This is a genomic window from Mesorhizobium shangrilense, from assembly GCF_028826155.1.
Taxonomy (GTDB): Bacteria; Pseudomonadota; Alphaproteobacteria; order Rhizobiales; family Rhizobiaceae; genus Arvimicrobium; species Arvimicrobium flavum.
In genome coordinates, this window is the sequence record NZ_JAQGPN010000001.1 from 1,723,718 (window position 1) to 1,952,040 (window position 228,323).

209 protein-coding genes, 1 tRNA gene and 1 pseudogene (2 of these 211 running past the window's edge) are annotated in these 228,323 nt (G+C 65.4%); 74 read left to right on the plus strand and 137 right to left on the minus strand.

All coding sequences use genetic code 11. From position 1 onward, the window contains the following. From PD284_RS08485 to PD284_RS08505, 5 genes are all read left to right on the plus strand, one after another. On the plus strand, window positions 1–645 hold the 3' portion of the coding sequence (locus tag PD284_RS08485) for a sugar ABC transporter substrate-binding protein (protein ID WP_274627770.1). 480 nt of this gene lie to the left of the window's left edge; 645 of the gene's 1,125 nt are visible here — the last part of the coding sequence; its start codon lies beyond the left edge, outside the window; the stop codon is at window positions 643–645. Between the two features lie 97 nt (window positions 646–742). Then, complete coding sequence (locus PD284_RS08490; RefSeq protein WP_274627771.1) at window positions 743–2,296, plus strand: sugar ABC transporter ATP-binding protein; 1,554 nt, start codon at window positions 743–745, stop codon at window positions 2,294–2,296. Beyond that, complete coding sequence (locus PD284_RS08495; RefSeq protein ID WP_274627772.1) at window positions 2,293–3,273, plus strand: ABC transporter permease; 981 nt, start codon at window positions 2,293–2,295, stop codon at window positions 3,271–3,273. Before PD284_RS08490 ends, PD284_RS08495 begins: the two co-directional genes overlap by 4 nt. Continuing rightward, window positions 3,270–4,259, plus strand: a complete 990-nt coding sequence (locus tag PD284_RS08500) for an ABC transporter permease (RefSeq protein ID WP_274627773.1) — start codon at window positions 3,270–3,272, stop codon at window positions 4,257–4,259. Before PD284_RS08495 ends, PD284_RS08500 begins: the two co-directional genes overlap by 4 nt. 6 nt (window positions 4,260–4,265) lie before the next feature. After that, a complete protein-coding gene (locus PD284_RS08505) occupies window positions 4,266–4,841 on the plus strand; it encodes a gluconokinase (RefSeq protein ID WP_274627774.1) in 576 nt (191 codons plus the stop codon). A gap of 286 nt (window positions 4,842–5,127) precedes the next feature. Here the strand turns inward: PD284_RS08505 and PD284_RS08510 are convergent, their stop codons facing one another. From PD284_RS08510 to PD284_RS08530, 5 genes are all read right to left on the minus strand, one after another. After that, window positions 5,128–6,567 (minus strand): amidase, encoded by a 1,440-nt coding sequence (locus PD284_RS08510; RefSeq protein WP_274627775.1) that lies wholly within the window; start codon window positions 6,565–6,567, stop codon window positions 5,128–5,130. Window positions 6,568–6,819: 252 nt separating this feature from the next. Further along, entirely contained in the window at window positions 6,820–7,902 is a 1,083-nt protein-coding gene (locus PD284_RS08515) for a Gfo/Idh/MocA family protein (protein WP_274627776.1), read from the minus strand. A 205-nt stretch (window positions 7,903–8,107) separates the two neighbouring features. Next, entirely contained in the window at window positions 8,108–9,277 is a 1,170-nt protein-coding gene (locus PD284_RS08520) for an ABC transporter substrate-binding protein (RefSeq protein ID WP_274627777.1), read from the minus strand. Between the two features lie 65 nt (window positions 9,278–9,342). Continuing rightward, window positions 9,343–10,188 (minus strand): ABC transporter permease, encoded by an 846-nt coding sequence (locus tag PD284_RS08525; RefSeq protein ID WP_274627778.1) that lies wholly within the window; start codon window positions 10,186–10,188, stop codon window positions 9,343–9,345. 12 nt (window positions 10,189–10,200) lie between these two features. Then, the gene (locus PD284_RS08530) at window positions 10,201–11,007 is read right to left on the minus strand and encodes an ABC transporter ATP-binding protein (RefSeq protein WP_274627779.1); all 807 of its coding nucleotides are present in this window, start codon (window positions 11,005–11,007) and stop codon (window positions 10,201–10,203) included. A gap of 288 nt (window positions 11,008–11,295) precedes the next feature. Here PD284_RS08530 and PD284_RS08535 point away from each other — a divergent pair, with 288 nt between their 5' ends. After that, the gene (locus PD284_RS08535; RefSeq protein WP_274627780.1) at window positions 11,296–13,074 is read left to right on the plus strand and encodes an NAD(P)/FAD-dependent oxidoreductase; all 1,779 of its coding nucleotides are present in this window, start codon (window positions 11,296–11,298) and stop codon (window positions 13,072–13,074) included. Window positions 13,075–13,179: 105 nt separating this feature from the next. Here PD284_RS08535 and PD284_RS08540 read toward each other — a convergent pair whose 3' ends face one another. Together PD284_RS08540 and PD284_RS08545 are read right to left on the minus strand one after the other, a co-directional pair. Continuing rightward, window positions 13,180–13,947: an SDR family oxidoreductase gene (locus PD284_RS08540; RefSeq protein WP_274627781.1), complete on the minus strand. Its 768-nt coding sequence runs from the start codon at window positions 13,945–13,947 to the stop codon at window positions 13,180–13,182. Between the two features lie 16 nt (window positions 13,948–13,963). Beyond that, complete coding sequence (locus PD284_RS08545) at window positions 13,964–15,196, minus strand: amidohydrolase/deacetylase family metallohydrolase (protein WP_274627782.1); 1,233 nt, start codon at window positions 15,194–15,196, stop codon at window positions 13,964–13,966. Between the two features lie 179 nt (window positions 15,197–15,375). On the opposite strand from PD284_RS08545, the gene PD284_RS08550 reads away from it, so the two are divergent. Continuing rightward, the gene (locus tag PD284_RS08550) at window positions 15,376–15,861 is read left to right on the plus strand and encodes a hypothetical protein (protein WP_274627783.1); all 486 of its coding nucleotides are present in this window, start codon (window positions 15,376–15,378) and stop codon (window positions 15,859–15,861) included. A 67-nt stretch (window positions 15,862–15,928) separates the two neighbouring features. Here PD284_RS08550 and PD284_RS08555 read toward each other — a convergent pair whose 3' ends face one another. Further along, window positions 15,929–16,234, minus strand: coding sequence for a HigA family addiction module antitoxin (locus PD284_RS08555; RefSeq protein ID WP_274627784.1), 306 nt, complete (start codon window positions 16,232–16,234; stop codon window positions 15,929–15,931). A gap of 29 nt (window positions 16,235–16,263) precedes the next feature. Continuing rightward, window positions 16,264–16,479 (minus strand): annotated as a pseudogene (locus tag PD284_RS08560) (type II toxin-antitoxin system RelE/ParE family toxin); the annotation flags it as partial. A 166-nt stretch (window positions 16,480–16,645) separates the two neighbouring features. On the opposite strand from PD284_RS08560, the gene PD284_RS08565 reads away from it, so the two are divergent. Next, on the plus strand, window positions 16,646–18,169 hold the full coding sequence (locus PD284_RS08565) for a protein adenylyltransferase SelO (RefSeq protein WP_274627785.1): 1,524 nt from the start codon (window positions 16,646–16,648) through the stop codon (window positions 18,167–18,169). Between the two features lie 22 nt (window positions 18,170–18,191). On the opposite strand, the gene PD284_RS08570 is transcribed toward PD284_RS08565, so the two are convergent. The 12 genes from PD284_RS08570 to PD284_RS08625 all read right to left on the minus strand — a co-directional run bounded on the left by PD284_RS08570 (window position 18,192) and on the right by PD284_RS08625 (window position 27,448). Further along, window positions 18,192–18,938, minus strand: a complete 747-nt coding sequence (locus tag PD284_RS08570) for a sulfite exporter TauE/SafE family protein (RefSeq protein WP_274627786.1) — start codon at window positions 18,936–18,938, stop codon at window positions 18,192–18,194. A 398-nt stretch (window positions 18,939–19,336) separates the two neighbouring features. Next, window positions 19,337–19,468, minus strand: coding sequence for a hypothetical protein (locus PD284_RS08575; RefSeq protein ID WP_274627787.1), 132 nt, complete (start codon window positions 19,466–19,468; stop codon window positions 19,337–19,339). Window positions 19,469–19,479: 11 nt separating this feature from the next. Continuing rightward, complete coding sequence (gene ccoS, locus PD284_RS08580) at window positions 19,480–19,674, minus strand: cbb3-type cytochrome oxidase assembly protein CcoS (protein WP_274627788.1); 195 nt, start codon at window positions 19,672–19,674, stop codon at window positions 19,480–19,482. Further along, entirely contained in the window at window positions 19,671–21,926 is a 2,256-nt protein-coding gene (locus tag PD284_RS08585; RefSeq protein ID WP_274627789.1) for a heavy metal translocating P-type ATPase, read from the minus strand. The genes ccoS and PD284_RS08585 overlap by 4 nt, the downstream gene beginning before the upstream one ends. 3 nt (window positions 21,927–21,929) lie before the next feature. Then, window positions 21,930–22,751 (minus strand): DUF2189 domain-containing protein, encoded by an 822-nt coding sequence (locus PD284_RS08590; RefSeq protein ID WP_411956258.1) that lies wholly within the window; start codon window positions 22,749–22,751, stop codon window positions 21,930–21,932. 8 nt (window positions 22,752–22,759) lie between these two features. Then, window positions 22,760–22,948 (minus strand): hypothetical protein, encoded by a 189-nt coding sequence (locus PD284_RS08595; RefSeq protein WP_274627791.1) that lies wholly within the window; start codon window positions 22,946–22,948, stop codon window positions 22,760–22,762. Beyond that, window positions 22,945–23,826, minus strand: coding sequence for a cytochrome-c oxidase, cbb3-type subunit III (gene ccoP, locus PD284_RS08600; RefSeq protein WP_274627792.1), 882 nt, complete (start codon window positions 23,824–23,826; stop codon window positions 22,945–22,947). The genes PD284_RS08595 and ccoP overlap by 4 nt, the downstream gene beginning before the upstream one ends. Next, window positions 23,814–23,987 (minus strand): cbb3-type cytochrome c oxidase subunit 3, encoded by a 174-nt coding sequence (locus PD284_RS08605; protein ID WP_274627793.1) that lies wholly within the window; start codon window positions 23,985–23,987, stop codon window positions 23,814–23,816. Before PD284_RS08605 ends, ccoP begins: the two co-directional genes overlap by 13 nt. A gap of 10 nt (window positions 23,988–23,997) precedes the next feature. Further along, complete coding sequence (ccoO, locus tag PD284_RS08610; RefSeq protein WP_274627794.1) at window positions 23,998–24,750, minus strand: cytochrome-c oxidase, cbb3-type subunit II; 753 nt, start codon at window positions 24,748–24,750, stop codon at window positions 23,998–24,000. A gap of 3 nt (window positions 24,751–24,753) precedes the next feature. Continuing rightward, window positions 24,754–26,394, minus strand: a complete 1,641-nt coding sequence (gene ccoN, locus PD284_RS08615; RefSeq protein ID WP_274627795.1) for a cytochrome-c oxidase, cbb3-type subunit I — start codon at window positions 26,392–26,394, stop codon at window positions 24,754–24,756. Then, window positions 26,395–26,874, minus strand: coding sequence for an RrF2 family transcriptional regulator (locus tag PD284_RS08620; RefSeq protein ID WP_274627796.1), 480 nt, complete (start codon window positions 26,872–26,874; stop codon window positions 26,395–26,397). 130 nt (window positions 26,875–27,004) lie between these two features. Then, the gene (locus PD284_RS08625) at window positions 27,005–27,448 is read right to left on the minus strand and encodes a group III truncated hemoglobin (protein WP_274627797.1); all 444 of its coding nucleotides are present in this window, start codon (window positions 27,446–27,448) and stop codon (window positions 27,005–27,007) included. 204 nt (window positions 27,449–27,652) lie between these two features. Between PD284_RS08625 and PD284_RS08630 the strand changes: the two genes are divergently transcribed. Then, window positions 27,653–27,901 carry a DUF1858 domain-containing protein gene (locus PD284_RS08630; RefSeq protein ID WP_338036641.1) on the plus strand — a complete coding sequence of 83 codons (249 nt, stop codon included), beginning with the start codon at window positions 27,653–27,655 and terminating at the stop codon, window positions 27,899–27,901. Between the two features lie 49 nt (window positions 27,902–27,950). On the opposite strand, the gene PD284_RS08635 is transcribed toward PD284_RS08630, so the two are convergent. From PD284_RS08635 to cpdR, 3 genes are all read right to left on the minus strand, one after another. Then, window positions 27,951–28,658, minus strand: a complete 708-nt coding sequence (locus PD284_RS08635) for a Crp/Fnr family transcriptional regulator (protein ID WP_274627799.1) — start codon at window positions 28,656–28,658, stop codon at window positions 27,951–27,953. Between the two features lie 562 nt (window positions 28,659–29,220). Next, window positions 29,221–29,295: transfer RNA gene (locus PD284_RS08640), tRNA-Val, on the minus strand. A gap of 235 nt (window positions 29,296–29,530) precedes the next feature. Further along, the gene (cpdR, locus tag PD284_RS08645; RefSeq protein WP_274627800.1) at window positions 29,531–29,893 is read right to left on the minus strand and encodes a cell cycle two-component system response regulator CpdR; all 363 of its coding nucleotides are present in this window, start codon (window positions 29,891–29,893) and stop codon (window positions 29,531–29,533) included. 149 nt (window positions 29,894–30,042) lie between these two features. Here cpdR and PD284_RS08650 point away from each other — a divergent pair, with 149 nt between their 5' ends. After that, window positions 30,043–30,984 carry an N-formylglutamate amidohydrolase gene (locus tag PD284_RS08650; protein WP_411956187.1) on the plus strand — a complete coding sequence of 314 codons (942 nt, stop codon included), beginning with the start codon at window positions 30,043–30,045 and terminating at the stop codon, window positions 30,982–30,984. 219 nt (window positions 30,985–31,203) lie between these two features. Further along, the gene (gene hisN, locus PD284_RS08655) at window positions 31,204–31,977 is read left to right on the plus strand and encodes a histidinol-phosphatase (RefSeq protein ID WP_274627802.1); all 774 of its coding nucleotides are present in this window, start codon (window positions 31,204–31,206) and stop codon (window positions 31,975–31,977) included. Between the two features lie 4 nt (window positions 31,978–31,981). Here hisN and PD284_RS08660 read toward each other — a convergent pair whose 3' ends face one another. Beyond that, window positions 31,982–32,968, minus strand: coding sequence for an alpha/beta fold hydrolase (locus tag PD284_RS08660; RefSeq protein WP_274630579.1), 987 nt, complete (start codon window positions 32,966–32,968; stop codon window positions 31,982–31,984). Between the two features lie 495 nt (window positions 32,969–33,463). Between PD284_RS08660 and PD284_RS08665 the strand changes: the two genes are divergently transcribed. Beyond that, window positions 33,464–33,937, plus strand: a complete 474-nt coding sequence (locus PD284_RS08665; protein ID WP_274627803.1) for an Hsp20 family protein — start codon at window positions 33,464–33,466, stop codon at window positions 33,935–33,937. Window positions 33,938–33,997: 60 nt separating this feature from the next. On the opposite strand, the gene PD284_RS08670 is transcribed toward PD284_RS08665, so the two are convergent. Next, window positions 33,998–35,050, minus strand: coding sequence for a threonine aldolase family protein (locus PD284_RS08670; protein ID WP_274627804.1), 1,053 nt, complete (start codon window positions 35,048–35,050; stop codon window positions 33,998–34,000). 367 nt (window positions 35,051–35,417) lie between these two features. Between PD284_RS08670 and gltB the strand changes: the two genes are divergently transcribed. Further along, window positions 35,418–40,148 carry a glutamate synthase large subunit gene (gltB, locus tag PD284_RS08675; protein WP_411956259.1) on the plus strand — a complete coding sequence of 1,577 codons (4,731 nt, stop codon included), beginning with the start codon at window positions 35,418–35,420 and terminating at the stop codon, window positions 40,146–40,148. Window positions 40,149–40,273: 125 nt separating this feature from the next. Beyond that, window positions 40,274–41,728: a glutamate synthase subunit beta gene (locus PD284_RS08680; RefSeq protein ID WP_274627805.1), complete on the plus strand. Its 1,455-nt coding sequence runs from the start codon at window positions 40,274–40,276 to the stop codon at window positions 41,726–41,728. Window positions 41,729–41,731: 3 nt separating this feature from the next. Here PD284_RS08680 and PD284_RS08685 read toward each other — a convergent pair whose 3' ends face one another. After that, window positions 41,732–43,054 carry an SGNH/GDSL hydrolase family protein gene (locus PD284_RS08685; protein WP_274627806.1) on the minus strand — a complete coding sequence of 441 codons (1,323 nt, stop codon included), beginning with the start codon at window positions 43,052–43,054 and terminating at the stop codon, window positions 41,732–41,734. Window positions 43,055–43,066: 12 nt separating this feature from the next. After that, the gene (locus PD284_RS08690; RefSeq protein WP_274627807.1) at window positions 43,067–44,290 is read right to left on the minus strand and encodes a lytic murein transglycosylase; all 1,224 of its coding nucleotides are present in this window, start codon (window positions 44,288–44,290) and stop codon (window positions 43,067–43,069) included. 201 nt (window positions 44,291–44,491) lie between these two features. On the opposite strand from PD284_RS08690, the gene galU reads away from it, so the two are divergent. Next, complete coding sequence (gene galU / locus PD284_RS08695; RefSeq protein WP_274627808.1) at window positions 44,492–45,391, plus strand: UTP--glucose-1-phosphate uridylyltransferase GalU; 900 nt, start codon at window positions 44,492–44,494, stop codon at window positions 45,389–45,391. A 13-nt stretch (window positions 45,392–45,404) separates the two neighbouring features. On the opposite strand, the gene PD284_RS08700 is transcribed toward galU, so the two are convergent. Then, complete coding sequence (locus tag PD284_RS08700) at window positions 45,405–47,078, minus strand: outer membrane beta-barrel protein (RefSeq protein ID WP_274627809.1); 1,674 nt, start codon at window positions 47,076–47,078, stop codon at window positions 45,405–45,407. Between the two features lie 201 nt (window positions 47,079–47,279). On the opposite strand from PD284_RS08700, the gene PD284_RS08705 reads away from it, so the two are divergent. After that, window positions 47,280–48,278 carry a KpsF/GutQ family sugar-phosphate isomerase gene (locus PD284_RS08705; protein WP_274627810.1) on the plus strand — a complete coding sequence of 333 codons (999 nt, stop codon included), beginning with the start codon at window positions 47,280–47,282 and terminating at the stop codon, window positions 48,276–48,278. Window positions 48,279–48,347: 69 nt separating this feature from the next. Here PD284_RS08705 and PD284_RS08710 read toward each other — a convergent pair whose 3' ends face one another. From PD284_RS08710 to PD284_RS08770, 14 genes are all read right to left on the minus strand, one after another. Next, on the minus strand, window positions 48,348–48,812 hold the full coding sequence (locus PD284_RS08710) for an NfeD family protein (protein ID WP_274627811.1): 465 nt from the start codon (window positions 48,810–48,812) through the stop codon (window positions 48,348–48,350). A 23-nt stretch (window positions 48,813–48,835) separates the two neighbouring features. Then, window positions 48,836–49,777: an SPFH domain-containing protein gene (locus PD284_RS08715; protein ID WP_274627812.1), complete on the minus strand. Its 942-nt coding sequence runs from the start codon at window positions 49,775–49,777 to the stop codon at window positions 48,836–48,838. Between the two features lie 126 nt (window positions 49,778–49,903). Further along, window positions 49,904–51,106, minus strand: a complete 1,203-nt coding sequence (locus PD284_RS08720) for an NAD(P)/FAD-dependent oxidoreductase (RefSeq protein ID WP_274627813.1) — start codon at window positions 51,104–51,106, stop codon at window positions 49,904–49,906. 73 nt (window positions 51,107–51,179) lie between these two features. Beyond that, entirely contained in the window at window positions 51,180–52,253 is a 1,074-nt protein-coding gene (gene hemH, locus PD284_RS08725; protein ID WP_274627814.1) for a ferrochelatase, read from the minus strand. A gap of 141 nt (window positions 52,254–52,394) precedes the next feature. Next, on the minus strand, window positions 52,395–54,335 hold the full coding sequence (locus PD284_RS08730; RefSeq protein ID WP_274627815.1) for a 5'-nucleotidase C-terminal domain-containing protein: 1,941 nt from the start codon (window positions 54,333–54,335) through the stop codon (window positions 52,395–52,397). Window positions 54,336–54,485: 150 nt separating this feature from the next. Next, window positions 54,486–55,739, minus strand: coding sequence for a phenylacetate--CoA ligase family protein (locus PD284_RS08735; protein WP_274627816.1), 1,254 nt, complete (start codon window positions 55,737–55,739; stop codon window positions 54,486–54,488). Between the two features lie 215 nt (window positions 55,740–55,954). Then, a complete protein-coding gene (locus PD284_RS08740) occupies window positions 55,955–56,338 on the minus strand; it encodes a hypothetical protein (RefSeq protein ID WP_274627817.1) in 384 nt (127 codons plus the stop codon). 92 nt (window positions 56,339–56,430) lie between these two features. Then, window positions 56,431–57,876, minus strand: a complete 1,446-nt coding sequence (locus PD284_RS08745) for a homospermidine synthase (protein ID WP_274627818.1) — start codon at window positions 57,874–57,876, stop codon at window positions 56,431–56,433. 88 nt (window positions 57,877–57,964) lie between these two features. Beyond that, on the minus strand, window positions 57,965–58,897 hold the full coding sequence (locus tag PD284_RS08750) for a heme-dependent oxidative N-demethylase family protein (protein ID WP_274630581.1): 933 nt from the start codon (window positions 58,895–58,897) through the stop codon (window positions 57,965–57,967). After that, window positions 58,894–59,181, minus strand: a complete 288-nt coding sequence (locus PD284_RS26935; RefSeq protein ID WP_411956188.1) for a type II toxin-antitoxin system RelE/ParE family toxin — start codon at window positions 59,179–59,181, stop codon at window positions 58,894–58,896. The genes PD284_RS08750 and PD284_RS26935 overlap by 4 nt, the downstream gene beginning before the upstream one ends. After that, window positions 59,181–59,465, minus strand: a complete 285-nt coding sequence (locus tag PD284_RS08755; RefSeq protein ID WP_274627819.1) for a CopG family ribbon-helix-helix protein — start codon at window positions 59,463–59,465, stop codon at window positions 59,181–59,183. Before PD284_RS08755 ends, PD284_RS26935 begins: the two co-directional genes overlap by 1 nt. A 53-nt stretch (window positions 59,466–59,518) precedes the next feature. After that, window positions 59,519–60,196 carry an aminotransferase class IV family protein gene (locus PD284_RS08760; protein WP_274627820.1) on the minus strand — a complete coding sequence of 226 codons (678 nt, stop codon included), beginning with the start codon at window positions 60,194–60,196 and terminating at the stop codon, window positions 59,519–59,521. Then, a complete protein-coding gene (locus PD284_RS08765) occupies window positions 60,145–61,290 on the minus strand; it encodes an aminodeoxychorismate synthase component I (RefSeq protein ID WP_274627821.1) in 1,146 nt (381 codons plus the stop codon). The genes PD284_RS08760 and PD284_RS08765 overlap by 52 nt, the downstream gene beginning before the upstream one ends. A gap of 44 nt (window positions 61,291–61,334) precedes the next feature. After that, window positions 61,335–63,188 (minus strand): M3 family oligoendopeptidase, encoded by a 1,854-nt coding sequence (locus PD284_RS08770; RefSeq protein ID WP_274627822.1) that lies wholly within the window; start codon window positions 63,186–63,188, stop codon window positions 61,335–61,337. Window positions 63,189–63,391: 203 nt separating this feature from the next. Here PD284_RS08770 and PD284_RS08775 point away from each other — a divergent pair, with 203 nt between their 5' ends. Both PD284_RS08775 and PD284_RS08780 read left to right on the plus strand, forming a co-directional pair. Beyond that, entirely contained in the window at window positions 63,392–64,912 is a 1,521-nt protein-coding gene (locus PD284_RS08775) for a sigma-54-dependent transcriptional regulator (RefSeq protein ID WP_274627823.1), read from the plus strand. Window positions 64,913–65,215: 303 nt separating this feature from the next. Then, entirely contained in the window at window positions 65,216–66,862 is a 1,647-nt protein-coding gene (locus tag PD284_RS08780) for a peptidoglycan L,D-endopeptidase MepK (RefSeq protein ID WP_274627824.1), read from the plus strand. Between the two features lie 158 nt (window positions 66,863–67,020). Here PD284_RS08780 and PD284_RS08785 read toward each other — a convergent pair whose 3' ends face one another. Then, window positions 67,021–67,665 carry a 2-dehydro-3-deoxy-phosphogluconate aldolase gene (locus PD284_RS08785; protein WP_274627825.1) on the minus strand — a complete coding sequence of 215 codons (645 nt, stop codon included), beginning with the start codon at window positions 67,663–67,665 and terminating at the stop codon, window positions 67,021–67,023. Between the two features lie 63 nt (window positions 67,666–67,728). Continuing rightward, window positions 67,729–68,637, minus strand: coding sequence for an N-acetylmuramidase domain-containing protein (locus PD284_RS08790; protein WP_274627826.1), 909 nt, complete (start codon window positions 68,635–68,637; stop codon window positions 67,729–67,731). 169 nt (window positions 68,638–68,806) lie between these two features. On the opposite strand from PD284_RS08790, the gene trhO reads away from it, so the two are divergent. The 3 genes from trhO (at window position 68,807) to PD284_RS08805 (ending at window position 71,555) form a co-directional block, all read left to right on the plus strand. Continuing rightward, window positions 68,807–69,736, plus strand: coding sequence for an oxygen-dependent tRNA uridine(34) hydroxylase TrhO (trhO, locus tag PD284_RS08795; RefSeq protein ID WP_274627827.1), 930 nt, complete (start codon window positions 68,807–68,809; stop codon window positions 69,734–69,736). A gap of 111 nt (window positions 69,737–69,847) precedes the next feature. Beyond that, a complete protein-coding gene (locus PD284_RS08800) occupies window positions 69,848–70,600 on the plus strand; it encodes a tellurite resistance TerB family protein (RefSeq protein WP_274627828.1) in 753 nt (250 codons plus the stop codon). 199 nt (window positions 70,601–70,799) lie between these two features. Next, complete coding sequence (locus tag PD284_RS08805; RefSeq protein ID WP_274627829.1) at window positions 70,800–71,555, plus strand: SDR family oxidoreductase; 756 nt, start codon at window positions 70,800–70,802, stop codon at window positions 71,553–71,555. A gap of 33 nt (window positions 71,556–71,588) precedes the next feature. On the opposite strand, the gene PD284_RS08810 is transcribed toward PD284_RS08805, so the two are convergent. From PD284_RS08810 to PD284_RS08835, 6 genes are all read right to left on the minus strand, one after another. After that, window positions 71,589–72,531, minus strand: a protein-coding gene (locus tag PD284_RS08810; protein ID WP_274627830.1) for an IS630 family transposase whose coding sequence is annotated in 2 segments (ribosomal slippage) — window positions 71,589–72,194 and window positions 72,196–72,531 — 942 coding nt in all. Because the reading frame shifts where the segments join, the coding sequence is not laid out codon by codon here. 108 nt (window positions 72,532–72,639) lie between these two features. Beyond that, entirely contained in the window at window positions 72,640–75,612 is a 2,973-nt protein-coding gene (locus tag PD284_RS08815) for an ATP-binding protein (RefSeq protein WP_274627831.1), read from the minus strand. Next, entirely contained in the window at window positions 75,596–76,978 is a 1,383-nt protein-coding gene (locus PD284_RS08820; protein ID WP_274627832.1) for a hypothetical protein, read from the minus strand. The genes PD284_RS08815 and PD284_RS08820 overlap by 17 nt, the downstream gene beginning before the upstream one ends. A gap of 137 nt (window positions 76,979–77,115) precedes the next feature. Further along, window positions 77,116–77,808 carry a VIT1/CCC1 transporter family protein gene (locus PD284_RS08825; protein ID WP_274627833.1) on the minus strand — a complete coding sequence of 231 codons (693 nt, stop codon included), beginning with the start codon at window positions 77,806–77,808 and terminating at the stop codon, window positions 77,116–77,118. Between the two features lie 2 nt (window positions 77,809–77,810). Beyond that, window positions 77,811–78,908, minus strand: coding sequence for a calcium/proton exchanger (cax, locus tag PD284_RS08830; protein ID WP_274627834.1), 1,098 nt, complete (start codon window positions 78,906–78,908; stop codon window positions 77,811–77,813). Window positions 78,909–79,132: 224 nt separating this feature from the next. After that, window positions 79,133–80,317, minus strand: a complete 1,185-nt coding sequence (locus PD284_RS08835) for a pyridoxal phosphate-dependent aminotransferase (RefSeq protein WP_274627835.1) — start codon at window positions 80,315–80,317, stop codon at window positions 79,133–79,135. An 85-nt stretch (window positions 80,318–80,402) separates the two neighbouring features. Between PD284_RS08835 and PD284_RS08840 the strand changes: the two genes are divergently transcribed. From PD284_RS08840 to denD, 5 genes are all read left to right on the plus strand, one after another. After that, window positions 80,403–81,086 (plus strand): GNAT family N-acetyltransferase, encoded by a 684-nt coding sequence (locus PD284_RS08840; RefSeq protein WP_274627836.1) that lies wholly within the window; start codon window positions 80,403–80,405, stop codon window positions 81,084–81,086. 12 nt (window positions 81,087–81,098) lie between these two features. Then, window positions 81,099–82,097, plus strand: a complete 999-nt coding sequence (locus PD284_RS08845) for a cation diffusion facilitator family transporter (RefSeq protein WP_274627837.1) — start codon at window positions 81,099–81,101, stop codon at window positions 82,095–82,097. A 40-nt stretch (window positions 82,098–82,137) separates the two neighbouring features. Beyond that, complete coding sequence (locus PD284_RS08850; protein ID WP_274627838.1) at window positions 82,138–82,896, plus strand: SDR family oxidoreductase; 759 nt, start codon at window positions 82,138–82,140, stop codon at window positions 82,894–82,896. Between the two features lie 82 nt (window positions 82,897–82,978). Then, entirely contained in the window at window positions 82,979–83,179 is a 201-nt protein-coding gene (locus tag PD284_RS08855; RefSeq protein ID WP_274627839.1) for a hypothetical protein, read from the plus strand. 1 nt (window position 83,180) lies between these two features. Then, on the plus strand, window positions 83,181–84,155 hold the full coding sequence (gene denD / locus PD284_RS08860) for a D-erythronate dehydrogenase (RefSeq protein ID WP_274627840.1): 975 nt from the start codon (window positions 83,181–83,183) through the stop codon (window positions 84,153–84,155). 154 nt (window positions 84,156–84,309) lie between these two features. Here the strand turns inward: denD and PD284_RS08865 are convergent, their stop codons facing one another. Then, window positions 84,310–85,002, minus strand: a complete 693-nt coding sequence (locus tag PD284_RS08865; RefSeq protein ID WP_274627841.1) for a glutathione S-transferase family protein — start codon at window positions 85,000–85,002, stop codon at window positions 84,310–84,312. A gap of 21 nt (window positions 85,003–85,023) precedes the next feature. Further along, window positions 85,024–85,605, minus strand: coding sequence for a VOC family protein (locus PD284_RS08870; protein WP_274627842.1), 582 nt, complete (start codon window positions 85,603–85,605; stop codon window positions 85,024–85,026). A gap of 99 nt (window positions 85,606–85,704) precedes the next feature. Between PD284_RS08870 and PD284_RS08875 the strand changes: the two genes are divergently transcribed. Then, window positions 85,705–86,205 (plus strand): peptide deformylase, encoded by a 501-nt coding sequence (locus PD284_RS08875; protein WP_274627843.1) that lies wholly within the window; start codon window positions 85,705–85,707, stop codon window positions 86,203–86,205. 9 nt (window positions 86,206–86,214) lie between these two features. Here PD284_RS08875 and PD284_RS08880 read toward each other — a convergent pair whose 3' ends face one another. From PD284_RS08880 to PD284_RS08895, 4 genes are all read right to left on the minus strand, one after another. Then, entirely contained in the window at window positions 86,215–87,300 is a 1,086-nt protein-coding gene (locus PD284_RS08880) for a nickel/cobalt transporter (protein ID WP_274627844.1), read from the minus strand. Between the two features lie 4 nt (window positions 87,301–87,304). Continuing rightward, window positions 87,305–87,961, minus strand: coding sequence for a DUF1007 family protein (locus tag PD284_RS08885; protein ID WP_274627845.1), 657 nt, complete (start codon window positions 87,959–87,961; stop codon window positions 87,305–87,307). 87 nt (window positions 87,962–88,048) lie between these two features. Next, a complete protein-coding gene (locus PD284_RS08890; protein ID WP_274627846.1) occupies window positions 88,049–88,951 on the minus strand; it encodes a LysR family transcriptional regulator in 903 nt (300 codons plus the stop codon). Further along, window positions 88,951–90,285 (minus strand): amidase family protein, encoded by a 1,335-nt coding sequence (locus PD284_RS08895; RefSeq protein WP_274627847.1) that lies wholly within the window; start codon window positions 90,283–90,285, stop codon window positions 88,951–88,953. Before PD284_RS08895 ends, PD284_RS08890 begins: the two co-directional genes overlap by 1 nt. Before the next feature lie 538 nt (window positions 90,286–90,823). On the opposite strand from PD284_RS08895, the gene odc2 reads away from it, so the two are divergent. Together odc2 and PD284_RS08905 are read left to right on the plus strand one after the other, a co-directional pair. Next, window positions 90,824–91,957 carry an ornithine/lysine decarboxylase gene (gene odc2, locus PD284_RS08900; RefSeq protein ID WP_274627848.1) on the plus strand — a complete coding sequence of 378 codons (1,134 nt, stop codon included), beginning with the start codon at window positions 90,824–90,826 and terminating at the stop codon, window positions 91,955–91,957. 162 nt (window positions 91,958–92,119) lie between these two features. Beyond that, the gene (locus tag PD284_RS08905; RefSeq protein WP_274630582.1) at window positions 92,120–92,653 is read left to right on the plus strand and encodes a GNAT family N-acetyltransferase; all 534 of its coding nucleotides are present in this window, start codon (window positions 92,120–92,122) and stop codon (window positions 92,651–92,653) included. A gap of 87 nt (window positions 92,654–92,740) precedes the next feature. Here PD284_RS08905 and PD284_RS08910 read toward each other — a convergent pair whose 3' ends face one another. From PD284_RS08910 to PD284_RS09100, 39 genes are all read right to left on the minus strand, one after another. Further along, window positions 92,741–93,022, minus strand: a complete 282-nt coding sequence (locus PD284_RS08910; RefSeq protein WP_274627849.1) for an SCP2 sterol-binding domain-containing protein — start codon at window positions 93,020–93,022, stop codon at window positions 92,741–92,743. A gap of 177 nt (window positions 93,023–93,199) precedes the next feature. Further along, window positions 93,200–93,721 carry a hypothetical protein gene (locus PD284_RS08915; RefSeq protein ID WP_274627850.1) on the minus strand — a complete coding sequence of 174 codons (522 nt, stop codon included), beginning with the start codon at window positions 93,719–93,721 and terminating at the stop codon, window positions 93,200–93,202. 1 nt (window position 93,722) lies between these two features. Next, a complete protein-coding gene (locus PD284_RS08920; RefSeq protein WP_274627851.1) occupies window positions 93,723–94,076 on the minus strand; it encodes a hypothetical protein in 354 nt (117 codons plus the stop codon). A gap of 65 nt (window positions 94,077–94,141) precedes the next feature. Beyond that, entirely contained in the window at window positions 94,142–94,702 is a 561-nt protein-coding gene (locus PD284_RS08925; RefSeq protein WP_274627852.1) for a rod-binding protein, read from the minus strand. Window positions 94,703–94,760: 58 nt separating this feature from the next. Beyond that, window positions 94,761–95,147, minus strand: a complete 387-nt coding sequence (locus PD284_RS08930; RefSeq protein WP_274627853.1) for a hypothetical protein — start codon at window positions 95,145–95,147, stop codon at window positions 94,761–94,763. Between the two features lie 2 nt (window positions 95,148–95,149). Then, on the minus strand, window positions 95,150–95,833 hold the full coding sequence (gene fliR / locus PD284_RS08935; protein ID WP_411956260.1) for a flagellar biosynthetic protein FliR: 684 nt from the start codon (window positions 95,831–95,833) through the stop codon (window positions 95,150–95,152). A 65-nt stretch (window positions 95,834–95,898) separates the two neighbouring features. Continuing rightward, window positions 95,899–97,989, minus strand: coding sequence for a flagellar biosynthesis protein FlhA (gene flhA, locus PD284_RS08940; RefSeq protein WP_274627855.1), 2,091 nt, complete (start codon window positions 97,987–97,989; stop codon window positions 95,899–95,901). Between the two features lie 81 nt (window positions 97,990–98,070). Continuing rightward, window positions 98,071–98,337: a flagellar biosynthesis protein FliQ gene (fliQ, locus tag PD284_RS08945; RefSeq protein ID WP_274627856.1), complete on the minus strand. Its 267-nt coding sequence runs from the start codon at window positions 98,335–98,337 to the stop codon at window positions 98,071–98,073. 9 nt (window positions 98,338–98,346) lie between these two features. Next, a complete protein-coding gene (gene flgD, locus PD284_RS08950; protein ID WP_274627857.1) occupies window positions 98,347–98,742 on the minus strand; it encodes a flagellar hook assembly protein FlgD in 396 nt (131 codons plus the stop codon). A 6-nt stretch (window positions 98,743–98,748) separates the two neighbouring features. Continuing rightward, window positions 98,749–99,201: a flagellar biosynthesis repressor FlbT gene (gene flbT / locus PD284_RS08955; RefSeq protein ID WP_274627858.1), complete on the minus strand. Its 453-nt coding sequence runs from the start codon at window positions 99,199–99,201 to the stop codon at window positions 98,749–98,751. After that, window positions 99,198–99,545, minus strand: a complete 348-nt coding sequence (gene flaF / locus PD284_RS08960; RefSeq protein WP_274627859.1) for a flagellar biosynthesis regulator FlaF — start codon at window positions 99,543–99,545, stop codon at window positions 99,198–99,200. Before flaF ends, flbT begins: the two co-directional genes overlap by 4 nt. A gap of 16 nt (window positions 99,546–99,561) precedes the next feature. Continuing rightward, window positions 99,562–100,611, minus strand: coding sequence for a flagellar hook-associated family protein (locus tag PD284_RS08965; RefSeq protein WP_274627860.1), 1,050 nt, complete (start codon window positions 100,609–100,611; stop codon window positions 99,562–99,564). 2 nt (window positions 100,612–100,613) lie between these two features. Continuing rightward, on the minus strand, window positions 100,614–102,074 hold the full coding sequence (flgK, locus tag PD284_RS08970; RefSeq protein ID WP_274627861.1) for a flagellar hook-associated protein FlgK: 1,461 nt from the start codon (window positions 102,072–102,074) through the stop codon (window positions 100,614–100,616). Window positions 102,075–102,103: 29 nt separating this feature from the next. Further along, window positions 102,104–103,348, minus strand: a complete 1,245-nt coding sequence (locus PD284_RS08975; RefSeq protein WP_274627862.1) for a flagellar hook protein FlgE — start codon at window positions 103,346–103,348, stop codon at window positions 102,104–102,106. Window positions 103,349–103,469: 121 nt separating this feature from the next. Continuing rightward, window positions 103,470–104,138: a response regulator transcription factor gene (locus PD284_RS08980; protein ID WP_274627863.1), complete on the minus strand. Its 669-nt coding sequence runs from the start codon at window positions 104,136–104,138 to the stop codon at window positions 103,470–103,472. Between the two features lie 196 nt (window positions 104,139–104,334). After that, on the minus strand, window positions 104,335–104,886 hold the full coding sequence (locus tag PD284_RS08985) for a lytic transglycosylase domain-containing protein (protein WP_274630583.1): 552 nt from the start codon (window positions 104,884–104,886) through the stop codon (window positions 104,335–104,337). Then, the gene (gene fliK, locus PD284_RS08990) at window positions 104,852–106,687 is read right to left on the minus strand and encodes a flagellar hook-length control protein FliK (protein ID WP_274627864.1); all 1,836 of its coding nucleotides are present in this window, start codon (window positions 106,685–106,687) and stop codon (window positions 104,852–104,854) included. The genes PD284_RS08985 and fliK overlap by 35 nt, the downstream gene beginning before the upstream one ends. Further along, window positions 106,684–107,934: a chemotaxis protein MotC gene (locus PD284_RS08995; RefSeq protein WP_274627865.1), complete on the minus strand. Its 1,251-nt coding sequence runs from the start codon at window positions 107,932–107,934 to the stop codon at window positions 106,684–106,686. Before PD284_RS08995 ends, fliK begins: the two co-directional genes overlap by 4 nt. Continuing rightward, window positions 107,931–109,115: a flagellar motor protein MotB gene (locus PD284_RS09000; RefSeq protein ID WP_274627866.1), complete on the minus strand. Its 1,185-nt coding sequence runs from the start codon at window positions 109,113–109,115 to the stop codon at window positions 107,931–107,933. The genes PD284_RS08995 and PD284_RS09000 overlap by 4 nt, the downstream gene beginning before the upstream one ends. Then, window positions 109,112–109,738 carry a hypothetical protein gene (locus PD284_RS09005; protein ID WP_274627867.1) on the minus strand — a complete coding sequence of 209 codons (627 nt, stop codon included), beginning with the start codon at window positions 109,736–109,738 and terminating at the stop codon, window positions 109,112–109,114. Before PD284_RS09005 ends, PD284_RS09000 begins: the two co-directional genes overlap by 4 nt. After that, the gene (gene fliF / locus PD284_RS09010) at window positions 109,738–111,375 is read right to left on the minus strand and encodes a flagellar basal-body MS-ring/collar protein FliF (protein ID WP_274627868.1); all 1,638 of its coding nucleotides are present in this window, start codon (window positions 111,373–111,375) and stop codon (window positions 109,738–109,740) included. Before fliF ends, PD284_RS09005 begins: the two co-directional genes overlap by 1 nt. Before the next feature lie 121 nt (window positions 111,376–111,496). Further along, window positions 111,497–112,492, minus strand: coding sequence for a flagellin N-terminal helical domain-containing protein (locus PD284_RS09015; RefSeq protein WP_274627869.1), 996 nt, complete (start codon window positions 112,490–112,492; stop codon window positions 111,497–111,499). 255 nt (window positions 112,493–112,747) lie between these two features. Further along, window positions 112,748–113,830, minus strand: a complete 1,083-nt coding sequence (locus tag PD284_RS09020) for a flagellin N-terminal helical domain-containing protein (RefSeq protein ID WP_274627870.1) — start codon at window positions 113,828–113,830, stop codon at window positions 112,748–112,750. A gap of 305 nt (window positions 113,831–114,135) precedes the next feature. After that, window positions 114,136–115,107, minus strand: coding sequence for a flagellin N-terminal helical domain-containing protein (locus PD284_RS09025; RefSeq protein WP_274627871.1), 972 nt, complete (start codon window positions 115,105–115,107; stop codon window positions 114,136–114,138). 305 nt (window positions 115,108–115,412) lie between these two features. Further along, entirely contained in the window at window positions 115,413–116,411 is a 999-nt protein-coding gene (locus tag PD284_RS09030) for a flagellin N-terminal helical domain-containing protein (RefSeq protein WP_274627872.1), read from the minus strand. A 221-nt stretch (window positions 116,412–116,632) separates the two neighbouring features. Further along, entirely contained in the window at window positions 116,633–117,364 is a 732-nt protein-coding gene (fliP, locus tag PD284_RS09035) for a flagellar type III secretion system pore protein FliP (protein ID WP_274627873.1), read from the minus strand. Further along, window positions 117,361–117,888: a flagellar basal body-associated FliL family protein gene (locus PD284_RS09040; protein ID WP_274627874.1), complete on the minus strand. Its 528-nt coding sequence runs from the start codon at window positions 117,886–117,888 to the stop codon at window positions 117,361–117,363. Before PD284_RS09040 ends, fliP begins: the two co-directional genes overlap by 4 nt. 23 nt (window positions 117,889–117,911) lie before the next feature. Further along, the gene (flgH, locus tag PD284_RS09045) at window positions 117,912–118,616 is read right to left on the minus strand and encodes a flagellar basal body L-ring protein FlgH (protein WP_274627875.1); all 705 of its coding nucleotides are present in this window, start codon (window positions 118,614–118,616) and stop codon (window positions 117,912–117,914) included. Further along, window positions 118,613–119,161, minus strand: a complete 549-nt coding sequence (locus PD284_RS09050; protein ID WP_274627876.1) for a MotE family protein — start codon at window positions 119,159–119,161, stop codon at window positions 118,613–118,615. The genes flgH and PD284_RS09050 overlap by 4 nt, the downstream gene beginning before the upstream one ends. A gap of 8 nt (window positions 119,162–119,169) precedes the next feature. Continuing rightward, window positions 119,170–120,213, minus strand: a complete 1,044-nt coding sequence (locus PD284_RS09055) for a flagellar basal body P-ring protein FlgI (RefSeq protein WP_274630584.1) — start codon at window positions 120,211–120,213, stop codon at window positions 119,170–119,172. A 176-nt stretch (window positions 120,214–120,389) separates the two neighbouring features. Further along, a complete protein-coding gene (gene flgA, locus PD284_RS09060) occupies window positions 120,390–120,848 on the minus strand; it encodes a flagellar basal body P-ring formation chaperone FlgA (RefSeq protein ID WP_274627877.1) in 459 nt (152 codons plus the stop codon). A gap of 5 nt (window positions 120,849–120,853) precedes the next feature. After that, window positions 120,854–121,642, minus strand: coding sequence for a flagellar basal-body rod protein FlgG (gene flgG / locus PD284_RS09065; RefSeq protein ID WP_274627878.1), 789 nt, complete (start codon window positions 121,640–121,642; stop codon window positions 120,854–120,856). An 11-nt stretch (window positions 121,643–121,653) separates the two neighbouring features. Continuing rightward, entirely contained in the window at window positions 121,654–121,977 is a 324-nt protein-coding gene (locus PD284_RS09070) for a flagellar hook-basal body complex protein FliE (RefSeq protein ID WP_274627879.1), read from the minus strand. Further along, window positions 121,977–122,393, minus strand: a complete 417-nt coding sequence (gene flgC, locus PD284_RS09075; protein ID WP_274627880.1) for a flagellar basal body rod protein FlgC — start codon at window positions 122,391–122,393, stop codon at window positions 121,977–121,979. Before flgC ends, PD284_RS09070 begins: the two co-directional genes overlap by 1 nt. A 5-nt stretch (window positions 122,394–122,398) precedes the next feature. After that, window positions 122,399–122,779 (minus strand): flagellar basal body rod protein FlgB, encoded by a 381-nt coding sequence (gene flgB, locus PD284_RS09080; RefSeq protein WP_274627881.1) that lies wholly within the window; start codon window positions 122,777–122,779, stop codon window positions 122,399–122,401. A gap of 93 nt (window positions 122,780–122,872) precedes the next feature. After that, window positions 122,873–123,490 (minus strand): hypothetical protein, encoded by a 618-nt coding sequence (locus PD284_RS09085; protein WP_274627882.1) that lies wholly within the window; start codon window positions 123,488–123,490, stop codon window positions 122,873–122,875. Next, window positions 123,471–124,883, minus strand: coding sequence for a flagellar protein export ATPase FliI (gene fliI, locus PD284_RS09090; RefSeq protein WP_274627883.1), 1,413 nt, complete (start codon window positions 124,881–124,883; stop codon window positions 123,471–123,473). Before fliI ends, PD284_RS09085 begins: the two co-directional genes overlap by 20 nt. A gap of 3 nt (window positions 124,884–124,886) precedes the next feature. Then, window positions 124,887–125,609 (minus strand): flagellar basal-body rod protein FlgF, encoded by a 723-nt coding sequence (flgF, locus tag PD284_RS09095; protein ID WP_274627884.1) that lies wholly within the window; start codon window positions 125,607–125,609, stop codon window positions 124,887–124,889. 2 nt (window positions 125,610–125,611) lie between these two features. Beyond that, window positions 125,612–128,068, minus strand: coding sequence for a DUF1217 domain-containing protein (locus PD284_RS09100; RefSeq protein ID WP_274627885.1), 2,457 nt, complete (start codon window positions 128,066–128,068; stop codon window positions 125,612–125,614). A gap of 151 nt (window positions 128,069–128,219) precedes the next feature. Between PD284_RS09100 and motA the strand changes: the two genes are divergently transcribed. Genes motA through PD284_RS09130 form a run of 6 tightly spaced genes read left to right on the plus strand, consistent with a single transcriptional unit; the run spans window position 128,220 to window position 133,083 of the window. After that, on the plus strand, window positions 128,220–129,098 hold the full coding sequence (motA, locus tag PD284_RS09105; RefSeq protein ID WP_274627886.1) for a flagellar motor stator protein MotA: 879 nt from the start codon (window positions 128,220–128,222) through the stop codon (window positions 129,096–129,098). Further along, entirely contained in the window at window positions 129,095–130,042 is a 948-nt protein-coding gene (locus PD284_RS09110) for a FliM/FliN family flagellar motor switch protein (RefSeq protein WP_274627887.1), read from the plus strand. The genes motA and PD284_RS09110 overlap by 4 nt, the downstream gene beginning before the upstream one ends. 26 nt (window positions 130,043–130,068) lie before the next feature. Then, the gene (fliN, locus tag PD284_RS09115) at window positions 130,069–130,479 is read left to right on the plus strand and encodes a flagellar motor switch protein FliN (RefSeq protein WP_274627888.1); all 411 of its coding nucleotides are present in this window, start codon (window positions 130,069–130,071) and stop codon (window positions 130,477–130,479) included. Beyond that, window positions 130,479–131,537, plus strand: coding sequence for a flagellar motor switch protein FliG (locus PD284_RS09120; RefSeq protein WP_411956261.1), 1,059 nt, complete (start codon window positions 130,479–130,481; stop codon window positions 131,535–131,537). Before fliN ends, PD284_RS09120 begins: the two co-directional genes overlap by 1 nt. 17 nt (window positions 131,538–131,554) lie before the next feature. Next, on the plus strand, window positions 131,555–132,646 hold the full coding sequence (gene flhB, locus PD284_RS09125) for a flagellar biosynthesis protein FlhB (RefSeq protein WP_274627889.1): 1,092 nt from the start codon (window positions 131,555–131,557) through the stop codon (window positions 132,644–132,646). Beyond that, window positions 132,643–133,083, plus strand: coding sequence for a hypothetical protein (locus tag PD284_RS09130; RefSeq protein WP_274627890.1), 441 nt, complete (start codon window positions 132,643–132,645; stop codon window positions 133,081–133,083). Before flhB ends, PD284_RS09130 begins: the two co-directional genes overlap by 4 nt. A gap of 3 nt (window positions 133,084–133,086) precedes the next feature. Here PD284_RS09130 and PD284_RS09135 read toward each other — a convergent pair whose 3' ends face one another. Together PD284_RS09135 and PD284_RS09140 are read right to left on the minus strand one after the other, a co-directional pair. Then, window positions 133,087–133,818, minus strand: a complete 732-nt coding sequence (locus tag PD284_RS09135) for a helix-turn-helix transcriptional regulator (RefSeq protein WP_274627891.1) — start codon at window positions 133,816–133,818, stop codon at window positions 133,087–133,089. Further along, window positions 133,818–134,522: a helix-turn-helix transcriptional regulator gene (locus tag PD284_RS09140; RefSeq protein WP_274627892.1), complete on the minus strand. Its 705-nt coding sequence runs from the start codon at window positions 134,520–134,522 to the stop codon at window positions 133,818–133,820. The genes PD284_RS09135 and PD284_RS09140 overlap by 1 nt, the downstream gene beginning before the upstream one ends. Before the next feature lie 372 nt (window positions 134,523–134,894). On the opposite strand from PD284_RS09140, the gene PD284_RS09145 reads away from it, so the two are divergent. Further along, window positions 134,895–137,804: a M16 family metallopeptidase gene (locus PD284_RS09145; protein WP_274627893.1), complete on the plus strand. Its 2,910-nt coding sequence runs from the start codon at window positions 134,895–134,897 to the stop codon at window positions 137,802–137,804. Between the two features lie 21 nt (window positions 137,805–137,825). Here PD284_RS09145 and tagH read toward each other — a convergent pair whose 3' ends face one another. The 3 genes from tagH to PD284_RS09160 form a co-directional block, all read right to left on the minus strand. Then, complete coding sequence (gene tagH, locus PD284_RS09150) at window positions 137,826–139,190, minus strand: type VI secretion system-associated FHA domain protein TagH (protein WP_274627894.1); 1,365 nt, start codon at window positions 139,188–139,190, stop codon at window positions 137,826–137,828. A 112-nt stretch (window positions 139,191–139,302) separates the two neighbouring features. Continuing rightward, window positions 139,303–139,854, minus strand: a complete 552-nt coding sequence (locus tag PD284_RS09155) for a DUF6931 family protein (protein WP_274627895.1) — start codon at window positions 139,852–139,854, stop codon at window positions 139,303–139,305. 29 nt (window positions 139,855–139,883) lie between these two features. Further along, window positions 139,884–141,803 carry a type VI secretion system Vgr family protein gene (locus PD284_RS09160; protein WP_274627896.1) on the minus strand — a complete coding sequence of 640 codons (1,920 nt, stop codon included), beginning with the start codon at window positions 141,801–141,803 and terminating at the stop codon, window positions 139,884–139,886. Window positions 141,804–142,069: 266 nt separating this feature from the next. Here PD284_RS09160 and PD284_RS09165 point away from each other — a divergent pair, with 266 nt between their 5' ends. The 9 genes from PD284_RS09165 to tssH all read left to right on the plus strand — a co-directional run bounded on the left by PD284_RS09165 (window position 142,070) and on the right by tssH (window position 153,211). After that, window positions 142,070–142,603, plus strand: coding sequence for an OmpA family protein (locus tag PD284_RS09165; RefSeq protein WP_274627897.1), 534 nt, complete (start codon window positions 142,070–142,072; stop codon window positions 142,601–142,603). A gap of 69 nt (window positions 142,604–142,672) precedes the next feature. After that, window positions 142,673–144,031 carry a type VI secretion system protein TssA gene (locus PD284_RS09170; protein WP_274627898.1) on the plus strand — a complete coding sequence of 453 codons (1,359 nt, stop codon included), beginning with the start codon at window positions 142,673–142,675 and terminating at the stop codon, window positions 144,029–144,031. A gap of 235 nt (window positions 144,032–144,266) precedes the next feature. After that, on the plus strand, window positions 144,267–144,809 hold the full coding sequence (tssB, locus tag PD284_RS09175) for a type VI secretion system contractile sheath small subunit (protein WP_274627899.1): 543 nt from the start codon (window positions 144,267–144,269) through the stop codon (window positions 144,807–144,809). Window positions 144,810–144,865: 56 nt separating this feature from the next. Continuing rightward, entirely contained in the window at window positions 144,866–146,359 is a 1,494-nt protein-coding gene (gene tssC, locus PD284_RS09180; RefSeq protein ID WP_274627900.1) for a type VI secretion system contractile sheath large subunit, read from the plus strand. A 58-nt stretch (window positions 146,360–146,417) separates the two neighbouring features. Beyond that, entirely contained in the window at window positions 146,418–146,903 is a 486-nt protein-coding gene (locus tag PD284_RS09185) for an Hcp family type VI secretion system effector (RefSeq protein ID WP_274627901.1), read from the plus strand. A 41-nt stretch (window positions 146,904–146,944) separates the two neighbouring features. After that, window positions 146,945–147,493 carry a type VI secretion system baseplate subunit TssE gene (gene tssE, locus PD284_RS09190; RefSeq protein ID WP_274627902.1) on the plus strand — a complete coding sequence of 183 codons (549 nt, stop codon included), beginning with the start codon at window positions 146,945–146,947 and terminating at the stop codon, window positions 147,491–147,493. Beyond that, entirely contained in the window at window positions 147,490–149,442 is a 1,953-nt protein-coding gene (tssF, locus tag PD284_RS09195) for a type VI secretion system baseplate subunit TssF (RefSeq protein WP_274627903.1), read from the plus strand. Before tssE ends, tssF begins: the two co-directional genes overlap by 4 nt. Further along, entirely contained in the window at window positions 149,439–150,506 is a 1,068-nt protein-coding gene (gene tssG / locus PD284_RS09200; protein WP_274627904.1) for a type VI secretion system baseplate subunit TssG, read from the plus strand. Before tssF ends, tssG begins: the two co-directional genes overlap by 4 nt. After that, on the plus strand, window positions 150,503–153,211 hold the full coding sequence (tssH, locus tag PD284_RS09205; RefSeq protein WP_274627905.1) for a type VI secretion system ATPase TssH: 2,709 nt from the start codon (window positions 150,503–150,505) through the stop codon (window positions 153,209–153,211). Before tssG ends, tssH begins: the two co-directional genes overlap by 4 nt. 16 nt (window positions 153,212–153,227) lie before the next feature. Here tssH and PD284_RS09210 read toward each other — a convergent pair whose 3' ends face one another. Together PD284_RS09210 and PD284_RS09215 are read right to left on the minus strand one after the other, a co-directional pair. Continuing rightward, window positions 153,228–155,558 (minus strand): M23 family metallopeptidase, encoded by a 2,331-nt coding sequence (locus PD284_RS09210; protein WP_274627906.1) that lies wholly within the window; start codon window positions 155,556–155,558, stop codon window positions 153,228–153,230. Beyond that, a complete protein-coding gene (locus tag PD284_RS09215; RefSeq protein WP_274627907.1) occupies window positions 155,555–156,013 on the minus strand; it encodes a DUF1036 domain-containing protein in 459 nt (152 codons plus the stop codon). Before PD284_RS09215 ends, PD284_RS09210 begins: the two co-directional genes overlap by 4 nt. 249 nt (window positions 156,014–156,262) lie before the next feature. Between PD284_RS09215 and PD284_RS09220 the strand changes: the two genes are divergently transcribed. From PD284_RS09220 to PD284_RS09240, 5 genes are read left to right on the plus strand one after another with little or no spacing between them, the layout of a single operon-like run. Continuing rightward, window positions 156,263–156,688 (plus strand): hypothetical protein, encoded by a 426-nt coding sequence (locus tag PD284_RS09220; RefSeq protein ID WP_274627908.1) that lies wholly within the window; start codon window positions 156,263–156,265, stop codon window positions 156,686–156,688. A 14-nt stretch (window positions 156,689–156,702) separates the two neighbouring features. After that, entirely contained in the window at window positions 156,703–157,395 is a 693-nt protein-coding gene (locus PD284_RS09225) for a MotA/TolQ/ExbB proton channel family protein (RefSeq protein ID WP_274627909.1), read from the plus strand. Next, window positions 157,392–157,841, plus strand: a complete 450-nt coding sequence (locus PD284_RS09230) for an ExbD/TolR family protein (RefSeq protein WP_274627910.1) — start codon at window positions 157,392–157,394, stop codon at window positions 157,839–157,841. Before PD284_RS09225 ends, PD284_RS09230 begins: the two co-directional genes overlap by 4 nt. Then, complete coding sequence (locus PD284_RS09235; protein WP_274627911.1) at window positions 157,838–158,251, plus strand: ExbD/TolR family protein; 414 nt, start codon at window positions 157,838–157,840, stop codon at window positions 158,249–158,251. Before PD284_RS09230 ends, PD284_RS09235 begins: the two co-directional genes overlap by 4 nt. Beyond that, window positions 158,248–159,843, plus strand: a complete 1,596-nt coding sequence (locus PD284_RS09240; RefSeq protein WP_274627912.1) for a hypothetical protein — start codon at window positions 158,248–158,250, stop codon at window positions 159,841–159,843. Before PD284_RS09235 ends, PD284_RS09240 begins: the two co-directional genes overlap by 4 nt. A gap of 6 nt (window positions 159,844–159,849) precedes the next feature. Here the strand turns inward: PD284_RS09240 and PD284_RS09245 are convergent, their stop codons facing one another. The 7 genes from PD284_RS09245 to PD284_RS09275 all read right to left on the minus strand — a co-directional run bounded on the left by PD284_RS09245 (window position 159,850) and on the right by PD284_RS09275 (window position 171,833). Beyond that, the gene (locus tag PD284_RS09245) at window positions 159,850–162,165 is read right to left on the minus strand and encodes a serine/threonine-protein kinase (protein WP_274627913.1); all 2,316 of its coding nucleotides are present in this window, start codon (window positions 162,163–162,165) and stop codon (window positions 159,850–159,852) included. Next, window positions 162,162–162,947 (minus strand): PP2C family protein-serine/threonine phosphatase, encoded by a 786-nt coding sequence (locus PD284_RS09250; RefSeq protein ID WP_274630586.1) that lies wholly within the window; start codon window positions 162,945–162,947, stop codon window positions 162,162–162,164. Before PD284_RS09250 ends, PD284_RS09245 begins: the two co-directional genes overlap by 4 nt. Before the next feature lie 37 nt (window positions 162,948–162,984). Further along, the gene (tagF, locus tag PD284_RS09255) at window positions 162,985–163,650 is read right to left on the minus strand and encodes a type VI secretion system-associated protein TagF (RefSeq protein WP_274627914.1); all 666 of its coding nucleotides are present in this window, start codon (window positions 163,648–163,650) and stop codon (window positions 162,985–162,987) included. Further along, window positions 163,651–167,232: a type VI secretion system membrane subunit TssM gene (tssM, locus tag PD284_RS09260; RefSeq protein ID WP_274627915.1), complete on the minus strand. Its 3,582-nt coding sequence runs from the start codon at window positions 167,230–167,232 to the stop codon at window positions 163,651–163,653. It abuts the gene before it with no gap. Then, window positions 167,229–168,836, minus strand: a complete 1,608-nt coding sequence (gene tssL / locus PD284_RS09265) for a type VI secretion system protein TssL, long form (protein ID WP_274627916.1) — start codon at window positions 168,834–168,836, stop codon at window positions 167,229–167,231. Before tssL ends, tssM begins: the two co-directional genes overlap by 4 nt. Next, on the minus strand, window positions 168,833–170,164 hold the full coding sequence (tssK, locus tag PD284_RS09270) for a type VI secretion system baseplate subunit TssK (RefSeq protein ID WP_274627917.1): 1,332 nt from the start codon (window positions 170,162–170,164) through the stop codon (window positions 168,833–168,835). The genes tssL and tssK overlap by 4 nt, the downstream gene beginning before the upstream one ends. Window positions 170,165–170,384: 220 nt before the next feature. Further along, the gene (locus PD284_RS09275) at window positions 170,385–171,833 is read right to left on the minus strand and encodes a caspase family protein (RefSeq protein ID WP_274627918.1); all 1,449 of its coding nucleotides are present in this window, start codon (window positions 171,831–171,833) and stop codon (window positions 170,385–170,387) included. Window positions 171,834–172,408: 575 nt separating this feature from the next. On the opposite strand from PD284_RS09275, the gene PD284_RS09280 reads away from it, so the two are divergent. After that, window positions 172,409–174,895, plus strand: a complete 2,487-nt coding sequence (locus PD284_RS09280; RefSeq protein ID WP_274627919.1) for an autotransporter — start codon at window positions 172,409–172,411, stop codon at window positions 174,893–174,895. 44 nt (window positions 174,896–174,939) lie between these two features. Further along, window positions 174,940–176,034, plus strand: a complete 1,095-nt coding sequence (locus PD284_RS09285; RefSeq protein WP_274627920.1) for a P1 family peptidase — start codon at window positions 174,940–174,942, stop codon at window positions 176,032–176,034. A 19-nt stretch (window positions 176,035–176,053) separates the two neighbouring features. Here PD284_RS09285 and PD284_RS09290 read toward each other — a convergent pair whose 3' ends face one another. Both PD284_RS09290 and PD284_RS09295 read right to left on the minus strand, forming a co-directional pair. After that, window positions 176,054–177,307 carry a coiled-coil domain-containing protein gene (locus PD284_RS09290; RefSeq protein ID WP_274627921.1) on the minus strand — a complete coding sequence of 418 codons (1,254 nt, stop codon included), beginning with the start codon at window positions 177,305–177,307 and terminating at the stop codon, window positions 176,054–176,056. A gap of 128 nt (window positions 177,308–177,435) precedes the next feature. Next, window positions 177,436–178,014: a DUF1134 domain-containing protein gene (locus tag PD284_RS09295; RefSeq protein WP_274627922.1), complete on the minus strand. Its 579-nt coding sequence runs from the start codon at window positions 178,012–178,014 to the stop codon at window positions 177,436–177,438. A gap of 314 nt (window positions 178,015–178,328) precedes the next feature. On the opposite strand from PD284_RS09295, the gene chpT reads away from it, so the two are divergent. Beyond that, window positions 178,329–178,976 carry a histidine phosphotransferase ChpT gene (gene chpT / locus PD284_RS09300; RefSeq protein WP_274627923.1) on the plus strand — a complete coding sequence of 216 codons (648 nt, stop codon included), beginning with the start codon at window positions 178,329–178,331 and terminating at the stop codon, window positions 178,974–178,976. Window positions 178,977–179,127: 151 nt separating this feature from the next. Then, window positions 179,128–179,496, plus strand: a complete 369-nt coding sequence (locus PD284_RS09305) for a response regulator (protein WP_274627924.1) — start codon at window positions 179,128–179,130, stop codon at window positions 179,494–179,496. Window positions 179,497–179,569: 73 nt separating this feature from the next. On the opposite strand, the gene ctrA is transcribed toward PD284_RS09305, so the two are convergent. Then, a complete protein-coding gene (gene ctrA / locus PD284_RS09310; RefSeq protein ID WP_274627925.1) occupies window positions 179,570–180,265 on the minus strand; it encodes a response regulator transcription factor CtrA in 696 nt (231 codons plus the stop codon). Between the two features lie 430 nt (window positions 180,266–180,695). On the opposite strand from ctrA, the gene PD284_RS09315 reads away from it, so the two are divergent. Continuing rightward, entirely contained in the window at window positions 180,696–181,073 is a 378-nt protein-coding gene (locus PD284_RS09315) for a flagellar export protein FliJ (protein ID WP_274630587.1), read from the plus strand. A 56-nt stretch (window positions 181,074–181,129) separates the two neighbouring features. On the opposite strand, the gene PD284_RS09320 is transcribed toward PD284_RS09315, so the two are convergent. From PD284_RS09320 to PD284_RS09335, 4 genes are all read right to left on the minus strand, one after another. Further along, complete coding sequence (locus PD284_RS09320; protein WP_274627926.1) at window positions 181,130–181,936, minus strand: TrmH family RNA methyltransferase; 807 nt, start codon at window positions 181,934–181,936, stop codon at window positions 181,130–181,132. 129 nt (window positions 181,937–182,065) lie between these two features. After that, window positions 182,066–182,284: a heavy-metal-associated domain-containing protein gene (locus tag PD284_RS09325; RefSeq protein ID WP_274627927.1), complete on the minus strand. Its 219-nt coding sequence runs from the start codon at window positions 182,282–182,284 to the stop codon at window positions 182,066–182,068. A 92-nt stretch (window positions 182,285–182,376) separates the two neighbouring features. Then, window positions 182,377–183,150, minus strand: a complete 774-nt coding sequence (locus PD284_RS09330) for a HugZ family pyridoxamine 5'-phosphate oxidase (RefSeq protein WP_274627928.1) — start codon at window positions 183,148–183,150, stop codon at window positions 182,377–182,379. A 121-nt stretch (window positions 183,151–183,271) separates the two neighbouring features. Further along, entirely contained in the window at window positions 183,272–184,033 is a 762-nt protein-coding gene (locus PD284_RS09335) for a 3-hydroxyacyl-CoA dehydrogenase (protein WP_274627929.1), read from the minus strand. A gap of 2,001 nt (window positions 184,034–186,034) precedes the next feature. Here PD284_RS09335 and PD284_RS09340 point away from each other — a divergent pair. Continuing rightward, window positions 186,035–186,265 (plus strand): hypothetical protein, encoded by a 231-nt coding sequence (locus PD284_RS09340; RefSeq protein WP_274627930.1) that lies wholly within the window; start codon window positions 186,035–186,037, stop codon window positions 186,263–186,265. Window positions 186,266–186,294: 29 nt separating this feature from the next. Here PD284_RS09340 and PD284_RS09345 read toward each other — a convergent pair whose 3' ends face one another. Next, on the minus strand, window positions 186,295–186,984 hold the full coding sequence (locus PD284_RS09345) for a winged helix-turn-helix transcriptional regulator (protein WP_274627931.1): 690 nt from the start codon (window positions 186,982–186,984) through the stop codon (window positions 186,295–186,297). A gap of 131 nt (window positions 186,985–187,115) precedes the next feature. On the opposite strand from PD284_RS09345, the gene PD284_RS09350 reads away from it, so the two are divergent. Next, entirely contained in the window at window positions 187,116–188,279 is a 1,164-nt protein-coding gene (locus PD284_RS09350) for an acyl-CoA dehydrogenase family protein (protein ID WP_274627932.1), read from the plus strand. A 97-nt stretch (window positions 188,280–188,376) separates the two neighbouring features. Here PD284_RS09350 and PD284_RS09355 read toward each other — a convergent pair whose 3' ends face one another. From PD284_RS09355 to PD284_RS09400, 10 genes are all read right to left on the minus strand, one after another. Further along, a complete protein-coding gene (locus tag PD284_RS09355) occupies window positions 188,377–189,759 on the minus strand; it encodes an FAD-containing oxidoreductase (protein ID WP_274627933.1) in 1,383 nt (460 codons plus the stop codon). Beyond that, the gene (locus tag PD284_RS09360; RefSeq protein WP_274627934.1) at window positions 189,756–190,217 is read right to left on the minus strand and encodes a DUF4126 domain-containing protein; all 462 of its coding nucleotides are present in this window, start codon (window positions 190,215–190,217) and stop codon (window positions 189,756–189,758) included. Before PD284_RS09360 ends, PD284_RS09355 begins: the two co-directional genes overlap by 4 nt. 227 nt (window positions 190,218–190,444) lie before the next feature. Next, window positions 190,445–192,124 (minus strand): formate--tetrahydrofolate ligase, encoded by a 1,680-nt coding sequence (locus PD284_RS09365; protein ID WP_274627935.1) that lies wholly within the window; start codon window positions 192,122–192,124, stop codon window positions 190,445–190,447. Between the two features lie 260 nt (window positions 192,125–192,384). Beyond that, complete coding sequence (locus PD284_RS09370; RefSeq protein WP_274627936.1) at window positions 192,385–193,575, minus strand: DUF2333 family protein; 1,191 nt, start codon at window positions 193,573–193,575, stop codon at window positions 192,385–192,387. Window positions 193,576–193,607: 32 nt separating this feature from the next. Then, window positions 193,608–194,894, minus strand: coding sequence for a DUF6638 family protein (locus tag PD284_RS09375; RefSeq protein WP_274627937.1), 1,287 nt, complete (start codon window positions 194,892–194,894; stop codon window positions 193,608–193,610). Between the two features lie 13 nt (window positions 194,895–194,907). Next, on the minus strand, window positions 194,908–195,318 hold the full coding sequence (locus tag PD284_RS09380) for a type II toxin-antitoxin system VapC family toxin (RefSeq protein WP_274627938.1): 411 nt from the start codon (window positions 195,316–195,318) through the stop codon (window positions 194,908–194,910). Further along, complete coding sequence (locus PD284_RS09385; RefSeq protein ID WP_274627939.1) at window positions 195,315–195,557, minus strand: type II toxin-antitoxin system Phd/YefM family antitoxin; 243 nt, start codon at window positions 195,555–195,557, stop codon at window positions 195,315–195,317. Before PD284_RS09385 ends, PD284_RS09380 begins: the two co-directional genes overlap by 4 nt. Window positions 195,558–195,617: 60 nt before the next feature. Next, window positions 195,618–197,528, minus strand: a complete 1,911-nt coding sequence (locus PD284_RS09390; protein WP_274627940.1) for an AAA family ATPase — start codon at window positions 197,526–197,528, stop codon at window positions 195,618–195,620. 93 nt (window positions 197,529–197,621) lie between these two features. Further along, complete coding sequence (locus PD284_RS09395; RefSeq protein WP_274627941.1) at window positions 197,622–198,770, minus strand: hypothetical protein; 1,149 nt, start codon at window positions 198,768–198,770, stop codon at window positions 197,622–197,624. A gap of 43 nt (window positions 198,771–198,813) precedes the next feature. Further along, the gene (locus PD284_RS09400) at window positions 198,814–199,902 is read right to left on the minus strand and encodes a hypothetical protein (protein ID WP_274627942.1); all 1,089 of its coding nucleotides are present in this window, start codon (window positions 199,900–199,902) and stop codon (window positions 198,814–198,816) included. Window positions 199,903–200,211: 309 nt separating this feature from the next. Between PD284_RS09400 and PD284_RS09405 the strand changes: the two genes are divergently transcribed. The 12 genes from PD284_RS09405 (at window position 200,212) to PD284_RS09460 (ending at window position 214,135) form a co-directional block, all read left to right on the plus strand. Further along, entirely contained in the window at window positions 200,212–201,159 is a 948-nt protein-coding gene (locus PD284_RS09405; protein ID WP_274627943.1) for a choline ABC transporter substrate-binding protein, read from the plus strand. A 100-nt stretch (window positions 201,160–201,259) separates the two neighbouring features. Beyond that, complete coding sequence (choW, locus tag PD284_RS09410) at window positions 201,260–202,114, plus strand: choline ABC transporter permease subunit (RefSeq protein WP_274627944.1); 855 nt, start codon at window positions 201,260–201,262, stop codon at window positions 202,112–202,114. Then, entirely contained in the window at window positions 202,111–203,292 is a 1,182-nt protein-coding gene (gene choV, locus PD284_RS09415; protein ID WP_274627945.1) for a choline ABC transporter ATP-binding protein, read from the plus strand. Before choW ends, choV begins: the two co-directional genes overlap by 4 nt. A 76-nt stretch (window positions 203,293–203,368) precedes the next feature. Further along, complete coding sequence (locus PD284_RS09420) at window positions 203,369–204,424, plus strand: M14 family metallopeptidase (RefSeq protein WP_274627946.1); 1,056 nt, start codon at window positions 203,369–203,371, stop codon at window positions 204,422–204,424. A gap of 75 nt (window positions 204,425–204,499) precedes the next feature. Beyond that, window positions 204,500–205,228 carry a phosphatase PAP2 family protein gene (locus PD284_RS09425; protein ID WP_274627947.1) on the plus strand — a complete coding sequence of 243 codons (729 nt, stop codon included), beginning with the start codon at window positions 204,500–204,502 and terminating at the stop codon, window positions 205,226–205,228. A gap of 205 nt (window positions 205,229–205,433) precedes the next feature. Beyond that, a complete protein-coding gene (locus PD284_RS09430) occupies window positions 205,434–207,623 on the plus strand; it encodes an anthranilate synthase (protein ID WP_274627948.1) in 2,190 nt (729 codons plus the stop codon). 37 nt (window positions 207,624–207,660) lie between these two features. After that, complete coding sequence (locus PD284_RS09435) at window positions 207,661–208,572, plus strand: cation diffusion facilitator family transporter (RefSeq protein WP_274630588.1); 912 nt, start codon at window positions 207,661–207,663, stop codon at window positions 208,570–208,572. Window positions 208,573–208,720: 148 nt separating this feature from the next. Then, on the plus strand, window positions 208,721–209,503 hold the full coding sequence (locus tag PD284_RS09440) for an SDR family NAD(P)-dependent oxidoreductase (RefSeq protein ID WP_274627949.1): 783 nt from the start codon (window positions 208,721–208,723) through the stop codon (window positions 209,501–209,503). A gap of 89 nt (window positions 209,504–209,592) precedes the next feature. Next, entirely contained in the window at window positions 209,593–210,681 is a 1,089-nt protein-coding gene (locus PD284_RS09445; RefSeq protein WP_274627950.1) for an AbrB family transcriptional regulator, read from the plus strand. A gap of 316 nt (window positions 210,682–210,997) precedes the next feature. Beyond that, window positions 210,998–212,668 carry a 2-isopropylmalate synthase gene (gene leuA, locus PD284_RS09450; RefSeq protein ID WP_274630589.1) on the plus strand — a complete coding sequence of 557 codons (1,671 nt, stop codon included), beginning with the start codon at window positions 210,998–211,000 and terminating at the stop codon, window positions 212,666–212,668. After that, window positions 212,665–213,423, plus strand: coding sequence for an alpha/beta fold hydrolase (locus PD284_RS09455; RefSeq protein ID WP_274627951.1), 759 nt, complete (start codon window positions 212,665–212,667; stop codon window positions 213,421–213,423). Before leuA ends, PD284_RS09455 begins: the two co-directional genes overlap by 4 nt. A gap of 82 nt (window positions 213,424–213,505) precedes the next feature. Beyond that, window positions 213,506–214,135 carry a hypothetical protein gene (locus tag PD284_RS09460; protein WP_274627952.1) on the plus strand — a complete coding sequence of 210 codons (630 nt, stop codon included), beginning with the start codon at window positions 213,506–213,508 and terminating at the stop codon, window positions 214,133–214,135. Between the two features lie 8 nt (window positions 214,136–214,143). Here PD284_RS09460 and PD284_RS09465 read toward each other — a convergent pair whose 3' ends face one another. Further along, on the minus strand, window positions 214,144–215,067 hold the full coding sequence (locus tag PD284_RS09465; RefSeq protein WP_274627953.1) for a metallophosphoesterase family protein: 924 nt from the start codon (window positions 215,065–215,067) through the stop codon (window positions 214,144–214,146). 55 nt (window positions 215,068–215,122) lie between these two features. Between PD284_RS09465 and PD284_RS09470 the strand changes: the two genes are divergently transcribed. Next, entirely contained in the window at window positions 215,123–215,641 is a 519-nt protein-coding gene (locus PD284_RS09470; RefSeq protein WP_274627954.1) for an NUDIX domain-containing protein, read from the plus strand. Window positions 215,642–215,649: 8 nt separating this feature from the next. Here the strand turns inward: PD284_RS09470 and PD284_RS09475 are convergent, their stop codons facing one another. Beyond that, window positions 215,650–216,636: a glutathione S-transferase family protein gene (locus tag PD284_RS09475; RefSeq protein ID WP_274627955.1), complete on the minus strand. Its 987-nt coding sequence runs from the start codon at window positions 216,634–216,636 to the stop codon at window positions 215,650–215,652. A gap of 271 nt (window positions 216,637–216,907) precedes the next feature. Between PD284_RS09475 and PD284_RS09480 the strand changes: the two genes are divergently transcribed. Beyond that, the gene (locus PD284_RS09480; protein WP_274627956.1) at window positions 216,908–217,468 is read left to right on the plus strand and encodes a GNAT family N-acetyltransferase; all 561 of its coding nucleotides are present in this window, start codon (window positions 216,908–216,910) and stop codon (window positions 217,466–217,468) included. Between the two features lie 114 nt (window positions 217,469–217,582). On the opposite strand, the gene PD284_RS09485 is transcribed toward PD284_RS09480, so the two are convergent. From PD284_RS09485 to PD284_RS09500, 4 genes are read right to left on the minus strand one after another with little or no spacing between them, the layout of a single operon-like run. Beyond that, the gene (locus PD284_RS09485; RefSeq protein ID WP_274627957.1) at window positions 217,583–219,646 is read right to left on the minus strand and encodes a hypothetical protein; all 2,064 of its coding nucleotides are present in this window, start codon (window positions 219,644–219,646) and stop codon (window positions 217,583–217,585) included. A gap of 3 nt (window positions 219,647–219,649) precedes the next feature. Next, on the minus strand, window positions 219,650–222,481 hold the full coding sequence (locus PD284_RS09490) for a DUF4159 domain-containing protein (protein ID WP_274627958.1): 2,832 nt from the start codon (window positions 222,479–222,481) through the stop codon (window positions 219,650–219,652). Further along, complete coding sequence (locus PD284_RS09495) at window positions 222,478–223,392, minus strand: DUF58 domain-containing protein (RefSeq protein WP_274627959.1); 915 nt, start codon at window positions 223,390–223,392, stop codon at window positions 222,478–222,480. Before PD284_RS09495 ends, PD284_RS09490 begins: the two co-directional genes overlap by 4 nt. Before the next feature lie 30 nt (window positions 223,393–223,422). Continuing rightward, complete coding sequence (locus tag PD284_RS09500; RefSeq protein ID WP_274627960.1) at window positions 223,423–224,430, minus strand: AAA family ATPase; 1,008 nt, start codon at window positions 224,428–224,430, stop codon at window positions 223,423–223,425. Between the two features lie 141 nt (window positions 224,431–224,571). Between PD284_RS09500 and PD284_RS09505 the strand changes: the two genes are divergently transcribed. Genes PD284_RS09505 through PD284_RS09515 form a run of 3 tightly spaced genes read left to right on the plus strand, consistent with a single transcriptional unit; the run spans window position 224,572 to window position 227,088 of the window. Further along, complete coding sequence (locus PD284_RS09505; RefSeq protein WP_274630590.1) at window positions 224,572–225,201, plus strand: DUF1285 domain-containing protein; 630 nt, start codon at window positions 224,572–224,574, stop codon at window positions 225,199–225,201. Window position 225,202: 1 nt separating this feature from the next. After that, a complete protein-coding gene (locus PD284_RS09510; protein ID WP_274627961.1) occupies window positions 225,203–225,835 on the plus strand; it encodes a CoA pyrophosphatase in 633 nt (210 codons plus the stop codon). Next, on the plus strand, window positions 225,832–227,088 hold the full coding sequence (locus PD284_RS09515) for a CCA tRNA nucleotidyltransferase (protein ID WP_274627962.1): 1,257 nt from the start codon (window positions 225,832–225,834) through the stop codon (window positions 227,086–227,088). The genes PD284_RS09510 and PD284_RS09515 overlap by 4 nt, the downstream gene beginning before the upstream one ends. A 6-nt stretch (window positions 227,089–227,094) precedes the next feature. On the opposite strand, the gene PD284_RS09520 is transcribed toward PD284_RS09515, so the two are convergent. From PD284_RS09520 to hemF, 3 genes are all read right to left on the minus strand, one after another. Beyond that, window positions 227,095–227,280 carry a DUF1059 domain-containing protein gene (locus PD284_RS09520; RefSeq protein ID WP_274627963.1) on the minus strand — a complete coding sequence of 62 codons (186 nt, stop codon included), beginning with the start codon at window positions 227,278–227,280 and terminating at the stop codon, window positions 227,095–227,097. 125 nt (window positions 227,281–227,405) lie between these two features. Beyond that, window positions 227,406–227,666, minus strand: coding sequence for a DUF1344 domain-containing protein (locus PD284_RS09525; protein ID WP_274627964.1), 261 nt, complete (start codon window positions 227,664–227,666; stop codon window positions 227,406–227,408). A 291-nt stretch (window positions 227,667–227,957) separates the two neighbouring features. After that, a protein-coding gene (gene hemF / locus PD284_RS09530; protein WP_274627965.1) for an oxygen-dependent coproporphyrinogen oxidase crosses the window boundary here: on the minus strand, window positions 227,958–228,323 show its 3' end. Its footprint extends 549 nt past the window's final position; only the last 366 of its 915 coding nucleotides appear in the window; the start codon falls outside the window, past its right edge; its stop codon occupies window positions 227,958–227,960.

The window sequence follows — 228,323 nt, forward strand, 5'->3', positions numbered from 1 at the left end:
GTCAACGTCGACCAGAAGGGTCTCGGCGTGCTTTGGGCCGAATGGCTCGACAAGCATCTGCCGAACGGCGGCAAGATCCTCGAGGTTCGCGGCGTCGCCGGCACGTCGGTCGACACCGACCGTCACAACGGCATCCACGAGACGCTCGGCGCCACCAGCAAGAAGTGGGACATCGTCGAGGTCGTCGGCAAGTGGGACGATCCGACCGCGCAGAAGGCGACGGCTGACGCCATTGCCGTGCACAAGGCGTTCGACGGCATCACCGCCCAGGGCGGCGACACCGGCGTCGTGCAGGCGATGATCGACGCCAAGCACCCGTTCGTGCCCTTTGGCGGCGAGACGGAAAACGGCTTCCGCAAGTTCTGCGCGGCGCACGCGGGAGATGGCCTGAAGTGCACGTCGGCCGGTACCGGCCCCGCGCAGGTCGCCGTCGCCATCAAGACGGCGATTGCCGCACTGGAAGGCCAGGTGGTGCCGCAGTCGGTCAAGCTGCCGCTGGCGATCGTCTCCGATCCGGACTTCAAGGAAGGCCAGGACTACTTCCCCGACCAGTCCGACAACTTCTTCGTCGGCAATTCCTTCCCCACCTGCGGGATCAACTTCACCGCCCAGGAGATCATGGGGCAGTCGAAGGAAAACCAGTAGCTCGCTCAAGAGGAACGCCGCCGCCCATCGGCGGCGTTCGCCTTCTCTTTGCCGGCGGTCCGACATGGGGCCGCCGGACCTTTACACGAGGTGGGTGATGCAGGATGGTTCCGTCGAACCTCTGTTTCGCATGGAGGGCGTCTCCAAGCGGTTTGGCGGCGTGCGTGCGCTGGAGAAGGCAGAGCTTGCCGTCCACGCCGGGCGAATTCATGCGATCCTGGGCGAGAACGGCGCGGGCAAGTCGACCCTGATCAAGGTCATGTCCGGCGTCGTCGCGGCCGATGAGGGCCGAATGACCCTGGACGGCCGCGAGGTCACCTTCGCGTCTCCCGCGGCAGCCAATGATGCCGGCATCGTATGCATCTTCCAGGAACTCTCGCTGATCCCCGACCTCAGCGTCGCGGACAACATCGTCGTGTCGAACCCGCCCCGGCGTCTCGGCATGATCGACCGGAAGGCCCAGCGCAGAATCGCCGAGGAAGCGCTTGCGCGGGCAGGAGCCGCCGACATCCATCCCTCCGCCTTGGTCAAGGATCTCCCACTGTCCCGTAGGCAGATGGTCGAGATCGCCAAGGCGCTGGCGCGCAAGCCGCGCATCCTCATCCTCGACGAGGCGACCTCCGCGCTAACGGCGGCCGACGTCTCGAAAGTGTTCGACGTGCTGAAGCGGCTGCGGCAGGAAGGTCTCGCGCTGATCTACATCTCCCACCGCATGCACGAGATCGCCGAGCTGGCGGACGAGTGCACGGTCTACCGGAACGGGCGCTATGTCGCGACGTACAAGGCGGGCGCCAAGACCGACAATGAGGTGGTCGAGCTGATGATCGGGCGCGAGTACAGCCACGTCTTCCCGCCCAAGCCGCCGCCGCAGCTCGAGAGGCAACCCGTCCTGGAGTGCCGCAAGCTCAACTGGACGGATCGGCTGCGCAACATCAGCTTTGCCATGCGGCCGGGCGAGATCGTCGGACTCGGCGGCCTCGACGGGCAGGGCCAGCGCGAACTCCTGCTGGCGCTGTTCGGGGTTCTCAGGGGCTGCACGGGGGACGTGGTGGTGGACGGGAAGCCTGCTTCGATCCGTGGTCCGTCAGCCGCCAAGAGCAACCGCATCGGCATGGCGCTGATCCCCGAGGACCGCAAGACAGAGGGCCTCATGCTGCCCATGACGGTGCGCGAGAACCTTTCCTTCGCAGCCCTCGACCGGGTCTCGGGCCGCGCGGGCGTAGTCGATACGGCTAGGGAGAACGCGCTGATCGAGGAGATGGTGCAGCTCCTGGCGATAAGAACGGCCGGCTACGACATTCCAGTCGGCGCACTGTCCGGCGGCAACCAGCAGAAAGTCGTCATCGCCAAGTGGCTGATGCGGCAACCGCGCATCATCCTGCTCAACGATCCGACCCGCGGCATCGACGTCGGCACAAAGCAGGAGATCTACCAGCTGCTCAGGCGGCTTGCCGACGCCGGTGCGGCGATCCTCTTCTACTCCACCGACTACGACGAGCTGATCGGATGCTGCGACCGGGTCATCGTGCTCTATGATGGAGAGATCAAGCGCGAGTTCGTCGGCAACGAGATCAACGTGCACAACCTGATCGCCAGCGCCCTGAACATCTCGACTGCAGAGGCGGCGGCGAGGGCGGGGGTAACAGCATGAGCGAGTGGCGCTACTGGTTCGCGGAACAGCGCGGCACGCTGCTGGCGCTGGGCATCTTCGTGGTGATGTTCATCATCTACACGGCCAACCATCCCGCGGGGTTCACGGCCAACGTCGTCCAGACGGCGGCCAACAAGGGCGTGCTGCTCGCCTTCGTGGCGATGGCCCAGACCCTGGTGGTGATCACGGCAGGCATCGACCTGTCGGTCGGCATGATCTTCCTGCTCACCAACTGCCTCGCGTCCTGGATCGTCGTCGGCACGCCCATGGAAACCGCGCTCGGGGTGGTCGCGGTGCTGTTGGTCGGCGCCCTGTGCGGCGCCCTCAACGGAGCCATCGTCATTTACGGCAGGCTGCAGCCGATCGTCGCCACGATTGCCACCGGCGCCATCTATTATGGCTTGGCGTTGCTCCTGCGGCCGACACCCGGCGGCTCGGTCAACGAAGACCTCGCCGATGCACTCACGACAAAACTGTTCGGCTTCATGCCTGCCAGCCTCGTCACGCTGCTGGCCGTCGTGCTGGTCGTCTGGGTGCCCTTCAGCCGCTCAGTCTATGGGCGGGCGGCTTATGCCTCCGGCTCGTCCGAGATCGCCGCCTACATGTCCGGAATGCCGATCCGGCGAGGCAAGTTCATGGCCTATACGCTGTCGGGGCTGCTGGCCGCCGTCGGCGGCCTGTTCCTCACCTTCTTCACCTATACCGGCGAAGCGGCCTATGCGAGCGGCAGCGCCTACACGCTGTTCTCGATCGCCGCCGTGGTGCTCGGCGGCGTGTCGCTGTTCGGCGGCAAGGGCAGCCTGATCGGCGCGATATTCGGCGCATTCGCCTTTCGCACCATCGGCGACCTGCTCTTCGTCTTCGATTTCGAGCCGCTGTGGCAGCCGCTGTTCCAGGGGGTGGTCCTGCTCCTTGCCGTGAGCCTCGGCGCATTTGCACTGTTCAGGGTGCGCAACCGACTGGAGTGGTTCGGATGAGCGACACGACCACGAGCGGGAGCCAGGCGAGCCGCATGCCGAGATTCGTCCGTCGCTTCGATCCGGCGGTGGCCACCGCCTTCGGCTGCATCCTTATGCTGCTCGTCGTCGGCAGCATCTACTCCACCAGCTTCCTTTCGCCGGAATACCTGCTTCAGCAGCTTAAGGTGGCGTCGTTCCTCGGCGTCATCGCGACCGGCATGATGCTGGTCGTCCTGCTCGGGCAGATCGATCTCTCCGTGCCCTGGGTGGTGTCCACCGGGGCGATGATGGCGTGTGCGGCGGCCGCCATGGGTCCGCTTGGCGGGCTGCTGGCAATTCCGTTCGGCGTGCTCTGCGGCGTTCTGATCGGGCTGGTCAACGGCTTCGGCGTGGCCTATCTGCGCATCCCGTCCATGATCATCACGCTTGCCACCAATGCCGTCGCCCAGGGCCTCATGGTCGTCTACACCGGCGGCTTCTCGCCGCAGGATTCAGCGCCGGAGGCGATGCGCTGGCTGGCGACCGGCTTCCTCGTTCCGGGCGTTCCTAACGCGGTGATCGTCTGGGCGATCATCGGGGCGGCGACGGTGTTTGCGCTGACCCGCACGACGTTTGGACGCTCGGTCTACGGCATCGGCAACCAGGAGCGCGCGGCCTACCTCTCGGGCGTCGACACCCGGCGCATCGTGCTCATTGCGTTCGCCGTCGCCGGGGGCCTGAGCGCCTTCGGCGGCGTGCTTCTGGCTGGGTACGCCTCCAAGGCGGCGCAGTCGATGGGCGACGCCTATCTGCTTCCCGCCATCGCGGCGGTCGTGCTCGGCGGCACGTCCATCCTGGGCGGCCGGGGCTCCTATCTCGGCACGGTCGCGGGCGTCATCCTCATCACGCTGCTGCAGTCGATCCTGTCGGTCATGCAGATGCCGGAGGCCGGCCGCCAGATCACCTACGGCATCGTCATCGTCATCATGCTCCTGCTCTACGGCCGCGCGCCGGCTACCCGGTGACGGACCATGAATGACGAACGAAAGCATGGCGGTGCTCCGCTTGGCCCTCCCGCCGTCGTGGTCATGGGGGTCGCCGGCTGCGGCAAGTCGGCGATCGGCGCACGGCTCGCCGCCAGGCTCGGATATCGCTTCATCGAAGGCGACCGGCTGCATCCGCCGGAAAACGTGGCGCGCATGTCGAGCGGCCTGCCGCTGACGGACCAGCTGCGCCGCGGCTGGCTGGACAGGATCGGCGAGGAGATGGCCGCCTCCGGGAGCGCGGGCGAGGGCGTGATCGCCGCATGCTCGGCGCTCAAGCGGATCTATCGAGATCGCCTCAGGATGCGCATGCCGGGCACCCTGTTCGTCTATCTGCGCATCGACCCGGAGACCGCCCGGCGCCGTGTCGCCGGACGAGCGGGCCACTTCATGCCGGCGAGCCTCGTCGACAGCCAGTTCGCCGACCTCCAGCCTCCCGAGCCGGACGAAAATGCGCTCACGCTGGACGGCGCGCTGCCGGTGAAGGAGCTTGTCGAGCAGGCGGCGCGGGCAGTTGCGGCAAGGGGTGGGGCCAGGGGATCCTTCGCCGGCGAGGGAGCATAGCGTCCGCGGCGCTGGCGATGGCCGCCGCACATCAATTTTCTTTCGTCATCCTAGGGCAAGCGCAGCGAAGCGGAGCGCGACCCTAGGACCCATGCCGTGAACTGGCAGGCCGCCGATGCGCACATTGCCGCTGCCGCAACACATGGCGCTCACGTGTATTCGCGCGGTTAGGCGTCCTGCGTATCCGTCACGGCATGGGTCCTCGGGTCTCCGCTCAGCTTCGCTTTCGCGCCGCCCGAGGATGACGAAGCGGGGAGGCGCGCCACCAATCGCCGTTGGTTCGCCGCTACGCCGCGATCGGAGGCCGCCTGTCCTTCCAGGGCATCGCCTGCTCGAGCTGCGTCGAGGCTGCGAGCACGGTGGCCTCGTCGCCATAGCGGCCGACGAGCTGCACGCCGATGGGGATGCCCTCCTTCGACTGCGCGAGCGGCAGCGAGATGGCCGGATGGCCCGAGAAGTTGAAGGGGAACATGAAGGCGGCGTCGTGCCACTTCGCGTTGTAGGCGTCGAGGTCCGTCATCGACATGTCGTAAAAGCCCATCGGCCGCGGCAGCTGGGTCAACGTTGGTGTGACGAAGATGTCGTAGGGGTTGAGGTCGGTCGCCACGGCACGGCTCAATTGGCGGAGCGCCTCGATGTCGGAGGCGTGCTCGGTGGCCTTCAGCGAGCGTCCCCGCTCGATGACCGCCCACGTGATCGGCTCGACGTCAGCCGGCGAAACAGGACGGCCGACGAACTGCGCGAGGAAGTCGAAGACGACCGCGGTCTCCACCGTGCACATGCGCGTGTAGGTCTTCCACGCCGCATCGCCGTCAAGCGCCATATCGTGCTCCTCGACCTCATGGCCGAGCCCAGCCAGCGTGCGCACAGTCGCCTCGACGGCAGCCTTCACCTGCGGATCGATCGCAGTGCCGTTCGGCGGCGTCACGGAGTAGCCGACGCGCAGCTTCCGTGGGGCGCGCTTCGACAGCTCCAACCAGCTCTCGGTCGGCGTTGGCGGCGTGTAGACGTCGCCAGGCATGCCGCCGGCGAGTGCATCAAGATAGGCCGCCGTGTCGCGCACGGTGCGCGAATTGCAGAAGAAGTAGGCGCCGCCGTACCAGAAGTCGCCGCTGGGCGAGAGCGTGACTCTGCCGCGCGACGGTTTTAGGCCGACCGTGCCGCAGCAGGAGGCCGGCACGCGGATCGAGCCGGCGCCGTCGCTTGCCTCGCCGAGCGGGACCATGCGCGAGGCGACCGCGGACGCCGTGCCGCCGCTGGAGCCGCCGGCGGTGATGCCGTCCTTCCAAGGGTTCTTCGTCGCGCCGTACATCTTCGGCTCGGTCGAGATCGACCAGCCGTTCTCCGGCGCGTTGGACTTGCCGACGAGCAGGAAGCCCGCGGCCTTGGTGCGCTGCACCGCCACGCCGTCGAATGTCGCGACCAGGTCCTTGAGGTAGTAGGACGAATTGGTGGTCGGCGCGCCCTCCCAGGACGAGGCAAGCTCCTTCAGGAGATACGGCACGCCGGCAAAGGGTGCCGCGGTGTCGACCGACTTCGCCGCCGCGCGCCCCATGTCGTAGAGCTTGTGCACGATCGCGTTGAGCTCGGGATTGAGGCGGTCGATCAGCGTCGCGGCGCACTCGACGAGCTCGGCCGGGGAAACCTCGCCGCGATTGACCATTCCGCCGAGCTCGAGGCCATCGGCGTCGGCATAGGTCTTCAACAGGCTGTCGGTGATCGGCATGTGGCTTCCTCCGTTATTGTTGCGGCGACGTTTCCTGGAACACCCCTCATCCGACCGCTTCGCGGCCACCTTCTCCCGCAAGGGGAGAAGGTAAAGTCCTGCTTCGGCATCTCCGCAGATCCTCGACGTCCGCGACTGACGGCGGCTTCGGCGCAAGACGTTCCTTCTCCCCTTGTGGGAGAAGGTGGCCGAGCGAAGCGAGGTCGGATGAGGGGTGTTCCAGGCTTCGCGAGTGGTGAGACCGATCTCCGCCTACAGATCGATCGCCTTCTGCTCCTGGATGCTCCGCTCGGCCGCAAGCACGATGCGCAGGGAGTTGACCGCGGCGTCCATGGACTCCGACAGGTCGAGGTCTTCCTGGATGGCCTTCAGGAAGAAGGCCTGCTCGCGGTCGCAGAGCTCCTGGTGGCCGGGCTCGTCGGTCATCGAGAGGATCTCGTCGGGCTTCGACCAGTTCTTGTCGGCATCGACCGCCGCGTGGTGGATCTTGATGGCGTCGGTCTTGGTGTGCTTGTCGATGTCGGCGGAGTCGGAGAGTTTTTCAGTCTCGGTCACGCTGCCGCCTTGGTTGGCGACGATCGACACCGCGCCCTTGGGACCCACCACGTCCTTCACGAAGAAGGCGACCTCGCTCATCATCGGGCCCCAGCCGGCCTCGTACCAGCCGACCGAACCGTCGTCGAAGGTCACGTGCAGGTGGCCGTAATTGTCCTTGTCGGCCTCGGCCCACAGCTTGGCGCCGATGCCGTGGACGCGCACGGGCTTGGCGCCCGTCAGCTGGCACATCACGTCGACATAGTGGACGCCGCAGTCGACGATCGGGATCAGCGAGTCGATCAGGTTCTTGTGCCAGTGCCAGGCAGGCCCGCTGGACTGCTGGTTGAGGTTGAGGCGCATGACCAGGGGCTTGCCAAGCGTCTTGCCCACCTCGATGAACTTTATCCAGGACGGGTGGACGCGCAGGATGTAGCCCAGCACCAGCTTGCGGTCCTTGGCACGGGCAGCCGCGACGACCTTTTCTGCGTCCTCGATGTTGGTGGCGATGGGCTTCTCCATGAAGACATGGCAGCCGGCGTCGATCGCCTTCAGCGCATATTCCGCATGCGTGTTCGGCCAGGAGTTGATCGACACCGCGTCGGGCCTGGCTTCCTTCAGCGCCTGGTCGTAGTCCTCATAGAGCGGGTAGCCCTTGAGCTCGTCGGGGATCTTCTTCGACTTGATCGAGCGGCTCATCAGGCCGACGATCTCGAAGCCCGGATTGCGATGATAGGCGCTGGCGTGCGAGGCCCCCATGTTGCCGAGGCCGACGACGAGGATTTTGACTTTGTCCGGCATGGTGCCCTCCCAGAGAACTGCACACGATATTGGTTGCGACCCCCATCTCCGCCGCCGCTCCGCGGCGACACCTCTCCCCCGATCGACGGGGGAGAGGATGGGAGCCAGACTGGACGCCTGTCCTCTCTCCTCACTAAGTGGGGGAGAGGTGTCGCGCGAAGCGCGACGGAGAGGAGGCGTTCAGTCGGTTACTGGTAGCGATCCCTCACACCGCGTCGTCGAACATGTGCTTGCGCACGGTCTCGACGTCGATCTTGGCGAACTCGTCCGTGAGCTTGTAGGCATCGGCGTCGGCCTTGACCTTGGCCTTGTCGAAGTCGTTCGCCGCCTTGATCAGCTCGTTGGTGCAGACGTCCTCCGCCTTCACCGCCGCCTTGATCTGACCGATCTTCAGGATCTCGTCGAAGAAGCCCTGCCAGCTCGCCATATCGTGCGAGCCCCAGCCCTCGCGCTTGTCCATGTCGCCGCGGAACACGTTGTCCTGCTGCAGGAGCGAGGTGGTGCCGAGTTCCGGCCCGGTGTTCTTGGCGAAGGCCGGGAACTGCTCGAACACCGCCTCGACCGCCGCGCGCGGGTTCTGGTGGCCGAATTCGAGGCCCATCGCCCAGGCGCGCAGGTACTTCTCAAGGAACGCCTTCTTGTCCGGGTCCTCGAGGTCGGCGGCGCGCACGACGAAGGTGTTCGCCGGCATCTTCGACTTCTGCACGCCCAGCCAGTAGTCGAACTTCAGCCCGGTCGCGATCCATTCGGCGCGCAGGCCTTCCCACGACAGAGCAGCGTCGCCCTGGCCAGCGGCCAGAGCCGTGCCCCAGGTCGGCCAGCCGGCCTCGACATACTTCACCTTGGTCACGTCGACGCCCTGGGCGGCGAGCATCGGGTCGGTGATCGCCTGCCATGCGGCGGAGCCGAGCAGGATCGTCTTGCCTTCCAGGCCCTTCAGGTCCGCCATGCCCTCACCCTTGCGGAAGGCGAAGGAGAAGGTGTCGCGCGCGCCCATGTGGAACACGCTCTTCAGCTTCATGCCGTTCTGGATGGCGAAGGAGAAGATGCCGGGCGACGGGAAGCCCATGTCGGCCTGGCCGACATCGACGAACTTCACGGTCGCGGTGCCGTCCGACGGGCCGGGCTCCATGGCCGTGTTGAGATCGCCGAAGTAACCCATCTTCTTGGCGATCCAATACGGATAGTCGTCGAGCACTTCGAGCGTGCCGCGCGGCGAAATCCAGGTGAACTTCTCGTAGGTCGCGGCCTGCGCCTTGCCCATCAGGCCGGGCGCGCCAAGCGCAGTGGCGGTGACGACGCCAGCGCCGGTCACCTGCAGGAACTGGCGGCGGCTCATCGGCAGCCCGCCGGTGAGATGTGACTTGGTGATCATGGCAATTTCCCCAGTTTGTTTGATGTTGAGTTTCTTGTCTGCCGTTCTCCGCCTGATCGTCGTCGTCAGGCCTCCCAACTCGCCCACTTCTTCCCGATGAAGAAGAACAGCACGTAGATCAGGATGCCGAGGATCGATAGGATCAGCACCACTGCGAAGAACTGCGGCATCTGGATCATGGACGAATAACTTGTCAGGCGGTTGCCCAGCCCGAAGCCGCCGCCGACCATCTCTGCGCCGACGGCCGTCAGCAGGCCGAAGATCGCGCCGATCATCAGGCCGACCAGGATCATCGGCAGCGCCATCGGGGCGCGGATCTTCCAGAAGATCTGGAGCGTCGATGCGCCGTAGGAGCGAGCGAGCGCTATCTTGGCGCTGTCGACGCGGCGGAAACCGGTGGCGGCGTTGATCATCACCATCGGGCCGGCGGCCAGCGCCACCGCGATGATGCGCGGCGTATAGCCGAAGCCGAAGCGCAGGATGAGCAGCGGGACCAGCGCCAGCATCGGCGTGGTGACGAGCAGCAGGATGTAGGGCGCGACGATCTTCTCCGCGAACGGGAACTGCGTGATCACCGCGGCCATGATCAGGCCGACGAGGGAACCGATGGCGAAGCCGGAAAGCAGCTCGACCAGCGTGTGGCCGAGATGCGGAGCGATGAGCGGGAACTCGTCGACCAGCGCCCAGGCGATCTCGCTCGGCGGCGGCATGATGTAGTGCGGCACCTCGAAGAGGCGCAGCGCCAGCTCGGCGCCGCCGATGATGGCGACGGCAACAGCAACGATGGCGAGGATCTCGGTGCGGGTCTTGGCGCCGCCGCTCGAAAAGGCTGACAGGTTGGTCAGGCTGACGTCGCCGCCGTCGCCGGACTTCGACTTGCTGAATTCGGGGATGGCGTCGCTCTGGCTCACTTCAGCACATCCTCAATTGGCAGCCGCGGACCGCGCCGCGGCGCCGATGCGCCCGCCGACGATATCCAACTTGATCGCATTGGTGAGGTCAAACACTTCCTTGGTCGCCATGATCTCGAACGAGCGCGGCCGCGGGAAGGGGACCTGGTATTCCTTGGCAACGCGGCCCGGACGCGGCGACAGCACGACGACGCGGTCGGACAGGAAGATCGCTTCCTCGATGGAGTGGGTGATGAAGACGATGGTTGTCGGGGCGTCGAGCCAGATCTCCTCGACCAGCCGGTTCATCTCGTCGCGTGTAAAGCTGTCGAGTGCGCCAAAGGGCTCGTCCATGAGCAGCACGGAAGGTTTCAGCGAAAGGGCGCGCACGATCGCGGCGCGCTGCTGCATGCCGCCCGAAAGCTCGCGCGGGAACTTGCTGCCAAAGCCTTCCAGCCCGACACGCTGGAGCAGGTGGTTGATCCACTGCTTGTCCGGCGTCGTTCCCTTGATCTCGAAAGGGAAGTTGATGTTGGCGTCGAGGTTGCGCCAGGGCAGCAGGTTGGCCTCCTGGAAGACGATGCCGATGTCCGGGTGGGGGCCGGTGATTGGCTTGCCGTCGAGCGCGATCGCGCCGCCGCTCAGGCCATGGAGGCCGGACATGCACCACAACAGCGTGGTCTTGCCGCAGCCGGAAGGGCCGACGATCGAAACGATTTCATTGGCCTGCACATCGAATGTGCAGCGGTTGAGCGCAAGAAGGTTGCCCGAGGCCGTCTGATAGACCTTCGTCGCCCCCTGAACGCCCAGCTTGGGCAGTTTCTGATCGACCGCTTTCATGCTCCCCCTTAAGCGCGGCGACGCGGTGGCCATCCTCTCCACCAGACCGCAAAATTCAGTCTGAAACTAACCTACTTTAGTGTCAAGTCGGGAACTGACGTAATTGCTGCATTCCATTGCTCTGAATCGGTAAGCTCATGATTCTGCTTATTTTTGAACGCTTGTGTCCGGTGTTGCTTTCCTACATACTGATTTCGCCAGGCGCGTCGGCGGGGCAGAGGTTATTACTGGTGGAGTGCGGGCAGCTGTGATGGTCAGATCCCCTCCGCGGTCAGGGAGGGGTTGCGAATGCTAGGTATATCTCCAACGAAACAGGCTGCCGACTGGCTTGCATCTTTCTCGCATCAAATCGAGGCGGGAGACGTTGCGGCGGTGGCGGGATTGTTTCTGGACGAATGCTACTGGCGCGACCTGCTGGCCTTTAGCTGGAACATCAAGACTGTCGAGGGGCGCGAAGGCGTCCGGGAGATGCTGGCGGCGACGCTTGCTTCGGCGCGGCCTTCGGGGTGGGCGATCGAGGGCGAAGCCGCCGAGGAAAATGGGACCATCGAGGCGTGGTTCACCTTCGAGACGTCTGTCGCGTGGGGCAGCGGGCTTATGCGGCTCCGGAACGGAAAGTGCCGGACGCTGTTCACCGCGACGACCGATCTGAAAGGCTTCGAGGAAAAGAGGGGCGCTACGCGGCCGCTCGGCGTACGCCACAAGGCCGATCCGGCGCGCGAGACCTGGTCGGAGGCGCGGCAGCGGGAGCAAGCATCGCTCGGTTCGCAGGAACAGCCCTATGTGCTGGTGATCGGCGGCGGACAGGGTGGCATCGCGCTGGGCGCGCGGTTGAAGCAGCTCGGCGTGCCGGCGATCATTCTGGAGAAGAATGCGCGTGCAGGTGACTCCTGGCGCAACCGTTACCGCACGCTCGTGCTTCATGATCCGGTCTGGTACGACCATCTGCCTTACATCCCCTTCCCGGAACACTGGCCGGTCTTCACGCCCAAGGACAAGATGGGCGACTGGCTGGAAATGTACGCCCGGGTGATGGAGCTGAACTACTGGACCCAGTCTACCTGCACGCGGGCCTCCTATGACGGCAAGGCCGGGGAGTGGACGGTCGAAGTTGACCGGGGCGGCGAGAAGGTCGTGCTCAGGCCGAAACACCTCGTCTTCGCCACCGGCGCCTACGGGCCGCCGCGCCTGATCGACCTGCCGGGCAGTCACCGGTTCAAGGGCAAAATCCTTCATTCGAGCGCCTATGCGAACGGGGCGGATTTCCGCGGCAAGAAGGTGGCGGTGATCGGCGCCGCCAGTTCGGCGCACGACGTCAGCGTGGACCTCTGGGAGAGCGGCGCCGAGGTGACGATGATCCAGCGCTCGCCGACGACGGTGGTGAAGTCCGCGACCCTGATGGAGCTCGCCTTCGACATCTATTCGGAAGGCGCAGTCGCACGCGGGATCACGACCGACAGGGCGGACATGATCGCCGCGTCGACGCCTTTCGCGCTGATGCCGGAGACGCAGCGGCCGCTCTACGACGAGATCCGAAGGCGCGACGCCGACTTTTACCGGCAGCTGGAGAGCGCCGGTTTCGCGATCGACTTCGGCGAGGACGAAAGTGGCCTGATGATGAAGGCCTATCGGACGGGCTCCGGCTACTACATCGATGTCGGCGCCTCCGACCTGATCATCGGCGGCGAAATCAAGGTGAAGAGCGGTGCGTCGATCACCGGGCTGACGGAGACCGGAATCGCGTTCGACGACGGCAGCGAGATCGAGGCCGATGTGATCATCGCCTGCACGGGCTACCAGTCCATGCACGAGACGGTGGCCGGCATCGTGTCCCGGGAGGCTGCCGACCGGATCGGTCCGTGCTGGGGCCTGGGCTCGGGCGTCAAGGGCGATCCGGGCCCCTGGAAAGGCGAGCCGCGCAACATGTGGAAGCCGACGGCGCACGAGGCGCTGTGGTTCCACGGCGGCAACCTCGCTCTGTCGCGCTTCTACTCGAAATACGTGGCCATGCAGCTCAAGGCTCGCATGGAAGGGATCTCGACGCCTGTCTATGGGGAGCCGGGGTAAGGCGAGAACGCGGACGACCTCGCGGTGCCTGTCCTCGGGTTTGCCGGAGGCAAGCCCCGGGGGCTCGGCCACCTTCTCCCACAAGGGGAGAAGGGAAGTTGGTGCCTACAGCACCGCGGTCATGCCGCCGTCGACGTAGATGATCTGGCCGTTGACATAGTCGGACGCGGGTGAGGCGAGGAAGACGGCCGCGCCGATCAGTTCCTCCGGCTTGCCCCAGCGGCGGGCCGGCGTGCGCGCCTTCACCCAGGCATCGAAGTCCGGGTTCGAGGTCAGCGCTTCGTTCATCTCGGTGAGCATGTAGCCGGGCGCGATCGCGTTGGCCTGCACGCCGCTCGCCGCCCATTCCGCCGCCATCTGCTGGGTCAGCATCTTGATGCCGCCCTTGGTCACCGCATAGGGCGCGATGGTGGCGCGGGCGAGCGAACTGGTCACGGAGCCGATGTTGATGATCTTGCCGCGGCCGCGCGCGACCATGCGCCTGCCCGCCTCGCGCCCGACGACGAAGGCGGCGGTGAGGTTGATGTCCAGCACCCGCTGCCATTCCGCGGTCGGCAGGTCGACCATCGGCTTGCGCCACTGGATGCCTGCATTGTTGACCAGGATGTCGACGGCGGCGCCGTCGGCGTCGAGCTTTTCGAACGCGCCGACAATGGCCGGTTCGTCGGTCACGTCGAAGGCGACGCCGTCGGCGGCATATCCCCGCGCGCGCATCTCCTCCACCGCGGCTGCGACGCGCGTGCGGTCGGTTCCGTTGAGGATGACCCTTGCCCCTGCCGCAGCAAGCCCCTCAGCAAAGGCGCGGCCGAGGCCGCGCGTCGAACCGGTGATCAGCGCGGTGCGTCCGGTCAGATCAAAAAGGGGGGTCGACATGCGTGGCCTCTCCTGGTCAGCAGCAGCGTCCGAAATGCCGGGCAGCCACGTGCACATGGGTCCGCCGCTCGGCCGGAACGTAGTGCGCCAGATCGTCGGTCTTGTCGACGGCCTCGTTGGGCCACCATTTACCGCCGGCGACGATGCCGTGGGAGACGAGGCGCCGCTCCGCGACCAGTTCCGCGCCGCGTGCATCGTAGAAGCTGATCGGCGCGACGCGCTCCTCGATCATGGTGATGTCGGCTGCGCCCCCGACCGCCAGCGTACCGAGTTCCGGCCGTGCGATAGCACGGGCAGGAGTCTCGGTCGCCGCGCGGATCACTTCGGTCAGCGACATGCCCAGCGCCATCAGCTTGGACATGCAGACGAGGATGTCGAAGGCCGGACCGTCGACGCAGTAGAGGTGGACGTCGCTGCTGATGACGTCAGGCGCCAGCCCTTCCTTCAGCATGGACCGGGCGACGTCGAAGTCGAACGAGCCCATGCCGTGACCGATGTCGAAGATGACGCCGCGCTCGCGCGCCAGATGCATGTCGGGGCGCACTGCGCCGGAGGCGAAGACCGGCGCGTTGGGGAAGGGGCGGAAGCAGTGGGTCAGCACGTCGCCGCGGCGCAGGCGGGGCAGCACCTCCGAGCGGCCCGGCGGCGGCTCGTCGATATGCGCCATCAGAGGCAGGCCGACATGGTCCGCCGCCTCGACGGCGAGGTCGACGGGCGCGATGCCGCTGGTTCCGCTGGCATGCTTGCCGGCGCGCACCTTCATGCCCACCACGACGTCGCGATGCTCGTCCACGCAGGCGACCGCCTCGCGCGGGTCGCACAGCCTGAGGTCCGAGCACTCGCCGACCATCAGCGTCTCCGCGAAGCCGAAGATGCCGGCAAAGGAAATGTTCACGTAGGCGAGGATGCGGACCTTCGATCGCTCCATCACGTGGCGGCGGAAGCCCAGAAAATTGCCGGCGCCGGCGCTGCCCGCATCGATGAAGGTCGTGGTGCCGCTCCTGGCCGCAAGCCGGTCGGCGTCGACGCCCAGCGACGTGCCGCCCCAGTAGACGTGACTGTGCAGGTCGATGAGGCCGGGCGTCACGATGCGGCCTGCCGCGTCGATGACGTCTCTCGCACGGTCGGTGGGGATGTCGGATTCAATCGCGGCGATACGCCCGTCCGCAACGGCGATGTCGCGGCGCGCGTCGACGCCGGATTGCGGATCGATCAGGCGCCCGCCCTTGACGAGCAGATCATAGCGCATCCGAATTCCCCTTTGCTGCGGCCGGCGGACTTTCCCCGCTCGCGCCCTTCGATGTTCTTGCAAGTTGTCACAGACGAATTGTTGGAAAGCAACATTTATCTGGTCAATCTCGCCCAAATGGATGTTGCTTATTTACACGCCGCCGCGCATGCTGCCTGGGTTCCGAGAAGAGGCGAGACATGACGTACGACAGGAATCCTTTCCCAGAAGCCGATACCGATCGCCATGCGCTCTGGGAGATGCTGGTACGGCGGGACATCGACGCTTTCCTGACGCAGGACTGGGGAATGGTCGAGGACGATTTCATTGCCGACAGTTTCTTCGGGATGCACGCGCATTTCCTCAACGACGCTGACGCCTGGCGCTTGCAGTTCCCGCGGCTGGAAGTCTATCGCGACGAGTGGCTGCGGCAGGCGGCCGAGACCGCGAAGACGGAGTTCAAGGAGCCCCTGCGGGACGCACTGTTCCGGGTCACCAACATGCGCGACATCGATGTCGACGGCGACCGGGCCGTGCTGCACAAGAAGTTCAACGGGTCGGTGGCAAAGGCCGACGGCACGCTCGACAAGCTGAACTGGCAGACGCTCTATTTCTGCCGGCGTGTCGGCGGCCGCTGGAAGATCGCCGGCTTCGTCGGCTACATGCCGCACCCCTTGGGTCGGTAGGGCCGGCCCGCCAGCAAACAGCCTGCCCGGATAGGAAAGGAACGTGGACTGCGATCGTGATCGCGCGCTACGCGGCCTTGTCCGCGAGCGGCTCGATGGTTTTCAGCACCTGTTCGAGCCTCCTTGCCTCAGTCTCGAGTTCATAGGCCTGCTGGAAATTCATCCAGAACTCGGGCGTGGTGTCGAAGAACCGGGCGAGGCGCAAGGCTGTGTCGGGGGTTACGCCGATTTCCTCCCTCGCGATGCGTTCGATCCGGGTGCGGGGGAGACCGAGCCTCTTCGCGAGCGCACCCGCACTGAGTCCGAGGGGGACCAGATACTCCTCCCGAAGGAATTCTCCGGGATGGATCGGTCTTGCAAAGCGGAATGTCATCAGGGTCTCCATCCAGCTTGCGGACCAGCCTAGTGATAATCGACAATCTCGACGCTTGCGGGGCCGGCGTCGGTCCACTTGAAACAGATACGCCACTGGTCGTTGATGCGGATCGCATATTGTCCCAAGCGGTCTCCTTTCAATGCCTCGAGACGATTTCCGGGAGGGGAACGAAGATCGTTCAGCTCGACGGCATTGTTCCGGGCGCGAAGCTTGCGTTCTCCGCCGGCAAGAATGTCATTCGGGAAGCAGCTTGCCCTTGTATGAGACGATCATCGGTCGCTCCGCCATTTGTATCATTGCCTGATACGGATGTTTGCGCAAACTGATTGATGGGTGCGCACCTCCCGCTGAACAAACGGTGCGATTATCTGTTATCAGAAGGATCAGATCACACCGAGAGACAACTCCATGGCCGGACACATTTCGCCCGCGGCCCTTTCCACCGAAGAAAAAGACGCGCCGCTCGCGCCCTTCGACAACAGCTATGCGCGGCTGCCGGAGCGCTTTTTCGCGCGCACCGATGCGAGTCCCGTGTCGGCTCCGAAGCTCATCCGGCTGAACGACGCGCTGGCGCGGGAACTCGGCCTCGATGCCGCGCGGCTTGCCGGCCCGGAAGGCGTCGCGATGCTCGCGGGCAACGCCTTTCCGCCAAACGCCGACCCGATCGCCATGGCCTATGCCGGACACCAGTTCGGAAATTTCGTGCCGCAGCTCGGCGACGGGCGCGCGCTCCTGATCGGCGAGGTGATCGATCGCAGAAGGAGACGTCGCGACATCCAGCTCAAGGGCTCCGGCCCGACGCGCTTCTCGCGCAACGGCGACGGCAGGGCGGCACTTGGCCCGGTGCTCAGGGAATACGTCGTCAGCGAGGCGATGGCCGCACTGGGCATTCCGACCACGCGCACGCTCGCCGCGGTGCTGACCGGGGACCCGGTCTATCGCGAAACGCGGCTGCCGGGCGCAGTGCTCACGCGCGTGGCGGCGAGCCACATCCGCATCGGCACCTTCCAGTACTTTGCGGTGCGCGGCGACCTCGAGGCGGTGAGGCTGCTCGCCGACCACGCGATCGAACGCCATTATCCGGCAGCCCGCGGCGCGGACCACCCCTATCTGGCGTTCCTCGAAGCCGTGATCGCCGCCCAAGCGGCGCTGGTGGCGCGCTGGATGCTCGTCGGTTTCATTCACGGCGTCATGAATACCGACAACATGGCGATCTCGGGCGAGACGATCGACTACGGACCCTGCGCCTTCATGGACCAGTACGACCCCGCGGCCGTGTTCAGTTCGATCGACCGTCAGGGCCGCTACGCGTATGCCAATCAGCCGGGGATCGCAGTGTGGAACCTGGCGCGCCTGGCCGAGACGTTGGTGCCGCTGCTCGACGCCGACCAGGACAAGGGCGTGGAGCTCGCAGAGGCGGCACTGAGGACATTTCAGCGTCACTACGAGGCAACGTTCCACAGCGGGCTACGGCGCAAGCTCGGACTGCTCACCGAGGAGGCGGACGATCTCAAGCTGATCAGCGATCTGTTCGAGCTGATGGCGAAGCAGCAGGCGGACTTCACCCTGACCTTCCGTGCGCTGGGGGATGACCTTGATGCTGTCCCCGGAGAGGGGACGGCCCGGGCCCAGTTCGCTTGGCCGCCGCTGTTCGACGAGTGGGCGCGTCGATGGCGCGAGCGCCTTTCCCGCGAGGCCGGCCGCGACGAGGAACGGCGACAGGTCATGCGGTCGAACAACCCGAAATACATCCCGCGCAACCACCGCATCGAAGCGCTGATCCAGGCGGCGGTCGAGCGAGCGGATTTCCGCCCGTTCGAGGAACTTTTGACTGTGTTGGCGCGCCCCTTCGACGAGCAGCCGGAGATGGCGCACTATGCCGAGCCGCCGAAGGAGCACGAGCGCGTCCTGCAGACTTTCTGCGGGACATAGGCCGGGCGCGCTGCGGTTCTCGTCAAGCGATCAACCGCCAGAAGAAGATCGCGCTCATGGTTGCGCCAACCACGATGACGATAGCCCTGACGACCCCCGCCGGCAGCGCTCGCGCGACGGGTGCTCCGGCGTATCCGCCAATCGTCGCCGCCACCATCATGAGTATTGCCTGGGGCCAGGCGACGATCCCGGCAGCGGCGAAGGTCGCGACCGAGATCGCCGACAGCACGAATGAGAGCCCGTTCTTCAGCCCGTTCATGAGGTTGAGGTCGCGCATCCCCCAGAGCGAGAACAGCGCCAGGAGCACGATGCCGAGCCCGCCGTTGAAGTAGCCGCCGAAGAGCGCCACCAGCAGGGTTCCGAACGGTCCGTGCGGCTTCCCCAAACTGTGCCGCTGCGCCCATCCCTGAAGCTGCTCGCGGAACGCGAAGGCCAGGGTGGCGAGCGCCAGGAGGAACGGTACAACGGCGGAGAACGCCTCGTTGGACGAGACCAGGAGCAGGAGCGAGCCCGCCAGCCCGCCCACCGCCGTCGCCGCGACGGTCTTCAGGAGCTGCTTGCGATCCAGCGCGGCGATCTCGCTGCGGAAGCCGAGCGCGCCGCCGAGATAGCCCGGAAAGACGGCGACCGCGCTCGTCGCGTTCGCCGCCACGCTGGGGACACCCGTATAGACCAGCGCGGGGAAGGTCAGGAACGTGCCTCCGCCCGCTACCGTGTTCAGCATCCCGGCAAAGAACGCCGCTGCGGCCAGGATCAGATATTCGGTCATGCTATTCCTTCCATTCGCGGAGGCTGCGGCAGTCACGCCGCGGACGGAGCTGGCTGATTGCCGATCGGCAGGCGCCGCACAGCTGAGGTCGCAAGGTGCGATTGTCGTTCAGGGATCGTTGTCGCGTTTCCGGCCTGGTCCCCGCATCGCGGAAAGCCCGCCTCTGCCCCGCGGCCGGGGCGCGACGCAGCCTGGCCGGGGGTCAGACGCCCGCGATGGGGCGTACCCCGCAGGACAAGAGTAGATGGCGCTCGGTCGCGTTCATGTGGAGGGCGTGGCCCTCGGCGGCAGGAAAGTCAACCTTGGGACCTCGACTAGACCAGCGGCAGGGCAGAGCAGAACTGAAGGACGTTTTCGCGGAACGGCCCTGCGTACCAAAGGACTGCACGATCGGCGGTTCAAAGGATTGTCGCGACGACTGCACCCAGCGCGATCGCAAGAGCAACAAGACTGACCACGATCACCGCAGCGCCAGACCAGAAGGCCAGCGCAGCCACCCAGTCGTATTTCCTGTCCGCGAGTTCGTCCATCATTCACTCCGTCAACTGTCAATGCCGCCTGGCTGGCGGCGGTTCCCGTCCTGCAGGGGAGCATCGTCCTCTTCGTGCAGGAGCACTCTCTCGGCCGCGCCGTCCAGATCCTCCAGCTGTCCACTTTTCATGGACCACAGGAAGGCGATCAGGCCGACCAGACCCATACCCAGCGCAACCGGCACCAGCCAGGAGAGAAGGCTCATGCGGCCTCCACAAGGCTGCCTGACGCCCATCTGCCGCCCCCATTCGGGGTCCGGTCGCCAGGGAGCGCCAGCCGCAGCGCGTTGGCGACGACGAGTATGGACGAGGTCGACATGGCGACAGCGGCAAGCAGGGGCGTGACGTGCCCGGTCAGCGCCAGGGGAAATGCGAGCGAATTGTAGCCGATCGAGAGGGCAATGTTCTGAGTGACGAGCCGACGCGCCTTTTGCGCGACGAGGACCGCCTCCGGAACGCTCTCGAGACTGGAACCGAGGAACACCAGATCCGCCGCGTTCCGACCCACGTCCGCGGCTGACGAAGGGGCCATGGAAACGTAGGCTGCCTCCAGCGCAGGCGCGTCGTTCAGGCCGTCCCCCACCATCAGCACCTTTCGGCCCTGCGCGGCGAGGGCCTCCAATCTCGCAACCTTGTCGCCGGGGAGCATGCCTCCAGCGGCCGAGTGCACGCCGACCGAAGCAGCCGCCTCGCGGACTGCAGCGTCGGCGTCGCCTGAGAGGATTTCGATCCCGAGCCCGATTTCACGCAGCTGCCGAACGGCAGCCGCCGCACCGGGCCGGAGGCTGTCGGAGATCCGGAACGCGCCCAGAATGCGGCCGTCGACAGAGAGCCACGCTTCGGATGCGAACGTGTCCCCGGCCGCGCGCTGGTCGACCCAGCGCTTCCGTCCAAGCCTGTAGGTCTTTCCGTCGATCCTGCCTTCGATGCCGTCTCCGGGCAGCTCGCGCACATCGTCCACGGCCAGCGAAGCCGGCGGGCGCAAGGCAGCCACCGCCCGCGACGCGGGATGTCGTGACAGCCGCGCGAGCGCGGCGGCGTCGTCGATGTCGTGGTCCGGCACGGTGTGGGACGCGACCGCGGTGATTCCCGAAGTGAGGGTTCCCGTCTTGTCTAGGGCGGCGTGGTCGATCTCCGCGAGCCTTTCCAGCGCGGCCCCGTCCTTGAGGGTCACGCCGCGCGAGAACAGTCGACGCGCAGCCACTGCCTGAACCATGGGAACGGCGAGGCCAAGCGCGCAGGGGCAGGTGATGATGAGGACGGTGATGGTGACCGTCAGCGATCGGTGGAAGTCGCCCGTTGCCCACATCCAGCCGGCAAAGGTCGCCAGCGCCACGAGATGCACGACGGGAGAATACAGCCCGGCTGCCCGGTCGGCGATGCGGCGGTAGCGGGCGCGGCCTCCCTCGGCGGCTTCCATCAGCCTCATCATGTCGGCCAGGAACGAGTCCTTCTGCGGCCGGTCGACCCGAACGGTCAGCGGGCCATTGAGGTTGAGGGAGCCCGAGAGCACCTGCGAGCCCGGTCCAACCTGCTCCGGAGCGGATTCGCCGGTCACGACCGAAAGGTCCAGCAAGGCGTTCCCGGAGAGCACCGTTCCGTCAACGGGCATGCGCTCCCCGGCGAGCACGACAACGCTATCGCCCGCCGCGATCGCGACGGCTTCCCGGTACTCGCGTCCTCCGTCCGGCGCCAGCACGGTTGCTCCGCGCGGCATCATCCGTGCGAGAGAGCGGACGGCCTCGCGCGCGCGGCCGCGCATCGCCTGGTCTGCGGCCCGGCCGGCCAGCAGGAAGAACAGCAGGGAGGTCACGGCGTCGAAATAGGCATGCGGCCCGCCGGTGGCCGTGTCATACGCGCTGAGCAGGAACGCCAGCAGCACGCCGACGCTGATCGGCACGTCCATGTTGGTGCGTCCCGCGCGAAGGGCGCTCCATGCGGACAGGAAGAAGATGCGCCCGGAATAGGCCAGTGCAGGCAGCGCCAGCGCCGCCGAGATCAGGTGGAAAGCATGCCTCGTCTCAGTATCCGCCCCCGACCAGACCGAAACCGATAGAAGCATGATGTTCATGGCGGCGAAGCCAGCCACGGCGGTGGCGCGCAGCAGCCGGGCCATCTCCGGATTGCCACGCTCGTCGCCGGACTCCGCGAGGCTTGCTTCATGTCCCGCGCGGCGCAACGCATCGAAAAACGGGGGCATTTCGGCGTCAAGTCGCCATTTGACGGCGACCCTCCTTGCCGTCAGGTTGACCCGCGCCGCGACGACGCCGTCGAGCGCGCCAAGCGCCCCTTCGATCGATCGGATGCATCCTGCGCAATGGGCGTGCGGAACGGACAGGTCCGTCTGCAGAACGCCGTTCCCGAGGTCCCGGCTTGCCAGCACGATCTCGCGGGCAGCCACTTCGCGCCCCGGCCCGAGATCGAGGGCCGCTTCGGTTCCGGGCGCGCAGCAGCTCACCGGTCAGGCCTCCGGTCGCGCCAGGGCCTTGTAGGCATGCCAGGTGGCGTGCCCCAGCAGCGGAAAGATGACGATCATGCCGAGCAGCCCTGTCGCCACGCAGAGGCCGAAGAGCACGAGCACCATGGCGCCCCAGGCGATCATCGGCTGCGGGTTGTTCCACACCAGCCTCATGCTGGTGGCCATCGCGGTCAGCGCATCGACACGCTGGTCGAGGAGCATGGGGACGGAAAAGACGCTGATCGCGAAGGCGAAGGAAGCGAACAGGCCGCCTGTCGCCGTCCCGACCACGAGCATCGCCCAGCCGTAGGGCGTGCCCAGCAGGATGCCGACGACGTGATCGAGGCCGGGAAATTCGGTCACCCCGAAGAACAGCGCCCAGAGGAGCACCGCGGCGCGCATCCACAGAAGCATGAGGAGGCTGAGCAGCAAGCCCGTGAAGAACACCTGGGCGCCTGCCCTAGGCTGCGCGCGCAACATCGAGCCGAGCGTGAAATCCCTGCCTTCGCCGATCGCCCGGCTCTTCTCGCAGAGGCCGATCGCCAGGAATGGCGCCACGATGAGGAAACCCGCCAAGGCGGGGAACAGGATGTAGTCGCGGCCAAAGCCCACCAGCGTCCACACGAACGCAACCGACAGGACGAACACGCCGATGCCGTAAGCCAGGCTGGAAGCAGGCCGCGTCCAGAAATCGCGCCATCCGGCCGCCAGCCAGTGCTGGCCTTCCAGCACGGGCAGGCTGCGCTGAAGCCTCGGATCGCGGGTCTCCCCGATCCCGGAGGTCTCGCTCAGAAGCCAGTAGGACTTGTCGGCCTCGCCCATCATCCTCTCCTTCAGCACGCTGACTTGGCGGCGCGGAATCCGCCGCCTTTGTCCGCGACCTTCAAATGGTCCACGCACTCCGGCTGCGACTTGAACGCGATATAGACGAGGTGCGCATTCGCTCCGGCGAACACAACCAGCCCCACCGGGACCAGTATCCAGGCCAGCCGTCCCCCGGGCAAACGGGCGCGCATGTTCATGGCTGCCGCGTCCCCAGGTCATGCACGTAGAGCGCCAGCGTGCGGATCTCGGCCGGCGTCAGCCGCTCGTCCCAGGTTGGCATGTGACCCTGGCGGCCCCCGTGCACGGAGGCGATGATGGTGTCCATGGTGCCGCCGTAGACCCAATGGGCGTCGGTCAGGTTCGGAGCGCCTAGCTCCGGATTGCCCTGCGCGTTCTCGCCATGACAGGCTGCACAGGTCGTCACGAATACCTCACGACCGGCGTCGATGCGGTCGATGTTTTCCGGAGTCGAATAATCGGGGTGGGTGAGCGAATAGACGTAGGCCGCGACGTTGCGGACCTGCTCGCGGTCGAGCATCTCGTCGCGACCGAAGGCCGGCATCTGGCCGACCCTGGTTTCCGGGTGCGCGGTGTTGATGCCGACGCGCAGCGTCTGCTCGATCATTTCCGGGCCGCCGCCCCACAGCCAGTCGTCGTCGGTCAGGTCGGGGTAGTTCGCGCCGCCCCTCCCGTCGCGACCGTGGCAGGCGGCGCAATTGTCGCCGAACAGCTGCCGTCCGACATCGCGCACCGTCTTCATCAAGGCCTCGTCGGCGAGGATCGTGTCGTAGGGTTCGCTCTCCAGTCGCGCCATCCACGCGGCGCGTTCCTGCTGACCCTCCACGACCCGAGCCTCGACGGTTCTGTGCTGGTCGACGCCGAGGAGACCCTTTGTGTAGGTATGGCCGAGAGGCCAGGATGGCACCAGAAACCACCAGGCGATCGCCCAGAGGTGCGTCACGATCAGGAACATGAGCACGCCGCGCGGGATCGGCGTGTCGAGTTCCTTGATGCCGTTCCACTCGTGTCCGGTCGTTTCGCGGCCGGTGATGGAATCGCGCTCTACTTCGTCCATGGCCTGTCGTCCCGATCGAGAATGCTATGCTTGGCGCGGTCGAAGCGCTTGCGGTTCCGGGGCCAGAACGCGTAGACGCAGACGCCGATGAAGAAGGCCATCATGTAGAACAGGCCCCAGCTCTTCGAAAATGCGACGAGCGTATCGTGGCTGAAGTCCATCTCCTGCTCCTCAGTCCGCCCCGTTCGCGGGCTGTTCGGTCGCGGCGGTGTTGCGGAAGGCCGCGTCGGTCAGCCGTCCAAGCACCTGGAGGTAGGCCACCAACGCGTCCATTTCGGTGAGCTGCGTCGTGACGCCGTCGAAGGCGCTGACCTGCGTCGCCTCGCCGTAGCGTTCGGTCACGCCGGCTGCGAAGCCGGTGTCCGGCGTGGCCTGGCCATATGCGTCGCGCGCCGCGTTCTCCACCATCTCTTCGGTATAGGAGACGCCGAGCGCGCGCTGGGCTTCGAGATGCAGCGGAAGGTCGTCGGTTCGCAACGGAGTGCGGGCCAGCCACCGATAGGCGGGCATGTTGGATTCCGGTACGACGTCGCGGGGGTTGGTCAGGTGCGCCACGTGCCAGAAGTCGGAGTACTTGCCGCCGACGCGCGCGAGGTCAGGGCCGGTCCGCTTGGAGCCCCACAGCATGGGTCGGTCATACTTCGACTCCACGGCCAGCGAGTAGGGGCCATAGCGTTCGACCTCGTCGCGCAGGGTCCGGATCATCTGGCTGTGGCAGGCGTAGCAGCCTTCGCGGATGTAGATGTTGCGGCCCGCCAGCTCCAGCGGCGTGTACAGCCGCATGTCGGGCGCTTCCTCGACGGTCTCGTCGATGGTGAAGAGCGGCGCGATCTCGACGATGCCGCCGACGCTCGCCGCGGCGATGATCGCGATGACGAAGCCGATGGCCGAGCGCTCGAGCTTGCGGTGCAGCAGTTCAGACATCCGTCATTCTCCAGGCACGGCTGCGGGAAGGACGGGTGTGTCCGCCCCGCGGGCTGCAGCGAGCGGCACCGCCCGCACCGTCATCCACATGTTGTAGCAGCCGACCAGCGCCCCGATCAGGAAGAGCAGGCCGCCGAAGGCGCGGGCGATGTAGTAGGGATACATCGCGACCAGGGAGTCGACGAACGAGTAGGCCAGCGCGCCTTCCTCGGTGTAGGTCCGCCACATCAGGCCCTGGATGATGCCGGAGTTCCACATCGCGAAGACGTAGATCAGCGTTCCCGCGATCGCGAGCCAGAAGTGGACCTCCACCAGCGTCGCGGAATACATGCGCTCGCGTTTCCAGAGGCTGGGCACCAGCGTGTAGAGCGATCCAAAGGTTATCAGTGCCACCCATCCGAGAGCGCCGGCGTGAACGTGGCCGACGGTCCAGTCGGTGTAGTGGCTGAGCGCGTTGACGGGCCGGATCGCCATGAACGATCCCTCGAAGGTTGAAAGGCCGTAAAAGACGGCCGCCGCCATCATGAAGCGCAGCGTCGCGTCGTCCCGCACGCGGTGCCAGGCGCCATTGAGCGTGAGCAGCGCGTTGCCGGCCGACGCCCAGGACGGAACCAGCAGCATCACCGAAAAGGTCATGCCCAGCGTTTGCACCCAGTGAGGCAGGGCCGTGTAGTGCAGGTGATGCGAACCCGCCCACATGTAGAAGAAGGTGATCCCCCAAAAACTCAGGATCGACAGCCGGTAGGAGAAGATCGGCCGCTGCGCCCGCACCGGCAGGTAGTAGTAGAGCATGCCGAGAAAGCCGGCAGTCAAGAAGAAGGCGACGGCGTTGTGGCCGTACCACCATTGCACCATCGCGTCCTGAACTCCCGGCCAGATCGTGTAGCTCTTGGCGAGACCCCACGAGACGGGAAGGGCGAGGTTGTTCACGATGTGCAGGATCGCCACGACCAGGATGAAGGCCATGAAGTACCAGTTGGCCACGTAGATGTGGGGTTCCTTACGCCGGGCGATGGTGGCGATGTAGAGGATGAAGTAGGTCACCCAGACGATCACCAGCCAGAGGTCCGCGTACCACTCGGCTTCGGCGTACTCCTTCGACTGGGTGACGCCCATGAGGTAGCCGGAGACAGCCAGCACACAGAAGAGATTGAAGCCGAGCAGCACAAACCACGGGCTGATCTGGCCCGCCAGGCGCGCCCGCGAGGTGCGCTGGACGACATGGAAGGAGGTCGCGATCAGCGCGTTGCCGCCGAAGCCGAAGATCACGCCGCTGGTATGGGTCGGACGAAGCCGTCCGAACGACGACCAAGCGGCGTCGAACGCGAGGTCCGGCCAGGCAAGCTGCGCGGCGACCCACACCCCCATGAACATGCCGAACACCGCCCAGACCATCGAGAGGACGATGCCCGCCTTGATGGGATCGTCGTAGTAGGACGCGGCGCGGTCCTCCGCGGGTTCGGGTCCGTAGAAGGAGGACATCACCAGAAAGGCGACGATGCCGCCGAAGAGCATGACGATAACGCCGTGCACCCCGAGGACGTCGGAACGCCCGATGACGGCCATAGCTGCGCCGACAAACGCGACCGCCGTCGCGATGGTAAGGGCGCCCTGCCGTTCCGCAGAGGTGAGGTTCCCGAGCATTCATTCCCCTCCTGGCGCAGGTTCCGCAACGTCACCTTTGCCGGATATGCGATCCAGATCAAGTAACCCGAGCAACTCTGTCTTGTTCCATGTCAAATCGGCGAGCGTGAAGTCGTCGAACACGGCAAGAAAGGCCTCGAGCGCGCGAGCGACGACGCCCTTGAGTCGGCAGGCCGGCGTGATCGCGCAGTGTCCGCCAGAGCGCATGCACTCTGTCAGGGAGAAGTCGTCTTCCATGTGCCGCACGACCTCACCCAGGTTAACGTCTTCCGGCCGCCGGGCCAGCGCGATGCCCCCCGCACGCCCTCGTGCCGTGGTCACGTAACCCAGCTTTCCCAGCTTCAGGGCGACCTTCAGCAGGTGGTTGTGCGAGATCCCGTAGTCGGCGGCGACATCGGTGACCCGGCAGGGCCGGTCGCGATGGATCGCCAGGTACATCAGCATCCTGAGCGCGTAGTCGGTCTGGAGCGTGAGGCGCATGCAGCTGCGTCCTGTTTCCGGAGACGTTGAGCATCGAACCTGGGCGATGACGTCGCCCGCCAGCATTCCCCCCAAACCGTCATAACGACCGCGGTGGCTGCTGTGGGAGCGGACCGGGTCGGCGGCCCTGTTACCCTGCCGTTCCGGTTGCGGGCCGCTCCAGCCGGAAGAACATCGCGAGCTTCAGGCTGCGGGCGATCCGTTCGGCGCGGTCAACGAAAACCGCGGCGACTTCCGGCGGGCAGCGCTCGGCGGCGACCGTCCTGAAGTGGCTGAGCCAGAGGTCGAAGTCTTCTTCCTTCACCTGCTTGAGCTTGAGATGGGCGGGAACGGGTCGGCCGCTATAGGCGCCGTTCTTGAGGATCACCGAGCACCAGAAATCGGTCATCTTCTCAAGATGCGGCTCCCAGTCCCCCTGGATCTCCGAGGCGAAGATCGGACCGAGGCGAGGATCGGACCTGACGCGCGTATAGAAGTGGCGGACAAGCGCTCCGATGAAGGCTCGGTCCACCAATGGGTGGGCGAGCGGCATTTCCGCCTCGGTGCGGGCGGCGTCTGGCACGGCAGGAAACATGCGGTCACCTAAGTGGTATGTTGTATGCCACTTTAGGCGATGGGTCTTGCCACCGCAAGCGCGCCGTTGTCGCGGAGGTCTCGCGACATCCCGTTCTTCCGCCAGTTGTTTGCGCCGGCGCAAAGTTCCGGGTGCGGCAGGTGGTTTAGATGGCGTCATTTGGAGATGCCCGACGTGAGCCGACCATCAAGCATCGATCCGGACATGACGGTCGACGAAATCATGCGGCGGTGGCCGGCGACCATAAAGGTCATGATCCGCAACCGGATGCTGTGCATCGGTTGTCCGATCGGGATCTTCCACACGGTGGCAGACGCGTGCGAGGCGCACCGGGTGGACCTTGAATCCTTCTCCGAGGAACTCCTGGCGGCGATGAGAAGCGATCCTGTCGCAAACGCACCATCGGCGTTCGGCGAATCAGTCCTCCAGGAGCAGGGGCATGGGGCGGAGTAGCGAGCGACGCCCTCCGTCGTTCAGCGAACGGCCGTCGACGTCACAGGCGCTACGAAGAGGCTCCCTTGCGCCGGTTCTCCGCGACGAGCATGAGCGCGTGAGGGTCGGTGACGGTCACCTTCTGCCGTCCACCCCGCACGATTCCTCGGTCTTCCCATGAGCTGAGCAGCCTGCTCACCGTGTGGAGCGTCGTGCCCGTCATTTCGGCGATGTCCTGGCGGGTGATCGGGAAATCGATCTCAATGCCGTCCGGCGTCTTGCGCCCGGATTGGCTGACGAGGCGCAAAAGCGCATGGGCGATACGCTGCTCGACCTGCTGCGTCGACATCTCCATGACCTGTGCCTGGGTTTCCTGCAGGCGGGCGCCGATCGCCTGGTAGGCGCTGGCGCCGAATGCCGGCGCGTGGGACTGCAGCTCGGGCCAGGCCGAATTGGGCCAGGCGAGCACCACGCAGTCTACCGCCGCGACCGCGGACGCCGGATAGGTGGTCCTGCCCATGGCGACGGCGATCCCGAAAAGCTCGCCCTCGTTGATGTAGCGCGCAATCACCTGATGCCCGTCCGGCGAGGTGCGGACGACCCGGATGTGGCCGGCCAGCAGAAGGAAGAAGGAGGTTGCCTCCTCGCCCTGCGAGAACACCTCCGCATCCTTCGCAAAGCGGGACGACCGCGCCCGCAACAGGATGGCGTCGAGCGCAGCTCCGTCGAGGCCCGCGAAGGCGGGCAGCGCCGAGATCAGGGTCCGGTCCAGAGCCATCTTGCTTCGCGTCTCCCTCCGCGCCTGCGTCGCCGGGTTTTCTACCCGCAGTTTGTGCCGGCGCAAACTGTTTCGGAAGCCAAGGGACTATCACGAACACATCGGCCGTTGGTGCCGTAATGCGAAAAGCACAACCGTCGCGGCCAAGTAGGCCGCCAGTGGAAAAAAACGCCCGGACGTCAAGGGTCCGGGCCAGAATGCGGATGGTGAGCGAAAAGGATGGACAGTCGGCCCGGGTGCGCGGCGGCGGCGCGCAGGCGCCGGATCCCGGGATCTGGGAGGAAACGGCGCGGCGATACGAAAGCTGCCATCCCGACGACACCTTTTCCGAGCTCGTCCGCCGGTCTTCCTTCTCAAAGGAGGACCGGCGGCTTCTCGAAGACTGGATTGCTGTGACAAGGGCGGCGATGCGCCCGGCGCATTCTGGTTGACGGCCGACGCGCTACCTGGTGCCCGACCGGATATCAACGCTTCGCCGAAATCCCGGGCAGCCAGAATGAGGCAGGCACTCACAGCCGCTGCGTCCCGCCCCGGAAAATCAATCTGAACCAGGGAGTTCGAATGGTGGGCGTGACAGGGATTGAACCTGTGACCCCTACGATGTCAACGTAGTGCTCTCCCGCTGAGCTACACGCCCATTCGATGCGGCGCATACATCACATGTGCTGCGGCGCGTCAATCCGGTAATTTCGTTCCGCTGCGGAACTTGGTCCGCAGCCTTTTGGCGCATGCGCCGCGGGCCGCCGGCCGGACCTTTTTTCGGGCCGAACGGGCAGCCCGAAAGACCTGACGCAGATCGCCTGAGTGACGATTCGCGTGTCCGGCGCTTCGTGATTTGTCTGTGGATGCCTTCGCCCTGGAGCCGTTAGGCGTCAGGCTGCCTGCAGCATCTTCTCGACCTCGTTGACGAGATCGCGCAGGTGGAACGGTTTTGACAGCACCTTGGCGTCGCGCGGGGCCTTCGAATCAGGGTTCAGCGCCACCGCCGCGAATCCGGTGATGAACATCACCTTCAGGTCCGGGTCGATCTCGGTGGCGCGCCGCGCCAGCTCGATGCCGTCCATCTCGGGCATGACGATGTCGGTCAGGAGCAGCGAGAACGGCTCCTCGCGCAGCCGCTCGTAGGCGCTCGCGCCATTGTCGAAGTCGGTGACGTCATATCCCGCCCGCTGCAGCGCCTTGACCAGAAAGCGGCGCATATCTTCATCATCTTCAGCCAGCAGTATGCGTGCCATAAATCCCGTCCGAATCGACTGCGCGCGCCGTCTCGGCCGTCGCGTTAACCATGCTGTATATGAAGGCGGGACGGTAAACATCAAGTGAATGCGGCAGGCTGGACCATCGCAATTGCGGTCCGCGCCCGGCTGGACAGGGCCGCGCCGGGGTGGCAACTTCGAGCCATGCAGCAGAGGCTTTCCGGCGCGAGGCGCGAGATATGACGGTCGCAGAGGACTTCTCGGCCGTGGTTCCCTTCGAAATCCGCTCCAGCGCCGAACAGCGCGTGCCGTTCGTCTTCAGCTCGCCGCACAGCGGACGCCACTATCCCCAACGCTTCCTCCAGATGACGCGCCTGGACAGCCACGCCATCCGCCGCTCCGAAGACTGCTTCGTGGACGAACTGTTCAGCGGCGCCGCATCGCTTGGCGCGCCGCTGCTGCTGGCGCATTTCCCGCGCGCCTATCTCGACGTGAACAGGGAGCCTTGGGAACTCGATCCGCGGATGTTCGCCGAACCGCTGCCATCCTTCGCCAATACGAGGTCGCCTCGGGTGGCCGGGGGGCTTGGAACCATTCCCAAGCTGGTGGGGGAGGGGCTCGACATCTATGCCGCGAAGATCAGGCTCGCCGAGGCGATCGAGCGCATCGAGGGCGTCTACAGGCCTTTTCACGAGTGCCTGCGAAAGCTGGTGACGCACACGCATGCGCGCTTCGGCGTGGCGGTGCTGATCGACTGTCACTCGATGCCCGCAAGCATCCGAATCGGCGAGAACAATTTGCGGCCGGATTTCATCGTTGGCGATCGCTTCGGCACCTCCGCGTCGTCCGCGCTGAGCGAACACGCGATCAGCCTTCTGACCGGCATGGGGTACACCGTCGCGCACAACAAGCCATATGCCGGCGGCTACATTACCGAGCACTACGGACGACCGGCCCGCGGATTGCACGCGCTGCAGATCGAGGTGAACCGCGGGCTCTACATGCACGAGCGCACGCTGCAGAAGTCGGCGGGCTTCACGGCGCTTGCCGACGATCTGCTCCGTTTCACGGCGGACCTGCTGGCAATGCCGGAGGAGGAGCTGGCGGCCCCGCGGCTCGCTGCCGAATAGCCCGGCGCCGACCAAAAAAAAAGACCGCATCGCTGCCGACACGGTCGAGTCTAGGGAGGAAACGCCCAAGAAGGGCATGAACAGGCGAACCTGTTCATGCGCGAGATTATGTTGCACCGCACAAATGTCAAGCCGAAATCGGACTTTTGCCGTCCACAATGATGGACCAATGTGTCAGCCCGGACTATTCCAGCCGCGCAATCGAGAGCGAGAGTTGAAATGAGAACAAGTGCGGAGTTCATGCGCCGCATCGCCGCGGCGGCAGCGGCCGAGACGCTTCCACGATTCAGGCAGGCGGGAGCCGTCGCCAACAAGCTGGAATCCGGATTCGATCCGGTCACCGAGGCGGATCGCCAGGCTGAGCGGGCGATCAAGGAGGTCATCCTTTCGGAGTTCCCGCATCACGGCATCCTGGGTGAGGAGCACGGCATCGAGAATCCCGGCTCCGATCATGTCTGGGTTATCGACCCCATTGACGGCACGCGCGCCTTCATTTCCGGCCTGCCCGTGTGGGGGACGCTTGTCGGCTTGACCGTAGGCGGCGAGGCGGTGAGCGGAATGATGTCGCAGCCCTTCACGGGCGAGCTGTTCTACGCCGACGGCGAGGCGGCGCGCTACGAGGGGCCAGGCGGCCCGCGCGTGCTTTCGACCCGCAAGACGACCAAGCTGGCTGAGGCAACGCTCTTCACCACGACCCCTGCGCTCTTCAAGGGCCCGGCCCGGGCGACCTACGACCGGCTGGAGGGAATGGTGCGCCTGCCGCGCTACGGCACCGACTGCTACGCCTTCGCCATGCTGGCGGCCGGCCACGCCGACATCGTCACCGATCCGGGACTGCAGCCTTACGACATCGTCGCGCTGATTCCGATCATCGAGCAGGCCGGCGGCGTGGTCACCACCTTCGACGGCGGCCCGGCCGAGAACGGCGGCGACATCCTGGCCGCGGCGACGCCCGAGCTTCACGCCGCCGCGATGGCCGCGCTGAAGGGCTGAGCCGTCAGGACGGTTCGACGCTGCCCGGTTCCTCGGCGTGGGCGTCGGCCGGCTCCCCACCCGGTACAAAAGCGTCAAACGCGGCAAGCAACTGCTCGCGATAGATGTCGGCCTCCTGCAGGATCTCGTGGCGCGCGCCGTCGATGGTGACGACTGCGCCCGAGCGCAGGCCGCGCGCAAACTTTTCGATCGTCGGAGTGGAGACGACCGTGTCAGCGCCGGCGGCGACGAACAGGATCGGGATCTGGATCCGCGCCATGTAGTCCGGCTCGATCACCCTGTCGGCGGCCTCGCACAGCCGGCTCACCCAGGCGACGGTCGGCCCGCCCATCCCGAGGTCCGGAAAGGCGTCGATCAGCGCATTGTTGCGCGCCAGCCGGCGCTCGTCGCTGGTCAGCGGGTTGCCGGGAAAGGGCACCGGGCGGCGAGGGCCGCCGGAGGCGTAAAGGCGTCCGAAGCCCGTCAGCCGCATCGCCGTCGTGATGCGTCGGATGGTGCGCATGGACATCGGCAAGCCTTGCAGGGCGAGAAGCGGCGCCGACAGCACCATACGCCTGATGCGATGGGTGAGCGAGGGCGCGGCGAGAAGGGCGACGAGACCGCCCGTCGAGTGGGCGAGCATGTAATAGGGCCCACGGCAGTCCGGCAGTACGAACTCCTGGAAGAACTGCTCGAGATCGCGCGCATAGTCGAAGAACGTGCGCACATAACCGCGCGCCGGATTGCCGAGGAGCCGCTCGGAGCCGCCTTGGCCGCGCCAGTCCATCATGGCGACGCCGAAGCCGCGGCTGGTCAGGTCGCCGACGGTCTCGAAATATTTCTCGATGCACTCGTTGCGGCCCGACAGCACAACCACCGTGCCTTTGAACGGTTTTGTCGAGGAAGGGAATCGGGCGTAGCGCAGCCGCCTGCCATCCTTCGCGGCAAAATAGCCGGCGTCGCCGTCACGAGGCATCGGGTTTTCCGGCAGGTCGAAGAGGACGTCGGCGATCATCTTCCGTCACGCTCTGTTGGCGGCAAGGCAGCGCTCCCCGTCGAGGGATAGAGGCTTGCTCGGAAAAAGCAAAGGGACAAGGTGTGCCGATCGCGCCGGACTGCCGGTCGCGCGCATGGCGCTGCCGACGAACGAAGGCCGGAACCGCAGTTCGCGCGGTTTCCGGCCCCCTGTCGTACCGGGCGGAAGGGACGTTAGCGCCCGGCCGGCATCCGCGCGGCGCTTCCCGCTGCGCCGCTGTCCACGTTCGGGTGGAAGGTAGTGGCAGCCCCCTGAACGTTTCCGGAAGGGCGCGTTCATCCGGCGTTCATGTTGAGCGGCGGCGTCGGGTCTTTGGCGGGACCGTGAAAAAACGGGTCTTGAAAAGCCGAAATCGCGAACCCAAATCACCAGTGCGGCCGCCCAAGCGGGGCCGCTGACCGCCATGGAACGCCAAACGGGTTCCCCTGCGGTCACAACGCAAACACTTGTTGCTCAATGGAGAACAGACCCATGCGTCACGTTGATTTTTCCCCTCTCTATCGCTCCACCGTCGGTTTCGACCGGCTGTTCACGATGCTGGACTCCCTCGGCCAGCCTGAAGGCAGCCAGACGACGTATCCGCCCTACAACATCGAGCGCACGGGCGAAGACGCCTATCGCATCTCGATGGCGGTTGCCGGCTTCTCGGAAGACGAGATTTCGATCGAGGCCCATCGCAATGTGCTGACCGTCAAGGGCGAGCGCAGCGAAGAGAACAAGGGCGAGGGCTCCGAACTGCTCTATCGCGGGATCGCCTCCCGCTCGTTCGAGCGACGCTTCCAGCTCGCCGACCATGTCGAGGCGGTAGGCGCCAACCTCAAGAACGGCCTGCTTCACATCGAGCTGAAGCGGACCATTCCGGAAGAGCACAAGCCCCGCAAGATCGCGATCGCGGCCGCGTCCGGTAGCGCTGCGAAGCAGATCGAGGGCCAGTCGGTCAACTAAGCCGGATCTCCTCCCCCGGACTTGACCAGGAAGGCGGCGCCGCAGGGCGCCGCCTTTTCCTTATGCGCGGATCAGTTGCGCAAAGCGGGCGACGTCTTCGGTCGTCGTCGCGAAGCTGGTCACGAACCGGCACAGTTCCTCGTCTTCACCGATCCTGCCATCGAAGTGTTCCGGGACGTTCCACTCGTAGAACACTGCCCCCGCACTCCTGGCCGCAGCGATCGCCGGCTTCGACAGGATGGCGAACACCTCATTGGCCTGCGGCTCCCAGGCGAGGCGGGCAGCGTTGGATGAGCGGAAGACGCCGGCAAGCTGCACGGCCATGGCGTTCGCGTGGCGCGCCGTCTGCAACCACAGCCCGTCGCGAAAGTAGGCGTCGAACTGCGCGGCGATGAAGCGCGACTTCGAGAAAAGCTGCGCCGCGCGCTTGCGCACGAATGCGAGATCCTTCGCCTTTGAGGGATCGAAGAGCACGATTGCCTCCGCGCACCAGCAGCCGTTCTTGGTGCCGCCGAAGGAAAGAAGGTCGACGCCGCGCTTCCAGGTCATCTCGGCCGGCGTGCAGCCGAGCGACACGAGCGCATTGGCAAAGCGCGCCCCGTCCATGTGAACGGGCAGGCCGAACTCCTTCGCGATCGCGGAGAGGGCGGCGATCTCGTCCAGTGCGTAGACGCTTCCAGCTTCGGTGGCCTGGGTCAAAGAGACCGCGTTCGGCCGGCCCGCGTGGACGAATTCGTCGGCGAAGCGGCCGATTGCGTGGCGCAACGCAGCCGGCGTCATCTTGCCCACGCCGCCCTCGACCGGAGATATGCGCAGTCCTCCCGAAAGATATTCTGGCGCGCCGCATTCGTCGTCGATGACGTGGGCGTGCGCGTGCGCGAACACGATGCCGCCCGGTTTCGCGACCGACGTCAGCGCCAGCGAGTTGGCCGCCGTGCCGGTTCCGACGAACAGCACGGCGACCTCCCGTTCGAAGAGTTCGCTGAATTTCGCGTCGACGACCTTGTCGAGCTCCCCGGCGCCGTAGCCGGCCGAGTATCCCGTGGCGTGTTCGGCAAGGCTGGCGGCGATGGCCGGGTGCGCGCCGGCCCAATTGTCAGAAGCAAAGATCATCGGAGATCCAAAATGTTTGAAGCGGACTCCCCGCTTTTACCCGCCTACACCTCCGCGTGCATCGAAAATCTGAGCCCAACCTGCTCGCGGAGCTCTTTGCACGGTGAGTCATAAAGTTTCGTGATGAGTGCATTCAGCGACATTATCGGTCGCAAAAATGCTAAAAAGTTGCCTTTTCGGTCTTGTGCGCTGCATTTGTTTCTGCCATAGAAAATATAGGACAGCAATGCTGTCTTATTTATCCGCGCAGGGACGCGGGAATTGGCGTATGATTTTCGCCTTTCCGGGTGTCGCGCGGTAGTGAGCGCGCAGCTGCGCTTATCCATAATCTGACGATGCCCGCAGGGCATTCATGGAGGACAGGAAGATGCCGGTGAAGGCCCCATCTGTGACGACGGAACTGACGACCGCCGCGCACACGAAAGCGGCCACCGTGAAAACGACCGACATCTTCGCCGCCGGTATGCCCCCGTCCCAGGGCCTCTATGATCCGCGCAACGAGCATGACGCGTGCGGTGTCGGTTTCATCGCGCAGATGAAGGGCGTCAAGTCGCACCAGATCGTCAAGGACGGGCTGTTCATGCTCGAGAACCTGACGCATCGCGGCGCGGTCGGCGCCGATCCGCTGATGGGCGACGGCGCTGGCGTGCTGGTGCAGATCCCCGACAGCTTCTTCCGCCGGGAGATGGCGAAGCAGGACGTCGAGCTGCCGCCGGCGGGCCAATATGGCGTCGGCCACTGGTTCATGCCGCAGGACGCGGCGCTGCGCGACCATATCGACGACATCATCCGCGAGTCCGCGCAGTCCGAGGGCCTGCCGTTGCTCGGCTTCCGCGATGTTCCGGTCGACAACGCCTCGCTGTCGAAGGCGCCGGAAGTCGCCGCCGCGGAGCCTCACCATCGCCAGGTGTTCATCGGGCGCACGCCGGACATCGACAATGACGAGGAATACGAGGCGCGGCTCTACCTGCTGCGCAAGGTGATCTCCGGCCGCATCTACGCCGAGAACAACAACCGCGACATCGGCGCCTACTGCGTTTCGCTGTCGGCGCGCACCATCGTCTACAAGGGCATGTTCCTGGCCTACCAGGTCGGCGCCTACTACAAGGACCTGTCGGACCCGCTGTTCGAGACGGCGCTGATCCTCGTTCACCAACGCTTCTCGACCAACACCTTCCCGTCGTGGAAGCTCGCCCACCCTTACCGCATGGTCGCGCACAACGGCGAGATCAACACCGTGCGCGGCAACAACAACTGGATGGCCGCGCGCCAGGCATCGGTCGATTCCGAGCTGTTCGGCAACAACATCTCGAAGCTTTGGCCGATCTCCTATGAGGGCCAGTCGGACACCGCCTGCTTCGACAACGCGCTCGAGTTCCTGTTCCAGGGCGGCTACAGCCTCGCGCATGCGATGATGATGCTGATCCCGGAAGCCTGGGCCGGTTACAAGTCGATGTCGCCCGACCGCAAGGCCTTCTACGAATATCACGCCGCGCTGATGGAGCCGTGGGACGGCCCGGCGGCGGTGGCTTTCACCGACGGCCGCCAGATCGGCGCGACGCTCGACCGCAACGGCCTGCGTCCCGCGCGCTACATGGTCACCGACGACGACCGGGTGATCCTGGCGTCGGAGGCCGGCGCGCTGCCGGTCGAGGAGAAGCACATCCTCAAGAAGTGGCGTCTGCAGCCGGGCAAGATGCTGCTCATCGACCTGGTCAAGGGCCGCATCATTTCCGACGACGAGATCAAGTCCGAGATCGCCAGCAAGCACCCCTACAAGCAATGGCTCGGCCGCACGCAACTCGTCCTCGAGGAGCTGAAGCCGGTCGAGGCGCGTGCGTTGCGCAAGGACGTCTCCCTGCTCGACCGCCAGCAGGCCTTCGGCTACAGCCAGGAGGACACCAAGCTCCTGATGTCGCCGATGGCGACGACGGGGCAGGAGGCGGTCGGCTCCATGGGCACCGACACGCCGATCGCGGCGATGTCCGACAAGCCGAAGCTGCTCTACCACTACTTCAAGCAGAACTTCGCCCAGGTGACCAACCCGCCGATCGACCCGATCCGCGAGGAACTCGTGATGAGCCTCGTGTCCTTCATCGGGCCGCGGCCGAACATCCTGGACCTCGTCGGCACGTCGCGGCGCAAGCGGCTCGAGGTGCGCCAGCCGATCCTCACCAATGCCGACCTCGAGAAGATCCGCTCGATCGGCCACACCGAGGACAGCTTCGACACCAAGACCATCGACATCACCTATTCGGCCACCGAGGGCGCGGCGGGCATGCCGGCGGCGATCGAACGCCTGTGCGAGCGGGCTGAGGCGGCAGTCGCCGGCGGCTACAACATCATCATCCTGTCGGATCGTCAGATCGGGCCGGACCGCATCGACATCCCGACGCTGCTGGCGACGGCCGCCGTGCATCATCATCTGGTGCGCAAGGGGCTGCGCACGTCGGTCGGTCTGGTCGTTGAGTCGGGCGAGCCGCGCGAGGTGCATCATTTCTGCTGCCTCGCCGGCTATGGCGCGGAGGCGATCAACCCCTACCTCGCCTTCGACACGCTCACCGACATGCATCGCCGCGGCGAGTTTCCGCCGGAGGTCGACGCCGGCGAACTGGTGACGCGCTACATCAAGTCGATCGGCAAGGGCATCCTCAAGGTGATGTCCAAGATGGGCATCTCCACCTACCAGTCCTATTGCGGCGCGCAGATCTTCGACGCCGTCGGCCTGCGCTCGGACTTCGTCGCGAAGTATTTCACCGGCACGGCGACCACGATCGAGGGCGTCGGGCTGGAGGAGATCGCGGCCGAGACGGTCGCCCGCCACGAGGCTGCGTTCGGCGACGATCCGGTGCTGCGCAACGGTCTCGAAGTGGGCGGCGAGTACATGTTCCGCATGCGCGGCGAGGCCCATACGTGGACGCCCGACGCGGTGGCGACGCTGCAGCACGCGGTGCGCAAGGGATCGTGGGAGACCTTCAAGGAGTTCTCCGAGCAGGTCGACAGCGAGACCGCGCGGGCGCAGACCATCCGCGGCCTGTTCAAGATCAGGCAGGCGGGCGACACGGGTCGCAAGCCGGTCCCGCTCGACAGCGTCGAGGCTGCGGCCGATATCGTCAAGCGCTTCTCGACCGGCGCGATGTCGTTCGGCTCGATCTCCCGGGAGGCGCATACCACGCTGGCGCGCGCCATGAACCGGATCGGCGGCAAGTCGAATACGGGCGAGGGCGGCGAGGAGCCGGACCGCTATCTGCCGCTTCCGGGCGGTGGCGCGAACCCGGACCGCTCGGCGATCAAGCAGGTCGCCTCCGGCCGTTTCGGCGTGACGACGGAATACCTCGTCAACTCCGACATGATGCAGATCAAGGTCGCGCAGGGCGCCAAGCCCGGCGAGGGCGGCCAACTGCCCGGCCACAAGGTGGATGCGACGATCGCCAAGACGAGGCATTCGACCCAGGGCGTCGGCCTCATCTCGCCACCGCCGCACCACGACATCTACTCGATCGAGGACCTGGCGCAGCTCATCTACGACCTGAAGAACGTCAACCCGATGGCCGACGTGTCGGTCAAGCTGGTGTCGGAAGTAGGCGTGGGAACCGTCGCGGCGGGCGTCGCCAAGGCGCGGGCCGACCACATCACCATCGCCGGTTATGACGGTGGCACGGGCGCTTCGCCGCTCACCTCGCTCAAGCATGCCGGCTCGCCCTGGGAGATGGGCCTTGCCGAAACGCACCAGACGCTGGTGCTGAACGGCCTCAGAAGCCGCGTCGCCCTGCAGGTGGACGGCGGCCTGAAGACCGGCCGTGACGTCATCGTCGGCGCGCTGCTCGGCGCCGACGAGTTCGGCTTCTCGACCGCCCCGCTGATCGCGGCCGGCTGCATCATGATGCGCAAGTGCCACCTCAACACCTGCCCGGTCGGGGTCGCCACGCAGGACCCGGTGCTACGCAAGCGCTTCAAGGGGACGCCCGAACACGTCATCAACTACTTCTTCTACGTGGCGGCGGAAGTGCGCGAACTGCTCGCGGCCATGGGCTTCACCCACCTCGATCAGATCATCGGCGATAGCGATCTGCTGGAGAAGCGGCCGATGATCGAGCACTGGAAGATGAAGGGGCTCGACTTCTCGCGGCTCTTCCACAAGCCGGACGCCCCGAAGGAGGCGACGCGCTGGACCGAGCGCCAGAAGCACCCGATCGACGATGTGCTGGACCGCACGCTGATCGAGCGGGCAAGGCCGGCGCTCGAGGCGCGGCAGGCTGTGCAGATCGAGGCGCAGATCCGCAACGTCGACCGTTCGACCGGCGCGATGCTGTCCGGCGAAGTGGTGAGGCGCTTCAGGCACAAGGGGCTGCGCGACGACACCATCTCGGTGAAGCTGACCGGCACCGCCGGCCAGTCGTTCGGCGCCTTCCTGTCGCGCGGCGTGTCGTTCGACCTCATCGGCGACGGCAACGACTATGTCGGCAAGGGGCTTTCGGGCGGCCGCATCGTCATCCGTCCGGCAGACGACAGCGCCATCGTTGCGGAAGACTCCATCATCGTCGGCAACACGGTGCTCTACGGCGCGATCGAGGGCGAGTGCTATTTCCGCGGCGTGGCCGGCGAGCGTTTCGCCGTCCGCAACTCCGGCGCGGTGGCGGTCGTCGAGGGCGTGGGCGACCACGGCTGCGAGTACATGACCGGCGGCGTCGTGGTGGTCATTGGCAAGACGGGACGCAACTTCGCAGCCGGCATGTCGGGCGGCGTCGCCTACGTGCTGGACGAGGAGGGCGACTTCGCCGAGCGCTGCAACATGGCCATGGTCGAGCTAGAGCCCGTTCCTGAAGAGGACGACATGCTCGAGAAGCTCCACCATCACGGCGGTGACATCGCCCATATGGGCCGCGTCGACGTCTCTGGCGACATGACGCGTCACGACGAGGAGCGTCTGGTGCAGCTCATCTCCAACCACCTGCACCACACGGGCTCGACGCGCGCCAAGGCGATCCTGGACGACTGGGCGGCATACCGGCCGAAATTCCGCAAGGTGATGCCGGTCGAATACCGGCGCGCCCTGCAGGAGATGGAGCGGCTCAGGATGAACGTCGCGGCCGAGTAGGAACACGTGCCGCCGGTCACGGTGGCGCCATCATCAACAACGGGCCCGGCTAGAAGGTCGCCAAAAGCTGCCTCGTCGGGTCCAAAAGGGGCGATAGACGCCCTCCATCCAGATCAGGAATGCAAATGGGCAAGGTAACAGGTTTTCTCGAGATCGACCGGCAGGTGCACAAGTACCAGCCTGCCTCCGATCGCATCCGGCATTTCCGCGAGTTCACGCTGCCGATGTCGGACAAAGAGGTGGAGAAGCAGGCCGCGCGCTGCATGGACTGCGGCGTGCCCTACTGCCATGGGCCGACGGGCTGTCCGATCCACAACCAGATCCCGGACTGGAACGACCTCGTCTATAATGGCGACTGGGCGAACGCGATCCGCAACCTCCACTCGACCAACAATTTTCCGGAATGGACGGGCCGCATCTGCCCGGCGCCCTGTGAGGAGGCCTGCACGCTGAACCTCGAGGACATCCCCGTCGCGATCAAGACCATCGAGCAGGCGATTGCCGACAAGGCCTATGAGACAGGCTACATGCGGCCGCAGCCGCCGGAGAAGAAGACCGGCAAGTCGGTCGGCATCATCGGGTCGGGCCCGGCGGGCCTGGCGGCCGCGCAGCAGCTCGCGCGCGCGGGCCATGACGTCCATGTCTACGAGCGGGAGTCGAAGCCCGGCGGCCTGCTGCGCTTCGGCATCCCTGACTTCAAGATGGAGAAGTACACCATCGACGCTAGAGTCGAGCAGATGCGGGGCGAGGGGGTGACCTTCCACTGCAACGTCAATGTCGGTGTCGACCGAAAGGTCGAGGAGCTGCTCGCCGAGCATGATGCGGTGCTCTATTGCGGCGGCTCAGAGACGCCGCGGCCGGCCGGCATCCCGGGCGCCGATCTCGAAGGCGTGCATGACGCGATGCCGTATCTTGTCCAGCAGAACAAGCGTGTCGGCAACGAGGACATCCAGTCCGTCGCCTGGCCGTCCGAGCCGATCGTGTCGACCGGACTGCACGTGGTGGTCGTCGGCGGCGGCGACACGGCCTCCGACTGCGTGGGCACTGCGTTCAGGCAGGGTGCTGTGCGCGTCACCCAGCTCGACATCCGCCCGCAGCCGCCCGAGAAGGAAGACAAGCTGACGGTCTGGCCCTACTGGGCGACCAAGATGCGGACCTCCTCCAGCCAGGCCGAAGGCGCCGAGCGCGAGTTCCAGGTGGCGACTCTGGAGTTCATCGGCGAGGAAGGCCAACTCACCGGCGTGAAGTGCTGCGAGGTCGACGAGAAGCGCAAGCCGATCGAGGGCACCGAGTTCGTCATCCGCGCCGATCTCGCTTTCATCGCCATCGGCTTTGCCGGGCCGCTGAAGAGCGGCGTGCTGGCGGAGTTCGGGGACGGCCTGAAGACCATCACCGACACCCGCCGCTCCATCAATGTCGCGGCCAATGACCGCGACTACCTGACCAACGTCGATCGTCTCTACGCGGCCGGCGACATCAGGCGCGGCCAGTCGCTCGTCGTCTGGGCGATCCGCGAGGGTCGGCAGGCCGCCCATGCCATCGACAAGGCGCTGATGGGCTCGACGGTCCTGCCGCGATAGGGTTCAACGTGTCGCCGGCCCCGACGTCCCGCTCGGGCCGCTGGCGGCGGTTTCCTGGTCTTCCGCGACAGGCTGCGCGGCGGCCGCGGTTGGGGCAGGCGGCGACACCGCCTGCGGCGGCCATGAGAATGCATCGGCCCGCCCCGGCGTGGGCTTGTCCGACATTCCGCTGAGCGTCGCGGCCTCGTCCGCTGCCTTCGACCGGGCCGAGGCCGGCAGCGCGCCCAGCAACTCGGTGCCGCCGTCAAGCTCGGGGTCGTCCAACGAGATCGGCACGGTGCGGTCGACAGGCATGGGCGCGAGTGGATCGATCGCCGCGTCGGGCAGGGCAGGGCCTCCCGGCAGGGCGCCGGTGGGCGACAGGCCGAGGATCTTCGCGATCGGCTTCTCGGCGTAGAAGGCGAGCTTGCGCTTGCCGGCCTGCGTGAAGTTGATGCCGTCGTTGGCACGCAGCCGCACGGGCTGGCCGTTGATGTCGGGGCCCGTCGAGGCGTAGGCGCCGCTCTCGTCGACGAAACCGTCCCAGATGTCGACGAACTGCCCCTTCACCGATGTGACGGCGGCCCGATAGACCTCGTTGAAGACGAGTATGTCGTCGGACATCTTGCTCGACTTGAAGGCCGGCAATCCCAGCCAGACGAACGGCGTCTTGCCCTCGGAAAGCTTGCTGGCGAGCGCGGTGGCGCGCCGGTCATATTCCTTCGTCCACGCCTCGGAGCCGAGCGGCTCGCGGGCCTCGCCGATCCGCATCTGCTGGCGGTCGTTGGAGCCGAGCATGACCACGACGACAGCAGGCTTTTCCGCCGCAACGACCCCGGCGATCTCGGCCGGCCAGTCGTAGACGTCCTGGCGTACGAAGCCCGAAGATCCCCGGGTCCTGTCGATGACGGTCACGTTCTCGTTTTCGGAATACGCCTGACTCAGCCCTTCGGCGAGGCCGCTGCCGAGGAAGTCGCCGATCACCAAGACAATCTTGGCGTCGGGGGCCTTCTCCTTGACCAGCACTTCAGGCTCACGCGGGGCGGTGCGCTGCTTCTTGGGCTGCTGCTGTTGCTGCGATTTGGTCTTGCGCACCCGCGGCCGCTCTGCTTCGCGCTGCCTGACCGGCCGTTGGGGCGCATAGTAATAGCGTCGCGGGACGAACAGCTCGCGCAACTGGCGCAGCGGCTGGAACCAGCGCCGCTGCTGCCTCTCCTGCGCGAAGGCCTCGGAAACGAATGCGGCGGAAAGGGTGACCAGCGCGAAGGCGGCTGCAAACGCGAGCGCGGCCAGTCGGGCCGGCGCGCGTCCAGCTTTCGAGCACCGCTGCTCACACCCTACCGCCATGCCTCCCCATCCTTACCTGCGACGCAGCGATTTCAGCACTTCCATGCTCGGGTGCCCGTCGGGCGCCAGCCCCGCCTGGGTCTGGAACGCCTTGATCGCGTTGCGCGATCCCTCGCCGATCTTGCCGTCGAACTTGCCGTCGTAATAGCCGCTTTCGAACAGGCGTTTCTGCAATTCCTGCTTTTCCTCAAAGGTCAGCTTGGTGAAGGGCCGCTGCCAATCCTGAACGAGGCCGCCATAGCCGGCGAGTTCGTCGGCAAGAAGGCCGACGGCGAGCGCGTACTTGTCGGCGTTGTTGTAGCGCTTCAGCACCGAGAAGTTGTGCGTGACGAGGAAGGCGGGACCGTTGCGCCCGTCAGGCACCTTCAAAGTCGCCTTGTCGCCGCCGTTCCTGAAGGGCTTGCCCCGCGCCCGCTCGATGCCGAGCGACTGCCATTTGGAAATCGACATCGAGCCGCTCGGGAACTTGCCGGCCGGCAGCCTTACCTCGTACCCCCAGGTGCGGCCTGACGACCAGCCGTTCTTGTGCAGGAGGTTGGCCGCGGTCGCCAGCGCATCCGGGATGGAGTTCCAGATATCCCGCTTGCCGTTGCCGTCCATATCAACCGCATAAGCCTGATAGCTCGTCGGGATGAACTGGGTGTGGCCCATGGCGCCGGCCCACGAGCCCATCAGGTGGCTCTCGTCGATATCGCCGGTCTGCAGGATCTTGAGTGCGGCGATCAGCTGGGTGCGGGCGAACTTCGCACGCTTCTTGTCGGCATAGGCCAGCGTTGCCAGGGAGCGGACCACACTGCGCATCACCTTCTCGTTCTTGAGAATCTCGCCATAGTTCGATTCCATCGACCAGATGGCGAGCAGGACGTGGCGGTCGACCCCGTACCGCCTCTCGATTTTGTCGAGCCACGGCTTCCACTTGCGGAGCATCGCGCGGCCGACCTCGATCGACTGCTCGTGGACGCGATTGTCGAAATAGTCCCAGACGGGCGCCGTGAACTCCGGCTGAAAGCGCGCTTTCTCGAGCACTTCAGGATCGACGGAGTTGATGCCCCGGAAGGCGCGGTCGTATGTCGCGCGCGACACGCCGCTGTCGGCCGCGACCGACCGGAAGCTTTCGACCCAGCCGCGGAAGCCGGCATCGGCCCGAGCCGGGACCGAGGAAAAGACCAGAGCAAACGACATCCCGGCGACTGCGCAGGCGCCGCCAAATCGCTTGAGAGTTTCGCGAACGAGCATCCATGCCTCCTAGATCGCTTCGGAAAACCCCAATTGAACTCGAACGCGGTTAGCAATTAGTTTACCATGGAACCTTCGGGATACGAGAACGCACTCGCTCGACCCCGTAGGACGACCCTGGAGGCCGGTCGTTCAATATTCCTCAATTTGGACATGAGAGTGTCGATTCCAGTCCCCGGGGGCAGCATCAAGAGAGTCGGAATGAGAAAGTTACGCAAAGCGGTTTTCCCGGTTGCCGGGCTTGGCACGCGGTTCCTGCCGGCGACGAAGGCGATTCCGAAGGAAATGCTGACGGTCGTCGACCGCCCGGTGATCCAGTACGTGGTGGACGAGGCGCGGGACGCCGGCATCGAACATTTCATCTTCGTCACGGGTCGTAACAAGGCCGTGATCGAGGATCATTTCGACGTTCAGTTCGAACTTTACAACACGCTGGCCGAGCGCGGGAAGGACGATCAGCTGGCGCGGCTGCAGCAGCTGCAGCCGCTGCCGGGACAGACCAGCTTCACCCGCCAGCAAGTGCCGCTCGGCCTCGGACATGCGGTGTGGTGCGCGCGCGACCTGGTCGGCGACGAGCCGTTCGCGCTGCTGTTGCCCGACATGATCATGCAGTCGGAGAAGGGCTGCCTGAAGGAGATGGTCGAGCTTTACGAGGAGACCGGCAACAACATCGTCGCGGTGCAGGAGTGCGATCCGGCGGAGACGCACAAATACGGCATCGTCGGCCGCGGCGAGAGCGTCGCCAACGGCTTCCGCATCACCGGCATGGTGGAAAAACCGAAGCCGGGAACGGCGCCGTCCAACCTCTACATCAACGGTCGCTACATCCTGCAGCCGGAGATCTTCGAGGTGCTCAGCCGCCAGGAGAAGGGCGCCGGCAACGAGATCCAGCTGACCGACGCCATGCTGAAGCTGGAGCAACCCTTCTACGGCTACCACTACCGCGGCCGCACCTTCGACTGCGGCTCTCCGGAAGGTTTTATCGAGGCCAACGTCGCCTTCGCGCTGTGGCGTCCGGACATCAACCGGAGCATGGCCGACACCATCGAGGGCCTGCTGCGCGACATCCGCCCGGTGGAGCGCCGCGCCGTCTCGCGCTGAGGCGCGTCGCCAATCAGTGTTGCAGCCTGAGGCCCAGAAACACGCTGTCCGTCGTGGTGTCGCGGCCTTCTAGATTGCTCTCGACCTGCTCGTGGCGGGCCCGGCCGGAAATGCCGACATTGCGGTTCAGCCACCAGGTGAGACCCGCTTCGGCCATGAGCGTCAACTCGCGGCCGTCGGATCCGACATAGTCGCGCCACTGCGCCCCGAGCAGGGCGTTGCCGGTCAGGTTGGCTCTGATCTCGCGGTCGACGCCCAGCGTTGCGGTGTAGAGCAGCGAGCCTGTTTCGCCGGGCGTGGTCGTGCCTTCCACGGTGGTCGAGCCGTAGAGCAACACGTTCGTTCCGCGATGCGGCGACCAGATCAGGTTGGCGTCGAGCGTCGGGCTGGAGATGGTTTCCAGGCGATCGTCGTCAGGCGTTTCCTGCAGCCAGCCGGCTGCCACTTCTCCGCGCAGCTTCTCGCCGAGATCGAGCGCCAGGCCGGCGCGCGCGCCAAGCCGGGTCGCCGAGCGCTCGAAGCCTGCCGTATCCACCGGGGTGTCATACTCGCGCCGGCCGGCCTCGACTTCGACGAAGGGGGTGACGGCCGGCGAGATCTCGTAGCCTGTCCTCAGCGTTACCGTTCCGAGGAGCGAATTGCGCTCATCCTGGGAAAGCACCTCGCCATTGGCAAGGTCCGCGTCGCCATAGGCATCGTAGAGTAGGCCGCCGGTCGCAGCCAGCCGCAGCTTGCCAATGTCCTTTTCGATGCCTGCCGTGGTCTCGAATGTCTGGCGCAGGGGGCGTGACACCGCGTCCTCGATCACGACCGGCGACGAGGCCGATTCCGGCCGCATCAGGTAGCGCACTGTGCCCAAGGCGCGCAGCTCGTCGCTGAGATCGAGCTGCAGCGCGCCATTGAGGCCGGCTTCGTTGTCGTCGACTTCGGGGCCATCGAGCGACTCGCGCAAGACGCCATAGGCCTCGAGGCTGGCCGAATGCTCCGCCCAGTCGGACAGGGCGCGCAGGCGCAATGTCGTCTCCGACTGGAGAGCTGCCTCGGGGTCGGGTGACGAGTTGACGTTGGACGTCCAGGTCAGTCCCTGCTCCAGGGATGTGTAGACGTTGAAGGAACCCAGGCGCAGCCCGAGCGGCGCGTAGGGGTTGTCCTCCGCCACGCGATCCAGCCCCTCGATCGCCCCGACGCGCTCGGGCGCCTCGTCCATCTCCAGCCGACCCTCGCGTTCCAGGCGCGCGACCGGCTCGATGCCTGATGTGGTGTCCGGCTCTTCCTCCTCCTCCGTGGCCATGCTCGGAGCCGACTGACCGGTTGGTCGCCCTGTTGCGGAGGTTTGCGAGGCGCGACGTATCGCCGTGGACGGTGTCCTGCCGGATGCAGGCGGCGTCCGCAGGAAACCGGCCTCGGCGTCGTCGTCGGAAAAGATGCTGCCGGCTGACGTAGCGTCCGCCCCCTCGACCTCGTCGGGTATCGCCCCTGCGCTTGCCGGTTGATACTGGGGGGCGCTGGGCGCGGCGCCCGCCGCCGGCTGAGAGCCGCGACGCGCATTCTCGCGCTGCTGGAGGCGCAGAAGTTCCCCGGTGACTGCATCCTCCGGAACCTGTCCGCGCAGCTGGTCGCGGTCCTGCGCCGCTGCATTCCAGTTCGAGGCAAGTGCAATGACGGCCGCCGCGCAGGAAATGCGCAACTTGCATCGTACGGCTCTCGGTCTGGCTTGCGGCCGGGCCTGGGGCATTGTCACCTGACTGTCTCGGGCGGCGCGGGCGCGCCAGCGTTACCGAACCGTAAATGTGGATGGTTAACCAAGGGTTGAGGGCCACCCGAAGTTGGCGAGGCGGCCGGATTCTGTGTTAGACATGTCGCGGCCAAACGGAGTATGCGCAGCCGCATGAAAGCGCGATTGGTCCCCAGCACCGCAAGCCCCGAAGCCGCGATCGAGTCGGCGATGCGTACCGTAGCCACAGAGCAGGCGGGCGTCGCAGCGCTCGCCGAGGCGCTCAACAACGGCCTTGCGGCTCCCTTCGCCCAGGCGGTCGAGATTCTGGGCGGGATCACCGGGCGCGTCATTGTCACCGGCGTCGGCAAGAGCGGCCATATCGGCTCGAAGATCGCCGCCACCCTGGCATCGACCGGAACGCCGGCGTTCTTCGTGCACCCCGCCGAGGCGAATCATGGCGACCTCGGCATGATCGCGCGGGATGACGCCATCATCGCCATATCGTGGTCGGGGGAGACCTCCGAGCTCAAGGGAATCGTCGCCTATGCGCGGCGCTTCTCCATCCCGCTGATCGCCCTCACGTCGGGCGACACATCGGCGCTCGCCCGCGAATCGACTGTGGTGCTGGCGCTGCCCCGCGTCCAGGAAGCCTGCCCGCACGGACTTGCGCCCACCACGTCGACGCTGACGCAACTGGTGATGGGCGACGCGCTGGCCGTGGCGCTGCTCGAGGCCCGCGGTTTCACGCCCGACCATTTCCGCACCTTCCATCCCGGCGGACAGCTCGGCGCAAATCTTACCCATATCTCGGAAATCATGCGCACGGGCGACCAGATCCCGCTTGTTGCGCGGGGCACGAAGATGCCGGAAGCGGTGATGACGCTCACCAAGAAGAAGGTCGGCTGCGTCTGCATCGTCGAGGCGGACGGGACGCTCGCCGGCATCATCACGGACGGCGACGTCGCGCGCCATCTCGACCGCGACATTCGCGACGTGGTCGTTGACGAGATCATGACGGCGTCGCCGAAGACCGTGCCGCCCCAGACGCTCGCCGGCAAGGCGATGGCGATGCTCAACGATCACAGCATCAGCGCTCTAGTGGTGACCGAGAACGACCGGCCCGTCGGCGTGGTGCATTTCCACGACCTGTTGCGCCTGGGCGTCGCGTAGCCTGATCGGGCTATGCCCTATCGGCGGCGTCAGACTCTTTCCTGACAATCGGATGGAGTTTGAGCGCGGCTAAACCTGCTCGACCACCAGTTCCAGGTCGCTGTCCGCGACCTTGACCACTCTCACCCGTGCCCCGACCGGCAGATCGGGACCCGACACGCGCCACAGCGTGTCGCCAAGCTGGATGCGGCCGCGGCCTTCCGTGATCGGCTCGGCCAGCGTGGCGGTGCGGCCGAGTAACTGTTCGCTGCGACGGTTGAGCAGCGGCTGGTCGGATAGCGCGTCCTTCGAGCTGGAGATGCGCTTTCCGACATAGGCCGACACCAGGGCGAGCAGGAGGAAGACCAGAACCTGGACGTGCCAGGTCCATGAAGCCCAGTCCCAAAGCTGCAGGGACAGCGTGCCGGTCAGCAGGGCGGCAATGCCGATCCACAGCAGGAAGACGCCGGGGACGACGATTTCCAGTGCGAGCAGCACGAAGCCGAGGACCATCCAGCTCCAGGGGCCGAGTTCGAGGAAGATGCGCTCAAGCATGGCGGCGCTCCTTCATCCCTGCCTCAGCCTTCGGAGGTGATGCGCGGCGGCCGTGACGGGCTGCGCGGCGGCGTCGACGTATCGCCGAACACCTCCCGCGCGATGGCGCCGATGCCGCCGAGCGAACCGACCAGCGAGGACGCCTCCATCGGCATCAATACGACCTTGCTGTTGTTGGCCGAGCCAATCTTGGCCATGGCTTCGGTGTATTTCTGCGCGACGAAGTAATTGATCGCCTGGACGTCGCCCTTGGCGATCGCCTCCGACACGACCTGTGTGGCGCGGGCCTCTGCCTCGGCGGCGCGCTCGCGCGCCTCGGCGTCTCGGAAGGCAGCCTCGCGGCGACCCTCGGCCTCCAGCACCTGCGCCTGCTTCAGGCCCTCGGCCTCCAGGATCTGGGCGCGCTTGTTGCGCTCTGCCATCATCTGGCGGGCCATGGATTCGACCAGGTTGGCCGGCGGGTTGATGTCCTTGATCTCGACGCGGGTGACCTTGATGCCCCAGACATGGGCCGCCTCGTCGACGATCTTCAGCAGCCGCTCGTTGATGGCGTCGCGGTTCGACAGCAGTTCGTCCAGGTCCATCGAGCCCATCACCGAACGGATATTGGTCATGGTGAGGTTGAGGATGGCGTTCTGCAGGCCGGCGACCTGATAGGCGGCCTGCGGCGCGTTGAGGACCTGGTAGAAGGCGACGCCATCGACCGAGACGATGGCGTTGTCCTTGGTGATGACTTCCTGGGTGGGGACGTCGAGCACCTGCTCCATCATGTTCATCTTGGCGCCGATGCGGTCGATGAACGGAATGATGATGTTGAGGCCGGGGGTCAGGGTCTTCGTGTATCTGCCGAAGCGTTCGACCGTGTAGTTGTATCCCTGCGGCACCGTCCTGACGCCCATGAAGATGACGAGCAGGACGAGCAGGACGAGAATCGGAATGATTATGTCGAAGCCGGTGAATGCCATGCGCATCTTCTCCCTCAACCAGTGCCGGACCCAACGGGCGCGCCCGGCGCACTGATAAGCCCGGACAAGATTTATGTGTGTTCGCGGCATCCTGCAATCGCCGCGAACCGTTTCGCCGGCGGGCCGCTAGAAGGCGAACAGATCGGCGTCGGGCGCTTCGTTCCCGGTTGCCCAGGCACGAACCATCTCGGAGGCGATCTGCGAATAGGCGATCCCATTGCCGCCATAGCCCATGACGGCGAAGATGCGCGGCCGCCGCGGCAGCGCGCCGACATAGGGCAAGCCGGTGGTGGTCGTGCCGAAAGAACCCGTCCACGCGAATTGCGGCCGTGAGTCGATGCCAGGCCGCAGCGCGCCGAGTTTGTCCGCGATGGACGCGGCCTTTTCCTCGATCAGCGCGTCACGCGCCTCCTCGTCGGCGAAATCCTCGTCCTCGCCGCCGCAGACGATGCGGCCGTCCGAGGTCGCCCGCAGGTAGAGATAGGGATCGGAAGCCTCCCACATCATCGCGCGGTCCGGCCAGAGCTTCCTCGGCTGGGGGCCTGTGGCGATCGCCCAGGTGGAAATGATGCGGTGCTTCGCAGCCGGTACGACGTCGATGAGTTCGTAGCCGGTGGCCAGCACCACGCGGTCGGCTCTGATGACCGGGCCTGCCGCGGTGGCGACCTCCACGACGCCGGCGTGGTGCACGAGCGCCGTCGCCTCGACCGGCGCAAAGGCGCGGGCTCCGCGCTGCAGAGCCTTCCGGAGGAGCCCGGCCGTGAGCTTGCGCAGATCGACGGCGAGGTTGTCGTGGCTGCGGATTGCGGCGCGGTCGACGCCGTATTCTTCCAGGACTCGCCCACGGGAAAGGAACGCCGCTGCAAGGCCCGCCGCCTGCCTGGCCTCGGCCTCGATCTCCAGCGCCTCGGCGCCGAGCACGTCACCCTGCAGGTAGAGGGACGGCCGCAGCGCGAGGTCGCAGGGAATGCCGAGCTCGCTGATGCGCGCGTTCAGGTTGGCGACGGCAAGGCGGGCTCGTCGCCAGGCCCTGCCGGCGCGATCGCGTCCGATCCTCTTCGCCAGCATCGTCAGCGGCTGGTCGATCTCGTACTGCACCAGCGAAGTGGAGGCGGCAGTGGACCCGCGCACCGGTCCGCGACGGTCGATCATGACGAGGCGGCAGCCTGCGGCGGTGAGCGCTTCGGCGGCCATCGCGCCGCTGATGCCCATGCCGATGACGAGGACGTCGGTCTTCAGGTCTCGGCGCAGGCTATGGAACGGGACGGACGGCGCGCGATATGCCGCCCAGACGGGCTTTCCCGTCCTCAGATCGAGTTTGCGCTGCATGGTTGCCCCGTTCAGACGTCGGGACCTGAACGCGGCTAGCGCGGCCGGGTTCCGCGAAGGGCTGCGGGTCCGGCTACGCCCAGCCGAACAGTTCCCGCCGCACCAGTGCCTCGATCACGGCCATGCCCTCTGGGCTGTCGTTCAGGCAGGGGATGTGGGCGAAGTTCTTGCCGCCGGCGTGGAGAAAAATCTCGCGCACCTCGCCGTCGATCTCCTCCAGCGTCTCGATGCAGTCGGCCGAGAAACCGGGATTGATGATGGCGATCGACTTGACACCTTCCTTCGCCAGTCTTTCCACCGTCTTGTCGGTGTAGGGCTGCAGCCATTCCTGCGCGCCGAAGCGCGACTGGAAGGTTGAGATCAGTCGCGTCTCGTCCCAGCCGAGACGCTCCCGCAGCAGGCGCGTCGTTTTCAGGCAATGGCAGTGATAGGGGTCGCCCTTCTCGAAATAGGCTTTTGGAATGCCGTGGTAGGAGGCGAGCACCACCTCGGGCTCGAAATCGAGCGTCTTGAGGTGCCTTTCCATCGAGGCTGCCAGCGCGTCGATGTAGACCGGCTCGTCGTAGTAGGCGGGGATGCTGCGGATCGACGGCTGGTCGCGCATCGTCATCAGCTTGCGGAAAAACTGGTCGTTGGCCGTCGCCGTCGTGGTCGCCGAATATTGCGGATAGAGCGGCAGCACGACGATGCGGCTGCATCCCTGGGCGGTCAAGGCGTCCACCGCGCTCGCCGTCGACGGGTTGCCGTAGCGCATCCCCCACTCGACGACGACGTTGGGCAGGTCGGCGAGAGCCGCCGCCAGCTTCTCGCTCTGGCCCCGGGTGTAGGTGCGCAGCGGCGACTCGTCCTTCTCGCGGTTCCAGATCAGCTGGTAGTTCTTGCCGGTCTTCTGCGGCCGCGTGGTGAGCACCATGCCGTAGAGGATCGGGTACCAGGCGACGCGCGGCATCTCGATGACGCGCGGATCGGACAGGAACTCGCGCAGGTAGCGCCACATCGACTTGTAGTCGGTGCCGTCGGGCGTGCCGAGATTGATCAGCAGGACGCCGACCTTGGGCTGTTTCAGGACCGGGTGGCCGGCCGGCAGCGGGCCAGGGGCCTTTGAGCCAAGGGCTTTTGCATCTTGCGTCAGTGTGGGCGCGTTCATTCGAAAAACTCCGGATCGCGCTTTACCTAGAGGCTGCGGCAGCTGTTGCAATGCCGCGTCTGGCCGCACCTCGCAGGTGCCGGGAAAACGAAACGCCCGCCCGACAGTGCGGGCGGGCGCGTGTAACGAAGGGCCGAAAGCCTAATGCACGGCGGCCGGGATCTTCAGGGTCGCGCCGACCGGCAGGGCCTTCGGCTCATGGCCGTTGGCCTCCTTGATCAGCATCCACTTCTCGCCATCGTGGTAGTAGGTTTCGGCGAGGTTCCAGTAGTTGTCGCCGATGACGACCACGTGGGTCTTTTCCGCATCGGCCGGCTGCGTCTGGGCGGTCTCTGCCGGAGCGGCCGCTGCGGGTGTCTCGACCGTCGGCGGCGTGTTGGCGATGTCGCCGGAGGCTGCCGGCAGGTCCGGGGTCGCGGGCGTCGTGGCCGTGTCAGCGGTAGGCGCTGCCGGGGCAGGGGCAGGCTCGGCCTGCGCCAATTCGGTGATGCGGCCCTCGATCTTTGGCGTGTAGGGGCGATTCTTGCCCAGGTAGTCGGCGACCACCTGCTCCAGCCCCGGGCCGAAGTCATAGGCGTTCTGCGCTTTCTCGGCAAAGATCTTGTAGCCGTCGCCGCCGCCGCGCACGTAGTTGTTGGTCGCGACCGTGTAGAGTTTTGCCGGATCGATCGGCGCCCAGTTGCCGCCGTCCATCACCTGCACGTCCTTGATGCGGCCTTCGTCTGGCTTGACCGACTTGTCGAAGGAGTATTTCAGCCCGGCCACCTGAGGGAAGCGGCCGGCCCCGTCCTCGAGCTGGCTCAAGCCCCCTTCGAGCGCGGCGACCAGGTCCTCGCCCTTGATCTGGAAGGTGGCGATGGTGTTCTGGAACGGCAGCACCGTCAGCACCTCGCCCATCGTCACGACGCCCTGGTCGATCGAGGCGCGAAGCCCGCCGCCATTGGAGATGGCGATGGTCACGCCCTGAGCCTTTGTGCGGTCGAGCACCGCGTCGGAGACCAGGTTGCCCATCTCGCATTCCCGCGCACGACAGCTCTCGCGGCTGCCGTCGATCGGCCCGGTCGTCTCGCCGACCTCCTGCTTCTTCAGATCCTCGATCGGCGCGCCGAGTTCGGCGATGCGCTTCAGAACGTTTTCGTCCGCCTTCACCGTGCTGTCGAGCGGGATCGGGTCGCCCTTGGCTTCCTTGACGATGCCGATGTCGCTGAAGGTGACCTGCAGTTCGCCAAGCACCTTCGAATAGGACGCGGCCTGCACCACCGGCACCTTATAGCCCAGCGGGTTGTCCACCATCGTCGGATACGGTCCCGTCGCCTTGGGATCGGTGTTGGAGAGCAGCGTGTGGGTGTGCCCACCCACCACGACGTCGACGCCCGGGATCTTGGCGATCATCTCCATCTCGCGCGGGTAGCCGATGTGGGTCAGCGCGATGATCTTGTCGACGCCCTCGCCGGCGAGCTTCTTCACCTCAGCCGCGATGTTGGCGACGTCGTCCTCGATCTGGATGTTGGGGCCCGGCGCTGCGATTTCGGGCGTTTCTGTCGTCACCGCGCCGACGATGCCGATCTTCTGGCCGCCGACCTCCAGCACGACGGACGGCTTGATCTTCCCGTTCGCCTTCGACTGGTTGTTCGGCTTGATGTTGACGCCGAGGATCGGGAACTGCGCCTGTTCGATGAACGGCACCAGCGCTTCCTCGCCGTCGTCAAACTCGTGGTTGCCGAGCGCCATGGCGTCGAACTTCATCTGGTTGAGGAACTCGCCCTCGGCCTTGCCCTTGTATGTCGTGTAGAACAGCGAGCCCTGGAAGTTGTCGCCGGCATTCAGAAGGATGACGTTCTGGTCCTTCAGCTTCTCGCGCTCCTGGTTGATCGCGGTGATGAGCCGGGCTGCGCCGCCGATGCATTCGCCCTTGCCTTCTTCTTCGGCAGAGCAGGTCGACTCGTATTTGTTGTTGGATTCGATCCGGCTGTGCCAGTCGTTGATGTGAAGAATGGTCAACGTGTAGTCGGCAAAGGATACCCCCGCCGAAAGGCCGACAGCCGAGGCCGACAAGGCGGCAATGGCGGCGAGCTTCTTCATCTTGATCTCCCGGGTGTATTTTGTTCCCAAAGCTTTGAATGCGACCGCTACTGCCTCTGTTCGTCAGTTTTGTTTCAAGCGGTTGTGCATTCATGTTTCCATCGCGCACGGCGCGATGCAAGCGGAATCAGGAGGCGCGTTCCGGATGGTTCAGGACTGGTAGTCGCGCTCGTCGGAGATGATCTTGCCGTCGTTGGGAAGCGCGCCGCCCGCCGCGATCTCGACGCTGCCGCCAAGCTTGGTGACATCGCGCAGCGTGGCGGCGATCGCCTTGGCGTCCGGCGAGGCTCCGCCTGCCGCCTCCACGTGCAGGGTCATGGCGTCGCTGTCGCCGTGGCGGCGCACCACCAGCCGCGCCCTCGCGATCTCGGGATGCCGCCGCAGCACCTCGGCGACCTGCTTCGGGTCCACGAACATGCCCTTGATCTTGGTCCGCTGGTCGGCCCGCCCCATCCAGCCCTTGATGCGCATGTTGGTGCGTCCGCAGGGGGATGCACCCGGGAGCACGGCCGAAAGATCGCCGGTGCCGAGGCGAACCAGCGGGTAGGCGGGATTGAAGCTGGTCACCACGACCTCGCCGACCTCACCGTCGGGCACCGGGTCGCCGGTGCCTGGCCGCACGATCTCGACGATCAGGTTCTCGTTGACGATCATGCCTGGGTTGGGCGTGCCGTCCGCTGCGGCGCTTTCATAGGCGATGACGCCGAATTCCGCCGTCGCGTAGCATTGGAACACGTCGACCCCCCGCGCGCGATAGTCGTCGCGCATGGAAGGAAACAGGGCGCCGCCCGAGACCAGGCCCAGCCGGAAGGACGACAGGTCCTTGCCGGCGTCATTTGCCCGTTCCAGCAGCACCTTCAGGAAATCGGGGGTGCCGCAATAGACGCGCGGCCGGAGCGTGGCGGCGGCATCCACCTGCATGTCGGTATTGCCGATGCCGGCGGCAAACACCGTGCAGCCGAGCGCGCGGGCGCCCTGGTCGATCATGAAGCCGCCGGGCGTCATGTGATAGGCGAAGGCGTTGTGCACGATGTCGCCGGCGCGGACGCCGGCCGCGAACAGGGCGCGTGCGCCGAGCCACGCATCGGGTTCCGGAGCGTGGGGCTCCCACAGCGGGCCGGGCGAAAGGTGGATGCGGTTGCCGCGCAGGGCCGCCGGATCGGCAAAGCCGCCGAAGGGGGGCTCCGCCGCCTGGAACTCCATGAGTTCCGCCTTGCGCAGGACGGGGAGTTTCGCCAGTTGCGCGCGGTCGGTGACCTTGTCCGTGTCGACATCCGCCAACCAGCGGGCGAGGCCGGGCGCGTTCTGCTTTGCGGCTTTCAGGAAGGCGGGCAGGGCGGAGAACAGAGCCGCCTCCCGGGCATCCGGTGCGCGCGTCTCCAGCGGGTCGAAATGGTCGGCCATGTATCCTCCTCAGGCTCCGGACGTTATGGCGACCGCAATGTCGGCGCGCAAGCGGCGAGGGGACGTCGTCACCGCGGGTTTCGGCGTTAGCGTGACGTCAAGGTCGCAGGCGGCGGCTCTCTCCCCGTCGAGGGGAGAGTGTCCGGCAATGAAGTGAGGAAGGGCGCGAAACTACGCCGGAGAGCAGAGGCGCTGGAGACTGCGAGCTGGCCGGCTCAGGCCAGCTTGCGCGTCAGCACGAACTGCGTGCCCGTTGCGAGCGTGCAGTTCATCTGGTTGAGATCGACGAGGATGCAAGTGGCCCGCGTGCTCTGCTGGCTCTTCACCGAGAAGAAGTCGAGGTCGATCGTGCGCTGGTCGCGGAAGGTGTAGCTTCCCGTGGTCAGCGTCTCGCCCGTCGCCATCGAGCGCGACGCGAACTGGCCCTGGTTCAGCGAGGAAATGGCGACGCCATCGGTGCCGACCCAATCGCCGTCTACGCCGCTCGTCTGGGCGCCCGTCGGGGGACGGCCGGAAGGAGTGCCGCTCATGCAGCCTGCGAGAAGCACAGCAAGAAGCGCCGTTGCGCCGGCTGAAACGAGCTTGCGTTTCATCGTCATGAAAAAGTCCTCTCCAAGGTCCGCGCCTTCGTCATTGCCGCATTTTGAACGGATTGCAAGGCGCGAGCCGCGCCAGCTGCGGCGCTGGCGAATTATCTGACCAGGATGTTGCGGAACTGCCAGGGGTCCTTCTTGTCGATGTCCTCCGGGAACAGCCCGGGCCGCCCGTCGAGCGGGGTCCAGTCCGTGTAATAGCCGTTGACGGGACCGAGATACGGAAGCTGAACCTCGAGGCAGCGGCGATAGTCGACCTCGTCAGCCTCGACGATGCCCGCTTCGGGGTTCTCCAGCGCCCAGACCATGCCGGCGAGCACGGCCGACGTGACCTGCAGGCCGGTCGCGTTCTGGTAGGGCGCCAGCTTGCGCGCTTCCTCCAGCGACAGTTGCGAACCGTACCAGTATGCGTTCTTGTCGTGCCCGTAGAGCAGCACGCCGAGCTCGTCGACACCATCCACCAACTCGTTCTCGTCCAGCACATGCTGCACCGGCTGTGCCTTGCCGGCCTGGCCGAACATCTCGTGCATCGACAGAACCGCGTCGTTGCAGGGGTGGTAGGCGTAGTTGCAGGTCGGGCGGTAGCTCACCTTGCCCTTCTTGTCGCGCAGCGTGAAGAAATCGGCGATGGAGATCGACTCGTTGTGGGTGACCAGGAACCCGTACTGCGCGCCCGGCGTCGGGCACCAGGAGCGCACGCGGGTGTTGGCGCCGGGCTGCTCCAGGAAGATGCCGGCCTTCGAGCCCTTCTTGTGCTTGCGCGCATTCTTCGGCATCCACTTCTCGTGGGTGCCCCAGCCGAGTTCTGCGGGCTGCAGGCCCTCAGAAATGAAGCCCTCTACCGACCAGGTGTTCCAGAAGACGTTCAGCGGCTTCGGCTTCTTGGTGCGCTGGGTGTCGCGCTCGGCGATGTGGATGCCCTTGACGCCGGCCTTCTTCATCAGCTTCGCCCAGCCCTCGCGGTCGCCGTTCACGGGCTCCTCGAAGTCGATCTTGAGGTCCCTGGCGAGGTTGACCAGAGCCTGCTTGACGAACCAGGACACCATGCCCGGATTGGCGCCGCAGGTGGAGACCGCGGTCGTGCCGCCCGGGTGCGCGCGCTTTTCTTCCAGAAGCGATTCGCGCAGCGCATAGTTGGTCCGGCTGGCATTGTCGGCCTTGGCGTCGAAGTAGAATCCCAGCCAGGGCTCGATCACCGTGTCGACATAGAGGGCGCCCAGCTTGCGGGTGAGCCGCATCAGGTCGACCGAGCCGGTGTCGACGGAGAGGTTGACGCAGAAGGCCTGACCGCCACCCTTGGTGAGCAGCGGCGTCAGGAGCTTCTTGTAATTCTTCTTGGTGACCGCCTCGTGAACGAACTTGATACCGCGCTCGTCGAGCAGCTTGCGGTCGTCGTCGCGAGGATCGATGACCACCATGCGCGACTTGTCGAACTTGAAATGGCGCTCGATGAGCGGCAGCGCCCCGCGTCCGATCGAGCCGAAGCCGATGATCACGATTGGACCGGTGATCTCGCCGTAGACGGGCCATTTGCCGTTCGCCATTTCAACTCCTTCGTGCAGATGACGGGTATAGGAAGCCGCCTGAAACCACAGTTTCCTGTCACAATAAAGCTGAAAGCCGGATGCCGGTCTAGGCCAGGGGCTCGGCCGCAAAACCGTGCAGCGCCTCTATGAGCCGGTCGCGGTCGGCGGTCAGGCCCTTGTAATCGAGCTGCTTGTCATCCATCGCCGCGAGCTGCGAGGCGAAGGCGCGCGACAGTTCTGCCCCGTCTGGATGCCGCCGCAGCGCCTCGAACGGGTCGAGGAAGATTCTGATCGTGAACAGGATGTCGCCGGAGGCTGGCAGCTTGCGCAGCGTCTGCCGCTCGACGCGGATGAAGCCCCGGGCGACTGCCGCAAGGTCCGCGAATTTGGCGGGCCGCGTCGTGGCGCGCTCGTCCCGCTGGTCGTTGGACAGCGGGTAATAGAGGTCGGGCACGGCCTGCAGCGACCAGTTCATGCGTTCGACCGGCTGTTCGACCTTCAGATTGTCGAACATGCGGTGGATGAGGTCGGCGATACGCGTGCCGGGCCCGAAACCGGGAACGGGGACATGGATCTGCTGCAGCGGCTTGCCGAATTTTTCGCGCAGCGACCAGGAGGAGGGGAAGCAGAGCACGCCGGCGGCCAGCCGCCAGCCGTCCTCGCCCCGGCGCATCAGGATCAGATCCTCCTGCACCAGATGGGCGGCGGCCTGCAGCGGCGGCAGCGTCTCCATCTGCGCGGTCGTCAGCGCCGGATGGCCGGCGATCGCGAGGCCTTTGCAGCCCGGCTGGTAGCGATCCGGAAAGGTCGCGGCGACATGGGTGCGGATCATGTCCAGCACTTCGCGCTGTGCGGCCCGCGTATCCGGCTCCTCGACGAACACCTCTTCGGGGATCGAGGCGAGCAGGCGCCGCTTCTCGCGCATCTGGACGTCGAACGTGCCGTCGATCTCGATCCACGTCGCCGGGTCGAGCGGTTTCAGGCCGATCGTGAACGGCTTCGACGAGCCGTCATAGGGGGTGTGGGCGGGGAGGGTCACTGCCAATTGGGCGGTCTCAGGCGGCGGGTGTGGTAGATGCGCAGGATATAAAGGACGCCGGATCGTACCTTGTAAGGTATGACGTATGGAAGTCCCGGCACCGACCACTCGCGGGTCGATCCAGACTCGCTCGGGCGACCGATCTCGGGATTTGCGCGTATAAGGAGAAACACCTTGACGATGCGTCCCGCGACCTCGTCAGCGGCACCCGGATTGTCTGCGCCTATGTACGCGCGGATTTCACGAAGATCGCGTTCGGCAGAGCTGGAGATCTCGATCCTCACTACGCGACTTTGGATCTGCGCGCGCTTGGAGCCGGCAGTTCGTCAGGCCTGCCCCACGAGCGGAGCCAATCGATGACTTCGTCTCCCGGGATCGTTTCGCCCCGCTCAACTTCACGCTCGGCCTCCTCCACTGCCGCGAGGTAGGCGCGTCGTTCGGACAGGTGGGCTTCGACGGCCTCCTTCACGATGAAGGCGCTGGAGCGTTTTGTGGCCCGCGCATACTCCTCCAGTTCCCGCTTTGTCTCCGGGGAAAGGCGTACAGAAAATGTCTCGCTTGCGGTCATCGACCACCCTCCGAATACAGGCGAACACAGTGTATTCGCCCCGAACATACCGGTCAATCTACCGGCGCGAATGCAAGCTGCGCAGGGATCAGCCCGCGCAGCGAGTTGCCGACGAACAGCGCCTTCGCCGCGCGGAGCTGCTCCAGCGTCAGCACCGCCTCGCGCGCCTTGCCCTGGTCGAGCAGTTCGGCGCGCAGGACGCCCGGCAGCAGCCCGCAGTCGAGGCGGGGCGTCAAAAGCACGCCGTCGCCGAAATCGGCAAAGACGTTTGCAATGGTGCCCTCGCAGATTTCGCCCCGTTCATTTGCCATCAGCACCTCGTCCGCCTGATGGATCAGGTGTTCTGCTCGGGCCTGCGTGTATATCTGCCGCCGCGTCGTCTTGTGGCGCAGGAGCACGTCCGTCGACGAGAGACGGGTTCGTGCGATCTGGACCCTCCAGACCTTACCGGCCGACACAGGCTCGAAGGGGTGCGCCGACGTGCTGGCGTCGCCGCCCTGCGACAGCGCGAGGCGCACGCGCATGGGGCCTGCAGCGCCATTGAGCGCGGTGGAGAGCGACTTGCCGACCTTCTCGGCTTCGAAGGCGAAGCCGAGTTCGGCGGCCGAGGCGTAGAGCCTGCGCAGATGCCGCTCCAGGCGCACGAAGCCGAAGCCGGGCTCCCACCGCAGCGTTTCAATCAGCTCGAAGCCGGCAGGCTCCCCGTCGCGAAGCGCGCTTTCAGCAGGCATTCGGCATACTCCTCCTCGGCCGTGGAATCGAAAACCACGCCGCCGCCCACATTGTAGACTGCCTTGCCTTCTGGAAAGAGCGTGATGGTGCGGATGGCCACCGAAAACCGCATCGGGCCGCCCGGCGCGATCCAGCCGATGGCGCCGCAATAGGCGTCGCGTGGCGTGTCTTCCAGCTCGCGCAGGATCTCCATCGCCCGCATCTTCGGCGCGCCGGTGATCGAGCCGCAGGGGAACAGCGCGCGAAAAATGTCCGCGATCGTCGTTCCGGGCGTCAGCCGGGCGCGAACCCTGCTTACCATCTGGTGGACGGTCGGATAGCTTTCGATGCGAAACAGCTCGGGCACGTCGAGCGTGCCGACCTCGGTGATGCGCGAGATGTCGTTGCGCAGCAGGTCGACGATCATGCGGTTCTCGGCCTGGTTCTTCGGATCGTTGCGCAAGAACTCCTTCAGGCGCTCGTCCTCCACCGCTGTCTCGCCGCGCGGCGCCGTGCCCTTCATCGGATGCGTTTCGATCCAGCCTTCCTGGTCCACCTGGAAGAACAGTTCAGGCGAGCGCGACAGCACCACCGGGCCGCCGAGCGCGGCCAGCGCCCCGTAGCGCACCGGCTGGCGGGCCGTCAGGGCGTCGAAATCGGCAAGCGGATCGCCCGACCATTCCGCATCGATGGGGAAGGTCAGGTTGCCCTGGTAACAGTCGCCCAGGCGGATGTGCCGGTGAAGCCGCTCGAAGCGTTCGCGGTAGTCATCGAAGGTCCAGCGCGCCCGAGCTTCGAAGATCGGGCCGTTGGTGGGCTGCGCCGCCTGTTGCTGGCTGCCGCGGTCCGCGGGCGCATCGAACACGCCCAGCGTCAGGAGCGGGACGCGCCGTCCCTCGGGCATGATCGCCGCAAGCTTCGGCTCGAACAGAAACCCGGCCTCGTAGGAAAAATAGCCGGCGAGCCATCTGCCCGCCGCGCGCGCGGCCTCGGCTCGCTCCAGGGCGGCGAAGAAGTCGGCCGGCGTATCGGCGACGATCAGCTCCCGCGGCGCCTCGAACAGCAGCTCGCGCCCGGCAAGGTCGTCCCGGAAGAGAATGAAGGGCGGGGCCATGGCGGCCGGTTCCTACCGTTCGCGCATGGGGCGGGCCGTGCGGCTCAATCCAGTCGTTCCAGTTCGTCGATCAGGTCCGAGATCAGGGCCAGCCCCTTGCTCCAGAAGTTCGGGTCCGTCGCATCGAGCCCGAACGGCTTCAAAAGCTCGGAATGATGCTTGGTGCCGCCGGCCCTCAGCATCTCGAAATACTTCTCCTGAAACCCCTGCTCGGCGTTCTGGTAGACCGCATAGAGCGAGTTCACCAGGCAGTCCCCGAATGCGTAGGCATAGACGTAGAAGGGCGAGTGGATGAAGTGCGGGATGTAGGTCCAGAAGGTCTCGTATCCCTCGCGCAGCTTGATCGCCGGGCCGAGGCTTTCCGCCTGTACCTCCAGCCAGAACTCGCCCAGCTTGTCGGCGGTCAGTTCGCCGTTCTTGCGCTCGGTGTGCACCTTGCGCTCGAACTCGTAGAAGGCGATCTGGCGCACGACAGTGTTGATCATGTCCTCGACCTTCTGAGCGAGCATCGCCTTGCGCTCGCGGCGGTCCGTCGTGCGGTCGAGCAGCGAGCGGAAGGTCAGCATCTCGCCGAAGACCGAGGCGGTTTCGGCCAGCGTCAGGGGGGTAGGGGCCATCAGGGCGCCCTGTCCGGCAGCGAGCACCTGGTGCACGCCGTGGCCCAGTTCGTGGGCGAGCGTCATCACGTCGCGCGGCTTGCCCATGTAGTTCAGCAGCACGTAGGGATGCGCCGACGGCACCGTCGGATGCGCGAAGGCGCCCGGCGCCTTGCCCGGTCGGGCGGGCGCATCGATCCAGTTGCGGTCGAAGAAGTTTTTGGCGATCCCGGCCATCTGCGGGGAGAAGTCGTGATAGGCCGACAGCACCGTGTCCCTGGCATCGTCCCATGCGATCGTCGCCTGCGGCGTTTCGGGCAGCGGCGCGTTGCGGTCCCAGTGGTTCATCTCCGCCAGGCCGAGCCATCGCGCCTTCATGCGATAGTAGCGATGCGACAGGCGCGGATATGCCTCGCGGACGGCGCTGGCCAGCGCGTCCACGACGCCGCGCTCGACCCGGTTGGCGAGGTGGCGCGAGTCGGCGATGTCGGCGAAGCCGCGCCAGCGGTCGGAGATCTCCTTGTCCTTGGCAAGCGTGTTCGTGATCAGCGTGAAGGTGCGCAGGTTCGCCTTGAAGGTCCGCGCCAGCGCCTCGGCCGCCTCGCGCCGCACCGCGCCGTCGGGCTCCTGCAGGCGGTGGAGCGTCTGCTCGAGGATCAGCTCCTCGCCGCCGACCTCGAAGCGCAGGTCGGTGATCGTCTCGTCGAACAGCCGGTTCCAGGCGGCGCGGCCCGTGAGCGACTTCTCGTGGAACAGTTGCTCGATGCGGTCCTCAAGCTGGTGCGGCTTGTCCATCCTGAGATCGAGGACCCACGGACGGTAGTGGCCGAACAGCGGGTCGGCGTCGAGCGCAGCAAGGACGAGATTGTCGTCGATCTGGTTCAGTTCGAGCGCGAAGAAGAGCAGGTGCGCGCTGGCGTCCGTCATCTTCTGCTGCACATCGCCATAAAGCTTGGCCCGCTTGGGGTCCGACGTGTCGCCGGCATAGACGAGGCCGGCGAAGGAACCGATGCGGCCGACCAGTTCGTCGATCGCTTCATAGGCCTTGACGGCCTCGCCGAGCCGGCCGGCGGCGCCCTTCTCCGCCTCCGCGGAAAGCTTGCCGCGCCAGGCGCTTTCGAACTCCGTCGCCGCCTCCAGCGCGCGCGCCATGTCGGCGGCGAGTTCCGGCGCATCCATGGAGGGGTAAAGATCGGCTAAGTTCCACTCAGGCAGCCCGGCTGAAGCCGGGGCAGCGGCCGGTCCGGCGGCGGCAGTCCTGGCAGCCGCGGCGGTGCCTTCGCGATCAGATGGATAGCGCATCAAACAACCTTCCAATGTCCGGTGGAGTTATTGCGGCCGGCGCGGGCGGAGGATCAGGACAATCCGGCATTACCTGAGTCTCGTCACCTCGCGAATGCGGCCAACGATCCTAATGTTTCGTTCACCTGCTTTCTTGGGCGGTTATTTAGGACCGTGTGCCAGTATGGTCCAGCCTGGAATCTGTGAGCGACCCGACCGAGTTCATGCCTGCACACGTCCTCATCGTCGACGACGATCCCGTTCAGCGGCGCCTCCTCGAGGCTGCTGTGCGCCGTTTCGAGCACGAGGCGACCGTTGCCGAGAACGGCGAGCAGGCGCTTGCCTACCTTGAAGGACCGGCCGGCGACCGCGTCAATGTGGTGATCCTCGACCTGATGATGCCAGGCATCGACGGGCTCGGCGTGCTGAAGCGGCTCGCCCAGCGATCGATCAAGACACCGGTCATCGTCCAGACCGCGCAGGGCGGCATCGAGACGGCCGTGTCGGCCATGCGCGCCGGCGCGGTCGACTTCGTCGTGAAGCCGGCATCGCCCGACCGCCTGCAGACGGCGATCACCCATGCGCTGAAGGTAGAGGAACTGGAGGGCGAGACGCGGCGCTCCGGTCGGCGGGGAAGGGCGCACTCCTTCCGCGACCTCATCACCAACAGCCCCGCCATGGAGCGGGCCGTGCGGCTCGGTCAAAAGGCGGCAGCCTCAAACATCCCCATCCTCATCGAGGGCGAATCAGGCGTCGGCAAGGAGATTTTCGCGCGCGCCATCCAGGGAGCCGGCGACAGGCGGTCGAAGCCCTTTGTCACGGTCAATTGTGGGGCGATCCCGGAAAACCTCGTGGAGAGCATCCTGTTTGGGCATGAGAAGGGTTCCTTCACAGGGGCCACCGAACGGCACACCGGAAAGTTCGTCGAGGCGAACAGCGGCACGCTGTTCCTCGACGAGATCGGCGACCTGCCGCTGGACGCGCAGGTGAAGCTGCTACGGGCGGTGCAGGAGGGCGAAGTCGATCCGGTCGGCGGCCGTCAGACGGTCAAGGTCGACATCAAGCTGATCTCGGCCACGCATCGCGATCTTCTGCAGCAGGTGAAGGACGGCCGCTTTCGCGAGGACCTGTTCTATCGACTGAACGTCTATCCGATCCACATCCCTCCGCTCCGGCAGCGACGCGAAGACATCGCGCCGCTGGCGCTCCATCTGGCGGAAAGGGCGGCGAGACACCATTCGCCCCAGAAACGGATCGAGGTGTCGCCCGAGGCGATCCGCCTGCTCGAGGCCTATGACTGGCCGGGCAACGTGCGGCAGCTGGAAAACGCCATCCTGCGGGCGATCGTGCTCAGCGAAGGGGCCTCGCTGCAGCCGGCGGATTTCCCGCAGATCAGGCATGAGGTCGAGGGGGAGATCCGCATCGGCGATGCCCGGACGGCGAGCCAGCCTGTCGAGCGTGGCGAGCCTGCGTATGCCGGCGCGGCTGCTCCCGCTGTCGAGCGGGAAGATATCCGCCCGAAGGCCCCCGCGACCCATGTGGTGCGGACACTCGATGATCGCGGCAACGTTCGTCCCCTCGCTGTCATCGAGCTGGAGATGATCCGCTTCGCCATCGAGCACTACAACGGACAGTTGAGCGAGGTGGCGCGCCGACTCGGCATCGGCCGGTCGACGCTCTACCGGAAAATGAAGGAATATGGCATCGATCCGGTCGCCGAGCGTGTCGAAAGATTGGCGTCCTGACCCTGGATCCCGCAAAAACGGTTGAGAAAGGAACTGTTTACCACGTCACCACTCGCAAAGGTTTTGCCAAATCGTCGCCACGGTGTTACCTCATTTCCCCGTCAATAAGCAGTGATTAACCATTAGGATCGATATTCGGACCGGTGTAACGACCGTCCGGGCGTCAAATCCGGGGACAAACGGCACCTAACAAGGCCTGTTGATTTGATCTGTATCGAGCGACCCATCGCCGGCGGGCACTCCTTTGCGACCGCTTGGCTGAAGCTGCTGGCGACCTTTGTTCTCGCACTGGGGTTGTCGCCCTTGGCGACACAGGCTTCGCAGGCCGAAACCCGGTCGTTGAAGCTGCACTTCATTCATACCGGCGAGAAGGCCGAAATCGTCTACAAGCGCAACGGCCGCTACGATTCCGCCGGGCTGGCGAAGATCAATCGCTTCCTGCGCGACTGGCGCCGCAACGAGCCGACCAAGATGAACCCCCGTCTGCTCGATCTCGTGTGGTCGGTTTACGAAGGGTCCGGCTCTAACGGCTATATCAATGTCGTCTCCGCCTATCGCTCGCCGGCGACCAACTCGATGCTGCGCAGCCGTTCGAAGGGCGTCGCCAAGAAGAGCCAGCACATGCTCGGCAACGCCATGGATTTCTTCATCCCCGGCGTGCCTTTGAAGAAGGTGCGGGACCTCGCCCTCAAGGCGCAGGGCGGCGGCGTCGGCTACTATCCTCGCTCCGGCTCGCCCTTCATCCATATGGACGTCGGCAATGTTCGCCACTGGCCGCGCATGAGCCGCAAGGAACTCGTCGCCGTCTTCCCGAAGGGCAATACGCTGCACGTGCCGAGCGACGGCAAGCCGCTGCCCGGTTTCGACCAGGCGCTGGCCTCCTATGAATCGCGCAAGAAGTCTGGCGGAACCGCGCTCGCCATGGTCGGCAACGACAGCGGCCGCAAGTCCAAGGGATTGCTGGCGGCCCTGTTCGGCCGCAGCGCGGACGAGGAAGAGGAAAGCGGCGGCGTCGCCGATGCCGAAGAGACGCCGGCCCGCCGCGAGCCGCAGAAGCCGGCCGAGGTTGCGCGTCCCACCCCGATGCCAGCCATAGAGCCGAGGGCTCCCGTCCCGGCCGAAGAGGTTCCGGAAACCATCGTCGCCGCGCTGCCGCAGCGTTCGGTGCCGCTGCCTGAAATCGCGCCGCGGCCGAGCGCCGAGGTCGGCCCCGCGCCGGCGGCCGAACTGCCGATCGACATGAACGATCCGGTCGTCGCTGCAATCGGCGCGGCTCCCGCCGACAGCCTGAATGCGACCGTGGCCGAAGCGTCGTTCAAGGTTCCGCTCCCGACCTGGCGTCCGGACTATGCTCCGGCGAACCCGGAGGCCGACGACCCGATCCTCCTGGCGCTGGCCAACGCGGATGCAGGCGTGCCGATGCCGACGCAACGGCCGGCCGTCGCCGAGGCGATCGAAGCTTTCGCCGCCGTCCCCGAGGCGCGCCCCGAGCCGGCCGTCATGGCGGTCGCGGACCAGACCGGCATGGGCATGGACGACGAGGAAGAAGAGGAAGACAGCTTCCAGATCGCCGCTCTCATCGAAGCCTCTGCGCCGCGTGATCTCGCTGCCGAGCGCGCCCTGGAGAACGAACCGGTCACCATCGTCCGGACTGAGACCAAGTCCACCCAGAAGGCGGGCCGCGCCACGCCGCGGGACAGCAAGCCTCGCCCTGCCTCGGTGGTGGTGCCGGCGCAACCCGCGGATGCGCGGTGGGCGCTCGACACGGACTACGTCGCCAAGGGCAAGGGCGGCAACTCCGCGCCTTCCTTCGCCTACAACATCGTGCGCACGGCGCCGATCGAAGTCTACGCCGACGGCTTCCAGCCGGGCGGCAAGGAACTCGACACCGGCAGCTTCTCGGGCAAGGCCGTCGCCTTCCTGCCGGTGGCGCGCTTCGAGACGAACTGAGCCAGCGGCAGCCGGCTTCACCGACCAGGCTTCCAATAATGCGCGAAGCGGCCCGAATGGGCCGCTTTCGTTTGATGAACGGGCTCCCGTCCGATCGCGACGGTCGCTTCTGCCTTCTTGGTTCAGCGAGAACCGATCCCTGCTTTCGGGATCGACCGTCAGCCGGGCTTCCTCAGGCCGCTCGCCTCGCGCGCCAGCGCCTCGACCTCGGCCCACTTTCCGGCCTTGACCATCGCGTCGGGCGCCACCCAGGAGCCGCCGACGCAGATGACGTTGGGCAGGCCGAGGTAGTCGCGCGCGTTGGCCGCACTGATGCCGCCCGTCGGGCAGAAGCGCAGGCCCTGGAAAGGCGACGCCAGAGATTTCAGGAAGGCAGCGCCACCCGCCTGCTCGGCCGGGAAGAATTTCACGAAGTCGATCCCGGCCTCCAGCGCCATCATCATCTCGCCGGGCGTGATCGTGCCCGGCAGAAGAGGCGCTTCGCTGCCGGCTGCGGCCTCGATCACCTGTCGGGTGATGCCCGGGCTGACGATGAAGCGGGAGCCGGCCTTCGCGGCCTCCTCGAACTGCCTGGCGTTCAGGATGGTGCCGGCGCCGACGATGGCCTCCTCGACCTCGCCTGCGACGCGGCGGATCGCTTCCAGCGCATCCGGCGTCCGCAGGGTGATCTCGATGGCCGGCAGGCCGCCTTTCGCCAATGCGCGCGCCAGCGGAACGGCATCGTTTGCATCGTCGATCTTCAGCACCGGAATCACCGGCTGTCCGGCGAGAAGGGCGAGGAAGGCATCGGTCTTGGCGGACATCCGGGAACTCCTTTGAAGTTCAACCGATTTAGGACATCGATGCATAGGTGTCCATTCGCATCATCAGCTCGTAGCCGATCCGAACAGACCCCTGACGAGGCGCATGAAGCGCCGCCAGGCACCCACCCCGCCATCGCCAAGCGGCGCCGCGTCGCGCAAGGCCGCGAGCGTTTCCGGCCCGGCGACGCCGTCGACGGTAAGGCCGTTGTCGGCCTGGAAGCGCCGGATCGCCTTTTTCGTCGCCGGCCCGATGACGCCATCTGGCTTCAGAGGATAACCTGTGGCGGAAAGCATGCGTTGCAGGTCGGCAACGCCTTCGGCGGTGGTAGCCTTTTCGGGATTGGGCCGATCTTCCTGTGCGCGGACCGGGCGGGATGCCGCTGCCTCTTCGATGCGATACCGCTCATATGCGGCGGCGATCCGGGAATGGTATCGGCTTCGCGCGTAGGCGGGGCCATTGTAGGCACGGGCAAACGCCTCCCAGTCGCGCCTGCGGATTTCGTCGACCAGCCCGGCCTTCTCGATGTAGCGCGCCATGAGCCGGATCTGGCCATCCAGCCCGCTGCGGGCTTCCTCCACGAGCCTGTCGACGGAATCGAAGCCAAGCCATTTCCAATGGGCGCCCATGACTTGGCCGAGGCCCCACGAGACGGACTCGTGCGCCGCGCGACGGTCGATCTCCGACGCTTGCGCCAGCAGCTGCCAGCGCCCGGCCTGCGGTGCCGGATTCCTGACTGCACCGGCCGTCGGCGAGGACAGCCCGGATGCTCGGGCTCGCCTGCGCTCCTCGCCGGTCAGGCGCTGGTCGAAGTAGTGGCCTTCGAAACGGATCAGCGGTTCGGCGCGGCCGTCGACCATGGCGAACGCCCTGCCGCCGCTCTCGACCTCCGCGATGGCGAGCAGGGCTGCGGGGTCGACCTGCAGCGCATTCGCCACCTGCCGGACTGCACTCTTCACTTTCTCATCGAACATGCAGCATCTCCATGAAACGCGGCATTGTCGCCCGAGATTGGCCGGCGGGGACAAAATTCCTGTCGAATTGCGGAGGGGCGTCTCCTCCGCGATCCGGCAAGTCATTGGAAACACGCCCGAAAACACGCCGCCTTGAATGTGCCGCGACCGCGCGATATTGGCGCTCGCCATGAATTTATCCCCCAATGACGCCTCATTTCTGGTCGCAGCGCTCTACCGGTTCCATCCGCTCGAGGGGCATGCGGAACTGCGCGCCCCGCTTGCAGACTTCTGCAGCCGGCGCGACATCAAGGGTACGCTGCTGCTCGCCCCTGAGGGGATCAACGGAACCGTCGCCGGCAGCGACGAGGCGCTCGGCGAACTCGTTGCGCATCTGGAGACAGTCCGCGGGCTGAAGGGACTGGAGATCAAGTACAGCCGCGCAGCGGAAATGCCCTTCCACCGCATGAAGGTGCGGCTGAAGAAGGAGATCGTGACCATGGGCGTCCCCGGAATCGATCCGCTCGCCAGCGTCGGCGCCTATGTCCCGCCGGCCGACTGGAACGCGCTGATCGCCGATCCGGGCACGATCGTTATCGACACCCGCAACGACTATGAGGTCGCGCTCGGGACCTTTCGCGGGGCGGTCGATCCGAAGACCCAGAGCTTTGCCGAATTCCCGGCCTGGGCGGAGCGCAACCGCGGCGACCTCGAGGGGCGCAAGGTGGCGATGTTCTGCACCGGCGGCATACGCTGCGAGAAGGCCACGGCCTACATGAAGTCGATCGGGGTCGAGGACGTCTTCCATCTCAAGGGCGGCATCCTCAAATATCTGGAGGAGGTGCCGGCGGGTGAAAGCCTCTGGGACGGCGAGTGCTTCGTGTTCGACGAGCGCGTGTCGGTTACCCACGGCCTGGCCGAGGGCGGGGCGGAGCTCTGTCGCGCCTGCCGCTGGCCGCTCACCGAGGCGGACATGCGCTCCGAGCACTATGTCGAAGGCGTCTCGTGCGCACGTTGCCATGACCAGCGCACGGACGAAGACCGCAGCCGCTATGCCGAGCGGCATCGGCAGGTGGAGCTGGCGGCGAAGCGTGGCGGCAAGCCGCATGTGGGGAGCTGACGCCGAAACGTGAGATGGCGCGGCGTCATTGCATTGTCGCATCGGCCTGCCTATCTCGCCCCGGAGTAACGCCACCGCCGCCAAGCGGCGGCCCAACCTGCGGAGGACCCAATGTTCGATCCCAAGAAGCTGCTCGACGATCTCCTCGGCACGCAGGTTCCCGGGACGGGATCCACGGTGCGGGACAAGGTCTCCCAAGCCGGTCAGATGGCGAAGGACAACCCGCTGGCCGCCGGCGCGTTGGTCGCGGTCCTGCTCGGGACGAAGGCCGGCCGCGACATGACCGGGACCGCGGTGAAGCTCGGCGGCCTGGCTGCGATCGGCGGGGTCGCCTACAAGGCCTGGCAGAACTACAAGAACGGCGGCAATCCGGCCGAGGCGGCGCAGAAGGATCCCGAACTGTTGCCGCCGCCGGAGGACACTAGCTTCCATCCGTCGCAAGCCCCGCAGGGCGAGGCCGAGTTCACGCTGACGCTGGTGCGCGCCATGATCGCGGCCGCCAACGCCGACGGTCATATCGACGAGGCAGAGCGCAAGAACATCGCCGACAAGCTCAGCCTGTCGGGCATCGGCTCGGACGCAGAAGCGTTCCTGCTCAAGGAGATCGAGAGCCCAATGAGCATCGATCAGCTGGTCGCCGCGGCTCAGACCGACGCCCAAAAGGTCGAGCTCTATACGGCCTCGCGCCTGACCATTGCGCCGGACACGCGCACCGAGCGCGGCTATCTCGACCTGCTGGCGGGCCGGCTGAAGCTGCCGGACGCGCTGATCGACCACGTCGAGGCGACCATCGCCGCCAGCGTTCCGCCGCAGCCCGCGGGCGGAGCCGGCGCGCCGGGCTCGGCGCCAAATTCGCGCTGGTAAAGCGGCTGGGGACGGCTTTGGCGTGTTAACCTTTCGTTAACTTTCGAAGCGCATGATTCGAATCAGTCGGACCGGCTTTCCTCCTCCCAAGCGGTTCTGATCAGGGCGGCCCAACCATCGGACCGCCCTATTTGTTGGCAGCTTGCCATCCCTCTTCTCATCTGCGATGCCATGTCCTCCACGAAGAGGATGTGTATCCATGGCAGATGGCAAGACAGCGATCGTGACCGGCGCGGGCACGGGCATCGGCAAGGCGGTCGCGACCACGCTACTCCTGAACGGCTGGAACATCGTTTTCGTCGGCCGTCGTCAGAACCTGCTGGACGAGGCGATCGCCGCGGCCGGCACGACCGGGGCGAGGGCGCTGGGGATCTCCTGCGACATCACCAAGCCGGCGGAAGTGGACGCCATGTTCGACCGCGCCGTGGACGAATTCGGCCGCGTCGACCTGCTGTTCAACAATGCCGGGATGGGCTTCAAGCCGGCGACCGTGGACGAAATCCCGGTCGAGGCCTGGGTGGATATCGTCAACGTCAACCTGACCGGCTCGTTCCTGTGCGCCCGCGCCGCCTTCCGGGTGATGAGGGCGCAGTCGCCGCAGGGCGGCCGCATCATCAACAACGGCTCCATCTCGGCGCATGCGCCGCGCCCGGGCTCGGCGCCCTACACGGCCACCAAGCACGCCATTACCGGACTGACCAAGTCTCTGGCGCTGGACGGGCGGCCGTTCGACATCGCCTGTGGCCAGATCGACATCGGCAATGCGCTGACCGACATGGCGCGGGCGATGACGGTGGGCGTGCCGCAGGCGGACGGCTCGATCAAGGCCGAGCCAACCATGGACCCGCAGCAGGTGGCAGATGCGGTTCTCCACATGGCAAGCCTGCCGCCGGAAGCGAACGTGCTGTTCATGACCGTGATGGCGACAAAGATGCCGTTCGTCGGACGGGGGTAGGGCGCTGGCCGGGTCCCCTAGAGCGGCGTGCATTCAGGCATACCCGGCGGCCTTGAAGTAGTTCTGGCATTCGGTTGATGGGTAGAGGGTGCAGATGTCGCCGATGGCCTGCCAGAGGCGGTCGATGGTTCGGATGGCGCGCGTCCTGAGGTGAGCCTTCAGCTTTGAGAAGGCCATCTCGATGGGGTTGAGATCGGGGCTGTAGGGCGGCAGGAACAGCATCCATGCGCCACGCGCCCGGATGGCGGCCTGCGCCTTTGGGCTCTTGTGGGCGGCGAGGTTGTCGAGGATGACGACGTCGCCTTTGGACAGCGTCGGTGCGAGTTGGGTCTCGACATAGGTTTCGAAGATGCAGCGGTTCATCGGCCTGTCGACGACGAAGGGCGCAGTCAGGCCGAAGCATCTCAGCCCGGCAATGAAGGTCTGGGTCTTCCAGTGCCCGAACGGCGCCTTCGAGCGCAGCCGCTGGCCTTTTGGACATCGGCCGCGCAGGCGCGTCATCTTTGTGGTGGTTCCGGTCTCGTCGATGAACACCAGGCGATGGGGTTCAAGCCGCATCCTCGGCTGGCGGGCGACCCACTCCTGGCGCGCGGCTGCGACGTCGGGCCGGTCCTGCTCGCTGGCGGACAGCGTTTTTTTTGAAGCGGTAGCCGTTGCGGATCAGCCAGCGCGAGATCGAGGACGGCGCGACGACCGTGTCTCGCCCGGCCAGTTCGGAAGCCAGCTCCGGCATGGTGATGTCGTCTTGCTCGGCGATCCGGCGCACCAGGAAATCCCGGTGCGGATCGAGTTTCGAGTAGCGCCAGCCGCCCTCCGGCTTTGCCTTGAGGCTGCCGCTCGCACGATACGCCGCCATCAGCTTGACGACGAACGACACCGAAACGCTGAAATGGGCCGCAGCCGCATGGCACGTCCCGCCGCGCCCCACAAAGCCCGCAACACGCTCACGAAGATCAAGCGAATAGGATCGGGTCATCGCAAATCACCTCCAACCGAAGTGAATCACGAAAACCCAGCTGCTAGAATCTCTTAGATTCAGTCAGAACGCCCGACGCTCTAGGGAGCCGGCCGCTCGCACTTCTTCTCACTGCGCGGAGTGCAGCGATGCCCGCGCTCGCGCCAGCAATGGCCGAAACTGGAACTCGCCGAAAGCGGTGATTCTCTCGTCGTGCCGGTCGAGCAATGCACGGGCCTCGGAGAGGCGACCGGCGGCGATGTAGAACTCGGACAGCAGCGCCGCGAAGAAGGCCTGCCAGTTCTCGAAACCCGTCCTCGCCCAGAGCGCTGCGCCTTCCTCCATTTGCGGGATGCCAGCTTCGAGATCGCCCCGCCGGGCGCTCACCCAGCCAAGGCAGACCATCGACATTGCCATGAACTCGGGGAAGCCCTGTCGACGGGCGAACTCGATGCTCTCCTCGCCGAAACGCGCCGCGGCGGGCACGTCGTCGCGCATCATCGCTGTGAGAAAGTTGGCGAGCAGGCCAAAGCCGTAGGCGTGGGGACGCTTGACCAGCCTGGCGATCTCCAGCGCGGCGGCGGCGTGCCGGGCAGCTTCCGGCTCATTGCCCATCACCGCGTGGGTGAGACCGAGATAGAAGCGTCCGAACACGCCGAATTCCTTCAGGAAACGCATGTAGAGCCCGCGATGGAGCGTCGGGTCATAGCGCTCCACCGTCGCGGTCAGGTGTTCGAGGGCGGTTTCGTTGTCGCCGCGGTGCCATGCCACCAGCCCGCGCATGGTGTGGGCGGCGAGATAGGCATCGTCCGAGGGCTCGGCCTCCAGGATCTCGAAGATCTCGTCGGTCGCCCGATCCGCATCCCCCAGCCTGCCGCACGCCCAGGCATGCAGCGCGGTGTTGTAGATGACGGGGATCAGGTTCTCCGGCATCTGCTGCGTGCGCAGCAACTCGAGCGCGCGCGCCTGCGCAGCGCCGAAAGCCGGACTGCCCGGGCCGCGCGTGACCATCAGGGTCGGGCCCTGTATCGCGCGCAATTGCAGTTCGAGGCTGTCGCGCTCGTCTCCCTCGGGCAGGCTCTCGATGGCGGCCAGTCCGTGCGTGATGTGCGCGAGCGCTTCCGCCGCGCCGCCGCCGCCGGCCGCTTCCATCGCCGCGGCGAGACGCCATCTCGCCGACTCCGCCTTGCGGTCGGCCGCGAGCAGATGCTCGGCCAGCACCTCCGGCACGATGCGCCGGCCTTCGTGCTTCGACAGCATGGCCTCGGCGACCATGCCGTGGAGTCGACGCCTCTCGGCCGTGCCCAGCGATCCGTAGACCGCGTCGCGCACCAGCGCGTGCTTGAAACTCGCTTCATCGCTGGCGCCGAGTCCCGTGCCCCGGTGCGCGATGTCGGCGCTTTCCAGCACGTCGAGCGCCTTGTCGAAAGTTTCGTTGGCCAGCTGGGACAGGGCGCGGACCAGCTGCAGGTCGAAGACCCGGCCGACGGCCGCGCCGATCCTGGCGACTTCCTGCGCGCTGGGATTGAGACCGTCGAGCTTGTTCTGCACGAGCGCGCCAAGTGTCAGCGGGATCGTGTGCAGTTCGCCTCCGCTGCCGATCCTGTGGCGCCCCCCGGCGCTTTCGGCGAGCATCGCCGCATATTCTTCGACGAACAGCGGAACGCCGTCGGATTTTTCGATGATTGCCGCAAGCGTCCTGTCATCCAGTTCGACCGCGCGGCCTGCCGCCTTCGCCAACTGGACGGATTGCGCGTCGCTCAGCCGTTCCAGCCGTATCACCCTGCCGAGCGCGTCCAGACGATCGGCGAAGGGGCCTTCCGATCGGGTGGTCGCCAGGACGACGCAGGGATGCTCGGCGGCGTTCCTCACCAGGTTCTCGAGGAATTCGGCGGAGGTGGGATCGATCCAGTGCACGTCCTCGAAGACCAGGAACAGCGCCTTGCCCGGCACGCCGGTGCTGAACACCTTCTTCGACAGGATCTGGAACGCCATGAGGCGTTTCATGAGCATGCCGATGTCGGCATCCGCTTCCTGTTCGGGGCCGCGCGCCGCAATGACGTCCATCAGCACGGCGGTCTGCTCTTCGTTGGTTTGCCAGGCGGACTGAAAGAGCCGGCGAAGCTTGTCGCGCCGGACCTCGCGGGGATCGTCGGTGTGCACGCCGGACACCCAGTCGAGATAGTCCTTCACCGGGTAAAGCGACGAATACTGGTGCGCTGGCGAGCATTGCAGGGCCAGATAGCGGACGCCCTCCTGCGCCTCGTCGTGCCGCAACGCGTCGACGAGCCTCGACTTGCCGATGCCGGGTTCGCCGACCAGGACGGCGGCCGATCCGGTACCCGCATAGGCGCGCTCCATCATGGCGCGCAACGTCGCCAGCTCGTCGTCGCGCCCGATCAACGGCATCCGCCGTTCTCCGCGCAGCGCCTCGAAGCGGCTTAGCCCCTTCCTGCGGCGAGGCCTTACCTTGAAGACTGCCTCCTGCTGCTCGAACCCCTTCAGCGCCTGCAGGCCAAGGTCCTCGAACTCGAATGCCTTGCCGACCAGCTTGCGGGTGGCGGCGCAGACGATCGCGGTGTTCGCGGTTGCGATCGTCTGCAGCCGCGCGGCCTTGTTGAGACAGGCGCCAACCACGTTCTCGCCGTAGTGGTCGTCGGGCTTCTGCTGGATGATGACGTGACCGGTGGCAATGCCGATGCGTGCGGCGAGCGCAACTCTGCCGAGGCCGCCGCCGTTTGCCTGCATGAGGTTGTGCAGGATCGTCCAAGCCGCCTGGACGGCGCGCAACGGATCGTCCTCCATTCCCCGCGGGTAGCCGAAATAGCTTATGACGCCATCGCCGAGATAGTTGGCGACGGTGCCGTTCTGCTCGCGCGTCGCCTCGGTGCACAGATTATGGTAGGTGCGCAGGAGATCGCTGAACGTTTCCGGCCCATATTCCTCGAGCAGCGCCGTGGAGCCGACGAGGTCGGCGAACATGACGGTGAGTTGCCGATGCTGCGACGTCGCGGCCGGCATCTCCGCCGGGGCTCCCGTGCCCAGTGGGCCGGCATTAAGAAGTCCGGCCCTGCCGGACTGATCGCTAGTGAACGTCGACATGTTCCTGCACGTAGACGTCGTTTCCGGCCGCCGCGTCGAACGCGCTCAACGCGAACATGATGAGCATGTCGTAGTCGAGCGCGACCGCGCCGACATTGTTGTTCTGAGGCATCGAGCCCGGCCGGTTCTGGAACCAGCGCGCCCACATCTCGGAGCCCGGCGGGTACATCGGAAAGAGCGTGCCCTCCCGCGGGAACGCCCTGTTCGGCGACGGATAAAGGTTGGAAACGAACGGAAACTGGGCCGTGCCGTGGCAGCTGAGGCAGGACGAGGTCTTCATCACCGGAACGCGGACACCGTTGGTGAGAAGCACATTGTGGCGCTCGGCGACGTCGATCGGTCCCGACAGGCGCCCACCCCAGCCGAGCGAGGACTGCGCATAGGCCGGCGCCGCCGGGTTGATCCAGGTTTCCTGCAGCGGTCCGCCGGCAGGATCCGTGCCGGTCGGCTGGCGTGCGAATTCGGGATCGTTGCCCCACATGGCGCCCAGCGGCACGAGCTTGTCCCAGGTGGTTTGGCCCGGCGCATCCTTGTCATACACGTAGGTGACGAACACCCACCCGGTTTGCGGCGCGGCCGTCGTGTCCTTCACGATGATGTCGAACTGCAGCACGCGCAGCGGAACGACCGTCGCCTTCCCGTTGGTGAAAGGATTGTAGCTGGGGTTCTGGAGTTCCGCGACGGTAGGACGGTAGACGTTCCAAATCGACGAGCCCTCGACGACCGGCCACTGATCCGGCGTCGGGGTCACGGCCGCCGCCTTCACGACCATGCCGCCTTCGGGGAAGGAGACGGCCGACCGATCCGGCTGGAACGGGTCGGCCCACAATTTGTCGAGCATCGTTGCAGACAAGGCGTCGTAGTAGATGACGGTGTGGTTCTGCATGTCGACGGTGAGCCCGGATTCGGCGAAGGTTGCCTGGGTGATGATCTGGCCGGAGAACGATCCCAGGATCGCCTCCTGCCCACTGCCGGGATCGGTGACGCCGTTCGGCCCCCTGGCGCCGTCTCCCTGCCAGATCATGCCATACCAGTCATTGGCGGCGGGATCCCAGTTGTCCGGATCCTCGATCATCCCCTGCATGGTCTGCTCGAGATATGCCTTCAGCTTAGCGACATACACGCCAGCATTGCCGATGCTGAGCGCGTCTCGCGGGGCGGTCGCGAACCACTTGTTCTCCGTCGTCGCCGGGTACTCGTAGTTCAGGTTGCGATACGGCCCGTTCCACTCGTTGGCGCCTGGGTATAGTCCGTTGTTCGATGCAAAGGGATCGGCCGCCAGAGCCGGCGCAGCCCATGCCGCACCCAGGACCACAACTGCAACAACTGTATTCGGAAAGGAACTTTTGCGAGCCTTGTGCGCCATACTTGCGTCCCCCGTGCTCCGTCGTCCGAACAGCAATGTATCATGGAAGAAGATTTGTAACAGCGCGTGTCGAGGTGTTTTTGAGCGCGAAGCAAATTGCACCGCAGTCGACGCGATCCCGTCGCCGGATGCTACAGTCAGCCCCCGAGCGCCATGGCGATGGCGACAAGCGCCGTGCCGACCAGGACCATCAGGATGCCGCTGCGCCACGGCCTGCCGACGTGACGCCCGAAGGCAAAGCCGGTCAGGAACAGCAGGCCGATGGCGACGGCATTCGAAACCCTGAGCGCCAGCCTGACATCGTCGAGGAAGAGAAACGGCAGGACCACGGGGAACAGCGACACGAAGACCAGGAGGAAGACGCCGAACGCGGCGATCAGGTCCGTCCTTCCGATCCCTTGCTGTCCAGTAGCTGCGGGCAGGATCTTGAGGTGCAGGCGGATGCGCTCGAGATCCTCCGTGCCCAACGCCGGCAGAATGGCCGAAGGGAGTTGATCGCGCACGAGATCGCGGCCAGCGGCGGGGTCTTCCTCGCGGCGGATTGCAGAAAGCGTCGAAGCCGCAAGTTCGCGTTCCCCGTGAGCTCCCATCAGGTACATGGCTGCGTCGATGATGCCCCAGGCGAGGTTGCAGCCTAGTGCGCCGACGAGGATCGTCCGTACGTCCTCCTGGCCGGCTCCGGTCGCGCCGAGGGAGAGGGTGAACGTCATCACCATGATCAGCCCGAAAAGGATTTCGCTGGCCCGGTCGAGGGGATCGAGAATGCGATCGCGGGCGGGTCTCGCCTGCGCCGCAACCGAGCCGCCTACCGTCGCGGGAGACCTTTCCATCGTCATGCCACGGGCGGCAGCAGGAACAGGGCCAGGGCGAAGATCGCGTAGACCATCAGGATCATCACGCCGACGAACCATGCCGAACGGCCGCCGTTGGTCATCAGCGTCGCCGCCAGCGTGGCGATCAGCATCATCGCAATTGCGCCCGGCCAGAACTGCAGGTTCATCGGCGTCGGGCCGATGACGTAGCTCAGCAAGACCAGCAGCGGCGCCACGAACAGCGCAATCTGGGCGGCGCTTCCCAGCGCGATGCTGACGCTGAGGTCGAGCTGGTCCCTGGCGGCAGCCGAAAAGGCGGTCGTCATCTCCGCGGCCGCGCTGACCAGCGCGACAATCACGAAGCCGACGAAGGCGGGCGTCATGCCCAGCGTCTCGGCGGCGTGCTGGACCGAGGCGACGAACACCTCACTCACGAGCGCCACCAGCAGCGTCACGGTGGCGAGGACGGCAAGCGCCACCGGAATGGGCCATGGCGTCTCGGCGGACTCCGCGTGGCCGACGCTGGCGAGGGCCTCCTTGTGGGTTCCCAGCGCAAACAGCATCCCGAGGCCGTATGCCACGATGAGGAGCACGGCGAGCCCGAGACTCAGAGGCTGCAGCATGGTCGATCGGCTTTCGGCTTCGGCCAGCAGCGAGGGAACCAGCAGGGCGACGGTGGCGAGGAAGAGCAGGCCGGCCTGGAGGCGGGCGCTCACCCGGTTGTACTGCTGCTCGTGATGTTTCAGCCCCCCGATCAGGAAAGCCCCGCCGAGCATGAAGAGCGTGTTGGTGACGATGGCCCCGGCAATCGACGCCTTCACCAGCATGTACTGGCCGGCCTGCAGCGCCGTCAGCGCGATGACCAATTCGGTGAGATTGCCGAGCGTGGCATTGAGGAGGCCTCCCACCGCCTGCCCGGTCCGATCCGCCACCGACTCTGTCGCCCGGCTGAGCAGCGCCGCCAGCGGGACGATCGCGAGCACAGAGAGCACGAAGAGCAAGGTGTGCCGTTCCGGCCAGACGTGCTCGCCCACGAGGCAGAGTGGGACGAAGGCCAGCAGCAGGAGCAATGGGCTCGCCCGCGCTTCGCTGACGATTTCGCTGATCCTGGCGTTCACGTCCGCTCCAGTCCGATCGCCGGTCTCGCGATTGCGCGTCAGTATCACGGGCGCAACCCGCGGGCTGCAACGAGGCGGGTGTAACTACGTGTAAGGTGAGGGAGGCAGGCGCCCGCCGCTCATGTTTCCCCCGACTCCCGATGGGGCGGTGGTCGGCTCCCAGCGCGGCCTAGCGGTCGAAACGGCGCAGGCAGACGGCGCCTTGCGGCCGTTTCCTCTTGCCGTCACCTGCTCAGGAACGTCCCGATCCGCTCCAGCGCCCGCGAGATGTTTGCCTCCGAGTTGGCATAGGAGACGCGGATGTAGCCTTCGCCGAGGATACCGAAGTCGGGTCCGCCGATGAGCGCGACGCCGGCCTCGTCGAGCAGGGCGGAGGCGAGCTGCTTGGCCTTCCAGCCGGTCTCCTTGACGTTCGGGAACGCGTAGAAGGCGCCCTTCGGGGTAATGCAGGAGACGCCGTTGAGCTTGTTCAGGCCCTCGACGACCAGTTTTCGGCGGCGGTCGAAGGCGGCCATCATCATGGCGACGTCGTCCTGCGGACCGTCGATCGCGGCGATGCCGGCGAACTGGCTGGGGGCGTTGACGCAGGACCAGCAGTTGACGGCGAGCTTTCTGACCTTGTCATAAAGATGGTTGCTGGACGGCGAGTTCGGCCAGATCGACCAACCCATGCGCCAGCCGGTCATCGCCCAGGTCTTCGACCAGCCGTTCAGCACGATGAGCCGGTCGCGGATTTCGGGGAAGGTGAGCAGCGAGACGTGCTTTTCGCCGTCATAGGTCATGATGTCGTAGATCTCGTCCGACATGATGGCGACGTTCGGATGCTTCTCGAGACCCTTCACCAGCTTCTCGATCTCGGCGCGTGGGGTGACGCCGCCGGTCGGGTTGGCAGGCGAGTTGAGGATGATGAGCCGCGTCTTCGGCGTGATCAGCGCCAGCGTCTCCTCCGCGGAGAAGGCAAAGCCGTTCTCCTCGCGGATCGGCACCGGCACCGGCGCAGCGCCAGTGAACTCGATCATGGAGCGGTAGATCGGGAAGCCGGGATCGGGATAGAGGATCTCGGCGCCGGGTTCGCCGAACATGACGATTGCCGCGTACATGGTCGGCTTGCCGCCGGGCAGGATCATGACGTTTTCGGGCGATACCTCGACGCCGGTGAGCGCCAGGGTGCGACGCACGACCGCCTCGCGGGTGGCGAGCAGGCCGGTGGCCGGCGTATAGCCGTGGTGGCCGTCGCGCAGCGCCTTGATGGCGGCCTCGACGATGTGGGGCGGCGTCTTGAAGTCGGGCTGGCCGATGCCGAGGTTGATGATGTCGCGGCCCTCGGCGGCGAGCGCGGTGGCGCGGGCCAGCACGGCGAAGGCGTTCTCCTCGCCGAGGCGATCAAAAGCCGGAACTGTTTGGAGCATTTTCCCTATCCATCTGGTTCTTTGGCGCAAAGTGCGTTTGTGCGAGCGTCCCGCGCGGTTTGTCAAAGGGTGAAAGCGATTTCGCATGTCGGACGATCTGAAAAACTGGCAGCCTCGGCCCCGGCCGCAACGCGTGACGCTGGAAGGGCGCTACGTCCGGCTGGAACCCCTCGACCCCGCCAGGCACGGCGACGGCCTTTTCGAAGCGTCGAGCGTGCCCGACGCGAATGAGCGCTTTCGCTGGCTGGCCGAGTACCCGCCGCAGGACCGTGCCGCCTACCAGCCATGGCTGGAGAAGGCGGCGGCGAGCGAAGACCCGCTGTTCTTCGTGGTCATCGACAAGGTTTCGGGCAAGATTGCCGGGCGGCAGACCCTCATGCGCATCGAGCCGGCCTTCGGGGTCATCGAGATCGGCAACATCTACTGGGGTCCCCTGATCTCGCGCAAGCCGGCGGCGACCGAGGCGCAGTTCCTGTTCATGCAGTACGTTTTCGACCAGCTTGGCTACCGGCGCTACGAGTGGAAGTGCAACAACCGCAACGAACCCTCGAAGCGCGCGGCGGAGCGTTTCGGGTTCACCTTCGAGGGCATCTTCCGCCAGCATCTCGTCGTCAAGGGCGAGAACCGCGACACTGCCTGGTATTCGATCATCGACAAGGAGTGGCCTTCGCTCGCCCGAGCCTATATGGACTGGCTGGACCCGGCGAATTTCGACGCCGGGGGCAACCAGAAGCAACGGCTGGAAGAGTTTCGCGCCGCAGCGCGATAGAGCGGACAAACCATGTCGCATTCGCATGGCGGGCATGACCACGGGCATGAGCATGGGCAAGACGAGGGCCATGCTCGCGGGAGAGGCCATGACCATTCCCATGCCGGGCACAGCCATGGCCCCGGCGTGCATGTTCATGAGAACACCGACAAGAAGCGCGTCCTGATCGCCGCCTGCCTGACCGGCGGGTTCATGATCGTCGAGGCGGCAGGCGGCTGGATCACCGGCTCGCTGGCGCTCTTGGCGGACGCCGGCCACATGCTGACGGATTCGATCGCGCTCTGGCTCGCTTGGTATGCGTTCCATCTCGGCGAGCGGCCGGCGACTATGCGCATGACCTACGGCTTCGGACGCGTGAAGACGCTGGTCGCCTACACCAACGGCGTCACCATCTTCGCCATCGCATTGTGGATCGTCTACGAAGCGATCGTGCGGTTCCTCGACCCGCCGCCGGTGCTGGGCGGCCCGATGCTTGTCGTGGCGGTCGTCGGGCTTCTGGTCAACATCGCCGGCTTCGTGGTCCTGCACGGCGGCGACCGGGAGAGCCTGAACATGCGCGGGGCGATACTGCATGTGATGGGCGACATGCTTGGCTCGGCTGCCGCGATCGTCGCCGCGATCATCATCCTGGCGACCGGCTGGACGCCGATCGATCCGATCCTCTCGGTGCTGGTCGCGGTGCTCATCCTGTCGACGGCGTGGCGGCTGATGAAGGAAGCGGCGCATGTCCTGCTGGAGGGTGTGCCCGAGAGCCTCGACCGCGACGGCATCGCGCGCGACCTCGAAGCCTCCGTCAGCGGCGTCCGCGAAATCCACCACATGCATGTCTGGTCTATCGACGGGTCCCGCAACATGGCGACGCTGCACGCCTGCCTCGTGGAGGGAACCGATCCTCACGGCGCCGTGTCGGCCATCAAGGCGCGGCTGGCGACCCGCCACGGGATCGCGCATGCGACGGTAGAGCCGGAATACGGGCAGTGCGCCGATGCGCGGCCCGAGCATCTGCACTGACGAGAATCCATCAACCAAGCCGATTGTGAGAGGAATTAGGATGGCGGGAAGACTGAAGGGGAAGATCGCGGTCGTCACTGCCGCTGGGCAGGGGATCGGGCGGGCGATCGCCGAACTGTTCGTGGCCGAGGGAGCGACCGTCTATGCGTCGGACGTCCAGCGCGACAAGCTCGAGGGACTGGCCCGCGCCAAGAAGGCGAAGCTCGACGTGCTCTCGACCAAGGCGGTCGAGGCGTATGCGGCCAAGGTCGGCGAGATCGACATCCTGGTGAACGTCGCCGGCTACGTGCATCACGGCAGCGCGCTGACGACGAGCGAGAAGGACTGGGATTTCTCCTTCGACCTGAACGTGAAGTCCATGCACCGCACCATCAAGGCGTTTCTGCCGGGAATGCTGGCGCGTGCCAAGGCGAGTGGAAAGACATCTTCGATCGTCAACGTCGCCTCGGGTGCCTCATCGATCCGCGGCATCCCGAACCGCTACGCCTATGGCGCCAGCAAGGCGGCGGTGATCGGGCTGACCAAGGCAGTGGCGGCCGACTACATCCGCGACGGCGTGCGCTGCAACGCCATTGCGCCGGGCACCTTCAAGTCGCCGTCCTGGGAGGACCGGGTCGATTCGCTCGGCAAGGAATGGGGCAGCAAGGAAAAGGCGATGGAGATGTTCGTCCAGCGCCAGCCCATGGGCCGTGTCGGCGACGCCATCGAGATCGCGCCCATCGTGGTCTATCTCGCATCCGACGAGGCGGCGTTCACCACGGGGACGGTGATACCGGTCGACGGCGGCTTTTCATTGTGAAGTCCGCATGAGCGGGGCCGGCACGCGCTGGCACGAACGTGGAAGCGGCGCCCCGAAGCACGGGGCGCTCATGGGAAGGTGAATGGACAAGAACAACCGCAATTCCGCCATCGCTGCGGCGATCATCCTGCTCGGCTTCGGGCTGGTCGCATTTCTGATGCCGCGCATCATGGTCGCAGTCGGCAACTATTCGACGGCAGCGGCGGGGGCGATCGCGGTCGCCTTCGTCGCGGCTTTCTTTCTGTTGTTCTGGCTGCGCGGGCGCAGCCGTGGAGGAGAATGACATGCGCATCCTGATGACGGGCGCGGCCGGCATGATCGGCCGCAAGCTGACCAGCCGGCTGATCAAGGACGGGACGCTTCGGGGTCGGAAGATCACCGCGCTGGACCTGCACGACATCGTGCCGGCCCAGACGCCGGATGCACCCGGTATCGCCATCCGGACGTTGACGGGCGACATGGCCGATGCGGGCGCCGCCGAAAAACTGATCGCCGACCGGCCGGACGTCATCTTCCACCTCGCCGGCATCGTCTCCGGCGAAGCCGAGGCGAATTTCGACCTCGGCTATCGGGTGAACTTCGACGGCACGCGGGCGCTGCTCGATGCCGTCAGACTGGCGGAAGGCTATCAGCCGCGGCTGGTCTTCGCCTCGACGATCGCGGTCTATGGCGGGCCATTCCCGGACGTCATTCCGGACGATTTCCAGCAGGCGCCGCTGTCTTCCTACGGGACGCAGAAGCTGATGAGCGAACTGCTGCTCACCGATTTTACGCGGCGGGGCTTTCTCGACGGCATCGGCATCAGGCTGCCGACCATCTGCGTGCGGCCCGGCAAGCCGAACAAGGCGGCGTCCGGCTTCTTCTCCGGCATCATCCGCGAGCCGCTGGCGGGGCAGGAGGCGATCCTGCCCGTGCCGCGCACCGTGCTGCACACCCATGCCAGCCCGCGCGCCGCTGTTGGCTTCCTGATGCATGGGGCGGAGATCGACGGGGCCAAGGTCGGCCCGCGCCGCAACCTGACCATGCCCGGCGTCGCCGTGACAGTCGGCGAGCAGATCGAGGCGCTGCGCCGCGTCGCCGGCGAGGACGCCGTCAAGCTGATCCGGGAGGAGCACGACGAGGCGGTCTGGGGAATCGTGAAGAACTGGGCCACGCGCTTCGAGGCGAAGCGTGCAAAGGAACTCGGCTTCAAGGCCGAGGCGAGCTTCGACGAGATCGTCAAGGCGTATATCGAGGACGAAGTCGGCCGTAGCGCATAGCGGCCCGACCGGCTCCCCGTTGGCGCTCGCTCCATCATCCGCCCGCGGGCAACTTCGCCCCGGGACCGGGGAACAGTACATTCGCGCAACGCGGGACGGCTCCATGCCGTCGAACCGCCTTCAGCCGCAAAGACGCCGGCATGACGGGCGTTCGCTACGCGGGCTTTGATTTCACATAAGAGATGTAGCCGCGAACGTCGGCGGCGGGTTCGGAATATGCCGCGCCCAAAGTTTCCTCCATCGACGCCACATATCGCTTGGCCCAATCCGGCAGCGGATAGTCGATGACGGCCAGGAACTCGAGTGTCGCGGCAAGGCGAATGTCTGCGATGGACGGCTTGTCGCCGCCGATGAAGGGCGCGTCGCCCATGTAGAATGTGCGGAACACCTCGAGCGGTTCGGCCAGCGCCTCGACCGCCGCCTTCCGGGCTGTTTCCTTGGACGTCGCGTCGGCTTCGCTGTGCCCGACCTCGCCGGGATACTGCGGGAAGCCGAGCATGGGGTAGGTGGCGCGGGCCAGATATGGATAGAAGGTGCCGATCAGATAGAACATCGCGCTGTCGATCATCGCGCGTTTCGCCGGATCCTTCGGGTAGAACTGCTCCAGCCCGTGCTTGTTGCAGAAGTACTGCATGATCGCGCAGCTTTCCCAAAGCGCACCCTTGGGCAGCCCGGTGTCCTCGATCATCGGCGTGAGGTGCGCGGGATTGCGCGCCAGGAAGTCGGGCTGCCGCGTCTGGCCGAAGACGTCGTGCTCGCTGAACGGGATGCCGGCTGCGCGAAGGAACACCCGCGCCGTCATGTTGTTGACGCTCGGCTTGATGATGCTGAGCTTGACCGTCGACATTCAATTCCTCCCCATCGCTGTTCAGTAAGGATTCTTCGGCTCTCGGTCCGGCGACAGCGTTGCGCGGGAGCGTGCCGTCAGCGCTTCGATGGCGTCGGCCAGATGGACCTCCGCGATGGCATAGTCGTTGCGCTTCAGCCTGATGTTGTGCGCTTCCATCAGCACGTCGGCGTGGGTGAAGCCGTGCGGCGGCTCGAAACGGTAGGATGCCAGTTCGATCAGCAGTCCCATCGGATCCTTGAAGTAGATGGAATCCATGAAGCCGCGGTCCTTGACGCCGCTGTGCTCGATGCCGCGCTCGTCAAGCCGCTCCACCGCCTGCAGGAAGGACACGCGCGAGACGGAGAAGGCGATATGGTGCACACAGCCGGGCTCGGTGGGCGTCCGGCGCGGGTCCGGCGTTCGCTCCTCGTTCGTGAAGATCGTGATGAGGCGTCCGTCGCCGGGATCGAAATAGAGATGATTTTCTGTGGCGCGATCGAGGTTCGGCTGCTCGAAGATGAAGGGCATGCCGAGCACGCCCTCCCAGAAATCGATCGATGTCTGCCTGTCGGCGCCGACCAGCGTGATGTGGTGGACGCCCTGCGATTGGAGCTTGCGCATGCATCGTCCTCTGCGGCTTAACGCTAACGGCGCAGGTTCGACTTTCGGCCGGACATTAGCAAAACTTCAGAGGGGCCGCCATGTTCTTGAGGGGTCGGTATGGCTAGTCGACCGATCGTGATGTTCCCCGACGCGCGGCTGCGGGTCGTGGCGGAGCCCGTAGACCTTTTCGGCGCAGACCTGCGCGCACTCGCCGATGACCTCGTCGATACGCTTCATTCGGTCGGGGCGATCGGCATCACCGCTCCGCATGTGGGCATCGCGAAGCGGCTGGTGGCGCTGCGTGCGGCTGCCGGAGAGCCGGTGCGCATCTACGTCAATCCGCAGGTTGCGTGGGCCACGGCGGAGACGGCGCGTCATACTGAAGGCAGCGTCTCCATGCCGGGGGTGACGGAAGAGGTCGAACGGCCGGCGCGAGTGCGCGTCTCATATCGCGACCTCGACGGCGCGGAACAGGTGGAGGAGGCGGACGGCTTCCTCGCCGCCTGCCACCAGCACGAGATCGACCAGCTCGACGGCATGTTCTGGATCCAAAGATTGTCGCCGCTGAAGCGCGACAGGCTGGTCAAGAAGTTCCAGAAGCTGCAGAAGCGTGGGTAGGAATTTCGCTCACGCGCTGAGGCTCGCCCCGAGCAGCAGCAGCCCGAGCAAAAAGACCATTCCCGCGCCGCCGATCTCGATCGCCGCGTGGATGCGGTTGCCCATGCGGCCGTCGCCGGCGAAGGCGACCGCCCAGTTCTTGGCGGTGACCGCCATGGTGGCGAGCGTCGCCACCATGATCGCGGTGCCGAGCGCCATGGCGAAGACCGACAGGATGCCGGCCACCCACAGGCCGTTCAGGAACGCGAAGGTCAGGACGATCAATGCGCCGGAACACGGACGCAGGCCGACCGCGGCCACCGCGGACCATGCCGTCCGCCAGTCGAACCGGTCGCCCGACAGCATGGCCGGGTCCGGCGCGTGGCTGTGGCCGCAGCTCGCGCAGACCTCGCCGGCATGATGATGGTCGTGCGCGTGGTGATGGTGACGGTGATCGCCGTGGGCATGGTGGTGATGGTGGTGATGGCCGTGCCCGTGGTCACGATGCGCGTGGGGATGCGCTTGCGCCGCCGACAGGCTGACTGGCCGGCTACGGCCGAGGACGCCGGCCAGGCGCGGCCACGCCTTCTGCCACAGCAGCCAGGCGCCGAAGAGCGTGATCAGCGCATAGGATGCGATCTCCAGGAAGCGGGTCGCGTCGGTCATCGAGATGGAAGTCCCGCGCAGGGCAAGAAAGACGACGGTCATCATCAGGATGGCGGTGAGCGCCTGCAGGAAGGCCGAGACGAAGGACAGCATCACGCCGCGCCTGAGCGCCACCTCGTTGGCCAGCATATAGGAGGAGATGACCGCCTTGCCGTGTCCCGGCCCCGCTGCGTGGAAGACGCCGTAGGCAAACGAGAGGCCGACCAGCGCCCAGGCGCCGCCGCCGCCGTCGCGCATCGACTTCAGGGCGCCGGTGAGCGACCGGTAGAAACCCTGCTGCTGCACGTTGATCCAGTTCATCAGACCCGCGAAGACGCCGGTCGAGGGCACGGTGGCCTCGTTGACGCCGATGCCCAGCGAACTCTGCGCATGCGCGCGCCCAAGGAAATGCGTGAGCACGTAGGCGACCAGGAGCAGGCCGAAGACGATGCGGATGGTTTTCTTGCTCATCTGGTCATCCTCCGCAGGTCAGTTCGAGCCGCGTGGCAAAGATCTTGCTCATGTCGGTGCCGGCCGGATCGTTGAAGAACGCCTCGGTGAGGCTCTGCTGGTTCTGCGCCAGCGCCTCGTCCGGATCCGGTCGGATGACGGTGCGCGTGCAATTGGCCGGCATGCCGTTGACGGCCATCTGGTCGTCCCGGACGAATTCGATGGCCGTGTAGAAGGTCGGGTCGTAGACGCCGAAGTCGATCTTGCCGGCAAGCTTCAGCGGCTCTCTCGGCTTGCTCTGGAAGAGGATGATGAGCTGGTTGTCCTCGAAGTTGGCGAACAGCTCGTCCGTCTGCATCGCCACGTCCTTGCCGTCGAGGGTGACCAGCTGGAAGTAGCCGAACTCGCCGATGGATTCGTAGACGGTCTTCGACACCTCTCTCAGCTCCGTTTCATCGAGCACGAGGTCCTGGTTGGCGTCGAACTCCATCAGGACGGTGCTGGAGAAGACGTCATCGAAGCGCCAGACATGCTTGAGGGCTGAAACGTTGCCGCCGGAGTCGATGTCGACGTCGAGGCGCGCCTCGGCGAAGACGTGAGGATGAACATATGCCGGCGTCGCGGCCGTCAGCGCAGCTAGGGCGGCGGCAGCGTGAATCGCAACTCGAGGGAGACTTCGCATGGGCTGTAAGGAAACCTCAGGAAACAGTGGAGATCGGACCCAAAGCGGGCGGAAATTGGACGGGGGCGGCGGGTGCGTCAGAGATGCTCACTCGTTGCGGCCGTTCGCCTTGAACCATTGCACCAGAAAATCCACCAGCACGCGCACCTTCGCCGGCAGGTAGCGGCGGTGCGGATAGACGGCGAAGATGCCGGCATTGTTGGGCAGAAAGCCGTCGAGGACGCGGACCAGCCGGCCGGCGCGCAACTCCGGCTCGGCGATGAAGTCCGGCAGGATGCAGAAGCCCAGCCCGGCGAGGGCGGCGGCGCGTGCAGCGAGCGGGCTGTTCACTTCGAGCGGCCCGGAAACGGACACCGAGAACGGCTCACCGTTCTCCCGCCGGAACTGCCAGTTGGACAGCCAGCGGCCGTTGGTGTCGATGATGCAGGGCAGGCCGGCCAGATCCTGCGGCCTGGTCGGCATGCCGTGCGTTTCGATCAGCTCGGGAGAGGCGGTGATATAGACGGAGAACGGGGCGAGCTTGCGGGCGATCAGCGACGAGCTTTCCATGCGCGTGATGCGGATGGCGAGGTCGAAGCCTTCCTCCACCATGTCGACGAAACGGTCGTCCAGATGGATCTCAAGCACGATGTCGGGATGCTGCTTGGCGAAGTCGATCAGGCAGTGGCCGATCTCGGCATCCGCGAAGCTGCGTGCGGCGGAGAGTTTTATGCGGCCGCGGACGTCCCCGGAGGTGTCGCGCACGGATTCCTGCAGGCTGTCGATCTCGTGGATCAGTTCGGAAGCGCGCTTGTAGTAGCTGTGCCCGGCCTCGGTCAGCGAGAACTGGCGCGTGGTGCGGTTGAGCAGCAGCGTGCCGAGTTCGTCTTCCAGTTCTCGCACATATTTTGACAGCAGCGCCTTCGAGCGGCCGATCTTGCGGCCGGCTGCGGAAAACCCCTCGGCCTCGACCACGTCGATGAAGGCGCGCATGCGGGTGAGCGTGTCCATCAGGCTTTCCCAGCGTGTTTCAGGATGCGCCGTCCGAGCCGGATCAGCGTCATGTCGCTGCCGGCTGGGCCGAGGAGGGACAGGCCGAACGGCGCGCCGTGGACACTGCCCAGCGGCAAGCTGATCTGGGGGAAACCGGAAAGCCCGGACCAGCAAAGCAGGCGGATGGCCTGCTCGCGGAAATTGCTGAACACCTCGGCGCTTCCGTCGCTCGGCGGGGCGACGCATGGTGCCGTGGGCAGCACGAGTACGCCATCGTCCGACAGGAGATCCGCCAGCCAGCGGGTGAAGGCTTCGCGGCGCGTGGTCTCTTCCGCCACCTCCTGATCGGTGACGGTCTTGCCGAAGAGGAAGCGCGCGCGCGTCGCCTCGCCCATTTGGCGGCCCGGCCTTCCGATCCAGTCGCCATGCGCTTCCCACGCTTCGCGGGCCTGCAGCTTGCGCATGCACCAGTAGAGTTCGTCGATCGACTGCGGCGGAGGAGCGGCGTCACGGGCGGGGCCGAGTACATCGGCGGCGATGGCGGCGAGGCGGCGGTATTCCGCGGTCTCGTCGGGGCCCATGAGCAGGGCGTCGAGGGCGGCAATGCGGAGGGGGCGGGTAAGGGGGCTTTTCTCCGCCCTCGAGGGGGAGATGCCGCCAGAGGCGGCAGAGGGGGTAGCCTCAGAAGGTGGCGCCGACTTGGCGTCGCGCGCCGCCGCAACGACCCCACCCCGGTCGGCTGTGCCGACCGACCCTCCCCTCGAGGGGGAGGGGGACCCTGCGCCCAGTAGCACCTCTCCCACACTCTCATACGTATCGATGTCCTTTGCGAACCAGCCGAAGGTGTCGAAGGACGGCGCGAGCGGCATCGTGCCTTCAAGCGGGATCGCCCCGTGTGTGGTGCGCAGGCCGATCAGGCCGCAGAAGCTGGCCGGCGCGCGTACCGAGCCGCCAGTGTCCGAGCCGGTTGCGATATCGACGAGCCCGCCGGCCACCGCCGCTGCCGATCCGGACGAGGAACCTCCGGTCACGCGGCCCGGAGCGGCGGGGTTTATGGGGTGGGGGAAGTGGACGTTCTGGCCGAGCATCGAGAAGGCGAGTTCCTCGGTCTGGGTCTTGCCGGCGAATCGCGCGCCCGCATCGAGCAGCGCCTGCACCGCCGGGGCCGAGGACAGCGCCGGCTGCGCCTCGGCAAATCGTTGCGGATTGCCCCATCCGGTCTTCAGGCCCGCGACGTCGAAGATATCCTTGACGGCCAGCGTCAGCCCCGCAAGCGGGCCAGATTGTGAATTGGAAACAATGACTTCGGGAACACCCAGGAATGCGTTGAAAGGGTCGCGATCGATCGACATTGTTCATCCCTTGAAGACAATGCGTTCAGCATCGTTCAGGCCGTGCATTTTTTCAACAGGGCCTTCGATTTTCGTTGATTGTGACGCGCATCAAAACTATATGCGCGCTTGCCCAAAGTCGCACGTGCCTGTGGGCGTCCCCCGATCCTCGAAATGGCGAGGCAATCGGGACGGTACCCGGGAACTAACGAGCCCGGTCGGTTCAGCGGCCAACCGCCGATCCGAGGACGTCTTGAAGCAACGACGGTGCGGGCCTTTCTGGTGTCTGCCGAGCGTCCAAAGCTCGGGGTTACTGAAGAGGCACACCTTCATTGCCGGCAGTGCGGTAGGGATTCCCTTCCAAGCCAAGGCAGACAAAGCGAGCTTGAGCCCGCAAGGCTTTCGCTCACCGCCGCGTGAATCGCGTTCTCGGGTCCAGCGCCTCCAAAGACTGGGCTCGCGTCGTTGTCTCACGCCTTTGTTTGACCGCATGTCCGCGTGGCCGACGCCCGCGAGCATGATCCCTTGCGCGCGCCCGAAAGGCGCTTTGGAGAGACTGATGGCAACGCAGCGCGTTCTCGACTTCCTCGCCACCCGACGCCCGAACGGCCCATGCCTCGTGGTCGACCTCGACGTCGTGCGCGACAATTTCCACGCCTTCGAGAAGGCGCTTCCCGATTCCAAGATCTACTACGCGGTGAAGGCAAACCCGGCGCCGGAGATCCTGCGCCTGCTGGCCTCGATGGGCTCGTCCTTCGACACCGCGTCGGTTGCCGAGATCGAGATGGCCATGGACGCCGGCGCGCCCGCGGAGCGCATCTCCTTCGGCAACACCATCAAGAAGGAGCGCGACATCGCGCGCGCCTTCGAGCTGGGCATCGGCCTGTATGCGGTCGACTGCGTCGAGGAGGTCGAAAAGGTGGCGCGGGCTGCTCCCGGCTCACGCGTGTTCTGCCGCGTGCTGACCGATGGCGAGGGCGCCGAGTGGCCGCTGTCGCGCAAGTTCGGCTGCGTGCCGGCAATGGCGATCGACGTGCTGCGGCGCGCCAGGCAGCTCGGCCTCGACGCCTATGGCGTGTCGTTCCATGTCGGCTCGCAGCAGTGCGACCTCTCCGCATGGGACCGCGCGCTCGGCGACGCCAAGCGCGTCTTCGCGACGCTGGCCGAGGAGGGCATCGTCTTGAAGATGGTCAACATGGGCGGCGGTTTCCCGACGCGCTACCTGAAGGACGTGCCGGCGGCGCAGGCCTACGGCCAGGCGATCTTCGAGGCGCTGTCGAAGCACTTCGGCAACCGCATCCCGGAGACCATCATCGAGCCAGGCCGCGGCATGGTCGGCAATGCCGGCGTCATCAAGTCGGAAGTCGTGCTGATCTCGAAGAAGGCCGACAACGACAACGTGCGCTGGGTCTACCTCGACATCGGCAAGTTCGGCGGCCTCGCCGAGACGATGGACGAGGCGATCCGCTACCCGATCGTGACGCCGCATGACGGCAGCGAGGTCGCGCCCTGCGTGCTCGCCGGCCCGACCTGCGATTCGGCGGACGTGCTGTACGAGAAGACGCCGTACCCGCTGCCGCTGTCGCTGACCATCGGCGACGAGGTGCTGATCGAAGGCACCGGCGCCTACACGACCACCTATTCGGCGGTCGCCTTCAACGGCTTCGAGCCACTCCGATCCTACGTGATCTGAGGGGCTCCGGCCCCTCAGATCGCCCTGTCGCCGGCAGCAGGCCGGCGGCGGGTTCGCTCGTGGAACAGACCTCCGCTTGTGAAGAGGATCGCTACAATGAAAGCCCAGAACATAGCGGCGAACTCAGCCGCCAATTGGCCGATCTTCCCCTCAAAGGGGGAGATGGCTGCTGTCTCCATCGTCGCCGAGACGGCGGCGGACGAAGCCTCGCGCGAAGCGCTGCTCGACCGCGCCATGGGGCCGGGCCGCAGGCGCAAGTCGTCGGAGAAGCTGCGCCGCGGCCGCAAGCCGTCGGAAGGGCTGGCGTTCGTCGCGCGCGGCGCGGACGGCGCAGTCGTGGGAACGGTGCGGCTGTGGGACGTCACAGCAGGAGAGAACGGCGTCGGCGCGCTGCTGCTCGGTCCGCTGGCCGTCGACCCGTCGCTGAAGAGCGCCGGCGTCGGCTCGGCGCTGATGCGGCTGGCGATCGGTGAAGCGCGGCGGCTCGGCCACAAGGCCATCCTGCTGGTGGGCGATGCGCCCTACTATGCGCGGTTCGGCTTCTCGGCGGAGAAGACCGGCGAGCTTGCCATGCCGGGACCCTATGAGCGCCACCGGTTCCTGGCGCTGGAGTTGGTCGACGGGGCGCTCGACGGCGCGAAAGGCGTGCTCAAGGCGGCGGGGCGCAAGCTGCCGAAAATGGCTGCTGCGGCGTAGTAGGGAAAACCCACGATCGGCGCGTGCGACCGCGCCGGCTTGGTGAAATGCAAAGAGGCGCGCCGGTGGACGGCGCGCCTCTTTGCCCTAAAGCACCTGGCTGAGCGCCATGGCGACCGACATGTCGCCTTCCACCTTCAGCTTGCCCTGCATGAATGCCGCGGTCGGATTGAGTTCGCCCGCCACCAGAGCCTCGAGATCGTCGAGCGCCAGGGTGATGGTGCAGTCCGCCGGAGCGTCGGTGGTCGAGATCGTCGCGCCGTCGATGACGATGACGCCGTCAGAGCCGGTGTCGAACTTCACCGAACGGTCGAATCCCGACCCCTCGACACGCGAGCGCATCTTCTCCGCAACGTCCTGAATAGCCATTCTTTCTCTTCCCTCGCCGTTGAAGCCGATTTCCAGACCGGCGCACGTCCGCGCAAGATCATACCTTGACGACATAGGGTCATGTGACGTTTACGTCAACGTTATCGCCGGCGCTTTTGATCCGTATCGCATCGACCTGAGATCGGGCGAGTGGACCAGAGCTTTCGCCGGGAGGCGCTAATGCGACGGCTTCTCGGCGGTAAATTTGGGGGTCTTCATGTCGGAGACGCGACGGCGCAGGGCGTTGTCGCGGATCTCGTCCTTCGACAGGTAGTCGACCTGCTCGACCAGGATCTCGTGGACGAGCTGCTCGCCGACACGCTTGTTGATCGCATCCCGCATCTGGCTGCGAAAGGCGTCGAGATCGAGCGCGGTCGGACGCGTGAAGTCGATCTCAGGGCTTCCGAAGAGGTGGGAATAGAGCACGTCCGTGATCATGCTGTCGGCGGGGACCGAGAGCCTTGCCATCACCGACGGATCGACGGTGTAGACCAGCTTGGTGAGGAAGTATCCGGTGACGGCCGACTGCTTCACCACCGGCACGGGTATGACGTCTGTCTTGATGTAGTCGAGCCCGCCGAGGAGCGGATTGACCGCTTCTGTCCCCTCGGGCTTCGCCGCCGATGTCTGGAAGGAATAGAAAACTGCGCCGAGCGTGGCGGCGCAGATCCAGATCGCTGCGGCGATGAACTTGATCATGCTATCGGCCGAACTCGTGCGACGAATACGTGCCGTCCGTTTCGGCACGCTGTATCGCCGACTGGATCAGGGATGCGACTTCTCCGACGGCGTCGAGGTGGGCGCGGATCATGATCTCGTTGCGCTCGAGTTTCTTGCGGAGCCGGAGCATGCCATCCCGATGCTCGATGCCGAGTTCGTGCTCGCTGATGCCCTTCATGGCGCGCGTCAGTTCGTAGAGGCCGCGGCTCTTGCGGGCATTCGAGGCTTTCAGGTCGAAGTTCAGGTCGGTGTGGATGGCGGCCGTCTCCTCGTCCACCGTCTCCTCGATACGGCTGATGATGGCAAGGAGGCTCGAGGGCCGCCCCGCAGACATGTCAGGCATCGCGGCGCGGACGGGAAGTTGAGCGCTATAAGGGGTGTAGTCCATCGATCAAACCATCATTTCTTGAACAGTCCGGCGCCATTCGCCGCCTGAGTGCCGATCTCGCGAGCGAGCTGCCGCTCGATCTGGTCGACGAGCGCGGTCGCCACGGCCGACGGCGCGCCGATGCTCAGATCAGCGTGAGGCGTAACGCCGGCGACGGGAATCTTCGTCTCGCCCTGCATGTGAAAGTCGCCGAAGATGCGGTCTGCGATGCCGATGCCGCCGCGTTCGGCGACGACGCCGGCGATCTTCTCCGCCATCATCGACTTCCACATGTCGCCGGCGATGCCCTGGCCATAGGTGCCTTCGGCGTTCTTCGGCATCATGGACGAGATGAAGGTCTGGAGGATCATCGCCTCGAACTTGCGCGATGCATCGGGAAGCGAATCCTGGGACGTCGTGCGCGAAAGCGCCGGAGCGGAGGCCACCTGGAGCGGCCGGGACTCGACCTCAAAAGGAACGTCGGCAGGCCCGTGCGCCCTGCGCAGCAGTTCGGCGCGAGCGGCTTCTACCGCCGTGGGTTCGGCGGCGCGGGCGACGTCGAGCACAATGTCGCTTGGAGGGGAAATGGCCAACGGGCGCGCCTCTCGTGGGTGGTCCGTGCAACTATCGCCGCACAAGCTTGTGGCAACCTTACCCGGGCGGTCGGCGAACATTCATGATCATCTCCAGACGCTCCTGGTCGCCTTGTTCGCGCTCCTCCTGCCGGCGCGCGTCACGGTAGTTGCGCTCGACCAGATTGGTGCGTGCGGTGGCGGTCGCGACGAGCTGCAGTTCCTGCTCGGCGGCGGCGCGGCTCGCCTCGCCGCGGGTCAGGGCGCTTGCGATCCGGTTGTTGTAGACCTCGGGGAAGAGGGCCGAAAGCGAGTCATCCCGGTTGAACCGCTCGGCGATCTCGGCCGCCTCGCGGGCCGCTTCGGCAGCCGCCGCGACATGGCCGGCATGGCGCGTCTCGTGCAGGGACTTCAACTGCTCCTGTACGGAAAGCAGCTTCTTCAGACGGTCAACGCGTGACGCCATGACTACCTTCCTATGGTGACCGGGACAAAGCTGTCGGCGACGAGGCTCAGCATCGTGCCGATCGAGAAATAGAGGATGAACAGCCCGCCCGTGATCACGAAGGGCAGCGAGATGAAGTAGACCGGAATCTGCGGCGTCAGCTTGTTGACGAAGCCGACCGTCAGGTTGACCAGGATCGCGTAGGCGACGAACGGGCTGCCGATGCGCAGCATGACGAAAAAACTCTCCGACAGCGTGTCGGTGAGATCGACCAGGGCAGCCTGGGGGCGGAAGGCGATGTCGACCGGAACGATCTCGTAGGAATCCACCAGCGCGCGCACGATCTCATGGTGGAAGTCGAAGACGAAGAGAAGGAGGAGGGCGGAGAAGGAGATCAGCGCGCCGATCGCCGACTCCGGCTCGCCATCCTCGATGCCCGGCCCGTTCATGCCGCCATAGCCGATCAGCATGGCGATCGCCGAGCCCATGAACTGCAGCGCCAGGATGTAGAAGCGGGTCATCAGCCCGATCAGCCCGCCGATCATGAGTTCGGAGGCGATGAGCGGACCCAGGACGCCCGGCCGGCGGTCGGCGAACGGCGCGATCTGGTCCCACAGCGAGACGAGCAGCGCGCCGGTGACGGCGAGCGCGATGAAGAGCCTGATCTGGATCGGCAAGCGGATGCTGGAGAAGCCCGGCATCACCATGAAGCAGGCGCCGATGCGGCAGAACGCCAGAAACGCCGCGATGACAGCGGTTTCGGCGACCTGGTTCACGAAATGGCGCCGAGCACGCGCAGTTCAACCCCCTTGGCGATCTCGACATGCGACAGGATGGGAAGGGTCGAGAACAGCCGCTCGATGATCATGCGCACATATGGGCGTGCGTCGGGCGCCGTCACCATGACGAAGCGCTCGCCGGCGTCGAGATGCTTGCGGATCGCCTTCGTCGCCTCCTGGCCGAATTCTTCCAGCTGGCGCGGGTCGATGTCGAATTCGCGCACCTCGCCCTTGGCGTCGCGCTTGAGGCTCTGGTGGAAGGCGAGGTCCCAGCGGTTGCCGAGGCGCAGCACCTTCAGCACGCCGTTCTCCGAGAGGTCGCCGCAGATCTGCTGGGCCATGCGGATGCGAACATGCTCGACGATCTGCTCGGTCCGGCGCACATGCGGCGCGATCTCGGCGATCGCCTCGATGATGAGGTGCAGGTTGCGGATCGAGACACGCTCGGCGAGCAGCAGCTTCAGCACCGCCTGCAGGCCCGGATAGGAGATGTGCGAGGTGCAGATCTCCTCGGCCAGCTTGCGGTACTCCGGGTCCTGCCGGTCGATCAGCGCCTTCATATCCTTGTAGGATAGCAGCTGAGGCAGGTTGTTGCGGATCACTTCCGAGAGGTGGGTCAGCAGGACCGACATATTGTCGGCAAAGGTGAACTGCTCGCGCTTGAGGTCCTCAGCGAACATTTCCGGCACCGACCAGGCGCGCATGCCGAAGGCCGGTTCCTTGACCTCTTCGCCGGGGATATCCGGGGCTTCACGATTGCCGAGCAGAACCATGATCTCGCCGACGCGCAACTGGTGCTCGGCGACGACGGTGCCGTGAATCTTGATCTGGTAGCTCTTGGACGGGATCGTGTAGTCGTCGGTGACGCGCACTTCGGGCACCACGAAGCCGAACTGCTGGGCGAACTTCTTGCGCATCTTCGACATGCGGAAGGCGAGTTCCTGATGCGAGACGAGCAGCTTCGTCGACAGCTGCTTGCCGATGAGAAGCTCGATTTCGGCCGTCTTCAGCGATTCCTTGACCGAGTCGCGCTCAGCCTCCTGCTTCGATAGTTCCTGCTCCTGAGCCACCGCTGCAGCCTCCGCCGCGACGCGCTTCTGGCGCATCGGCACGACGTAGCCGATCGCCGCCATCGCGCAGGCGAGCGCGAGGAACGGGAACAGCGGGAGGCCCGGCATCAGGCCGAGGAAGAGCAGCAGCGCGGCGGCCACATAGAGGGCTCGCGGATAGGCGCCGAGCTGGCCGAACACTGCCTGGTCGGCGGAGCCGCGCGTGCCGCCCTTGGAGACCAGCAGACCCGCCGCCAGCGAGACGATGAGCGCCGGGATCTGGGTGACGAGGCCGTCGCCGACGGAGAGTTTTACGAACACGTCCGATGCGTCGCCGAGGCTCATGTCGTGGCGGAAGTAGCCGATGACGATGCCGCCGATGATGTTGATGGCGGTGATGATGAGGCCGGCGATGGCGTCGCCGCGCACGAATTTCGAGGCGCCGTCCATGGAGCCGAAGAAGGAGCTTTCCTCCTCGAGTTCGCGGCGGCGCAGCTGAGCCGTCTTCTCGTCGATCATGCCGGCGGAGAGGTCGGCGTCGATCGACATCTGCTTGCCGGGAATGGCGTCGAGGGTGAAGCGGGCGCCGACCTCGGCGATGCGGGTCGCGCCCTTGGTGATGACGATGAAGTTGACGATGATCAGGATGATGAAGACGATCAGGCCGATGACGAAGTCGCCGCTCATCACCAGCTTGGAGAAGCCCCCGATCACGTGGCCGGCGGCGTGCGTGCCCTCATTGCCGTGCGAGAGGATCATGCGCGTCGTCGCAATGTTCAGCGACAGGCGCAGCATGGTGGCGATCAGGAGCACCGTCGGGAAGGCGGAGAAGTCGAGCGGCCGCTGGATCCACAGCGCCACCATCAGGATCAGAACCGAGATGGCTATCGAGAACGCGAGGCCGACGTCGATCAGGAACGCGGGGATGGGGAGGAACAGCACCGCCAGGATGACGACGATGCCGAGCGCGAAGAAGACGTCGCGACCGCTGCCGCCGTCGGCAGGCTTTGCGGCAATCGTTTCGGTCAGGGCCATTCGCACATGCTCCATCGGGCGCGTAGGCGCCCATGTCAGGAGCCTAGACGGCGAAGCTTGTGCGAGGGTGAGGACGAGGCGCTAGAATCCCGTCTCGATGCGCTCGAAGATGACGTTCGAGAACGCGGCGAGCTGGCCGCCCATGTAGGAGCCCGTGAAGGCGACGACGATGAGGATGGCCAGGATCTTGGGGACGAAGGTAAGCGTGATTTCCTGGATCTGGGTCAGCGCCTGGACCAGCGCGATGGCGACGCCGACGATCATGGCGACGGCCACCGCCGGGCCGGCAGCGACAAGCACGGTCCAGATGGCGAACTGGACGATATCGAGGGCATCAGCCTCGTTCATGGCGAAATCTTAGCTTATCTTGACGCCGGGAGTGATCGATATTTCCTTGCCGCCGTCGGTGACGGCCACCAGGCCGCTCCCACCGAGCTTCACTTCCTTGACGACGCCGGAGACATTGCCGTCCTCGGAGGTGACGGTGCGGCCGATCAGCGAAGCGGCCTGTGACAGCGACGACGCCTGCAACATCTGGTCCAGCTTCTGGTTCATCTGAACAGACTGCTCGACCTGCGAGAAGGCCGCGATCTGGGCGACGTACTCAGTCGATTCCATCGGGCTCGTCGGGTCCTGGTTCTTCATCTGCGCGATCAGCAGCTTCAGGAAGCTCTGGTAGTCGACGGAGGTCTTCGATGCAGCCGTCTTCGGCGTGTAGCCGGGCGGCAGGGTCGTGTCGAAAGAGATCGGCATGCTTTGCTACTCCCCAACGGCTGTGGCGAATGGACGTTCGGTGACTTCCCGGCGGTCGTCGGCGGCCTGGCCGGCGAGCGCGGCGGCCTCCTGCGGATAGAGCGCGCGGATCGAGCGCAGCGCCTCGAAGAGCTGGCCCTCGCCGACGAGACGGTCGACTTGCTTGAGGCCATTGCTGATCTCGGGGTTTTCGAAGCTCGCAAGCAGCATGGTCAGCGACTTGCGGAACATGTCGCGCGCCTCCCCGGCGCCGCTTGGGTTCATCAGCATGACCTGGGCGATGAAATAAAGCTGGCGAAGCGGGGTCGTCGCGTCCTCCACCTGGAGTACGTGGCTCTCCAGAAGGAAGCTCACATCGTTCAGGAACTCGAGACTCGACTTGCGCTCGACGCGGATCACCGCGCCGTTGACGTAGATCTTTTCGCCGGGCTTCAGCGTTATCTTGAGGGTGTTCTTCATTGAATGCCGTCGCGAATGATCTGGCTGACCTCGATGATGCCGTCAAAATTGTCCGAGCGGCCCTGGCGCAGGTCTTCCGCCTCGCGCATCAGCCACAGGCCGATGGAGATGAGGTTGGCCCGCAACTCCTTCGGGAGCGCGTTTTCGGGGCTTCCCAGGTCTTCGATCAGCGAGGTCCACACGCGGTTGGTGAAATGGATCGCCTCGACAGTCTGAAGCGAGTCCACGCCCGCCTGGCGCGCCTCGGAAAGAAGGTCGATCGAGCGGGTGAGCAACTGACGCTCACGGTCCCGCGCATCGGCAATCGAGTCGGTCTGAACGTCGGCGTATGAGAATTGGTACATGGCGCCCGGGTGCCCTCTATAGGAACTTCATGAGGCTCAGTTTCTGCAAGCGCGCGGTGAGCGAGTAGGAAAGCTCGATCTGATCCACGAGGGCAGTCACGCGCGTCGAGGCTTCGTATGGATCGACGCCCTCCATCTTTCCGATAGCGCTCTCGAGGACGCCGGCCTGCACCGCCATGCGATCGGTGGCCTTGGTGACCTGCTGCTGGACGACACCGAGTTCGGATTGCGCCTGTGTGAGCTCCGCGATGGATTCGCTGACCATCTTGTATGCACGGTCGAGCATCGTCGCCTTGGCGGCCGGGCTCATGTCGGGCGCCGACATCATGTCGTAAATCGTCGTCGCGGCCATCGCCAGCTTGCGGATGCCGTCGATGTTGCCGGTGACGGAGGTCTTCAGCGTCTCGTTGAGCGCGACACGGCTGGTGATCTGCTCGTCGCTGGCGTCCGACCAGTTCGCCTGCCATCCGGCGCCGAGGAACTGCGGCTCGACGACGGTGGTGAGGAACGTGTCCATCTGGCCTGCGGTGATGCCGGCAGCCGCGGGGTCGGATTGCGGGAAACCGAAGAAACCAGCAAAGGCCGCATCGAATGCGGCCTTGGCGGGCGAACCGGCGGCGGTATAGTCGCCGATGGGCTTCACGTCGGTGTTGATGCCGGCGAAGATGTACTCGCCGTTGACGCTGGTGTTGAGGATGGAGGTGAGGGTGTCCAACGTGGCCTTGGCGTCGCCGCGGGTCACGCCGGCAGTGGCGTCGCCGCCGATGCCCGCAGTGAGCGTCGACAGGAACGCTTGCGCGCGCTCCTCGAGCTGCTTGAGCGAATTCTGTGTCGAGGTGAGGCGGGAAGCGACCAGGCCGTTCTGGCTCTGGATATGCTCGAGACGATCGAGGTCCCGCCACATGGTGACCGATTGCGACGTCCGGGCCCCAAAGGCGAGGCCACGGTCGGCGACTCTGAACGTCTGCGCTTCCTTGTTGGCGCTGACGAGTTCGGACTGCATGCGCGCGAGCTGGTAGCGCAGGGACTGGGAAGAGCCGACGGTGGAAACGAAGGTCGTCTTCATGGCTACCTCACCGCGGCCAGTAGCGCGACCAGCATCTCATCGACCGCCTTCAGGATGCGGGCGGAGGCTTCGTATGCGTTCTCGAGGTCGAGCAGCAGCGTCATCTCGGTGTCGACGTTGACGCCGGTGGCGTTGGACAACGCCTCCTGGGTCCGCATCGCAAGCGCTTCCTTGGCCTCCATGGCGCGCGATGCGTCCTGGCGCACGCCTTCGAACCAGCCGATCGAGTTGCTGGCGTAGGTCAGCACGCTGGCCGAGCTGCCGTTCTGGGCGGCGAGATCGAACGCGATCGGCTGATCGAGGCGGTCGCCATACTTCATCAGCAAGTCGGAGTAGGAGGCGGCGTTGGAGGTGTTGGAGATGTAGGCCGCGCCGTTGGCGCCGCCGTCCCGCAAGAACTCGGGATTGCCGCCGACCGAGGAATCGAAGGCAGCATTCAGGCGGATCACGCCGGCAAGGCCGTCGACAAGGGCGCCCGCCGCCGGCATGCCGGGAGCGCCCGGCCAGGTGAACAGGCCCGGCCGATCCGGCATGACCGCAGATGGGTCGGTCTCGGCGAAGGCCGCGATCATTCCGCGCGCGACCTCGTCGAGCTGGCTCTGCATCGTGGAGGCGACACTGTCGCGCAACTGGACCAGGCCGGCGAGCTTGCCTGACGCGTTGGTGTTGCCCCCCGAGCCGCCGGCGAGGGGGACGCCGTCGACATAGACCGCGTTGCCGGTCGCGCCGGCCGAATAGCCGGCGAGCGGCTCGAACGCGACTTTGCGCGGAACGGTCTCGAACAGGGTGGAGCCGTTGCCGGCCATGATCACCATGTCGTTGTCGCCGCGCGTGAAGGTGGAGATCGGGACGAGCTCCGAAATGTTCTTCAGGAGACCGTCGCGCTGGTCGAGAGCCTGGGAGACGTCGCGGCCGGCCCGTGTGCCGCTGATGATCGCCCGGTTGACGTCTTCGAAGCGCGCCAGAAGATCGTTGAGCTCGCCAACGCTCGTGGCAATGTCCGCATCCGTCTCAGCCCGGAACGACTGGATGGACCCGGTGCCTGCATTGAGCGTGCGCGCGACGTGGCGCGCGGCGTCGATTGCGACCTCTGCGAGATTGCGGTTGGACGGGTTGGCCGCATAGATGTCCAGCGCCTTCTGAAGCTCGGCGAGCGCTGCCGCCGGGGCAGTCGCGTTGTCGGCGCCGTTCACCGCGATGCCCAGCCGCTCCATGCCGTTGAGCAGTGCGCTCTGTGCGGCGTGGGAGGAGCCCGCCACGAGATTCTGCCGGAACAGGAGTTCGTTCGTGGCCCGCTGGATCTGGACGACGCGGGCGCCCGGCCCCGTGCTCGATACGACTGCGATGCGTCGCGTGTGGTCGGGGTCGCGGGCCCCGGCCACGTTCTGCGAAACGACGCTGGTCTGGCGGGATGTCGCCAGGAGCGCCGATTGTGCAATGTTGAGCGCAGTAGTAAGCGACATATCCGATACTTCCGCAGCCTGGATTCAGGCTACCTCTTCAGATTGACCAGGACGTCCATCAGGTCCGAACCTGTCTGGAAGACCTTCGAATTGGCGGTGTAGGTGCGCTGGGACTCGATCATCGTCGTCAGTTCCTCGGCGATGTCGACGTTGGAGTTCTCAAGCGCGCCGGACACGATGGTGCCCAGGCTGGCCGTCTGCGCAAAGCCGACCTGGAGGTCGCCTGAGTCCTGGTTCGCCGAATAGACGTTGCCCGGGAGCACGGTTAGGCGATCGGGGCTCGCCACGTCGGCGAGGGGGATCTTGTAGAGGGGCTTCAGCGAGCCGTTGGCATATTGCGCAAAGATGGTGCCGTCGCCGTCGATGACGATCTGGTCGATGGGGCTGGGCGGGTTGCCGTTCGCCTTGGCGTCGAGCACCGTGTACTCGCCTCCCAGTTCGCTCATCTGCGACAGGTCCATGGTGAAGGGCTGACCGCCTGGGACGGTGAAGCTGATCTCGGGTGGCGCGTTGGTGATGCTGCCGTTCGCGGGATCGAAGGTGAGCGTCTGGGTGGCCAGCGGACCGGCGCTGTAGGGGAACGTCGTCCCCGGGGTAGCCAGCGACTGATCGTAGATCTGCATGTCCCAGGTATTGTCGGCGGTCTTGGTGAAATAGACGTCGACCAACACCTCGCGGCCGACATTGTCATAAACCACCAGCGAGGACTTTGCCGTGTACTGGGCGCCGGCCGCGTTCGTCAGGGCGGGCAGTGGCGCCGCGTCGGCCGGCAGTTTCGCCTTGAACAGACCGATGGTGCTCGGATCGGCAGACAGCTCGTCGTCGCGGATGACGACGGTCTCCAGACCGGCAGTGCCGTTCGCGGTCGCAGCCGGATCGCCGTTCGCGTAGCTGTAGGCCATGAGCTTGAAGCCGGCGGCGTTCACCAGCTCGCCCTCGGCGTTCGGGACAAACGCGCCCGCGCGGGTGAGATAGGTCTGGCCGTTGGCGTTCTGCACGACGAAGAAGCCGTCGCCCTTGACCGCCAGGTCGGACGCGGAGGTCGTGTACTGGAGCAGTCCCTGCTGGCTGATGGTGTTCATCACCGTCGTGTTCACGCCGCCCGAGTTGTAGCTGTTGGGCATGTTGGACATGAGCAGCGACGAGAATTCCGTCTTCGAGCGCTTGTAGCCGGTCGTACTTGCGTTGGCGATATTGTCCGCAACCGTCGAGAGGCGGTTCGCCTGGGCGTTCATGCCGGACACGCCGGTACGCATCATTCCGTATAAGCTCATCCAACGTCTCCTCGGTGTTACTCTCCGCAGGAAGCCATGCTAGCCGGACATGCTTGCGTGAGGCTGTTCCCGGGTTGGCCGGAGGGTGGACGTGGAGTGAGCCGCACCCAACCGGCTGCCCTCAAACGACCAGCCGGTAGCCGAGGAAACGCTTCGAATCGATCGGATCGTAGCCGAGCTTCTCGCGCAGCTTCTTGCGCAGCTTGGAGATGTGGCTCTCGATCACGTTCTCTTCGACTTCCTCGTCGAAGAGGCCGTAGATCGCGTTGAAGACCTGGGTCTTGGTGACGCGGCGGCCGCAGTTGCTTGCGAGGAATTCGAGGATGCGACGCTCGCGGCGCGGCAGCGGCAGCGGCTCGCCGTTGATCTCGGGATCGCGGCCGTCCAGGAAGATCTTCATGGCGCCGATCTCGGTGTAGTTCGTCTCCTCGCTGGCGCGGCGGCGGATCGCCGTGATGCGCGCCAGGATTTCGCGGATGTGCACCGGCTTGCGGATGACATCGTCGACGCCGGACTCGAAGAGCCGCAGCGTGTTCTCGAGCGAGTTCTGCTCGCTGAGCGCGATGACCGGGGCGCTTGTGCGTCCCCTGATCTGACGCGGCGACACCTTGTCCTCCGGGCAGTCCCCGATCAGGATGGCCCGCACCGACTTCAGATCCTCGTCGGCCGCGCTCGAGACCCAGTCGCCGAATTCGCTCGATGCGAACCCTGCGCTCGCGACCCCTTCGCGGTCGAACATCGAGCAATAACCATCCGTCACGAGCTCGCGCTCGTCTACAATCACTATCATCGGCCCGCCTTCCGAATCAGTCTTTGAAACTTTGTTGCTCGACATTCTCGCGAGAGGCGTTTTCCAACAACGCCAAATTCTTACGGACGAGAATTAGGGATGCGCGCGAAGGCGACTTCGCCGGGCGCGGTTTCCGCGGCAAACGCAACCGAGTGTCGAAGAGGGAAAGAGGCGCGACTACAACCGCGAGGCTATCCTACTGGTTGCAGAACTCCCGCGCGTTGGCCGTCCATTTGCCGAAGCCCGTCGCCACCATATTGGCGATGACGCGGCAGACGTATCGCTTTTGGGCAGGGTCGTTGTCGGGGCCTGCGTGATAGCGCGCGACGGCCATCGACCAGCTCGTGTGGCGCTCTTTGAGCTGCTTGAGAAAGCGTGCTGCATAGTCGACGTTCTGGCGTGGGTCGAACATGTCGGAGAGACTTCTGAAGTGTTCGCCATGATAGTGCACATTGATCTGCATGCAGCCGACGTCGATCAGCTTGGCGCCCTGCCCACGCGCTTCCGCGAAGGCGGAAAGCGCGGCGGAGCGATTTTCCGGAAAGAGTGATTTTCCTTGTATGTTCATGGCGTTAGGCTGCAGAGTCCCCTTCTTCCCGGTCTCCGTCAGACCGACCGCATAGAGGATGCCGGCCGGAATGCCGTAGCGCTCCGATGCCCGAACGATCTCGGGTTCGCAGGGGTTCGCGGCGGCCATGGCGGCAACCGGCGCGCTAGATAAACAGGCCGCTGCCAGAGCGAGCTTCATGAGCTGGCGAGGATGCCGGACCAGCCTGGACGCCATTCTGGGTGCCTCCGTTCGAAGATGATCCGCGCCGGTCCTCGGAGCTGTGCCCCGACGACCCTCCGGCTTCGGAAAATTGCTGCTGCTGACCGCCGGAAGATGGCGTCGGTGACCCATTCTCAGGCTTGGGATTTGCAACCTGAGGTTGCTGCACCGTCACCTGGTCGACCTGTAATCCGATGCCCCGCAGCGCCTTCACGATGGCGTCGCTGTCGAGGTTCAGCCGCTCATAGGCTTCGATATTCTCGGGCATCATCTCGACCGTAAGCGTGTCGCCGGCCATGCGAAGGGTGGCTGTCACCACGCCGAGTTCGATGGGGCGGAGCTGGATCTTGAGGCTGTGTGGCGCAGAGGAGACAGTTTCGGCCTCGGGGAGGCTGGCAGCGCCGGTGCGAGCAACCGGGGAACTCGCCAGGAACGGCTCGACGATGCTGGCGACCGTCGGGGCCGAGCGCATCGGCGTGAGCGGAAGCTCTGCCGCCCTTGCGGCCGAGCGGTCGGCGGCTCCGGATGGGGCAGGGGCCTCATCGCGATCACGCGATTGTGTTCCCGACCGGATGTCAGCCTGTTCGTCTGGCGAGGGCTGTGTTGCTTGAACCCGCTTCGTTTCCATTGTCGTGGGCTCGGAACCATGGGGTTCGCGCGTCGCAGAAGCGCTCTCCAACTCGCTCGCTGCCCCTGTTTGCCCCGCTCCCCCGGCGGATAGGCGCGTCGCGCCCGCACCAAGGGCGACGAACGCTTCGGCCGCCTGCTGCGGCGTCAATGCCACTGCTGCGCCGAAAACGTCCATGCGCACAGCGCCGCCAGGACGGACAGCTGGACTGTATCCCTCGGACGGGCCGATGCGTTCGACCGCAGGTGCCGGCTTCAGGTTGCCAGCCGGGTCGATATCGGGCCGCTGCCGTGAGTTCACCACCGGCTCCGATGCCGGTTCGGAAGATCGGGCATCGGCAGGTCGCGCAGCGTGCGGAGCGGCCGCATCGCGCTCCGGACGAGCGTCGGTGCGGCTGTCGCCGAGCATTGCTGCAATGCCGGCGGCAACACGCGCGTTCGGCGCCGGCTCGGCATCTGCCTCCAGAACTGCGACCGGTTGCCCGACTACGGCTGCGCCGTCCGTCGCGCGCGACGCTGCCGGCGTCGACTCCCGGAGAGGCTGGGCATCCTTCGCTTGTGGCGTGTCGGACGACGACAGACCGCGGTCGGCCGGCATCTGATTGTGCGCAGAGCCCGCTTCACGCGACGACCCCGCGGCTTGTTTGGCAGTCTCCGCGCCAGCGCGTTCCCGGCGAAGCGCCACCTGCGTCTCGCCGCTGGATACGGAGTTTCCAGTACGGGCGTCCGCCGCCCGAGCGTTGCGGGCATCATCCGGCGCCGTTCTGACCTGCGCAGCGGCTTCGAGTTCTGCCGCGCCGTGCAGGACGATGCTGCCCGCATCTTCGTCATCCGTATGGCGCGCGGATTGGGATTCGTCGGCCTCGCCCAGCTTGTCCCCCGTCCGTGGTTCAGGTTCGGACGCGGTGGCCTCGTCCGCGAGAGGTGGAGGCTCCCTCTCGCCGGAACTGGCCAGATGGGCGGCCAGCTTGCGCATCGGCTCGTTCTGTTCGGTTGCGGCAATCCCGCGGCCGCGCGCTTCACGCCGGTCGCCATGCGAATGCAACGCGCTGTCGAAGCTGCTTGCGCCATCATCGCCGCGAGTGCCGGCGTGAGCGGAAACGCTTTTCGGCTGCGACGGCGCGATGAATTTTGGGACCATGAGCGGGTTCATTTTGCCCCTTCAAGCATCTTGTCGATCTCACTCAATTTGGCGCGCGTCGCGGTAACCATGGCCGCGGCCGGCCCGGGGGCCGTTGGCGCGACGTCAGTACCGGCTGCGGGCGAGGTCTGCGCCGCGTCGACCTGGGGTGCTGGGGCTGGCGCCGCCCTCCGCTCGTCGGGCGCGGCGGCCGGTTCCGCGATGAAGGACGAAGCATTCAGGCTGGGCCGGGCGGTGACCTCGGTGACCACGGATTCGGCCGCTTCGAGAAGCCGGATATCGCTGTCGGCCAGCTTCTTGCGATCGATGCTCTTCAGCTTGGCGGCTACGTCTTCGATGTTTTCGGAGGTCAGTGTCGACAGGCTGGAATAGAGCTGGGAGCGTGGGTCCCGCAGACCCGGTTCCGACGCGCCGTCGGCGCGCGCAGAGGCGAAGGCGGACAGCTCGACGAGGCCCTCGATCGCAGCGCGGCGCGCCAGGCGCAGATAGATCACCTTGCGCTGATCCGCATCCATCATGGCGGTGATGTCGTCGATCGCCTGGTAGTCCAGCGAGGCGTGGAGGATGAGGATGCCGGTCACGAAGGAGTCGGCGAACTGGCTGGCGTAGGGCGAGCGCAGGAAGCGGTGCACATACTGGGTGGCGGCGAGGAAGAAGCGGTCGGCCTGTCCAAGCGATGCGTGGATCGCAAGCGAGCGCCGGAGGGCTGCTTCCTCCACCAGCGTCCCGGGGCCGAGGAGGCGCGCCGTATCGAAGTGCCTGAGTGCGGTTGCATGATCAGCGGCGGAGCTGACCGCCCCCTTCACCAGAGCGAAGAACGCCCCGATCTCGGCCGGCATGGCGCTCGGATCGACATCGGAAAGCGCGCTCTGCGCGCCGTTGGGATTGCCGTTGAGGTAGGCCAGCACGCCGGCGCCCAGGATCTTGTCCTCCTGCGAGATCGGGGTGCGCCTCAGGACGGCCGCCAGTGTCAGCGGATTGCCGCCGCTCATGCCGTAGATCAGAGCGGCGCGCACATTGCGGGCCTCGCCGAAGTCGTCGTCACTCGCCGCGCGCAGCCGTCCGTCGATGAGCTGCAGCAGCTTGTTCTGCATGGGCAAGGCCGCATGGTCGCCAGTCGCGATACGGTCCTGCAACGACTGCAACGAGCGTACCATCTGGTACGGCTGCAGCGATGACTGCTCCTGGGCGACGGCAGTTGCCATCCCGCCGTGGAAGGCGATCACCGGCGCGATGATCCAGGCCGCCGCGACCCTCATCCACCGGTCTCCAGCAGGATCTCGATGCGTCGGTTTTGCGCCGCCATAGGATCGGAGGGGTTTTTGAGCTTGCGGTCTGCGAAGCCGGCAACCTGGACGATACGGTTCTCGTCGAGACCCGACCGCGCAATCATGTAGTAGGCGGAATGGGCGCGGGCGGTAGACAGGCGCCAGTTGTCGTACTTGTCGTCACGGAATGGCCGTGCATCGGTGTGGCCGTCGACGACGATCGCGCCCTTGTGGCCAGAGAGCACCTTGCCGATCTTCTCCATGGCGCGGACCAGTTCCGGGCGCGGCACGGCCGAACCAATCTCGAACATGCCGAAATCGAGCTCCTCGGTCACGGAGATCGAGATCCCACGCTCTGTCGCAACGACCGAAATGCCATCTCCGATCGCTCCTTTGCCGAGCGCGTCCGCCAGTTCCTTCTCGATCTGCTTGGCCTGCGCGATGTCGGCGGCGCTCGGCTGGCCGTCAGGCTTCCTGCCCGCCTGATCCGATTGGCCTACCTCGTCCGATCCAGATGACTTGCGGCGCTCGGCCTTCGTGTTGCGCGTGTCGATTTCCGGCGCCTTATCGTCCGTGTTCTCAACCATCTCGACCTGCTGTGACCAGAAGTCCGGGGCAAACGGGTCGCGATAGGACTGCCCGCCGTCTGCGCCGCTCGCGGGTCCGGCGGCATCGGTGCCGCCTTCCCCCTTGGTGCTGATGTTCTGGCGCATGTCGGTGTTCGCCGCGATCTCGGCGAGGACAGCGTAGGGATCGGCGAAGAGCTTGTCGTCGGCGCGCGTGTCGGAGGAGTCCGTACTCAGCGCGGTGTCCTTTTGTGTCCGTCCGTCGGTGTTGGGCCCGGTGCTGTCGGCGGGGCCGGCGGCATCCATGCCCTTGTCCTCGCTGGCGCCGAGGGGATTGGGCCCGTTGCCGATGTCTTCGAGACCCCTGGTGCTGGAGTTGCGGTCGATCAGCTTGACCGGGTTGAAATAGCTGGCGACGGCGCTCTTGGTCTGCTCGTTGGCAGCATTGATGAGCCACATGACGAGGAAGAAGCACATCATCGCGGTCATGAAATCCGCGAAGGCGATCTTCCATACGCCGCCGTGATGGCCCTCGTCGTGGTCGCCACGGGCGTGGCGGACGATGATGATCTCGTGCTTCTGGCCGCCGTCGCTGACAGTGCTCAAGGCAGTGCCTCGCCAATTGTGGCCGACCACTCGCCGAGCCTGGTTTCAAACAGCGTATCGTCGATCGCGACAGTGAGGTCGAAGCCCGACGTCTCGCTGAAATCGCACTGGTCGGCGAGCGGGCCGAGTGCGGCGCCGAGGGCTTCGAAGAGCGACGGCGGGCCTGACACCTTCAGGCGTACGGCTTCGCGATCAGCGAGCGCGGCGCGAATCCTGGCCGCAAGCTGCTCCACGGAGCGCCGGGCGAGGTCATCGCCCAGGAATGACGACAGGATGCGCGCGACGGCGCCGGAAGCCAGCGTCGAAAGACGCGCCTCGGCCGTTTCCATCGCGGCGGCAATGCTGGCCCCGGCCGCCGCGCTCAGGCTCGCGCGCAGGTCGGCCAGCTCGCTGCTGTGATGCGCGCGTGCGGCCTCCAGCGCGGCTTCGGAGGCTGCGCTCATCTCGCTGCGGACGCGCGCCTCGACAATGGCGACCTCGGCCGCGACGATGCTTGCGACGTCCATTTCGGGCTTTACGGTCGGTTCCGGCGGGGCACGCATGGTCTGAACCACCGCCGCGGCGACAGACGCGGGCTTGCTGCCAAAGTCGGGCAAGAGGTCGACGAGGGCTCGCGCGGCCATCACGCCGCCTCTTGCCGCGCCCACTTGCGCAGGATCTGGGCGGTGCGTTCCTCATTGAGGTCGACCATGCGCGCCAGCCGGTCCTGCGGAGCAGGGCGCAGCCGCTGGCGAAGGTCCTCGAGGGGGTTGGCGGCTGCGCCAGCCACACCGGGGAGGGCGGCCATGCCGGGATCGTTGGCGACAGCCGCGCCGTCCGGGCCTGGCAGCGTGCGTTGAACCTCATCGAAGCTCGGACCGGCCGCGGCAGGCTTCGCCAGGGCAGCGGTCATCGGCTTCAGGCCGAACCAGACGAGCAGGAACGCCACGACGATGAAGGCTGCCGCATTGATGAGCGTCCCGGCCTGCTCGCCCACGCGGTCCATGATGCCTGCTTCGGCGATTTCCACGCCATCCAGCCCGTCGATGAATTCGACGGCGGAGACGTTGATCACATCGCCGCGACCCTCGTTGAACCCGGTTGCGGAGGCGACCATTTTCTGGATCTCGGCGATGCGCTCGCCGACCTGATCGGGCGTCGCGTTCGGTCCAAGCACATTTGCAAGGCGCTGCTGGTTGACGACCACGGCGACAGACATCTTGGTCAGCGAGTAGCCGTTGCTCGTCGTGGCGATCCGCTTGGTGTTCATCTCGTAGTTGGTGGTCTCTTCCTTGCGCTCGCTCGCTTCGGAAGATTCCGGGCCGGCCGTCGGCTGGTTGTCGGACTCGGGAAGGTTCTCCTCCACGGTCGCAGGCGTGGCCGCCGACTTCTGGCTGGCGTTCTCGTTCGCCCTGACCACCTGTACCGAGCGTTCGACGCGCGATTCCGGATCGAAGATCGTCTCCTCGGTCTGGCGGGTGTCGGTGTTGACCTCCGCCTTGACGCTGGCGCGGAAATTGTCCGGGCCGAGATAAGGGGCGAGCGCGCGGCGGATGTTCTCCTCGATCTCCATCTCGACGGAACGCTCGAAGACGAAGTTGCGGTTGGCGCTGTTGTTGAGAGGGTCGTCGCCGGCGGCGAGGAGCGTACCGTTGGAGTCGAGGATGGTCACCTTCTCGGCGTCGAGGCCGGGAACGGCGGCGGCGACCAGATGGCGGATCGCATTGGCGCTGCGGTCGGCATTGAAGCCGGCGGTGCGGACGACGACGGAAGCCGAGGGCTGCTGCTGGTCGCGGCGGAAGCTGGCGCGCTCGGGCATGACCAGGTGGACGCGGGCGGCGCGGATGCCGGCGATCGTCTGGATGGTGCGGGCGATCTCCCCTTCGAGGGCGCGAACGCGGGTGATCTCCTGCATGAACGAGGTGAGGCCGAGCGAGCCGACATTGTCGAAGAGTTCGTAGCCGGCATTGGCGCTGGTGGGCAGGCCCTTCTCGGCGAGCAGCATGCGGGCCTTGGACGTCTTGCCGGCCGCGACCATGACCGTGGTGCCGTCGGACGCGACGTCGAACTCGATGCCGGCCTCACCCAGCACCATTCCGATCTGGTTCACGTCCTGGCGCTCAAGCCCCACATAAAGCGTCTCGTAGGCCGGCCGGTTCAGCCAGAGCGATCCGACGATGACGACGGCAAGCACCAGCGCAGCAACGCCGCCCATGATGGCGAGGCGTCGGGGCCCGATGCCCTGCAGGTTCGTGATCAGTGTTTTCAGTTGCTCCGGCACGAAACTGGTGCTCCCGCGAGAATGTCCGGCCGCGAGTCTAGTCAGCGAAGCTTGTGCGAAAATGAAATCGGGCCGTCAGAGACGGCCCGGAAATCAGAAGCTTGACGAAGGAGCTTCGTCCTCAGCCCTTGAAGAGCGCGAGAATGTTCTGGGCGTTGCCGTTGGCGATGGAAAGCGCCTGGATGCCGAGCTGCTGCTGCACCTGCAGTGCCTGCAGACGGGTCGATTCCTTGCTCATGTCTGCGTCGACAAGCTGGCCGACGCCGCGGTCGATCGAGTCCATGAGCTGGGAGACGAACGTCTTCTGTAGGTCGACACTCTTCTTGGCGGCGCCGAGCTTGGTCGCCGCGTCGGTCATTTCTGCCAAGGTCTTGTCGACGACGACCAGCATCTGTTGGATCTGCTGGTCGGAAAAGCCGACGACGTCGAGCGTCGCGATCGAATAACCGGTCGTGGCGGCGACGGTGCCGGCCACGGCCTGGGTGTGACCGTCGGTCCGCGCGCCCGTCGTCGTGTCGCGGATGCCCTCGAGAATGCCCTTGGTCTCGTTCGTCGTGGCGGCGGCGTCGAAGAGCTTGACGTCCTGGACTCCGATCTTGATCGTGGTCAGGACCACGTTGCCGTCGTTGTCGCGGTTGAAGGACGAAATGATCTGCGCGTCGTTGTGCGTGCCTGCAGCCGCGTGGCCGTTGGCCACCGTGGAGTTAACGGCCAGCCAGTTGGTGCCGGAGAAGGTGGCGCCGTCGGCATAGGACTTGAGCTGGGTCTTCAGCGTCTCGATCTCGGTCTGGATCTTGGATTTGTTGTCTTCGCTCTGCCCGACGGCGGCGACGATCTTCACCTTGATCTCGTTGGCGATCTCAACCGCCCTGTTCATCGCAGTGTAGGCGGTGTCCACCTTGGAGGCGCCGAGGCCGAGTGCGTCCTGGACTGTGGACAGCGCCTTGTTGTCGGAGCGCATGGTTGTCGCGATCGACCAATAGGCGGCGTTGTCCGCCGCTTCCGAAACCCTGAAACCGGTCGAGATGCGGCCCTGGGTGGTCTCGAGCGACCGGTTGGTGGCACTCAGGCTCTGCAACGCGGTCATCGCCGAGGCGTTCGTCATGATGCTGGTCAAAGTACTCACCCCTTCATTGTCATGGCGCCAGGACCTTGCGGTCCCCACCGTTCCACCTGGCGGACTCATTCCGGCCGGCGATTCGGTCGACCTGCCATAGGCGAATGGTTAACCATACCTACGGCATCGTGGTTAATGGCTGCTTAAGGCAATTGAAGGTTGCGAGGATTTCAGACGTGCAAAGACCGCGCTCCTTGCGGAGCGCGGCCTCGACTTGCGCCACTGGCCTGCCGCCCGAAAGGGCGGCGAACCGGCTTATCGGAAGAGCGACAGGATGCCCTGGGCGTTGCCGTTGGCGATCGACAGCGCCTGGATGCCGAGCTGCTGCTGAACCTGCAGCGCCTGGAGACGGGTCGATTCCTTGTTCATGTCGGCGTCGACGAGTTGGCCGATGCCGCGGTCGATCGAGTCCATCAGGCTCTGCGTGAACGTCTTCTGCAGGTCGACGCGGTTCTTGGCGGCGCCCAGGTTGGTGGCGGCTGTGTTCATCTCCTTGAGGGCGGAGTCGACCTTGGCCAGCATCGCGCCGATAACGCCATCCGTGGCGCCCGTGATGTCGAGATTGTGGACCGACTTGGTCACGGCGACCGTCGCACCGGCATCTGCGGCCACAGCGGCGGTCCCTGCCGCCGTCTTCGCCGCTGTATCCGTCGCGCCGCCTGCAACCTGCGTGGCGAAGGTCGTTTCATAAGCCGACTGCGCGACGGCACTGCTGTAGATGGCCGTCTCGCGGCTGAGGATGCCGCCATTCTTGAGGTTGGCGGCAGTTCCTGAATCGAACAGCTTGATGTCCTCGACCTTGATGTCGATCGTGGTGATCGAGGCGGCGCCAGCGGACGTGCGGTTGAATGCCGAGACGATCTTGACGTCCTGCTGGACGCCGGTGTCGGCGGCGGCGGCGGCGCCGGCAGCATCCCTGGTGGACGTCACCGAAAGCATGTTGGTGCCCGAGAACGTCGCTGCGTCCGCATACGCCTTCATCTGCGCCTGCAGTGCCGCGATCTCAGTCTGGATCTTGGCCTTGTCGGCATCGGTGGCGCCGGTCGCGGCAACCAGCTTCACCTTGATCTCGTTGACGGTCTCGATCGCCTTGTTCATGCCCGTGTAGGCGGTGTCGAGCTTGGAAGCGCCGAGGCCGAGTGCGTCCTGCACGGTGGACAGCGCCTTGTTGTCGGAGCGCATGGTGGTTGCGATCGACCAGTAGGCGGCGTTGTCGGCGGCTTCCGAGACGCGGTAGCCCGTCGAAATGCGGGACTGCGTTGTCTCGAGGTTCTTGTTGGTCGAATTCAGGCTCTGAAGAGCCGTCAACGCCGAAGCGTTGGTCATGATGCTGGCCATGGTAAGCGACCTTTTTGCGTGTCTTTACATACACATACCGGGCCAACCGGTGTGACGGTGCGGCATCATGCCCATGATCTCGCTTGGCGGCGATCAATCCGTCATCCGCCACTGTCCTAGCGTAGAGAGTCCTACCAAACGAGTAAGCGGGATGGTTAACGGCGGGTAAGCTGAACAGACGGTAAAGAATGCCGATCGCGGGATCGGAGAGTTGCCTGCGGCGACACGACAGGCAAAGACCGCGCTCCTTGCGGAACGCGGCCTCGATTGCGCCAGATGGCCTCCGCCCGATGGGCGGTGCTGCGTTAACGGAAGAGCGACAGGATGCCCTGTGCGTTACCGTTGGCGATCGACAGCGCCTGGATGCCGAGCTGCTGCTGGACCTGCAGCGCCTGCAAGCGGGTCGATTCCTTGTTCATGTCGGCGTCGACGAGCTGGCCGATGCCGCGGTCGATCGAGTCCATCAGGCTCTGCGTGAAGGTCTTCTGCAGGTCGATGCGGTTCTTGGCGGCGCCGAGATTGGTGGCCGCCGTGTTCATCTCCTTCAGCGCGCTCTCCACGACCATCAGCATCTCGCCGATCTGGCCATCGCTGTGCCCTGCGACCGACAGCGACGCGACCGAGTAGGTGTCGCCCGCGGCGGGGTCGTCGCCCGCAGTGGGGCTCTGCGCGGTGCCCGTGACAGCGCCGGTGGCGCCGACGCGGTCGGCGTCGAGGATGCCCTTCTTGGTCGGTGCGGCGCCGCCGTCATACAGCTTGATGTCCTCGACCTTGACGTCGATCGTCGAGATCGATGCGCTGCCGGAGGCGTCGCGGTTGAACGCGGACACGACCTTCACGTCGGCAGCCGCGCCGCTGGCATTCGAGACTGACAGCATGTTGGTGCCGGAGAAGGAGGCGGCCTCGGCATAGGCCTTCGCCTGCGCCTGGAGCGCCTTGATCTCGGTGTCGATCTTCGCCTTGTCGGCGTCGGTCGCGCCGGTGGCGGCCACCAGCTTCACCTTGATCTCGTTGACGGTCTCAATCGCCTTGTTCATGCCGGTATAGGCGGTGTCGACCTTCGATGCGCCGAGGCCGAGCGCGTCCTGAACGGTGCCCAGCGCCTTATTGTCGGAGCGCATGGTGGTCGCGATCGACCAGTAAGCGGCGTTGTCGGAGGCTTCCGCGACGCGGAAGCCCGTCGAGATGCGGGCCTGCGTGGTTTCAAGGTTCTTGTTGGTCGAATTCAGGCTCTGCAGAGCCGTCAACGCCGAGGCGTTGGTCATGATACTGGCCATGGTATTACCTACCCTGTACGCGCTTCATATGGACATACCGGATCGTCCGGTATGACGGCGCGGCATCATGCCCATGATCTCGCTTGGCGGCGATCAACCCGTCATCCGCCGAAGTCCTAACGCAGAGAATCCTACCAAGCGAGTAAGCGCAGTGGTTAACGGCGGACACCGTAAAGGGATTCTGAACCGGATCATTAAACTTCTAAGGGAAGGACGGCCGGCGGCGGAATGACAAGGGCCGCGCTCCTTGCGGAACGCGGCCCCGACTGCCCCATAGGCCCCCCGCCCGATGGGGCGGTGAACCGTTAACGGAAGAGCGACAGGATGCCCTGCGCGTTGCCGTTGGCGATCGACAGCGCCTGGATGCCGAGCTGCTGCTGAACCTGCAGCGCCTGGAGGCGGGTCGATTCCTTGTTCATGTCGGCGTCGACGAGCTGACCGACGCCGCGGTCGATCGAGTCCATCAGGCTCTGCGTAAAAGTCTTCTGCAGGTCGATGCGGTTTTTGGCGGCGCCGAGGTTGGTGGCCGCGGTGTTCATGTCCTTGAGGGCGCTTTCGACGACGGCCAGCATCTGGCCGATCTGAGCGTCGGTCGCGAAGAGCGTGCCGTTCGTGAGGGCCATGGTGTCCACCTGGAAGGTGTCGGCCTGATCGAAGGTGCCGAGCGTCACTGCATTGGCTGCGGCTGGCGTGGAGACGACACCCGCCGCGTCCACCGCACGTTCGGAGTTCAGGATGCCCTTCTTGATCGCGGCGGCGCCGCCGGTCTCGTAGAGCTTGATGTCGTCGACCTTGACGTCGATCGTCGTGATCGAAGCATCGCCCGCCGCCGAACGGTTGAAGGCGGACACGATCTTGACGTCGGCAGCCGCGGTGGCCGCGGCAGCGCTCTTCACCGACAGCATGTTGGTGCCGGAGAAGGTCGCGGCGTCAGAATAGGCCTTCATCTGGCTCTGAAGAGCCTTGATCTCGGTCTGGATCTTGGCCTTGTCGGCGTCGGTGGCGCCGGTCGCGGCAACCAACTTCACCTTGATCTCGTTGACGGTTTCGATCGCCTTGTGCATGCCCGTGTAGGCAGTGTCGACCTTCGACGCGCCGAGGCCCAGCGCATCCTGCACGGTGCCGAGCGCCTTGTTGTCGGAACGCATGGTGGTCGCAATCGACCAGTACGCGGCGTTGTCAGCCGCTTCCGCGACGCGGAAGCCCGTCGAGATGCGGGATTGCGTGGTTTCAAGGTTCTTGTTGGTTGAATTCAGACTCTGAAGAGCCGTCAACGCCGAAGCGTTGGTCATGATACTCGCCATGGGACACCTACCCGATACGCGCGTTTACTTTGACATACCGGACTGTCCGGTATGACGGCGCGGCATCATGCCCATGATCTGCGATGGTCGCGATCAACCCGTCATCTACAAACCATCATGGCATGGAGATTCTACCAAACGCATAAGGCGATTGGTTAGCGCGAGGTTAACAGCGCGGGCGAGCCAGCGGATTCTCGTGCGATATCAGACGCTAGAAGAACTCAGGTGAATGATCGAACGAGGCTGCCCACCAGGAGGTTCCAGCCGTCGATCAGCACGAAGAACAAGATCTTGAACGGCAGCGATACCACGGTCGGCGGCAACATCATCATGCCCATCGCCATGGTGATGGTGGACACGATGAGGTCGATGACGAGGAAGGGAAGCACGATCAGGAAGCCGATCTCGAAGCCGCGTCGAATTTCGGAGATCATGAAGGCGGGGACGAGGATGCGCAGGTCGACCGATACCGTCGAGACGGTCTGGCCGCGTTCCCGCGCCAGGTCGGCAAAGAGGTTGAAGTCCTTCTCGCGGACGTTCTTCACCATGAAGTCGCGGAACGGGCTGGAGATGCGGTCGACCGCCTCCGCCTGCGTGATCTGGTTGTCCATCAGGGGACGCACGCCGTTGGTCCACGCCTGGTCGAACGTCGGCGCCATCACGTAGAAGGTCATGAACAGCGAGAGGCTGATTAGCACAAGATTGGCGGGCGTCGTCTGCAATCCGATGCCGGCGCGCAGGATCGAGAACGCGATGATGAAGCGCGTGAAGCTCGTCGTCATGATGAGCAGCCCCGGCGCTACCGACAGGATGGTCAACAGGCCGAACATCTGGATGATGTAGCCTACCGTCGTCCCGTCGGCCTGGGCGATGCCGCCGAGGTCGATCTGCTGGGCGAACGTGGCGCTGCTGCCTGCCAGCAGCAATGCGAAGGTGAGGACGAGCTTTTTCATTCGAGCAGGAAGGTGCGGATGAGAACGCGCTTCACCGTGCCCTGGCTGCGCAATCGGGCCCGCTCCTCCAGGTCCGTGCGCAGGTGGAGGAAGCCGCTGGCTCCCTCGATCTGATGCAGTTTCAGCGTGCGCACGTAGGTGATCAGGTCCTGGTGGATGGCATCGGCGAGGCCCGGATCCTCCGGAGCGTTGTCGAAGACAAGCGAAAGCTCCATGCGAACCCAGGTGTCGGCGGGCTGAGCAAGATTGGTGGTGATGGGGGCGAGCGGAACGATCGTCAGTTGAGCCGGTGCGGCGCGGTCCCCCGCGGCCTCATTGGCGCCGGCCGCCCCCGCGTCATGGCCAGGTTCCGCACCAACAGGGCTTTCAGTCTTGCTCGGCATCGAAGGCTGGCTGCCGCGCATGTAGCCTCCAGCGAACCATCCTCCGCCGATGGCGACGCCGGTCATCGCCAGCAGCACGGCAAGCTGGATGATCAGCGACGGCCCCTTCTTCGCTGCGGGTTCCTGATCGATTACGGCCACGGCCATGGTCTCCGAGCCCGCGCCTAAAACGGGGAAATGTTGTCGAGGATCTGCGTGCCGTAGGGTGGCTGCTGAACCTCGGTCAGACGGCCGCGTCCCCCATAGGAGATGCGGGCCTCGGCGATGCGCTCGTAGGGGATCGTGTTGTTCGGTCCGATGTCGGAAGGCCGCACGATGCCTCCAATGGTCAGGATGCGCAGCTCGGCGTTGACGCGGACCTCCTGGGAACCCTGGATCATCATGTTGCCGTTCGGGAAGACCTGGGTGACGACCGCTGCGACGGAAAGCTCGAGCCGTTCGGAGCGTTCGGTCGTGCCTGCGCCAGACGCCTCGGTGTTGGCGTCGATGTTGATGTTGCCCGCGCCTTCGGTCTTGGCGCCCTCCCACTCGAAGCCCAGGCCAAAGCCGAGATCGCGGCTGGTGGAGCGGTTGCGCTCGGATTCGTTCTTGAAGCGGGCGCGATCGTCGATCGAGATCTCCACGGTCAGGATGTCGCCCGGCCTCAGAGCGCGCGGATCGGTGAACAGGCGGCTCTGGCGATCGTTCCAAAGCGAGAAGCGTCCGGGAGCCGCTGACGGCGCATCCGGATATTGCGAGATCGAGCCGGTGGTGTCGTCGATGCCGCTGCCGACCGGCGACAGCGCCGGCGGCCTGCCGATCTCGTTGACGGGCGTGGCGCAGCCGTAGAGCGCGGCGAGGAACAGCAAGGGAAGCGTGCGGCGGATCATGTTGGGTCTTCCCGTCTGACGACGCTGGCCATTATCGTGGTCAGGACCGCCGCTTCCTTGCTCTTCATCTCGTTGAGGATGACGCTCGCCTTGCGCGTGTCGAGCTTGATCAGGATGCCGGCGGCGAGGTCCGGCTTGAGCTCCGCCAGGCGTTCGGCGGCGGCGTCAGGCTTCATGCCGCCATAGATCTTGACCAGCCCGTCCTGCGCCTGGGCGAGAAACGCCTCGCGCTTCTTCATCCAGGTCTCATACTCGACGCGCTTGGCGTCGAGCGCCTTCATGCGTTCGTCGATCTCGGCCTGCAGCTGCTCCAGCTCTTTCGCCTGGAGCGCATAGCGGCGGTCGCGCGCCGCGTCGGCGATGTTGCCGCAGAAGCGCTGGATCTCGTCGGCGGAGCCTTCACTGGCGGGCGCCGCCACGACCGGCTGAGGCCCGACCTGGCGGACGGCGTCGGCCGTTTGCGTGGACGCCGGCAGGCAGAAGAGCAGCAAGCCCGCGGACGCCGCGAAGGCCAGCCTGATCGGGGAGAGCGCTAAGACCGTCATGATGGCGCCTACTGCAGCACCAGGTCGGCCTGGAGCGCGCCTGCCGACTTGATGGATTGGAGGATGGCGATGATGCCGTCGGGCTTCACACCGAGCTTGTTGAGCCCACCCACCAGCGTCTCCAGATTGGGACCGTTGAGCAGGCCGACCGTGGCGTCGGGCTGCGCCGCATCGATCACGGTATAGTCCTCGACGGCGGTCTCGCCGTCGGAGAAGGGATCCGGCTGGACGACACGCGGCATTTCGGTGATGCGCACCGTCAGCGTGCCGTGGCTGATGGCGACGCGGGAAATCTTGACGTCCTGGCCGATCACGATCGTGCCCGTGCGTTCGTCGACGACGACGCGCGCCGGCATGTCGACCTCGACGGGAAGGGTCTCCAGCATGGCGTAGAAACGCGCGCTGGAGATCTTGGCAGGTTGCTCGATGATGACGGTCTTGGCGTCCTGCTCGTAGGCGAGGCGCTTGCCGAACCGATCCTTGGTGAAGGCATTGATGGTATCGGCGATCTTCACGGCGGTCGAGAAGTCGGCGTTGCGCAGCTCCAGCTTCAAGTTGGTCTGGTAGGCGAACTTCTCGTTGATCTCGCGCTCGACGATGGCGCCGTTGGGGACGCGTCCGGCCGTGGGCACGCCCTGGGTCAGCTTTTCCGCCGCACCTTGCGCGTTGAAGCCGGTAACGATGACCGGGCCCTGCGCCACGCCATAGATCTCACCGTCCGCGGCCTTGAGCGGTGTCATGATCAGGGTGCCGCCGGCGAGCGAGGTGGCATCGCCCATCGAGGATACGGTGACGTCCATGCGCGCGCCGGTCGAGACGAAGGCGGGGAAGTTGGCGGTCACGATGACGGCGGCGACGTTCTTGGCGCGCGCCCGGCCGCCTTCGGAGGCGATGCCGAGGTTCTCGAGCATGGCGCGAATCGATTGCTCGGTGAAGGGCGAGTTGCGCAGGCTGTCGCCGCTTCCCTGCAGGCCGATGACGAGACCGTAGCCAACCAGCTGGTTCTCGCGGGCGCTCTGCAGATTGGCAATGTCCTTGATGCGCGTGACCATGCCGCCACGCGCGGGCAGGGCCGGGCCGCCGCGGCGGTCGTAGCCGCCATAGATGCCGTCGCGGTCTCCGCCAGGGCTGGCTGGCGCCCATTTGCCGCCGTCAAGGTCGGCCGCCAGGGCCGGGGCGGGAATCAGCGAGGCAGCCAAGAGGACAGCCAGGATCGCGCGGCGGAACATCAGGCGCCGACCCTCACAGTGCCGCTGCCGGTGACGATTGCCGTGAAGACCTTGCCGCTGTCCATATTACGCACCTTGACGACGTCGCCGACGGCGCCGGATTGCAGGCAGATCACCGTGGCCGATATCTGGAGGGGGCCTGCCTCGAAAAGGACCTGCACCGGCGAGCCCTGCTCGACCAGATGCGCCTCGCGGAGCGAATTGACGGGGACGTAGCGGTTGGGCAGCAGCGTGCGCCGCGCCACCTTGCCGTCGAGATCGTCGGCGCGGAAGGCCACGTCGGCGGGTATCTGCTTGCCGGGCTTCAGCACCACCTCGCGCAGCGCCGAGATCGTGACCGTCTCGCCGGGATAGATGGTGCGCACCGGCACCAGTACGGTCTCCGAGGCGAAGGCGGGCAGGGCGGCAGCCGTTACGGCCGCCGCGAGGGCTGCGATGCGGAAAGCGCGGCGGATCATCCCTGTCACCGGATGTTCTTGGAGACGACGGCGGCCATCTCGTCGGCGGCCTGGATGACCTTCGAGTTCATCTCGTAGGCGCGCTGCGCCGAGATCAGCTCGGTGATCTCCTTCACCGGATCGACGTTGGAATCTTCGAGATAGCCCTGCTGGACCGTCGCGAAGCCGGGATCGCCGGGCACGCCGACATTGGCGGCGCCGGACGCCTCCGTCTCCTGGAACAGGTTGTCGCCGAGCGGCGCGAGGCCTGCCTCGTTGGCAAAGGTGGCGAGCGTCAGCTGGCCGATCTCCTGGACTTCGGCTTCGCCGTCGAAACGGGCGAACACCTGTCCGCTCTTGTTGACGATGATCGAGATCGCGTCCGCCGGGACGGTGATCGCCGGCACGACGGGGTAACCGTCGGGGGTCACGATCTGGCCCGTCGCGTCGGTATTGAAGGCGCCTGCGCGCGTGTAGAGCGTCTGGCCGTCGGCGCCTTCGATCTGGAACCAGCCGGTGCCGGTCAGGGCGAGGTCGAACTGGTTGCCGGTCTGGTTGAGCGCGCCCTGCACGTTGACGTTGCGGATCGCCGTCGTCTGGACGCCAAGGCCGATGCTGACGCCTTCCGGCACCATGCCGCTGTTGGAGCGGCTGGGCACGCCCTGGGTCCGGTCGGTCTGATAGAGGAGATCGGTGAACTCCGCCCGCGCCCGCTTGAAGCCGGTGGTGTTGATGTTGGCGATGTTGTTGGCGATGACCTCGAGGTTGGTCTGCTGGGCGGTCATGCCGGTTGCGGCGATTGCAAGCGCTCTCATACGGTACTCCTTCAGATCGCCATGCGGCTGACGTCGAGATAGGCGGAGATGATCTTGTCGCGGATGGCGACCGCAGCCTGGAGCGACTGCTCGGCGCTCATCACGGCGTCGACCACCTCGCGTGTGTCCGCGTCCCCCTGCAGCGCCTTCACCGAGGCGGCTTCGGCGTTGTTCAGCGTGTCTACGGTGCGATTGGCGGCGGCGGCGAGCAGATCGGTGAAGGATGGCCCGGTCGCGGCCTCGGCGGCGGAGGCCAGCCTGTCGGCAGAGCCGGTCGCAAATCCGGCGCCGCCGATAGTCAGTTTCTGTTCGATGTTCCCGATGGCGCCGATCATCACTGGCTCCGCATCAGGTCGATGGTCATGGAGATCAGTTCGCGCGCCTGCCGGATGATCTGCAGATTGGCCTCATAGGAGCGATTGGCCTCGCTCATGTCGGTCATCTCTATCAGCGTGTTGACGTTCGGCATCTTGACGAAGCCGTTCTCGTCGGCGGCCTGGTTGCCCGGCTGGAATTCCAGCGGGAAAGCGCCTGCGTCGCGCCCGATCGAGGTGACGTTCACGACCGATCCGCCGCTTGCCCGGTCGAGCTCGGCCGCGAAGGTTATGGTCTTGCGGCGATACGGATCGCTGCCGGGCGTCTCGCCCGTCGATTGGGCGTTGGCGATGTTCTCCGAAACGACGCGAAGCCGCTCGGATTGCGCCGCAAGGCCCGATGCGCCGACTTTCAATGCGGTCGTAAGAGCATCCATGGGGATCAGCCCTTCATGCTCGTCAACGCCATGCGATGGAACGCCTTGACGATGGCCGTGTTGAGCTCCATGCCGCGGCGGATCTCGCCAGACTTCATAAGTTCCTTCTCGAGCACCACGGTGTTCTTCGAAGGCATCAGCGCCTGGCTGGTGTCTTCCTGCGTGACCTTGAAACCGTCCGCCGACGAATTGCCCGCGAGGTGCGCGGGGTTGGTCGACGCCAGTGTCACGCGCGTATTGTCAAGGACGCGCTGGAACGGCTCGATCTCGGCGGTTCCGTAGCCCGGCGTGTTGACGTTCGCGACGTTGCCAGCCACCGCCGACTGCCGCACGGCAAGCCAGCGCGACTGCTGCGAAGCAAGGTCGAAAAGGTTGACGGGATCCATGCGTGTCTCCGGACGATGAACAGAGACTATGCGTCCAGTCTTGCGTGGACCTTGCCAAGCGCTCTGGGCGCGCTGGATCGGAGCCCGGAGAGTTCAGTCGGAGGCGACAAGCACCTTGTCGCCGCTGGTCACCAGAACCCAATCCCCGTCGCGTCGTTCGATGCGCTCCACGCGGGTCCGGTCGGGCAGTCGCGATCCGCGCTGGACGACCCAGATGCCGGTGTCGTCCTCGATCATGGCGCGGCCCGCCGTGACGTGCAGCACCCTGTAGGTCGAGACATCTTCCGGGAACGGCTGTTCGACCGCCGGCTGTGGCGGCGAGAACGTCCGCGGCAGGCTGCCCGTGGCATCGTAGTCCAGTTCGAAGTCCGGGATGCCGATGATGCGGACCTCGGAGTTGCCGCGCGGGAGCAACGGCGTCGCGGTCGCGTCATCGCCGTTCGCCTCGACCTCCGTCGCCTCGAACTTCATGGCGGGCGGACCGAACTTCTCCTGGTTGAAGAAGATGTACCAGGGGAACAGCGCGCAGGTGACGCCGAGCGCAATGCCCGACGCGGCGATGACGAAATCGTGGCGCGTGCTGGCTCCATTCTTCCCCGATCTGGATGCGCCACGCGCGCTCGCACGACCAAACATCCGGCGCCAGAAAGGCGTTGCGGCATCGGCCGATCGCATGGCGGGAGCTTCGCGCTCAGGCTGTCTGGGGGACATTGGCTCTTTCCCTGGCCTTGAGATGGCGCGCTAGATCGCCGAAGGCGTCGACAGACGGCTTGTCCCGGGGCGATTGTCCCAGCGCATCATAGATCACCGGCACCTGGCGCACGGCGGCGTCGAGTTCGGCGTCCGCGCCGGGCTGATAGGCGCCAAGCAGCCGGATGTCGCGTGTGTCCTCGAAACGCGAGATCATCGCCTTGAGACGCGTGACGAGCAGACGCTGGTCGTCCGTCCAGGCCTTCGGCGCAAGCCGCGAGATCGACGCCAGCGGATTGACCGGCGGGTAGCGGCCTTGTTCGGCGATCGTGCGGTCAAGCACGATGTGGCCGTCGAGGATGCCGCGCACGCAGTCGGCGACAGGATCATTGTGGTCGTCGCCGTCCACCAGCACGGAGATGATCGCTGTGATCGAGCCCGAACCAGCCGCGCCAGGGCCCGCGCGTTCGAGCAGCTTGGGCAATTCGGTGAATACCGAGGCTGGATAACCGCGAGCCACCGGAGCCTCGCCCGCCGCGGTCGCGACTTCGCGTAGCGCATGGGCGTAGCGGGTGATGGAGTCGAGGATGACCAGCACGCGATGTCCCTGGTCGCGAAAATGTTCAGCCACGCGCATTGCGGTTTCGGGTGCGCGCTTGCGCATCATCGGGTTCTCGTCGCTGGTGGCGACGACGGCGACGGTCTTCGCCATCGCGCTGCCGATCGTGTCCTCCAGGAATTCGCGCACTTCGCGCCCGCGTTCGCCGATCAGGGCCACGACGACGGTGTCGAAAGCTTCAGCGGCCGCCAGCATGGCGAGCAGGGTGGACTTGCCGACACCCGATCCGGCGAAGACGCCGAGACGCTGGCCGAAGCAGATGGGCGTGAAGATGTCGATGACCTTTACGCCCGTCGAAAAACCTGTTCCGACGCGTTCGCGCGAGAGGGCGGGAGGGACCCCGCCGTCGCCCAACGCTCCCGTCGGCACGCCACCGATGAGCGGAGGGCCGCTGTCGATGCCGCGGCCCAGCGCATCGATGCTGCGACCCCGCCAAGCGTTGTCCGGCGACAGGATGAACGGTCCGGTGTTGAAGACCGGATCGCCGACCCCCGCATCGGCACTGCGCTCGAACGGAGAGACGGTCACCCCGTCGGTGGTGACCCGCACGATCTCGCCGCGTCGCGTCATACCGCGGCTGCGGTGCTCGACGACGTCGCCGAGGCGCGAGCCGGCCGACATACCGCGCACCTGGTAGCCGGTGCTCGTCACCTCGCAGATGCGCCCGCCCAGCCTGACCAGGGATGCCGGATCGGAATAGAGACCCTGGATGCGCTCCAGAAGGAGGAGCGGATTGTCGCCCTCCTGTCCTGCGGCCAGTCCGCGTGGCGGGGGTACTGCTTCTGCCTGCGACATAGCTTACTTCGACCCGAGGGTCTTGATGGCTTCGTCGAAGCTGGCGCTCGTGCTGCGAATGGCCGCGGCCGTGTTCTCGAAGGCCCGCTGGACCATGATCAGGCGCGTTATCTCGAGAACCGGATTGACGTTCGAATCTTCGAGGAAACCCTGGGCGACACCGGCATCGATGCGGTCGACGATAGGTTCAGGCTCGGTGGCCGGCACGATGCCAGAGTTGCCGAAGCGCTGGAAATTCTGGCCTGGATCGAAGGTGAACAGGCCGATGGCGCCGACCTGCACGCCGTTCTGGCTCATCATGCCGTCGGCGCCGACGCTGGGCTGGCCGTTGCGGGGATCGAGCTGGAGCGGCGCGCCGCCGGCGTCGAGCACACGGTAGCCCTGGTGCGTAACCAACTCCCCCGCGTCGTTCATCTCGAAGCGACCGTCGCGGGTCATCACCGTTCCGACCGGCGTCTCGATGCCGAACCAGGCGTCGCCCTGCACCGCGAAGTCGAACGGATTGCCGGTCTGTCGGAGCGAGCCGGTTGCACCCGACAGGAAGGTGTCGCCGGCGGAGGCGAAGGACACTCGCTCGTTGCCAAGTCCGGACACGAGATCCTCGAACTTCACGCCGGTGGCGCGAAAGCCGACGGTGCTGGAGTTTGCGACATTGTCGGCGATTGTCGTCAATCGCTTCTCCAGCGCGATCTGGGACGAAAGCGCGACATAAAGGGCGTTCTGCATTGCTACCGCCGAAGGTTCTGGATGGCGAAGAGGGTGTCGGCGGAGACGCCGTAGCCGGCGGGGGACGGCGCGATCAGCGAGGCGGCGAGCGACGCCGCGGTCGGTGCGCTGGGGTTGCCGATCTCCCACATGCTGGTGAAGCGGGTGAGGAACTTCGCCAGCTTGTCAGGTTCGCTGAAGTCCTGAATGTCGAGCCTGCTCTCGAACAGTTTGACCTGCCTGTCGAGGTCGGCGTTCGCGAAGGAATCCGGAAGGCTGAGGACCGTGCGCGCCACCTTGGCCAAAGCCGGATCCGCCAGGACCTCGTAGAAATTCGAGATCTTCGGTGCCTTGCGCTCGAAATAAAGCGCGAGCCGAACGCCTTCGTTGGTGTTGCCGGCATTTTCCTCGAGCGTCTGACGCATGAACTTGTCGATAGTCGGCTTCAGCGCGAGGCTGAAGGTGGTCGTCTCCTCTCCGTGCTCGACGAAGTTGAAGGCCGACACGAAGGCGACCCAGCGGCTGTCGCCGGACTTCTTGGCGGGGCTGTCCTCTTCCTTGACGCCGCCCTCCAGCATCTGCCGGATCTTGGCCGGGCTCTGGTCAGCGGGGTCGAAGCCATAGGAGACCAGGGCGTAGTTCAACAGCCGCTTGTCGGCCATCAGGTCGTCGATCGATTCGAGCTTCCCGACATTGGCCTTGTAGTAGTCGGTCTCCGCCTTGACGTAGGCGGCAGGCAGCTTGACGAGGCCGAGATCGCGCATGGTGTCGTAGCGCGTCGGCGTGGCTTCCAGCACGGCGGCCTGCGAGGTCGTGTTCACGCCGTGCGTCTTGAAGTCGAACGCGGCGACGAACCGCGCATAGCTCTTGTCGTCAAGCAGGTTGGCCGGGCTGGTGGGGCTGTCGACGCCGCCCACCAGCATCTTGCGGATCGTGTCCTTGCCCTGCGTCGAGGCGTCGAGCCCGTAGGCCGCCGTCGCGTAGGTGAGCAGCCGGGTGTCGGCGAGCAGCTTGTCGACCGTCGTCACCTTGCCGATGTTGGCGCGGAAATAGGCCGTCTCGGGGTCGAGATTTTCGACATAGAGCCTCGGCGTCGCCTCGGTGACGGCGGCGCGCGACGTGGCGTCCGCACCATGCTGGGCAAAGTCGAAGGCCGAGACGAAGGCCGCCCAGCGCTTGTCGCTCGACTGGTTTGCCGGGCTGTTCGGGTCGGTCACGCCGCCGAGCAGCATGTCGCGGACGAGAACGCGGTTCTCGGCCTTGGCGTCCAGCCCATACGCCTTCATGGCATAGGTGATGAGCCGCTCGTTCCGCAGCAAGTCGCCCACCGACTTCACCGTGGAGATATTGGCGCGGAAATAGGCGCTTTCCGGATCCGCCTGCTGCTCCAGGTAGCGCTTTGGCGTGAGCTGCGTCGCCTCATCGCGTGAAGTGGCGGCAGCGCCATGTTCGGCAAAGTTGAAGGCGGAGACAAATGCCGCATAGCGCTTGTCGGACAGCTGATTGGCCGGACTTTGCGGATCGCTGACGCCACCGGTGAGCATCTGGAGGACGCGCTCCGGCGGTTCGGTCCTGGCGTCGAGCCCGTAGGCCGCCAGCGCGAAGGTGAGCAGGCGCTTGTCGGAGATCAGCTGGCCCGCCGTGGCCACCTTGCCGATATTGGCGGTGAAGTAGGCGACTTCGGCGCGCTGCGTGTCCGACACCCCCTTGAAGAGGACCAGTTCCGATTCCTGGATGAAGGACTGCGGCGTGCCCATCTGCACAGCCAGTCGGGACGTAGAGTCGGCTCCGTACTCGACGAAGTTGAAGACGCTGACGAAGTTGGCGAAGCGTTTGTCCCCCAGCTTGTTGGCCGGACTTTGGGGATCGGCCACCCCGCCTTCGAGCATGGCGCGCACATGGTCCTTGCCCGTCGGGTCCTGCTCCGTCGCGTAGTCGCCGAGATAGATGTTGCTGGCGGTGAGGGCGTATCGCAGCAGGCGCGCGTCGCCCAGCAGGTCGTCCACCGACTTCACATTGCCGATGTTCTCGAGGAAGTATGAGGTTTCCTCCTCGACATAGGCGTAGTTGGCCTGACCGGTGGTCAATTCCGTCTGGTATATGAAGTTCTTCGGGACGTCGGCCTGCGCGCGGTTGTAGGTGGTCGCTTCGGCGCCATTGCGCTTGAAGTCGAATGTCTTGGCGAATTCCACATACCGCTTGTCGCTCAGGCGATTGGCGAAACTGTCGGGATCGGTGACGCCGCCCTCGAGCACCTTGACCATGAACGCCTTGGCGTAGGTCATGTCTTCGAGGCCGTGCGCCTTCATGGCATAGCTGAACAGCCGGTAGTCGTTCACGAACTCGTCGATCGACGACACCTTGCCGATATTGGCCATGTAGTACTCGGTGTCGCGGCTGACGATCGGATCGCGGCCGACCCTGTCGATCGACTTCGCGATGTCGCGCATGATCAGCGAATAGCTCGTATAGGTGTTCACCAAGGCGACAGCCTTCCCGGGCGATTGTCCATCACGCCGCAAGCTACGCCCATTTCCTTGCGCGAAACTGAATCCCGCGGAGGCCCGTTCAAGCCTCACGCAAGGCACGACCCGTAATGCTACGTTGGGACGGTGACGAAAGGGCTAGTTAGTGGGCATTCTGATCGGGCTGGTGGTGACCCTGGGCTGCGTGCTCGGCGGCTTCATGGCCATGGGCGGCCACATCGGCGTGCTGATGCAGCCGTGGGAAGTCGTCATCATCGGCGGCGCCGCGCTCGGCTGCTTCCTCGTTGCCAACCCGATGAAGGTCGTCAAGGACACTGGGAAGGCCACGCTGGAGGCGTTCAAGAACGCAGTTCCCAAAGAGGCGGACTATCTCGAGACGCTCGGCGTGCTGCACAGCCTGATGCGCGAACTGCGCTCCAAATCGCGCAGCGAGGTCGAGGCTCATATCGACAATCCCGAGGAATCGGCGATCTTCCAGGCTTTCCCCGCAGTGCTGAAGAACCACGCCCTGACGCACTTCATCTGCGACTACTGCCGCATCATCATCATCGGCAATGCGCGCTCGCATGAGATCGAGGCGCTGATGGACGAGGAGATCCACACCATCCGCGGCGACAGCCTGAAGCCCTACCATGCGATGACGGCGGTGGGCGACGGCCTGCCGGCGCTCGGCATCGTGGCCGCCGTGCTCGGCGTCGTGAAGGCGATGGGCGCGCTCGACCAGTCTCCGGAAATCCTCGGCGGCCTGATCGGCGCGGCGCTGGTCGGAACCTTCCTCGGCATCTTCCTGTCCTACGCCGTCGTCGGCCCGATCGCGACCAAGATCAAGATGGTGCGCGAGAAGCAGAACCGCCTCTATGTGATCGTCAAGCAGACGTTGCTGGCTTATATGAACGGATCGCTGCCGCAGGTGGCGATCGAGTTCGGCCGCAAGACCATTTCCGCCTACGACAGGCCGTCGATCGACGCCGTTGAGCAGAGCACGATGAGCAGCGGCGCCGCCGACGTCAAGAAGGCTGCATGACGATGGCCAGCGTCGGCACTCCGGCGGAGACTAGAGACTACATCCTGGAGCGCCTGGTCGGTGAGACCGGCGAGCCGGAGCGCGTGACAAGCGCCGCCCGGTCCATGGGCGAACGCGCCATCGCACGCATCGCCGAGGGCCTTGCCAATTCGCTGGCGATAAGTCTCGAGGTGGACGTCAAGCGCGTCGACCTCACGCGATTTGCGGACGCTCGCCCCAAGCCGGCAAGCCATGCCGCCGTTACCGTCGCGGCATCTGTATCGTCGCCGGACGCCTTGATGATGGTGGTTGACGCGGGCGCGCTTTCGCTGGTCGTGAGCACCGTCTTCGGGGCCGATCCCGACATGCCCGTCACGCCGCTTGAGCGCGACCCGTCCCCGATCGAGATCGAGGTCGCGACATCGGTGTTCACCGAGGTGGCGACCGCGCTCAACGGTCATGGCCCGCGCGCCCTCGACATCAAGTTTCCGCTGCCGGCTCCGGTCTCCGGACCTGACCTGAAGAAGCTTTCGATGCGGGACACGCCGGCCGTGCGCATTGTCTTCAGCCTGACGTCGCGTGCGGGAAGCGGCGAGGTCGCAGTGGTCATGCCGCAGCGCGTGCTGCTCAAGCATCGTGCGGACGGCATTGCCGAGGGCGGCGGCGCCGCTCAGAACGCCTGGGGTGCTCGCTTTGGCGAGCAAGTCATGCGCTCGAACGTCGAGGTCGTCGCCACCATGCCCATCGCGCAGATGACGCTGGGCGAGCTCTCGACGCTGGCGATCGGGCAGGTGGTGCCGTTCGACGACGGGGCGCAGGCCAATGTCCGGCTCGCCGCGCGCGACAAGACCTTATTCACCTGCGAGTTCGGCAGGGTAGGCCAGAACCTCTCGGTGAGGGTGCGCGAGCCCTTCGAGACCGGCCACGACATCATTGACGGATTGCTGCCGGCCAACCGCGCGTAAGGCTGGAAAAGGAGCGGAGACGAACCATGACGCAGCACGGCACGGCGAACGGCGACGGCCCAGACGACCAGCTCGATCGGGCGTTCGAGGAGTTGCGCGGCGTCCTCACCGACAAGCCGAGCGCTCCGGCTGGAACAGCCGCTTCCGCGGCGCCAGCATCCGCATCCGCATCCGCCGCGGCTGCGCCCACCGGCATCATCATGAGCATCCCGGTCGACGTCCAGGTGGTGCTCGGCCGCGCCGAGATGCCTGTCGCCGATCTCATGGGATTGCAGAAGGGCTCGACGGTTCCGCTCGACCGACGGATCGGCGAACCGATCGACGTGATGGTCAACGGCCGCAGGATCGCCCGGGGCGAGATCATCGTGATGGAGAACGATCCGTCCCGGTTCGGCGTGCGCCTGACCGAGATAATGACCGCCGGGCGGGGCCTATGATGACCAACCGGAGCGGTGCGGCGGCTCGCCACGAGGCTGAACAACCCTTCGACGCCTCGGCCATGACACGGCCCCAGAAGGCGGCGGCGATCCTTGTCGCCATGGGCAAGCCGGCCGCCAGCCGGCTGCTGAAATTCTTCAAGCAGGATGAGCTCAAGGCGCTGATCGAGGCAGCCAGGACGCTCTCGACCATTCCGCAGAGCGACCTGGAAACCATCGTCGCCGAATTCGAGGCCGAGTTCACCGAAGGCGCGGGCCTCCTGGATTCGGGCGATGCGATGGACACGATCCTCAACGAGACGCTCTCGCCGGAGGAGGTGAGTGCGCTGATGAGCGACGAGCCGGTGACGCCCCAGAACGAAGGTCCGCCCCCGGTGTGGCCGGAGGTCGCCAAGCTGGATCGCGAGCGGCTGGCGGCGTTCCTCGCCGCCGAGCACGCCCAGACGTCCGCGCTCATCCTCTCGAACCTGACCTCGCAGGTTTCCGCGGAAGTTCTGCTGAAGCTGGAAAAGCCGATGCGGACCGAGGTGATCAAGCGCATGATGGCGATCACGTCCATGCCGCCCGCGGCCGTGAAGATCGTCGAGAACCAGATCAGGACGCGTCTGCTCGCTGATACGACGCACAAGGATAACGCGGCCGGGCAATCGCGCGTGGCGAACCTGCTCAACGAGCTCGACAAGCCGCTGCTGGACGAGGTCATGCAGGATCTCGCCGCCTCGGGCGCGGGCGGCCTCGACGCCATCCGCGCGAGACTGTTCGCCTTCGAGGACATCGAGCTTCTGACCCAGAGGTCGCGCGTCACACTCTTCGACGGACTGTCGACGGAACTGGTGACGCTCGCGCTGCGCAACGGATCGGCAGGCCTCACCGAGGCGGTGCTGTCGTCGATCGGCGCCCGCTCACGGCGCATGATCGAGTCCGAGCTTTCCGCCGGCGCCGACGGCATCGCCGCGGTGGACATCCTGCGGGCGCGGCGCACCATCGCCTCCACCGCGATCCGGCTGGCGGGCGAGGGCACGATCGAGCTGCCCACGGCTCAGCCGGCCGCCGCCTGAGGCTTTGAGCGTCTGTCATGTCTGAGGCTGCCGACAAGGACAGCAAAACAGAAGAAGCGACAGAGAAGAAGATCCGCGACACCATCGAGCAGGGCAAGCTGCCTCACTCGAAGGAGACCGCGATCCTTCTCTCGTTCGTGGCGATCCTTGTCTATTGCGTGTTCTTCGTCGATGCCGACATTGCCGCCGCCGGAGCTTTCCTCGCCGACTTCCTCGAGCGGCCGGAGGCCTGGTCACTCGGGACGGCGGAAGATGTCATGCAGCTCTACCGCGTTGTCCTGGTCGAGATCGGCAAGATGCTCGGCATCTTCGTGCTCCTGCTGGCGGTTGCCGGTGTGGCCGCGTCGGCGCTGCAGAACATGCCTCAGTTCGTCGGCGAGCGGATAAGGCCGCAGGCGTCCCGCATCTCGCTGAGCAAAGGGTGGGATCGGCTGTTCGGCATGGCGGGCTTCGTGGAATTCGCCAAGTCGTTGGGCAAGCTAGCTTTCGTGATCGCGGTGCTGTCCTTTGCGGTGAACGAGGCGCGCGACCGACTCTTGTCGGGCATGCTGACCAATCCGACCACCTTCGGCATCGTCATCCGCGACGTGCTCATCAACATCCTCATCTCGATCACGCTGGTGATGGCGGCGATCTCCGTGATCGACCTGATCTGGTCGCGCTTCCACTGGCGCCAGGACCTGAGGATGACGAAGCAGGAAGTGAAGGACGAGCACAAGCAGTCGGAAGGCGATCCGATCGTCAAGGCGCGGCTGCGCTCGCTCGCCCGCGACCGGGCGCGGCGGCGCATGATGACCGCGGTGCCGAAGGCGACGCTGATCATCGCCAACCCGACCCACTATTCAATCGCGCTCAGATACGTTCGCGACGAGGATTCAGCGCCCGTCGTCGTGGCCAAGGGGCAGGACCTGGTCGCTCTGAAGATCCGGGAGATCGCCGGCCAGCATGGAATCCCGATTTTTGAGGACGTGGCGCTCGCGCGTTCCATGTACAAACAAGTTTCGGTTGATAACGTGATCCCAGCTCAATTCTATCAGGCCGTCGCGGAACTGGTCCGCATCGTCTACGCGAGAAAGACCAGGCCGCCACAGCGCAGGGAGATGCAATGATCCGTCAGTCTCACACCGAGGCGCGCGAACTGATCGTGTCGGAGGCGATGAAGGAGGTCGTGCGCGAACTGCGCATGGTCGAGGTGGCCGACTACATCGCCTTTATCCGCCTCGAGCATTTCGCTTGTGTGGCGGACATCGTGGATTCCGCCGCCGAGCTGTATTTCATGCCGGGCGCCGTGCGCCTCGGGAACGGCGGCGAGGCCCGTGTCGGCTGGGGCGAGGCACCGACGATATCGCTCGACCTCGAACTGAGGCCGAGGGGCGCGACCGTCTACTTCACGCTCACACTCGCCGACCACATCGCGACCGTGGTCGTCAACTACGTCTCGTTCGACAAGCCGGATCCATGCCCTGAGAAGAACACAGCCTTCCTGGGGAATGCCATCTCGGAGGCGAGGATGCGCAAGGCGGTGCCTTCGCTGGCAGATTCGTGACGCCTACTCGATAAGGCCGAGCCGCAGCGCCTTGGCGACCGCGTGGACACGGTTCAACGCGTTGAGCTTGAGCGTGACCTTGGTCAGATACTGGTTAGCAGTGTGGACCGACAGGCCGAGGATGACTGCGATCTCTTCGCTGGTATAGCCGTTGGCGGTCAGCTTGAGACAGTCGAGCTCGCGTTGGGTAACGGCCGGGCGCGGTCCCACCTGTCCGAGGCCCAGCCGCACCATGTCGGCAAACAGCCGGAAGCAACGCGCGTGCACGTCGGGCGTCAGCTCGTCCGAAAGGAGGATGTCTGTGCCGAAGAACGCAATCAACCCGGACGCTCCGTGCTCGGCATACGCCGGGAAGGCGATGCCGGGGACGTCCGGGAGCCCGAGGGCGGTCCGCCGCGCACAACCCAGCGTCTCGAAAGCGCGCGTGGCGGGGCTTTCGCGCTCTCCGGACCACCAGCTTGGCTGCGTCGACGTGACGGCATGCCTGACAAACTCGTCGCCGAAGCTGGACGACAGGATGGTGCTCTGCGTGGAGACCGCAGGATAGTCGGAGTCCAGTGCAGGCGTGAGGCGGCCACGCTCGCGGGCCGCTCCGATGAAGAAGGTTGCGAAATCCGAGGCGCCGATGTCGGACGCGATGCTGTCGCCGATGCGCAGCAGGTCGGCTATCGAAGGCGCGGCGCCGTGCAGGCCGGCGGGGGCGTTCTCGGGGAGGTTGGTTCTCGGCAGCGCCATCAGATGACCCCGCTGCGGATGGCGGTCGCCATGGCCATGGCGCGATTGCTGGATCCGAGCTTCTGGATGGCGTTGGCGATGTAGCCGTTCGCCGTATTGGATGACACGCTGAGGATCACGCCGATATCGTCGGTGGTCTTGCCCTCAGAGACCCAGAACATGCATTCGCGCTCGCGGTCCGTCAGCGGATCGACGAGGGAGGCGGAGGCCAGGAGATCGGGAGCGGTCGACAAGGCATAGCAGAGCGGCAAGTGCGCGGCTGCGAGGCGCGCGGGGTCGATCGTGCCGCTGCGGGACGAGGACAGCAGCAGATAGTAGCGCTGTCGGCCGACATGGAGCTTGAGGCAGAACAGTTCGGTATGTCCCAGGACCTGCAGCAGCCGCGCCGTCTCGCCGTCGAGGACGCCGCCGAGATCGGGAGCGTTGGCCGTGATCAGGCTGAGGCACGAAAGTCCGGGCGGAGTGCTGAACCGGCTCAGCGCAATGGCCGCCAGCTGCCGGAATCCTATGAGCTGGATGGCGTCATAGACCCAGTTCGAGGCGATGACGCGCGCGTCGCTGCGGTCGCGGTCGTTGACGACGGCAAGCAGCATGTAGTGCTCCGCGCCCATCTCGGAACCGAGGCCCGCCAGATGGGCAGTGAGGTCGGCGCGCGATCCGAGTGCGGATGAACGTTTTCGCGAGGACGCGAGGTCTGTCGGCATTGCGTATTCAGTGGCGGCTTGGTGTTCATGGACCCGGGCCCGGGCGCACAAAAAAGGACGCCCGACCCCAATCGACGAATCGCAGGCTTCCGCAACATGAATGGGAATCAACACAGTCCGTCCAGCGCCGCTTCGCCGGACAGCAATGCCCCGATGCCCTACCCAACCAGTTGATTCGCCATCACTCTAGAACAACGAGTCCTCCAGGGGAATCGTCTGAGGGAACAGACTTGGTTGTCGGGCGCAAATTCCCGTACGGTCTTCCGCTCGCCCATATTTCGGCGCTTTGAGCATGGCAGATGGCCGCTGAGCGGCGTACAGACGGGGCACAGCGTGTCGTCTGGGCACGGCGGATCGCCGGAGACATTGATCTTGAAGCGTTTTTTCTTTGCATTCTTCATGCTGGTGTCGCTCGCGTCGATTGGCGCAGCGTCGGACGACAAGCCACTCGAGACGACGCGATACACGCTGGAGAACGGACTGCAGGTGGTGCTGGCGCCGGACCGGCGCGTGCCGAAGGTGGTCATGAATCTCCGCTACCGGGTCGGCTCCATGAACGAACCCGCCGGCCGCTCGGGTTTTGCGCATCTGTTTGAGCACCTGATGTTCTCGGGCACTCCAGCCTGGCCGAACGTGTTCGCGGCGCAAGCGGCGATGGGCAACACCATCAATGCGTGGACCCAGGAAGACGGCACCGTCTACTACGCCGAAGGCCTGTCCTGCGGATTGCCGGTCATTCTTTCCATCGAGGCGGACCGCATGGCCAATCTCGGCGAGGACGTCGACCAGCGCGAACTCGACCTGCAGAGGAACGTCGTCAAGAACGAGATGCGTCAGAACGTTCTGGACAATGCCGGCTCCGCCGGCTGGACGGCCTTCTGGTCCGGGCTGTTCCCGGATTCCCATCCCTACAGCCGCGCCGTCATCGGCTCCATCGCGGACCTCGACGACGCCTCGCTGGACGAGGTGAGGGGCTTCTTCGACACCTATTATGTCCCGAACAACGCCATCCTCGTGCTGGTCGGCGACTTTGCGGTGGAGGACGCCAAAGCGCTGATCGAGGATACCTTCGGCCGCATTCCTACCGGCGCGGAGGTGCCGCGCCCGAGCCCTGCGCCGACGGCTCCGACCAAGCTCAGGCTCGATGTCACCGACCGCGTGGCGACCGCCAGCGTCGCCATCGGCTTCGACGGCCCGCCATCCTCCTCGGATGACAATGGCGATCTCGCAATAGCCTCGGATCTGCTCGGCAACGGAGCCTTCGGCCTGCTGAGGAGCCGGCTCGTGGCGGAGAAGGGCCTCGCCAATTCGGTCGGCGCCTCCTGGACGCCGGGGCTGCTCGGCGGTCGCTTTGAGATCGACGCGACGGTCAACGAGGGCGTCGCGGTGGAGACGCTGGAGACGGAACTGCGGGCCGCGTTCGAGGAGTTCCTGTCGACGCCAATCGATCCGGCCGACGTCGCCCGCTCGAAGTCGACCGCACTGCTGTCGGCAAAGCTGGCGATCGAGCCGTTTGACGACAGGGCGAGCGCCATCGCCTACGCCACCGACATCCTGGGCGACCCCGGGCTCGCCTTGGAGGACGACCGGCAGATCGTTGCGGCGACGGCGGAGAGCGTCGCGGCAACCGCCAGGAAGGTGCTTGATCTGAAGAATGCGAGCACGCTGATCGTCCGCCCCGGCAAGCGCGGCGACTACCCTGCGATTCTGCTCGAGTCGTCGGGAGTTCCGGCGCCGTTCCAGGTGGCGGAGCGGCCGCATGTCGACGTCCCCAAACTCGAAGCCCGCGAACCCGGCGCGACGAAGCTGCCGGAGAAGACCACGGCGACGTTGTCCAACGGCGTCAAGGTCGTGCACTATCAGCTCCCCGAAACCCCGATGGAGTACGTCGCGGCCGTCGCGCCGGGCGGCTGGCTCAACGCGCCGGAGGGGAAGGAGGGGCTGATCGACGTCGCGGCCAACATGGCGGTGCGCGGGGCCGGCGATCGCAGCTACGCGGCGCTCGCCAAGACCGCAGCCGACATCGGCGCCAACATCGCCTCGGCCTCAGGCAATGCGCGAACGGCGATGTCGATGGCAGTGCCCAAAGGTGAATTTGCGAACGGCCTTGCGCTGCTGGCCGACGTGATCCAGCGACCGCGTTTCGACGAGGGCGAATGGAAGATCCTGACGACGGACTATGCGCAGTGGCTCGCCAACCGGGAGTCGGACCTGCCCGGCGTTGCGGCGCGATCGGCGAACGCCGTCCTGTTTCCGAAGGAGCCGGGCAGGCCCGACCAGGATTGGTCGCTCGATGCGCTGAGGGCGATGACGCTGGACGATGCAAGGAACGCCTTCCTCCGCCTGTTCCAGCCGTCCACGACGACTTTCTACAGCGTCGGCTCGCAGCCGGTCGAGGAGGTGGCGCAGGCGCTGGAGCGGGCCTTCGCGGGCTGGAAGGATGTAGAGGCCGGCTACACCGCGCTGCAATTCCCATCAGCCACGTTCCCTGCCGGCAGGAAGGTGCTGCTGGCGCCCGAGCGCGGCGCCAGCCAGTCGGCGCTCTTCATCGCGCGCCCGGCGCCCGGCAGGGAGGATCCGCAGCGCGCCGAGGCCACGGCCGTCATGCGACTGCTGGGAGACGACTTCAACGGCAGGCTGAATTCGGTCATCCGCGAGGAGAAGGGCTATACCTACGGGACGTCGGCCAGGCTGATGTCGGCGATGAAGTCGCACGGCGGTATGGTCGTGGAGATGACCGTCGGGCGCGACAATACCGGCGCTGCGTTGAAGGAGGTGTTCAAAGGATTCGATAGCCTGGCGACGTCTGCGGTCAGCGAGGAAGAGCTCAATCGCACGATCACCGCCTATCGCACGGCTCTTGCGGCGACGGCGGAAACCGGCCGCAGCTTCGCCGGTTACGTGATCGACACGGGGACGCTCGGCGTCACGCTGGAGGAGGATCATGCCCGGCGCGAGAGGGTCGCGGCCCTCGAACTGGATGCAGTGCGCAAGGTGGCCCCGGATCTCGCCTCGCTCACGCCTTCGGTGATCGTGGTGGCGGGAGATCCCGACGTCGTGCTGCCGCAACTCGCCGCGATCGGCATCACGGATGTCGAGGTGATCCAGCGCAGGCACGTCGGAGAACCGGCGATGCGCGACGCGGTCGAGACGGGCGGCGCGGAGGACGCGGATACGCCCCAGCCGGGCGGCCTGCCGCGCGGCGCCGGGTCGACGCAGCCGATGCAGGGATGCGGTCCGGGAACAGGCGCGGACTGCCCGCCCGCGGAAACGGGGAACTGATAGCCGCCAGCGCCACGCCCCTCAGTCCTTGTCGGCCTTCTTGCCTCCGCTGGCCTGGTCGTAGGCTTCGGCGAAATAGTCGAGGAAAGTGTCGAGCATGCCGTTCTCGCCGGCATCGCGCTCTTCCCATTTCGCAACGAATGCGTCCCAGGCGCGGCTCTTCTTCAGGGGAAACGCTGCGCTGGCGACCTTCTGCTCGATGGCGTCGGGCGCAAACTCCTCGACCAGCTTGGCCAGCGCCTTCTGCATCGCCGCATAGGTGGCGAGGTCGTGGCGCTTGAGATCGGCAAATGCCTGGTCGAGGCTGTGCTTGGCGTCGAGATAGCCCGGCCGATTGTGGGCGAACATAACCTCGATGGCCTCGGGCGTGCCGGGAACGAATTTCAGCGGGTTGTTGTCGCTCGCGCTGATCATCGTGCGGCTTGCGCTCTTGGTCATCGTCTTCGCGGCCGCGCGCGCCTTCAGCAGCTGTCGCAGATTGTCGACGGAGAATTTTACGAACTCGCCGATCTCGAAGGCAAGCTCCTCCGGATTCCTGCTGCGCAGCGCCTCCGGGGAGACGCCGGCCCCGGCGGCAAACGCAGCGAGGAAGGCCGAAGCCGACGACGGGCCTGCTTGTGCCTGGCCGGCTGGAATGCGCGGAGGGAAGGCGGGTTGCACGTGGACACCGGCCGCGCGACGCTCCGCCGGGCCAGGCATGGGACGCATGGCCGACGGATCGACCGGCGGGGGTGTGTTGGCGGTGTCGACGGAGCCGGCATCGCGGCCGGGCGGCCGCTGCGCAGCGTCCGGATCGATCTCGCCAGTCGATGCGGAACGGCTGGCGGGAGGCGACGGCCGGGCGTCCCACGCGTCCGCCCCCGGGCTCTCGCGCTCGGGTCGTTCTGGCTGCCGGATCTCGGGGAACTCGAGGAACTGGTCCGAGAAATCGGCCTCGCGCCGCCTCGAGGCTTCGGGCATGAAACCGCGCCGGTCGACAGGGCGGGGCGCAGGGCCATCGACGCTCCAGATGTCTCCGTTGGCGGGAGCGGGCGACGGCGAGGCTATCGGTTCCTGCGCCGGCCGCTCATCGACCTGCAGCGCCACGTCGATGACATAGTGGCCGATCGAGAGCCGGTCGCCGTTCTCCAGCCGATACGGGCTTTTGACGCGCTGCGACGAGCCGTTGACGAAAACCCCGTTGGTCGAGGTGTCGTAGAGCCAGTAGGCGCCGTTCTCGTAGCGGACTTCGCAGTGACGGCCGGAGATGTAGCGGCCCGGGTCCGGAAGGGTCCAGTCGAGATGCTGCTCCCGGCCGATCTCGAAACTGCGGTTGTGGGCCTGGAACCTGGTCGGCCCGCCATCGGGAAGCGAGTCCAGATTGTCAATCGTCAATGTGATCGTCATGCCGTCGATCGCACCTCATCATGCACACGCCGCCGCGGAATTCCGCGCGCCTGTTCACCCCAATCATACGCCGATCGGCGCGGCGTGCATGCGCATTCCAAAGGGCCCGCCATCACGACGTCTCCGCGAGGTTGATCCCCATCTCCACGAAACCCGAAAGCACGGCCGCGCGATCGGCAATCGCCACCCGCGCCAGCATGAACAGGATGCCGGCATTGACGGCCTTGGGCGTGAAAAAGACCTGGGACGCCACCGGCTCCATGCCGGCCGGTGCGATGTTGCCGCCGCTCCAACCGGCTGCAAGGGCGATCCAGACGCCGGGCGTCTTCTCGCGCGCGGCCATACCCTCGTTCAGGGCCGCGTATCTGCGGTCCTCCTCCGGCTCGCTCACCCAGTCACGCGCCAGTGCGAGCATCCGGCGGTCCTGCTCGTCGAGCAGATCCGGCAGTTGGGTCAGGCACTCGTGACCCCACCACACCGCGACGCGTCGCGGCAGGAGATAGGCGCAGAAGGTGATCGCGTCCTCCGGCACCTTGCCGGCAAGCCTGGCCCGGCAGAAGTCGAGCGACGGCTCGTCGGTCGGCTCGGCCTTCATGTCCTGGGACGCCGTGGGAAAGGCGTCGAACAGTTCCCTGGCAGTGGTGAAGCGAAGTCGAGTGGCCATCGGTCGGACGCCTTGGAATCGGGACGGGATCACACCGGCGAGATGATCGGTATTCCGGTCAGCTTGATGATCGGGCTCTTCAGTTCATTCACGACGCCGGCCATGCTCGACGTCATCACCCCGGAGGTGGCCTGAATGAGCAGACCGGAGGTGAGATTCATCGACAGGCCGGACGTCGACGTCATGGACATCCCGGCGGTCGAGTTCATCGCCATCGCGGATGTCAGGTTGAGCGCCGATGTCGCGGTCACATTGATGACGGGTGAGGTGATGTCGATCGAAGCCGGCGTCATCACGATGGTGCTGGCGCCGACTGTCATCGAGATCTGCATGCCGGCCGTGATGTTGAGCTGCATCCCGACATCGAGCTTGTCGATCACGCCGATGTTGGTGGTGCGGTTCATGCCGACCTTGCGCCGTTCGTCATTCTCGATCTTCGATTCCAGGTCGCGCTGGGCGTGCAGGCGGACGAGCTCGTCGCCTGTCGTATCGTCCATCATGATCTCGTTGTAGCCCGGGCCGTAGGGGGTCGACTGGGATTTCCAGCCGGCCTTGTTCTTCTCGGACGGAAGGTCATAGGGCGGCATGTTGTTGTCGTTGTAGACGCAGCCGATGACGATGGGCTGGTCCGGGTCGCCCTCCAGGTGGTCGACGATCACCTCCATGCCGACGCGCGGGATGAAGATGCCGCCCCAGTTCTGGGAGGCCCAGACCTGGCCGACGCGGACCCGCATCGACTGATCTTCGGCGCGGTCCCAGTGGAAGCGGACCAGGATGCGCCCGTACTCGTCGCAATCGATGTCGCCGTCGCCGACGACGGTTGCCGTCTGCGGGCCGTGCACGTGGGGCATCGGCGTCACGATGGGCGGGGCGTAGGCGCGCTTGCTGCTCATCAGCTCATGGCTGCCATGATAGCCCTCCTGGTCGAGCCGGCCGGTCGACCCGTAGTACTGGGCGGAGTAGGAGTGCGTCGCGCGCAGGATCAGGTATTCCTGGTTGTGGTCCGTATTGGGATGATCGGCCAGCGTCACCAGATAGCCGGGCGGGCAGGTGACGCAGTTGCCCGAGGCGAAGAAATGCTGGTCAGCGGCCTGCTCGCTTTCGAGCCACCAATTGGCCAGCTTCTTGCCGTCCTCCTGCTTTTCATATTTGCCGGGGAAATCGAACATCTCCAGTTCGCCGTTCCCGTGGTCGGAGGCATTCGACTTCTCGGCGCGCAACTCGGTCGTCGGCTTCTTGAAGTCATACTCCTCCAGCGTCGCCTTGCCCGAGGTGAACCGCCGTTCCGGGCGCCAGACATTGAAATGCTCGGCGTCGCGCCAGTGTTCCTGCTCGGTGGGGACATATTTGCGGGTCGAGCCGGGCACGTCGCCGTAGGCCGAGGCTCCATCGCCCATGACGAGCGTGTGCTTTCCCTTCTCGTGGAGGAAATGGTAGCTGATGCCGTTCTCCTCCATCAGCCGGCAGACGAAGGCCATGTCGCTTTCGCGATACTGGACGCAGTATTCCTTGACCGGATAGTCCTCCGTCAGGACCTGACGGTACTCGGCAAAACCGGAGTTCGCATCGAAAATGTCGGCGATGATCTGAGGCGCGGTCTTGTCATGGAAGATGAGGCAGTTGGTGCGCTTCGACATCATCCACAGCCAGGGGCGCAGGATGAGCCTGTAGACAAAGTCCTTGTCTTCGATCCCGATCAGCTGGACTTCAGTGAGGATGCCGTCGAAGTGGCGAGGGTCGCCGCCAACTGGCTTCAACGTCACCGTGCAGTTGCGGCCGATCGCACGGTCGAAGTTCGGCTCGATCTTGTGGCTGATCGCCTCCACCCTGTATTCGAACAGATCGCTCATGGCTTCGATGCCGTCGAAGCGGCGAAGAACGAGCTCGTTCTCTTCAAGCGGCGTATGAAGTTCGCCGTAGCGCCGATCCTGTTTGTACGGGCTGGCCATGAGTGCACCCCCTGCTTCAAACCCGGTCCCATGCGGCCCTGTCCGAGCCGGCGTATCTTGCGGTCAGATCGTCATTACTTCTTTCATAGAGCGTTCGCCGCGCGGTGTCATGACGTTTGCATTGTCGTCAATTGTTGATTGTTGAACAAGTTCACCGCGCTGCAGGATGCGTCCTTGTTGCCCTATTGTTGACACGATCATCAGCGCGGACCTATTCTATTCAGGCCCGTTTCTCAAAGTTCGGCTTGTCACGATGGAGGCACGTCATGCGGGTTCCATTGAGTGTATTGCTGTTCACCAGCGCGCTGGCGGCTACGCCTGCCTTGGGGCAATCCACGCAAACCTCCAAGGACATCATCGAATTCTTCGCAGCAGCTGCCGATCTCGGCGCGTCGCGCGGAATTTGCGTGGGCACGGAAGAAGAGTGCAAGGCCAAGGCCTCGGCGCAGGTCACTCCGGCGCAAACCGGTCTCGACATGCTCATCAACTTCGACCTCGACTCGTCCGACCTGACCCCTGACGCACGGACGAAGCTCGGCGAGTTCGCCAAGGCTCTGAGCGACAACCGGCTCAAATCACACTCGTTCCTGGTCGAGGGCTACACGGACGCGTCGGGTTCGGCCCAGTACAATGACGGCCTGTCGGAGCGGCGCGCTCAGTCCGTCACCACATTTCTGCTGGCCAACGGAATCGAAGAATCCCGCGTTACCGCTGTGGGTAAGGGCGAGACCAACCCCCGGGTTGCGGATCCTTATGATCCGGTCAACCGGCGCGTCGAAATGCGGATCAATCTGCAATAGCGCCGGCCGCGCGGCTGCCACAAAGGCGTCCACCCCGATGGACGCCTTTTTTCTTAACGGGACGGATCCATGCGGTTCGACGACATAGCAGAGGCGATTTCCGAAGCCGATCCCTGCGGTCCCGATCTCGACGAGGAGGGGGACGAGGCCTACCTGAACTACGTGCTTTCCGCGGCGGGGCGCATTCCCGAGAGCTTCTACCAGAAGGACCCGAACTCCCCGGTCAACGACGCGCGCTACGTTCCGTTCGACCGGACGAAGGTCGACCTCAAGTCGGAGATCAAGTCGGTCGCCGCACTTCTCGCCCGCACCAAGGATCTTCGTCTGCTCGCGCTCGAGGCGCGCTTCCAGTGTCTTGCCGGGCAGGTGGTCGGCTTCTGCGAATGCCTGCAAGGCATGGCCAGGCTGGTCGGCAGCCGCTGGGACGGGGTGCATCCGCGCGGCGCCGACGGCGATTTCACGCTGCGCCAGAACACGATCTCCGGCCTGGATGATCAGACATCGGTCCTGTTGCCGCTTGGCTATGCGCCGCTTGTCAACAGCAGAAAGATCGGAGCGGTCAGTCTTCGCGACTATCTCGTCGCAACGGGCGAGGTTCAGCCGCGCCCCGACGACCGGCAGGTAGGCGTCTCCGATGTGCTCGAAGCGATCCAGCAGGCGGACAACAGGGTGACGATCGAAGCGCTCGACCAGGCGGTGAATGCAGCCGCGCGGGCGCTCCGCGACATCGACGCGAATTTCATCGAGGCTGCCGGTCACGCGTCCCGCCCGAGCCTCGACAATCTGCAGAAGGTGCTCGGACAGATCCGCACGCTCATCCGTGCGGCGGTTCCGGAATTGGCGCTGGAGGCAGAGGAGGCGGAGCAGGCGAAGCCCGATACGGGGGGCGCTGAGACGGGCGACGTTGCGCTGCCGTCTGCCGGGACCGCCGCCCCGCCGGCCGCCGTCATCGCGCTCTCGGATCATGCCGAGGCGAGCGCGGCCCTGCTGGCTGCCGAGCAGTATTTCGCTCGGGCCGAGCCTTCGTCGCCCGCTCTCATCCTGATCCACCAAGCGCGCATGCTGGTCGGCAAGTCGCTGGTGGAAGCGCTGGAAATGCTGATGCCGGAAGGGGCGGCCAAGGCGATGATCACCTTCAGCGGCGGGCACCCGTTCCAACTGGACATGGGCCGCATGAAGGCGATCACCAAGACGGCCACGGAGGGCGCGCAGGGCAACGGCGTCGCCGCGCCGCCCGAGTTCCAGGCGGGCACTCGCCAGGAGGCCGAGGCGCTCATCGGCAGCGCTGATGCGTTCTTCCGCGCCCGCGAGCCGTCCAGTCCGATACCGGTCCTGCTCGGAAAGGCGCGCGCGTTCATGAGCCGCGATTTCTCCGCTATACTGAGCGAGATCGTAAAGAACGGTGGTCCAGCGCCGCCAGCTGCCTAGAGATCCAGGGTTGAGCCAGAAACGAAGCAAGCGAAAATCGGGCGTGCTCAGATAGTCCGGGGACTTCATCTTTTCCTTACATTTACTTCCGTCTTTTGGAGTGACATCTGAAGTTCGGTGCGCAGTCGCGTTAAGCAGAGGCCAATGTCGACGTGTCTTAGGTTGCAGGCGCGCGAAACGAATTGACAAACTGCGGGACCGGGTATTGCATTGTCCATTCGGAGGGAAATCTGCCATGTCATCTGATAGCGGTCAGAAATTCATCAAGAGGAACCGTCCGCCCCGCGTCCAGATTGCTTACGAAGATCCCTACGACGCGCAGAAGATGGTCGAGCTTCCTTTCGTCATGGGCGTCATGGCGGACCTGTCGGGAAACAGCTCCAAGGTCGAAAAGCCGGCGCTGGCGCAGCGCAAGTTCGCCAATGTCGACATGGACAATTTCGACGACTATCTCGAGAGCGTCGAGCCTGCGGCGACATTCCGGGTGCCCAATCGCCTGGGAGAGGCTGGGAACGAACAGATCGGCATCAATCTCACCTTCAGGAAGATGGATGACTTCTCGCCGGCCGGCATCGCCCGGCAGATTCCTGCCCTCAATGCGTTGCTGGAGGCCCGCAGCCAGTTGGCCAATCTGCAGCGCTACATGGATGGCAAGGTTGCGGCCGAGGATCAGCTGAAGCGGCTGCTCGCGAACCCCGAAATGATGCAGGCGCTGAGGGATCGCCGTGCGGCCGCCCTTACCGCGAACGGCGAGGGCGCCGAGGCCGCGGAGAGCTGATCGGGTTTGTGTGACGCCTTGAAATAGAACTTCTGCAACGCATCGAGGGTCCTAAAGTGGCTACCGAAGTCCAGCGAGAAGATGCACCGGTTGCAACGGCATTTCAGGAGGCGGAAGAGTTTTCAGGCCTGCTGAAGCAGAGCTTCAAGCCGCGCAGCGAACGCGCTGCGACCGAGGTCGAGAACGCCGTGAACACGCTTGTCCAGCAGGCGTTGGCGGATACCACCGTGATCAGGGAAGACGTGCTCGACACGATCGACGAGATGATCGCCCGGCTCGACGAGAAGCTCACGGTCCAGGTCAACGAGATCCTTCACGCGGAGGAATTCCAGAAGCTCGAAAGCGCGTGGCGCGGCCTCCACTATCTCGTCTACAACTCCGAGACCGACGCGACGCTGAAACTTCGCGTCATGAACGTCTCCAAGAACGAGCTGTATCGCGACCTGCGTCTCTATCCCGACGCGAAATGGGACCAGAGCCCTCTGTTCAAGGCGGTGTACGAGTACGAGTACGGGCAGCTCGGCGGCGAGCCTTTCGGCTGCCTGGTGGGCGACTACCACTTCGACCACTCGGCGGTGGACATCAGCCTGCTCAGGGCGCTGGGCAAGATCGCCGCCGCCGCGCACGCCCCGTTCATAGCCGGCGCGGCGCCGACCCTTCTCGGCATGGACAACTGGACCGAACTCACCAACCCGCGCGACCTGAGCAAGATCTTCGAGACGCCGGATTACGCGGCCTGGAAGTCGCTGCGCGATTCCGAGAACTCCCGCTATGTCGGGCTGTGCATGCCGCGCGTGCTGTCGCGCCAGCCATATGGCGCCAAGTCCGAGCCAATCGAGGAGTTCGCCTTCGAGGAGGACACCGACGGCCACAGGGGCGAAAAGTATGCCTGGATGAACGCCGCCTACGCGATGGCCGCCAACGTCAACCGCGCGTTCAAGGAGTATGGCTGGACGGTGCGCATTCGCGGCGTGCAGTCGGGCGGGGAGGTGATCAACCTGCCGACACACACGTTCCCGACCGACGAAGGGGGCGTCGACCTCAAGTGTCCGACCGAGATCGCCATCAGCGACCGGCGCGAGGCGGAGCTTTCGAAGTCCGGCCTGCTGCCGCTGATCCACCGCAAGAACACGGACAAGGCGGCGTTTATCGGGGCACAATCGGTCTACAGGCCGAAGAAATACGACAAGGAGGAAGCGACGGCCTCCGACAACCTGTCCGCCCGGATTCCGTACATGTTCGCCGTATCGCGCTTCGCGCATTACCTCAAATGCATGGTGCGCGACCAGATCGGCGAGACGAAGGAAAAAGTGGAGCTCGAGCGCTGGCTGCAGGGATGGATCAACAAGTATGTCGATTCAGACCCGAAGAACTCGTCTCCGGCCGTCAAGGCCAGGAAGCCCCTTGCTGCAGCAAAGATCGATGTGTTCGCAGACGAGGAAAACCCGGGATATTACGCGGCGAAGTTCTACCTGCGGCCGCACTTCCAGCTGGAGGGAATGGATATAGGGCTGAGCCTCGTTTCAAAGCTGCCCGGGCAGGCAAAATAGCGCATGTGACCAGTGGGATTGTTCTCGTTCCGACTCAACCAAGGCTGAGGATTAGGACATGCCAAATGTGATCAGGTTCGAAGGAGTTGAAGGCGAGTCTAAGATAACCGGCTACGAAAAATGGATCGACATCGGCCCGTACAGCCTATCCGGGTCGTCTGCGCATTCGGGGCTCAGAGGCGGCGGATTGTCGGGCGGAGCCATGCAGATCAGTCCGATAACGATCTCCAAGAAGCTTGATAGCGCGTCGACCAAGCTGATGAACAGGATGAGCAAGGGAGAGCATTTCGACAAGGTCGAAATCGTGTCCTTGAAGACCACCGGAACTAAGCTGGACAAGTACCTGACGGTCGAACTCGGTCAGGTCCTGCTCGCCGGGTACAGCTGGAATAATGATGGCGAGGGCGCTCACGATTATCCCACCGAAAGCTGGACGCTCTCATTCAAGAAGTTTGAGTTCCTTTATCTGCCGCAGACCGAGACCGGAACGCTTGGGGAAGAGGGCGTCTTCGCGATCGATCTGGAGAAATACGAGATTACCTGATCCAGGCCGGACGGGCCCGCTAGTCAGCCTGAGATCGCTTCATGCGTCGACCGTTCAACACGGAATACAGTCCCCCGATCATGTCCGCGTTCCGCGAGGCGTTCGCCGCGCGGGACGCAAGGAAGAGGATTGTCCAGACCGTAAGCGGCGAGCGCATCGTTCCCGGCCGGCATTCCTCGCAGAGACGGGGCGATGAGGGGGCGCTGAGGAGAGACCTCGCGATCGACTTGATGGCGCTGCTAAACACGATCGATCTGGGCTCCTCGGTCGACCTGGAAAATTACGCCCATGTGCGCAGGTCCATCGTCAATTACGGGCTCAGCGATGTCGGCAGGCTCACCAGCGAGGAGGAGAGGGTCAACTTGATCAGGGACGATCTCAGGACGGCCCTCGTCCAGTTCGAGCCGCGTCTCAATCCCGAGACGATCCATATCGAACGCGACGAGAAGGTGGACGACGAGCAGCGCGTGCGCTTCACCGTCTCCGTGGAGATGTTCTGCCGGCCGGCGGACCTTGCGGTCGAGTTCGTCGCGGAGGTTGATGTCGGATCCGGCAAGATCAACCTGTCTCGACTTCCAGACACAGCATGAACCGCGAGTTCCTTGAAAGCTTCGAGCAGGAACTGAAGTTCTTCTATGAACACGCGAAGGAGTATGGCGAGGAGTTTCCCGGCGTCGCCGACCGGCTGGGCGGCCTGACGGAAAACACCATGGATCCGGGCCTTCAGGCCGTGTTCCAGGGCAGTGCCTTTATGGCTGCGCGCGTGCAGCTCAAACTTAGAAGCGAGTTCGCCGAATTCACCTCCGCGCTTCTCGACCAGTTGGTGCCGAACTACCTGGCGCCGATTCCCTCGGCGCTGCTGGCGGAAGCCGCGCCGCCGTACAACGACAAGAACCTTGCGGAGGGGCGGAAATTCCCCGCCGGCTCGTACCTCGATGCCGTCTATGTCGAGCGCGACAGGCGCGTCTCATGCCGCTATCGCCTGGCTGCGCCGCTGACGGTGTGGCCGCTGCAGCTGGAGGCCGCACAGTATTTCGCCACGCCGGCCCCGTTGCAGACGCTTGGCCTGGAAACGTCGGCCGGCACGGTCGCCGGGCTTCGTCTTGCATTCCGTCGCCGGACCGCGAAGATCGAGGACAACAAGCCCGGCGCTGTCGACCCAGGCGCACCGGTCAATCAACTTGCGATCGACACGCTGCCCGTCCACCTCGTTGGCTCTGCGGTCGATACGACGGCACTCTACGAACAGCTTTTCGCAAACTGCCGGCGCATCACGCTGCGCTACCTCGACACGTTCGGCGACGCTCGCTTCGTCGCGACGCCGCCCGAGATGCTTCGCCAGATTGGCTTCGAGGCCGAGGAGTCGCTGCTCGGCGGAGACGACAGGGTGTTTTCCGGCTTCGCGCTTCTACGGGACTTTTTCGTCTTCCCCCAAAAGTTCATCGGCTTTCGGCTGGAGAAGCTACGGCAGACATTGGCGTCGGTCTCGGCGCCGGCATTCGAGCTGCTGTTTGAGTTCGATAGCGTGGTGCCGAGACTGCAGTCGGTGGTCAATCCAGCGCTTTTTTCTCTCTATTCGGCGCCGGCGGCCAATCTCTTCGAGATGCAGTGCGCCCGTGTGCCGGTCCGGCGGCGCGAGCACGAGCATCAGGTAGTGCCGGACCGCAGCCGCTGGCTCGAGTACGAGGTTCACCGCATCGTCGAGATATTCGCCCACTACAGCGGTGAACGGGACAAGGTCCCGGTGTTTCCGCTCTACAGTCTGCCGTCGCGCAACGTGCCCCTGGAAAACGCCATCTTCCATACCGCACGGCGCGTCCAGCGGCGGGAGACCGCCCAAGAGCGGCGTTTCGGGCAGCGAAGCGCCTATGTCGGGACGGAGACGTTCATCTCGCTGCGCGAACCAGCGACGATCGACGATGAACGCCGCGTCCACGAACTCAGCGTCCGCGCGCTGGTTTCGAACCGCCACCTGACCGAGCATCTTCCGATCGGGGAGTCCGGGGCCGACTTCTTCCTGGTGGACGACACGTCGTTGCCGCTTCGCTGCGTTGCCGGACCGACACCACCACGCGAATCGATCGTCACGTCGCAGCGTCGACAACGGGGCGCCATGCCGTCCGGCGAAGTGGCTTGGACGCTGGTCAACCTGCTCTCGCTCAATCATCTCGGACTGACCGACCGCAATCCGCAGGACAGAGCCGCCGGATTGAAGGAGCTTCTGGCGCTCTTCGCCGATCTCTCCGATGTGGTCACCGAGCGACGCATTCGCGGCATCCAGGGCATCTCGACCCGCCCGATCGTTCGCCGGATCAAGCAGGATAACGGCTTCAATGCGGCGCGCGGCATCGAGGTGACCGTCCTGTTCGACGAGAAGGCGTTCGAGGGAAGCGGCATCATGCTGCTCGGCGCGGTGCTCGACCGCTTCTTCGCCGAGTATTCGGCCATCAACACGTTCACCGAAACGGTGATCGAGTCGCAGCAGCGCGGCATCGTCAAGCGCTGGCCGCCGCGCTCTGGCCTCGGGAGATTGCTGTGAGCTACCGCAGCGACCTGAAGGCCGAGCCCTTCCGTTTCGACTTCTTCGCGGTCCTGCGGGAACTCGAGCGCTCGACTACCGGCAAGTCCCGGATCGGCCAGAGCACGATCCCCGAGGAGGACGTGGTCACCCTGGGTCAGGACCCGTTCCTGGCGTTCCCTGACTCCAACCTCGACGGCTACGAGGTTGGCCGCCACGATATCCCCAACGTCAAGACCCGGTTCCTTGGCTTCTTCGGACCGCAGGGCGCGCTGCCGCTCAGCACGACCATCGATGCATTCAACTGGTCCACCCAGCACGATCCCTCCTTTGCGCGCTTCGCGGACATCTTCGCCAACCGCTTTCAGCAGCTCTTCTTCCGCGCCTGGGCGGATGCCCGTCCGATCGCCCACTACGATCGGCCGGCGGGCGACCGGTTCTTTGCCTATCTTGGTTCGATGGCAGGCGTCGGGACCGTGCCTTATCGCAGCCGGGACACGGTCGACGATATCGCCAAGGTGCAGTTCGCCGGGCTGATCGGCGCCCAGGTCAAGAGCGCCACGCGCCTAAAGCACCTGCTCAAGGGCGTCTGCGCAATCGACGTCGACATCGTCGAGCGCATTGGAAGCTGGCTGATCTTCGAGCGAGGCGACCTGACTGCGCTTGGCGCGCAAGGATCGACGCTCGGCAGGGACAGCTTCGTCGGGACGCGCGCCTACAGCATCAACGACAAGATACGCATCCGCATCGCAGCGACGACGCTCGAGCAGTACCGGACGTTTCTTCCTTCCGGGGAGCGCTTCGAAAACCTAGTCGATCTCGTCTTTTTCTACCTTGGGCACCAGTCGGATTTCGACGTAGAATTGGGCTTGAGGGCCGACCTTGCGCCGGCGGTGCAACTTGGCAGGTCGGGCGAGCTTGGCTGGACGTCCTGGATCTCTCCAAGGAGGCCCGTCGACGGCGAGACGGTGTATTTCACCGACGCGCGCTTCAGCCCAATGGAGCGGAGGCGGGCAGCAGCAGCAGCAGCGGGAACCGGCAAACAGCGCAAGACGGATAGACCAGGAACGGGAGCGGGGTCGTGAGCGACATCAGTCTCGAAACGGTAACCGGCAAGCTCAATCGGGTGGGCTACGACGCCTTCATGCGGTCGCTCCGGCACGCGAAAAGCCAGGGCAACCGCAATGTCGAGCTGGCCCACTGGCTGCTCCACATTCTTTCCAACGACCGCTCGGACATTTCGCTGACGCTCGATCACTACAAGATCGACCGCGCCAGGCTGCTGAAGGACCTGACCGATACCGTCGACGGCTTCCGGAAGAACGAGACCGAAATGCCGGGGATCTCGAACCAGATCACCGACTGCCTCGACCGCGGCTGGCATTACGCGACGCTGTTCTTCGGCGAGACGCAGATCCGTACCGGGCACATTCTCGTCGCTGCGCTGAAGGCCCCGGAACTGCGGCGCGCGCTGCAGCAACTGTCCAAGCCGCTGAGCGCTCTGGACGCCGACCGGATTGCGGCAGAGCCGCGCCGGCTATGGGGGCAGTCGGACGAGGAGAATCAGCGGCCGATGGACGGCGCAGGGCTCGCGGCCGGGCCGGCTGCGCCCACGTCCGACGGCAAGTCTCCGCGCGGCACGACGGCGCTCGACCGCTTCTCCGTCGACATGACGGCGGCCGCTGCCTCGGGGAAGATGGACCCGGTCGTCGGTCGCGACGACGAGATAAGGCAGATCATCGACGTGCTGATGCGCCGCCGCCAGAACAACCCGATCCTCACCGGAGAGGCCGGCGTGGGCAAGACGGCGGTGGTGGAAGGGTTTGCCCAACGTCTGGCGACCGGCGACGTACCGCCGCAACTGGGAGGCGTGCGCCTCTGTGCGCTCGACATCGGCCTGATGCAGGCCGGCGCCTCGATGAAGGGCGAGTTCGAGCAGCGGCTGCGTTCCGTCATCGACGAGGTGCAGGCGTCGCCGACGCCGATCATCCTTTTCATCGACGAGGCGCATACCCTGATCGGGGCGGGCGGGGCGCAGGGGACCGGCGACGCCGCCAACCTGCTGAAGCCGGCGCTTGCGCGCGGTACGCTGCGGACGATCGGGGCGACGACCTGGGCGGAATACCGGCAGTATTTCGAGAAGGATCCGGCGCTGACCCGGCGCTTCCAGCCGGTCAACGTCGATGAGCCGTCGATCGAAAAATGCGTCACCATGCTGCGCGGCATCCTGGAGCCGATGGAAAAGCACCACGGCGTGCGCATCTCCGACGAGGCCGTGGTCGCGGCGGTCGCGCTCTCCGCGCGCTACATTCCTTCCCGCCAGTTGCCCGACAAGGCGGTGAGTCTGCTCGACACGGCCTGCGCCCGCGTCGCCATCAGCCAGTCGACGACGCCTGCGGCGATCGCCGATCTGAAAGCGGCGATCGAGGCTCTGGAGAAAGAATTCTCGGCGCAGGAGCGGGAAGAGGAACTGGGCGTCGCCGATGACGAGCGGATCGCCGAGCTCAGTGCGTCCATCGCCGAGACGAAGGAGAAGCTTGCCGCGCGGGAAACCGAGTACGCCAGGGAAAAGGCCATCGTGGACGAGGTCGGCGCATTGCGGGCCAAGATCGCTTCTGCCCGCAACGGCGCCGGGCCGCCGGACGCTGCACCCGCAGGAGAGGGCGGAGATGCTTCGAGCGGCGCGAATGCGACCGCCGATCTAGAGAGTGCGCGAGGCGACCTGAAATCCAGACTGGCCAATCTCGGCGAAATGAACCCCGAGACGCGGATGATCTATCCGCATGTCGACGAGCAGGCGGTGGCCGCCGTCGTCTCCGCCTGGACCGGCATTCCTGTGGGCCGCATGGTCAAGGACGAGGCGCAGACGGTGCTGCAGCTTGCCGACATCATGGGGCGGCGCGTCGTCGGCCAGTCGCACGGATTGAGGATGATCGCCAAGCGCATCGAGACCAACCGCGCCAAGCTCGACAACCCGAACAAGCCGATCGGCGTATTCATGCTGTGCGGCCCCTCAGGCGTCGGCAAGACCGAGACGGCGCTGGCGCTGGCGGAATCGCTCTATGGCGGCGAGCAGAACATGATCACCATCAACATGAGCGAGTTCCAGGAGGCGCATACCGTTTCGGGGCTGAAGGGCGCGCCGCCCGGCTATGTCGGTTACGGCGAAGGCGGGCGGCTGACCGAGGCCGTGCGGCGCAAGCCCTACAGCGTGGTGCTCCTCGACGAGGTCGAAAAGGCGCATCCCGACGTCCACGAGCTGTTTTTCCAGGTCTTCGACAAGGGCCAGATGGAGGACGGCACCGGACGCCGCATCGACTTCCGGAACACGCTCATCATCCTGACCTCCAACGTCGGCACCGAGGTCATCATGAAGATGGCGGACGAGGGCAGGACCGAGGTGGACCCCGAGACGCTCAACACGGCGCTGAAGCCTTATCTGACCCAGGTGTTTCCGCTGGCCCTGCTGGGACGGATGGTCACCATCCCGTATTTCCCGCTGTCGTCGGAGATGCTGGGCGGCATCGCCCGGTTGCAGCTCGACCGGATCAAGAAGCGCATTGCGGAGAACCACGGCGCAGCGTTCGGCTATACGGACGCGGTGGTCGACCACATAGTTGCCCAGTGCAAGGATCCCGATTCAGGCGGGCGCATGATCGACAACATCGTCACCAACACGCTGCTGCCCGAACTGTCGCGCCACTTCCTCAACCGGTCGCTGGAGAAGCAGGAGATCGCCAGCGCGAAAGTGGATGTGGCGGACGGAAAATTCACCTACGAGGTCGCGTAGACAAGGGGCGTGCAGCTCAGGTCCCGGCGGTGACGGATTTCACGAACGCGGTCAGCGCGGTCTTGTATTTCTCGAACTCCGGCGACGTCTGGCGGACCTCTTTCGTCTCGACCGTTGGTGCGGACTGTGGCGCGCGGCCGCTCATCTTGCGCTCTGCCCAGGCGATCACGTAGCCCGCGTCCTTGCCCGTCAGGAAGGGGTTGGCGCTGATCACCGACTGGCCGAGCACCTCGACGAGGGGAGCGGTGCCAGGCGCCGAGAGAATCTGGGCGGCGCCCTCCATGCCAAGGAAATGGCAGAGATAGAGCCGGCCGGCGGTGACCGCATGTCTGCGCACGCGCAGATAGGCCTCGCCTTCGCGCGCCAGGTTACGCACCATCTCCCGCGAGATCGTGGGGTCGAAGCGCAAAGCGAGCAGGTCGGCGCGCGACATGGAGCGTGCGAGATCCGGCCGGTAGGTGACCATCATCCTGATCCAGGTCGAATCGATGAACTGGCCGAGGCCGGTGGCGCTGGACAGCGGGTTCTTGGCGGTGGCGCTGCCGCCGCTCTCGACATGGATGATGCGATCGGTCAGCTTCTCCACTGCGCCGCCGTCCGTCGAGGCGACGACCACCGACCCCAGCGGATCCATTGCGGTCTCTCCCTGGTAGAGCTCGAAGTGCAGGTGCGGGCCCGTCGAAAGCCCGGTGGTGCCGATGTAGCCGATCACGTCGCCGGCCTTCACCGCGGTTCCCACGCCCGCCGCGATGGCGAAGCGCGACATGTGCGCGTAGCGGGTCTCGCGTCCGCCCGTATGTGAGATCCGCACGAGATTTCCGTACTCGCCGCCGTCGCCCTGGAAAACGATCTCGCCGTCGAAGGCGGCATGGATCGGAGTGCCGACCGGGGCTGCCCAGTCGACGCCCTTGTGGATGCGGACGGTCTTGAGGATGGGATGCCGGCGGGGGCCGAAGGTGGATGTCATGACGCCGTTGACCGGAGTGACCATGCCGTTGGTGACGGTGAGCGAATGGACCAGGTCGTCGCCGGTCACGCAGGCGAACTCGCCGTTCGTCTGGCGATAGACGAAGCACTCCATGTTGCGCGCGCCGCCAAGCACCGCGACGTAGAGCACCCGTCCGGCGCTGCCGTCCTCGCCCCTCGCCGTGTCGGAGTAGACGAGCACGAGCTGGTCTTCGTGGGTGGCGAAGGCGTTCAGATCCTGGCCGCGGGAGAGATACATGATGGCTTCGCCGATCACCCCGGTCGGCACGTTGTTGCGCGCCGCCGTCGAGTAGATGGCGTCGAGCAACCGGTACTGGCGCTTGTGCGCGCCGACGTCAGGCTCGCCGGAATAGTTGAACAGGTCGTCGCGCACCCAGGGATCGGCGCCGATGACGAACTCGCCTTTGACGTCGCGGGCCAGCGTGCCGACGAAAGTATCGTTGGCGTAGATCGACACCTGCATGAGCGTCATGGCGGGCGTCTGGCGGGCAGCGCGCAGGCCGCGCAGAGCCACCACGAATCCGGGCTCCAGGTTCTCCCGGGAGAACAGGGATTTCAGCGCCTCGCCGGCCTTTCTGGCGTCGTCGGAGCGGAAATGGTGCTCGAGAACCACGCTGTCGAGGCTGCGCGACGACAGCACCTTCACGAAAACGTCTTCCGTCGCCTCGAACCGCTCGGTCTCCGGCGTGACGATGGCGACGCTGGTGATGTTCTCGATCTCGGTCTTCTTGAACTCGGGAAGCGCCGCTTCACCCTCGCCAACTGTCTCGCCCCAGCCGGCGGCAGCGTCGGCCGGGGCCGCTGCCGCCACCGGCGCGACCGGACCGTCGGGTGCGCTGCTCTCGGCCGGCGCAGCCGTGGGCGAGGTCATGTCGGGGAGAGCCAAGGGACCCGCCGCTGCGGCTGTCCGCTGCGCCTGGAAGAATGCAAAATCCTCCTGACTGGACGGTATCGTCGTCATGAAGCGTTCGCTGGAGCTCAGCATGGTGTCGGAAAGGACGTCGATCTGCGGCGAGATCCCCGGCTCGAGCAGGTCGGCAGGCCGTGGCGCGGAACGCACCTTGGGCGCTGCGGCGTCACGCGACAGGCTGATCAGCATGGGGTCGCCTGGGAGGTCGACGATCGCCGGGACGAAGACCGCTGCATCTTCCGGGATGTCCTCCAGGTCGGCCACCGGCTCCAGGTCGCCCTCATAGGTTCCGAACGACCAGCGGTCGGCGGTGACGTAAGCGGCGACAGCCAGGCCGAGGACGGCAAGCAGGCCGAACCCGGCCGCCACCATTCGCCACCTGGCTCGCCTTCTGCGGGAAGCCAGCGCCTCCTTCCTCATCCGGAAGCTGGCGTCCAGGCTGTGGGTCATGTGCCGCGCCCGGTCAGGAAGAAGGTCCAGCGAACCTGTTCCAGCGTATCCACTTCATAAAAGGCAGCCGCTATGTGGCCGCGCTGCCAGCATTCCTCGATCCCACGGATGGTGAAGCGGCGTTTCTCGACGCACATCTCGGTCGAGCCGCTGAGGATCGGCTGGCCGAAGACGTCGGTCGCATAGACGTAGATGTAGCGGTTGACGAGCTCCTCGCGGATGACGTTGACGCACTGGTTGGCGCCGATCGTCCACCACCCGTCGGTCTGGAAGGCCGCATCCACCTCCTGGCCAACGGCGAGATTGACCACGTCGAGCGTCTGGTTGCAGACGGTGAATTCGGCGTGCGCGGGGCTTGGAGAGCCGGCGACGAGGGCCAGGAATCCGACGCCGATGCCAAGCGCACGCAGCGCGAGACCCCTTCCGACCCAGCCCTCACTCAACGAATCGGCCATCGAACACCGCCCCGTTCCGGCGATCCCGTGCTGCACCGTCAGGCTGCATTATCGGGCAGCATTGGCGAAGTGCAAAGGGGGCCGCGCTTGCGGCGGCCGGCGGGGCGCGGTGATCGCCCCGTGACGCCATTCCCGACCGGAGCAGGACGCACCTTCCGAAATTCGCTGTTCCATCGCGGGCGCGACGCGCTAAGCTGCAAGGTGCCGTTCCGTCTTGTCGCAACGATCTTCGTTCGAGGAGAAGTGCCGATGGCGTGTGGAAAGACGCTTCCTGCCTATGCGGCCCTGTTCTTCACCGCCGCATCGGCCGCTGCCGGCGCGCAGCAGACCGCCTTTACCATCGAGCTCAACGACGCCCAGGACGTCAACGGCGGTTGCCGGCTCGTCTACGTGGCGATGAATTCGACCGGCAAGCCGTTGCAGAAAGCGTCCTACGACGTGTTCACCTTCGATGCGGCCGGCAAAGTCTCGCAGTCGCTGGTATTCCAGTTCGGCGCTTTCCCGGTCAACAAGACCAAGGTCGTCCAGTTCGATCTCGCCAACCGCGAGTGCTCGAAGATCTCGCGCCTGCTGATCAACGATATGACGGAATGCATGGTCGAGGGCCAGAACTCGACCTTGTGCATGGATGCGTTGAAGACGACGACGCGAACGTCGATCGCCTTCGGCCTCTAGCGGAGGGCCAGGGGATGCTCGAGGTGCTGATGGCGCAGATGCGGTCCGCCGGCGGACCGATGCTGGTCGCACTCTTCGCAGTCTCGATCGCCGCAACGGCAGTGACCATCTTCAAGATCCTGCAGTTCAGGCGCATGGGGGTCGGCCGGTCGCGCTTCGCGAGGACCGCGGTCTCCATCTGGGCGGCCGGGGATCGGGTCCGCGCCCTCGAGACCGCGCGCTCCGAGGTTTCGCCGACCTCGGCGACGGTAATCGCCGCCATGGCCTCGCTGCTGCGCTATCCGGACGATCGCGACCGCGCCAAGGAATTGGCGGCACAGGCAGCCCTCGACGAACTCACGTCGATGTCGCGGCATCTCCGTATCCTGGAATCTGTGGTCCAGGCTGCGCCCATGATGGGCCTGCTCGGCACGGTCATCGGCATGATCGTGGCGTTTGGCGAACTGTCGGCGGCGGGCGGCGCCATCGACCCTGCCGCGCTCGCCACCGGGATCTGGGCTGCGCTGCTCACCACGGCGGCCGGGCTGGCTGTCGCGATCCCCTTCTACTTCGTGTCGGTCTGGTTCGATTCCCGTGTGGAGGAGGAGCGTTCCACGATGGAGGCGGCGATCGGGGCCGTGCTTTTCAGTTCCGCAGGCGACGCCACGCACAGAAGCGAAGCGGCGGCGTGGCAACCCGACGTCGCGGCTGCGCCGGCGGGGACATGACCGCGGCGACCCCCTCAGCGCCTCTGATCGGCTGGAGACAGCGACAGCGCCGCGTGTTCTTCGCGCTGACGCCCCTGATCGACGTGATGTTCCTGCTGCTGATCTTCTTCATGCTGTCGTCGCAGATCTCGCCCTATTCGCTGGTGCAGGTCGGCGGTGTGGGGCAGGCGTCCGGCGCTGCCCCGGACGAAGCCGCAAACGCAGCTGCGGCGGCTCCGCTGGCCATACGCGTTTCGCACGGATCGGTGCGGATCGGGGGCGAGGATGTCGTGCTCGCCGAACTGCAGGCGGCAGCCGAGCGCTTCGTGCTCGAGGGCGTCGCCGCGTTCGTGGTCGTGCCCAGCGCCTCCGCCAACGTGCAGGACATCGTGACGGTGCTGGAACTGCTGAAGGCAGCCGAGGCGAAGGATGTCACGCTGGTGGCCGCGGGCCGGAGCCGCCCATGAGCTACATCCCGGCCAGACCCAGGAAGACGCGCCCGGACTTTTCGCTGACGGTCATCAATATCGTGTTCCTGCTGCTGCTGTTCTATCTGGCGACCGGTAGCCTCATCAAACAGAACGAGCTTGAGGCCGACATTCCCTTCACCAGGGACCTGCCGCTGGAAAAGCTGCCACGGCCGCTGTTGCTGGCGACTGCCGACGGCCAGATCTATCTGGATGGTGCGCCGCTCTCCCTCGAAGAGGTGCCCGGCGCCGTGAAAGCTATTCCCGAAGGCATGTTTGTGAACGTCCTCGCCGAGCGGACGATGATGGCGGATGCGCTGATGGCCGTGCTGGCCCGGGCGCAAGCGAGCGGCAGGCCTGTGCGGCTGGTCACCTTGCGGGATCGGCCGGAGACGGCGTCCCGGCCATGAACGCGCGGTCCGATCTGCCGCTCTGGGCAGGCGCATTCGGGATCTCGATCGCCTTGCATGGGGCGATCGCCGTTGCCCTCGGATTGACGCCGCGGCTCGAAAGCCGGGAGCAGCCGGTGACATTCGTCACCGTGCAGCCGCTGCAGCAGGACGTGCCCGAAGCGGTGGGCGGCCGCGTCGTTGCTCCTGCGGCGGCCGCGTCCGTCGCTGCGGAGCCTTCGGCGATTGCAGCGTCGCAGGAGATCGAGGCGGTTCGCGATCCTGCCGACACGGTGAAGTCGTTGCGGGATTCCCTGACCGCATCGTCTGCCGCGCGCGCCGAAGCGGTGGCGGGTCTGGACGCCTCCGGGACAACCGAGATTGCCCTCCCGGCTCCTGCAGCCTCCGATCCCGCCGTGCGGATGGACGAGACGAGGCGCACCGTCGCTGCAAGCCTGCCGAACGACGGCGAGACATTGGCGCCGGCAGACGCTGACCGCATCGCAGCCGCGGCCATCATGAGGCCTGCGCCCGCAGCGGAAACGGCATCAGTGCTTGGCGAGCTCCCGAAGGCTGTCGTCACCGGCCGCATGGCCGAACCGGCGGCGATCAGCTCCAGCCCGATCGAGCCAGGTGATGTGGGCGATCTCCCTCTGGTCGTCGTACCGCTGCCGGAAGCTGGCGGAGCAAACGAGATCGCGGCTCCCGTCGCGGAAGCAACGCAGTCGCCAATTTCGCAAGACCGGACCGGCTTTGCCAAGGTTACCGCTTCCGTGACGGGTAGCCAAACGGCTGCAACCGCGTTCGAAAGTCCGAAAACCGTGTCGGAGACGGTGGAAGCCGTTGGATCTCTCACGTCGCCTGCGATCGCGCCCGCGACGCCTGATACCGACAGGCACAGGATCGAGGGGGCAGCGCCCGCGCCAAGAAACGCCGACGTGGCGCTCGTGCCTGTGCGTCCGTCCGCTCCGGTGATCGTCGTGCAGCCGCCGACCGATCCAATGGAACTGGTCATGCAGATTATCGGCGATCAGCCTGTGCAGACCTGCTTCCTGGCGCTCGCAGGCTTGGCGGGCGACGGCATCGAGGTCGACGGATATGCCGCCGCCCCGGAGACGCTGGCGAGGCTCGACCGCGAACTGACGGCCGTCTCCACGGCCGAAGTGACGGCCAGGCAGCACAGGGTGACTTCGGTCCAATGCGATGCGCTCTCCTTTGCGCGCAGCGTTTCCCGGGATCACGTCGCGCAATTGTCGATCCGCCCCGACATGGCCGCGATCGCCAGCGGCGCCGAGCTTTCGGGCGTCGTCCGCAACCTGCGCCGCAAGCGCCTTTACCTGATGGTCGTTGACGATGAAGGGAAAGTGCAGGAAGTCGACGGCCTCTCCCTGCTCGGTCCGGCCACGATAGGTTTTCGCTCGGCGTTCACCCTGACCGGCGGCCCGGTCGCCACCGTTCAACTGCTCGTGGCCATCGCCAGCGACGTTCCGCTGGGCAGTGTCCAGGCGCATGAGGGCGAAAACGCCGCTGCCTACTTCGCCGCACTGGAGCGCGAGATCGCTGCGGCGCGCAGTGATGTGGAGGTGGGCATCGCCGCCTTCACCATCCGGTAGTCAAAGCTATCCGCCGAGGCGGAAGTATTTGGCGGTTGCGGCGGCTTCAGTGCCCGGACCTTCCATCTCCGCCAGTATCTTCGGGAACAATTCGGTCGCGGGCGTCGGCGTCGAGAACTCCGCAGCCTTGATTCCCGAGGCGCTGGATAGTGCTACGATCATCTGGGGCACGACCTTTTTCGCGGCTTGGTCGGCCGCGCTCAGTCCGATGGGAATGCTGAAAGCGGCTCCATTTCCCTCGGCCGCCAGCCGGCTGTTGAGGTTGAACGCCATGCCCTTGTGATCGACGAGGATCAAATCGGTCCTGCGGCCGTCAACGCCCGTCAGCCTGCCGCTCACCGGCGTACCGTTCGGAACGGAGGTACGGTCGAGCGTAAGGCTGGGCATCTGTTTGGACGCCGGAAGTTCGCGCAGAAACTCGGTGACCACGCACTGTGCGGGCTCTATCAACCGCACGCCCACTTCCGGCTCGATGTTGAATCTCTCCTGAAACGCGGCGAGCAGCTCCATGAAGGGCTCGACATCGGTTCCGAACCCCTCGATCTCTATCGCCTTGTCTGTGGCGGACATGGCCGTGGCGTAGAAGCATTCGCCGCCGGTGTAGCCGCGCAGCCAGGCTATCCGCTCTGCGACGCCGTCGATGGCTTCGGCCGCCTTAGGTTTCTCGGGCGGCTGCAGCTGCGCAGTGTCAACCTCGGGCGGTGCGGCCTCCTGTTCGGGAGACGGCCCAGCAGAGGCGGGTTGTTTGTCGGCAGGCGGCGGCAAGGGGGCCTCTAGTGCTGGCGCAGGCGCGGGCGCTGCGACCGGTTCCGGCTCGGTCTGCGCATTTGGGGCGGGCGAGGCGGCCGTTTCCTGCGGTGGGGGCTCGACTTGCGGCGACGGCTGGACCGCCGGCGCGACGGCCGCCTGCTTGTCCGCATCGCTCCCGCCCGGCTGCCCCCGCTGTCCGCTTTCATGTGGAGCTGGCTTCGAGGCCGCTTCCGGCTCCTGAGCCGCAGGCGTGAGGATCGCGCCGGCGGGAGGAGGCGTGGAGGAGGCTTGCGGCGGAGCGTCCGCCGGTCCGAAGAGCCCGCCCAAATATGCGGTTCCGCCTGCCGCGATCGCGAGGAGGGCGGCGGCCGCGACGTAGCCCGGCAGCCTTCGGCCGGGACGCGAGGTCGCGCGCACCTGTTCCGCGGGTGGGACGCTTTGCTGCCCTGCGTCGAGATAGGCGGGCCGCACATGAGGCACGAAGTCGGGGTTTTCGGACGCGCCAGCATCCCGTGCGGCGCCGGTATCGCGAGCGGGCGGCGACGTCGACTCCATCCGGGCGGCATCCGTGGCTGCTTCGCCTGCCACGTTCGGCGCGCCCTCCCAGAGGGGGACGGCAACCGGGGCGGCCTGCTCGATGGTGTCCGGGGGCGGGGGAACGGCAGTCGCGGCTCCCGAGGGAGCGACGCTCGTGGTCGCCTGCTTCGCTTGGCCGGCCTGCTGCGCCATTTCTACGACTGCCGCCATGTCGGCGGGGCGCGCCTTGGGGTCGGGCTGCAGCATCGCTTCGAGGATCGGACGAATGCTGGCGTCGATCTCCGAGAGATCGGGCATCTCGCGCCGCTTTTCGACGATTTCCACCTGCGTGCCGCCCATGTTGATCGGCTCGGCCCGCAGCGCGGCCACAAGCACGAGGCCGAGGCTGTAGATGTCGGACTGTTCGGTGATCTCGCCGCCAAATAGACCGAGCTGCTCAGGCGACACGTAGTTGTACTTGCCCGCGAACTTGCCGCCGATCAGGGTCTCTCCGCCGACCGTAGCTGACCGGGCGATGCCGAAATCGATGATCTTGGCGCGCTCGACCTTGCCGCCCGGCAGGATGATGTTGTCGGGCGACAGGTCGCGGTGCACGATCCCCGCCTCGTGCGCGGCGCTCAGCCCCGACGCCAGCCGTGCGCAAAGCTTACGGACGTTCTCCGGCGACATCGGGCCGTGCTTCATCAGGTCGACGAGCGACTCCCCGTCGACGAACTCCATCGCGAGGTAGGGGCGGCCGATGCCCGCGTCGATGGTGAAGACGTGGTAACGGACGATGGCGTCATGGGCGAGGTGGTTGAGGACGGATGCCTCTTTCTTGAAGAGGGAGAGGATGGTGAGGTCGCGCGCCAGTTCCGGCAGGACGATCTTAATGGCGACCGGGTCGCCAGTCTGGATGTTGTGGCCGCGGTAGACTTCGCCCATTCCGCCGAAGGCGATGCGTTCGTCGAGTTCGTAGATGCCGCTGAGCTGGGTACCGACGGTGGCGTTGGCCACGGCGGGCAGCAGCTTCGTCTTCTCCTCGTCCACGCTCATGGCATGCCGCCGTTGCCGGTGGTGGAGATGCCTGCTCGCCGGCGATGCGGTTCGGAACCGTCGAGCATACGCACGACGACAATGGTCACGTTGTCGGTGCCGCCGCGCGCGAGCACTGTCTGGAGAAGAACCTGGCAGGCCTGCTCCGGGGCGGCCGCCGCGACCGTTTCGCGGATCTCATCGTCGGATACATGGGCGGTCAGCCCATCGGTGCCGAGCACGAAGACGTCGCCGGGGATGATCTCGCCCTGCTCGATGTCGAGGACGATGTCGTCGCTGACCCCCACGGCCCGCGTGATGACGTTGCGCCTGGGCCAGACCCGCGCCTCGGAGGCGGTGATCACGCCCTGGTCAAGGAGTTCCTGCACCTCCGTGTGATCCCGGGAGACCTGCGAGATGACGCCGCGGCGGACCAGGTAGACGCGGCTGTCGCCGGACCACATGCAGGCAAAGCGGCCGTCGATGGCGAGCAGGGCTGCCACAGTGGAGCCGATGGTGATGCCGCGCGCCTCCGAGATCTGCCGGATCTCGGCATGTGCACGGGCCAGTCTGTCCTCGAAGCGCGCCCTCAGGTCCGGGGCGGAGCTGGCGATGCCCATGGTGGCAAGATGATGCACGATGCTGGCCGAAGCCACTTCGCCGGCATCATGCCCGCCCATGCCGTCCGCGACCAGCCAGAGGCCGCTTTCGGGTTCGACCAGATAGTTGTCCTCGTTGACGCTGCGCACGCAGCCGGTATGGCTGACGCCGTAGCTTTCGAAGGGAAATGAGAGGCCGTTCATCATGGCTGCTCTCGCGTGGGTCACACCCGTTCCTCGATCAATCTGCCACAGACTTCAGCATCAGAGTATAGAAATAAGGGTCGGGCAGTCCCGCGGCGCTGTAGACCAGTGGCCCGCTCGCTTCGCTGCCGGTCGTCCACCAGAAGCTTCTCGCCTCCGCGGTTTGCCGGTAGTCCGCCTCGACGATGCCGGTCAGCAGCGCGGCAGGGCTGGAGTGCGGGGGACCGTTCCAGAGCGTGCCGCCCTTGAACTGTTTCTCTCCTTGCCGGACGCGTTCGAGGGACGGCGCCGGGAGGTCCGCCAGCAGGGTGTCGATGGCGAGGGGACCGTCGGCGTCCAGTGTGGCGAGAAGGCGGGCTTCGATCGCCGCGTACCACTCGCTTTGGGGCGCGAAGGGTGGGGGCGGAACCCGCTCGGTTTCGGCGCAGGCATACAGCGCCATCAGCGGGAAGTAGCGTCCGACGCCGTCCACCGAGGGCATCACGACGCCCGCGCCTGTCGTGCCCAGCACCGAAGGTCCGATCCAGAAACGCCAGAGCGGGGCAACGAGATAATGCCGCTCCCAATCCCGCCCAAGCTCGGCGCGGCTGGCGGCAAGCGCCGACTGCAGCCAGGTCTCGAGCGGCGCGAGCAGGCTCGGCGCGATACCCAGCGAGATGAAGTCGCGCTTTTGCGGCAGTTTTCCAAACAGCCCGAAGCCCATTCACAGGCCCGCCGGGCACGAGAATTCGGACAATGCCGGCAGGAAGAAGGGGTTGTCGATAGCGCCGACCTGGATCGTGTAGGCGACGTCGCGCCCGCCGACGACGAAGCGCGCCATGATGTTGTCGCCCCTTTTCGTGACCGAACCGGCGTCGAAGAGGCGCATCAGCGCCCAGGGGCCGTCGAAATTGATCGCCGACTGGCGGCCGGGGATCTGGGGCTGGAAGCTCAGATTGACGGAACCCGACGCCATGCTGCCCGGCCAGGTGACCTGGTAGGGGATACCGCCCACCTGCTGGCTCTGCACGACCTGCGAGTTGATGTCGAGCAGCGCCATCTGGACTTCGCCGTGCAGCGAGAAGGGCGTGAAGGTCATCGCCACGGCCGGCATCGAGCCGCCCTGCGGGAAGAATGCGTCGCGGATCTTCGAGGCGCGCTGGAACTCCTTGAGCGCCGGGTTCGAGAGCTCGCGCCCCAGCCGCGTGTCCTGCTTCCAGACCCAGTTGTCGCCCGTCATGTCGGCAAGCGGCGCGAGGTTTTGCGCGTAGAAGCGGTCGATCACCCCGTTGGGCGCAAACAGCCGTGCGAAGTCGGCCATCGGCACGTCGCGGCCGCTCTTGCGGGAGAACGGGAAGCGGTTGGCGATCACCTGCTCGCAGGGGCGCGTGACGGTCGCGACCAGCATCTGGTTGAGCTGCGCAATCGAGGTGTTGGCGGCGTCGCCCTCGAAATCGTCGACCGCGGCGTTGACCATGCGTGCAAGCTGCTTCGGAAGTCGCGAGGCGTTGGCGCGCAGATTGACCACCTGGAGCTGAAGGTTGGCGTTGGCGCGCTCGGCCTGCGAGGGGTTGGTCGCCGCAAGCACGAGGCTTTGATACACCTCGTAGAAGTTCTGGATCAGCGCGTCGATCGGGCGCTTGCCCGCTTCGCCGTCGACCAGCATGTGGAACTCGCGGAACTGCGCCTCGATATTGGCGCCCGGAACCTGCGTGGCGGCGTTGGCGAATGCGCCGCCGGCGCGGCTGTTCGATTTCTTGACCGCAAGGTCGATGCCGATCCGGGCAAGGCCACCGGCGCGCGAGGCCACCTTGCCGACGACCTTCGTTGTGGCCGCATCGACCGCTGCGTCCACATCCGCGTCGCCGTCGGCGGCCTGGGCTTCGCCTTCTGGCTCGTGGGTCAGCATGGTCTCGTGCGCGACCGCCTCGAAGAGCTGCCTGATCGGGGAGGTCGGCGAGGATGCGGCGGACAGCGTGACATACTGAGGCTTGTCCGCCGACATGGCCTTGAGCTTCACATTGTCCAGCGCGGCGTTCCACGCCTCGACGAAATCCTTTCCGTAGCGGTCGAGGAGTTCGGGGCCAAGCCGCTGGAATTGCTCCTCAATACCCTGCTGCTGGCCGATCTCGCCCATGACCCATTGCTCGTCCGCGATCTTGTCGGCGACCGCAGACAACTGGGTCAGGAAGAAGTCGTTGAAGCCGGCATAGGTGTAGAGCCCCGGCACCGCGATGGCGGAGAGATCGCTTCCGTCCATCGTCTCGAACACCAGGCTGGCGTCGGGACCGGCGCGGGCGGCGACCGAGAAATCCTCCATCGGCGCGGCGTAGGTGGCCGACTTGATCAGCGCATAGGCCCGGTCGGCCATGTTCATACGGCCAAGCGAGCGCTGGGCGGATTCGATCAGGGGACCGTTGAGCTCGAACAGCGGGTCGTGCCCGTCGTCAAGCTCCAGCATGGCCCGCAGGTGCTGCTCCAATTCCTCGCGCCCCTTGCGGTTGGCCGGGCCGGGATAGCGATCCTGCCAGTCCTGGTTCATCCAGGCGACGATCAGCTCGTCCTCCGTCCTCGGCGCCTTGCCGCCAAGCATCAGGTAGACCTTGAGCGCCTCGTAGAGCACGACCGGGTCGTTCATGTTGGCTTCGATGGTGCGCTCCATCTGGAGAATGAGGCGGGAGCGGAACATGCGCTCCAGTGCACGCCGGTAAGTGGTCTCCGAAGCCGACAGCAGCCGCCCGCGCTGGCTGAGGCCGAAGGTTTCCCTGGTCGGCGTGGAGGCGTCCCGGTTTTCGTAGCCGACCGGCAGGGTGCGCAGCGTGTTGAGCACGCCGACCACGATCTCCAGGTCGACGTCGGCGATGGTGTTGCTCTTCAGCTGTGCGTCTGCGTTGACGCGGTACTGCTCGACGGCGTTGTCGGTCGAATTGATCAGCGTCTTGTTGCTCGCGAAGCTGATGCCCCATGCGCCGAGCGCGCCGATCGCGACAAGGGCGAGTGCGGCGATGCCGCCATAGCGCAGGATGGCTGCGCGCCGCATCGCCGCCGCATCGAGGGACACCCAGCCGGACTCCGCGAAGATGACCTTCGTCAGCAGATCGCGCAGGAAAAAACTCCTGCCGGTTCCGGACATGTGGGCCGCGGCCGACTGGCTGCCGTAGCTGCGGCCGATGGCGCCCAGGACCTGGTCGATCGGCGTGCCTTCCTGCGTGCCGGAGGAGAAATAGAAGCCGCGCAGGTTGGCGTTCACCTGGTAGCGGGTGGGCTCGAAGATGCGGTTGAGGAAATCGGCGACGCGTTCCTTGAGCGTCGCGAACTGCGCGGGGAAGCCGAAGATGGCGATGCGCGCGATGGGGTCGGCTTCCTCATGCAGCCGGTCGGTGACTTCTTCGGTCAGTCGCTTGACCAGGTCGTCGAATTCCGCCGGAACCTGGCCGACCAGATTCTTCCTGCGGTCCTCGGTCTGGAAGGTCGCCCCCCACACCCTGCGACGCCGGTTCTCCGTGAAGTTGCCGAAATACTCCATGAAGCCGGCGATCAGGTCGGCCTTGGTGAACAGCGCATAGACCGGAAAATCGATCTTCAGCTCGTTGTGGATCTCCAGCAGGCGCTTGCGGATGGCGGCGGCGTGGGCGCTCAGTTCCTCGCCGCTGAGCTTCATCAGGTCTTCGAGGCTGATGGCGACGATGACGCCGTTGATCGGCTGCTTCACACGGTTCTTCTTCAGGAGGGACAGGAAGGACAGCCAGCTCTTCTTGTCTGCGTCCACGTCGGAGTCCTGGGTGGTGTAGCGGCCAGCCGTGTCGATCAGCACGGCTTCTTCCGTAAACCACCAGTCGCAGTAGCGCGTGCCGCCCACGCCGGCGACAGCCTTCGCACCCTCGGGGCCGGCCAGAGGGAACTTCAGTCCGGAGTTCACCAGCGCTGTCGTCTTGCCGGCACCTGGCGGACCGATGATGATGTACCAGGGAAGCTCGTAGAGGAAGTTGCGCTTGCCGCTGGAGCGCTTCAGCGTTTCCAGCGCCTCGGTCATGCGCTCGCCCAGCACCCTGGCGTCGCCGGTCGCGGCTTCGGTTTCGGCGACGGCGGCTTCCAGCGCCTTCTGCGCCTTGCGCTTGCGCCAGTAGCGGACGCCGTAGTAGCCGCCCACGCAGAGCAGGACGATGGCGATGATCAGAGCGCGCGGCCAGACCGGCTCCAGCGGGTGGACGTCCCCGAAGCCGATCATTGGTCCGCCGAACCAGACAGCCAGAACGAAGGCGACGAGCGCCAGCCAGATGGCGATGGTGACAAGCCACGCCCTCATGGCTGCACCGCCTGCGGAGCGGCCGCGTTCGTCAGGTTCAGCGTTTCCTCTCGCGGGATCATCAGGTCGACACGGCGGTTTTTGGCGCGGCCTTCGGGCGTCGCGTTGTCGGCCACCGGGTCGTCTTCGCCCCTGCCTTCGACGGCCAGGCGGGACGGATCGCTGATCTTCGGTTCAATGACGGCTGCCACCGATTTCGCTCGCGCCACCGACAGGTCGTAGTTGGACTTGAAGGCGCTCGACCTTTTCGGCTTCACGATGTCGGTGTGGCCGATGATCCTGATCGGCCCGGGCTCCGGCTCCAGTGCGGCGGCTATGCGGTCGGCGATCGGCGCGAACTCATCCTTCACCTCGGCTCGCCCGGAGGCGAAGAGCAGGAGGTTGTTGATCTCGACGACGATGAAGTCGCCTTTGCCGACGACGTCGAGGCCGCCGGCGGCGATCTCGGGGGCGAGGGCGGCGCGGATGCGCTCCAGTTGGGTCTGGTCGCGCAGCTCCTCGACATAGGGCGTGAAGGCGGCTCGCTCGATGGTAATCGGCTCGTTCGGATTGAGCGCCAGCAGCTTGTCGGCCAGGGCGTCCCCGTCATTGCCGATGAGCAGTCGCAGCAGGAAGTATATGCCGGCCAGCAGCGCAATGACGGCCGCGGCGATCGCCCACAGCGGGATGCGCGGACCGAGGTTCGACATCAGCTTCGCCATGCCCTGCCAGCGGGGCGAGATGTCCTCATCGGGGCGCGACTTGAGGTGGCGCAGCGTCTCGTAGACGTCGCGGCGCACGCGCTGCAGGTCGCGGTCGCCGCCCGCCATGCCCCGGTACTGGCCCTCGAAGCCGAGGGACAGGCAGGCATGCATCAGTTCGAGCAGGTCGAAGTGCTGGGCCGGATTGGCCAGCAGCTTGTTCAGCGCCTCGAAGAAGCCGACGCCGGAAGTGCGCACCTGGAAGAACTGCGCCAGCATCGAGTACTGCATCCAGACGTGCCTGTCGGTGCCCGGCAGGTTCTGGACGATGTCGTCGGCGGTGCCGCACAGCGCGTATTTGGCGATGCGGACATCTTCGGCCGGAACGCCGGCTTCGGTGACCTTGCGCTCGAATTCGCGGATCGCGTTCGCCACATGGTTCATCAGCGGCACGGCCTGCATGTCGATGATCATGAGGCGCAGCCTGCCGAGGAGGATCAGCAGCGGCGCAGCCGCGGTCGTGATCGGATTGGCGGCCGAGTATTCGCCGCCGTCGCGGGCGTTGAGCGCCACCTCAAGCGGGATCTTCTCGACGGGCTCGACAGGCTGGCCGGGCTCTGCGCTGCCGGGGAAGAAGGCGCTGCCCGCGCCGCCCTTCATCCAGTCGTCTTCGGCGTCGGGCACGCTGTAGCGCTTCGCCGGATCGGCAAACGGACTGGCCGGATCCTGGCGGCCCGGCGCGCCGGGCGCGGGCTGCCGCGCCTGCTGGGGCGCAAACACGGTCGGCTCGGAGGGACGTTCGTTTCCGTTGGACGATCCAGGCATCGGGGAGGGCTTGAACTGTTCCGGACGCAGCGCGCCGCCGGGGTTCGGTCGAATGACCGTCTTGCCGCCTGAGCCAAAGGGATCGTCCTTGGAGCTCATCGTCGGTCTTCCATGATGGCCCAAAGATCGAGTTGCAGGCCCGGCCACTCGCCGGCGAAGTGCAGGCCCATGCTGGTCGCCTGGCTGAATTCGGGCCAGAGCGGGGAGGATTTGTCGAGATAGAAGTAGACGTGGTCGGAGATCGCCCTGATCTGGCGCGGCGGCGTCGGCATGTGGACGAGTTCGATGCCGGGCAGATGCGTCTGCACGATCTCGTTCATGCGGGTGTTGGGCCCCACCTTGCAGAGCGCCGGGAACTGCTGCTGGATCTGGGTCAGCGGCCGGCTTGCCGCCACCTCGATGACGAAGGTCGCGTTGCGGAAAAGAGCCCGGTCCGTCACCTGCGCGATGAAGGCGTTCGGCGCGCGCTCGATCAGGTTCAGCCTGATGGCGCGGCCGATGTCGAGGCTGAGCAGGCGCTGGATGTCGCCAAGCACCGGCTCGAAGACGGTGTCGAGCGAATCCTGGTCGTACTCTCCGTATTCCGCGGCAAGGCGCTTGGGCGAGAACGTCCACAATTCGCCCGACATGCGCAGCAGTTGCCTGTAGGCCTCCACCGGGTGCACGTATTTCGAGCCCCGCATGTGCTTCAGCACGTTGATCTCGCGATTGAGCATCTGAAGCATGAAGTAGTCGAATGTTTGGAGGCCGCCGCCCGAGCTCGGGTCGGCGGCGTAGCGTGCAAGCGTCTCGAGCTTGGTGTCGACCCAGCCGATCACGCGATCGATCCAGCCGGAGACGACCGGGTGCGCATGCGTCACCAGCACCGGCGGGGCGAAGGTCTCGTCGAAGACGATCGTCTTGTCGCGCACCTCCAGCACGCGCGCCGCCTTGAGCGAATGAAAGCCAGGCTTGGGCGTCTTGCGCACCTCGAACTCGACGCGCGGATGCGCAACCTCGATCTCCTGTTCGACGAACAGGCTGGAGGCGGAATCGATCACGGTTTCGAGATCGCGCGCGTAGCGGCTGCCGCTCGACGCTTCCGGCATGTCGACTTCGCGGCCATTGACGGTGGCGACTGGCAGGGTGAGCCAGACGAGCTGGCGGTCGATGCCCTCCGGCATGTCGATGGGTTCGGGCAGGGGGCTGGTGCCCGGCATGTCGAAGGGCGTGCCGTCCTGGAAGACGCCGGTCGCCCGGCGGAGCGCGAACTTGTTCTGCTGCGCCAAGTCGCGATCGATCTCGATCTGCGAAAAGCCCCAGGGGTAGGGGGAGATCTGCGCGACGCGGCTTTCCAGCAGCCGTTCGTAATAGCGGTCGTTCTGCTGCAGATGATGCTGCCGCAGGAACAGTCCCTCCGACCAGGCTACCTTGCTATACCAGGACATTTTCGGTGAAGCCCTCCACCCGGAAAACGCACGTATCGGTATGCTCGCAGTCGCTGATTGCGATGCTAGTCCAAGGCCTTGGAACTGTCGATGGAAGATCGCAGAGGCGCGGCCTGCCCAGGTTCAAGGCATCGGTACATGACGGCGGTGCTTCGGACGGCCTGTCGGGCGTTGGGACCATGCATCGGCGCAAACCAGCGGGACGGCCGGGCGCGAGCGGCTAGAACACGCCGCCAATGCCGATGCCGCCGCTGATATCAGGAGGCGGGGCAGCCGGGCGCGTCCCGCTGTTGCTGCGCCGTGTCGAGCGCTGCTTGGTGGGCTTGCCGTTCGTGGCCCTGCGACCGCTGTCCGTCGATGCGCTGGCTTCGCGCACCTTCTTGACCGCCACCGGCTGCTTGCAGATGCGGCCTGATCTGAGGAACAGGTCGCCGAGCAGTTCGACGGTCGGTTCGGTCGCGCCGGCGGCCTGCTTTGTGTTGCGATAGTAGTCCGCAAGGGCGCGTGTAGATCCCTTGCCCCAGTCGCCGTCGACTTCCATGCGATAGCAGCCGAGGCGGCGCAGTTCCGTCTGCACGCTGCGCGCCAGCTCGGTCGCCTTCGCCTCCGAATCCTCGCCGGTGGAGGTGCCGACGATGAGCGTCTCGAGGCCCGAGACCACGCTGTCGCGCGCGCCCTCCATCCTGGACAGGGTCGCAACCTGCGTGCCGGCGGGCGGCGCGGATGCGGCGGCCGGTCCTTCGACAGAGCGCAGCGTCTGACCCACGATCAGCACTGCGGTCTGCAGGTCATTGGAAGCAAGTTCGACCTGGAGCTTCTCCTTCGCCGCAGGGTCGGCGAGGATGCGTGACAGGCTGGCGCTGAGTTGGGTCGGGTCGAGGACCTGCTGCTCGGTGAAATAGAATTGCTCGCGAAGGTTCGACTGGTCCCAGGGAACCTGGCGGCCGACCGTCAGGGCCTCGGTCTCGTTGCGGACACGGATCATCATGTCGGAAATGCTGAGGCCCGGTATCTCGACATTTTTCAGGAGGGCAGTCGTGAAGGGGCTGTTCTGGCCCGCGCCGTCCACCGTCACATTGCCGGGCTGGGTGGCGAACGCCACGAAAGTGTTCTCGCCGACCTCGACCTGGGCCAGACCGTCGCTGCCCGCTCCCTGGCCCATCGGGTTGTTGCGGCATGCGTCGAGGAAGATGAAGGTCTGGCGGTCACGGCTGGCGAAACGCGCGATCACCTCATTCAGCCTGATCGCCCGCGCGGTCAGTTTCTCGACGTTGTCGGGGTCGAGCGTGTCGATCGGCAATAGATAGTTCTCGCCCTGGATCTGGATGCCGTGGCCGGCATAGAAGATCAGCACCGACGTTGCGGTCGGCAGCTTTCTTTCCGCGTCGCCGAGCAGCTTCTTGAAGCCGTCCGAGGTCAGGTCGCTTGCGGACAGCACCTCGAAGTTCAATCTCTTCAGGCTTTCGGAGAGCCGCTGCGCATCGTTCCCGGCATTGGGAAGCCGGTCCAGGCGGGCGCTTTGGTAGTTCGAGTTGCCGATGACGATGGCCAGGCGATTGCGCGGCTGCGCACCGGCCTGCTCTTCGACCGCGGCGCGTGTTGCGACTGCGGTGAGCAGCACGAAAAACAGGACTGCCGGGATGGTGAAGAAAGCTCTGTAGAACGCCATGTCAGACTGCCCGTTCCTGTCTCGCGAACAGCAGCGGGTCGCCGATGCATTCCTCGATCTGACGGGATGATCCGCCGGCGCCGCCAAAGACCAGCAAGTTTTTACACCAACAACCGCTTCAAAGATAGGGCGACGCCATCCGGTGACGTCTTGCGGCGATTGGAAACGGCAAGCACGTTCAGGTTGATGTGAGCATCTAGTCTGCACGCGTCCAAGCAAAAGGACGCGCATCGTGCTTTTCATGCAACATGCCCAGCGGGAGCCATCCTGTTCGGAATCCTGGCGTTGTTGCGTCTATTAACAGATCAGCAAATATGTTCCATTTCAAATGCTTGGAAGGAAATATTAAGGACCGGCGGATTCCAGAAAATGGTTCGCGCTGCTGCGTTTTCGATCAGTTCAGACGCTCTACCCGACAGACGCATGACTGCGGCTAACTATGTCGCGCAGCAAACGGTGATGTTATGTTCGAAGCTCGGTTGGCATGAATCAGCCCCGATCTCGCGGAGAGGGCCGCGGTTGAGCTGCCAGACGCCGCCGTGCGTTCCGATGCGGCGAGATCGGAAGGGGACACCATGCTCGTCTGCAAGAAGTCGGTTCGCTTCGGTGGCGTCTCGGCGCTCGCCATTGGTGCGGCGATGGCCTTCTTTCCCTCCGCGGCGGAAGCCTGCACCGCCACCCCGACCGTCGTCGGCGGCGTGGCGACGTCGGTTTCCGTCTCCTGCGTGGCCGGCGATACCGCCGCGCCGTACGCCACGAGCTTCACCGCGTGGCCGATCGGCCTTGCTACGGTCAGCTATGACGGAAACGGTCCTGACACGATCACCATGACCGGCGGCACGATCTCTTCCGTGAGTTCGTTTCCGCCGCCCGTTTTTGACGCCAATCCGGAGTTCTTCCTCGATCCCAGCACCGGCGTCATCGAGATGCTGGACGGGATCGACGTCTTCAACATGAGCGGCGGTACGATCGGTAGCGCGACGGATGTGATCGGTCTCAGCCTCGGGGCCGGCGCTGACCAGTTCCAGATGAGCGGCGGAGAGATCTCGGGCTCGATCTTCGGCCTCGGCGGCGGCAACACCTATGTCATGTCGGGCGGCACGATCGGCGGATCGATTTTCGCCGGCAGCCAGGACGACAACGTTACCATTTCCGGCAGCGCCGTCATCCAGGTGATCTCCAGCGGAGGGCCGGACGCGGTCGGACTGGAGGACGGCAACGACGTCTTCACGATGACCGGCGGCACGCTGAACGGCGCAGTCAGCGGCGGCGCCGGCGACGACGCGCTCAGCATCAGTGGCGGCACGATCGCCGGCTTCGTGGCCGGCAACGACGGCGTCGATCAGGTATCGGTGTCAGGCGGCGTCATCCAGGGCGACATCAGTGCCGAGACCGTCACGCTGACGGGCGGCACGATCGGCGGCAACATCACGGGCCTCACCGGCAACACGCTTGTCATCGACGACTCGGCCTCGGCAGCGCCGCTCGTGTTGCTGAACGGTGGGGTCTTCAGCGGCGCCAACGCCGTCGGCACCATCAACAACACCAACCTCGCGGCAGGCGGCACCCAGCTATTCACCGGCTTTCTCAGCCTGCTTACGCAGAACTCGATGTTGGCGTTCGGGCCCGGCTCGACCAACAACATCAACACGCTGACGCTCGGCCCCGGCTCGACACTCTTCGTCACCGGGCCGTCGCAACTCACCGGCACGCTGATCGCGAACGGCTCCACGATATCCATGATCAACGGCGTCGCGAACGACGTCTTCACCCTTGGCGGGCTCGCGCTCAATGGCGCAACGATCGGCGTCGACGTCAACCAGCAGACGATCCAGGCCGACCAGATCGTGGCTGGCGGCTTCGCCGCGGCGGGGACCAACACGATCCTTGTCAACCTGCTGGGCGCTCCGAACTTTGCGGGGGTGACCGACATTCCGATCATTCTGTCGGCGAATGCTCCGGTCGCCGGCACGTTCGTCGTGGCGGGAGCGCCGGCTACCCCCGGCGCCCTCTTCAGCTTCCAGCTCGTTCAGGGTGCCGGCGGCGGCCTCGTGCTCAGGGCGACGCCGGTGAGCGCGGGGGTCGCCCTGGCCCCACACAACGCGATCGACGTCGCATCCGTGGACACTGCCCTCGACGCACTCGACGGGATCAACGACGACGCCGCCGACTTCGGCCTGGGACTGACCGGTCGCAGCCGGGGTGTGTTTGTCACGCCTTCCTTCGGCGTGTTCGCCTCCGGCCAGTTCGCCGAGGTGGATCACGACGGCTTCGAAATCTCCGGCGACAATATTGTCGCGACAGGTCCATCGTTCGATGCCAGCGACTTCTCTGCGGCGATCAGCCTCGACTTCAACGTGGCGAAGCACTTCGGCTACGACGACAAATATGGCCTGAATGTCGGCGCCTTCGGCGGCTATACGTCGACCGATGTCGATATGGACGGGTTCGAGTCGTTCGCAAGCGTCGGCGAGGCGAGCAACGAGGCTGGCATGTTCGGTGGCTACGGGCTGTTCCGGCAAGGCCTGAACTATGGGCTGGTCTCGGCGACCGCCTTCCTCGGCCAAACCGACGTAACCAACGACGTGCTCGGGACCACCGGCAGCTACGATACCGAAGGATACGCCGTGACGGGGTCGGTCGGGCATATCTACGCGATCGGCGACCGCGCCCGGTTCGATCTGCGCGGTGGCCTGCTCGGCGTGTGGTTCGAGGGCAGCGACTTCACCGACAGTGGGGGTAACTCCTACGGGAAGGCGCGCATCTCGTTCGGCGCACTCAAGTTCGAGCCCGGCATCTATGCCGACTACGAGCTCGAGAACGGCATGATCTTCAGCCCCTATGCCCGCGCCGACATCCAGCAGCGCTTCAGCTACGAGAACACCGCCAGCATCGATGGGGTCAGGTTTGCGTTCGACGATGCGGACTTCTCGGGGGCACTTTCGACAGGCTTCAACCTGAAGGTTTCGCAATCGACGACGTTAAGCGCGGAGGTGCGGGGGAAGGCCTCGTCGGACAGCACGACGCTTGCGGGCAAGATCGGCCTCAAGGTAGGCTTCTGAGAAGACAGGCGCCGACGCCGACTTTGCCCGAGGTAAAAAGCGACATGACCACGACGCGCGCTCGCTCGCTGGGGCTCGATTTTCGCGGCGCGCCGGGAAGCGACAACGCCGTGACCGACGTTGCCGGGGTCAAGGTCGGCTTCTCGACGCTCATCGATCCGGAGCGCGGCATACGCACAGGCGTGACCGCGCTTCTGCCGCGTGACGATCGCGATTGCCCCGTTCCGGCATGGGCAGGCTGTTTCGCTCTCAACGGCAATGGCGAGATGACCGGCACACACTGGATCAACGATGCCGGCTATTTCTTCGGTCCCGTGTTGATCACCAACACCCATTCGATCGGAATGGCGCATCACGGCGCCGTCAAATGGACGATCGATCGTTACGCGAAGGCCTTCGAGGAGCAGCGGCTCTGGACCATGCCCGTGGTCGCCGAAACCTGCGACGCCACGCTGAACGATATCAACGGGCTGCACGTCACCGCCGAGCATGCTCTGGAGGCGCTGGACACGGCCGCCTCAGGTCCGGTCGCGGAGGGGGCGGTCGGCGGCGGGGCCGGCATGATCGCCTATGAGTTCAAGGCCGGCACGGGAACGTCCTCGAGGCGGGTCAGGATCGATGGCGCGACCTACACAGTCGGCGCGCTCGTGCAGGCCAATCACGGGCTGCGCCCATGGCTGACGGTGCTGGGCGTTCCGGTCGGCGAGTTCTTGACGGAGGGCCGCCTGAGGCAGACCGAGTCCGGCTCCATCATCGCGATCGTCGTGACTGACGCGCCCTTGTCGCCGCTGTCGCTGCGGCATGCCGCCCGCCGCGCCGCGATCGGTGTCGGCAGGGGAGGGACGCCCGGCGGCAACAGCTCCGGCGATCTCTTCCTGGCCATCTCCACGGCGAACGAGCGTCCGTTGCCGCACATCGCGGGTTCCCGCGAGACGTTCGAATTCCTCAATGCCGAATGGATCGACCCGGTCTATCTCGCAGTCGTTGAGGCGGTCGAGGAGGGGGTGATCAATTCCCTTGTCGCGGGACGCGATACGCCGACCTTCAAGCCGCCCGGAAAAATCTGCCGCGGCATCGATCACGAGCAGCTGCGGGACGTCATGCGCCGTTTCGGGCGTCTGCGTCCGGCTGCGCTCTGAGCGCCAGCCACCGGGCAGCCTACTGCTTGGAGGCAGCCGCCTTCTGCAGCGCGCGAACCCTGTCGGCCAGGCTGACGACGACCTTGCCGTCGGCGTCGACAGGACGCGGTGCGTCGGGCGCTTGGGCGATCGCCTTGGCGGCGTCGGAATCGCTGTCGCCCAGCATGATGGCCATGTTGACTACCTCTGCTGCGAGATTGCTGATCTGCTCCCGCAGGCTGGCGCTCGCAGGGCTTTGGGCACTGGAGTCCCGCGCGGCAGACGTCTCAAGCGCGCCAAGCTGGGCACGCAGTCTCTTGTTCTCGCGCAGGAGCGTAGCCAGACGTGTCTCCATGCGCGTGCGATCTCCCTTTGTCGCCATGTCGCCGCCAGCCCCGCCTTCGCCGCCCGCGCCCAAGGGCATGGACGCCAGTTGCTCGGTCAATTCGGCAACCTGACTTTCAAGCTTGAATCTCTCGGCGTTCGCTTCGGTCAGCTTCTCGCCAAGGTCGACCTCGACATCCGACAGGTCCTTCAACCGGTCTCTCAAGCGCGCCAGTTCCCTGCTGCGGCGGTCCAGCTTCTCCTCCCGATCGGCGGCGGTCGACATCAAGCTGTCGATCTTGGCCTGGAGATCCGCGGCTCGCTTTTTCTCCGTCCCCAGCGCGTCGGTAGAGGATTTGCGTTCCACGTCGAGAGCGTTGAAGCGACGGTCCGCCTCCCGCTGATCGCGGGCTGCCCGCGAAAGGTCGTCACTCAGCTTCTCGACCTCCGATTCACGTGCCGCCAGCTCGATCTGGCGGCCGCTGGCGGCCAAGGTCGCCTCGTCGAAGAGGCCGTTCAGGCGCTTCAGCTCGAGCGCGCGGGCCTCAAGGCTGCGGTTGGCTTCGTCGAGCCGGCCGGTGGTTTCCTGAAGCTGCTCCTCGCGGCGATGCAACTCGGCTGCGATCTCGGCGCTGCGTGAACCATGTGCAGCCGATGCGGCGGCTCCTTCGTCGCGCTCGGCCGTCAGCCGCTTCATGGTGTCCCGGTTGCGCGCGACTTCCGCGCTCTGCTCGGCCAGTTTCTGCTTCGCCTCTTTCAGGTTCATTTCGAGACGACGCGTGGTCATGGCGAACTCCGCCCGCAGCCTGTCCTTGTCCGCCTGCAGCTCGTTGAGCGTCAGCGGCACGGACGCCTCGATGCGCCGCCGTGTCAGGTTGACTGCCCGCCGCCAGATTGCCGGCGCGATCATCAACGCGAGGAACGCGGCGCACAGGAAGCCGAGTGCGAAGAACAGGGCGGATTCAATCACCGGGCACGGATCCCACTGCGCAGAACGACGGCGTGGCAAGCTTACTTGCCACGCCGTCATTCCTTAAAGCCAGAGAGGCGGTCGATCCAGCCCGTCACGCTTTCAGGGCCTGGACCGAGACTTCGGCATCAGAACGGATTCCAGGTCGGGCGCTGGGTCACCTTGAGGTAGCCGACATTCACGCCCAAGCGCGCTCCGACCCCGGTCCGTACCGGCACCAGCAGCATGTTTTCGTGCTTGAGCACGTTGACGCCGACGCCGGCGACCACATAGGCGGAGCCGGAGACGCCGATGAACCGGTGGTAGAGGGCGTCCACCGAATCCAGGTTGTAGACGAGCATCATCGTGCGCGAGCCCTGGCCGCCGAAATCCCAGCCCAGGGACGGGCCTTGCCAGAACAGCTTATGGTCGCCGGCGTTCTTGGTGTACAGCGTGCCCTCGCCGTAGGTCAGCCCGCCGACGAACGCGCCCGAGCCTTCTTCCCCGAGCACATAGCCGTTGGGGAGGCCATAGCTGGAGAAGATGTTCTCGACGGCGGTCGCCAGCCCGCCGGAAGTCGCCCCGAAGAAGCGATGGCCTGAATCGATGATCTCCTGGGCCGTGTATTCATTTGCAGCAACGGGCGCCGCGAGGCCGAGTCCTGTCAGAACGACTGTGATCGCGAACAGGGCGCGGGCGACGGTGCGCGACAGATATCGGGTGAACATGCTTCCAAATCTCCATGCAGGAGCACATTGCCGACGCCTCTGATTCCTTCCTGCTTCTTGGCGGCCGATCGGGAATCAATTGGGGCGATGCTAGGCCGTAATCCTTTTTCAACCATTAACCGATCACATGATCGAGGCCCAGCGCCGGCGCAGCCGTCGCCATTGGGCTGGGGCGGACAATTAGTCCAAGGGAAATTTTGAACCCGCCGGACTGAGGCCACACAAAACTTGTTAAAACTCGTTTGATTGCGATGATTCGGTGCCCGTCGCCGCTTGGCTGGCCGAAAATTTGAGAGATTGCGCGGAGACTATCGATGGCTGAAATCTTCAACCTGTCCGCCGCGGAACTCGCGGCGCTTCTGTGCAGCCGGGTCTGCCACGACATCATTTCGCCGGTCGGCGCGGTCAACAACGGCCTTGAGCTTCTCGACGAGGGGGCGGCCGATGATGCGATGCAGCTGATCAGGACGAGCGCGCGAAAGGCGTCTGCGCGGCTGCAGTTCGCCCGCATCGCGTTCGGTGCAGCCGGATCGGCAGGCATGCTCATCGATACCGGCGACGCCGAGGCGGTCGCCACGGCCTATCTCAAGGACGAGAAGCCGGAACTCACCTGGCAGGGCAGACGCGCCCTCTGGCCGAAGAACAAGGTGAAGCTCCTCCTCAACCTGCTCCTGATTGCGCATGCCGCGATCCCCAAGGGAGGGCGCATAACGGTTACGCTGGAAGACGTCGACACGGACCCGAAGTTCACGCTGGCATCGGCCGGCCCCGCCGCGCGCGTGCCGCCCAAGTTCCTTGAACTCCACACGGGCCAGAAGCCGGAGGAACCTATCGACGCCCACAGCGTGCAGCCCTACTACACGCTGCTGCTGGCGCGTGACGCGGACATGGAGATCAAGATCCATGTCAATCCCGAAGAGATCGTTTTTGGAGCGGTGTCCCGGGTCGCCGCGGCCGCATAGCCGCGGCATCGCTACACGCGCTGGTTGCTTTTCCGCTGATTGATGAAAATTTTACCTACCCTGTTCCCCTGATTTTTACGCGCCGCGTCTAGTGTGCATCCGTCGTTGCCGATGGGGCGGCAGTGGTGGGACGCATTTGGGGGAATGGGACATGAAGCGCTGCCTGTTTGTGGATGATTCCAACGTCATCCGGAAGGTCGCGAAAAGGATCCTGACGGGGCCTGACGTACTTGTTCTCGAGGCTGGCACGGGCTTCGAGGCGATCGACATGTGCGCCGAGTACATGCCGGACTACATTCTCGTTGACGCCGTCCTCCCCGATCTCCCGGTGGAGGATTTCATCCGCAACGTGCGATCCATTCAGGGATCGACCCCGCCCCGTATCGCGATCTGCCTGACGGAAATGGACGTTCCGGCCATCATGCGCGCCAAGCGCGCAGGGGCGCAGGGCTATCTGCTGAAGCCGTTCGACCGCGCTCAGCTCCTCGACAATTTTCGCGTCCTCCAGGCCGCCGCCTGAATCCAAACAGCCCAAACAGAAAGCCCGGCGCATGGCCGGGCTTGATGAGGTAGGCGATCGATCCAATCGACGATCAGGCGCTCTCGCGCATGTCTTCCGGCTCGCGCAGCACGTAGCCGCGGCCCCAGACGGTCTCGATGTAGTTCTGGCTGCCGGAGGCGGCGTCGAGCTTCTTGCGCAGCTTGCAGATGAAGACGTCGATGATCTTCAGCTCCGGCTCGTCCATGCCGCCATAAAGGTGGTTGAGGAACATTTCCTTGGTGAGCGTGGTGCCCTTGCGGAGCGAGAGCAGCTCCAGCATCTGGTATTCCTTGCCGGTGAGATGGACGCGCTGTCCACCGACCTCGACCGTCTTGGCGTCGAGATTGACGATCAGGTCGCCGGTGGTGATGACCGACTGGGCGTGGCCCTTGGAGCGGCGCACGATGGCATGGATGCGGGCGACGAGCTCGTCCTTGTGGAACGGCTTGGTCATGTAGTCGTCGGCGCCGAAGCCCAGGCCGCGGACCTTGTCTTCGATGCCGGCCATGCCGGACAGGATCAGGATGGGCGTCTTCACCTTCGACAGGCGCAGCGTGCGCAGCACCTCGTATCCCGACATGTCCGGGAGGTTCAGGTCGAGGAGAATGATGTCGTAGTCGTAGAGCTTGCCGAGATCCACGCCCTCTTCGCCGAGGTCGGTCGTGTAGACGTTGAAGCTCTCGGATTTAAGCATCAGTTCGATGCTCTGTGCAGTCGCACTGTCGTCTTCGATCAGCAGAACACGCATTTCATTCCCCTTTTGCCGCTGAACGGGTCCGCGATCCCCCGACGCTGCGGCAGTGATGCCTCGTTGAGGCTGCCATCGATTGGTTAACAAAACCTGATTCCGCTTCGGGAGCGATATCAGATTCTTTAACCTCCTTGTACACTCACTCGCAAAAAAGCCTGGCCAATCAACACGGGGCCCTGCGCTTTGGCCGCTGACCGCATCCGCTACGCACCTTTCAGACGATCAAAATCCGCCGTCCGATTTTTACCCCGCCTTAAGGCCTCGCTCCTATGATTAACAATGCCCGTAAACGAAAGGTTACCAGCGGGCCACCCTATTAGGATTCTGTTTCCGAAAGGGTGTTTCCGACCCCTCGCTCGGGGATTTGCAGCGCGGGGGTCGGCGCCGAAAGGCAGAGTTGTGTGTGCGTGTTCGGGAGTTTGTAGGCATGAAATCTCGTGAGAATCTCGTGCGGCTAAAGCAATTTCAAGTCGGCGAGAAACGGCGGCATCTCATGCAGCTGGACATGATGATTGCCGAGTTCGAGCGGATGGCGACCGAACTGGAAGTCCAGGTCGCTGCCGAAGAGAAGAAATCGGGCATCACCGACATCAACCATTTCGCCTATCCAACCTTCGCCAAAGCGGCGCGCCAGCGCCGGGACAATCTGCGAGCGTCACAGAATGATCTGCTTCAGCAACGCGCTCTTGCACAATCCATACTCGCCGAAGCTGAAGCGGAGCTGTCCAAAGCGGAGATGCTGGAGTCGCGCGACACCAAGGCGCGCGAAGTCGAGCCGGTTGCGCGCGGCGTCATGATCGGCTGAGGCATTGCCAGCGGCGCTTCCGCAGCCGAGGCGAAAGCCCGATCTTGTGGATACGTCTAACACCTTCGCTGTCGCGCCAGATGATGGAGGGCGATCGCGGAGGCCGCGGCCACGTTGAGGCTGTCAAAACCTTCCGCCATCGCGATGCGGGCTGTCGCGATCCTCGACAGGATCTCGGGAGACAGGCCTTCGCCTTCGGTTCCGAGGAAGAGCGCGGTGGGACCCGCCGGCCGCAGGTCCATCAGGTCCGCCGCCCCGGCCGGCGACATGGCGATCATCCCAAACCCTTGCGCTGCAAGCTTCTCGATGATCCCCGCCGCACTGGGGGCGACAAAGAACGGCACCTTGAGCGCCGCGCCGACCGAAACCCGGATCGCCTTGCGGTAGAGCGGATCGCAGCAGGTCTGGTCGAGCAGCACGGCGTCGACGCCGAAGGCCGCCGCGTTGCGGAAGATCGCGCCGACATTGTCATGATTCGAGATGCCGACGAGGACGACGACCAACGCGTCGGGCGGCAGGCTGTTCAACTCGTCGACGAGCTCTGCCGCGGGGCGGCGTCTGCCGATCGCCAGGACGCCGCGATGCAGATGGAAGCCGGCTACACGGTCGAGAACGTCGCCGTCGGCCACGTAGACCGGCGTCTCCGGCGGGGCGACGGCAAGCGTTGGCGCCATGCCCGGCAGGCGGTTCTCCAGCAGCAGCACGGACTCGACCTCGAAACGCCGCGCCGCGAAGAGCACGTTGAGCACGACCTTGCCCTCCGCCACGAAGAGGCCGTGGCGGCCCTTGAGATCGCGCTCCCGGATGTCACGATAGGCGGCAATTCGGGGGTCGTCGGGATCGGTGATGCGGATGGGAACCATCCGATCATCTCTCGGCCGCCGGCCTGAGACGTGTCAACAGGGGCCGCCCGGAAACCGCCGGAAACGGCGTGGCGGCATGCGTTCGCTGTCAGCAAGAGCAGCATGCGAGCTGGCTGCGCGCCGGGCGCTTCATTCTTGTGAGGATGCAAGCCTTGCCGGATAGCCCGCGCCTTTGATCGCGGCAACGAGCGCCGAAGGATCGACCCCGTCACCCGCACGCACCAACGCCTCTCCGTCATCGACCTTCACGTCGACCGATTGGACGTGCTCGACGCCCGACAATGCGCGCTCCACGGCGCGCGCGCATCCGCCGCAGTGCATCCCTTCAACCTTCAACTGGACAAGCATTCTTGGTCTCCGCAATCTGAACAGAAGCGGAGATAGGAGTTCCAGCCACTGGAAGGTCAATAGGGTCCGCCGCGCAAAATGCGGTCGGGACGTCAGCTTGCCTCGGTCGCCGCCTCGCGGGCCGTGCGGGCCATGGCGACCAGCGCCGGGCGCATCTCGGAGGCGTCCTTCAGCGGTTCGCGGAAGAAGACGCGAAGGCACTTGTCGCCGTCGACCAGGTCCATTCCGTCGAGGTCCACGCCGCTCATCTTCCACGAGGCCGACGACTTGTCGCCGCCGAAGTGCCGGGCATAGAGCGCGATCGCCTCGAGGTGATCCTCGTTCATGTGGTCGATGGCGCTCTGCTCGCTCGTGGCGAGGGCCTCGACAGCCGGCCCATCGAGGACGAAATCCGCCCGGGTGAGGGCGTAGGCCTTGCCGAAGCCGCCGTTCAGCGAAGCGCGCTCGATTTCCAGCCGGAAGTAAGAGAAATCGCCGAGACCCGCATAGAGCTTGGCCTTCGGGTTGCGGTTGAGATAGCGGCGCGCGACGCGCTCGTGTTCGGCGTCGTCCTTTTCGATGCGGCGCGCCTTGCAGGTCAGCGTGATGCGCGGATGGGCGAGGGGATCGCCCTTGCCGGTCTCGCCGACGAGCAGCGAGCAGCGCGGATCGGCGAGAATCGCCGGGGTATGCGCCGCAAGCATCGAAGTGAGGATGACCGGCGTGCCGTCGGCATCCGTGGCGACGCCGACGCGGGTGGCGATCGGACCGCCGGACTGCGGATCGATGACCGCCAGCGCGCCGTACCGCGCCGACCGGATCAGCGTCTTGGCGAGGCGGATCGCCTCGGCATCGGTTTCACGCAGGACGTCTCGCTTCTTTTCCACAGCACGCTCTAAAGTAGATTGATTTAGTCCACTTATTGCAGCGTATTGCTCGCTTCGGCAAGCGCTTTCAGCCTCCACGGCGCGCGGCAAACACCTGCGCGCCGTTCGTGCGGCAGCTGGCCTACTTCGGGGCCATACGGATGGCTCCGTCGAGGCGGATCACTTCGCCGTTGAGCATCTGGTTCTCGACGATGTGGACGGCAAGCGCCGCGTACTCCGAGGGCTCGCCGAGGCGGGGCGGGAAGGGCACGGCGGCGCCGAGCGAATCCTGCACGTCCTGCGGCATGCCTGCCATCATCGGCGTCTTGAAGATGCCCGGCGCAATCGTCATCACGCGGATGCCGGAGCGCGCGAGATCGCGCGCCACCGGCAGCGTCATGCCGACCACGCCGCCCTTGGACGACGAGTACGCAGCCTGGCCGATCTGTCCGTCATAGGCCGCGACCGAGGCCGTGTTGATGACGACGCCGCGCTCGCCACCGGCTAGCGGCTCGAGCTTCTGGGCGCGGTCGGCGACGAGGCGGATCATGTTGAAGGTGCCGATGAGGTTGACCTCGATCACCTTGCGGTAAAGGTCGAGGGCATGCGGACCGTCCTTGCCGACCGTCTTCTGGCCGATGGCGATGCCGGCGCAGTTCACCAGGATGCGCGGCTCGCCGAGGCGGGCGGCGACCTCGGCGACCGCAGCCTCGCCGCTCTCTGCGCTGGAGACGTCGCACTTGACGGCGATGCCGCCGATCTCTGCGGCGGTCTTTTCGGCGCGATCCAAGCTGATGTCGAAGAGGGCAACCTTGGCGCCCCTGGCGGCCAGCGCCCGCGCCGTCGCCTCACCCAGCCCCGAACCGCCTCCGGTAACGATGGCGACCTGTTGCGATGGGTTCATGTGCGCTCTCCTTCATGCGTTTGGCCGCCATCTACGCGCGCGAGGGGAGGGGAGGCAAGTAGAAGGAGGGAGACGCGCACGGTACGCCTACTACGTTTAGTTGTATGTATTGAGTGATGCTATTTTTGGTTGTATAGTGGTCTGCGCTTTCTGGGGATCGTCTCGTGGACCGCTGGCGGGCACTGCGCATCATCCTGGCGATAGCAACTCTGGCGATCCTTATGTCGCTTCGAGCAAGCTTTGCGCAGGTACCCCCGCACGTTCCAGGCACGATATGCTTCACGCCATACTTCTGGTGCTGGGCCAATCCACCCGGACCGCCGGGTTACCCGTGTGGGTGTCCGTCCACGTGGGGTTACGTGCCAGGTGTTCTGGGATGATCCTATGAACAAGGATCAAAAGGTCCAAACTACAGCGCCCCCAGACGGCCAAAGGTCAGCCGATCCCGGGGAAGCAACCGCAACGTCAGCATCCATTGCGGACACCGCGAATAACCAAGCGTCTTCGCGTCATCCCCCCGCTGATGCTGCCATCCCGACGATACCTCCAGAGAACGCACATTCGTCGGACCTGACCTACAATCCAGCGGAGAAAGTGGCTCTTCACCCAATTACTACCATTGATGACGACTTGCTCTCACTGCTCGCGGACGCAAAGTCGGTCGCTCTCTTCGGGCAGAGGACTGGGCGGCTGAAAGGTAATGCCTTGCCATGCGCCATCGCTGCTGCAGAGCGCAAGACCCAGCTTACTTGGCTCGATGATGAGGCCGTTAAGCTGCAAGAGGCGCTGAACCTTGCTGTGGGGAACATTGCGCCCGTCACCCTTTTGCACCTTAGAAGCGGGTGGAACCCGTTTGTTAGCTCTAGGGGAAAACTTATAAGAAGAGTACTTAAGTGTGGGACGTACATATTAATATCGGCGATACTCATGATCGCGGCTGCCATAACAACATTCATACTAGACAAGGGTGCATCAATAATTAGACCATTGGAATCACTTGCAACCATGGATCCATCCAGTCGAATAAGTCATTTGCAAAGACAAATATTGAGAGGAATTAATAACGACGGAAGAGATGCGGCAGATAATGTTGTTATGAACGAGGCGTACTTTGGTTCTGTGGACGAGCTTCGAAGGATTGATCAGGAGTTGATGGTGTATTTGCCGCTATCGTCAGCGTTCCTGAGTACGTATACGGATTATTTATTTCCTCTCAGAAATTTTTTTGATCGACCTGACAGCGGTGTGGTTGTGGCGTCGGCGGCGCCAAGTGTCTGGGCTAGTCCGGCGGCGCCAGGTGCCTCGGCTACTCCGGCAGCGCCAGGTGCCTCGGCTACCTCGGCGGCGTCAGGCGCGCCGACTACTTCGGCAGCGCCGAGTGCGTCGGCTTCCCCATCAGCGCCAAGTGTCTCGGCTACTCCGGCGGCGCCAGGTGCAACGGCTACTCCGGCGGCGCCTGGTGCATCGGCTACTCCGGCGACGCCAGGTGCCTCGGCTACCCCGGCAGCGCCAGGTGCCTCGGCTACCTCGGCGGCGTCAGGTGCACCGACTACTTCGGCAGCGCCGAGTGCGTCGGCTTCCCCATCAGCGCCAGGTGCCTTGGCCGCCCCGGTAGCACTAGGTACCTCGGGTGTGCCTGGCGGTGTAGGGGCGGAGGTCGCTGGCTATGGCTCGCAGATCTTTTCCTGTGAGTTAACCAGCACGTTGCGCACGGATACGAAGAGTGAGTCGCCCACTGGGGACAATTTGTCTATAGCAACGTTGCTTTTGAAGAATCAGAGAAGTTTGATTGATCTCTACTGTCTTGAAAGGTTGAGGTATCAACCAACAATGATCCCATCTATCAAGTCCCGTGTTAGTGATATGAAGCTAACTCTTGGGTTATATTCACTGTGGGTACTTCCAGCGATATGTGGAATTCTAGGTGCTACAGTTTTCTTTATGCGATCACTGCTAGATCCTCTTATACCTGACCCGCCAGGAGGGGAGATATTTCTGCGAGTGGCGCTTGGCGCTCTGGCCGGAATTATTCTCGGGTGGTTTTGGTCTCCCGATGATGCTTCAGGCACTGGAGTATCGAATGTTGGACTCGGTTTGTTCGCGCTCTCCTTCCTGGTGGGTTTCAGCATAAACGTGTTCTTTGTGATGCTGGATCGTTTTGTAATGATGACTGAAGAGTTTGTTTCCAACATCGGTCGCGCGCCTCCCAGAGATCGCCAAGCGACCAAGTAGGGCACCAATGGCCTGCTGTTATTCCCCCCTCACGCCACCTTGCGGCTCTCCCCCGCAAACGAGCTCAGCCCCAGCCAGTTCTGCATCGCGGTGGCGATCTTGGGGTCGCCGTCGAGTTCGATGTGGCCGGCGTCGAGTTCCTTGCGTACCCCGCTCAAGCCCATCCAGATGGCGGTCATCGCCCTGAGCGAGCTTTTCACCAGGAGGTCGACGTCGTAACCGGGATCGAAGCCGCAGAGGTCGACCGTGCGTCCGTCCACGACCAGCCACCAGTTCTGCTGCGCCCGCGGCGCCTCGGGGTACAGAAACTGAATCGTGCAGCGGCGCGGCGGCAGCGGATCGGGGTTGAGGTTGCGGCGCATGTCCCACATCAGCAGCGAAGGGTCGAGGTTGCGCAGCGTTACCTGCGATTCCACCCAACGCTGGCCCCATACGCCTATGCCAAGGATCAGCGGACGCAGCTCCTCTCCGGCTTCGGTCAATCGATACTCCGGCGCGCCGCTTGAGCGCTCCGAGCGGATCACCCCGGCGCGCTCCAGCTGCTTGAGACGCTTGGAAAGCAGGGCAGGGGACATCTTCGGCACGCCGCGCCTGAGATCGTTGAAGCGCGTCGAACCGCACAGGAGCTCGCGGACGACCAAGGTCGTCCAGCGCGTGCACAAGATCTCAGAAGCCATGGAGACTGGGCAAAACTGTCCGTAACCGCCGCGATCGCTCATGCGCCGTCACTCGTTTGTGGACCTGGTCCATGATAGCATGAATTGGGGCGGTCGCGTGCAGTACAGTTCCTGAACTGGAGCTTCCGACCGAATGGAGCAATCCTCGGCCATTCGGTTCAATGGAGGAATGCATGAAACCGATTCTGGCATCGCAAATGACGGAGGCTACCCCCGTCGGGTCTGAACTGTTGGAAACCGCCCGCAGACTCTCTGGAATCTTTGCCGAGCGCGCTTCTGCTTTCGACGAGGGCGACCGCTTCGTCTCCGAGAACTATGCCGTCCTGAAGGAAGCCGGCCTCGTCGCGGCCGCCGTTCCCAGCGAACTGGGCGGGGTCGGGGCCGAGATCGGCGAGCTTTGCGACATGCTGCGGATCCTCGCGCACGGCTGCAGTTCCACGGCGCTGGCCTTCGCCATGCACACGCATCAGGTGGCGATCCCGGCATGGCGCTGGCGGCACCAGAAGGTCGCGGCAGTGGAGCCGCTCCTGAAGCGGGTCGCCGCGGAAAACCTCATCCTGCTCTCCAGCGGTGGTTCGGACTGGATCGCCGGCTCGGGCAGCGCTGAGAAAGTGGAAGGCGGATACCGCATCAACGCCCGAAAAGTGTTCACCTCGGGCGCGGAGGCGGGCGACATCCTGATGACGGGCGCGATCCATCGCGCCGAGGACGGCAGCGAGGCCGTCATCCATTTCGGCGCGTCGATGAAGGCGCCGGAGGTGAAGGTCGTGGAGACGTGGCGCGCACTCGGCATGCGGGGCACCGGGTCCAACGACGTCGCGATCGAAGGCCTGTTCGTGCCGGATTCCGCGGTCGGCTTCTCGCGCACGGCCCGGCGCTGGCACCCGGTGTTCCAGATCATCGCGACGATCGCCTTCCCGCTGATCTACGCAGTCTATGTCGGGGTGGCGGAAAGCGCCCGCGACATCGCGATCGGGCTGGCGAAGAAGAAGCCGATCAACGCCCATGCCGTCGAGCTCGCCGGCCGCATGGACACCGCGCTCCGCGGCGCGCAGATGGCGCATCGCTCGATGGTCGAGGCGGCAGAGCGCAACGAGCCCGGCGCCGAGAGCGTCAACGACGTGATGATCGGCCGCTCCCTGGTTGCGCGGCATGGCCTCGAGGCGGTCGAACTGGCGATGGAACTTGCGGGCGGCGCGGGTTTCTACCGGACCAACGGACTGGAGCGCCGGTTCCGTGACATGCAGGGCGCACGGTTCCACCCGCTGCAATCCGGACCGCAGGCACAATATGCCGGCGCAATGGCGCTCGGCCAGCCGGTGGACGAGATCTTCTGACACGAAAAAGGGCCTCGTTCCGGCGGAACGGGGCCCTTTCTACATGTCCTGCCAATCGCAGGTGTAGGTCGCCAACGCCCTGCGTCGCCTCGGCAGATCACTTCAGCGGTTTCAATTCCTGCGCGATGGTCGGCAGCAGTTCCGACACGTTGGGATGGATGTGCACTGCCCGCTGCAGGGTGGCGACCGGCGCCTTGGCGTACATCAGGTCGAGCACGCAGTGCACCGCCTCGTCGCCGCCCGGCCCGAGCACCGAGCATCCCAGGATCTCGTTGCTGTCGGCGTCGACGAGCAGCTTCATGAAGCCCTGCGTCTCGCCCTTCTCGACGGCGCGGCCGACCCGCGTCATCGGCCGCATGCCGACAAGCGCGCGGCGGCCGGACTCGCGCACGGCGGCCTCGGTCATGCCGGCACGGCCGAGCGGCGGGTCGATGTAGAGCGCGTAGGCCTCTATGCGGTCGCTGACCCTGCGCGGATCATTGTCGAGCAGGTTGGCGGCGACGATCTCGAAATCGTTGTAGGAGGTGTGGGTGAAGGCGCCGCGTCCATTGCAGTCGCCCATCGCCCAGATGCCGGGCACGCTGGTCCGCAGTTGATCGTCGACATCGATGTAGCCGCGCTTGTCCGTCCTGACGCCCGCGAGATCGAGCCCGAGGTCGTCGGTGTTCGGCGTGCGGCCGATGGCCAGCAGCACATGCGAGCCGACGACCGAGCGGTTTCCGCTCGTACAGTCGACACTGACCGAAATACCTTCCGCATGCCGCGCAAAGCCGATGCATTCAGCCGAAAGCCGGAACTGGATTCCTTCGCGCTCCAGAATGTCCTTGATCGCCTCCGATACGTCCTCGTCCTCGCGGCTGATCAGCCGCGGGCCCTTCTCGACGACGGTCACCTCGCTGCCGAAGCGGCGGTACATCTGGGCGAACTCCAGGCCGATGTAGCTGCCGCCGATCACCACCAGATGGCGCGGCAGAAAGTCGACCTCCATCATGGTCGAGTTGGTGAGGTGGGTGATGTCGCTAAGCCCCGGCATATCGGGCACATTGGCGCGGCCGCCGACATTAATGAAGATGCGGGGTCCGGTCAGCAGCTCATCGCCGACGCGCACGCTGTCCGGACCCTCGAAACGCGCATGGCCGCGGAGCAGCGTGCAGTTCTCCATGCCGGCGATCCAGTCCTCCAGATTGCTGCGCGATGCCGAGGCAATGGCATCCTTGCGCGCCTTCACCGACTTCATGTCGACTGTGACGGGGCCGCTGACCGAGACGCCGTAGTCGCCCGAACGGCGCGCGAGATGCGCTGCATAGGCGCTTGCGACCATCGCCTTGGTCGGCGTGCAGCCGGTGTTGACGCAGGTGCCGCCGACCAGCTTGCGCTCGATCAGCGCGACCTTCATCCCGGCCGAGCTGAGCCGCCCGGCAAGCGGAGGACCGGCCTGGCCGGCGCCGATGACGATGGCGTCGAACGGCCGAGCGTTCATGAGACAGCTCCAACGATCAGCAGGCCGCCGACGATGGCGACCGCGTCCTCGATCAGCGCTGCCGGCCGGTCGTTCCCAAAGGCCGCGGCAAGGCGCGCGCGAAGGTCGGCGCCGCCATAGGTGCCGATCACTGCGCCGACGGCGCTGGCGATCGCGCCCGCGAGGGCAGCGCCGGTGGCGGCCCCGAGAACCGCGCCGGCGAATGCCCCCGATACCAGCCGCGCGCCGAACTGCTGCGGCACCTTGCGGCTCGGCGTCGACGGCAACTGGTCGGTGATGAATTCCACGATGGCGAGCACGGTGAATACGGCAAGCGCCGCCCAGTGGCCCATGAAGGCGGCCCATGTGCCGGCGAGCGGCAGCCATCCCAGCCCTGCGCCCCAGGCGACGGCGGCGGGCGCCGTCATGGCCCGAAGCCCGGCGACCACGCCAATCAGCAAGGCAAGCACATAGAGCATGACCCCTCGAGCCGCTGCAACGATTGGGTGCAGGCTAGCAGAAGTCTTGGGGATAGCTAAGGCATTCTCTCGATGCCGCGCGGATAGACAGGCGGCCAGGGAAAGCCCCCTCTCAGCCTTGCTTGCTCGGCCCCTCTCTCCCACTCCGGGGCGAGGATGGGAGCAAGCAGATTGAGGCACATCCTCTCCCAAACGGGGTGAGGTGGGTAGGAATGGCTCGATGGAAGCTAGAACAGCCCTTCGATCTGCCCGGCCTCGTTGAGGAAGATCTTCTCCGACGAGGGGGTCTTGGGAAGCCCCGGCATGGTCATGATCTCACCGCAGATGGCGACGACGAAGCCGGCGCCGGCCGACAGGCGCACCTCGCGGACCGGGACGACGTGGCCGGTCGGCGCGCCGCGCAGGTTCGGATCGGTCGAGAAGGAATACTGCGTCTTCGCCATGCAGACCGGCAGGTCGCCGTAGCCGGCCGCCTCCCAGGCATGCAGCTGGTCGCGCACGCTCTTGTCGGCGATCGCTTCCGAGCCGCGATAGATGCGCTTCACGATGGTGTCGATCTTGTCGAAGAGCTTCATCTCGTTCGGATAGAGCGGCGCGAACTGCGATGCGCCGTGTTCGGCCAGATCTGCCACCTTGTGCGCCAGCTCCTCGATGCCGGCGGAACCCTGCGCCCAATGCTTGCACAGTATGGCTTCCTCGCCGAGCGAAGCGACAAAATCCTTGACCTCCTGGATTTCGGCTTCGGTATCGGAGTGGAAATGATTGATGGCCACCACCGCCGGCACGCCGAACTGCTTCACGTTCTCGATATGGCGGCCGAGATTGGCGCAGCCCTTGTGGACGGCCTCGATGTTCTCCTTGCCGAGGTCCTCCTTCTTGACGCCGCCGTTCATCTTCAGCGCGCGCACGGTCGCCACGATCACGGCGGCTGCGGGCTTCAGGCCGGCCTTGCGGCACTTGATGTCGAAGAATTTTTCCGCACCGAGATCCGCGCCGAACCCGGCTTCGGTGACGACATAGTCGGCGAGCTTCAGCGCGGTCGTCGTGGCGACCACCGAGTTGCAGCCATGGGCGATGTTGGCGAATGGACCACCGTGCACGAAGGCCGGGTTGTTCTCCAGCGTCTGCACGAGATTGGGCTGCATGGCGTCCTTGAGCAGCACGGCCATGGCGCCGTCGGCCTTGAGGTCGCGGGCGTAGACGGCGCTCTTGTCACGGCGATAGGCCACGATGATGTCGCCGAGGCGCTTCTCCAGGTCCTTCAGGTCCGTGGCCAGGCACAGGATCGCCATGACCTCGGAAGCCACTGTGATGTCGAAGCCGGCCTCGCGCGGAAAACCGTTGGCGACGCCGCCAAGCGACGCGATGATCTCGCGCAGAGCGCGGTCGTTCATGTCCATGACGCGCCGCCAGGTGACGCGGCGTGTGTCGATGCCGAGCTCGTTGCCCCAGTAGATGTGGTTGTCGATGAGCGCGGAGAGCAGGTTGTGCGCCGTGGTGATGGCGTGGAAATCGCCGGTGAAGTGGAGGTTCATGTCCTCCATCGGCACCACCTGCGCGTAGCCGCCGCCGGCCGCGCCGCCCTTGACGCCGAAGTTAGGGCCGAGCGAGGCCTCGCGGATGCAGATGATCGCCTTCTTGCCGATACGGTTGAGCCCGTCACCCAAGCCGACCGTCGTGGTCGTCTTGCCTTCGCCGGCCGGCGTCGGGTTGATCGCGGTCACGAGGATCAGCTTGCCGGACGTGTTGGCCTGGGTCGACCTGATGAATTCCGCCGATATCTTCGCCTTGTCGTGACCGTAGGGCAGAAGGTGCTCGACAGGAATGCCAAGCTTGCCGCCGATCTCCATGATCGGCTTCTTGTTCGCAGCGCGCGCAATCTCGATGTCGGTCTGCACGTCGGCCATGTGGTTCTCCCGGCTGGTGTCCCCGGCTGCGGTAGGCGCAACCTTTCTGTTCGTCGGCATAGAAGCCCGAAGGAGGATTCGTCCGCAATCTCAAAACAGGCGCGGAATGCGCGAATTGCGACAGGGGCGGAGAGCGAACAGCGAATAGGGGACAAAGCGAATAGGGAAGCAGGTGAAACGGAGCCGGCGACGCGGCACGGATAGCCGCGAAACGCTTGACGCCCCCAAACAGGACTTTCTACTCGCTACTCGCTTGGTTCCTACCGGTCGAGCACCTGACGAATCTCGACGATCTGGGAGCGGGCGCGCAGCAGGTTGAAGCCCATCGTCGCCAGATGCGAGGGGAACAGGAAGCTGGACTCGTTGCCGTTGGAGATGATCCAGGGCTGCATGTTGAGCGCATCGCGCATCTGGGTCTGCATCGTATCCCACAACGTGGTGATGTTGCGCTCGCGGATGACAGCCGAGAAATCCGTGCGCGTCGCGTTCAGCATCCCGTAATAGGCGTAGAGCTGGCCATAGGCGAACCAGAAACGATCGTCGGCACGCGGATCGAACCAGCCGGCGTCGGAGGCTTCTATCTGGCCGCGCAGGATGTCGGAGGTCGAGCCGATGTCGCCGGCGATGCGGTCGAGGAACTGCAGGAGGTTGTCCGCGCGGGCGTCGAAGGTCGACTGGCATTTTTCGAGGCTGGCGTTGAAGGCCCGCAGCTTGGCGATCGCTTCGCGGTAGACGCTGGGCGTCGGACGGGTCGGCCCGCGCAGGCCGATATACCAGGCGTCCTCGTCCCAGGCGAGCGCGGTGCGTGCGTCCTGCAGGTTCTGGTCGATGCGCGAGGTACCGCGTGCGCGGCCGAGCGCGTCAACCAGCTCGGTCGTCGTCCGGCGCAGCACCTGATTGATGCCGAGCTGGAAGGCGGCCTTGTTGTCGAAGAAGGGCGTGTTGCGCCACGGAACTCCGAAAAAGCCTAGCTTGGAGGCGAGCATGGAGGAGATCCATGCGTTCTGGTTGACGTTGAAGTCGACGAGATCAGCCGCCACGGCGGCAATTTCGGAGCGCTTGCAGCTTTGCGCGGCCGGCGGCGTGGCGGTTTGGCCGCTCGTCCCGCCGGTCGCCGGCTGCCCGGCCTGGCCGGAACCTGCAGTGTCGGCCGCGATCGGGTCGCCGGCAACGACGTTCGTCGCCTGGGCGGTGCTGGAAGCTGCTTCGATCCGGGTCGGGTAGTCCGGATCGAACCCCTTCCAGACCTGGGTGACGTAGAAGAAATAGCCGTACATGAAGACGATGCCGGCGAGGATCAGCCCGACCACGCCCTTCACGGTCCAACCCCGCCCGGCGTACCAATGGCCGGCCCACGCGAACGGCCACAGCAGGATGCCGATCACCCAGCCGATGCCGCGCCCGATCCATTGGAAGATGCGCGTGACGAAGTTGACGATCGGTTCCAGCATTCAGATCCCCTCAAACGCGGCTTTGCGCCGGTTCAGTCGGTCAGGCCGTAAAGCTGCTTGCGAAAGCCGGCCTTGTCCTTGAGATACGTGGTTTTCAGCACGTCGACAACATGGCTGCGCCAGGGCTCGGCGAAGGTTTTGTAATCCCTGTAGAAGCCCTGCTTGTTGAAGATGTAGCGTGAGACGAAGTCGAACGGCACGAAGTCCGAGATCAACCGGTTGGTCAGCCAGGCGTCCGGATGGTTCGGCTTGGCCCGCACCAGGAGGAAGCGGTGCTCCGGCAACACATCCTCGAGCTTCAGCTGGCCGTATCGGGCGATGTCACGCTTGGCGGCGTTCAGGAACGGAAAGGTGCCCTCGCGCTTGATCAGGGCGGCATTGGAGTGGATCCAGGTCTGCAGCCACACCTTGTCGAGCTTGGAGATGTCACGTTCCGGTTCGGCCTTGTGGATCAGGTCGCGCACCAGCATCTCGGCCCGATGCTCGAGATAGTCCGACGTCTCGATCCATGACGCGCGGGGCAATTCCACGCGGCCGGTCGAGGCGAGGAAGCGGAACACCCGGTCGGCGTCGTTGAGCGACAGGTAGCTCACCTGCCAGGGCCGCGAGCGGCGAAAGCCCGGCGCGCTGGGATTGGCGATCACCGTCGTCACGTCCTTGTCGACGAAGATGTAGACGCCGCCGAAGTGGCTGGTCCAGAAGGCGTTGTGGCGGAAGATGACCTGGTCCGGCACCAACGCGTTTTCGCGGATGTCGCCGCAGACCTTGGCGAGATCGACCATGCGGTTGAGCATGTCGTTGTCGCGCCAGGCGTCCGGCTCCTGCTTCAGGCGATCGACCAGCGTGCCGAGCTCGGCCGCCTTGCCGAGCACGTCCTCCGCCGAGAGCACGCGGAACGCCACCTGCTGGATCGACAGAAGGTCCTCGATGGTCTCGACCTTGGAGACCGAGTCCTCGATCTCGCCGTATATGACGTCCTTGATGGTCAGCGCGTCCACGGCGCGCTGGTTGGCGGTCATGAACTCGTAGAGAAGCTGCGAGGTGTTGGAGAAGGCTGTGTGCACCACCGGCAGGTCGATCTGCTCGGGCGTCAGGATGATGAAGCGGCGGTTGACCTCGTTGGGGTCGAGGTACTGCACGTCGCCGAGTTCCTCCGCGACCTGCGGCGAGAAGCCGGTGCGGTCGATCTCGAACTTCTCGAGCTTGGTGGGCTTCAAACCGAACGCCACCAGCGCCTTGTTGTAGCGCTCGATCAGGTGCTTCTGATCGACCGGCAGCAGGCGGCCGTAGATCAGCTCATTGTCGCGCAGGAGGTCCATTGGTGCCTGTCGCCTATTGTACAGCCAACGCAACGCCGATTCGCCGTGCAGCAACGGCCAACGCCTTGTCGAATGTCGCCAGCGGCAGGCGCTTGCGCCGAGCGAGTTCCAAGTAAATCGCATCGTATACGGTGAGCGTGTGGCTTTCCGCCAGATCGATCGCTACGCCTATTCTTTCGGGATCGGCCTGCTCATGCGCCAACTGAAGAGTTTCGATGAAACCGATAGCGTCGTCACGACCAACCTTGTCGATTCTGCCGCGTCGGCCAGCCATGACGAGGCCGTTGGCGAACTCCGCCCGGAATGTGAAGGGCACGTGGCCACCTTCACGCATGACCTGATCGAGGATGGAATCGGCCTGTGCGCTGCGCTCGTCTATCAGCGTCCAGGCCATGGCCATGGAATTGTCGACGACAATCGTCAATAGCGCCGACCCTCGTTGACAAGATCCTTCAAGCTTTCGGGACCAGGGTTGCTCCGCGCCCGAATGGCGCGCAGTCCTTCAGCCGCACGGCGTGCTGCTTCCAGATCTCGACCTCCTGCCGGCACCAGTCGCGCCACCGGTTTCCCGTTGCGCGTAATCTCGATCTCCTCACCCTCCTGCACGAGATCGATAAGTGCGCTCAGTCTGTTTTTTGCTTCAAACGTCCCGACTTGCCGCATACGACCCTCTGCTAAGCTAGCTTAGCTATATATACAGGTTGGTGGCCGCTTGTTCAACATTCACGCATTCCACAGCCCCTTCTGCTTCAGCTCCTCCATCTCACGCGCCGCCCGCTCGCGCAGGCGCGCGTCGCGCAGCAGTTTCTGGACCGCGGAGTCGTCGGCGCGGTCGGAATAGCGGAATTCGGAGTCGGCGTAGCGGTTGATCTCCTGCATGACCATCGTCATGTCGAACGGCCCGCGCAGTTCCTCCACCATCGCCTTCTTCTCGTCGTAGGGCTTGTGCATGAAGGTTTCGGGCTTCTCGAACCAGTCGTCGGGCAGCTCGATGTCCATGGCGCGCATCTTGATGGCATCGGTGACGTTCTTGATCGCGCGGCCGGTGAAGCGCGGCTCCGCCTCCTTGATGGTGTGGAGGTATTCGCCGATGTCGGCCAGCGTCTTCGGCGCGCCGTTCTCATTCATGAAGCGATCATAGACCTTCATCAGGCCGTCCTCGTGCGGCTTCGCGTGGCTCTCATAGGCCGTGTCGACCGCGCGCTGGATCTCCTGCGCGGCATAGAGCTCGTGGTCGCCGAGCGGGATCTGGTGGTTCTTTCCGGCGAGCAGGACAAAAATGTCGATGTAGTCCTCGCGGGTCTGCGGACCGTCGACCAGCCAGCGCGCGCCAGCCCGCTGGCGCAGCGCGTCGTCGACATTCTCCGGATAGTTGGAGAACATGCCGAAGGAGCAGTTGCCGCGCACCACCGTCATGGCGCCCGAGAAGGCGGCCATGAGTACGCCGGTGATCTCGTGCTGGCCGGCCGAGGCGCGGTCGTCCGAGCGCTTGGCCGCCACCTGGTCGATGTCGTCTATGGTGCCGAAGCCGATGGCGCGTGGATTGAGCACGTTGTCGATGAAGGCGCGGCAGTTCTGGCCCGACTTGCCCTGGTAGGAAGAGATCTGGTCGACGCCAAAATTCTCGTAGTGGAACGGGTAGCCGGCGACCTGGCAGTAGTCGTTGACCAGCCCTGCGATCATCTGGATCAGCGTCGTCTTTCCGGTGCCCGGCGCGCCGTCGCCGATGAAGGTGAAGAGGAAGCCGCCGAGCTCCACGAAAGGGTTCATCTGGCGGTCGAAGTCATAGGCCATCAGCATCTTGGCCAGTTTCACCGACTGATATTTTGCGATGTGGTTGCCGACGACCTCTTCCGGCTTCTTGAAGGTCATCACCAGCGGCTTGGATTTCTTGCCGGGGGCGACATCAAAGCCGTCGAGGGTGAAGTCGTCCGCGTCGATGCGGATGTGGGCGTTCTCGAACGTGCCGAGGCCGTCGAACCGGCCTTTTCGCGTCAACAGCCCTTCGATGGCGACCCGGGCGAAGGCATCGGCGCGGGTCATCAGCTCGGCGTCGTCCTTGGCGCCGGCGATCGCGCGGTCGAGGCCGGCGACCATCGACTTCAGCGCGTCCTGCGCCGTGTCGAACAGGAAGTCGGGCTCGGCGATGTCGTTCGGCGGCTCGCCCTCCGAGTCGATGAGCTGCGACAGATACGAGGCGAACGAGAACGCCGAGACATAAGCGGAGGCGCTGAGCAGTTTCTTGAACAGCGTCGCCTCTTCGCCTTCGAGCGGCGCACGTGCGTTCCTGGCCTGCAGGCTCTCCAGCTCGCTGCCGCGCGCAAAAACGTCGGCGATGGCAAGCGCCACCGCCAGCCCGCGCCGGGCGCGGTAGAGCAGGGCGTGCTGGCCGATCCCCATGAGCTGGTCGTCTGGCCTGACCGCCATGACGGTTTTCGTCAGCTCGACCTCGCGGGTCCTGCGCACCGCGCCGGTGGAGACGGTCGAGACGAAGCGGCGGCCGGTGCCGGCCAGCGGCGTGGCCGACTGGGCCGACGCATCCTCCAGCACGACGATGCGGGTGATCATCGACTGCGCCGTTGCGCGATGCTTCTCGATGTCGGCTTCGGGGATCGTGGTCAGGCCAGCGTCCATGGGGTTTCCTCGAAACGGGGGATGAACCAGGCTGAAGGGACGCGAGGGGCAGCCGAGACAGAGAGGGGGGCGACGATTGCTGTGCCTCGGGCGCTACACATCGCTGATCACCTGTCCCTTGGACAGAATGTGCACTTTGTAGCCCTCAAAAATCTTCTGCGCCTCGCCGGCCGCATAGAGCGCCTGATAGGCCTCGTGCGGGATGAGCGCGTGCTTCTCGTAGCTCGATACGCCCTGGCGCGCGGCCTCGAGGTCGTCGGTGTTGATGTGGAACTCCTGCGTCGCCTTCTCGCTGGAGAAGAGCCCCCGACGGCCGGGCTTCTCGGCCTTGGAAAACACCTCCTGGATGGTCCAGGTGAGTAGCCAGGCGTTCTCTGTTCTGCGCACCTTCGACAGCACCTCCGTGACCGTCGAATTGTTTTCGGTGATACCGGCCGAATAGAACGGCCCCAGCACGACGCGCCGCAGCTGCTTCGGATGCAGGGTCTCGAAATCCTTGTCGAGATTGGTGGCGATTGTCACCGGCGAGAGCGTGTAGGCCGAGTTCTTCTCGGTGAAGGCGTCGAACTGATGGGCAAGCTCGGGATTGAGCAGGCCATCGACGGGAAGGGGGATGTGGAGCCCCTCGTTCATCTTGCCGGTCTTCTGGTCGACGATCTGGCGCACCATCGAGTCCGACGAGTCCTCGATCGTCGCCATGTAGATCAGCGGCAGGTTCGCGGTGCCGTCGAAGGCGGCCCAATGCACCAGATAGAAGGGACGCATGTTCTCCGGATTGACCGAGACGTTTGCGGTCTGGGCCAGCATGAACGGGCCGAACTGGTCGTCGTCCTTGATGCCCTCCAGGTAGAGCCGCTCGGCCATCGACTTCTGCAGTGCGTCGGGGAATTCCTTGTGGCGCAGGATGAAATCGGCCATCTCTGCGCGGATCGTGGCGGCGTCCGGGATGTTGGCAATGCGCTGTTCCGCCTGCCGCCGGTCGTTCTCCAGCTCGAGCACGTTCTGGAACACCGGGAAGCCGCTTTCGGCCCGCGAGATCCTGAAGCGGTCCATGAAGGCCAGCCGGTTTCGCCAGCTTTCGAACGAGGCCTCCAGCCGCGAGATGTACTCGGCCACGATCCCGGCGACGATCCCATGCCGATAGAGCGGCGAGCGGTCGTCGCGCATGAATATCTCGAGGCCGCTCAGCGCTGCCGCGATGGCGTCGAAATAGCGTGCCGCTGCGTCGGTCTCAGCGTTCATGTCGGCGGACCTGCAAGGACGGTCGTTTCACGCGGGCAGGGCGTCAGCTCTGCACGTAATCCGAGGCGTTGTGCTTCCTCAGCACCTCGTCGAAGCGTCGGGCGAAGGCGTCGTCGGCCAGTTTCTTGCGACGCTGGATGTCGGCCGTCGCGACCATGTTCTTCTCGTGCAATTCGAGCAGGTCGCCGATGTGCTTCTGCGCGGCGGCGCCGATGCCGGCCATGGTTTCCTCGGCCGTCGTGTCGACCTTCGAGCCCAGCGTGTTGATCTTGTGCGCGACATCCTGCTGCGCGGCCGTCTTCAGCGAGTCCTCCAGCGCCTTGTAGAGGACGATGCGCTGCTCGGTGTCGATGGTCAGCTTGTTGATCAGCGTGTTCTGCGCGGCGATCTGGTTGTTGAGCGAATCGACGAAGGTCTGGAACATCGAGGTGTAGCGCTCCAGCGTCTGGCTCTCGGCCAGAAGTTCCTGCTCCTTCGCCTGCTTCTCGTTGTATTCGGTGGCGAGTTTGGAGCGCTCGCCCTCAAGCTCGGTCCGCTCCTTCTGGCTGGTGGAGGCGGCGATCTTGTTCTCGATGTCGAGCAGCAGCGGGTTGAGTTCCTCGATGCGCTTCTGGGTCGCCATGAGGTTCTCCATCGTCGTCTTCCGGCGCTCGATGACCTGGCGCAGGCTCGTTTCCGACGTCTTGTAGCGCGATTCCAGGACCTGTTTCTGCGCCTTGAGGATGCCGACGATGGTGTCGGACTTCGACAGCAGCTCTTGCAGGTTTCCGGCAAGCGACATGTTGCGCACCCGGTCGGTGCGCATGCGCTGCTTGGTTCCCGGGGAGAAGATGCCGATAAAGATCTCCCAGCCGGTGAAACTCTTCATGCTTTCGAACTCGGCGCCGAAGACATTGGTGGCGTCCTCCAGCCCGATGATGAGGTCGGCAATGTTGCCTTCCATCACTTTCTGCTGCTTGATGACGTCCTCTATGCGGGCGTTCTCGATGTCGAAATTGACGTCGCCGATCGTCTTGTCGGAGGTGGCGAGGGTTTCGAGAACGGTGCCCGACTGCTCGATCTTGGAACGCATGTTCTCGACGACCTGCTTCGTCTTGGCGATCTCCTGATCGAAATTCTGCAGCGTTGCCATCGAGGTTCTCCAGCCAGTGTTCCGCCTACCGTGGGGCGCGAATATAGGAGCCTCAAATGGCGATTGAAAGTCGCGGCCCCCCAAGTTTTGCAACCGCAGCGTTTCGGATTGGCGGGTCTGGTGCGACTTCTCGCGGCAGGTTCTGGGCGCAAATTGGCCGCGCGATGTCGCAACCAGAAAACCGTTTGACGCTAAGCCTTTGCCGCTGCGCTTGAAAGCAGTGCAAAATGATGTTTGTTTTCAGCAATCGGACGCGGCAAAGGCTCGATGAGCGCGCGTCGCACCACGAATCACAATGGGAGAAACATCATGCTGCGTTTGAACAAGCTGGCTGCCGGGTGCGCCCTGGCGGCGGCGCTCTATTCGGGCGCTGCGTCCGCCGCCGATCCCGAAGCCTGCAAGGCGGTCCGCTTTGCCGATGTGGGCTGGACCGACATCACGGCGACCACCGCGACCGCATCCGTCATCCTGGAGGCGCTCGGCTACGCGCCTGACGTGCAGGTGCTCTCGGTGCCGGTCACCTACACCTCGCTCAAGAACAAGGATGTCGACGTCTTCCTCGGCAACTGGATGCCGACCATGGAAGCCGACATCAAGCCGTATCTCGAGGACAAGACGGTCGAATCCATCACCACCAATCTAGAAGGCGCCAAGTACACGCTTGCCGTGCCCACCTACACCTACGAGGCCGGCCTGAAGAGCTTCGCCGACATCGCGAAATTCAAGGACAAGCTCGGCAACAAGATCTATGGCATCGAGGCCGGCAACGACGGCAACCGGCTGATCCTCGACATGATTTCCGGCAACAAGTTCGACCTCTCGGGGTTCGAGCTTGTGGAAAGCTCCGAGGCCGGCATGTTGGCCGCCGTCCAGAAGGCCTCCGGCTCCAAGGAAGACGTCGTGTTTCTCGGCTGGGAGCCGCACCCGATGAACGCGGCGATCGACATGCAGTACCTGTCCGGCGGGGACGAGGTGTTCGGTCCCAACTTCGGCGGCGCCACCGTGCTGACCAACGTACGCGCCGGCTACCTCACCGAATGCCCGAACGTCGGAACGTTCGTGAAGAACCTCGTCTTCTCGCTCGACATGGAGAACGAGATCATGGGCGCCATCCTCAATGACGGGGCTGACCCGAAGGCCGCGGCGACGGCCTGGCTGAAGAAGAACCCGGATGCCGTCACGCCGTGGCTCAACGGCGTCACCACCTTCGACGGCGGCGATGCCGCGGCGGCCGTGAAAACCGCACTCGGCAGCTGAGGCGCCGGACGCGCCGTGCTATGAAGGCGGCCTGTGTCACGAGGCCGCCTTTTTCATGGGCCGCCGGGTTCGGTGGCTCAGCAACTGAGGGGAGCGAGCAATGGATCCGGTTTCGGAACTGATCGCCAGCGCGAAGATACCAATCGGGCGATGGGGGAAGGCGTTCTTCGACTTCCTGACCACCAACTTCGAATGGTTCTTCGATTCGATCGCTGACGGCCTGACGGTCGTGCTGGAAGGGCTCGTCGGCATCCTGCTGTGGTTTCCTCCCTTCGCGGTCGTCGCCGCGGTCGCGCTTCTGGCCCTGTATCTGCAGCGCTCGCTCAAGCTCGCAGTCGGCGTTGCCATCGGGCTTCTCTTCATCATCAACCAGGGCCTGTGGAAGGAGACCGTCGAGACGCTGGTGCTGGTCGTCGCAGCGGCAACCGCCTCCATGGCGATCGGCGTGCCCATCGGCATCTGGGCCGCGCATAACGAGCGGGGTTACCGCTTCCTCCAGCCCATCCTCGATCTGATGCAGACGATGCCGACCTTCGTCTATCTGATCCCGGTGCTAATCCTGTTCGGCCTCGGCATCGCACCGGGCCTGATCGTGACGGTGATTTTCGCTGCGCCGGCCCCGATCCGGCTGACTTACCTCGGCATTACCTCGGTGCCGAAGCCCATGCTCGAGGCGGGCGAGGCGTTCGGCGCCACCAAGCGGCAGCTGCTCTGGAAGGTCGAGCTGCCCTCGGCCCTGCCCACCATCATGGCGGGCCTCACCCAGTGCATCATGCTCTGTCTGTCGATGGTGGTGATCGCGGCGCTGATCGGCGCCAACGGCCTCGGCAAGCCGGTGGTGCGCGCGCTGAACTCGGTCAACATCCCGCTCGGCCTCGAGGCCGGCTTGGCAATCGTCGTGCTTGCCATCATCCTCGATCGCATGAGCCGCGTCCGCACGGGAGGAGCCCGATGAACGCCGCAGTCGAGTTCAAGAATGTCGATATCGTCTTCGGCGAGGATCGCGCCGGAGCCCTCGCACTGATCGACCAGGGCGCGACGCGCGCGGAAATCCTCGACAAGACCGGTGCGGTGCTGGGCTGCGCCGGCGCCAACCTGATCGTCAACGAAGGCGAAATCTCGGTTTTGATGGGCCTTTCCGGCTCCGGGAAGTCGACGCTCCTGAGGGCGGTGAACCTCCTGAACGTGCCTTCCAGGGGCAATGTCTTCGTCCATGACGGCGACAAGACCGTCGACATGGTGAGCTGCGACCCGAGCGCGCTGCGCCGCATCCGCCAGACGCGCGTCGCCATGGTCTTCCAGCAGTTCGGACTGCTGCCGTGGCGGACGGTCGAGGAGAATGTCGGTTTGGGACTGGAGCTTTCGGGCGTGCCGGAGGCGGAACGCAAGGCGCGCGTCCAGAAGCAGCTCAAGCTCGTCGGCCTCGACCAGTGGGCGCGCAAGTATGCGCACGAGCTCTCCGGCGGCATGCAGCAGCGCGTGGGTCTCGCCCGCGCCTTCGCGACCGAAGCGCCGATCCTCTTGATGGACGAGCCGTTCTCGGCGCTCGACCCGCTGATCCGGACAAAACTCCAGGACGAACTGCTTCAGCTCCAGGCGACGCTGAAGAAGACGATCCTGTTCGTCAGCCACGACCTCGAGGAAGCCCTCAAGATCGGCTCGACCATCACGATCATGGAAGGCGGACGCATCGTGCAGACGGGCGCGCCCGAGGACATCGTGCTCAGGCCGGCCAACGACTATGTGCGCGACTTCATCGCCAACGTGAACCCGCTCTCCGTGCTGACGGCTTGGAACGTCATGCGGGACAGGCGCGACCTGGAAAGCGCGGGCGAGAGCTGGCTCTGGCTCGACAGGCGCAAGACGACGCGCTTCAAGCTGGACACCGATGGGTTGGTGATCGACGCCGAGCGCAACGGCCGACCCGCGGTCTGGGTATCCTGCGACGCGATGGAACAGATCCCCGAGAATGAGCCGCACGTCTTCTGGGCCCGCCCGGGCACGAGCCTGAAGACCGTGATGCACGCCATGCACCGCTCGCAGACCTCTCCGGTCGCGCTCTTCGACGACAGCTCGCGCTTCGTCGGCGCCATCGGCGTGCGCGACGTGCTGAGCGCGGTGCTGCGCAGATAACGGGCTGCGGCCTCGCCTGGGAACGCCGGACCGCGAAGAGCAGGCCGGCGCCCCTATCGATCGAACGGGAACGACCATGCCCAAGAAATCCACCGAACTGCTGGCCGGCGACACCGATGGCGTCGCCTATGAGTTCTCCGTGTTCCGCTTCGCCGGCAGCGACCGGAGCGCGCCGCGGGCCTATCTGCAGGCGGCGCTGCACGGGGACGAGATGCCCGGCGTGGCGGCGATCCATGCGCTGATGCCGAAGCTGCGCGCGGCCGAGGCCGAAGGGAGGATCAAGGGCGACATCACCGTGGTTCCCTGGGCGAACCCGGTCGGGCGCGCGCAGTATCTGTTCGGCGTCGTGCAGGGCCGCTTCCATCTGGGAACGCGGACCAACTTCAACCGCGACTTCCCGCTGGTCGCGACGCCGGAGGCCAACGCCCTGCCTGTCGAGTCAGAGCTCGAGACGATCGACCAGAAGCTGAAGACGCGGCTGTTGTCGCTGTCGCTCGGACACGACATCGTGCTCGACCTGCACTGCGACGATGAGGGCGTGGCCTATCTCTACGTTCCCGTCGCACTGTGGCCGACGATGAGCGACTGCGCTGCCGCGATGGGAGTGGAGGCGGTGATCCTGTGGGATGGATCGTCAGGGGCTTCGTTCGACGAGGCGTCCCTGCATCCTTATCGGGAGCGCGAGGCGCGGGACTTGGCCGGACTTGCAATCACCACAGCGGAGTTTCGTGGACAAGTGGACGTGGAACGGGATCTGGGCGAGCGCGACGCACAGGGGCTCTATCGCCTTCTGGTCGGGCGGGGCGTGATCGCTGACGGCGAAACCCCGCAGGGCGACGGCTTCCGAGGGCTGGTGGCGCCGATCGACCATGTCGAGATGCTGCGCGCGCCGCGGGCAGGCGTCATCCTCTACGACGTCAAGCCGGGCGACCACGTGGCCGAGGGACAGCGGATCGCCTCCATCGTGCACAGCCCCGGCGAGCAGAACGGTCAGGTCGACGTGCTCGCGCCCCAGGCCGGCTTCATCCTGACACGCCGTTCCCACCGGCAGACGCGGGCCGGCGACGACCTCGTGAAACTGGTCGGCGAACGGCCGAGCGCGACCGCTCGGGCGGGCGCGCTGGAAGCATGATCGATACGGCGAGGTCGCGAGCAACCTGCTTTCGATGCGCGGGCCGTTCCGCCGGATGAAGGAGTTGCGCCCGTCATGATCCCCGACGTGACGAAGCTGGTCAGCGGCATGAAGGCGGCGTGGCCGACGCGTCCGCTGGCGCTGATGATCGCGTTGCTCGCCATCGGTACGCTGGCCTTCCTCTACATCGCGCACGAGGTGGGAGAGGCGAGTTTCGAGCAGCTCGACGCGCGGCTGCTGCTGATGTTCCGCAATCCGGCCGACCTCTCCGATCCGATCGGCCCGCCCTGGCTGGCGGAGAGCGTGCTGGAGATCACCGCGCTTGGCGGCTACACGCTCATCATCGCCGTCATGCTGGCGGCCATCGGATTGCTGGTGGTCGCACGACGCGAGGGGCCGGCGCTGTTCGTCTTCCTCTCCATCTTCAGCGGCTGGCTGATGAGCTCTCTTCTCAAGAGCTTCTACGCGCGGCCGCGGCCGGATCTGGTGCCGCAGCTCGACCTCGTGCACACGGCGAGCTTCCCGAGCGGCCATGCCACGATGTCGACGGTGTGCTACCTGACGCTGGCGATTGTCATCGCACGGCTGACGGACAACACGCGGATCCGGGTCTATGTCGTCGCAGTGGCGATCCTCGTCTCGATCGCCGTCGGCCTCAGCCGGGTCTATCTCGGCGTCCACTGGCCGAGCGACGTGCTTGCAGGATGGGCGCTGGGAGCCGCGTGGGCCGCACTTTCGTGGCTTGTCGTCTCGCTGCTGCGGCGTCGTCGCAAGGCAACGACGCAGGAGGTTGAGCGCCGCTGAATCCGCTTGCTCGCACGCCCGTTCGCCGTTATGAGACGAGCCATGTGCACGATCTCGATCAACACGCTTTGGTGGTGGGCCAGCTAACAGCGGCCTAGCAAAGCGCGTGCGCGCAGAAGTTGAAGTGGCCGCAGGACAAGTCCGGGCGGCCATTTTGTTTTCTTGAGCCTTTCCGGACCGACAGCAAAACGGGATGGAGTTCTTGATGACGGTCGAAATGCTCGAAAACGGCGCAGAAAGATACGTGACCGCAGGAGGTGTCTCGGTCACCCGTCAGCGCTTCGATGCGCCCTATGAAGGCGCCATCGAAAGCTATATTGACGGGCTGAACCATCGCCGCGGCGCGGTGTTCTCCTCGAACTACGAATACCCCGGGCGCTACACGCGATGGGACACGGCCGTCATCGACCCGCCGGTGGCGATCTCGGCGCGCGGCCGCTCGATGCGCATCGAGGCCCTGAACGGACGCGGCGAGGTGCTGCTGCCGGTGATCGCGAGGGCGATCGAGCCGCTGAAGGAAGTGTCCATCGGCGAACGTTCGCCGCGCCTCGTCACGCTGGAGGTCGCACAGCCCGGCCGCGTCTTCGCCGAGGAGGAGCGCAGCCGCGTACCCTCGGTGTTCACCGTGCTGCGCGCCATCGTCGGCCTCTTCAAGACATCCGACGATTCCGACCTCGGCCTTTTCGGCGCCTTCGGCTACGACCTCGCCTTCCAGTTCGATCCCGTCGAGCAGCGCCTCGAAAGGGCCAAGAGCCAGCGCGACCTCGTGCTGTTCCTCCCCGACCAGATCCTCATGGTCGACCACTATTCGGCCAAGGCGTGGACCGACCGGTACGAGTATTCCGGCGACGGCTACTCGACCGAGGGCCTTCCGCGCGACCAGGTGGTCGAGCCCTTCAAGACGTCGGACCGCATCCCGCCACGCGGTGACCATGAGCCCGGCGAGTATGCGCGGCTGGTCGAGAAGGCCAAGGAGAGTTTTCGGCGCGGCGACCTGTTCGAGGTGGTTCCCGGCCAGATGTTTTATGAGCGCTGCGAGACCGCACCCTCGGAGATCGCGAGGCGGCTGAAGGCCATCAATCCGTCGCCATATTCCTTCTTCATCAATCTCGGCGAGAACGAGTACCTGATCGGCGCGTCGCCGGAGATGTTCGTGCGCGTCAACGGGCGTCGCGTGGAGACCTGCCCGATCTCGGGCACGATCAAGCGCGGTGACGACGCCATTTCCGATTCAGAGCAGATACTCAAGCTCTTGAATTCAAAGAAGGACGAGTCCGAACTCACCATGTGCTCGGACGTCGACCGCAACGACAAGAGCCGGGTGTGCGAGCCGGGCTCGGTGCGGGTCATCGGCCGGCGCCAGATCGAGATGTATTCGCGCCTCATCCACACCGTGGACCACATCGAGGGCCGGCTGCGCGAGGGCATGGACGCGTTCGACGCGTTCCTGTCGCACGCCTGGGCGGTGACCGTTACCGGCGCGCCGAAGCTGTGGGCCATGCGCTTCATCGAGAACAATGAAAAGAGCCCGCGCGCCTGGTATGGCGGGGCGATCGGCATGGTGCATTTCAACGGCGACATGAACACCGGCCTGACGCTCAGGACCATCCGCATCAAGGACGGCATTGCCGAAGTGCGCGCCGGCGCCACATTGCTCTACGACTCCGATCCGAGCGAAGAAGAAGCCGAAACCGAACTTAAGGCCTCCGCCATGATCTCCGCCATCCGCGACGCCAAGGCCGGCAATTCCAGCGGCGCCGAGCGCGCCGCGTCGAAGGTAGGGGAGGGCGTGAAGATCCTGCTGGTCGACCACGAGGACTCCTTCGTCCACACGCTGGCCAACTATTTTCGCCAGACCGGTGCGGAGGTATCCACCGTGCGCACGCCGGTGCCGGACGAGATCTTCGATTCATTTCAGCCGGATCTCGTCGTTCTCTCACCCGGCCCGGGAACGCCGAGGGATTTCGACTGCGCCGCGACTATCAAGAAGTCGCGCAAACGCGACCTGCCCATCTTCGGCGTCTGCCTCGGCCTTCAGGCACTGGCGGAAGCCTATGGCGGCGAACTCAGGCACCTGCACATCCCCATGCACGGCAAGCCGTCCCGCATACGCGTGTCCAAGCCCGGCGTGATCTTCTCCGGCCTGCCGAAGGAAGTGACGGTCGGCCGCTACCACTCGATCTTCGCGGATCCAGTGCGCTTGCCGGACGATTTTGTCGTGACCGCCGAGACCGAGGACGGCGTCATCATGGCGTTCGAGCACCGCAAGGAGCCGATCGCTGCCGTCCAGTTCCATCCTGAATCGATCATGACGCTCGGCCAGAACGCGGGCATGCGCATGATCGAGAACGTCGTCGCCCACCTGCCGCGCAAGGCCAAGGAAAGGGCGGCGTGAGCGGAGCCGTGACCCCATCTTGACCAACGCTTCCCCAATCAGCGCTTCCAAGGAACGGGTCGCCAGGCTTGCCTGGTGGTCGATTCTCGTTGCGCTGTTCGTGCTCGCCCTGAAGACCGCCGCCTGGTGGATGACGGGCTCGGTCGCGCTCTACTCCGACGCGCTGGAGTCGATCGTCAACGTCATCGCGGCAGCGGCAGCCCTGTGGGCGATCCGCGTCAGCCACAAGCCGGCCGACGAGAACCATCAGCACGGGCACCACAAGGCCGAGTATTTCTCGGCTGTGCTGGAGGGAGTGCTGATCGTGGTGGCGGCGCTGATGATCTTTGCCGCTGCATGGGAGGTGCTGCTCGCGCCACGGCTGATGGCCCAGCCGTGGGAGGGGCTGGCGGTGAACGGACTGGCGTCGGTCATCAACGCCGTGTGGGCCACAGTGCTGATACGCGTCGGCCGCGCGGAGCGGTCTCCCGCGTTGGTCGCCGACGGCCGCCACATCATGACCGACGTCGTGACGTCGGTCGGGGTGATCGTCGGTCTCGTCGCCGCAATCTACACCGGCTTCGCCATCCTCGATCCGCTGCTCGCCCTCGTGGTCGCCGCCAACATCCTCTACCAGGGCTGGCAGGTGATCGGCTCGTCGCTGGGCGGTCTCATGGATCAGGCCGTGGCGACGGAAGACAATCTGCGCATCCGCGAGATCATCTCGGGGAATTCCAAGGGCGCGCTCGAGGTGCACGACCTGAAGACGCGCATTGCGGGCCGCGCGACCTTCATCGAATTCCATCTGGTCGTCGACGCCGACATGTCGGTCGGGGAGAGTCACGTCATCTGCGACCGCATCGAGGATGCGCTGAGGGCTGAGATTCCATCGGTCCGCGTGATCATCCACGTCGAACCGGACGACGAGGCGAAGCTGCCCAAGGGAACGGTCGCGGTGCCGTTTGCCTGAAGCATCGCCGCAGTGGCAAAAGCGATGTGAAAACAGGATGCTTTGCCGGACTGCTCGTTTCCGGGATTGAGGCTGCCGCTCTGGCATCCCTTGCGAAGGCAGCTACGGTGCCGCTACCAATGGCGCGTACCAAAGCGGAGCGAGTGACATGCCTTCACAGACTGCACTGAGAATACCCGACCTTGAGGGCAAGGCGGTGCTGGTCACCGGCGCTTCGACCGGCATCGGAGCAGCGTTGGCCGTGGCCTATGCCGCGCAGGGGTGCAAGGTTTCGCTGCACTACAATGCCAGCACCGAGGCGGCCGAAACCCTCGCCGAGGGCATCCGCGAGGCCGGAGGCGAAGTGTTCCTCGTCCGCGGTGATTTCGGCGTCTCGGCCGACGTGGAGCGGGTGGTCGAGGAAAGTGCGGCTCATTTCGGCCGGCTGGACGGCCTGGTCAACAATGCGGGCGGGATGCTCGGCCGCGTGCCCTATGCCGAGATGACCGACGCGCAGTACGACAAGGTCATGGACCTCAACGCCCGTTCGGTGATCACCGCCTGCCGGGTCGCGCTTCCCTGGCTGAAGAAGCAGGGCGGCTTCATCATCAACACCTCGTCCATCGCCGCCCGCAACGGCGCCGGCAACGGCGCCGGCATCTACGGCTCTTCCAAGGCCTTCGTGTCCAACGTCACCCGCGGCATGGCGAAGGAGTTCGTCCCCTTCAGGATCAGGGTCAACGCCGTGTCGCCGGGCACCATCGCGACGCCCTTCCATGAGCGCTACTCGACCCCGGAACTGATCAAGGCCGCCGTCGCGACCATCCCCATGGGTCGGACGGGCACCGCCGAGGACTGCGTCGGGGCCTATCTCTTCCTCTCGTCCGAATTGCTCAGCGCCTACATCACCGGCCAGGTGATCGAGGTGAATGGCGGACAACTCATGCCCTGACGCCACGGGCCGACCGGAATGCGCAGCCCGGGAGCGCCGATGTCGACATCGCGTTTGCATTTGCGCGATCCGAAGCCTAACCGGCCTTCATGACAGACCAGCAACAGATTGGCGGCGGAGCGCTGCTCGACACCGCCCCAAAGCCGCTGCAGTGGTTGGCGCTTGCCGGACTTTCGCTGCTCTTCGGCTGGCTCCTGGAGATCGCGCGCCTGCCGGCGGCCGCGTTGGTCGGGCCGATGCTGGCGGGCATTGCGATCGGCGTCAACGGCGGAGCGATCCGGGCGCCCAAGGCTGCGTTCGACGCGTCGCAGGCGGTGATCGGCGTGCTCATCGCCATGTCCATCTCGCCGGAGATATTCCTGTCGTTCGCGGCGGACTGGCAGCTTTTCGCGCTGGTCGTCGTCGCCACCGTCGCTGCCAGCAGCTTCCTCGGTTGGCTGATCAGCCGATGGAAGGTGCTGCCGGGGACAACGGGCGTGTGGGGCGCTTCGCCGGGCGCATCGACCGTGATGGTGCTGATGGCGGAAGCCTTTGGCGCCGATGCCCGGCTGGTCGCCTTCATGCAGTACCTGCGGGTCATCATGGTTTCGGTCGCGGCCGCCTCGGTTGCGGGTCTCTGGCTCGACACTTCAAAAGCCGCCGCGCCCAGCGTCGCCTGGTTTCCGTCGATCGATCCTGCGGATTTCCTGGCAACGCTCGGCGTAGCGCTGGCCGGCGGGCTTTTCGGTCGCGTGCTGAGACTGCCGTCGCCGCATTTCTTCGGAACGTTCCTGCTGGCGGCCGCGCTGCATCTGGCGTTCAGCGCGTCGTTCCAGCTCCCGCCCTGGCTGGTGACGGCGAGCTATGTCGTCATCGGCTGGTGGATCGGCCTCAACTTCACGCGCTCGATCCTGCGCCATGCGACGCGGGCCCTGCCGCAGATCGTCGCCTCGATCCTGGCGCTCATGGCGTTCTGCGGCGGGCTCGCCTGGATCCTGAGCGCGGCGCTGGGGATCGATCCGCTGACAGCCTATCTCGCGACCAGCCCGGGCGGCATGGATACCGTCGCCATCATCGCCGTCGCCTCGCAGAGCGTCGACATCTCCTTCGTCATGGCGTTGCAGCTCGCCCGCTTCCTGGTGGTGTTGTTTGCAGGCCCGTCGATTGCACGGCTGGTCGCCCGCTCGGTTAAGGAATGACGCGGACTTGCGCGCCGCTGCCGCCTCTTGTAAGAGGTCACCCATGTTCCGGCGCCCGACCATTCAAATGTCGCGTCCGGCCGCAATCGCGGCCGAGACCGTGCGCGCTCTCTCCTCGACCCTTCTTCTTCTCGGCCTTATCGGCGATCGCCGGGCTCACTGACGAGGAGCGCCCGGCGGTCGATCCGCCTCAGGCTGCCGCTCCTCGGCTCAGAACCAGATTAATTTCGAGAGAGACGCTTGAGCGGTGCGCTCACAAGCGTTTGGAGACAGGACGATGGACACCATTCAACAGGCGCGCGCAGCAGCCAGGGGCATGCCCGATGCCGCCCGCAAGTACCACCCCTATCCGCTGGTCGGACTGACCAACCGCACCTGGCCCTCGAAGCGCATCGAGAAGGCGCCGATCTGGTGTTCGGTCGACCTGCGCGACGGCAACCAGGCGCTGATCGACCCGATGGGCCACGACCGCAAGGCGCGCATGTTCGCGCTGTTGCTCGACATGGGCTTCAAGGAGATCGAGATCGGCTTCCCGTCGGCTTCGCAGACCGACTTCGACTTCGCCCGCTGGGCGATCGAGGAGGGTAACGTGCCCGACGACGTCGACCTGCAGGTGCTGGTGCAGTGCCGTCCCGAACTGATTACGCGCACCTTCGAGGCGCTGCAGGGCGCCAAGACGCCGATCGTGCATTTCTACAACTCGACGAGCGAATTGCAGCGGCGTGTCGTGTTCGAGAAGGACGTCAACGGCATCAAGAAGATCGCGACCGACGCGGCCAAGATGATCACCGACATGGCGGCCAAGGCCGGCGGCGGCTTCCGCTTCCAGTACTCGCCCGAGAGCTTTACCGGCACGGAGCTGGAGGTGGCGCTGGAGATCTGCAACGCGGTCACCGAGATTGTCAGGCCAACCCCGGAAAACAAGCTGATCATGAATCTGCCGTCGACCGTCGAGATGGCGACGCCGAACATCTATGCAGACCAGATCGAGTGGATGTGCCGCCAGCTCGACAACCGCGAGAACCTGATCATCTCGCTGCACCCGCACAACGACCGCGGCACGGGCATCGCGGCGACCGAACTCGGCCTGATGGCCGGCGCCGATCGCGTGGAAGGCACGCTGTTCGGCAATGGCGAGCGCACCGGCAACGTCGACGTGGTGACGCTGGCGCTCAACATGTACACGCAGGGCGTGGACCCCGGAATCGACTGCTCCGACATCCCGCGCATGAAGGAGGTCTACGAGTATTCGAACCAGATGACGATCGGCGAGCGCCATCCCTATGTCGGGGAGCTGGTCTACACAGCCTTCTCGGGATCGCACCAGGACGCGATCAACAAGGGACTGAAGGCCAAGCAGAAGGCCAACAGCGAAATCTGGGAGGTGCCGTACCTGCCGATCGATCCGCAGGACGTCGGCCGTAGCTACGAGGCGATCATCCGCATCAACTCGCAGTCCGGCAAGGGCGGCATCGCCTACATCCTGCATGCGGACTACGGGTTGAACCTGCCGCGCAACCTGCAGGTCGAGTTCAGCCAGGACATCCAGCAGATCACCGACTCCGAAGGCAAGGAAGTATCGTCCAAGCGCATCTTCGACCGCTTCCACGAGGTCTATGTCGACCAGCCCGGCGCGCGGCTGAAGTTCGTCGATCACCAGACGTTCCCCGATACGGAGCGCAAGGGTCGTCGCGTTGTCGAGGCCACCATCCTCGACGGCGGCAAGGAGATGACGATCACCGGCACCGGCAACGGCCCGATCGACGGCTTCGTCGATGCATTGTCCCGGCATCTCGGCGTCGAGATGTCCGTCGTCGACTATTCGGAGCACTCGATCCAGCGCGGCTCCAACGCCGCCGCCATCAGCTACATGGAGATGGAGCATCCGGGCGGAAAGCTCTTCGGGGCCGGCGTCAACACCAACATCGTGGCGGCTTCGCTCGAGGCGGTGATCTCGGCGGCGAACCGCATCGTGGGCCGCACTTGAGCGACCTCTTCGCTGATCTCCAAGGCAACGAGGCCCAGCCGCCGATCGTGCTCCTGCACGGCTTCGGCGGCTTCCACCGCGTCTGGGACGAGGTGCGGCGCGAACTCGGGCCGGACTTTCGGACGATCGCCTACGACCTGCCGGGCCACGGCGCGTCGCTGGGCCTGCGGGACGCGGTGTCTGCGAAGCGCGCGTCGGCCGCCATCCTCGCGGACATGGCTGAGCGCGCCCCCGGCCCGTTCCATCTGGTCGGGCACTCGATGGGCGGCGCGGTCGCGGCGTTGATGGCGATGTCCCAGCCTGAGCGGATCGCGTCGCTCAACTTGCTTGCACCCGGCGGATTCGGCGAGACGATCAGCGAGCCGCTCCTGGCTCGCTTCGCCGCCGCGCGCACGCGCGACGAGCTGGCCGCGGCGCTGGCGCCCATGGGCCATCCGCTGCACCGGGTTGAGGCCGCGGACCTCGATGCTCTTGCACGGACCCGTCTGGTTCCCGGCCAGACCGAGCTGCTGATCGAGTTGGCGGCGACGATCTCGCGAGGCGGTAGGCAAGGGGCCATCCCGCGCGAACAGCTGGCTGCGCTTATGATGCCGGTGACCGTGGTGTGGGGCGACGACGACGCCGTGCTCGACCCGCGCCACGCGGATGATCTGCCCGCTCATTTCACCCTGCGTCGCGTGCCGGATACGGGCCATATGCTGCCGGAAGAGCAACCCCGCCTCGTCGCCGACATCCTGCGCGCGAGCGTCGCGTAGCCGGGCGCTCCATGGGAACGCGTGATTTCACCACTGCGTTGTGTTAACACGGCCTTAACCAACCCTTCCCGGGGAGCGTGCGATGAATGACGGTAGCGACAGCAGCGCAGCGCGCCATATCGCGCGGCCGTTGTCCGACGCCATCCGCGACGTGAAGAACGCGGCCGCCGACCGCACCGATGTCGTGGTGGATCTGCGCGACGCCGAGCGCATGCGCCTCGAACTGCTTGCCGCAGAGCTGGAGCCGGTCTTCGCCGACGTGCCGCGGGACGCCGACCTGTTCGATTTCGCGATCTCGTCCGGGCTGCAGCCGCGGCTATGGATCGATGCCGTCAGCCACGTGTCCATGGGACGGGACAAGCGAACCTACAGGTTCGTCCGCGACACGCGCCTGGGTCGGGTGGTGCTTGCCGAATCCGCGACCATGAAGCCGGTTGCGGATCAGGTCACGCGATATATCGCGGAGCGGCTGGTCGAGCGGCAGAGAATGCTGGATGGAGCCCCGGAGACGTCCGCGCCCCCGGCGTCCGCAGACCCGGCCGAGCCCGTGCTGCCGCTCTACGACGCCGGCGCGGGACGCAACAACTGGCCAGCCTTCCTGGCCGGGCTCTACATGGTCTGTTCCGGCGCGCTGCTCGCCGTTCTGGCCGGCCTGATATTCCTGCTCGGGAACAAGCTCGGCCAGCTGCTCGGCTGGACGTTGGGACCCTAGGCCAAACCTCAGGCGGCCTCGACGGGCGCCTTTCCGACCAGCTGTACGGTCGTCTCGTGCATGGTGGCTGTCGCTGTGCCCGTGAATGCGCGGCGTGTCAGCCGTACCGACCAGTCTCCGGGCACGCCGGAGATCTCGAGGAGGTTCCACTGCGCCACTGGATGATGAGAGCCGGGCGCCTGACCAGCCGCCGCTACCCCGATCACCGGAACCGGCCCGTCCGCGCCCTCGATCGTGTACTGGCTGGGCAGATGCGAATGACCGTGCAGGACGAGTTCGGCCCCGAAACTGCGGATGACGCGCTGGAACCGGCCGATGCCGAACAGGCGCTTGTGAGGGTGCACGGCGTCCCGGACAGGCGGGTGGTGGATCATCACCACCCGGAACAGGCCATGTTCACGCGCCTGCGACAGTGCTTGCCGCAGGCGCACCGCCTGGCCTTCGCGAAAGAAGCCGGTCGCCATGAAGGGCGCCGTGGCGCGCGCCGACGTCACGCCGATGAGCGCCACCGAACCGCGCACCCGCGTGTATGGAAAGGTTTCGCGGCCGGCAAAGCCATGCGCGCCGTCCGACAGCATCCAGGGCGACCATGCATGGCAGGCCTTCGCGAATGCCCCGGGCACATAGGCGTCGTGGTTGCCCGGAACCACCGACACCCGGTCGGGAGGACCAAGCGTCTCCAGCCACTTGCGGGCAAGCTCCACCTCGCCATCGAGCGCAAGATTCACCAGGTCGCCGGTGATCGCCAGGTGATCGACGCCGGTCGTGTGGATGTCGGCGACGATAGAATCCAGCACGCCGTCCTGCAGCATCCCCTTGCGGTTGCGCTGCCAATTGACGTAGCCGACCATGCGCTTTGACGCGAGTTCGCGATAGGATACATCCGGGAGGGGACCAAGATGGACGTCAGAAATATGTGCAAGCCGGAACATCGAGACTTATTAGGGCACGATTCCCGCCCTGACCAGAACCGGCGTCGCAGCGTTCATGCAATCTGACGCTCGCATTGAAGACGACGAGTTCGATGAGCGGCAGCGGGGTTTCGGCTGGCCGCAGATCCGCGCCCGGCTGTTCCACACGCTTTTCCTGGTCCGCAGGCCGATGACGCTGGGCGCGCGCGGCGTGGTCTACGACCGCCAGCGCAACTCGGTTCTGCTGATTCGCCACACCTATGTGCCCGGCTGGCAGATACCCGGCGGCGGCGTCGAGCCCGGCGAGACGATCATGGAGGCGCTGGTGCGCGAACTGCGCGAGGAGGGCAACATCGAGTTGCATGCGCCGCCCAGGCTGATGTCGATGCACTTCAACCGCCACGCCAGCCGGCGCGATCACGTCGCCGTCTACCTGATCACGGATTTTCGCCAGACCGAGCCGTTCGTGCCGAACAACGAGATCGCCGAGGCGCGCTTCTTCGAGACTGATGATCTCCCCGAGCAGACAACGGCCGGTACGCGCCGCCGCATCCGCGAGGCGCTGTCGGGCGAGCCGGCCTCGCCGTTCTGGTAGAGGACGCGTCAGGCCTTCTCGAAGCGGTCGCGGTCGTGCGGGGCGGCGTAGTCGACCTCGGGGCCGACCGGCACGATCCGCGTCGGATTGATGGTTGCGTGGCTCGCGTAATAGTGGTGCTTGATGTGGTGCAGGTTCACCGTCTCGGCCACGCCGGGGACCTGGTAGAGATCGCGCAGGTAGTTCGACAGGTTGGGATAGTCGGCGATGCGGCGCAGGTTGCACTTGAAATGCCCGACATAGACCGGGTCGAAGCGGACCAGGGTCGTGAACAGTCGCCAATCCGCCTCGGTGAGGCGGTCGCCCGCCAGATAGCGTTGGCGTGACAGCCGGTCCTCGAGCTTGTCGAGCGTGGCGAACAAGGCCGCGAACGCCTCCTCATAGGCCTCCTGCGTCGTCGCGAAACCGGCGCGGTACACGCCGTTGTTCACATTCGGATAGACGAGCTCGTTGATCTCGTCGATCTCGCCCCGCAGCCCCTGCGGATAAAGGTCGACAGCGGCGTCGCCCCATTCGTCGAAGGCCTCGTTGAGCATCCTGATGATCTCGGAGGATTCGTTCGAGGCGATCGTCTCGCGCTGCTTGTCCCAAAGCACCGGCACGGTGACGCGGCCCGAGTAGGTCGGATCGGCCTTGGTGTAGATCTGGTGGAGATAATCCAGCCCGTAGAGCGTGTCGCCCGTCGCGCCGTCCTCCTTGCGGAACGTCCAGCCCTGTTCGCCCATGAAGTGGTGCACGACCGAGACCGAGATCACGTCCTCCAGCTTCTTCAGCTTGCGGACGATCAGGGTCCTATGAGCCCAGGGGCAGGCGAGCGACACGTAGAGATGATAGCGGCCGGGCTCGGCCTTGAAGTTGCCTTCGCCGCTCGGTCCCCCCGAACCGTCTGCGGTCACCCAATTGCGGAACCGTGATGCCGAGCGCTCGAACTTGCCGCCCGTGTTCCTGGTGTCATACCAGTTGTCCTGCCACTTACCGTCGACCAGAAGTCCCATAGCGTGATCCTTTCCGTTGACCCGATATCTAGGGCGTCCGACCTCCGACAGCGACCTGAAACGGGCGAACGCAGCGTTCACAGGGCCGGAACGTCGCATCTTTCAAGAATCGCATGGACGGCCATGCGATTTGATGGTAGCGGCGACTCATGAAGTCCGTTTCTGTCCAGATTCGCATCGAGCGACGACGAATGGGTGCCCGCGCCTAAGCGCGATTTGGCGACACGCCGCGTCTTGCGGCGTCCTTTCCTCGACCTGCGGACCAGAAACGATGACCCCTGCTGACGTGATCTATATGCCGGAACAGCCGGCGCACGAGCCCGAAATCGAAGAGATCAACGCCGAGGCCTTCGGTCCCGGGCGCTTCACGCGCGCTGCCTACAAGATCCGCGAGGGCGGGCCGCACGAGCGGGCGCTCTCGTTTGTCGCCATCCACGGCGAAAGCGTTATCGCGTCGGTGAAGATGACGCGGGTGGCCGCCGGAGAGGGCAGGGCGCTGATGCTCGGCCCACTGGCGGTAAAGCCGGACTACAAGAACCTCGGCATCGGCAGGCATCTCGTGAAACTGGCCATAGAAGCAGCCGGCAAGGCGGGCTGGCCGGCCGTCATCCTGGTCGGCGACGAGCCCTATTACGGTCCGCTCGGTTTCAGGAGAATTCCACGCGGCCAGGTTTCCATGCCGCGCCCTGTCGACCTCGACCGGCTGCTTGCGGTAGAGATCAAGGAAGGCGCGATCAGCAAGCTCACCGGCATGATCGATCACGAGGACCGGGTCACGGCGTCCCTTCCCGTCGAAGAAAGAGCGCCCGACGCAGCGAGGCGGGTAGGGTAACCGCCACCGCGCCGACCTCAAGAGAACCGCCGAGTACGGCCGCGAAGACCCCACCCGTCCAACCGCCTGTGGCGGTTGTCCATCCTCTCTTCAAGGGGAGGGATGATCCGCCGCCTACCTTCCTTCGCGATACCACATCGAGCCGAGCGCCAGCAGCAGAAGTCCCAGGCCGAAGAAGCCGCCGAACAGCGGCACGCGGGTCACCGCCTTCAGCACGCTGTCGTTCGTCGTGCGCAGTCCGATCCAGTCGCGGCCGGAAGCCGCCGCGGTGCCGCGCACCGGCACGACGCCCGGCACACTGACGCCCGTCAAGCCCTCGAGCCGGCGGACGCTGCCGCCCGTCGCTTCGGCCGGCCGTCGCAACACGTTTTCGGTCGAGACGGTGTCGGCGAACTCAGGCGCGTTGATCGGACCGACATGGGCAAGCGCGGTCAGGTCGCCATTGGCGATCTGGTAGAGGCCGATCTCCCGGGTTTCCACGCTGCCCGTGAAAAGACCCGCCGAAGATGAGGCGAGCGGCACCGTCATTGCCTTGCCCGACGGTGTGATCACCTGGGCAGGGCCGGGATCGTCGCTCATGGTCTGCCGGTTGATGTCGAGCGTCATGCCTCGGCCGGCCGCCGTCAGCCGTTCTTCCTCCAGCTCGGGCTCCTTCATCAGCCAGTGCGCAATGCGCCGGTAGAGCGAGACATGCGGGCCGCCGCCTTCGAAGCCGCGCGCCCAGAGCCAGCCTTGGTCGGAGAGGAACATGCCGACGCGACCCTCGCCCTTGCGGTCGAGCACCAGCAGCGGCCGGTCCCCCGGTCCCTTCATGACGGTCTCGCCTTCGGGATCCTCGATGCCGACGAGGCGGAACCAGCGGCTCCAATGCGGCGGCTCGCTGGCCGAGCCTTCCAGGCCGCGGGTGACGGGGTGGCGCTTTCCGAGATCGGTCAGCCGCGGATAAAAGCCTTCCTCGATGACGTCGCCGGTCGGCATCGCCGGCAGCGCCGCCATCAGCGGGGTGCGCGAGATCGACTGCTCGCCGGCATATTCCGGCCCGGCCGCGATCAGCAGCGCGCCGCCCTTCTCCACGTACTCGGCGATGTAGTCGTAGTAGAGGATCGGCAGCACGTCGCGGTGCTGGTAGCGATCGAAGATGATCAGGTCGAAGTCGTTGATGCGCTCGACGAACAGTTCGCGCGTCGGGAAGGCGATGAGCGAAAGTTCGTTGATCGGCGTGCCGTCCTGCTTCTCCGGGGGGCGCAGAATGGTGAAGTGGACGAGGTCGACCGATGCGTCGGACTTCAGGAGGTTTCGCCAGGTGCGTTCGCCCGCGTGTGGCTCGCCGGAGACCAGCAGCACCCGCAGGTTCTCGCGGATGCCGTCGACGATGGCGATTGCCTTGTTGTTGACGTCGGTCAGTTCGCCGTCGGTGCGTTCGATCGACAGCTCGATGATGTTCTGGCCGGCGCTGGGCACGATGACCTGGAGCGGCATCTCCTGGCCGATGTTGGCGCTTTCGACCGCCACCTGCTCGCCATTGACGGACACGCGCACCTGCGCGGTGCCGCGAGCGCCCGTTGTGTCCAGCACGCGGTAGGTGAGGTCGAGCGGCTTGTCGACCAGACCGAAACGCGGCGCACGCTCGAAGCGGATGCGACGATCCTTCTCGCCTTCCTCACCTGTGATCAGGGCGTGGAGAGGCGCGTTGAGCGCGGGCGCTGCCGGCGTGTCATGCACCTGTCCGTCGGTGATCATGACGGCGCCGCCGATGCGCGAGGGCGGCACGTCGCGGAAAGCGCTGTCCAGCGCGCCGAACAGTCGCGTTTCGGCGCGCTCGTCGGCCGAATCCGCCTTGCCCGTCTCGACGACACGCACCTCGAACTCCTTGAAGCGCGCCAGGCGCTCCTGCACTGCGGTCAGGGCCTCCTCGGTCTGGGCGGTGCGGTCGCCGATCTCCTGACTCTGGCTGCGGTCCACCACGACCGCGACCACGCTCTTCAGCGGCTCGCGCAACTCGTCGAGCAGGACCGGGTTGAGCAGCGCGAGAGCCAACGCGATGAGAGCGGCGAAACGCAGCAGCGCGCCGCGCTGTCGGAGCAGGATGCCGACGACAGCGACCAGGGCGATGGGGATGAGGACGATGGCGAGCCATGTCCATGACAGCAGCGGTTCAAGGGAGATCGACCAGTTCATCGATTACTGCCCCAGCCGTTCGAGCAGCACCGGCACATGCACCTGGTCGGACTTGTAGTTGCCCGTCAGCATGTACATCACGACGTTGACGCCGGTGCGGTAGGCATAGACCCGTTGCATGGGGTCGCCGGGGACGGTCGGAAGCAGCGCGTCGCCGTTCGCATCGACTGCCCAGGCGCCCGCGAAGTCGTTGGCGGTGATCATGATCGGTGTGACGCCGTCGCCCGTCCGTACCGGGCGGTTATCAGCGTTCTCGGCGTTGAGCGACGCTTCCACCCAAAGCGGACTGCCGTTGAAGCGGCCCGGGAACTCGTTGAGGATGAAGAAGGTCTTGGTCAGGACGTGGTCCTCGGGCACGGGTTCGAGCGGCGGAACGTTGAGATTGCCTAGGATGTCGCGCAGCCGCTCCGTGGCCGCGCTCGCGCTGCCCGCGGAGGTGAAGTCGGTCGAGAACTGGTCGCGGGTGTCGAAAAGGACCGTGCCGCCCTCGCGCATATAGGCGTCGACGCGCGCGATTGCCTCCTCGGACGGCATGGGCGCGTTGGCGTCGATCGGCCAGTAGATGATCGGATAGAAGGCAAGCTCGTCGCGCGCGATGTCGACGCCGGCCGGCTGGCCCGGCTCGAGCGCGGTCTTCTCGATCAGGTATTGGGTGAGTCCGGCCAGGCCGGCGCGGCTGACGGAGTCGATCGACGAGTCACCGGTCAGCACATAGGCGAGGCGGGTGGTGGATATGGCCTCGATGGCTTCGGCGTCGCCTGGTTTCGCGTCCTGCGCGCGGGGTTCCGCCGGGAAGGCGAGCAGAGCGACGAGGCCGAGCAGGACGGCCGCCGCCGCGCCAGGCGCAGCCGCCTTGCGCTGCTTCGGCCGCCGCGCAAAAACCCCGCCCATCCAAAGGACGGCCAGCGTGTCGAGCACCATGAGCGCCACGGCGGCGGCGATCAGCGGGCCCTTCAAGGCGCTCGACTGATCGAAGGCATAGGCGACTTCGGTCACCGCCACATTGGCTTGCGGGCGGGCGATGGGCGTCAACTGATGGTCCTTGGCCAACAGGTTGTGCGCCTGGACGCCGTCCTCGGACCCGTACAGGCCGGGCGGGTTCTCGATCGTCACGGGCGTCGTCGCTGCGCCGACCGCAAGCGGCTTGGCGTCGCCTGTCGGCGGCACGATGGTTCCGTTGGCGGCGATCAGGCGATAGGGCGCAAGGCTTTGCGGCGCGTCCTCCGTGGCGGCGGTGGCGACGCCCTGGTTGCGGGACAATTGGACGATGCGGCGCAGCATTTCGACAAAGGTACCCGAAATCGGCAGATTCGACCATGTCGCCTCTGGCGTCACATGGAACAACGCCAGCGTTCCCTTGCCGCGCCTGGCGCCGGTGACCAGCGGGGTGCCGTCGGCGAGATTGGCCCAGGTGCGGTCGGCGAGGTCAGGCGTCGGCTCGGCGAGCACCTGCCGCGTCACCGTCACCTCGTTCGGGGGCGCAAGGTCGGAGAAGGGTCCCGTGGACGGGAAGTCGGACACGGCCTGCGGCGTCGTCCATGACATCGCGCCGCCCAGCGAACGCTCGCCGGTGCGCAACAGGACGGGAAGCAATTCCTCGTCGCTGCCGGCGGCGGCGAGGCGCGAGCCTGCGAATCTGACCAACGTGCCGCCGTTGCGCAGCCAGTCGACCAGCTTTATCCGCGCGTGCTCGGGAATGGTGCCGACGTCCGCCATCACGATCATGGCCGGCTTTTGCTCGAGCAACTGCGGAATCGCTTCGCCGAGATCCGCGCTCTGGGGTTCGACCAGATCGGCGAAAGGCTGCATGGCGCGGCGGATGTAATAGAGCGGCGACAGCAGCGGCTGGGCCTGATCGGCTTCGGCCTGCGACAGCAACCCGACCCGCCTGCGCTTGGAGTTGTCGTCGAGCACGCGCACGGCGCCCGCCTGCGGCTGCCCGTCGACTGCAATCGAGGCGAAGTCGTTGCGCAGTTCGAAGGGCACGGTCAGCCGGGCGCTCGCCTCGCTCTCGCCGGGCTGGAGGACGGCCGTGGCGTCGGCGATGCGCCGTCCCTTGTCGTCGAAGGCCCCGAGCGTCACCTGCCGCGGTGCGGAGTCGCTCGATGCCCGCACCACCGTCACGGCAAAGCCGTCGACTTCGTTCTCGGCGGCGGTCAGGCCGATCGTGTCGAGGCGTTCCGGCGTCGCCCAGAACAGGTTCGCCGGGCTCTTCGTGAGCAGCGCGCCGAAGGCGGCGTCGTCGCCGGGGGCGGCAAGGCCGTCGGACAGCACCGCGATGCTGGCGCCGGGAAACTGGTCGAGCATCGCCGCCGCCCGTGCATAGACTCCTGGGCGGTCGGTCGGCACCGGGCGCGGCTGCGCGGCGCGGAGCCGATCACGCGCCGCGGCCGCATCGAACGGGCCGATTTCGGCGTTCGGCTTGTCGGCCGTGAAGGCGAGAACCACCGTCGCGCCGGTCGAGTCTGCATCTGCGATCAGACGTTCCGCCGTCGCCACCCGCCGCTCCCAGTCCGGGGCGCTGGCCCAGCCGTTGTCGATGAGCAGGGCGAGCGCGTCGCCGCCGGTGGAGAGCTTTTCGCGGGGGTTGAACACCGGTTCGGCCAGCGCCAGCACGATCAGCGCGGCCATCAGGAGGCGCAGAAGCGTCAGCCACCACGGGCTCTGGTGCGGAGTTTCCTCCCGCTTCAGCACCCGAGCAAGGATGCGCAGGGGCGGGAACACCTCTTGCTGCGGCCGCGGCGGGGTGAGCCTGAGCAGCCACCAGATGACCGGCAGCGCGAGCAGGCCGAAGAGCACGAGCGGCGCTCCGAAGGAGAGCGGCAGCCAGCTCATCGCGGTCCTCCCGCGTAGCCGATGTCGGCGGTGAGCGCCATGTGCAGCCGCACCAGCGCCTCGGAAGCCAGCCGGTCGGTATGGTTGGTGGTGAAACTCCAGCCGAGCCGCTTGCACCAGCTCGCCAATTCGGCGCGGCGCGCGGCGTAGAGCAGCCGATAGTCGTCGCCGAACTGCTCGGCGCGGCCCGCCGTCAGCTTCTCCCCCGTTTCCGGATCGGCGAACTCGGTCCGCCCGGCATAGGGGAAGGTCTCCTCGGCCGGGTCGGCCACCTCGATCAGGTGCGCCCGCACGCCGCGACGGGCCAGCACGTCCAGCCACTCCATCGTCTCTTCAACGGGATCGAGGAAATCGCTGACCAGGACGATGTCGGAGAAGCGGCGGATGTTGGAGAGGTCGGGCCTCGCCGGCAGCTCAGGCGCATGGGCGATGCGCGCGGCCAGCCGCTCCGCGCCGTTGCGCGTGGTGAAGGGGTCGGTCAGCCCCGGCCAGCCGATGCGCTCGCCGCTGCGCGACAGCAGTTCAGCCATCGCGAAGGTCAGGACCAGCGCCCGCGATTCCTTCGAGGCGATCGCCGCGGACGATTTGTAGAGCATGGAAGGCGAGGGGTCTGCCCACAGCCACACCGTATGGGCTGCTTCCCATTCGCGGTCGCGGACATAGGTATGGTCGTCGCGCGCCGAACGGCGCCAGTCGATGCGGGCGATCGCGTCGCCCTCCACATAGGGGCGGAACTGCCAGAAATCCTCGCCGATGCCGCGACGCCGCCTGCCATGCCAGCCCGCGATCACCGTGTTGACGAGCCGGCGCGCCTCGACCAGCAGGTCCGGCACGAGCGACGCGCGCAGCCGCCCGCGGGCGAGCGCGTCGCGCTTCGCGACAGGCTGCGTCGCCTCGCCGATGCGTGTCATCAGATACCGTACACCCTCGTCGCCTGCATCTCAGCCTGCAGCCTGCACCAGCCGTGCGATCACGTCACGCACGCTCATGCCCTCGGCGCGGGCGGCGAATGTCAGCGCCATGCGGTGCTGTAGCACGGGCTCCGCGAGCGCGCGGACATCGTCGATCGAGGGCGCGAGGCGTCCGTCGTAGAGCGCGCGGGCGCGGGCACAGAGCGTCAGCGCCTGGCTGGCGCGGGGGCCGGGGCCCCAGGAGACGTGCTTGTCGGTGTCGGCATTGCCCTGGCCGGGCCGCGCCGAGCGTACGAGGTTGAGGATCGCCTCGACGACGCTCTCGGGCACGGGCATGCGGCGGATCAGATGCTGGATCTCCTTCAGCCGTTCCGGGGTGAGCACATTCTGCGGCTTCTTCTCGTCGACGCCGGTGGTCTCGATCAGGATGCGTCGCTCGGCCTCGAGGTCCGGATAGAGGATGTCGACCTGCATCAGGAAACGGTCGAGCTGCGCTTCCGGGAGGGGATAGGTGCCTTCCTGCTCAAGCGGGTTCTGGGTCGCCAGCACGTGGAAGGGCGCCGGCAGGTCGTGCCGGGCGCCGGCCACGGTCACGTGATACTCCTGCATCGACTGCAGCAGCGCCGACTGCGTGCGCGGGCTCGCCCGGTTGATCTCGTCGGCCATCAGGAGCTGGGCGAAGATCGGCCCGGAAATGAAGCGGAAGGAACGGCGGCCCTGCTCGTCCTGTTCCATGACCTCGGAGCCGATGATGTCGGACGGCATCAGGTCCGGCGTGAACTGGATACGGCGGGCGTCGAGCCCGAGCACCGTGCCAAGCGTGTCGACCAGCTTGGTCTTGGCCAGCCCGGGCACGCCGACGAGCAGCGCATGGCCGCCGGCCAGCAGCGCGACGAGCGTCCGCTCCACCACGCTCTCCTGACCGAAGATGACGGCGCCGACGGCATCGCGCACCCTGGAGATGTCGGTGAGCGCGCGCTCCGCCTCTGCGATCATCTCCTTTTCGCTCAGCGCCGGTTCCTTGATCATCACGCTCATGCTGGCATCAACCTTTTCTTGCGTCGGGTCATTACCCTAGCGAGGACAATGCTCCGATTCGAGGCTATCGCATGCATCCCGATCGAAGTTAATTCGCACACCATGGCTGACAAGCGCGCCAACAGTGACTATTTCGTGACCATGCCAAGCCCTGTCCAGACCCAAGGCGACAGCCTGACACGCGCCGCCGATACGGGCGGGCTGGAGGCGCTGATCTCGCGCGCCGCACGCGCCGGCAAGGGAGCGCCGCCGGTCGATCGGTGGAACCCCGAGTTCTGCGGCGACATCGACATGGAGATCCGGGCCGACGGCACGTGGTTCTATATGGGCACGCCGATCGGCCGCATGCCGCTGGTGCAGCTCTTCTCCAGCGTGCTGCGCAAGGACGCCGATGGCAGGACCTATCTGGTCACGCCGGTCGAGCGCGTGGGCATACGCGTTGCCGACGCCCCCTTCGTCGCCGTCGAGATGAATGTTTCCGGCGAGGGGGATGACCAGATCATCACGTTCCGCACCAATGTCGGCGACGTCGTGGAAGCGGGGCCCGACAATCCGCTGCGATTCGTGGACGAGGACGATACCGCCGGACTGAAGCCCTACGTCTTGGTGCGGGGCCGGCTCGAGGCGCTTGTCGCGCGACCGGTCATGTACGAACTCGTCGAATACGGGGAGGAGATCGAGGTCGAGGGCACGCCGATGTTCGCCGTGCGCTCCAGGGGCGAGGTCTATCCGATCATGCCGGCGGCGAAGCTGAAGCGTCTGGCGGGCTGAGATGGCAGTGATGTCCCGGTCGCTTTTCTCCGCCAATGAGTTCCGTCGGCGCGCCACGCGCCAGGATCCGATACGCCACGACGACGATTACGGCGACCATCGCCTGAACCCCGACTTCCGCGAGATGTTCGTGCGGAAGCAATTGCGCGATGCGGCGGTGCTGATCCCGGTCGTCGATCGCGGCAGCGAGGCGACGATTCTGCTGACCAAGCGCGCCGAGGCGCTGCGCAACCATTCCGGGCAGGTGGCGTTCCCGGGAGGCCGGATCGATCCGCAGGACGCATCGGTCGAAGACGCGGCCCTGCGCGAGACAATGGAAGAGGTCGGCCTGGTGCGCGATTCCATCGACGTGGTCGGACGCCTGCCCGATTACGTATCGGGAAGCGGCTACCGCATCGCGCCGGTGCTCGGCGTCGTCCGTCCCGATTTCAGCCTCATCATCAATCCGCATGAGGTCGACAGCGTCTTCGAGGTGCCGCTGCGCTTCCTCATGGATCCCGCCAACCACACGCGCGACAGCCGCATCTGGGAGGAAAGGGAGCGGTTCTTCTACAGGATGCCATACGAGGACTGGATGATCTGGGGCGTCACCGCCGGCATCATCCACGCGCTTTACGAAAGACTTTACGCGTGAGCGAGACCATCACCGCCGAGTGGCTCTCCAATCCGGCGCTGCAGCGGCTGCTTGCCGTGCTGTCGGCCGATGTCGAGGAGGCGCGCGTCGCCGGCGGCGCGGTGCGCAACACGCTGCTGGGGGTGCCGGTCACCGACATCGACATCGCCACCACGACGCTCCCGGAGGAAACCGCGCGGCGCGCCGAGGCCGCGGGCTTCAAGGCGGTTCCCACCGGGGCCGAGCACGGCACGGTCACGGTGATCGCACGCGGGACGCCGTTCGAGGTGACGACGCTGCGCGCCGATGTCGAAACCGACGGCCGCCGCGCCAGGGTCGTCTTCGGGCGCGACTGGAAACAGGATGCCGAACGTCGCGATTTCACGATCAATGCGCTCTACGCCAAGGCCGACGGCACGATCGTCGATCTGGTCGGCGGCGCGTCGGACATCGACAGCCGCACGATCCGCTTCATCGGCGACGCCGAGACTCGGATCCGTGAGGACTATCTGCGCATCCTGCGCTTCTTTCGCTTCTTCGCCTGGTACGGCTCGGGGCGCCCCGATGCGGACGGGCTGAGGGCCGGTGCGAGGCTGAAGGAGGGATTGGACCAGCTGTCAGCCGAACGTGTGTGGGCGGAACTGAAACGTCTTCTGTCTGCGCCGGATCCGTCGCGTGCGCTGCTCTGGATGCGCCAGGCAGGCGTTCTGTCACGGATTCTCCCCGAGAGCGAGAAATGGGGGATCGACGCGATCCATGGTCTGGTTCAGGCCGAACGCGACCTCGGCTGGGAAGTCGATCCGATGCTGCGCCTCGAAGCAATGGTGCCGCCGGCGGCCGAACGCATGGAGGCCATGGCAGAGCGTCTGAAGCTTTCGAACAACGAAGCCGAGCGGCTGGAGAAGTGGGCGAAAGCTCCGCAGGTTCGTCCGGACGCTTCCGAGCGAAGCCTTGGCCAGCTCCTCTACGCTTCTTCGCCCGAGGGTTTGTGCGATCGCCTTCGCCTTGCCCTCAGCGCGGCTCGCTGGCGTGCCGCGCAGGACACGAACGCACTGGTCGAGGCCGGCGGCCATGCGCGGCTGCTGCGTGCGGCGCAAGAATGGGCGCGGCCTACCTTTCCGCTCAAGGGCGCTGATCTCCTCGGTCTCGGGTTGGCGAAGGGACCGAAGGTCGGAGAGATTCTGAAAGCCCTGGAGGCGGAATGGGTCGCTTCGGGCTTCGAGATTGAACGCGGCGCGCTCATGAAACGCGCCACGCAAATGATCGACGGCTGACGCCGGCTAGGCTGCGTCAGGGACCTTCTCGATCCGCGACCGGATCGCTTCGATCATGGTTTCGCGCACAATGGTCTCGCCATGCGTCTGCCGCATGTGTTCGACGGCGCGGCGCATCACCTCGGCTTCCTCTTCGGCGCGTGTGTGCCATTCGCAGCCCGGGACGAGAGACCCGCAATGAAATTCCTTCATCGGTTACCTCCTTGTTCTCGTTGTTCGGGTGGCGAAGCATAACACGGATCGCGCGATTCCGTTGCAGCGCAATCGAGAAGGGCGGAGCCCGAAGGCTCCGCCCCGAAGCAGACCGCCGTACGCAGCTACTTGCTGATGGTTACCTGTTCGGCGATCTTCTTCGAACCGCTCATATCCCACGAGATCTGAACCTTCTCGCCGGCTTTCAGCCCGGGATCCTTGAACCCCTTCTTGAGGTTGTAGACTGACCCGTCGGCGAGGGTCAGCGTCATGGCGTGCTTGTCGATGCTCTTGACCACGCCGCTGGTATGGGTCGCCGCGGCAAAGCCAAAAGCGGTGGTGGCGAGGATGGCGGCAGCCGCCGCCGGGATGAGGAGCGTGCGCATGGCAGGCATTCCTTCAAACAGGTGCGGGAGACATCTGGGAGTATGCCCCGCACCGGACAGGCCGTCGGGTTGCGTCGCGTCGCGGTTGCCCTGCAACCGCCGGCGTTTCCCGGCCCGCCGATAGAAATAATCCTGTGCGGCGTCGCCGCCATTAGACGAAAAAGAAAAATGTGCTGCCGCGAGTTGCCATATTTCGTAGCCGATTCAACGGTTTGTGGAGAAATTTTGGCAAACTGAATCGCGGCTCAAGGCCGCACACGGTTGTAGGAGAATTGCGGACGTGCGCGGTTCCTAGGGCCAGCGCACCTCCGGCGGCAGGCTCGACAGGATCGACGCAATGTTGCCGCCCGTCTTCAGGCCGAAGATCGTCCCGCGGTCGTAGAGCAGGTTGAACTCGACATAGCGCCCGCGGCGGATCAGCTGTTCCTCGCGATCGGCATCGGTCCAGTTTTCGTTGAAGTTCCTGCGCACCAGATGCGGATAGACCACGGCGAAGGAGCGTCCGACATCCTGCGTGAAGCGGAAATCCGCGTCCCAGCCGCCCATCTCGTCGGCCGAGTGCTGCCAATCGAAAAAGATGCCGCCGATGCCGCGCGGTTCCTTGCGGTGCGGCAGGAAGAAATACTCGTCGCACCAGGCCTTGAGGCGGTCGTAATC

Excerpts from the sequence above, each read along its gene's own strand:
- PD284_RS08715 (WP_274627812.1), bottom strand. The coding sequence starts at position 49,777 with ATGGCATTCACCGGCTTCGACATAATCATTCCGATTCTCGTCCTGCTC.
- PD284_RS09220 (WP_274627908.1), top strand. The coding sequence starts at position 156,263 with ATGGCGTGTGGAAAGACGCTTCCTGCCTATGCGGCCCTGTTCTTCACC.
- flgK (WP_274627861.1), bottom strand. The coding sequence starts at position 102,074 with ATGTCGCTTACTACTGCGCTCAACATTGCACAATCGGCGCTCCTGGCG.
- PD284_RS08505 (WP_274627774.1), top strand. The coding sequence starts at position 4,266 with ATGAATGACGAACGAAAGCATGGCGGTGCTCCGCTTGGCCCTCCCGCC.
- PD284_RS08745 (WP_274627818.1), bottom strand. The coding sequence starts at position 57,876 with ATGGCGAACGGCAAATGGCCCGTCTACGGCGAGATCACCGGTCCAATC.
- PD284_RS08595 (WP_274627791.1), bottom strand. The coding sequence starts at position 22,948 with ATGAACATGCGCGCCCGTTTGCCCGGGGGACGGCTGGCCTGGATACTG.
- tssB (WP_274627899.1), top strand. The coding sequence starts at position 144,267 with ATGTCATCTGATAGCGGTCAGAAATTCATCAAGAGGAACCGTCCGCCC.
- PD284_RS09030 (WP_274627872.1), bottom strand. The coding sequence starts at position 116,411 with ATGGCGAGTATCATGACCAACGCTTCGGCGTTGACGGCTCTTCAGAGT.
- PD284_RS08820 (WP_274627832.1), bottom strand. The coding sequence starts at position 76,978 with ATGGCGCACAAGGCTCGCAAAAGTTCCTTTCCGAATACAGTTGTTGCA.
- PD284_RS09390 (WP_274627940.1), bottom strand. The coding sequence starts at position 197,528 with ATGGACGCTGGCCTGACCACGATCCCCGAAGCCGACATCGAGAAGCAT.
- PD284_RS09465 (WP_274627953.1), bottom strand. The coding sequence starts at position 215,067 with ATGTTCCGGCTTGCACATATTTCTGACGTCCATCTTGGTCCCCTCCCG.
- PD284_RS09490 (WP_274627958.1), bottom strand. The coding sequence starts at position 222,481 with ATGAGCTGGCTGCCGCTCTCCTTCGGAGCGCCGCTCGTGCTCTTCGGC.
- PD284_RS09275 (WP_274627918.1), bottom strand. The coding sequence starts at position 171,833 with ATGGCGTTCTACAGAGCTTTCTTCACCATCCCGGCAGTCCTGTTTTTC.
- choW (WP_274627944.1), top strand. The coding sequence starts at position 201,260 with ATGGATCCGGTTTCGGAACTGATCGCCAGCGCGAAGATACCAATCGGG.
- PD284_RS09425 (WP_274627947.1), top strand. The coding sequence starts at position 204,500 with ATGATCCCCGACGTGACGAAGCTGGTCAGCGGCATGAAGGCGGCGTGG.
- PD284_RS08490 (WP_274627771.1), top strand. The coding sequence starts at position 743 with ATGCAGGATGGTTCCGTCGAACCTCTGTTTCGCATGGAGGGCGTCTCC.
- tssM (WP_274627915.1), bottom strand. The coding sequence starts at position 167,232 with ATGAGGGCGTGGCTTGTCACCATCGCCATCTGGCTGGCGCTCGTCGCC.
- PD284_RS08825 (WP_274627833.1), bottom strand. The coding sequence starts at position 77,808 with ATGGAAAGGTCTCCCGCGACGGTAGGCGGCTCGGTTGCGGCGCAGGCG.
- PD284_RS08870 (WP_274627842.1), bottom strand. The coding sequence starts at position 85,605 with ATGCGCAAGCTCCAATCGCAGGGCGTCCACCACATCACGCTGGTCGGC.
- PD284_RS09120 (WP_411956261.1), top strand. The coding sequence starts at position 130,479 with ATGACCAACCGGAGCGGTGCGGCGGCTCGCCACGAGGCTGAACAACCC.
- PD284_RS08495 (WP_274627772.1), top strand. The coding sequence starts at position 2,293 with ATGAGCGAGTGGCGCTACTGGTTCGCGGAACAGCGCGGCACGCTGCTG.
- PD284_RS08620 (WP_274627796.1), bottom strand. The coding sequence starts at position 26,874 with ATGCGCCTCACGCTCCAGACCGACTACGCGCTCAGGATGCTGATGTAC.
- PD284_RS09520 (WP_274627963.1), bottom strand. The coding sequence starts at position 227,280 with ATGAAGGAATTTCATTGCGGGTCTCTCGTCCCGGGCTGCGAATGGCAC.
- PD284_RS09385 (WP_274627939.1), bottom strand. The coding sequence starts at position 195,557 with ATGCGGCAAGTCGGGACGTTTGAAGCAAAAAACAGACTGAGCGCACTT.
- PD284_RS08540 (WP_274627781.1), bottom strand. The coding sequence starts at position 13,947 with ATGTCGACCCCCCTTTTTGATCTGACCGGACGCACCGCGCTGATCACC.
- denD (WP_274627840.1), top strand. The coding sequence starts at position 83,181 with ATGCGCATCCTGATGACGGGCGCGGCCGGCATGATCGGCCGCAAGCTG.
- PD284_RS09085 (WP_274627882.1), bottom strand. The coding sequence starts at position 123,490 with ATGTCCCCCAGACAGCCTGAGCGCGAAGCTCCCGCCATGCGATCGGCC.
- PD284_RS09395 (WP_274627941.1), bottom strand. The coding sequence starts at position 198,770 with ATGAACGCTGAGACCGACGCAGCGGCACGCTATTTCGACGCCATCGCG.
- ccoN (WP_274627795.1), bottom strand. The coding sequence starts at position 26,394 with ATGCTCGGGAACCTCACCTCTGCGGAACGGCAGGGCGCCCTTACCATC.
- PD284_RS09485 (WP_274627957.1), bottom strand. The coding sequence starts at position 219,646 with ATGAACTGGTCGATCTCCCTTGAACCGCTGCTGTCATGGACATGGCTC.
- PD284_RS08790 (WP_274627826.1), bottom strand. The coding sequence starts at position 68,637 with ATGTTCGATGAGAAAGTGAAGAGTGCAGTCCGGCAGGTGGCGAATGCG.
- flgB (WP_274627881.1), bottom strand. The coding sequence starts at position 122,779 with ATGGATCCCGTCAACCTTTTCGACCTTGCTTCGCAGCAGTCGCGCTGG.
- PD284_RS08885 (WP_274627845.1), bottom strand. The coding sequence starts at position 87,961 with ATGCGAAGTCTCCCTCGAGTTGCGATTCACGCTGCCGCCGCCCTAGCT.
- PD284_RS08855 (WP_274627839.1), top strand. The coding sequence starts at position 82,979 with ATGGACAAGAACAACCGCAATTCCGCCATCGCTGCGGCGATCATCCTG.
- PD284_RS08805 (WP_274627829.1), top strand. The coding sequence starts at position 70,800 with ATGGCAGATGGCAAGACAGCGATCGTGACCGGCGCGGGCACGGGCATC.
- PD284_RS09370 (WP_274627936.1), bottom strand. The coding sequence starts at position 193,575 with ATGCTGGAACCGATCGTCAACTTCGTCACGCGCATCTTCCAATGGATC.
- PD284_RS08530 (WP_274627779.1), bottom strand. The coding sequence starts at position 11,007 with ATGAAAGCGGTCGATCAGAAACTGCCCAAGCTGGGCGTTCAGGGGGCG.
- PD284_RS08875 (WP_274627843.1), top strand. The coding sequence starts at position 85,705 with ATGGCTAGTCGACCGATCGTGATGTTCCCCGACGCGCGGCTGCGGGTC.
- PD284_RS08975 (WP_274627862.1), bottom strand. The coding sequence starts at position 103,348 with ATGAGCTTATACGGAATGATGCGTACCGGCGTGTCCGGCATGAACGCC.
- PD284_RS09355 (WP_274627933.1), bottom strand. The coding sequence starts at position 189,759 with ATGAACGCTCGGCCGTTCGACGCCATCGTCATCGGCGCCGGCCAGGCC.
- PD284_RS08520 (WP_274627777.1), bottom strand. The coding sequence starts at position 9,277 with ATGATCACCAAGTCACATCTCACCGGCGGGCTGCCGATGAGCCGCCGC.
- PD284_RS09130 (WP_274627890.1), top strand. The coding sequence starts at position 132,643 with ATGATCCGTCAGTCTCACACCGAGGCGCGCGAACTGATCGTGTCGGAG.
- fliR (WP_411956260.1), bottom strand. The coding sequence starts at position 95,833 with ATGGTGATGCCGGGCTTCTCCAGCATCCGCTTGCCGATCCAGATCAGG.
- PD284_RS09235 (WP_274627911.1), top strand. The coding sequence starts at position 157,838 with ATGAGCTACATCCCGGCCAGACCCAGGAAGACGCGCCCGGACTTTTCG.
- tssK (WP_274627917.1), bottom strand. The coding sequence starts at position 170,164 with ATGTCCTGGTATAGCAAGGTAGCCTGGTCGGAGGGACTGTTCCTGCGG.
- PD284_RS09170 (WP_274627898.1), top strand. The coding sequence starts at position 142,673 with ATGCGGTTCGACGACATAGCAGAGGCGATTTCCGAAGCCGATCCCTGC.
- ccoO (WP_274627794.1), bottom strand. The coding sequence starts at position 24,750 with ATGTCTGAACTGCTGCACCGCAAGCTCGAGCGCTCGGCCATCGGCTTC.
- PD284_RS09335 (WP_274627929.1), bottom strand. The coding sequence starts at position 184,033 with ATGAACCCATCGCAACAGGTCGCCATCGTTACCGGAGGCGGTTCGGGG.
- PD284_RS09525 (WP_274627964.1), bottom strand. The coding sequence starts at position 227,666 with ATGCGCACGCTCCTCATCCCGGCGGCGGCTGCCGCCATCCTCGCCACC.
- flgC (WP_274627880.1), bottom strand. The coding sequence starts at position 122,393 with ATGGATGCTCTTACGACCGCATTGAAAGTCGGCGCATCGGGCCTTGCG.
- PD284_RS09475 (WP_274627955.1), bottom strand. The coding sequence starts at position 216,636 with ATGGGACTTCTGGTCGACGGTAAGTGGCAGGACAACTGGTATGACACC.
- PD284_RS08850 (WP_274627838.1), top strand. The coding sequence starts at position 82,138 with ATGGCGGGAAGACTGAAGGGGAAGATCGCGGTCGTCACTGCCGCTGGG.
- chpT (WP_274627923.1), top strand. The coding sequence starts at position 178,329 with ATGGCTGAAATCTTCAACCTGTCCGCCGCGGAACTCGCGGCGCTTCTG.
- PD284_RS08910 (WP_274627849.1), bottom strand. The coding sequence starts at position 93,022 with ATGGCTATTCAGGACGTTGCGGAGAAGATGCGCTCGCGTGTCGAGGGG.
- fliP (WP_274627873.1), bottom strand. The coding sequence starts at position 117,364 with ATGAAAAAGCTCGTCCTCACCTTCGCATTGCTGCTGGCAGGCAGCAGC.
- PD284_RS09005 (WP_274627867.1), bottom strand. The coding sequence starts at position 109,738 with ATGGCCGCGCGAGCCCTCGTCGACCTCTTGCCCGACTTTGGCAGCAAG.
- PD284_RS09500 (WP_274627960.1), bottom strand. The coding sequence starts at position 224,430 with ATGAGCGTGATGATCAAGGAACCGGCGCTGAGCGAAAAGGAGATGATC.
- PD284_RS09440 (WP_274627949.1), top strand. The coding sequence starts at position 208,721 with ATGCCTTCACAGACTGCACTGAGAATACCCGACCTTGAGGGCAAGGCG.
- PD284_RS08740 (WP_274627817.1), bottom strand. The coding sequence starts at position 56,338 with ATGACGATGAAACGCAAGCTCGTTTCAGCCGGCGCAACGGCGCTTCTT.
- PD284_RS09505 (WP_274630590.1), top strand. The coding sequence starts at position 224,572 with ATGCCAAGCCCTGTCCAGACCCAAGGCGACAGCCTGACACGCGCCGCC.
- PD284_RS08915 (WP_274627850.1), bottom strand. The coding sequence starts at position 93,721 with ATGATCAAGTTCATCGCCGCAGCGATCTGGATCTGCGCCGCCACGCTC.
- gltB (WP_411956259.1), top strand. The coding sequence starts at position 35,418 with ATGCCGGTGAAGGCCCCATCTGTGACGACGGAACTGACGACCGCCGCG.
- PD284_RS08785 (WP_274627825.1), bottom strand. The coding sequence starts at position 67,665 with ATGTCCGCCAAGACCGATGCCTTCCTCGCCCTTCTCGCCGGACAGCCG.
- fliQ (WP_274627856.1), bottom strand. The coding sequence starts at position 98,337 with ATGAACGAGGCTGATGCCCTCGATATCGTCCAGTTCGCCATCTGGACC.
- ccoS (WP_274627788.1), bottom strand. The coding sequence starts at position 19,674 with ATGAGCCTTCTCTCCTGGCTGGTGCCGGTTGCGCTGGGTATGGGTCTG.
- flgG (WP_274627878.1), bottom strand. The coding sequence starts at position 121,642 with ATGAGAGCGCTTGCAATCGCCGCAACCGGCATGACCGCCCAGCAGACC.
- tssL (WP_274627916.1), bottom strand. The coding sequence starts at position 168,836 with ATGAGCTCCAAGGACGATCCCTTTGGCTCAGGCGGCAAGACGGTCATT.
- PD284_RS08775 (WP_274627823.1), top strand. The coding sequence starts at position 63,392 with ATGCCTGCACACGTCCTCATCGTCGACGACGATCCCGTTCAGCGGCGC.
- PD284_RS08845 (WP_274627837.1), top strand. The coding sequence starts at position 81,099 with ATGTCGCATTCGCATGGCGGGCATGACCACGGGCATGAGCATGGGCAA.
- PD284_RS08985 (WP_274630583.1), bottom strand. The coding sequence starts at position 104,886 with ATGAAGCTCGCTCTGGCAGCGGCCTGTTTATCTAGCGCGCCGGTTGCC.
- PD284_RS09250 (WP_274630586.1), bottom strand. The coding sequence starts at position 162,947 with ATGAACGGCCTCTCATTTCCCTTCGAAAGCTACGGCGTCAGCCATACC.
- PD284_RS09480 (WP_274627956.1), top strand. The coding sequence starts at position 216,908 with ATGACCCCTGCTGACGTGATCTATATGCCGGAACAGCCGGCGCACGAG.
- PD284_RS08550 (WP_274627783.1), top strand. The coding sequence starts at position 15,376 with ATGACGTACGACAGGAATCCTTTCCCAGAAGCCGATACCGATCGCCAT.
- flhB (WP_274627889.1), top strand. The coding sequence starts at position 131,555 with ATGTCTGAGGCTGCCGACAAGGACAGCAAAACAGAAGAAGCGACAGAG.
- PD284_RS08765 (WP_274627821.1), bottom strand. The coding sequence starts at position 61,290 with ATGGCCCCGCCCTTCATTCTCTTCCGGGACGACCTTGCCGGGCGCGAG.
- PD284_RS08865 (WP_274627841.1), bottom strand. The coding sequence starts at position 85,002 with ATGTCGACGGTCAAGCTCAGCATCATCAAGCCGAGCGTCAACAACATG.
- PD284_RS09510 (WP_274627961.1), top strand. The coding sequence starts at position 225,203 with ATGGCAGTGATGTCCCGGTCGCTTTTCTCCGCCAATGAGTTCCGTCGG.
- PD284_RS09160 (WP_274627896.1), bottom strand. The coding sequence starts at position 141,803 with ATGGCCAGCCCGTACAAACAGGATCGGCGCTACGGCGAACTTCATACG.
- leuA (WP_274630589.1), top strand. The coding sequence starts at position 210,998 with ATGCCCGATGCCGCCCGCAAGTACCACCCCTATCCGCTGGTCGGACTG.
- PD284_RS08815 (WP_274627831.1), bottom strand. The coding sequence starts at position 75,612 with ATGTCGACGTTCACTAGCGATCAGTCCGGCAGGGCCGGACTTCTTAAT.
- tssF (WP_274627903.1), top strand. The coding sequence starts at position 147,490 with ATGAACCGCGAGTTCCTTGAAAGCTTCGAGCAGGAACTGAAGTTCTTC.
- PD284_RS08630 (WP_338036641.1), top strand. The coding sequence starts at position 27,653 with ATGACGGTCGACGAAATCATGCGGCGGTGGCCGGCGACCATAAAGGTC.
- PD284_RS09320 (WP_274627926.1), bottom strand. The coding sequence starts at position 181,936 with ATGGTTCCCATCCGCATCACCGATCCCGACGACCCCCGAATTGCCGCC.
- flgD (WP_274627857.1), bottom strand. The coding sequence starts at position 98,742 with ATGCCGATCTCTTTCGACACGACCCTGCCGCCCGGCTACACGCCGAAG.
- PD284_RS08635 (WP_274627799.1), bottom strand. The coding sequence starts at position 28,658 with ATGGCTCTGGACCGGACCCTGATCTCGGCGCTGCCCGCCTTCGCGGGC.
- PD284_RS08995 (WP_274627865.1), bottom strand. The coding sequence starts at position 107,934 with ATGAGGGTCGCGGCGGCCTGGATCATCGCGCCGGTGATCGCCTTCCAC.
- flbT (WP_274627858.1), bottom strand. The coding sequence starts at position 99,201 with ATGAAGAACACCCTCAAGATAACGCTGAAGCCCGGCGAAAAGATCTAC.
- PD284_RS08680 (WP_274627805.1), top strand. The coding sequence starts at position 40,274 with ATGGGCAAGGTAACAGGTTTTCTCGAGATCGACCGGCAGGTGCACAAG.
- PD284_RS08965 (WP_274627860.1), bottom strand. The coding sequence starts at position 100,611 with ATGAAGACGACCTTCGTTTCCACCGTCGGCTCTTCCCAGTCCCTGCGC.
- PD284_RS08760 (WP_274627820.1), bottom strand. The coding sequence starts at position 60,196 with ATGCCTGCTGAAAGCGCGCTTCGCGACGGGGAGCCTGCCGGCTTCGAG.
- PD284_RS09155 (WP_274627895.1), bottom strand. The coding sequence starts at position 139,854 with ATGGCCACTCGACTTCGCTTCACCACTGCCAGGGAACTGTTCGACGCC.
- hisN (WP_274627802.1), top strand. The coding sequence starts at position 31,204 with ATGAGAACAAGTGCGGAGTTCATGCGCCGCATCGCCGCGGCGGCAGCG.
- PD284_RS09315 (WP_274630587.1), top strand. The coding sequence starts at position 180,696 with ATGAAATCTCGTGAGAATCTCGTGCGGCTAAAGCAATTTCAAGTCGGC.
- PD284_RS09350 (WP_274627932.1), top strand. The coding sequence starts at position 187,116 with ATGAAACCGATTCTGGCATCGCAAATGACGGAGGCTACCCCCGTCGGG.
- PD284_RS08895 (WP_274627847.1), bottom strand. The coding sequence starts at position 90,285 with ATGTCGATCGATCGCGACCCTTTCAACGCATTCCTGGGTGTTCCCGAA.
- PD284_RS08735 (WP_274627816.1), bottom strand. The coding sequence starts at position 55,739 with ATGGCCGACCATTTCGACCCGCTGGAGACGCGCGCACCGGATGCCCGG.
- cpdR (WP_274627800.1), bottom strand. The coding sequence starts at position 29,893 with ATGGCACGCATACTGCTGGCTGAAGATGATGAAGATATGCGCCGCTTT.
- PD284_RS08980 (WP_274627863.1), bottom strand. The coding sequence starts at position 104,138 with ATGATAGTGATTGTAGACGAGCGCGAGCTCGTGACGGATGGTTATTGC.
- PD284_RS08535 (WP_274627780.1), top strand. The coding sequence starts at position 11,296 with ATGCTAGGTATATCTCCAACGAAACAGGCTGCCGACTGGCTTGCATCT.
- ctrA (WP_274627925.1), bottom strand. The coding sequence starts at position 180,265 with ATGCGTGTTCTGCTGATCGAAGACGACAGTGCGACTGCACAGAGCATC.
- PD284_RS08515 (WP_274627776.1), bottom strand. The coding sequence starts at position 7,902 with ATGCCGGACAAAGTCAAAATCCTCGTCGTCGGCCTCGGCAACATGGGG.
- PD284_RS08590 (WP_411956258.1), bottom strand. The coding sequence starts at position 22,751 with ATGATGGGCGAGGCCGACAAGTCCTACTGGCTTCTGAGCGAGACCTCC.
- PD284_RS08710 (WP_274627811.1), bottom strand. The coding sequence starts at position 48,812 with ATGCTTGAGCGCATCTTCCTCGAACTCGGCCCCTGGAGCTGGATGGTC.
- PD284_RS09375 (WP_274627937.1), bottom strand. The coding sequence starts at position 194,894 with ATGGACCTCCTGCGCGACAATGAGCTGATCTACGGCCGCCTGCTGCCG.
- PD284_RS08690 (WP_274627807.1), bottom strand. The coding sequence starts at position 44,290 with ATGCTCGTTCGCGAAACTCTCAAGCGATTTGGCGGCGCCTGCGCAGTC.
- fliK (WP_274627864.1), bottom strand. The coding sequence starts at position 106,687 with ATGAACCCGCTCATGGTCCCAAAATTCATCGCGCCGTCGCAGCCGAAA.
- PD284_RS09240 (WP_274627912.1), top strand. The coding sequence starts at position 158,248 with ATGAACGCGCGGTCCGATCTGCCGCTCTGGGCAGGCGCATTCGGGATC.
- flhA (WP_274627855.1), bottom strand. The coding sequence starts at position 97,989 with ATGGCCCTGACCGAAACGATTGCCGCAAAGCCTGCCGACGGCGGCAGC.
- PD284_RS09165 (WP_274627897.1), top strand. The coding sequence starts at position 142,070 with ATGCGGGTTCCATTGAGTGTATTGCTGTTCACCAGCGCGCTGGCGGCT.
- PD284_RS08565 (WP_274627785.1), top strand. The coding sequence starts at position 16,646 with ATGGCCGGACACATTTCGCCCGCGGCCCTTTCCACCGAAGAAAAAGAC.
- PD284_RS09325 (WP_274627927.1), bottom strand. The coding sequence starts at position 182,284 with ATGCTTGTCCAGTTGAAGGTTGAAGGGATGCACTGCGGCGGATGCGCG.
- PD284_RS09430 (WP_274627948.1), top strand. The coding sequence starts at position 205,434 with ATGACGGTCGAAATGCTCGAAAACGGCGCAGAAAGATACGTGACCGCA.
- trhO (WP_274627827.1), top strand. The coding sequence starts at position 68,807 with ATGAATTTATCCCCCAATGACGCCTCATTTCTGGTCGCAGCGCTCTAC.
- PD284_RS08570 (WP_274627786.1), bottom strand. The coding sequence starts at position 18,938 with ATGACCGAATATCTGATCCTGGCCGCAGCGGCGTTCTTTGCCGGGATG.
- PD284_RS08930 (WP_274627853.1), bottom strand. The coding sequence starts at position 95,147 with ATGGCGTCACGCGTTGACCGTCTGAAGAAGCTGCTTTCCGTACAGGAG.
- PD284_RS08890 (WP_274627846.1), bottom strand. The coding sequence starts at position 88,951 with ATGGACACGCTCACCCGCATGCGCGCCTTCATCGACGTGGTCGAGGCC.
- PD284_RS09070 (WP_274627879.1), bottom strand. The coding sequence starts at position 121,977 with ATGATCGGCGCCATCGGGAACATCGAACAGAAACTGACTATCGGCGGC.
- PD284_RS08770 (WP_274627822.1), bottom strand. The coding sequence starts at position 63,188 with ATGCGCTATCCATCTGATCGCGAAGGCACCGCCGCGGCTGCCAGGACT.
- PD284_RS08755 (WP_274627819.1), bottom strand. The coding sequence starts at position 59,465 with ATGACCGCAAGCGAGACATTTTCTGTACGCCTTTCCCCGGAGACAAAG.
- PD284_RS08730 (WP_274627815.1), bottom strand. The coding sequence starts at position 54,335 with ATGAAGAAGCTCGCCGCCATTGCCGCCTTGTCGGCCTCGGCTGTCGGC.
- PD284_RS09285 (WP_274627920.1), top strand. The coding sequence starts at position 174,940 with ATGACCACGACGCGCGCTCGCTCGCTGGGGCTCGATTTTCGCGGCGCG.
- PD284_RS08605 (WP_274627793.1), bottom strand. The coding sequence starts at position 23,987 with ATGGACTTCAGCCACGATACGCTCGTCGCATTTTCGAAGAGCTGGGGC.
- PD284_RS08705 (WP_274627810.1), top strand. The coding sequence starts at position 47,280 with ATGAAAGCGCGATTGGTCCCCAGCACCGCAAGCCCCGAAGCCGCGATC.
- PD284_RS09225 (WP_274627909.1), top strand. The coding sequence starts at position 156,703 with ATGCTCGAGGTGCTGATGGCGCAGATGCGGTCCGCCGGCGGACCGATG.
- PD284_RS08880 (WP_274627844.1), bottom strand. The coding sequence starts at position 87,300 with ATGAGCAAGAAAACCATCCGCATCGTCTTCGGCCTGCTCCTGGTCGCC.
- PD284_RS09020 (WP_274627870.1), bottom strand. The coding sequence starts at position 113,830 with ATGGCCAGCATCATGACCAACGCTTCGGCGTTGACGGCTCTTCAGAGC.
- PD284_RS08685 (WP_274627806.1), bottom strand. The coding sequence starts at position 43,054 with ATGGCGGTAGGGTGTGAGCAGCGGTGCTCGAAAGCTGGACGCGCGCCG.
- PD284_RS08905 (WP_274630582.1), top strand. The coding sequence starts at position 92,120 with ATGGCTGCTGTCTCCATCGTCGCCGAGACGGCGGCGGACGAAGCCTCG.
- PD284_RS09280 (WP_274627919.1), top strand. The coding sequence starts at position 172,409 with ATGCTCGTCTGCAAGAAGTCGGTTCGCTTCGGTGGCGTCTCGGCGCTC.
- PD284_RS09295 (WP_274627922.1), bottom strand. The coding sequence starts at position 178,014 with ATGTTCACCCGATATCTGTCGCGCACCGTCGCCCGCGCCCTGTTCGCG.
- tagF (WP_274627914.1), bottom strand. The coding sequence starts at position 163,650 with ATGGGCTTCGGGCTGTTTGGAAAACTGCCGCAAAAGCGCGACTTCATC.
- odc2 (WP_274627848.1), top strand. The coding sequence starts at position 90,824 with ATGGCAACGCAGCGCGTTCTCGACTTCCTCGCCACCCGACGCCCGAAC.
- PD284_RS09445 (WP_274627950.1), top strand. The coding sequence starts at position 209,593 with ATGACAGACCAGCAACAGATTGGCGGCGGAGCGCTGCTCGACACCGCC.
- flaF (WP_274627859.1), bottom strand. The coding sequence starts at position 99,545 with ATGTACCAATTCTCATACGCCGACGTTCAGACCGACTCGATTGCCGAT.
- PD284_RS08625 (WP_274627797.1), bottom strand. The coding sequence starts at position 27,448 with ATGTTTCCTGCCGTGCCAGACGCCGCCCGCACCGAGGCGGAAATGCCG.
- fliN (WP_274627888.1), top strand. The coding sequence starts at position 130,069 with ATGACGCAGCACGGCACGGCGAACGGCGACGGCCCAGACGACCAGCTC.
- PD284_RS08510 (WP_274627775.1), bottom strand. The coding sequence starts at position 6,567 with ATGCCGATCACCGACAGCCTGTTGAAGACCTATGCCGACGCCGATGGC.
- PD284_RS09135 (WP_274627891.1), bottom strand. The coding sequence starts at position 133,818 with ATGGCGCTGCCGAGAACCAACCTCCCCGAGAACGCCCCCGCCGGCCTG.
- galU (WP_274627808.1), top strand. The coding sequence starts at position 44,492 with ATGAGAAAGTTACGCAAAGCGGTTTTCCCGGTTGCCGGGCTTGGCACG.
- PD284_RS09110 (WP_274627887.1), top strand. The coding sequence starts at position 129,095 with ATGACGATGGCCAGCGTCGGCACTCCGGCGGAGACTAGAGACTACATC.
- PD284_RS09345 (WP_274627931.1), bottom strand. The coding sequence starts at position 186,984 with ATGAGCGATCGCGGCGGTTACGGACAGTTTTGCCCAGTCTCCATGGCT.
- PD284_RS08555 (WP_274627784.1), bottom strand. The coding sequence starts at position 16,234 with ATGACATTCCGCTTTGCAAGACCGATCCATCCCGGAGAATTCCTTCGG.
- PD284_RS08835 (WP_274627835.1), bottom strand. The coding sequence starts at position 80,317 with ATGCTCCAAACAGTTCCGGCTTTTGATCGCCTCGGCGAGGAGAACGCC.
- PD284_RS09365 (WP_274627935.1), bottom strand. The coding sequence starts at position 192,124 with ATGGCCGACGTGCAGACCGACATCGAGATTGCGCGCGCTGCGAACAAG.
- hemH (WP_274627814.1), bottom strand. The coding sequence starts at position 52,253 with ATGAACGCGCCCACACTGACGCAAGATGCAAAAGCCCTTGGCTCAAAG.
- PD284_RS08800 (WP_274627828.1), top strand. The coding sequence starts at position 69,848 with ATGTTCGATCCCAAGAAGCTGCTCGACGATCTCCTCGGCACGCAGGTT.
- PD284_RS09360 (WP_274627934.1), bottom strand. The coding sequence starts at position 190,217 with ATGCTCTATGTGCTTGCCTTGCTGATTGGCGTGGTCGCCGGGCTTCGG.
- PD284_RS09460 (WP_274627952.1), top strand. The coding sequence starts at position 213,506 with ATGAATGACGGTAGCGACAGCAGCGCAGCGCGCCATATCGCGCGGCCG.
- PD284_RS08840 (WP_274627836.1), top strand. The coding sequence starts at position 80,403 with ATGTCGGACGATCTGAAAAACTGGCAGCCTCGGCCCCGGCCGCAACGC.
- PD284_RS08665 (WP_274627803.1), top strand. The coding sequence starts at position 33,464 with ATGCGTCACGTTGATTTTTCCCCTCTCTATCGCTCCACCGTCGGTTTC.
- PD284_RS09230 (WP_274627910.1), top strand. The coding sequence starts at position 157,392 with ATGACCGCGGCGACCCCCTCAGCGCCTCTGATCGGCTGGAGACAGCGA.
- PD284_RS09140 (WP_274627892.1), bottom strand. The coding sequence starts at position 134,522 with ATGCCGACAGACCTCGCGTCCTCGCGAAAACGTTCATCCGCACTCGGA.
- PD284_RS09495 (WP_274627959.1), bottom strand. The coding sequence starts at position 223,392 with ATGACACGCATCGGCGAGGCGACGCAGCCTGTCGCGAAGCGCGACGCG.
- PD284_RS08575 (WP_274627787.1), bottom strand. The coding sequence starts at position 19,468 with ATGGACGAACTCGCGGACAGGAAATACGACTGGGTGGCTGCGCTGGCC.
- PD284_RS09210 (WP_274627906.1), bottom strand. The coding sequence starts at position 155,558 with ATGACCCACAGCCTGGACGCCAGCTTCCGGATGAGGAAGGAGGCGCTG.
- PD284_RS09050 (WP_274627876.1), bottom strand. The coding sequence starts at position 119,161 with ATGACGGTCTTAGCGCTCTCCCCGATCAGGCTGGCCTTCGCGGCGTCC.
- tssE (WP_274627902.1), top strand. The coding sequence starts at position 146,945 with ATGCGTCGACCGTTCAACACGGAATACAGTCCCCCGATCATGTCCGCG.
- tagH (WP_274627894.1), bottom strand. The coding sequence starts at position 139,190 with ATGACGATCACATTGACGATTGACAATCTGGACTCGCTTCCCGATGGC.
- PD284_RS09405 (WP_274627943.1), top strand. The coding sequence starts at position 200,212 with ATGCTGCGTTTGAACAAGCTGGCTGCCGGGTGCGCCCTGGCGGCGGCG.
- ccoP (WP_274627792.1), bottom strand. The coding sequence starts at position 23,826 with ATGGACGAAGTAGAGCGCGATTCCATCACCGGCCGCGAAACGACCGGA.
- PD284_RS09470 (WP_274627954.1), top strand. The coding sequence starts at position 215,123 with ATGCAATCTGACGCTCGCATTGAAGACGACGAGTTCGATGAGCGGCAG.
- flgF (WP_274627884.1), bottom strand. The coding sequence starts at position 125,609 with ATGCAGAACGCCCTTTATGTCGCGCTTTCGTCCCAGATCGCGCTGGAG.
- PD284_RS09055 (WP_274630584.1), bottom strand. The coding sequence starts at position 120,213 with ATGGTCACGCGCATCAAGGACATTGCCAATCTGCAGAGCGCCCGCGAG.
- flgH (WP_274627875.1), bottom strand. The coding sequence starts at position 118,616 with ATGATCCGCCGCACGCTTCCCTTGCTGTTCCTCGCCGCGCTCTACGGC.
- PD284_RS08500 (WP_274627773.1), top strand. The coding sequence starts at position 3,270 with ATGAGCGACACGACCACGAGCGGGAGCCAGGCGAGCCGCATGCCGAGA.
- PD284_RS09420 (WP_274627946.1), top strand. The coding sequence starts at position 203,369 with ATGCCCAAGAAATCCACCGAACTGCTGGCCGGCGACACCGATGGCGTC.
- PD284_RS09215 (WP_274627907.1), bottom strand. The coding sequence starts at position 156,013 with ATGGCCGATTCGTTGAGTGAGGGCTGGGTCGGAAGGGGTCTCGCGCTG.
- PD284_RS09025 (WP_274627871.1), bottom strand. The coding sequence starts at position 115,107 with ATGGCCAGTATCATGACCAACGCCTCGGCGTTGACGGCTCTGCAGAGC.
- PD284_RS09245 (WP_274627913.1), bottom strand. The coding sequence starts at position 162,165 with ATGAGCGTGGACGAGGAGAAGACGAAGCTGCTGCCCGCCGTGGCCAAC.
- choV (WP_274627945.1), top strand. The coding sequence starts at position 202,111 with ATGAACGCCGCAGTCGAGTTCAAGAATGTCGATATCGTCTTCGGCGAG.
- PD284_RS09400 (WP_274627942.1), bottom strand. The coding sequence starts at position 199,902 with ATGGCAACGCTGCAGAATTTCGATCAGGAGATCGCCAAGACGAAGCAG.
- PD284_RS08720 (WP_274627813.1), bottom strand. The coding sequence starts at position 51,106 with ATGCAGCGCAAACTCGATCTGAGGACGGGAAAGCCCGTCTGGGCGGCA.
- flgA (WP_274627877.1), bottom strand. The coding sequence starts at position 120,848 with ATGATCCGCCGCGCTTTCCGCATCGCAGCCCTCGCGGCGGCCGTAACG.
- PD284_RS09305 (WP_274627924.1), top strand. The coding sequence starts at position 179,128 with ATGAAGCGCTGCCTGTTTGTGGATGATTCCAACGTCATCCGGAAGGTC.
- PD284_RS08920 (WP_274627851.1), bottom strand. The coding sequence starts at position 94,076 with ATGTCTGCGGGGCGGCCCTCGAGCCTCCTTGCCATCATCAGCCGTATC.
- PD284_RS08670 (WP_274627804.1), bottom strand. The coding sequence starts at position 35,050 with ATGATCTTTGCTTCTGACAATTGGGCCGGCGCGCACCCGGCCATCGCC.
- fliI (WP_274627883.1), bottom strand. The coding sequence starts at position 124,883 with ATGTCGCAGGCAGAAGCAGTACCCCCGCCACGCGGACTGGCCGCAGGA.
- PD284_RS09185 (WP_274627901.1), top strand. The coding sequence starts at position 146,418 with ATGCCAAATGTGATCAGGTTCGAAGGAGTTGAAGGCGAGTCTAAGATA.
- PD284_RS08545 (WP_274627782.1), bottom strand. The coding sequence starts at position 15,196 with ATGCGCTATGATCTGCTCGTCAAGGGCGGGCGCCTGATCGATCCGCAA.